Source organism: Synechococcus sp. CS-603, assembly GCF_977929215.1.
Map to the genome: position 1 here is coordinate 1269660 of NZ_OZ376778.1, position 221551 is coordinate 1491210.

231 protein-coding genes and 3 tRNA genes (2 of these 234 only partly in view) are annotated in these 221551 nt (G+C 64.2%); 120 read left to right on the forward strand and 114 right to left on the reverse strand.

Annotated features, from left to right (window positions below):
- On the reverse strand, positions 1-106 hold the 5' portion of the coding sequence (locus ACXMDM_RS06660) for a DUF1643 domain-containing protein (RefSeq protein ID WP_071801100.1). The gene continues 401 nt to the left of window position 1, outside the view; only the first 106 of its 507 coding nucleotides appear in the window; it begins with the start codon at positions 104-106; the stop codon falls past the left edge of the window.
- A 314-nt stretch (positions 107-420) separates the two neighbouring features.
- Positions 421-492, reverse strand: a tRNA-Thr gene (locus tag ACXMDM_RS06665).
- Between the two features lie 45 nt (positions 493-537).
- Between ACXMDM_RS06665 and ACXMDM_RS06670 the strand changes: the two genes are divergently transcribed.
- Positions 538-801, forward strand: coding sequence for a DUF3493 domain-containing protein (locus tag ACXMDM_RS06670; protein ID WP_071801101.1), 264 nt, complete (start codon positions 538-540; stop codon positions 799-801).
- Here the strand turns inward: ACXMDM_RS06670 and ACXMDM_RS06675 are convergent.
- From ACXMDM_RS06675 to nblD, 6 genes are all read right to left on the reverse strand, one after another.
- Positions 712-1383, reverse strand: a complete 672-nt coding sequence (locus tag ACXMDM_RS06675; RefSeq protein WP_071801102.1) for a low-complexity tail membrane protein — start codon at positions 1381-1383, stop codon at positions 712-714. The genes ACXMDM_RS06670 and ACXMDM_RS06675 overlap by 90 nt on opposite strands.
- Positions 1384-1388: 5 nt before the next feature.
- The gene (gene infB, locus ACXMDM_RS06680; RefSeq protein WP_071801103.1) at positions 1389-4682 is read right to left on the reverse strand and encodes a translation initiation factor IF-2; all 3294 of its coding nucleotides are present in this window, start codon (positions 4680-4682) and stop codon (positions 1389-1391) included.
- A gap of 63 nt (positions 4683-4745) precedes the next feature.
- Entirely contained in the window at positions 4746-5024 is a 279-nt protein-coding gene (locus ACXMDM_RS06685; RefSeq protein WP_071801104.1) for a YlxR family protein, read from the reverse strand.
- Positions 5021-6487: a transcription termination factor NusA gene (gene nusA, locus ACXMDM_RS06690; RefSeq protein ID WP_071801105.1), complete on the reverse strand. Its 1467-nt coding sequence runs from the start codon at positions 6485-6487 to the stop codon at positions 5021-5023. Before nusA ends, ACXMDM_RS06685 begins: the two co-directional genes overlap by 4 nt.
- A gap of 44 nt (positions 6488-6531) precedes the next feature.
- Positions 6532-6999, reverse strand: coding sequence for an LSm family protein (locus ACXMDM_RS06695; protein WP_233830637.1), 468 nt, complete (start codon positions 6997-6999; stop codon positions 6532-6534).
- Positions 7000-7159: 160 nt separating this feature from the next.
- Positions 7160-7453 carry an NblD family protein gene (nblD, locus tag ACXMDM_RS06700; protein ID WP_071801106.1) on the reverse strand — a complete coding sequence of 98 codons (294 nt, stop codon included), beginning with the start codon at positions 7451-7453 and terminating at the stop codon, positions 7160-7162.
- Between the two features lie 273 nt (positions 7454-7726).
- Between nblD and ACXMDM_RS06705 the strand changes: the two genes are divergently transcribed.
- From ACXMDM_RS06705 to rpiA, 3 genes are all read left to right on the forward strand, one after another.
- On the forward strand, positions 7727-8506 hold the full coding sequence (locus ACXMDM_RS06705) for a metallophosphoesterase (RefSeq protein ID WP_233830640.1): 780 nt from the start codon (positions 7727-7729) through the stop codon (positions 8504-8506).
- A gap of 194 nt (positions 8507-8700) precedes the next feature.
- Complete coding sequence (locus tag ACXMDM_RS06710) at positions 8701-9858, forward strand: trypsin-like peptidase domain-containing protein (RefSeq protein WP_083544655.1); 1158 nt, start codon at positions 8701-8703, stop codon at positions 9856-9858.
- Positions 9859-9904: 46 nt separating this feature from the next.
- Positions 9905-10618, forward strand: coding sequence for a ribose-5-phosphate isomerase RpiA (gene rpiA, locus ACXMDM_RS06715; RefSeq protein WP_071801108.1), 714 nt, complete (start codon positions 9905-9907; stop codon positions 10616-10618).
- Here rpiA and hisD read toward each other — a convergent pair.
- Entirely contained in the window at positions 10575-11918 is a 1344-nt protein-coding gene (gene hisD / locus ACXMDM_RS06720) for a histidinol dehydrogenase (protein WP_233830645.1), read from the reverse strand. The genes rpiA and hisD overlap by 44 nt on opposite strands.
- 106 nt (positions 11919-12024) lie before the next feature.
- Here hisD and rpsT point away from each other — a divergent pair, with 106 nt between their 5' ends.
- From rpsT to ACXMDM_RS06760, 8 genes are all read left to right on the forward strand, one after another.
- Positions 12025-12330, forward strand: coding sequence for a 30S ribosomal protein S20 (rpsT, locus tag ACXMDM_RS06725; protein WP_071801110.1), 306 nt, complete (start codon positions 12025-12027; stop codon positions 12328-12330).
- A 32-nt stretch (positions 12331-12362) separates the two neighbouring features.
- On the forward strand, positions 12363-13217 hold the full coding sequence (locus ACXMDM_RS06730; RefSeq protein ID WP_071801111.1) for a TatD family hydrolase: 855 nt from the start codon (positions 12363-12365) through the stop codon (positions 13215-13217).
- 225 nt (positions 13218-13442) lie between these two features.
- On the forward strand, positions 13443-16733 hold the full coding sequence (gene rpoB / locus ACXMDM_RS06735) for a DNA-directed RNA polymerase subunit beta (protein ID WP_259723364.1): 3291 nt from the start codon (positions 13443-13445) through the stop codon (positions 16731-16733).
- A 52-nt stretch (positions 16734-16785) separates the two neighbouring features.
- Positions 16786-18690, forward strand: a complete 1905-nt coding sequence (locus ACXMDM_RS06740; RefSeq protein WP_071801113.1) for a DNA-directed RNA polymerase subunit gamma — start codon at positions 16786-16788, stop codon at positions 18688-18690.
- Between the two features lie 62 nt (positions 18691-18752).
- The gene (locus ACXMDM_RS06745; protein WP_071801114.1) at positions 18753-22835 is read left to right on the forward strand and encodes a DNA-directed RNA polymerase subunit beta'; all 4083 of its coding nucleotides are present in this window, start codon (positions 18753-18755) and stop codon (positions 22833-22835) included.
- 5 nt (positions 22836-22840) lie between these two features.
- A complete protein-coding gene (locus ACXMDM_RS06750) occupies positions 22841-23017 on the forward strand; it encodes a CAB/ELIP/HLIP family chlorophyll-binding protein (protein WP_071802193.1) in 177 nt (58 codons plus the stop codon).
- Positions 23008-24093 carry a dual-specificity RNA methyltransferase RlmN gene (gene rlmN / locus ACXMDM_RS06755; protein WP_233830647.1) on the forward strand — a complete coding sequence of 362 codons (1086 nt, stop codon included), beginning with the start codon at positions 23008-23010 and terminating at the stop codon, positions 24091-24093. Before ACXMDM_RS06750 ends, rlmN begins: the two co-directional genes overlap by 10 nt.
- A 102-nt stretch (positions 24094-24195) precedes the next feature.
- Positions 24196-25050: a GIY-YIG nuclease family protein gene (locus ACXMDM_RS06760; protein ID WP_071801115.1), complete on the forward strand. Its 855-nt coding sequence runs from the start codon at positions 24196-24198 to the stop codon at positions 25048-25050.
- Positions 25051-25083: 33 nt separating this feature from the next.
- On the opposite strand, the gene ACXMDM_RS06765 is transcribed toward ACXMDM_RS06760, so the two are convergent.
- Positions 25084-26319, reverse strand: coding sequence for an AmpG family muropeptide MFS transporter (locus tag ACXMDM_RS06765; RefSeq protein ID WP_233830649.1), 1236 nt, complete (start codon positions 26317-26319; stop codon positions 25084-25086).
- 131 nt (positions 26320-26450) lie between these two features.
- Here ACXMDM_RS06765 and ACXMDM_RS06770 point away from each other — a divergent pair, with 131 nt between their 5' ends.
- From ACXMDM_RS06770 to ACXMDM_RS06795, 6 genes are all read left to right on the forward strand, one after another.
- Positions 26451-26576, forward strand: a complete 126-nt coding sequence (locus ACXMDM_RS06770) for a DUF8624 family small hydrophobic protein (RefSeq protein WP_255448082.1) — start codon at positions 26451-26453, stop codon at positions 26574-26576.
- Positions 26577-26597: 21 nt separating this feature from the next.
- Complete coding sequence (locus ACXMDM_RS06775) at positions 26598-27401, forward strand: HEAT repeat domain-containing protein (RefSeq protein WP_071801116.1); 804 nt, start codon at positions 26598-26600, stop codon at positions 27399-27401.
- A 91-nt stretch (positions 27402-27492) separates the two neighbouring features.
- Entirely contained in the window at positions 27493-27705 is a 213-nt protein-coding gene (locus tag ACXMDM_RS06780; RefSeq protein ID WP_071802196.1) for a DUF2997 domain-containing protein, read from the forward strand.
- Between the two features lie 41 nt (positions 27706-27746).
- Complete coding sequence (locus tag ACXMDM_RS06785) at positions 27747-28139, forward strand: DUF1257 domain-containing protein (RefSeq protein WP_071801117.1); 393 nt, start codon at positions 27747-27749, stop codon at positions 28137-28139.
- 6 nt (positions 28140-28145) lie between these two features.
- Positions 28146-28526 (forward strand): ferredoxin, encoded by a 381-nt coding sequence (locus tag ACXMDM_RS06790; protein ID WP_071801118.1) that lies wholly within the window; start codon positions 28146-28148, stop codon positions 28524-28526.
- A 38-nt stretch (positions 28527-28564) separates the two neighbouring features.
- A complete protein-coding gene (locus tag ACXMDM_RS06795; RefSeq protein WP_083544658.1) occupies positions 28565-29725 on the forward strand; it encodes an aldo/keto reductase in 1161 nt (386 codons plus the stop codon).
- 42 nt (positions 29726-29767) lie between these two features.
- Here ACXMDM_RS06795 and rsmG read toward each other — a convergent pair whose 3' ends face one another.
- Positions 29768-30499, reverse strand: a complete 732-nt coding sequence (gene rsmG, locus ACXMDM_RS06800) for a 16S rRNA (guanine(527)-N(7))-methyltransferase RsmG (RefSeq protein ID WP_071801120.1) — start codon at positions 30497-30499, stop codon at positions 29768-29770.
- 56 nt (positions 30500-30555) lie between these two features.
- Here rsmG and ACXMDM_RS06805 point away from each other — a divergent pair, with 56 nt between their 5' ends.
- A complete protein-coding gene (locus ACXMDM_RS06805; RefSeq protein WP_071802197.1) occupies positions 30556-31089 on the forward strand; it encodes a J domain-containing protein in 534 nt (177 codons plus the stop codon).
- The gene (locus tag ACXMDM_RS06810; protein WP_311134195.1) at positions 31076-31297 is read left to right on the forward strand and encodes a DUF3143 domain-containing protein; all 222 of its coding nucleotides are present in this window, start codon (positions 31076-31078) and stop codon (positions 31295-31297) included. Before ACXMDM_RS06805 ends, ACXMDM_RS06810 begins: the two co-directional genes overlap by 14 nt.
- A gap of 43 nt (positions 31298-31340) precedes the next feature.
- On the opposite strand, the gene bioA is transcribed toward ACXMDM_RS06810, so the two are convergent.
- The 6 genes from bioA to ACXMDM_RS06840 are packed head-to-tail and all read right to left on the reverse strand — an operon-like array spanning position 31341 to position 36167.
- Positions 31341-32618, reverse strand: coding sequence for an adenosylmethionine--8-amino-7-oxononanoate transaminase (bioA, locus tag ACXMDM_RS06815; protein ID WP_233830651.1), 1278 nt, complete (start codon positions 32616-32618; stop codon positions 31341-31343).
- Positions 32615-32767, reverse strand: coding sequence for a hypothetical protein (locus ACXMDM_RS06820; protein WP_162922868.1), 153 nt, complete (start codon positions 32765-32767; stop codon positions 32615-32617). The genes bioA and ACXMDM_RS06820 overlap by 4 nt, the downstream gene beginning before the upstream one ends.
- Entirely contained in the window at positions 32764-33417 is a 654-nt protein-coding gene (gene bioD / locus ACXMDM_RS06825; RefSeq protein ID WP_071801122.1) for a dethiobiotin synthase, read from the reverse strand. The genes ACXMDM_RS06820 and bioD overlap by 4 nt, the downstream gene beginning before the upstream one ends.
- A 16-nt stretch (positions 33418-33433) precedes the next feature.
- On the reverse strand, positions 33434-34240 hold the full coding sequence (locus ACXMDM_RS06830) for a methyltransferase domain-containing protein (RefSeq protein WP_071801123.1): 807 nt from the start codon (positions 34238-34240) through the stop codon (positions 33434-33436).
- Complete coding sequence (locus ACXMDM_RS06835) at positions 34240-34986, reverse strand: alpha/beta hydrolase family protein (protein ID WP_499570320.1); 747 nt, start codon at positions 34984-34986, stop codon at positions 34240-34242. The genes ACXMDM_RS06830 and ACXMDM_RS06835 overlap by 1 nt, the downstream gene beginning before the upstream one ends.
- Positions 34983-36167, reverse strand: a complete 1185-nt coding sequence (locus tag ACXMDM_RS06840) for an aminotransferase class I/II-fold pyridoxal phosphate-dependent enzyme (protein ID WP_233830653.1) — start codon at positions 36165-36167, stop codon at positions 34983-34985. The genes ACXMDM_RS06835 and ACXMDM_RS06840 overlap by 4 nt, the downstream gene beginning before the upstream one ends.
- A gap of 77 nt (positions 36168-36244) precedes the next feature.
- Between ACXMDM_RS06840 and ACXMDM_RS06845 the strand changes: the two genes are divergently transcribed.
- From ACXMDM_RS06845 to ACXMDM_RS06860, 4 genes are all read left to right on the forward strand, one after another.
- The gene (locus tag ACXMDM_RS06845) at positions 36245-39058 is read left to right on the forward strand and encodes a DEAD/DEAH box helicase (RefSeq protein ID WP_083544509.1); all 2814 of its coding nucleotides are present in this window, start codon (positions 36245-36247) and stop codon (positions 39056-39058) included.
- A 550-nt stretch (positions 39059-39608) separates the two neighbouring features.
- Positions 39609-40838, forward strand: a complete 1230-nt coding sequence (locus tag ACXMDM_RS06850; RefSeq protein ID WP_259723362.1) for a metallophosphoesterase family protein — start codon at positions 39609-39611, stop codon at positions 40836-40838.
- Positions 40839-40892: 54 nt separating this feature from the next.
- Entirely contained in the window at positions 40893-43697 is a 2805-nt protein-coding gene (locus ACXMDM_RS06855) for an AAA family ATPase (RefSeq protein WP_259723361.1), read from the forward strand.
- A gap of 47 nt (positions 43698-43744) precedes the next feature.
- A complete protein-coding gene (locus tag ACXMDM_RS06860) occupies positions 43745-44116 on the forward strand; it encodes a YciI family protein (RefSeq protein WP_259723360.1) in 372 nt (123 codons plus the stop codon).
- Positions 44117-44122: 6 nt separating this feature from the next.
- Here ACXMDM_RS06860 and ACXMDM_RS06865 read toward each other — a convergent pair whose 3' ends face one another.
- Positions 44123-44647 (reverse strand): hypothetical protein, encoded by a 525-nt coding sequence (locus ACXMDM_RS06865; protein WP_071801127.1) that lies wholly within the window; start codon positions 44645-44647, stop codon positions 44123-44125.
- 410 nt (positions 44648-45057) lie between these two features.
- On the opposite strand from ACXMDM_RS06865, the gene ACXMDM_RS06870 reads away from it, so the two are divergent.
- Positions 45058-45807, forward strand: coding sequence for an HAD family hydrolase (locus tag ACXMDM_RS06870; protein ID WP_499570323.1), 750 nt, complete (start codon positions 45058-45060; stop codon positions 45805-45807).
- A gap of 55 nt (positions 45808-45862) precedes the next feature.
- Here ACXMDM_RS06870 and ACXMDM_RS06875 read toward each other — a convergent pair whose 3' ends face one another.
- Both ACXMDM_RS06875 and ACXMDM_RS06880 read right to left on the reverse strand, forming a co-directional pair.
- On the reverse strand, positions 45863-46141 hold the full coding sequence (locus tag ACXMDM_RS06875) for a cell division protein SepF (RefSeq protein WP_120352782.1): 279 nt from the start codon (positions 46139-46141) through the stop codon (positions 45863-45865).
- A gap of 62 nt (positions 46142-46203) precedes the next feature.
- Positions 46204-46743, reverse strand: coding sequence for a PAP/fibrillin family protein (locus ACXMDM_RS06880; RefSeq protein ID WP_259723359.1), 540 nt, complete (start codon positions 46741-46743; stop codon positions 46204-46206).
- A 167-nt stretch (positions 46744-46910) separates the two neighbouring features.
- Between ACXMDM_RS06880 and rbp the strand changes: the two genes are divergently transcribed.
- Entirely contained in the window at positions 46911-47249 is a 339-nt protein-coding gene (gene rbp / locus ACXMDM_RS06885; RefSeq protein ID WP_071801129.1) for an RNA-binding regulator, read from the forward strand.
- A 166-nt stretch (positions 47250-47415) separates the two neighbouring features.
- Here the strand turns inward: rbp and ACXMDM_RS06890 are convergent, their stop codons facing one another.
- Positions 47416-48957 carry an apolipoprotein N-acyltransferase gene (locus tag ACXMDM_RS06890; RefSeq protein WP_259723358.1) on the reverse strand — a complete coding sequence of 514 codons (1542 nt, stop codon included), beginning with the start codon at positions 48955-48957 and terminating at the stop codon, positions 47416-47418.
- Between the two features lie 54 nt (positions 48958-49011).
- On the opposite strand from ACXMDM_RS06890, the gene ACXMDM_RS06895 reads away from it, so the two are divergent.
- From ACXMDM_RS06895 to ACXMDM_RS06905, 3 genes are all read left to right on the forward strand, one after another.
- Positions 49012-49353 (forward strand): phasin family protein, encoded by a 342-nt coding sequence (locus ACXMDM_RS06895; RefSeq protein WP_259723357.1) that lies wholly within the window; start codon positions 49012-49014, stop codon positions 49351-49353.
- A 66-nt stretch (positions 49354-49419) separates the two neighbouring features.
- Positions 49420-50109 carry an FKBP-type peptidyl-prolyl cis-trans isomerase gene (locus ACXMDM_RS06900; RefSeq protein ID WP_259723356.1) on the forward strand — a complete coding sequence of 230 codons (690 nt, stop codon included), beginning with the start codon at positions 49420-49422 and terminating at the stop codon, positions 50107-50109.
- Positions 50110-50291: 182 nt separating this feature from the next.
- A complete protein-coding gene (locus tag ACXMDM_RS06905) occupies positions 50292-50891 on the forward strand; it encodes a superoxide dismutase (RefSeq protein WP_259723355.1) in 600 nt (199 codons plus the stop codon).
- A gap of 39 nt (positions 50892-50930) precedes the next feature.
- Here ACXMDM_RS06905 and queA read toward each other — a convergent pair whose 3' ends face one another.
- From queA to lipB, 5 genes are all read right to left on the reverse strand, one after another.
- Entirely contained in the window at positions 50931-52127 is a 1197-nt protein-coding gene (gene queA / locus ACXMDM_RS06910) for a tRNA preQ1(34) S-adenosylmethionine ribosyltransferase-isomerase QueA (RefSeq protein WP_499570327.1), read from the reverse strand.
- A gap of 1 nt (position 52128) precedes the next feature.
- Positions 52129-53514, reverse strand: a complete 1386-nt coding sequence (locus ACXMDM_RS06915; protein ID WP_259723354.1) for a dihydrolipoamide acetyltransferase family protein — start codon at positions 53512-53514, stop codon at positions 52129-52131.
- Positions 53515-53648: 134 nt separating this feature from the next.
- The gene (locus tag ACXMDM_RS06920; protein WP_259723353.1) at positions 53649-54137 is read right to left on the reverse strand and encodes a YlqD family protein; all 489 of its coding nucleotides are present in this window, start codon (positions 54135-54137) and stop codon (positions 53649-53651) included.
- Positions 54138-54203: 66 nt separating this feature from the next.
- Entirely contained in the window at positions 54204-56117 is a 1914-nt protein-coding gene (locus tag ACXMDM_RS06925) for an AMP-binding protein (protein ID WP_259723352.1), read from the reverse strand.
- Positions 56118-56149: 32 nt separating this feature from the next.
- Positions 56150-56827: a lipoyl(octanoyl) transferase LipB gene (gene lipB, locus ACXMDM_RS06930; RefSeq protein WP_071801137.1), complete on the reverse strand. Its 678-nt coding sequence runs from the start codon at positions 56825-56827 to the stop codon at positions 56150-56152.
- A 156-nt stretch (positions 56828-56983) separates the two neighbouring features.
- Between lipB and hpf the strand changes: the two genes are divergently transcribed.
- The 5 genes from hpf to ACXMDM_RS06955 all read left to right on the forward strand — a co-directional run bounded on the left by hpf (position 56984) and on the right by ACXMDM_RS06955 (position 61840).
- Positions 56984-57574: a ribosome hibernation-promoting factor, HPF/YfiA family gene (gene hpf, locus ACXMDM_RS06935; protein WP_259723351.1), complete on the forward strand. Its 591-nt coding sequence runs from the start codon at positions 56984-56986 to the stop codon at positions 57572-57574.
- Between the two features lie 4 nt (positions 57575-57578).
- Positions 57579-58304, forward strand: a complete 726-nt coding sequence (deoC, locus tag ACXMDM_RS06940; RefSeq protein WP_259723350.1) for a deoxyribose-phosphate aldolase — start codon at positions 57579-57581, stop codon at positions 58302-58304.
- Positions 58301-59131: a DNA repair protein RecO gene (gene recO, locus ACXMDM_RS06945; protein WP_259723349.1), complete on the forward strand. Its 831-nt coding sequence runs from the start codon at positions 58301-58303 to the stop codon at positions 59129-59131. The genes deoC and recO overlap by 4 nt, the downstream gene beginning before the upstream one ends.
- 127 nt (positions 59132-59258) lie before the next feature.
- Positions 59259-60560, forward strand: a complete 1302-nt coding sequence (locus ACXMDM_RS06950) for an MFS transporter (RefSeq protein ID WP_259723371.1) — start codon at positions 59259-59261, stop codon at positions 60558-60560.
- A gap of 26 nt (positions 60561-60586) precedes the next feature.
- On the forward strand, positions 60587-61840 hold the full coding sequence (locus ACXMDM_RS06955) for a glycosyltransferase family 4 protein (protein WP_259723348.1): 1254 nt from the start codon (positions 60587-60589) through the stop codon (positions 61838-61840).
- Between the two features lie 21 nt (positions 61841-61861).
- Here ACXMDM_RS06955 and ACXMDM_RS06960 read toward each other — a convergent pair whose 3' ends face one another.
- The 7 genes from ACXMDM_RS06960 to ACXMDM_RS06990 all read right to left on the reverse strand — a co-directional run bounded on the left by ACXMDM_RS06960 (position 61862) and on the right by ACXMDM_RS06990 (position 68351).
- A complete protein-coding gene (locus ACXMDM_RS06960) occupies positions 61862-63229 on the reverse strand; it encodes a lysophospholipid acyltransferase family protein (protein ID WP_259723347.1) in 1368 nt (455 codons plus the stop codon).
- Positions 63230-63248: 19 nt separating this feature from the next.
- Positions 63249-63623 (reverse strand): DUF6016 domain-containing protein, encoded by a 375-nt coding sequence (locus tag ACXMDM_RS06965; protein WP_259723346.1) that lies wholly within the window; start codon positions 63621-63623, stop codon positions 63249-63251.
- Positions 63623-64315, reverse strand: a complete 693-nt coding sequence (locus ACXMDM_RS06970) for a superoxide dismutase (RefSeq protein WP_259723345.1) — start codon at positions 64313-64315, stop codon at positions 63623-63625. The genes ACXMDM_RS06965 and ACXMDM_RS06970 overlap by 1 nt, the downstream gene beginning before the upstream one ends.
- A 52-nt stretch (positions 64316-64367) precedes the next feature.
- Positions 64368-65852 (reverse strand): flavin monoamine oxidase family protein, encoded by a 1485-nt coding sequence (locus tag ACXMDM_RS06975; protein WP_259723344.1) that lies wholly within the window; start codon positions 65850-65852, stop codon positions 64368-64370.
- Positions 65849-66610 (reverse strand): orotidine-5'-phosphate decarboxylase, encoded by a 762-nt coding sequence (pyrF, locus tag ACXMDM_RS06980; protein ID WP_259723343.1) that lies wholly within the window; start codon positions 66608-66610, stop codon positions 65849-65851. The genes ACXMDM_RS06975 and pyrF overlap by 4 nt, the downstream gene beginning before the upstream one ends.
- Before the next feature lie 43 nt (positions 66611-66653).
- Entirely contained in the window at positions 66654-67949 is a 1296-nt protein-coding gene (tyrS, locus tag ACXMDM_RS06985) for a tyrosine--tRNA ligase (RefSeq protein ID WP_259723342.1), read from the reverse strand.
- 78 nt (positions 67950-68027) lie between these two features.
- Entirely contained in the window at positions 68028-68351 is a 324-nt protein-coding gene (locus tag ACXMDM_RS06990) for a DUF1825 family protein (RefSeq protein ID WP_071801147.1), read from the reverse strand.
- Positions 68352-68483: 132 nt separating this feature from the next.
- Here ACXMDM_RS06990 and ACXMDM_RS06995 point away from each other — a divergent pair, with 132 nt between their 5' ends.
- The 4 genes from ACXMDM_RS06995 to ACXMDM_RS07010 all read left to right on the forward strand — a co-directional run bounded on the left by ACXMDM_RS06995 (position 68484) and on the right by ACXMDM_RS07010 (position 71660).
- A complete protein-coding gene (locus ACXMDM_RS06995; RefSeq protein WP_071801148.1) occupies positions 68484-69170 on the forward strand; it encodes a ComEA family DNA-binding protein in 687 nt (228 codons plus the stop codon).
- On the forward strand, positions 69167-69811 hold the full coding sequence (locus tag ACXMDM_RS07000) for a hypothetical protein (protein ID WP_071801149.1): 645 nt from the start codon (positions 69167-69169) through the stop codon (positions 69809-69811). Before ACXMDM_RS06995 ends, ACXMDM_RS07000 begins: the two co-directional genes overlap by 4 nt.
- 63 nt (positions 69812-69874) lie before the next feature.
- Positions 69875-71356: a leucyl aminopeptidase gene (locus ACXMDM_RS07005; RefSeq protein WP_259723341.1), complete on the forward strand. Its 1482-nt coding sequence runs from the start codon at positions 69875-69877 to the stop codon at positions 71354-71356.
- Between the two features lie 28 nt (positions 71357-71384).
- The gene (locus ACXMDM_RS07010; RefSeq protein WP_259723340.1) at positions 71385-71660 is read left to right on the forward strand and encodes a hypothetical protein; all 276 of its coding nucleotides are present in this window, start codon (positions 71385-71387) and stop codon (positions 71658-71660) included.
- A gap of 7 nt (positions 71661-71667) precedes the next feature.
- On the opposite strand, the gene ACXMDM_RS07015 is transcribed toward ACXMDM_RS07010, so the two are convergent.
- The 9 genes from ACXMDM_RS07015 to ACXMDM_RS07055 all read right to left on the reverse strand — a co-directional run bounded on the left by ACXMDM_RS07015 (position 71668) and on the right by ACXMDM_RS07055 (position 80346).
- Complete coding sequence (locus tag ACXMDM_RS07015) at positions 71668-71856, reverse strand: hypothetical protein (RefSeq protein WP_071801152.1); 189 nt, start codon at positions 71854-71856, stop codon at positions 71668-71670.
- A 148-nt stretch (positions 71857-72004) separates the two neighbouring features.
- On the reverse strand, positions 72005-72679 hold the full coding sequence (gene msrA, locus ACXMDM_RS07020) for a peptide-methionine (S)-S-oxide reductase MsrA (protein WP_259723339.1): 675 nt from the start codon (positions 72677-72679) through the stop codon (positions 72005-72007).
- A gap of 53 nt (positions 72680-72732) precedes the next feature.
- Positions 72733-73956 (reverse strand): lipid-A-disaccharide synthase, encoded by a 1224-nt coding sequence (gene lpxB / locus ACXMDM_RS07025; RefSeq protein ID WP_259723338.1) that lies wholly within the window; start codon positions 73954-73956, stop codon positions 72733-72735.
- Positions 73956-74777: an acyl-ACP--UDP-N-acetylglucosamine O-acyltransferase gene (gene lpxA / locus ACXMDM_RS07030; protein WP_071801155.1), complete on the reverse strand. Its 822-nt coding sequence runs from the start codon at positions 74775-74777 to the stop codon at positions 73956-73958. The genes lpxB and lpxA overlap by 1 nt, the downstream gene beginning before the upstream one ends.
- Before the next feature lie 4 nt (positions 74778-74781).
- The gene (gene fabZ, locus ACXMDM_RS07035) at positions 74782-75210 is read right to left on the reverse strand and encodes a 3-hydroxyacyl-ACP dehydratase FabZ (RefSeq protein ID WP_071802206.1); all 429 of its coding nucleotides are present in this window, start codon (positions 75208-75210) and stop codon (positions 74782-74784) included.
- Between the two features lie 23 nt (positions 75211-75233).
- Positions 75234-76091, reverse strand: a complete 858-nt coding sequence (lpxC, locus tag ACXMDM_RS07040; protein ID WP_259723337.1) for a UDP-3-O-acyl-N-acetylglucosamine deacetylase — start codon at positions 76089-76091, stop codon at positions 75234-75236.
- Positions 76092-76093: 2 nt separating this feature from the next.
- Complete coding sequence (locus ACXMDM_RS07045) at positions 76094-78544, reverse strand: BamA/TamA family outer membrane protein (protein WP_259723336.1); 2451 nt, start codon at positions 78542-78544, stop codon at positions 76094-76096.
- A gap of 43 nt (positions 78545-78587) precedes the next feature.
- The gene (gene purC, locus ACXMDM_RS07050; protein ID WP_259723335.1) at positions 78588-79343 is read right to left on the reverse strand and encodes a phosphoribosylaminoimidazolesuccinocarboxamide synthase; all 756 of its coding nucleotides are present in this window, start codon (positions 79341-79343) and stop codon (positions 78588-78590) included.
- The gene (locus ACXMDM_RS07055) at positions 79309-80346 is read right to left on the reverse strand and encodes a hypothetical protein (protein WP_499569284.1); all 1038 of its coding nucleotides are present in this window, start codon (positions 80344-80346) and stop codon (positions 79309-79311) included. Before ACXMDM_RS07055 ends, purC begins: the two co-directional genes overlap by 35 nt.
- Before the next feature lie 112 nt (positions 80347-80458).
- Between ACXMDM_RS07055 and purD the strand changes: the two genes are divergently transcribed.
- Positions 80459-81763, forward strand: coding sequence for a phosphoribosylamine--glycine ligase (gene purD, locus ACXMDM_RS07060; protein WP_259723333.1), 1305 nt, complete (start codon positions 80459-80461; stop codon positions 81761-81763).
- A gap of 97 nt (positions 81764-81860) precedes the next feature.
- On the forward strand, positions 81861-83873 hold the full coding sequence (locus ACXMDM_RS07065; protein ID WP_233831333.1) for an ATP-binding protein: 2013 nt from the start codon (positions 81861-81863) through the stop codon (positions 83871-83873).
- Between the two features lie 61 nt (positions 83874-83934).
- Here ACXMDM_RS07065 and kaiC read toward each other — a convergent pair whose 3' ends face one another.
- From kaiC to ACXMDM_RS07080, 3 genes are all read right to left on the reverse strand, one after another.
- Positions 83935-85467 (reverse strand): circadian clock protein KaiC, encoded by a 1533-nt coding sequence (kaiC, locus tag ACXMDM_RS07070; protein WP_259723332.1) that lies wholly within the window; start codon positions 85465-85467, stop codon positions 83935-83937.
- A gap of 76 nt (positions 85468-85543) precedes the next feature.
- Entirely contained in the window at positions 85544-85873 is a 330-nt protein-coding gene (kaiB, locus tag ACXMDM_RS07075) for a circadian clock protein KaiB (protein WP_071801162.1), read from the reverse strand.
- Complete coding sequence (locus ACXMDM_RS07080; protein WP_259723331.1) at positions 85873-86736, reverse strand: circadian clock protein KaiA; 864 nt, start codon at positions 86734-86736, stop codon at positions 85873-85875. Before ACXMDM_RS07080 ends, kaiB begins: the two co-directional genes overlap by 1 nt.
- Positions 86737-86913: 177 nt before the next feature.
- Between ACXMDM_RS07080 and rplU the strand changes: the two genes are divergently transcribed.
- Both rplU and rpmA read left to right on the forward strand, forming a co-directional pair.
- The gene (gene rplU / locus ACXMDM_RS07085) at positions 86914-87306 is read left to right on the forward strand and encodes a 50S ribosomal protein L21 (protein ID WP_259723330.1); all 393 of its coding nucleotides are present in this window, start codon (positions 86914-86916) and stop codon (positions 87304-87306) included.
- A gap of 73 nt (positions 87307-87379) precedes the next feature.
- Positions 87380-87652 carry a 50S ribosomal protein L27 gene (gene rpmA, locus ACXMDM_RS07090; RefSeq protein WP_071801165.1) on the forward strand — a complete coding sequence of 91 codons (273 nt, stop codon included), beginning with the start codon at positions 87380-87382 and terminating at the stop codon, positions 87650-87652.
- On the opposite strand, the gene ACXMDM_RS07095 is transcribed toward rpmA, so the two are convergent.
- Positions 87642-88433, reverse strand: coding sequence for a class I SAM-dependent methyltransferase (locus tag ACXMDM_RS07095; protein WP_259723370.1), 792 nt, complete (start codon positions 88431-88433; stop codon positions 87642-87644). The two genes, rpmA and ACXMDM_RS07095, sit on opposite strands and share 11 nt — an antisense overlap.
- Positions 88434-88541: 108 nt before the next feature.
- The gene (locus ACXMDM_RS07100; protein ID WP_259723329.1) at positions 88542-89315 is read right to left on the reverse strand and encodes a queuosine precursor transporter; all 774 of its coding nucleotides are present in this window, start codon (positions 89313-89315) and stop codon (positions 88542-88544) included.
- Positions 89316-89402: 87 nt separating this feature from the next.
- Here ACXMDM_RS07100 and truB point away from each other — a divergent pair, with 87 nt between their 5' ends.
- Together truB and ACXMDM_RS07110 are read left to right on the forward strand one after the other, a co-directional pair.
- Positions 89403-90263 carry a tRNA pseudouridine(55) synthase TruB gene (truB, locus tag ACXMDM_RS07105; RefSeq protein ID WP_311134221.1) on the forward strand — a complete coding sequence of 287 codons (861 nt, stop codon included), beginning with the start codon at positions 89403-89405 and terminating at the stop codon, positions 90261-90263.
- Positions 90264-90287: 24 nt separating this feature from the next.
- Positions 90288-91043, forward strand: a complete 756-nt coding sequence (locus tag ACXMDM_RS07110) for a YebC/PmpR family DNA-binding transcriptional regulator (RefSeq protein WP_259723328.1) — start codon at positions 90288-90290, stop codon at positions 91041-91043.
- 33 nt (positions 91044-91076) lie between these two features.
- Here the strand turns inward: ACXMDM_RS07110 and ACXMDM_RS07115 are convergent, their stop codons facing one another.
- Together ACXMDM_RS07115 and ACXMDM_RS07120 are read right to left on the reverse strand one after the other, a co-directional pair.
- On the reverse strand, positions 91077-91898 hold the full coding sequence (locus ACXMDM_RS07115) for a glucosamine-6-phosphate deaminase (protein WP_259723327.1): 822 nt from the start codon (positions 91896-91898) through the stop codon (positions 91077-91079).
- Positions 91859-93316 (reverse strand): SpoIID/LytB domain-containing protein, encoded by a 1458-nt coding sequence (locus tag ACXMDM_RS07120; RefSeq protein ID WP_259723326.1) that lies wholly within the window; start codon positions 93314-93316, stop codon positions 91859-91861. The genes ACXMDM_RS07115 and ACXMDM_RS07120 overlap by 40 nt, the downstream gene beginning before the upstream one ends.
- Before the next feature lie 132 nt (positions 93317-93448).
- Here ACXMDM_RS07120 and ACXMDM_RS07125 point away from each other — a divergent pair, with 132 nt between their 5' ends.
- Positions 93449-94393: a ribonuclease Z gene (locus ACXMDM_RS07125; protein ID WP_259723368.1), complete on the forward strand. Its 945-nt coding sequence runs from the start codon at positions 93449-93451 to the stop codon at positions 94391-94393.
- Positions 94394-94515: 122 nt separating this feature from the next.
- On the forward strand, positions 94516-95037 hold the full coding sequence (psbV, locus tag ACXMDM_RS07130; RefSeq protein ID WP_259723325.1) for a photosystem II cytochrome c-550: 522 nt from the start codon (positions 94516-94518) through the stop codon (positions 95035-95037).
- Positions 95038-95153: 116 nt separating this feature from the next.
- On the opposite strand, the gene ACXMDM_RS07135 is transcribed toward psbV, so the two are convergent.
- The 4 genes from ACXMDM_RS07135 to serA form a co-directional block, all read right to left on the reverse strand.
- Positions 95154-95537, reverse strand: a complete 384-nt coding sequence (locus tag ACXMDM_RS07135) for a DUF8632 family protein (protein ID WP_259723324.1) — start codon at positions 95535-95537, stop codon at positions 95154-95156.
- 145 nt (positions 95538-95682) lie between these two features.
- Positions 95683-95982, reverse strand: coding sequence for a ferredoxin (locus ACXMDM_RS07140; protein WP_071801172.1), 300 nt, complete (start codon positions 95980-95982; stop codon positions 95683-95685).
- A gap of 142 nt (positions 95983-96124) precedes the next feature.
- Positions 96125-97048: a 50S ribosomal protein L11 methyltransferase gene (gene prmA, locus ACXMDM_RS07145; RefSeq protein WP_071802211.1), complete on the reverse strand. Its 924-nt coding sequence runs from the start codon at positions 97046-97048 to the stop codon at positions 96125-96127.
- 52 nt (positions 97049-97100) lie between these two features.
- A complete protein-coding gene (serA, locus tag ACXMDM_RS07150; protein WP_071801173.1) occupies positions 97101-98687 on the reverse strand; it encodes a phosphoglycerate dehydrogenase in 1587 nt (528 codons plus the stop codon).
- 134 nt (positions 98688-98821) lie between these two features.
- Between serA and ACXMDM_RS07155 the strand changes: the two genes are divergently transcribed.
- The 6 genes from ACXMDM_RS07155 to ACXMDM_RS07180 all read left to right on the forward strand — a co-directional run bounded on the left by ACXMDM_RS07155 (position 98822) and on the right by ACXMDM_RS07180 (position 103075).
- Positions 98822-99325, forward strand: a complete 504-nt coding sequence (locus tag ACXMDM_RS07155; protein ID WP_259723323.1) for a hypothetical protein — start codon at positions 98822-98824, stop codon at positions 99323-99325.
- 29 nt (positions 99326-99354) lie between these two features.
- Complete coding sequence (locus ACXMDM_RS07160; protein WP_083544663.1) at positions 99355-100158, forward strand: photosystem II electron transport protein, Sll1252 family; 804 nt, start codon at positions 99355-99357, stop codon at positions 100156-100158.
- A 109-nt stretch (positions 100159-100267) separates the two neighbouring features.
- Positions 100268-100339: transfer RNA gene (locus ACXMDM_RS07165), tRNA-Val, on the forward strand.
- Between the two features lie 96 nt (positions 100340-100435).
- On the forward strand, positions 100436-101833 hold the full coding sequence (murD, locus tag ACXMDM_RS07170; protein WP_071801176.1) for a UDP-N-acetylmuramoyl-L-alanine--D-glutamate ligase: 1398 nt from the start codon (positions 100436-100438) through the stop codon (positions 101831-101833).
- A gap of 5 nt (positions 101834-101838) precedes the next feature.
- The gene (locus ACXMDM_RS07175) at positions 101839-102300 is read left to right on the forward strand and encodes an EVE domain-containing protein (protein WP_120352851.1); all 462 of its coding nucleotides are present in this window, start codon (positions 101839-101841) and stop codon (positions 102298-102300) included.
- A gap of 19 nt (positions 102301-102319) precedes the next feature.
- Positions 102320-103075, forward strand: a complete 756-nt coding sequence (locus tag ACXMDM_RS07180) for a hypothetical protein (RefSeq protein WP_071801178.1) — start codon at positions 102320-102322, stop codon at positions 103073-103075.
- On the opposite strand, the gene ACXMDM_RS07185 is transcribed toward ACXMDM_RS07180, so the two are convergent.
- The 3 genes from ACXMDM_RS07185 to ACXMDM_RS07195 form a co-directional block, all read right to left on the reverse strand.
- Positions 103066-103383, reverse strand: a complete 318-nt coding sequence (locus ACXMDM_RS07185) for a DUF2811 domain-containing protein (RefSeq protein ID WP_499569285.1) — start codon at positions 103381-103383, stop codon at positions 103066-103068. The genes ACXMDM_RS07180 and ACXMDM_RS07185 overlap by 10 nt on opposite strands.
- Positions 103384-103767: 384 nt before the next feature.
- Positions 103768-104145 carry a DUF1818 family protein gene (locus tag ACXMDM_RS07190; RefSeq protein ID WP_259723322.1) on the reverse strand — a complete coding sequence of 126 codons (378 nt, stop codon included), beginning with the start codon at positions 104143-104145 and terminating at the stop codon, positions 103768-103770.
- Positions 104146-104154: 9 nt separating this feature from the next.
- On the reverse strand, positions 104155-104367 hold the full coding sequence (locus ACXMDM_RS07195; protein WP_071802213.1) for a DNA-directed RNA polymerase subunit omega: 213 nt from the start codon (positions 104365-104367) through the stop codon (positions 104155-104157).
- A gap of 200 nt (positions 104368-104567) precedes the next feature.
- On the opposite strand from ACXMDM_RS07195, the gene ACXMDM_RS07200 reads away from it, so the two are divergent.
- The 3 genes from ACXMDM_RS07200 to ACXMDM_RS07210 all read left to right on the forward strand — a co-directional run bounded on the left by ACXMDM_RS07200 (position 104568) and on the right by ACXMDM_RS07210 (position 107331).
- A complete protein-coding gene (locus ACXMDM_RS07200; RefSeq protein ID WP_499570376.1) occupies positions 104568-106121 on the forward strand; it encodes an Hsp70 family protein in 1554 nt (517 codons plus the stop codon).
- Positions 106122-106227: 106 nt separating this feature from the next.
- Positions 106228-107058, forward strand: a complete 831-nt coding sequence (locus ACXMDM_RS07205; RefSeq protein ID WP_071801181.1) for a hypothetical protein — start codon at positions 106228-106230, stop codon at positions 107056-107058.
- A 42-nt stretch (positions 107059-107100) separates the two neighbouring features.
- On the forward strand, positions 107101-107331 hold the full coding sequence (locus tag ACXMDM_RS07210; protein WP_071801182.1) for a ferredoxin-thioredoxin reductase variable chain: 231 nt from the start codon (positions 107101-107103) through the stop codon (positions 107329-107331).
- Here ACXMDM_RS07210 and pyrR read toward each other — a convergent pair whose 3' ends face one another.
- Positions 107332-107880, reverse strand: coding sequence for a bifunctional pyr operon transcriptional regulator/uracil phosphoribosyltransferase PyrR (gene pyrR, locus ACXMDM_RS07215; RefSeq protein ID WP_071801183.1), 549 nt, complete (start codon positions 107878-107880; stop codon positions 107332-107334). It lies immediately after the preceding gene.
- Positions 107881-108039: 159 nt separating this feature from the next.
- On the opposite strand from pyrR, the gene gpmI reads away from it, so the two are divergent.
- From gpmI to msrB, 3 genes are all read left to right on the forward strand, one after another.
- On the forward strand, positions 108040-109698 hold the full coding sequence (gene gpmI / locus ACXMDM_RS07220) for a 2,3-bisphosphoglycerate-independent phosphoglycerate mutase (protein ID WP_083544513.1): 1659 nt from the start codon (positions 108040-108042) through the stop codon (positions 109696-109698).
- 67 nt (positions 109699-109765) lie between these two features.
- Positions 109766-109996, forward strand: a complete 231-nt coding sequence (secG, locus tag ACXMDM_RS07225) for a preprotein translocase subunit SecG (protein WP_071801184.1) — start codon at positions 109766-109768, stop codon at positions 109994-109996.
- Between the two features lie 41 nt (positions 109997-110037).
- Complete coding sequence (gene msrB, locus ACXMDM_RS07230; RefSeq protein WP_071802215.1) at positions 110038-110481, forward strand: peptide-methionine (R)-S-oxide reductase MsrB; 444 nt, start codon at positions 110038-110040, stop codon at positions 110479-110481.
- A 117-nt stretch (positions 110482-110598) separates the two neighbouring features.
- Here msrB and groL read toward each other — a convergent pair whose 3' ends face one another.
- On the reverse strand, positions 110599-112233 hold the full coding sequence (gene groL / locus ACXMDM_RS07235; protein WP_259723319.1) for a chaperonin GroEL: 1635 nt from the start codon (positions 112231-112233) through the stop codon (positions 110599-110601).
- A 61-nt stretch (positions 112234-112294) separates the two neighbouring features.
- Entirely contained in the window at positions 112295-112606 is a 312-nt protein-coding gene (gene groES, locus ACXMDM_RS07240) for a co-chaperone GroES (protein ID WP_071801186.1), read from the reverse strand.
- A gap of 243 nt (positions 112607-112849) precedes the next feature.
- On the opposite strand from groES, the gene atpD reads away from it, so the two are divergent.
- Together atpD and atpC are read left to right on the forward strand one after the other, a co-directional pair.
- Positions 112850-114316: a F0F1 ATP synthase subunit beta gene (gene atpD / locus ACXMDM_RS07245; RefSeq protein WP_259723318.1), complete on the forward strand. Its 1467-nt coding sequence runs from the start codon at positions 112850-112852 to the stop codon at positions 114314-114316.
- Between the two features lie 40 nt (positions 114317-114356).
- On the forward strand, positions 114357-114764 hold the full coding sequence (atpC, locus tag ACXMDM_RS07250) for an ATP synthase F1 subunit epsilon (protein ID WP_259723317.1): 408 nt from the start codon (positions 114357-114359) through the stop codon (positions 114762-114764).
- A gap of 98 nt (positions 114765-114862) precedes the next feature.
- Here the strand turns inward: atpC and ACXMDM_RS07255 are convergent, their stop codons facing one another.
- Positions 114863-115462: a 30S ribosomal protein PSRP-3 gene (locus tag ACXMDM_RS07255; RefSeq protein ID WP_499569286.1), complete on the reverse strand. Its 600-nt coding sequence runs from the start codon at positions 115460-115462 to the stop codon at positions 114863-114865.
- Between the two features lie 84 nt (positions 115463-115546).
- Here ACXMDM_RS07255 and ACXMDM_RS07260 point away from each other — a divergent pair, with 84 nt between their 5' ends.
- Entirely contained in the window at positions 115547-116296 is a 750-nt protein-coding gene (locus ACXMDM_RS07260) for a TIGR01548 family HAD-type hydrolase (RefSeq protein ID WP_499569287.1), read from the forward strand.
- Between the two features lies 1 nt (position 116297).
- On the opposite strand, the gene ACXMDM_RS07265 is transcribed toward ACXMDM_RS07260, so the two are convergent.
- Positions 116298-117617, reverse strand: a complete 1320-nt coding sequence (locus ACXMDM_RS07265; protein WP_259723315.1) for an aminopeptidase P N-terminal domain-containing protein — start codon at positions 117615-117617, stop codon at positions 116298-116300.
- A 111-nt stretch (positions 117618-117728) separates the two neighbouring features.
- On the opposite strand from ACXMDM_RS07265, the gene ACXMDM_RS07270 reads away from it, so the two are divergent.
- The 5 genes from ACXMDM_RS07270 (at position 117729) to ald (ending at position 123670) form a co-directional block, all read left to right on the forward strand.
- Positions 117729-118742, forward strand: coding sequence for a CNNM domain-containing protein (locus ACXMDM_RS07270; protein WP_259723314.1), 1014 nt, complete (start codon positions 117729-117731; stop codon positions 118740-118742).
- 29 nt (positions 118743-118771) lie between these two features.
- Positions 118772-120079 (forward strand): GTP-binding protein, encoded by a 1308-nt coding sequence (locus ACXMDM_RS07275; RefSeq protein ID WP_259723366.1) that lies wholly within the window; start codon positions 118772-118774, stop codon positions 120077-120079.
- Positions 120076-120702, forward strand: a complete 627-nt coding sequence (locus ACXMDM_RS07280; protein ID WP_259723313.1) for a nicotinate-nucleotide adenylyltransferase — start codon at positions 120076-120078, stop codon at positions 120700-120702. Before ACXMDM_RS07275 ends, ACXMDM_RS07280 begins: the two co-directional genes overlap by 4 nt.
- Complete coding sequence (locus ACXMDM_RS07285; protein ID WP_259723312.1) at positions 120702-122417, forward strand: NAD+ synthase; 1716 nt, start codon at positions 120702-120704, stop codon at positions 122415-122417. Before ACXMDM_RS07280 ends, ACXMDM_RS07285 begins: the two co-directional genes overlap by 1 nt.
- Positions 122418-122530: 113 nt before the next feature.
- Positions 122531-123670: an alanine dehydrogenase gene (ald, locus tag ACXMDM_RS07290; RefSeq protein WP_259723311.1), complete on the forward strand. Its 1140-nt coding sequence runs from the start codon at positions 122531-122533 to the stop codon at positions 123668-123670.
- A gap of 16 nt (positions 123671-123686) precedes the next feature.
- Here ald and ACXMDM_RS07295 read toward each other — a convergent pair whose 3' ends face one another.
- From ACXMDM_RS07295 to ACXMDM_RS07355, 13 genes are all read right to left on the reverse strand, one after another.
- Positions 123687-124799, reverse strand: coding sequence for a DUF3326 domain-containing protein (locus tag ACXMDM_RS07295; RefSeq protein WP_259723310.1), 1113 nt, complete (start codon positions 124797-124799; stop codon positions 123687-123689).
- A complete protein-coding gene (locus ACXMDM_RS07300) occupies positions 124796-124981 on the reverse strand; it encodes a DUF8621 family protein (RefSeq protein ID WP_071801194.1) in 186 nt (61 codons plus the stop codon). The genes ACXMDM_RS07295 and ACXMDM_RS07300 overlap by 4 nt, the downstream gene beginning before the upstream one ends.
- 43 nt (positions 124982-125024) lie before the next feature.
- Positions 125025-125345 (reverse strand): 2Fe-2S iron-sulfur cluster-binding protein, encoded by a 321-nt coding sequence (locus ACXMDM_RS07305; protein ID WP_071801195.1) that lies wholly within the window; start codon positions 125343-125345, stop codon positions 125025-125027.
- Positions 125338-126102, reverse strand: coding sequence for a TIGR02466 family protein (locus ACXMDM_RS07310; RefSeq protein ID WP_499569289.1), 765 nt, complete (start codon positions 126100-126102; stop codon positions 125338-125340). The genes ACXMDM_RS07305 and ACXMDM_RS07310 overlap by 8 nt, the downstream gene beginning before the upstream one ends.
- Positions 126083-127036 carry a F0F1 ATP synthase subunit gamma gene (locus tag ACXMDM_RS07315; RefSeq protein ID WP_071801196.1) on the reverse strand — a complete coding sequence of 318 codons (954 nt, stop codon included), beginning with the start codon at positions 127034-127036 and terminating at the stop codon, positions 126083-126085. The genes ACXMDM_RS07310 and ACXMDM_RS07315 overlap by 20 nt, the downstream gene beginning before the upstream one ends.
- Positions 127037-127048: 12 nt before the next feature.
- On the reverse strand, positions 127049-128566 hold the full coding sequence (gene atpA, locus ACXMDM_RS07320; RefSeq protein ID WP_071801197.1) for a F0F1 ATP synthase subunit alpha: 1518 nt from the start codon (positions 128564-128566) through the stop codon (positions 127049-127051).
- A 70-nt stretch (positions 128567-128636) separates the two neighbouring features.
- A complete protein-coding gene (atpH, locus tag ACXMDM_RS07325) occupies positions 128637-129185 on the reverse strand; it encodes an ATP synthase F1 subunit delta (protein ID WP_071801198.1) in 549 nt (182 codons plus the stop codon).
- Complete coding sequence (locus tag ACXMDM_RS07330) at positions 129185-129715, reverse strand: F0F1 ATP synthase subunit B (RefSeq protein WP_071801199.1); 531 nt, start codon at positions 129713-129715, stop codon at positions 129185-129187. The genes atpH and ACXMDM_RS07330 overlap by 1 nt, the downstream gene beginning before the upstream one ends.
- On the reverse strand, positions 129712-130182 hold the full coding sequence (locus ACXMDM_RS07335) for a F0F1 ATP synthase subunit B' (RefSeq protein WP_071801200.1): 471 nt from the start codon (positions 130180-130182) through the stop codon (positions 129712-129714). Before ACXMDM_RS07335 ends, ACXMDM_RS07330 begins: the two co-directional genes overlap by 4 nt.
- Positions 130183-130273: 91 nt before the next feature.
- A complete protein-coding gene (atpE, locus tag ACXMDM_RS07340) occupies positions 130274-130522 on the reverse strand; it encodes an ATP synthase F0 subunit C (protein ID WP_071801201.1) in 249 nt (82 codons plus the stop codon).
- A gap of 158 nt (positions 130523-130680) precedes the next feature.
- Complete coding sequence (gene atpB / locus ACXMDM_RS07345) at positions 130681-131409, reverse strand: F0F1 ATP synthase subunit A (RefSeq protein WP_071801202.1); 729 nt, start codon at positions 131407-131409, stop codon at positions 130681-130683.
- Between the two features lie 42 nt (positions 131410-131451).
- Complete coding sequence (locus ACXMDM_RS07350; protein ID WP_499569293.1) at positions 131452-131835, reverse strand: hypothetical protein; 384 nt, start codon at positions 131833-131835, stop codon at positions 131452-131454.
- Between the two features lie 275 nt (positions 131836-132110).
- The gene (locus ACXMDM_RS07355) at positions 132111-133313 is read right to left on the reverse strand and encodes a class I SAM-dependent methyltransferase (protein ID WP_259723307.1); all 1203 of its coding nucleotides are present in this window, start codon (positions 133311-133313) and stop codon (positions 132111-132113) included.
- A 153-nt stretch (positions 133314-133466) separates the two neighbouring features.
- On the opposite strand from ACXMDM_RS07355, the gene ACXMDM_RS07360 reads away from it, so the two are divergent.
- The 7 genes from ACXMDM_RS07360 (at position 133467) to ACXMDM_RS07390 (ending at position 141831) form a co-directional block, all read left to right on the forward strand.
- Positions 133467-136496, forward strand: a complete 3030-nt coding sequence (locus tag ACXMDM_RS07360; protein WP_259723306.1) for a phycobilisome rod-core linker polypeptide — start codon at positions 133467-133469, stop codon at positions 136494-136496.
- A gap of 545 nt (positions 136497-137041) precedes the next feature.
- On the forward strand, positions 137042-137527 hold the full coding sequence (gene apcA, locus ACXMDM_RS07365) for an allophycocyanin subunit alpha (protein WP_259723305.1): 486 nt from the start codon (positions 137042-137044) through the stop codon (positions 137525-137527).
- A 39-nt stretch (positions 137528-137566) separates the two neighbouring features.
- The gene (gene apcB / locus ACXMDM_RS07370; RefSeq protein ID WP_071801205.1) at positions 137567-138055 is read left to right on the forward strand and encodes an allophycocyanin subunit beta; all 489 of its coding nucleotides are present in this window, start codon (positions 137567-137569) and stop codon (positions 138053-138055) included.
- Positions 138056-138090: 35 nt separating this feature from the next.
- Complete coding sequence (locus ACXMDM_RS07375) at positions 138091-138291, forward strand: phycobilisome linker polypeptide (RefSeq protein ID WP_006171988.1); 201 nt, start codon at positions 138091-138093, stop codon at positions 138289-138291.
- Between the two features lie 321 nt (positions 138292-138612).
- On the forward strand, positions 138613-139737 hold the full coding sequence (locus ACXMDM_RS07380) for an FtsW/RodA/SpoVE family cell cycle protein (protein ID WP_499570379.1): 1125 nt from the start codon (positions 138613-138615) through the stop codon (positions 139735-139737).
- Between the two features lie 16 nt (positions 139738-139753).
- Complete coding sequence (locus ACXMDM_RS07385; protein WP_259723303.1) at positions 139754-140476, forward strand: cytochrome c biogenesis CcdA family protein; 723 nt, start codon at positions 139754-139756, stop codon at positions 140474-140476.
- A 32-nt stretch (positions 140477-140508) separates the two neighbouring features.
- Positions 140509-141831: a cytochrome c biogenesis ResB family protein gene (locus ACXMDM_RS07390; protein ID WP_233831338.1), complete on the forward strand. Its 1323-nt coding sequence runs from the start codon at positions 140509-140511 to the stop codon at positions 141829-141831.
- Here the strand turns inward: ACXMDM_RS07390 and queF are convergent.
- Positions 141816-142211 (reverse strand): preQ(1) synthase, encoded by a 396-nt coding sequence (queF, locus tag ACXMDM_RS07395; protein ID WP_259723302.1) that lies wholly within the window; start codon positions 142209-142211, stop codon positions 141816-141818. The two genes, ACXMDM_RS07390 and queF, sit on opposite strands and share 16 nt — an antisense overlap.
- A 305-nt stretch (positions 142212-142516) precedes the next feature.
- Between queF and ACXMDM_RS07400 the strand changes: the two genes are divergently transcribed.
- The 3 genes from ACXMDM_RS07400 (at position 142517) to ACXMDM_RS07410 (ending at position 143457) form a co-directional block, all read left to right on the forward strand.
- Positions 142517-142738 (forward strand): DUF4278 domain-containing protein, encoded by a 222-nt coding sequence (locus ACXMDM_RS07400; protein WP_259723301.1) that lies wholly within the window; start codon positions 142517-142519, stop codon positions 142736-142738.
- Positions 142739-142824: 86 nt separating this feature from the next.
- Positions 142825-143049, forward strand: a complete 225-nt coding sequence (locus ACXMDM_RS07405; protein WP_071801210.1) for a hypothetical protein — start codon at positions 142825-142827, stop codon at positions 143047-143049.
- A 69-nt stretch (positions 143050-143118) separates the two neighbouring features.
- Positions 143119-143457 carry a P-II family nitrogen regulator gene (locus ACXMDM_RS07410; RefSeq protein WP_071801211.1) on the forward strand — a complete coding sequence of 113 codons (339 nt, stop codon included), beginning with the start codon at positions 143119-143121 and terminating at the stop codon, positions 143455-143457.
- Between the two features lie 44 nt (positions 143458-143501).
- On the opposite strand, the gene ACXMDM_RS07415 is transcribed toward ACXMDM_RS07410, so the two are convergent.
- Positions 143502-144323 carry a TlyA family RNA methyltransferase gene (locus ACXMDM_RS07415; protein WP_311134222.1) on the reverse strand — a complete coding sequence of 274 codons (822 nt, stop codon included), beginning with the start codon at positions 144321-144323 and terminating at the stop codon, positions 143502-143504.
- A 130-nt stretch (positions 144324-144453) separates the two neighbouring features.
- Here ACXMDM_RS07415 and purB point away from each other — a divergent pair, with 130 nt between their 5' ends.
- Complete coding sequence (gene purB, locus ACXMDM_RS07420) at positions 144454-145749, forward strand: adenylosuccinate lyase (RefSeq protein WP_259723300.1); 1296 nt, start codon at positions 144454-144456, stop codon at positions 145747-145749.
- 86 nt (positions 145750-145835) lie between these two features.
- On the opposite strand, the gene ACXMDM_RS07425 is transcribed toward purB, so the two are convergent.
- Complete coding sequence (locus ACXMDM_RS07425; RefSeq protein WP_259723299.1) at positions 145836-146144, reverse strand: hypothetical protein; 309 nt, start codon at positions 146142-146144, stop codon at positions 145836-145838.
- Between the two features lie 178 nt (positions 146145-146322).
- Here ACXMDM_RS07425 and ACXMDM_RS07430 point away from each other — a divergent pair, with 178 nt between their 5' ends.
- The 6 genes from ACXMDM_RS07430 (at position 146323) to ACXMDM_RS07455 (ending at position 153835) form a co-directional block, all read left to right on the forward strand.
- Positions 146323-147561: a hypothetical protein gene (locus ACXMDM_RS07430; RefSeq protein WP_499569300.1), complete on the forward strand. Its 1239-nt coding sequence runs from the start codon at positions 146323-146325 to the stop codon at positions 147559-147561.
- A gap of 13 nt (positions 147562-147574) precedes the next feature.
- Positions 147575-148111 carry a hypothetical protein gene (locus ACXMDM_RS07435; protein ID WP_259723297.1) on the forward strand — a complete coding sequence of 179 codons (537 nt, stop codon included), beginning with the start codon at positions 147575-147577 and terminating at the stop codon, positions 148109-148111.
- Between the two features lies 1 nt (position 148112).
- Positions 148113-149600: a hypothetical protein gene (locus ACXMDM_RS07440; RefSeq protein ID WP_259723296.1), complete on the forward strand. Its 1488-nt coding sequence runs from the start codon at positions 148113-148115 to the stop codon at positions 149598-149600.
- An 11-nt stretch (positions 149601-149611) separates the two neighbouring features.
- On the forward strand, positions 149612-150970 hold the full coding sequence (locus ACXMDM_RS07445; RefSeq protein WP_499569302.1) for a hypothetical protein: 1359 nt from the start codon (positions 149612-149614) through the stop codon (positions 150968-150970).
- A gap of 17 nt (positions 150971-150987) precedes the next feature.
- On the forward strand, positions 150988-152874 hold the full coding sequence (locus tag ACXMDM_RS07450; protein ID WP_259723294.1) for a hypothetical protein: 1887 nt from the start codon (positions 150988-150990) through the stop codon (positions 152872-152874).
- A gap of 283 nt (positions 152875-153157) precedes the next feature.
- Entirely contained in the window at positions 153158-153835 is a 678-nt protein-coding gene (locus tag ACXMDM_RS07455; RefSeq protein ID WP_259723293.1) for a hypothetical protein, read from the forward strand.
- 81 nt (positions 153836-153916) lie between these two features.
- On the opposite strand, the gene ACXMDM_RS07460 is transcribed toward ACXMDM_RS07455, so the two are convergent.
- Both ACXMDM_RS07460 and ACXMDM_RS07465 read right to left on the reverse strand, forming a co-directional pair.
- Positions 153917-155028, reverse strand: a protein-coding gene (locus ACXMDM_RS07460; protein ID WP_120352794.1) for an IS3 family transposase whose coding sequence is annotated in 2 segments (ribosomal slippage) — positions 153917-154770 and positions 154770-155028 — 1113 coding nt in all. Because the reading frame shifts where the segments join, the coding sequence is not laid out codon by codon here.
- Between the two features lie 131 nt (positions 155029-155159).
- Positions 155160-155885 carry a hypothetical protein gene (locus tag ACXMDM_RS07465; protein ID WP_259722915.1) on the reverse strand — a complete coding sequence of 242 codons (726 nt, stop codon included), beginning with the start codon at positions 155883-155885 and terminating at the stop codon, positions 155160-155162.
- Between the two features lie 191 nt (positions 155886-156076).
- On the opposite strand from ACXMDM_RS07465, the gene ACXMDM_RS07470 reads away from it, so the two are divergent.
- A complete protein-coding gene (locus ACXMDM_RS07470) occupies positions 156077-156451 on the forward strand; it encodes a hypothetical protein (protein ID WP_259722916.1) in 375 nt (124 codons plus the stop codon).
- A 48-nt stretch (positions 156452-156499) separates the two neighbouring features.
- Here the strand turns inward: ACXMDM_RS07470 and ACXMDM_RS07475 are convergent, their stop codons facing one another.
- Complete coding sequence (locus ACXMDM_RS07475) at positions 156500-157306, reverse strand: prohibitin family protein (protein ID WP_071801224.1); 807 nt, start codon at positions 157304-157306, stop codon at positions 156500-156502.
- 71 nt (positions 157307-157377) lie between these two features.
- Between ACXMDM_RS07475 and ACXMDM_RS07480 the strand changes: the two genes are divergently transcribed.
- Positions 157378-157602, forward strand: a complete 225-nt coding sequence (locus ACXMDM_RS07480; protein ID WP_071801225.1) for a hypothetical protein — start codon at positions 157378-157380, stop codon at positions 157600-157602.
- On the opposite strand, the gene ACXMDM_RS07485 is transcribed toward ACXMDM_RS07480, so the two are convergent.
- Entirely contained in the window at positions 157582-158232 is a 651-nt protein-coding gene (locus ACXMDM_RS07485) for an HAD family hydrolase (protein WP_259722917.1), read from the reverse strand. The genes ACXMDM_RS07480 and ACXMDM_RS07485 overlap by 21 nt on opposite strands.
- 68 nt (positions 158233-158300) lie before the next feature.
- Between ACXMDM_RS07485 and acs the strand changes: the two genes are divergently transcribed.
- Positions 158301-160268: an acetate--CoA ligase gene (gene acs, locus ACXMDM_RS07490; RefSeq protein WP_259722953.1), complete on the forward strand. Its 1968-nt coding sequence runs from the start codon at positions 158301-158303 to the stop codon at positions 160266-160268.
- 75 nt (positions 160269-160343) lie between these two features.
- On the opposite strand, the gene ACXMDM_RS07495 is transcribed toward acs, so the two are convergent.
- The 3 genes from ACXMDM_RS07495 to ACXMDM_RS07505 all read right to left on the reverse strand — a co-directional run bounded on the left by ACXMDM_RS07495 (position 160344) and on the right by ACXMDM_RS07505 (position 162305).
- Complete coding sequence (locus tag ACXMDM_RS07495; RefSeq protein WP_499570382.1) at positions 160344-161069, reverse strand: DUF1350 family protein; 726 nt, start codon at positions 161067-161069, stop codon at positions 160344-160346.
- A 65-nt stretch (positions 161070-161134) separates the two neighbouring features.
- The gene (locus ACXMDM_RS07500; RefSeq protein ID WP_259722918.1) at positions 161135-161596 is read right to left on the reverse strand and encodes a peroxiredoxin; all 462 of its coding nucleotides are present in this window, start codon (positions 161594-161596) and stop codon (positions 161135-161137) included.
- Between the two features lie 514 nt (positions 161597-162110).
- Entirely contained in the window at positions 162111-162305 is a 195-nt protein-coding gene (locus tag ACXMDM_RS07505; protein ID WP_259722919.1) for a hypothetical protein, read from the reverse strand.
- Positions 162306-162415: 110 nt separating this feature from the next.
- Between ACXMDM_RS07505 and ACXMDM_RS07510 the strand changes: the two genes are divergently transcribed.
- From ACXMDM_RS07510 to ACXMDM_RS07525, 4 genes are all read left to right on the forward strand, one after another.
- Positions 162416-162721: a transposase family protein gene (locus ACXMDM_RS07510; RefSeq protein ID WP_259722920.1), complete on the forward strand. Its 306-nt coding sequence runs from the start codon at positions 162416-162418 to the stop codon at positions 162719-162721.
- A gap of 21 nt (positions 162722-162742) precedes the next feature.
- Positions 162743-163030, forward strand: a complete 288-nt coding sequence (locus tag ACXMDM_RS07515) for a hypothetical protein (protein WP_259722921.1) — start codon at positions 162743-162745, stop codon at positions 163028-163030.
- Complete coding sequence (locus ACXMDM_RS07520; protein WP_259722922.1) at positions 163021-163323, forward strand: hypothetical protein; 303 nt, start codon at positions 163021-163023, stop codon at positions 163321-163323. The genes ACXMDM_RS07515 and ACXMDM_RS07520 overlap by 10 nt, the downstream gene beginning before the upstream one ends.
- A 111-nt stretch (positions 163324-163434) precedes the next feature.
- Positions 163435-163557, forward strand: coding sequence for a hypothetical protein (locus ACXMDM_RS07525; protein ID WP_259722923.1), 123 nt, complete (start codon positions 163435-163437; stop codon positions 163555-163557).
- A gap of 407 nt (positions 163558-163964) precedes the next feature.
- Here ACXMDM_RS07525 and ACXMDM_RS07530 read toward each other — a convergent pair whose 3' ends face one another.
- Positions 163965-164219: a hypothetical protein gene (locus tag ACXMDM_RS07530; RefSeq protein ID WP_499569308.1), complete on the reverse strand. Its 255-nt coding sequence runs from the start codon at positions 164217-164219 to the stop codon at positions 163965-163967.
- Between the two features lie 547 nt (positions 164220-164766).
- Here ACXMDM_RS07530 and ACXMDM_RS07535 point away from each other — a divergent pair.
- The 3 genes from ACXMDM_RS07535 (at position 164767) to corA (ending at position 166984) form a co-directional block, all read left to right on the forward strand.
- Positions 164767-165588, forward strand: a complete 822-nt coding sequence (locus ACXMDM_RS07535) for a 3'-5' exonuclease (RefSeq protein ID WP_259722924.1) — start codon at positions 164767-164769, stop codon at positions 165586-165588.
- Positions 165589-165731: 143 nt separating this feature from the next.
- A complete protein-coding gene (locus ACXMDM_RS07540; protein WP_259722925.1) occupies positions 165732-165884 on the forward strand; it encodes a hypothetical protein in 153 nt (50 codons plus the stop codon).
- The gene (gene corA / locus ACXMDM_RS07545) at positions 165881-166984 is read left to right on the forward strand and encodes a magnesium/cobalt transporter CorA (RefSeq protein WP_259722926.1); all 1104 of its coding nucleotides are present in this window, start codon (positions 165881-165883) and stop codon (positions 166982-166984) included. Before ACXMDM_RS07540 ends, corA begins: the two co-directional genes overlap by 4 nt.
- Here corA and ACXMDM_RS07550 read toward each other — a convergent pair.
- Positions 166930-167400 carry a hypothetical protein gene (locus tag ACXMDM_RS07550; protein WP_259722927.1) on the reverse strand — a complete coding sequence of 157 codons (471 nt, stop codon included), beginning with the start codon at positions 167398-167400 and terminating at the stop codon, positions 166930-166932. The genes corA and ACXMDM_RS07550 overlap by 55 nt on opposite strands.
- Before the next feature lie 269 nt (positions 167401-167669).
- Here ACXMDM_RS07550 and ACXMDM_RS07555 point away from each other — a divergent pair, with 269 nt between their 5' ends.
- Positions 167670-168659, forward strand: a complete 990-nt coding sequence (locus ACXMDM_RS07555) for a CHAD domain-containing protein (protein WP_259722928.1) — start codon at positions 167670-167672, stop codon at positions 168657-168659.
- The gene (locus ACXMDM_RS07560; RefSeq protein WP_259722929.1) at positions 168631-170178 is read left to right on the forward strand and encodes a glycine betaine ABC transporter substrate-binding protein; all 1548 of its coding nucleotides are present in this window, start codon (positions 168631-168633) and stop codon (positions 170176-170178) included. Before ACXMDM_RS07555 ends, ACXMDM_RS07560 begins: the two co-directional genes overlap by 29 nt.
- A 44-nt stretch (positions 170179-170222) precedes the next feature.
- Here the strand turns inward: ACXMDM_RS07560 and ACXMDM_RS07565 are convergent.
- The 7 genes from ACXMDM_RS07565 to ACXMDM_RS07595 all read right to left on the reverse strand — a co-directional run bounded on the left by ACXMDM_RS07565 (position 170223) and on the right by ACXMDM_RS07595 (position 174130).
- Positions 170223-170296 (reverse strand) — tRNA-Pro (locus ACXMDM_RS07565).
- A gap of 15 nt (positions 170297-170311) precedes the next feature.
- Positions 170312-170629 (reverse strand): hypothetical protein, encoded by a 318-nt coding sequence (locus ACXMDM_RS07570; RefSeq protein ID WP_186437607.1) that lies wholly within the window; start codon positions 170627-170629, stop codon positions 170312-170314.
- A gap of 51 nt (positions 170630-170680) precedes the next feature.
- Positions 170681-170866 carry a hypothetical protein gene (locus ACXMDM_RS07575; protein WP_071801234.1) on the reverse strand — a complete coding sequence of 62 codons (186 nt, stop codon included), beginning with the start codon at positions 170864-170866 and terminating at the stop codon, positions 170681-170683.
- Positions 170867-170871: 5 nt separating this feature from the next.
- Positions 170872-171210: a hypothetical protein gene (locus ACXMDM_RS07580; RefSeq protein ID WP_499569313.1), complete on the reverse strand. Its 339-nt coding sequence runs from the start codon at positions 171208-171210 to the stop codon at positions 170872-170874.
- A gap of 4 nt (positions 171211-171214) precedes the next feature.
- A complete protein-coding gene (msrA, locus tag ACXMDM_RS07585; RefSeq protein WP_071802226.1) occupies positions 171215-171973 on the reverse strand; it encodes a peptide-methionine (S)-S-oxide reductase MsrA in 759 nt (252 codons plus the stop codon).
- Positions 171974-171997: 24 nt separating this feature from the next.
- On the reverse strand, positions 171998-172261 hold the full coding sequence (locus ACXMDM_RS07590; protein WP_071801236.1) for a hypothetical protein: 264 nt from the start codon (positions 172259-172261) through the stop codon (positions 171998-172000).
- Between the two features lie 120 nt (positions 172262-172381).
- Positions 172382-174130, reverse strand: a complete 1749-nt coding sequence (locus tag ACXMDM_RS07595) for an ABC transporter ATP-binding protein (protein ID WP_071801237.1) — start codon at positions 174128-174130, stop codon at positions 172382-172384.
- Positions 174131-174245: 115 nt separating this feature from the next.
- Here ACXMDM_RS07595 and ACXMDM_RS07600 point away from each other — a divergent pair, with 115 nt between their 5' ends.
- From ACXMDM_RS07600 to ACXMDM_RS07640, 9 genes are all read left to right on the forward strand, one after another.
- Positions 174246-174572, forward strand: coding sequence for a DUF3288 family protein (locus ACXMDM_RS07600; protein ID WP_259722931.1), 327 nt, complete (start codon positions 174246-174248; stop codon positions 174570-174572).
- Positions 174573-174791: 219 nt separating this feature from the next.
- Positions 174792-175877: an anthranilate phosphoribosyltransferase gene (trpD, locus tag ACXMDM_RS07605; RefSeq protein WP_259722932.1), complete on the forward strand. Its 1086-nt coding sequence runs from the start codon at positions 174792-174794 to the stop codon at positions 175875-175877.
- 15 nt (positions 175878-175892) lie between these two features.
- Entirely contained in the window at positions 175893-177047 is a 1155-nt protein-coding gene (gene carA / locus ACXMDM_RS07610; protein ID WP_259722933.1) for a glutamine-hydrolyzing carbamoyl-phosphate synthase small subunit, read from the forward strand.
- Positions 177048-177159: 112 nt separating this feature from the next.
- On the forward strand, positions 177160-177510 hold the full coding sequence (locus ACXMDM_RS07615; protein ID WP_259722934.1) for an STAS domain-containing protein: 351 nt from the start codon (positions 177160-177162) through the stop codon (positions 177508-177510).
- A 19-nt stretch (positions 177511-177529) separates the two neighbouring features.
- The gene (locus ACXMDM_RS07620; RefSeq protein WP_259722955.1) at positions 177530-177940 is read left to right on the forward strand and encodes a ribonuclease III domain-containing protein; all 411 of its coding nucleotides are present in this window, start codon (positions 177530-177532) and stop codon (positions 177938-177940) included.
- Positions 177937-179964: a 23S rRNA (guanosine(2251)-2'-O)-methyltransferase RlmB gene (gene rlmB / locus ACXMDM_RS07625; protein WP_259722935.1), complete on the forward strand. Its 2028-nt coding sequence runs from the start codon at positions 177937-177939 to the stop codon at positions 179962-179964. The genes ACXMDM_RS07620 and rlmB overlap by 4 nt, the downstream gene beginning before the upstream one ends.
- Positions 179965-180028: 64 nt before the next feature.
- On the forward strand, positions 180029-180277 hold the full coding sequence (locus ACXMDM_RS07630) for a DUF1816 domain-containing protein (protein WP_259722936.1): 249 nt from the start codon (positions 180029-180031) through the stop codon (positions 180275-180277).
- Between the two features lie 30 nt (positions 180278-180307).
- The gene (gatA, locus tag ACXMDM_RS07635) at positions 180308-181768 is read left to right on the forward strand and encodes an Asp-tRNA(Asn)/Glu-tRNA(Gln) amidotransferase subunit GatA (protein WP_259722937.1); all 1461 of its coding nucleotides are present in this window, start codon (positions 180308-180310) and stop codon (positions 181766-181768) included.
- A gap of 92 nt (positions 181769-181860) precedes the next feature.
- Positions 181861-185418, forward strand: coding sequence for a DNA polymerase III subunit alpha (locus ACXMDM_RS07640; protein WP_259722938.1), 3558 nt, complete (start codon positions 181861-181863; stop codon positions 185416-185418).
- Between the two features lie 464 nt (positions 185419-185882).
- Here the strand turns inward: ACXMDM_RS07640 and ACXMDM_RS07645 are convergent, their stop codons facing one another.
- The 3 genes from ACXMDM_RS07645 to ACXMDM_RS07655 all read right to left on the reverse strand — a co-directional run bounded on the left by ACXMDM_RS07645 (position 185883) and on the right by ACXMDM_RS07655 (position 187648).
- The gene (locus tag ACXMDM_RS07645; protein WP_259722939.1) at positions 185883-186230 is read right to left on the reverse strand and encodes a CsbD family protein; all 348 of its coding nucleotides are present in this window, start codon (positions 186228-186230) and stop codon (positions 185883-185885) included.
- Between the two features lie 256 nt (positions 186231-186486).
- The gene (locus tag ACXMDM_RS07650; protein WP_259722940.1) at positions 186487-187224 is read right to left on the reverse strand and encodes a fructokinase; all 738 of its coding nucleotides are present in this window, start codon (positions 187222-187224) and stop codon (positions 186487-186489) included.
- A gap of 76 nt (positions 187225-187300) precedes the next feature.
- Complete coding sequence (locus tag ACXMDM_RS07655; protein WP_259722941.1) at positions 187301-187648, reverse strand: sll1863 family stress response protein; 348 nt, start codon at positions 187646-187648, stop codon at positions 187301-187303.
- A gap of 467 nt (positions 187649-188115) precedes the next feature.
- Here ACXMDM_RS07655 and ACXMDM_RS07660 point away from each other — a divergent pair, with 467 nt between their 5' ends.
- Positions 188116-188766, forward strand: a complete 651-nt coding sequence (locus ACXMDM_RS07660) for a hypothetical protein (RefSeq protein WP_499569318.1) — start codon at positions 188116-188118, stop codon at positions 188764-188766.
- 10 nt (positions 188767-188776) lie between these two features.
- Here ACXMDM_RS07660 and ACXMDM_RS07665 read toward each other — a convergent pair whose 3' ends face one another.
- Genes ACXMDM_RS07665 through ruvA form a run of 4 tightly spaced genes read right to left on the reverse strand, consistent with a single transcriptional unit; the run spans position 188777 to position 190518 of the window.
- Positions 188777-189022, reverse strand: coding sequence for a GlsB/YeaQ/YmgE family stress response membrane protein (locus ACXMDM_RS07665; RefSeq protein WP_071801249.1), 246 nt, complete (start codon positions 189020-189022; stop codon positions 188777-188779).
- 49 nt (positions 189023-189071) lie between these two features.
- Positions 189072-189524, reverse strand: coding sequence for a PAM68 family protein (locus tag ACXMDM_RS07670; RefSeq protein ID WP_259722943.1), 453 nt, complete (start codon positions 189522-189524; stop codon positions 189072-189074).
- Between the two features lie 8 nt (positions 189525-189532).
- Positions 189533-189802 (reverse strand): 30S ribosomal protein S15, encoded by a 270-nt coding sequence (rpsO, locus tag ACXMDM_RS07675; RefSeq protein WP_071801251.1) that lies wholly within the window; start codon positions 189800-189802, stop codon positions 189533-189535.
- Positions 189803-189855: 53 nt separating this feature from the next.
- Positions 189856-190518: a Holliday junction branch migration protein RuvA gene (gene ruvA / locus ACXMDM_RS07680; protein WP_259722944.1), complete on the reverse strand. Its 663-nt coding sequence runs from the start codon at positions 190516-190518 to the stop codon at positions 189856-189858.
- Between the two features lie 22 nt (positions 190519-190540).
- Between ruvA and ACXMDM_RS07685 the strand changes: the two genes are divergently transcribed.
- From ACXMDM_RS07685 to ACXMDM_RS07700, 4 genes are all read left to right on the forward strand, one after another.
- A complete protein-coding gene (locus tag ACXMDM_RS07685) occupies positions 190541-191014 on the forward strand; it encodes a hypothetical protein (RefSeq protein ID WP_259722945.1) in 474 nt (157 codons plus the stop codon).
- Positions 191015-191191: 177 nt separating this feature from the next.
- Positions 191192-192262: an HlyD family secretion protein gene (locus ACXMDM_RS07690; protein WP_259722946.1), complete on the forward strand. Its 1071-nt coding sequence runs from the start codon at positions 191192-191194 to the stop codon at positions 192260-192262.
- The gene (gene rbbA, locus ACXMDM_RS07695) at positions 192226-194985 is read left to right on the forward strand and encodes a ribosome-associated ATPase/putative transporter RbbA (RefSeq protein ID WP_259722947.1); all 2760 of its coding nucleotides are present in this window, start codon (positions 192226-192228) and stop codon (positions 194983-194985) included. Before ACXMDM_RS07690 ends, rbbA begins: the two co-directional genes overlap by 37 nt.
- 3 nt (positions 194986-194988) lie before the next feature.
- Positions 194989-196110 (forward strand): ABC transporter permease, encoded by a 1122-nt coding sequence (locus tag ACXMDM_RS07700; RefSeq protein ID WP_259722948.1) that lies wholly within the window; start codon positions 194989-194991, stop codon positions 196108-196110.
- Between the two features lie 1121 nt (positions 196111-197231).
- On the opposite strand, the gene ACXMDM_RS07705 is transcribed toward ACXMDM_RS07700, so the two are convergent.
- From ACXMDM_RS07705 to ACXMDM_RS07740, 8 genes are all read right to left on the reverse strand, one after another.
- Positions 197232-198395 (reverse strand): FAD-dependent oxidoreductase, encoded by a 1164-nt coding sequence (locus ACXMDM_RS07705; protein WP_311134210.1) that lies wholly within the window; start codon positions 198393-198395, stop codon positions 197232-197234.
- 254 nt (positions 198396-198649) lie between these two features.
- Entirely contained in the window at positions 198650-199201 is a 552-nt protein-coding gene (locus ACXMDM_RS07710) for a CAP domain-containing protein (protein WP_259722951.1), read from the reverse strand.
- A gap of 560 nt (positions 199202-199761) precedes the next feature.
- Complete coding sequence (locus ACXMDM_RS07715; RefSeq protein ID WP_311134211.1) at positions 199762-200538, reverse strand: DUF6544 family protein; 777 nt, start codon at positions 200536-200538, stop codon at positions 199762-199764.
- 97 nt (positions 200539-200635) lie between these two features.
- Positions 200636-201202 (reverse strand): hypothetical protein, encoded by a 567-nt coding sequence (locus ACXMDM_RS07720; protein ID WP_145536677.1) that lies wholly within the window; start codon positions 201200-201202, stop codon positions 200636-200638.
- Between the two features lie 227 nt (positions 201203-201429).
- The gene (locus ACXMDM_RS07725; RefSeq protein ID WP_145536680.1) at positions 201430-201750 is read right to left on the reverse strand and encodes a hypothetical protein; all 321 of its coding nucleotides are present in this window, start codon (positions 201748-201750) and stop codon (positions 201430-201432) included.
- An 843-nt stretch (positions 201751-202593) separates the two neighbouring features.
- Positions 202594-203796, reverse strand: coding sequence for a hypothetical protein (locus tag ACXMDM_RS07730; RefSeq protein WP_071801260.1), 1203 nt, complete (start codon positions 203794-203796; stop codon positions 202594-202596).
- A gap of 543 nt (positions 203797-204339) precedes the next feature.
- Positions 204340-205014 (reverse strand): hypothetical protein, encoded by a 675-nt coding sequence (locus ACXMDM_RS07735; RefSeq protein WP_145536683.1) that lies wholly within the window; start codon positions 205012-205014, stop codon positions 204340-204342.
- Between the two features lie 682 nt (positions 205015-205696).
- Positions 205697-206539: a DMT family transporter gene (locus tag ACXMDM_RS07740; protein WP_071801261.1), complete on the reverse strand. Its 843-nt coding sequence runs from the start codon at positions 206537-206539 to the stop codon at positions 205697-205699.
- Positions 206540-206627: 88 nt separating this feature from the next.
- Here ACXMDM_RS07740 and dnaG point away from each other — a divergent pair, with 88 nt between their 5' ends.
- Together dnaG and ACXMDM_RS07750 are read left to right on the forward strand one after the other, a co-directional pair.
- Complete coding sequence (gene dnaG, locus ACXMDM_RS07745) at positions 206628-208730, forward strand: DNA primase (protein WP_071801262.1); 2103 nt, start codon at positions 206628-206630, stop codon at positions 208728-208730.
- 38 nt (positions 208731-208768) lie between these two features.
- A complete protein-coding gene (locus ACXMDM_RS07750; protein WP_071801263.1) occupies positions 208769-210091 on the forward strand; it encodes an aromatic ring-hydroxylating dioxygenase subunit alpha in 1323 nt (440 codons plus the stop codon).
- A gap of 25 nt (positions 210092-210116) precedes the next feature.
- Here the strand turns inward: ACXMDM_RS07750 and ACXMDM_RS07755 are convergent, their stop codons facing one another.
- From ACXMDM_RS07755 to ACXMDM_RS07770, 4 genes are all read right to left on the reverse strand, one after another.
- On the reverse strand, positions 210117-211394 hold the full coding sequence (locus tag ACXMDM_RS07755; RefSeq protein ID WP_071801264.1) for a Y-family DNA polymerase: 1278 nt from the start codon (positions 211392-211394) through the stop codon (positions 210117-210119).
- A gap of 8 nt (positions 211395-211402) precedes the next feature.
- Positions 211403-211864: a LexA family protein gene (locus tag ACXMDM_RS07760; protein ID WP_071801265.1), complete on the reverse strand. Its 462-nt coding sequence runs from the start codon at positions 211862-211864 to the stop codon at positions 211403-211405.
- A 108-nt stretch (positions 211865-211972) separates the two neighbouring features.
- Positions 211973-212380: a hypothetical protein gene (locus ACXMDM_RS07765; RefSeq protein WP_071801266.1), complete on the reverse strand. Its 408-nt coding sequence runs from the start codon at positions 212378-212380 to the stop codon at positions 211973-211975.
- Positions 212377-212859, reverse strand: coding sequence for a pentapeptide repeat-containing protein (locus tag ACXMDM_RS07770; RefSeq protein WP_071801267.1), 483 nt, complete (start codon positions 212857-212859; stop codon positions 212377-212379). The genes ACXMDM_RS07765 and ACXMDM_RS07770 overlap by 4 nt, the downstream gene beginning before the upstream one ends.
- Before the next feature lie 53 nt (positions 212860-212912).
- On the opposite strand from ACXMDM_RS07770, the gene ACXMDM_RS07775 reads away from it, so the two are divergent.
- From ACXMDM_RS07775 to ACXMDM_RS07815, 9 genes are all read left to right on the forward strand, one after another.
- Positions 212913-213305, forward strand: coding sequence for a YraN family protein (locus ACXMDM_RS07775; RefSeq protein ID WP_071801268.1), 393 nt, complete (start codon positions 212913-212915; stop codon positions 213303-213305).
- 42 nt (positions 213306-213347) lie between these two features.
- Positions 213348-214175: a 16S rRNA (adenine(1518)-N(6)/adenine(1519)-N(6))-dimethyltransferase RsmA gene (gene rsmA, locus ACXMDM_RS07780; protein WP_071801269.1), complete on the forward strand. Its 828-nt coding sequence runs from the start codon at positions 213348-213350 to the stop codon at positions 214173-214175.
- An 83-nt stretch (positions 214176-214258) separates the two neighbouring features.
- Positions 214259-214486, forward strand: a complete 228-nt coding sequence (locus tag ACXMDM_RS07785) for a hypothetical protein (protein ID WP_145536686.1) — start codon at positions 214259-214261, stop codon at positions 214484-214486.
- A 73-nt stretch (positions 214487-214559) separates the two neighbouring features.
- Entirely contained in the window at positions 214560-215534 is a 975-nt protein-coding gene (gene ispE, locus ACXMDM_RS07790) for a 4-(cytidine 5'-diphospho)-2-C-methyl-D-erythritol kinase (RefSeq protein WP_071801271.1), read from the forward strand.
- 2 nt (positions 215535-215536) lie between these two features.
- The gene (locus ACXMDM_RS07795) at positions 215537-215926 is read left to right on the forward strand and encodes a DUF3082 domain-containing protein (protein ID WP_083544519.1); all 390 of its coding nucleotides are present in this window, start codon (positions 215537-215539) and stop codon (positions 215924-215926) included.
- Positions 215927-216096: 170 nt separating this feature from the next.
- Positions 216097-217080, forward strand: coding sequence for a pyruvate dehydrogenase complex E1 component subunit beta (locus ACXMDM_RS07800; RefSeq protein WP_071801272.1), 984 nt, complete (start codon positions 216097-216099; stop codon positions 217078-217080).
- Between the two features lies 1 nt (position 217081).
- A complete protein-coding gene (secD, locus tag ACXMDM_RS07805) occupies positions 217082-218587 on the forward strand; it encodes a protein translocase subunit SecD (protein ID WP_071801273.1) in 1506 nt (501 codons plus the stop codon).
- Between the two features lie 15 nt (positions 218588-218602).
- A complete protein-coding gene (gene secF, locus ACXMDM_RS07810) occupies positions 218603-219583 on the forward strand; it encodes a protein translocase subunit SecF (RefSeq protein ID WP_071801274.1) in 981 nt (326 codons plus the stop codon).
- Entirely contained in the window at positions 219580-219771 is a 192-nt protein-coding gene (locus tag ACXMDM_RS07815; RefSeq protein WP_071801275.1) for a hypothetical protein, read from the forward strand. The genes secF and ACXMDM_RS07815 overlap by 4 nt, the downstream gene beginning before the upstream one ends.
- A 10-nt stretch (positions 219772-219781) precedes the next feature.
- Here ACXMDM_RS07815 and ACXMDM_RS07820 read toward each other — a convergent pair whose 3' ends face one another.
- Entirely contained in the window at positions 219782-220795 is a 1014-nt protein-coding gene (locus ACXMDM_RS07820) for an AI-2E family transporter (protein ID WP_071801276.1), read from the reverse strand.
- Positions 220792-221551, reverse strand: the 3' portion of a protein-coding gene (locus tag ACXMDM_RS07825) for an AI-2E family transporter (RefSeq protein WP_071801277.1). Its footprint extends 320 nt past the window's final position; 760 of the gene's 1080 nt are visible here — the last part of the coding sequence; its start codon lies off the right edge, out of view — the gene reads right to left on this strand; it ends in the stop codon at positions 220792-220794. Before ACXMDM_RS07825 ends, ACXMDM_RS07820 begins: the two co-directional genes overlap by 4 nt.

Sequence of the window (221551 nt, forward strand, 5' to 3'; positions counted from 1 at the left end):
GGGCAAAGCGGATGCAGCGGCGAGTGGTGGCATCGTCGCGCTGCCAGTGGCGCCAGAGCACGTAGCGATAAAGGCCCCAGGGGCTGAAGACGGCTGAGCGTCCCATCCGGTGTGCGTGTTGGTCAACGCAGCAACACGCCTATTTTGCCCAAATCCAATTTTGAACGATAAAAACAGTCAAATAACGGCCAAGAATCTTAATTCTGCCTCCCAATCTGCACATTGTTCTGGAGAAACGTTCTTTGGGGAATCCGAGTGAGTTCTCCAGTAACTTGGTCGATCTTCTGTTATCAGGGGGCAGGAGATAGTCGATGTCTTGTTCCTCGCTCAGCCCGCTGCTCTTACCTGCAACGTTGTTGTGCTGATACCAGCCAACTAACCGGTCCGTAGGGGGGAGTTTGCTGTTCGAGATTTTGAGAAAGCCGGTGATCGGACTTGAACCGACGACCTACTGATTACGAATCAGTTGCTCTACCACTGAGCTACACCGGCGCTTGCCTGAAACTAGCATCGGACTTCCCACCCCCCTTGCCGTCCATGCCATCGCGCCAACCTCGGCCCCTGGATCCGGAACTGAGGGCTCGCTTGCTCCAAGAGGTTCACGCTCCTTGGCGGGGGCTGCGCCGGGCCCTCTGGTTCGCCCTCAGCGCCTCGGCAGCGATTGGTCTGGCCACCATGGCTCTGCGGGTCTCCGCTGGTGGTGAGCTGGGCTCAGGGGATCTGCTCATTCAGGTCGGTGCGCTGCTGCTCTTCGGTCTGCTGCTCTGGCGTGATCGCAGTCCCAGGCCCAGCGACAGCTAGCGAGAGCGGTTCGGGCAGCAGCAAGGGCAGCCCCAGGCTCAGCCGTTGCTCTTGCGGCTCCGTTGGCTCCAGCGGACTGGCGGTGGCCAGTTGGGAGGCGGGCCTGCTCAGCAGCCAGAGAGCCTGCAGCAACTGCTGCCATTGCCAGAGCATCAGCCCAAGCAGGGCAGCCGCCAGCAACAGGGCCACCAGCCTGCTGCTGTGGCGCAAGGGGGAAAGAGCCGTGGCTATGGCGGCCTGACTGTCGCTGAGCCACAACACCGGCAGCAGAGCCAGAGCTCCGGCCGCTGCGAGCAGTTTCAGCGGCAAGGGCGACTGAAGACAGCTGAGCCTGCGCTGCTGCTCACTGCGCCCCTTGGCCGGTGTCTGCAGCAGCAACAGTGACCAGACATCAGCGGGCTGCTGCCAGAGCAGGGCTGCAGGCAAAAGAGCGCCGAGGCCCCAGCAGAGAAGCCGCTCGAGCCCTGGCAAGGGGCCCGGATCGCTTCCGGCCAGCAGCAGCAATAGCAGTAGCAGCTCGGCAGGAGCAGCAGCCAGGCCCAGCAGTTGGACCCAAAGCAGGGGCTCGCTGCGCGGGTTCACGGCGTTCAGTTGGTGCTCAGGGTGCGCCGCTGGGTGACCAGCTTGTAGGCCTCGACGCGATCCTTGTCTTGCCAGTTGGCGAAACGATCGCAGCCGATGCCGCACTCGAAACCGGTGGCCACCTCTTTGACGTCGTCCTTGTTGCGACGCAGGGAGTCGAGGTCGCCCTCGAAGACCACCTGTTTGGCGCGATGCACCCGGACCTTGCAGTTGCGCTGCAGCTTGCCGCTGGTGATGTAACAGCCGGCAACGGCTGTCTTGCCGATACTGAAAACGGCCCGCACCTCGGCTTCACCCAGGGTTTCCTCCACCATCTCTGGCTCGAGTAAGCCCTCCATCGCCGACTGAATGTCTTCCAGCAGCTTGTAGATCACCTCGTAGTCGCGCACGTCGACGCCGTTGGCATCGGCCGCCTTCTTGGCCCCTGAGGCCATGGAGGTGTTGAAGCCCACGATCACCGCCCCTGAGGCGGCAGCAAGATCCACGTCGGTTTCGGTGATCTCGCCGGGTGCCGAGAGCAGCACCCGCACCTGAACTTCGCCCTGGGGCAGTTGTTCGAGCGAGCCGAGAATCGCCTCAACGCTGCCCTGGACATCGGCCTTGAGGATGAGGTTGAGCTCCTTGAGCTCTCCTTCGCTGGCCTGGCCCGACATCGAAGCCAGCGACACCCGGCGGGAAGCCATCTGCTGGGCCAGGCGAGTCGCCCGAGCCACGTTGGCCCGGTCACCCACCACGGCGCGGGCGGCCTTCTCGTCGGCATAGACCTCGAATTCGTCGCCGGCTGTGGGCACTTCGCTGAAGCCCAGAGCCTCCACGGCGGAGGAAGGGCCAGCCAGCTTGACCCGTTGGCCGGTGTCATCCACCATCGCGCGCACCTTGCCAAGGATGGGTCCGGCAGCCAGCACATCTCCTGCCCTGAGAGTGCCGTTCTGGATCAGCAAGGTGGCCACTGGGCCCTTCGCCTTGTCGAGGTGGGCTTCGATCACGGTGCCTTTGGCCATCCGATCGGGGTTGGCCTGGAGATCTTCGACCTCCGAAACCAGCAGGATCATCTCCAGCAATTTGTCGATGTTCTCGCGTTTGATCGCGCTCACCGGCACCATCACCGTGTCGCCGCCCCAGTCTTCAGCGACGAGCTGCTGGTTGGAGAGCTCCTGCTTGACCCTCTCGGGCTGGGCTCCTTCCTTGTCGATCTTGTTGATCGCGACCACGATCGGCACTTCGGCGGCGCGGGCGTGGCTGATCGCTTCGAGGGTCTGGGGGCGAACGCCGTCATCGGCGGCCACCACCAGCACCGCCACGTCGGTGACCTTGGTGCCACGGGCGCGCATGGCGGTGAACGCCTCGTGGCCGGGGGTATCAAGGAACGTGATGGTGCGTTGTTCACCGGCGTGGCTGACATCCACCTGGTAGGCACCGATGTGCTGGGTGATGCCACCGGCTTCACCGGCGGCCACCCGGGTTTTGCGGATGGCATCGAGCAGGCTCGTTTTGCCGTGATCGACGTGGCCCATCACGGTGACCACCGGCGGCCGGCGAATCAAGTGCAGCTTGTCGCTTTCCTCGATCATCTCGACCGTCTTCTTGGCGGCCTCCTGGACGTCGTCTTCCAGGACCGGCACTCCGAACTCATCGGAGACCGTTTCGATCGTGGAGAGATCAAGGGTCTGGGTGACCGTGGCGATGATCCCTTTGAAGAACAGTGACTTGATGATCTCGGAACTCTCCACACCGAGGCGGTCGGCCAGTTCCTGCACCGTGAGGTTGCCCTCGGGCACGATCAGCATCTCGGGCCGGGCGCCCTTGGCCTCGCGTGCGGCGCGCAGTTCCATGGCACGGCGCCGCTGGCGCTGGCGCGTGGTTTCTTTCTTGCGTTTGCGGATTGCCGCCACTGGCTTGACACCAGGGGTGGCCGCACGGGTGCGGGGCCGGGCCGGACGGGCCAGGCTGGCCTGAAGAATCAGGGCCTCCTGTTCACCGGCGAAACCGCTGGTTTCAGTGGTGAGGGCATCATCGTTTTCACCGATGATGTGGACCTTCTGACGCTGCTTCTGCGGTGATTTACTGCGCAGGGCCTCGAGTTTGGCACTGTCATCCCATTCCGGCCGGCGGGCGCGGCTTGCGGGCTGCGGTGTGCGGAATCCAGGCCGTCTGGGGGCTGCCGGGGCCGTTGCTGTTGGCCGAGGACCGTCGGCTGTGGCATTGCCTATTCCCCCTTCCGGCCGCCGGGGTGGAGCGGCAGGGGTGCGACTGCCGGGGGTCTGGAGCTGCATCAGCTCGCCGGGAGACACGGGCTTGCGCATGCCCTGGGGCATGCCGCCCGGGCGCACGGGTGCGCCGGCCGTGCTGCGGACCGGTGCCGCGGGAGAAGCCGCATCGCGGCGGATCGGCTTGCCGACCAGCTCGAGTGGACTGCGGGGCGGAACCTGCCGCACCGGCGATGGCGCACGTTGCGGAGCACCGCTGGGCCGCTGGCTGAGTCCAGGCCGGGCTGAAGGCGGAGCCGGCCGGCTGCTGGTGGGGCTCGGTTGACCGCTCTGGGGCCGGCCGATCAGCTGGGGTTGGCTGCCACTGCCACTGCTGGCCGGGCGTGGCGACGATCCAGGCCGCTGCGGCGCAGCGGGGCGGGGTGCCGGTGCGCTGCCCCTGGGCAAGGGACGGGGGCTGGTGGCCGGCTTGGGGCTGGGAGAAAGGGCAGCCTCGGGCTTGCGGGCCGGCGCCGGTGGCTTGATCACGACCGGAGGAGCGGGCCTGGCCGGGGCTGGGGTGGTTTTAGGCGGACCGACGGGCCTGGCTGGTGAGGGCGCTGCAGCCGCCGTAACCGGCTTGACCGGTGCGGCAGCTGGCTTTGCCGGGGCGCCAACAATCTTGGGCAACGATGGAGCTGCCTTGGGAGCCGATGGGGCGGCCTGGGGCTTGCTGGGGCCGGTAGGCCTGGTTGGAGCCGTTGTCGTTGCTGGGGCAGCAGGCTTGGCCGGCGCTGTGACCGGTGCGCTGGCTGATGGAGCAGCTGGCGCGGGTGTCACGGCCTTCTTGACCGAGAGGATGGCCTTCGACGGAGCAGGGGTGGCTGGCGTTGGGGTTGCCCCTGCAGGCCTTGCCGGGGCAACTGGCCGGGAGGCCCTGTTGCCATTGGGCTTGATCAAGTCGCGGATGCGGCCGGCCTCGTCATCGCTGATCGAGCTGCTGTGGCTCTTGGCCGCGATCGACAGCTTCTCGGCGGCATCGAGCACGTCGCGGCTCTCCAGGCCCAAGTCCCGGGACAGCTCATAAATTCTGACTTTGCCGCTGCTGGTCATTCAGATCTCCAATCGGTCGGGGCAACGGGTGCCGCCGAGCCCCACGCACGGTGCGGCCACTGTTCATCTTGCCTCAGCGGCTGCAGCCCGTGCGTCCTCCAGCCGCTGTTGAAGTGCCGTGTGAATGGAATCCGCCACCTGGCAGCGCAGAGCCCGTTGCAGCTTCTTGCGGCGTCTGGCCTCCTCCAGGCACTCCAGGCTCGCGCAGAGGTAGGCCGAACGACCCATACCCTCATCAAGCACCACTTGTTTGGCTGGCAAACGGACCACCCGCAAGAGCAGTCGGCGATCCAGGAGCTGCCTGCAACTCACGCACCGGCGCAGAATTGGCCGGCCGCTCAACGGAGCCCGTCTTGGCTGATAGCAGCCTCGCTTGTAACAGCCTCGGCCTCTCCATCGCTTGCAGCGGCTTCGTTGGCCGGCTCATCAGAGCTGGCCACAGCGACCCCTTCCGGCTCGCCGGCTACGAATTCGCCCTGAGCGTCCTCGGCGTCGTCGCCCTCTTCGAATTCGTCCTCTGGCAGGGGGTAGAGCTCGCGCAGGCGGGCATCTTCCTCGGCACGGATCGCCTGTTCAGCCTCCAGCCGCGCCTCAGCTTCGGCTTGGATTCTTTCGTCTTCCTCGCGCAGGCCGATCAGTTCAGCGGCTTTGGCATCCTCGGCAACCTGGTCGTATTCCAGGGCATTTTTGATGTCGATCTTCCAGCCGGTCAGGCGGGCGGCGAGGCGCACGTTCTGACCTTCGCGGCCGATCGCCAGGCTGAGTTGGTCAGGTGGCACCAGCACGTGCGCGTGGTGGCCTTCGGGGTCCACCAGCCGCACCATTTCGACGCGGGCCGGGCTCAGTGAGTTGGCAAGGTACTGGCCTGGATCGGCAGACCAGCGGATCACGTCGATCTTTTCGCCGCGAAGTTCGTTGACCACCTGCTGGATACGCGAGCCGCGGGCACCGATGCAGGCACCAACTGGATCCACTTCACGCTCGATGCTGTCGACAGCCACCTTGGTGCGTGGACCGACCGAGCGGGACGGTGGATTGGCTTCCCGGGCCACGGCCACGATCCGCACCGAACCCTCCTGGATTTCGGGAACTTCGTTTTCGAAGAGGTAAACCACCAGGCCGGCATTAGCCCTGGAGACGAACAACTGGGGGCCGCGACGCGCCACTTCGGAAACTTCTTTGAGGAAGACCTTGAAGGTGGCGTTGGCCCGGTAGTTGTCATTGGGAAGCTGGTCGCGGCGCGGCAGCTCAGCCTCCACCTCAGGCCTTCCCAGGCCTGAGCTCACCGCCATGATCACCGACTGTCGCTCGAAGCGGATCACCCGGGACGTGAGCACCGGATCCTCCAGGTCGGCGAATTCCTCCTGGATCATGCGGCGCTGCTGATCGCGCAGTTTCTGGGCCAGCACCTGCTTGGTGGTGGAGGCCGCCATCCGGCCGAAATCTTCCTTTTCCGGGGTGACATCAAGCACCACGGTGTCGCCGATCTGGGCGTCTTCGGCTACTTGCTGAACCTCGACGAGCCCGATCTGGTGATCGTCGCTCTCCACTTCTTCGACGATGATCTTGCTGGCCAGAACCCGGTAGCCCTCTTCCTCAAGGTCGAGACCGACGTCAAAATTGCTGAAGTAATCCTCTTCAAAAGGATCCTCACTGATGCCGAGATAGAGCGTGCGGCGATAGCGCTCGTAGCCTTTGAGAAGGGCTTCCCGCAGCGCCGCTTCCACCACCTGGGTGGGCAGTTTCTTTTCGTCGCTGATGTCCTCGATCAGGTTCTGCAGGCCGGGGAGAAGAACGAGTGCCATCGGATCAAAAGAAGAAGTGGTGGTGGAAAGGAAGGGTCGGGCGTTTAGGCCTGGGGCGTGATCAGCCGCACGCTCTGCACATCAGCCCGGGGGATCTTGCTGGTGCGACCGCGCAGATTCAGGGAGACGGATTGGTCGTCCCGCCCCAGCAAGAGACCTTCTCGGGCGATCGCAGCTCCCTTGCTGTCCTGGAAGCGCACTTCCACGGGAAATCCACGAAAACTGTGAAAGTCGCGGTCGTCGGCAAGGACCTCGCCGATGCCTGGGCTGCTGATCTCCAGAACATAGGCCTCGGGCAGTCGCTCACTGACATCGAGGACCTCGCTGATGGCAGCGCTGAAGTCGGCGCATTCATCCAGGGTGACATCGCCCCCATCGGCCTTGCGGATCTGGATCTGCAGGCTCAAGGGAACACGGTTCGTCTGGATCTGGATTGTCACCAGCTCCAGAGCGCAGGCGTCAGCCACCGGCTGGGCCAAAAGCAGCAGCTCGGCTGTGAGGGGATCGCTCAATGGGGCAGAAACGGGTAGCGGTTCAAGAAGCCCGACCGGCTTCTGCAGTGAACTGCCCCCGTTTCGGGCAAGGGCCTGATGAAGCCATTGCAAGAAACTTTTGGGATAATGCCCGCCGGGCATAAGGCAATCGTAAGCGATGCCCTGGCGGAGACTGCATTCAGCTGGAGGCCGGCGGTTCGCCAGCGCCTACGGCTCCAGCCCCATCGAACGGTCCGAAACTGGGCGGTTCGCCGTAGAAGTCGTCGACCTGCACGGCCCCTCGCTGGGTCACGTCCTGGTTGAGGCAGCGTTGGGGTTCCTTGACGTACTGACAGACCCGGGCCCAGAGCTTGGCCCGGGTGCCCGGAGCTCCCTGGCTGAAGATCACTTGCTCCTGCCCCCCTGCCAAGCCCCGGATCTCGACTTGACAGAGCGAGCACCGCTTGAGGGTTCCAGGGAGGATCGTGCCCATGGTTTTGCCTGCGCTGTCTGGGCAACTTAAGCTTTCCCCCTCAGCATTGGGCTTGCCATGTTGCGAGCCGTGCCACATAGAGCACCCTCAGGTGAGGGCGAAGAGAACGGCTAGGTCGAGGAATTGGGTGAGGGCGTGAATCTGGATCTAGAGCTGGACCTTGTGCGCTGGAACTGGCTGGAATTGGATCTAAAGAGTTGATCGACAGGAGTTGCGGATGCGATGGCCACTGACCCGCTGGCATCAGACCCGCTTGCATCAGACCCACTTCCCTTGGTCCGCGTTCTCCAGCTCAGTGATCCCCACTTGCTCGCCGAGGCCTTTGCTTTGTATCGGGGTGTCAACCCACTGCGCGGGCTGCGGCACGGGCTGAAACAGGCCTTAGGCAGCCTCAAGCATCGCCCCGACCTGTTGCTGATCAGCGGCGACCTCTGTCAAGACGAGAGCTTGGCCGGTTACCGCCAGCTGCGCGAACTCGCTGGGCCCTTCGGGATTCCCCTGGCCCTGCTGCCCGGCAACCATGACGACCCTGCCTTGCTTCGCCAGGTCTTCAGCCAGGAGGCGAGCCTGGTGCCGACTGTTTTGGCTCCGGCGGTGCTGCCGCTGGGCCGCTGGCGCTTGATCCTGCTCTCCAGTCACCAGAGGGGCAGCACCGCCGGAGCCATCGATGGGGCCCAGCTCGATTGGCTGGGATGCCAGCTGGCCGGCGATGACGCTCCCACCTGGGTGGCCATCCACCACCCGCCCGTGCCGATCGGCAGCCCAGGCCTCGATGCCGTCGCCCTGCAACAACCGGAGCGGTTACTGACCCTGTTGACTGCAAGTCCGGCGGTCAAGGGGGTGGTGTTCGGCCACGTGCACCAGCACTGGCAGGGCGCCTTGCCGGGGCGACCGGAGGTGCCCCTGCTCGCCTGCCCTTCCACCCTTTGCGCCTTTGAGGCCGTCCAGCCCTGCCCGCTTGGACGCCCCGTGGATCCCGGTGGACGTTGGCTCGAACTGGGACCCGATGGGTGCTGGCGGCAGGAGCTGCTGCGCTGGTCTGCCCCGCCTTGAGCTCGATGGGTGCAAGGTGCAGGCCGTCGGCGTGCTTCGGGATTCTCCGTGAAGATTTCCTCCCTAGCCTTGTCGCCCTGCCCCGTACTGCCGTGTTGCTGGCCCGCCTGCCAACCGATTCACCTTCCCTGCCGAGCCAGGCTTGGCTATGGACCGAAGCCAAGCTGCGCTGGCGCCGCCGGGTTGCCGTGCTGATGGCTGCCCTGGTGGCTTTGCTGGTTCTGATGCCCGCCTTGCCGGTGGCGGCTGCCGCTCCGCTCGCTATCGGCGAACAGCCCTTGGCAGGCTCCCTCTCAAGCACGCCTGTTGCCGAAGCAGCCGACGCTCTGATGCCACCTGCCCACAGCTTCGTGGCCCAGGCCGCCCGGCGGGTGGGCGCCGCGGTGGTGCGGATCGATACGGAGCGCAGTGTGTCCCGTCAGGCCTTCGACCCTGCCCTGCTCGATCCGCTGTTGCGTGATCTGTTCGGCGACCCTGCCGGCAGCAGCCGTGAGCGCGGCCAGGGGTCGGGGGTGGTGATCGATGCCAATGGCCTGGTGCTCACCAATGCCCATGTGGTTGAGAGGGCTGACGTGGTTGAAGTCACCCTGGCCGATGGCCGCCAGGTGGATGGAAGCGTTGTCGGGGCGGATCCGGTCACCGATCTGGCCGTGGTGCGCATTCCCGGTCTCAGCGAGTTGCAGGCCGCTCCCCTCGGTGATTCCGAAGCGCTGGAGGTGGGGGATTGGGCGATTGCCCTGGGCAGCCCCTACGGCCTTGAGCGCACGGTCACCCTCGGCATCGTCAGCAGCCTGCACCGCAACATCAACAGCCTGGGCTTTGCCGACAAGCGTCTCGACCTGATCCAGACCGATGCGGCGATCAATCCCGGCAATTCAGGCGGGCCACTGATCAATTCTTCCGGCGAGGTGATCGGCATCAACACCCTGGTGCGCTCCGGACCTGGGGCCGGTCTGGGATTTGCGATCCCGATCAATCTGGCCCGGGGTGTGGCCGACCAATTGCGCAATGGTGGCCAGGTGATCCACCCCTACCTCGGCCTCCAACTGGTGCCGCTCACGGCCCGCCGCGCCCGCGATAACAACAAGGACCCCGATGCGGTGCTGCAATTGCCCGAACGCGATGGCGCCCTGGTGCAGCGTGTGCTCCCCGACAGCCCCGCCGAACTTGCCGGCCTGCGACGTGGCGATCTTGTCGTTTCCGCCGCCGATCAACCGGTGAGCGACCCATCCAGCCTGCTGCAACGGGTTGAAGTCTCACGAGTGGGTGAGGTGCTGCCGCTCAAGGTGGTGCGTGGAGCCAGGGAACTGCAGCTCTCGATCCGTCCTGCGGCCCTGCCCCACCCGGCATGAGCGGACCGGCTTGGTTGCTACGGTCACGGCCCCTTTCCAACCTTCCATGGCTGAGCTGCAGGACCAGGTGAAAAAGGCGGTGGCTGAAGCGGCTGTCGAGCAGATCCGCGATGGCATGGTGGTGGGACTGGGTTCTGGTTCAACGGCGGCGCTGATGATCCAGGCCCTTGCCGCCAAGCTCCGCTCCGGCCAGCTCTCCGGCATCACCGGCGTCACCACCTCCTTCCAAGGGGAAGTGTTGGCCGCCGACCTCGGCATCCCCCTGCAGAGCCTCAATGCTGTCGACCGGATCGATCTGGCCATCGACGGCGCCGATGAGGTGGACCCGCACTTTCAGTTGATCAAGGGAGGCGGCGCTTGCCATGTCCAGGAAAAGCTGGTGGCTCGGCGGGCTGAGCGTTTCGTGGTGGTGGTGGATGCCAGCAAGCTGGTGGAGCGCCTGAATTTGGAGTTCCTTTTGCCGGTGGAAGTGCTGCCGTCCGCCTGGCGCCAGGTGAAAGGGGATCTTGAGGCCATGGGCGCAGGCGTCACCCTGCGCATGGCCCTGCGCAAGGCCGGACCGGTGGTGACCGATCAGGGCAACCTGGTGCTGGATCTCAAGCTGGCCGCTGGAATCGAGGATCCCGCCAGCCTGGAGGGACAGATCAACAACCTGCCGGGGGTGCTGGAGAACGGCCTGTTCGTGAACATCACCGACCAGGTGCTGGTGGGGGAGATCAGCGACGGCCGGCCGGTGGTGCGGGATCTGGCGAAGCGCTGAGCCGCAACCGCACCGATTCGGCATGGCTGTGCAGCCCCTCGCTGCGCGCCAGGGTGACCACGGCGGGGCCCGTGGCCTCCAGCGCCGCGCGGTTAAAGCTGATCAGGCTGGTGTGGCGCAGAAAGGTCTCCACGCTCAGGGCCGAAGCGAAGCGGGCCGTGCCGGAGGTGGGCAGGGTGTGGTTGGGGCCAGCCAGGTAATCACCCACCGCCTCCGGGCTCCAACCCCCCAGAAAGATGGCTCCGGCATGGCGAATCCGTTCGGCCAGGGGTTCCGGCCGCTCCACCAGGAGTTCAAGGTGCTCCGGGGCGAAGCGATCGCTCAAGCGGGCCGCGTCCTCCAGGCTGGGGCAGACCACAATCAGGCCCCAGTCACGCAGGGCACTGCGGCAGACCTCGGCGCGGGGGTGGTCCAGTAACTGGGCCTCGATGGCAGCGGGTACCGCCTCGGCCAGGGCCGCACTGGTGGTGAGCAGGATGGCTGCGGCCAGGGGGTCATGTTCGGCCTGGGCCAACAGATCGGCGGCCACCTGCTGGGGCTGGGCGCTGTGGTCGGCGATCACCAGAACCTCGCTTGGACCTGCGAGGGAGTCGATGCCAACCAGGCCATAGACCGCCTTCTTGGCCAGGGTCACGTAGAGGTTGCCGGGGCCGGTGATCACATCAACGGCAGGAATCGACTCGGTTCCGTAGGCCAGGGCCGCGATCGCCTGGGCTCCCCCCACCCGGTACACCTCCTCCACCCCCGCCAGGTGGGCGGCGGCGAGCACGATCGGATTGGGCATGCCGTCACCGCCCGGCGGTGTCACCATCACCAGCCGCTCCACGCCGGCCACCCGGGCCGGTACGGCATTCATCAGCACCGTGCTGGGGTAGGCGGCGCGGCCGCCGGGGATGTAGAGCCCGGCGCGATCGACCGGCCGCCAGCGGCGTCCGAGCCGTTCGCCATGCACGCCGCTGACGCTGATGTCCTGGGGCTTCTGGCGCTGGTGGAAATCGAGAATGCGCCGGTGGGCCAGTTTCAGGGCTTCCTGAAGATCCAGCGGACACTGCTCCCAGGCGGCGGCGAGATCCTGGCTGGGAATGCGCAAGGGATCGGGGCGGACCCCATCGAAGCGTTCGCTCAACTCCAGCAGGGCCCCGTCGCCCTCCAGGCGCACCTGGCGCAGGATGGCCGCCACGCGCGCGGTGGCCGCTTCGCTTTCGGGGTTGCTGGTGCGGGCGGCGATCGCTTCAAGCCGCTGCCCGGCCTGGGCCAGATCGTGGAGCGCCGGAACGGTCAGCGGGGAGGTGGCGGCCACGGCGAGCGGACAGAAAGGCGAGATTCAAGCTAGAGCCCGGCCCAGGATGGGAGGGGCCAGCGCCGCGTTAAGATGAAGAGTCGCCGATTCAGCGCCAAAACTGCCTGTGGCCAATAACAAGTCTTCGAAGAAACGCATCGAGGTTGCCGAGCGCAACTGGCTGCTCAACCGCTCCTACAAATCGGCGGTGCGCACGCTGATGAAGCGCTGCCTCACGGCGGTATCTGCCTACAACCAGCAGCCGGATGATGAAACCCGGGTCGTGGTTCGCACCAGCTTGAACGCAGCCTTCAGCAAGATCGACAAGGCGGTCAAGCGTGGCGTGATGCACCGCAACACCGGCGCGAACCAAAAGTCGCGCCTCAGTGCCGTGGTCAAGCAGGCGATCGAACCCACCGCCACCAGCGCCTGAGCCGCTCCATCCGCCCGACCAGCACCACGGACATGGCCGCCACCAGCCAGCCGGTTCCAGTCGTCGAGACCCTTCCTTCAGGTTGCGTCGATTTGATCGACAGCCACTGCCACATCGTGTTTCGCAACTTCGAAGCCGATCTCGCTGACGTCTCCCAGCGCTGGCGGGAAGCTGGTGTGGTGGCGCTGCTCCACTCCTGCGTGGAGCCTGGCGAAATTCCGGCGATCCGTGCCCTGGCCGATCGTTTTCCGGAGCTGCGTTATTCCGTTGGCGTGCACCCACTCGATCCCCAGCACTGGCAGCCAGGCACTCCAGCCCTGCTGCGGCAGGCGGCCCTGGCCGATCCCAGGGTCGTGGCGATCGGAGAACTGGGCCTGGATCTGTTCAAGGCTTCGAACCTTGACCAGCAACTGGCCATGCTTCGCCCCCAGCTTGATCTCGCCATCGAGCTGGATCTGCCGGTGATCATTCACTGCCGCGACGCTGCTGGGCCCATGCTCGAGGAGTTGGGACGGCGCCAGCAGGATGGCCGCTGTCCCCGCGGTGTCATGCATTGCTGGGGCGGTACCCCCGATGAGATGAAAGCCTTTCTGGCGCTCGGTCTGTCGATCAGCTTCAGCGGCACTGTCACCTTCAACAGTGCCGCCGAAACCCACGCCTGTGCCCGGCAGGTTCCATCCGATCGCTATCTGATCGAAACCGATTGCCCCTTCCTGGCTCCCGTCCCGCGGCGGGGCAAGCGCAACGAGCCAGCCTTTGTGGTTTCAGTTGCCGAGCGCATGGCCGTCCTTCGGGAGGAGTCCTTCGCGCAGGTGGCGGCCACCAGTACGGCCAATGCGGTACGCCTGTTTGGTCTTCCAGTCCATCGTCACGCCCAATGTGTATGATGTTTTATTGGTCTGGCAGCGCGAGCGCTCCATTATCGACGTCGGCAGCCCTAAACCGAGCTCCATAGGAGTGATCATGGCCCGGGCTGTTCTCTTTTCAAGGGACACCGTGGTCAGCCCTTTGGGCTGCTTGCCGCCGGGAAACCCCCTGTCGGTTTTCCCCCTACCGCTGACATTGCCGTCTTCGGCCATTCCATCCTTCCCATCCGTTCTGCAGGTCCACGCATGAGCAGCGCGATCCAGGTCGCCAAGACCGTCACCTACCTGCCCGATCTTGTGGAGGTACAGCGGGCGAGTTTTAAATGGTTCCTGGAGAAGGGTCTGATCGAGGAGCTCGATAGCTTCTCGCCGATCACTGACTACACCGGAAAGCTTGAGCTCCATTTCGTTGGCACCGAGTACCGGCTGAAGCGGCCACGCCATGACGTGGAAGAGGCCAAGCGACGCGATGCCACCTTTGCCTCGCAGATGTACGTCACCTGCCGGCTGGTGAACAAGGAAACCGGAGAGATCAAGGAACAGGAAGTGTTCATCGGGGAACTTCCCCTGATGACCGAACGCGGCACCTTCATCATCAACGGCGCCGAGCGGGTGATCGTTAACCAGATCGTGCGCAGCCCGGGCGTCTACTTCAAAGATGAGCAGGACAAAAACGGTCGCAAGACCTTTAACGCCAGTCTGATCCCCAACCGGGGAGCCTGGCTGAAGTTCGAAACCGACAAGAACGATCTTCTGCACGTGCGCGTCGACAAGACCCGCAAGATCAATGCCCACGTGCTGATGCGGGCGATCGGTCTGTCCGATAACGACGTTCTCGACAAACTCAGGCATCCCGAGTACTACCGCAAGTCGATCGAGGCGGCCAACGACGAGGGCATCAGTTCCGAAGACCAGGCCCTGCTTGAGCTCTACAAGAAACTGCGGCCCGGTGAGCCTCCGTCGGTGAGTGGTGGCCAGCAGCTTCTGCACAGCCGTTTCTTCGATTCCAAGCGCTACGACCTGGGCCGGGTCGGCCGTTACAAGATCAACAAAAAGCTGCGGCTGACGATTCCTGATGCGGTGCGAACCTTCACCTCAGAAGATGTGCTCTCCACGATTGATTACCTGATCAATCTGGAACTCGATGTTGGCGGCGCTTCCCTTGATGACATCGACCACCTCGGTAATCGCCGTGTGCGCTCGGTGGGCGAACTGCTTCAGAACCAGGTTCGGGTTGGCCTCAACCGCTTGGAGCGAATCATCAAGGAGCGGATGACGGTCGGCGAGACCGAATCGCTCACCCCTGCCCAGCTGGTCAACCCCAAGCCCTTGGTGGCGGCGATCAAGGAGTTCTTCGGCTCCAGCCAGCTCAGCCAGTTCATGGATCAGACCAACCCCCTGGCGGAACTCACCCACAAGCGGCGGATCAGCGCCCTCGGCCCAGGCGGCCTCACCCGTGAGCGGGCCGGGTTTGCTGTTCGCGACATTCACCCGTCGCACTACGGCAGGATCTGTCCGATTGAAACGCCGGAAGGTCCGAATGCCGGCCTGATCGGTTCCCTGGCCACCCATGCCCGGGTGAATGAATACGGCTTCATCGAAACACCGTTCTGGCGGGTGCAGGACGGCATCGTCAACAAGCAGAACGATCCGATCTACCTCTCCGCTGACCTGGAAGATGAGTGCCGCGTCGCCCCTGGCGATGTGGCCACCGACGCCACCGGCCACATCACCGCCGAGCTGGTTCCGGTGCGCTACCGGCAGGATTTTGAGACGGTGCCACCGGAGCAGGTCGACTACGTCCAGCTCTCGCCGGTTCAGGTGATTTCGGTCGCCACTTCCTTGATCCCTTTCCTGGAGCACGACGACGCCAACCGCGCCCTGATGGGCTCCAACATGCAGCGCCAGGCGGTGCCGCTGCTGCGCCCGGAGCGTCCCCTGGTGGGAACGGGCCTGGAAACCCAGGTCGCCCGTGACTCGGGCATGGTGCCGATCACGAAGGTGAACGGCACGGTCACCTTCGTGGATGCCACGGCCATCGTGATCAGGGATGCGGAAGGCACCGACCACATCCACCACCTGCAGAAGTATCAGCGCTCCAACCAGGACACCTGCTTGAACCAGAGGCCGATTGTCGGCCAGGGTGATGAGGTGATCGCCGGCCAGGTGCTGGCCAATGGTTCGGCCTGCGAGGGCGGCGAAATCGCTCTTGGTCAGAACGTACTGATCGCCTACATGCCCTGGGAGGGCTACAACTACGAAGACGCCATCCTGGTCAGTGAGCGTCTCGTCCAGGACGACCTCTACACCTCGGTGCATATCGAGAAATACGAGATCGAAGCCCGCCAGACCAAGTTGGGCCCTGAAGAGATCACCAGGGAAATCCCCAACGTGGCTGAGGAGAGCCTCGGCCACCTCGATGAAATGGGCATCATCCGGATCGGCGCTTACGTTGAATCCGGCGACATCCTTGTTGGCAAGGTGACCCCCAAGGGTGAATCCGACCAACCACCTGAGGAGAAACTGCTGCGCGCCATCTTTGGCGAGAAAGCCCGTGATGTTCGTGACAACTCCCTGAGGGTTCCGAACACTGAGCGTGGCCGGGTTGTCGACGTGCGCATCTACACCCGCGAACAGGGCGATGAACTGCCACCTGGCGCCAACATGGTGGTGCGGGTCTATGTGGCCCAGCGGCGCAAGATCCAGGTGGGCGACAAAATGGCCGGTCGCCACGGCAACAAAGGCATCATCAGCCGCATCCTTCCGCGCGAGGACATGCCCTACCTGCCCGATGGCACACCGATCGACATCGTCCTCAACCCGTTGGGGGTTCCCTCACGGATGAATGTGGGCCAGGTCTTCGAATGCCTGATGGGTTGGGCCTCCTCCCATCTCGGTTGCCGCGTCAAGGTGGTGCCCTTCGACGAGATGCACGGCAACGAAACCTCCAAGAACACTGTTCAGAAGTATCTGGAGGAGGCGGCTGCCCAGCCTGGCAAGGACTGGGTCTACAACCCCGATAACCCCGGCAAGATCCAGCTGGTGGATGGCCGCACCGGCGAACCCTTTGACCAGCCGGTCACCGTTGGCTATGCCCACATCCTCAAACTCGTTCACCTGGTGGACGACAAGATCCACGCCCGCTCCACCGGTCCCTACTCGCTCGTCACCCAGCAGCCGTTGGGCGGCAAGGCGCAGCAGGGCGGACAGCGGCTCGGGGAGATGGAGGTCTGGGCTTTGGAGGCCTACGGCGCTGCTTACACCCTGCAGGAACTGCTCACCGTCAAATCCGACGACATGCAGGGCCGCAACGAGGCACTCAACGCCATCGTCAAGGGCAAGCCAATTCCCCGTCCAGGCACGCCGGAGTCGTTCAAGGTGCTGATGCGGGAGCTGCAGTCCCTGGGTCTCGATATCGCTGTCTACACCGATGAAGGCACCGAGGTGGATCTCATGCAGGACGTCAATCCCAGGCGCAGCACCCCCAACCGTCCCACCTATGAGTCACTCGGCGTTGCCGATTATGACGACGATTGAACTCTCAGCCTGATCCCCTCCGTTTCACTCGACGTCCGCGCGACACCCGGCCATGACCAACAGCAACTCCCGCATCGAGAACCACTTCGACTACGTCAAGATCACGCTCGCTTCTCCCGAGCGGATCCGGCAGTGGGGGCAACGCACGCTTCCCAATGGCCAAGTGGTGGGCGAAGTCACCAAGCCCGAAACGATCAACTACCGCACCCTCAAGCCCGAGATGGACGGGCTGTTCTGCGAGAAGATCTTCGGACCTTCCAAAGACTGGGAATGCCATTGCGGCAAGTACAAGCGGGTGCGGCACCGGGGGATTGTCTGCGAGCGCTGCGGCGTTGAGGTCACCGAAAGCCGGGTGCGCCGGCACCGCATGGGATTCATCAAGCTGGCGGCTCCGGTGTCCCATGTCTGGTATCTCAAGGGGATCCCCAGCTATGTGGCGATCCTGCTGGACATGCCGCTGCGGGATGTGGAGCAGATCGTTTACTTCAACTGCTATGTGGTGCTTGATAAGGGCGATCACAAGGATCTCACCTACAAGCAGCTGCTCACCGAAGATGAATGGCTGGAGATCGAGGATCAGATCTACGCCGAAGATTCTGAGATTGAGAATGAGCCGGTGGTCGGCATCGGCGCCGAAGCCCTCAAAAGCCTGCTTGAGGATCTCAATCTTGCAGAAATCGCCGAGCAGCTACGCGAAGACATCGCCGGCAGCAAAGGCCAAAAACGCGCCAAGTTGATCAAGCGCCTGCGCGTGATCGACAACTTCATCGCCACCGATGCCCGCCCCGAGTGGATGGTGCTCGATGCGATCCCGGTGATCCCACCGGATCTGCGGCCAATGGTGCAGCTTGATGGTGGCCGCTTCGCCACCAGCGACCTCAACGACCTTTATCGGCGGGTGATCAACCGCAACAACCGTCTGGCCCGGCTGCAGGAAATCCTCGCCCCTGAAATCATCGTCCGCAACGAAAAGCGGATGTTGCAGGAGGCTGTTGATGCCCTGATCGACAACGGCCGCCGCGGACGCACCGTGGTGGGGGCCAACAACCGGCCGCTCAAATCACTCAGCGACATCATTGAGGGCAAACAGGGCCGCTTCCGTCAGAACCTGCTCGGCAAACGGGTTGATTACTCCGGCCGCTCGGTGATCGTGGTGGGCCCCAAGCTCAAGATGCACCAGTGCGGACTGCCCAAGGAGATGGCGATCGAGCTGTTCCAGCCCTTCGTGATCCATCGCCTGATCCGGCAGAACATCGTCAACAACATCAAGGCCGCCAAAAAGCTGATTCAGCGCGCCGATGATGAGGTGATGCAGGTGCTTCAGGAGGTGATCGAAGGTCACCCGATCCTGCTCAACCGGGCTCCCACCCTGCACCGTCTCGGCATCCAGGCCTTCGAGCCCAAGCTTGTCGATGGTCGGGCCATCCAGCTGCACCCCCTGGTTTGCCCGGCCTTCAACGCCGACTTCGACGGTGACCAGATGGCCGTTCACGTGCCCCTGGCCATCGAGGCTCAAACGGAAGCCCGCATGTTGATGCTGGCCAGCAACAACATCCTTTCACCGGCCACCGGTGAGCCGATCATCACCCCGTCCCAGGACATGGTGCTGGGTATCTACTACCTCACAGCCGTGGATCGCAAGGAGTCCAAGCCTGACTTCGGTGACCGCAGCCGCACCTTCTCGGCCCTGCCCGACGTGCTCAATGCCTTCGATGAACGCCACCTCAAGATCCACGAATGGGTGTGGGTGCGCTTCAGCGGTGAGCTTGACGACGACGACGAAGGCGAAACCCCGATCAAGGAGGAAACCCTCAGCGACGGCACTCGCATCGAGCAGTGGAAGTACCGCCGTGATCGCCTTGATGAAGATGGTGCCCTGATCAGTCGCTACATCCTCACCACAGTGGGCCGGGTGGTGATGAACACCACAATCATCAGTTCTGTCGGCGTCGTCTGAGCTTCAGCTCTCCAGCCCTTCCCCGTTCAACCGTTCCCAGTCCTTCTCAACTGCGCGCCGCCATGACCACCACCCCTTCCAAATCCACGTCAGATCTGGGCCGCATCGCTCCGTTGAGCAAGGAGCCCCCCCGCTTTCGTAATCGGGAGATCGACAAGAAATCGCTGCGCAATCTGGTGGCCTGGGCCTACAAGCACCACGGCACGGCGGCCACAGCAGCGATGGCGGATGATCTCAAGGATCTCGGCTTCCACTACGCCACCCAGGCGGCTGTGTCGATCTCGGTTGAGGATCTGCGTATCCCTGGCGACAAGGCGGCCTTGCTCCAGCAGGCCGAAGAGCAGATCACAGCCACCGAGGAGCGCTACCGGCTAGGTGAGATCACCGAAGTGGAACGCCACACCAAGGTGATCGACACCTGGACGGAAACGAACGAGCGCCTGGTGGCGGCGGTGCGTCGCAATTTCAACGAGAACGACCCGCTCAACTCGGTCTGGATGATGGCCAACTCCGGCGCCAGGGGGAACATGTCCCAGGTGCGGCAGCTGGTGGGCATGCGGGGCTTGATGGCCAACCCCCAGGGGGAGATCATCGACCTGCCGATCCGTACCAATTTCCGCGAGGGTCTGACGGTCACTGAATACGTGATCTCCTCCTACGGCGCCCGTAAGGGCCTGGTCGACACGGCTCTGCGCACCGCTGACTCGGGCTACCTGACCCGCCGTCTGGTGGATGTGGCTCAGGACGTGATCGTGCGTGAAGACGACTGCGGCACTACCCGGGGCATCCCGATCCATGCCGATGAAAAGGGCCGCTTCTTCGCCAAGTTGGTGGGGCGTCTCGCCGCTGAACCTGTTGTCATCGGCAGCGGCAAGAGCCAGCAGCTGCTCGCTGATCGTGATGACGAGATTGACCCTGAACTCTCCGCGACGATCGAAGCCGCCGGCGTCAAAACCGTGGTGGTGCGCTCACCGCTCACCTGCGAGGCCGCCCGCTCCGTCTGCCGCAAGTGCTACGGCTGGGCCTTGGCCCACAACCAGCTGGTGGATGTCGGTGAAGCGGTGGGGATCATCGCCGCCCAGTCGATCGGCGAGCCCGGCACCCAGCTGACGATGCGTACCTTCCACACCGGTGGTGTGTCCACGGCTGAAAGTGGCGTGGTGCGTTCCCACAAAACCCTTGAGGGCGTCGTCGAGTTCGGCCCCAAAGCCCGCCTGCGTCCGTTCCGCACCCCCCATGGCGTGGAGGCCCAGGTGTCCGAAACCGACTTCACCTTGCAGGTCAAGTTCGCCGGAAAACAGAAGGCCCAGAAAGTTGATATCACCCCGGGCTCGATTCTGTTCGTTGCCGATGGTGACGCCGTTCCAGCCGATACGGTGATGACCCAGGTTTCCACGGGGTCCTCGGTCAAGAAAAGCGTTGAGAAGGCCACAAAGGATGTGATCTGCGACCTGGCTGGTCAGGTGCGTTACGAGGAGGTGATCCAGCCCCGGGAGGTCACCGATCGCCAGAACAACATCACCCTGAAGGCCCAGCGGCTCGGACGGCTGTGGGTGTTGTCTGGCGATGTCTACAACCTTCCCCCCAATGCCATTCCTGTAGTCGAGGGGAACTCTGAGGTCACCAATGGTGACGTGCTGGCGGAAAGCCGTCTGGTCAGTGAGCATGGCGGCGCCGTTCGTCTGCGTGAATCCGCAGGTGATTCACGTGAGGTGCAGATCGTCACTGCGAGCCTCACCCTCAAAGACTGCAAATTGGTTGGTGAATCCACCCACTCCGGCGAGATCTGGCACCTCGAAGGCAAGGACAACATCCGCTACCTGCTTAAGACGATGCCAGGCAGCAAGATCAGCAATGGCGAGGTGATCGCCGAACTCGCCGATAATCGCTTCCGCACCCAGACCGGTGGCATCGTCAAGTACGCCCCAGGCCTCTCGATCAAGAAGGCACGTTCGGCCAAGAATGGTTTTGAGGTGTCGAAAGGCGGCACCCTGCTCTGGGTTCCCCAGGAAACCCACGAGATCAACAAGGACATTTCCTTGCTGATGATCGAGGACGGCCAGTGGATCGAGGCCGGCACTGAAGTGGTTAAGGACATCTTCTCCCAGACCGCCGGCATCGTCACGGTGACCCAGAAGAACGACATTCTGCGGGAGATCATTGTGCGCTCCGGCAGCCTCCATCTGGTGGCCGACAGCAAGGTGCTCTCCCGCTACAGCGATGAGGGCAAAATGCACAACCCCGGTGACGAGCTTGCCTCAGGCCTGACCACCGAAGCGATGGTGTTTGTTGAGGCTGTGGATACGCCTGAAGGCGGTGCTCTGTTGCTGCGCCCTGTGGAGGAATATGCCATTCCCGATGAGGCCCATCTGCCCGATCTCGGCAGTGTCAAGCAAAATGGCGGCCCGTCGATGGGTCTCAAGGCGATCCAACGCCTCACCTACAAAGATGGTGAGTTGATTAAGTCGGTGGAGGGCATTGAACTGCTGCGCACCCAGCTGATCCTCGACACCTTTGACACCACTCCCCAGATGACGGTGGATGTGGAAGCGGTGCCCGACAAGCGTGCCAAGACGATCGAGCGACTGCAGCTGGTCATCTTGGAAACCCTGCTGGTTCGCCGCGACACCCTCTCTGACGCCAGCCATGGTTCCACCCACACTGAGCTGCAGGTGCAGGACGGTGTTTCCGTCAAACGTGGCGATGTGGTGGCCACGACCCAGATCCTTGGCAAGGAGAACGGCATTGTTCAACTGCCTGATCTGATCGATGGCGAACCCGTCCGCCGCATGATCGTTGAGCGGGCCAATGACACCCGCACCGTTGATATCGGCAAGGCCCAGCCGGTTGTTTCCGTCGGCCAGCGCCTGGTTGATGGTGAGCTGCTGGCCGAAGGGGTGATGGCCCCTTGCTGCGGCCAGGTGGAAGCCCTGGATCCTGGCAAGATCACGATCCGCCTTGGTCGCCCCTACATGGTGTCACCGGATTCGGTGCTCCACGTCCGCGATGGCGAACTGGTGCAGCGGGGTGATGCTTTGGCCCTGCTGGTGTTTGAGCGCCAGAAAACTGGTGACATCGTCCAGGGCCTGCCCCGGATCGAGGAGCTGCTTGAAGCTCGCCGTCCCAGGGAATCGGCGGTGCTCTGCCGCAAGCCCGGCACGGTCCAGATCAAGTTCGGTGAAGACGATGATTCTGTCACCGTCACGGTGATCGAACACGACGATGTCACCACCGATTACCCGATCCTGCTCGGGCGCAACGTGATGGTCAACGACGGCCAGCAGGTGACGGCTGGTGAGATGCTCACCGACGGTCCGATCAACCCCCACGAGTTGCTGGAGTGCTATTTCGACGACCTGCGCAGCCGCAAGCCCTCGATGGAGGCGGCCCAGGAAGCTATCTCGAAACTGCAGTTCCGCATGGTGCAGGAAGTGCAGAACGTCTACAAATCCCAGGGCGTCACCATCGATGACAAGCACATCGAAGTGATCGTGCGCCAGATGACCAGCAAGGTTCGCATCGAGGATGCCGGTGATACCACCCTGTTGCCCGGTGAGCTGATCGAGCTGCGTCAGGTGGAGCAGGTGAACCAGGCGATGGCGATCACCGGCGGGGCGCCGGCTGAGTTCACACCCGTGCTGCTGGGCATCACCAAGGCTTCGCTGAACACCGACAGCTTCATCTCTGCCGCCAGCTTCCAGGAGACCACCCGGGTCTTGACCGAAGCGGCGATCGAGGGCAAGAGCGACTGGCTGCGCGGCCTCAAGGAGAACGTGATCATCGGTCGCCTGATCCCGGCCGGCACGGGCTTCAGTGGCTTTGAAGAAGAATTGCGCGCTGAGGCCGGTCCTCACCCCGACATTCTTGATGAAGAAGGCGGCGGCTACCGGCGCATGCCCAATCTGCGTCCCGACTACACCGTCGAGATGCCGACAGCTCCCCAGATCAGCGCCAAGGCCGTGCTCGACGATCCCTCTGAAGCTCAGCTCGATGCTGTTCGCATTCAGCGGGGCTTGGAAGCCACCAAGAGCGCCTTCGCCGCCTTTGCCCGGCCAACCACAGAAGAGGGCCTGGAAGAGGAGCTGATCCCTGATCCTGCTGCCGTCGAGGGCCTCCAGGATGAAGGCCTGCTGAGCGAGGAATGAGCAGCATGACGCTTGATTCAACGCTGCCGCTGCAGCCACGGCTGGTGCCGAAGCGCCAGTTGCCACGTTTTGGCTTCCACCGCCACACCGAGCGCTTGAACGGTCGTTTAGCGATGCTCGGATTCATGGCCTTGGTTGGTCTGGAGTGGCAGTTGGGCCATGGGTTGCTGGCGTGGCCCTGAGTCCTGATCGTTTGCCTGCGGCTGTGCCCCTGCTTGGCTTAGGTCTTGCTGCTTTAGAAGCCAAGGCCAAGGCCCAAGGGCAACCTGGCTATCGCGGCAAGCAGCTTCACGATGGCCTCTACGCCAAAGGGGCCCGCCGGCTTGAACAGATCAATGTTCTGCCCAAGCTCTGGCGTGAGCAGCTTGCAGGCGAAGCACAGGAAACCGGCGCTGATCCGATCGGCCGCTCCAATGAGCTGCAACGCAGCGTGGCCAGGGATGGCACCACCAAGCTGCTGCTCTCCACCGCCGATGGCCTCAGCCTCGAAACCGTTGGCATTCCCAGCAAAGACCGTCTGACGGTCTGCGTCTCCAGCCAGGTGGGTTGCCCGATGGGGTGCCGTTTTTGCGCTACCGGCAAAGGCGGCCTGCAACGTTCCCTGCAGGTGCACGAGATCATCGACCAGGTGCTGGCCATCCGCGAGGTGATGCAGCAACGCCCCAGCCACGTGGTGTTCATGGGCATGGGCGAGCCCCTTCTCAACACCGAAGCAGTGCTTGAGGCCATCAACTGCCTCTGCAGCGACCTGGGCATGGCCCAGCGCCAGATCACCGTGAGCACGGTGGGCGTGGCCGGCCAGATTCCGAAACTGGCCGGCCTTGCCACCGAGCGCCTGGGTCGCAATCAGTTCACCCTGGCGGTGAGCTTGCATGCCCCCGACCAAGCGCTGCGCGAGGAGCTGATCCCCACGGCCCATGCCTACCCGATTGCCAAACTTCTTGATGATTGCCGCCACTATGTGACCGCCACCGGCCGGCGCATCAGCTTTGAATACATCCTGCTGGGCGGCCTCAACGACCACCCCCGCCAGGCGGCGGCCCTGGCCCAGTTGCTGCGCGGTTTCCAGAGCCATGTGAATCTGATCGCCTACAACCCGATCGACGAGGAAGATTTCCAGCGCCCCAGCCCGCAGCGTGTGGCGGCCTTCAAATCTGCGCTGGAGCTGCGCCATGTGGCGGTGAGTGTGCGCGCCAGCCGGGGACTGGACGAAAATGCCGCTTGCGGCCAGCTCCGGCGGCGGGTGGCGGTGGGTTAACGGTTGGCTGGTTTGCAGGTTTAATCAGTGATGGGTTGTGGCTCGCTCTCCTCAAGCAGCTTGTGCACCACGAAGTGCGTAACCAGCTCGTAGCCAGCTCGCATGACTTCTGCCACGATCAAACTCTTCCTGTTGTACGGAGATGCCAAGCGACTTCGGGTTGGCGAAGTTTCGAATTGGACAGGTAAGGCACTTGCGGCGCCGCGAACGGAGCTTGACGACCTTCTTGCGCGGGAGGAGCTTGAAAGCGCAGGGATCTACTTCTTGCTTGGAACAAATCCCGATACGGGGAATCCTCAGGCTTATATCGGTGAAGCTGAAGTGATCAGAGATCGGTTGAAGCAACACAAGGCCAAGGCTTTGGAATTCTGGAGCTCAGTCGTTGTCTTTGTCAGTAAGGACGAAAACCTCACCAAGGCGCATGTGCGGTTCTTGGAGAACCGTCTGTGGCAAGAATCGAAGATTGCGGGGCGGTACGAGCTCGAAAATGTGAACGGAAGCAACCCCAAGTTGCCTGAGTCTGATCGTGAGGAAATGGAAGTTTATCTCTCCAAAATTAGGCAGGTGTTGCCAGTACTCGGCTCAGACTTGCTTGCCCCCATTGCTGGATCCGCCAGCCCCACGAAGGATCAGCCAAACCTCGTTTGCAAGATTAAGAATGCTTTGGCGCATGGCAGGAGAACAGAGACCGGGTTCGTTGTCTTTAAGGATTCGACGGCTGTGCTGGCCCTACGTCCTTCTGCTGAGGTCCAACACCCGTTTGTTGTTGTCCTGAGACAGAAGCTCATCAAAAACGGAACTCTTGTCGAAAAGGAGGGTGTCTTCGTCTTTGGCCAGAGCACAGAATTTTCGAGCCCAAGTGCTGCAGCGGCAGTGATACACGGCGGTGGGGCGAACGGTCTCACCGCATGGCGCGATAAGTCTGGAAAAACGCTCAAGGAAATAGAAGAGGTCTGACCTCTCACTTGAGCTGAGCCAGCAACTGATAGCTCAAGTGGCGTCGCGAATCGGATCAAACGCGCCGATCACGCCGTTGCCCCTCCAGGGGGTGAGTCGCAGCATCAGCAGAAAAGCCGGCAGGGCCGCCAAGGCCGTGAACAGGAAAAAGCTGGGCCAGCCCACCTGCTCGGCCACCACACCTGCCGGGGCGGCCAGGATTGATCGGCTCAGGGCATAGACCCCGGAGAGCAGGGCGTATTGGGTCGCGGAGAAACGCGGATTGCACAGGCTCATCAGCAAGGCCACGAACACCGCTCCCACCATTCCGCCCGCCAGGTTCTCCAAGCTCACCGCCACCAGCAACCCCGGCACCCCACCGCCAAAACGGGCCAGCGCCCAGTAACTCAAGTTGCCAATCGCGCCGGCAATTGAAAACAGCCACAGCGAGCGGTTCATGCCAAGGCGCGCAAACAGCACGCCCCCCAACACCGTGCCGGCCATGGTGGCGGCGATGCCCCAGCCCGCCTGCACCGTTCCGATCAGCTCCGGCGCAAAGCCTTCCTGGATCAAGAACGGCACCACCATCAGCCCCAGCAGTCCATCAGGCCAGCGGTAGAGCAGCACCAGTAAGAGGATCAGCAGCGCCCGGCTGCCGCCTGTGCGGCGCAGAAATTCTTTCGCCGGCCCCACCACCGCCTGGCGCAGGCTCGTCACCGGATGGACGATCGGAGCCAGCCGTGGCGCCGCCAGGGTGAACGGCACCACGGCCAGCATCAGGGCGGCGGCGGCCAGGAAGGCCACCGGCCAGCCGAAGCGACCGGCCAGCACAAAGCCGCCGGCGCCGATCGCCAACATCGCCCCCCGGTATCCCAGCGAAGAGGCCGCCGCACCACCGCCGAGTTCGCTGGCTGGCAGCAGGTCGGTGCGGTAGGCGTCCACGGCAATGTCCTGGCTGGCACTGACCACGGCCAGCAGCACCGCCATCACTCCGATCAGCGTCAGGCTGGCCGCATCGGAGCTGGGCCGCAGCAGGGCCATGGCCCCGATCACCATCACCAGGGTGAGCTGCAGCACCAGCAACCAGCCCCGACGCCGGTCTGGCCATTGCAAAGGCCAGCGATCCAGCAACGGCGCCCAGAACATTTTGAGCGTGTAGGGCAGCTCCGCCAGGCCAAGCAGGCCGATCAGGCTGAGGGGCACGTTGCTGGCAGCCAGCCAACCCTGCAGCAGCCTGCTGCCCACCATGTAGGGGGTGCCGCTGGCCACTCCCTGGGCGGCCACGGCCACCAGCCGCGAGCGGGCGTCGCCTCCTGAATGACCCGATGTCGAGTCAGGGGGCAGAGTTTCAGGGTGCACAGACCAGGCACAACTGGGCGAACCCTATGCGTTCAGAATGCGAGGAAACCCGATCACGGCCTGTGTCCTTCATCCGCTCCACCTTGCTGCCGGCCGCGATCGTGCTGTTGTTCGGCCTGGCCCTGTTCGTTGTGAGTGCCCGGCTTTGGCTGCCCGGCGACATGATGGCCCCGGCTCCTGCGGGATGAGCGGGGAGCAGAGAAAAGCCCATGCCGGAATCTGTGCCGCCGTTTTCCACCAGCCCCGCTGAGCTTGGCTTCGATCCGGAACTGCTGGCCGGGGAGCTGGCCGAAGAGCTGGCCGTCGATCCGCTCGATGCTCTCGACACGATTGAGCTCTCCAGCTCCGACATCGCCGCCGAGTGCGATCTCGGTCTTGAGCTGCTCGCCCTTGGCCGCCACGAAGACCGCATGCAGGGGTTGCGGATCTTCTGCGAACACCGCGACCCCCGCGCCATTCCAAGGCTGCTGCCCCTGCTGGAGGCGAGCTGTCCGATTCTGCGGATGAGCGCCGTCTATGCACTGGGCCGTAACCCCGATCGGCAGGCTGTGGAGCCCCTGCTCAGCCTGCTGCAGAACGACAGCAACGGTTATGTGCGCAAGGCCGTGGCCTGGAGCCTGGGCAACTACCCCGAGGCCCCGGTGTTGCTGCCGTTGATCCGGGCCCTGCAGGTGGACGTAGCGGCCGTGCGGCTCTGGGCCGCCGGGTCCCTCGCCGATGCCGGCAGCACCGGCGCGGCCAAGGCCGACCAGGCCGCGGGTCAGCTGTTGCTCAGCCTGCGGATCGACAGTGAGCCTGCCGTTCGCAGCAACAGCGCCTGGTCGCTCGGACGTCTTTACGACCATCTCGTTGAGCCCCGTCAGCAGGTACTGGTGGAGGCGCTGGTGCTGGTGATGCTCAAGGACATCGACGCGACCGTGCGCGATGAGGCCAGGGTGGCGTTGGAGCAACTCGAAAGCCCCGCCGTTCTTGAGAAGATTCAGACGCTGGTGGAAGAGGGCCTGCTCAGCTGAATGGGCTGCTGGCTGTTAAATCACCGCTGGTCTCGCATCTCTCAGCTGAGCTGGAACCCGGTTAATGTTGAGAGCCACGACTGACCTCGTGATGTCTCAACACACCATTCGTTTTCGCATTCGGCCCGACGGCCGGGTGGAAGAGGTGGTGGAAGGAGTGTTGGGGGCCGGCTGTGAACAGCTCACCGAGCGGATCGAGGCCAGGCTTGGCACTGTTCAGCAGCGCCGCAGCACCTCCGAAGCGTTCCAAGCCCAGCCCCAGACCCTGACCCCCAGCCTGCCCCTCCAGCAGTCGGCCTCCTGACTTCAGGTCTGTTCCCTTTCCTTCGTTCGCCAGCCGATCCGATGTCCCACTTCAGCACCGTCAAAACGGAACTCAAGGATCGCGACGCCCTCCTTGAGGCCCTCCGTGACCTGGGCCATGAGCCTGAACTGGGTGAGCGTCCGGTGCGGGGTTACCGCGGCCAGACCGTGCTCGCCGAATTGGCCTTGCCCCAGAGCGAAGGCGGTGACATCGGTTTCCGCTGGAACCAGCAATCCGGCAGCTATGAGCTGGTGACTGACCTGGACCTCTGGAAGCAGCCGGTGCCGGTGGAGCGTTTCCTGGCCCAGCTCACCCAGCGCTACGCCCTGCGCACGATCCTGGCGGCCTCCACTCAGGAAGGTTTTCAGGTGAGTGAACAGTCGCAGCACACCGACGGCAGCATTGAACTGGTGGTGACCCGCTGGGACAGCTGAGTTGTGATGGATCCGTCGCTCGCCTTCACCGCACCGGCCCAGGTCCGGTCCAGTGCCAGCGGCGAGGAGCCGCTTCTGGGTGGTTCGCTCCGGCAAAAAGCCGTCTGGGTGGATGAAGCCGTCTGTATCGGCTGTCGCTACTGCGCCCATGTGGCTGGAAACACCTTTTTGGTGGAACCCCTCTGGGGCCGCTCCCGCGCCATCCGCCAGGACGGCAACAGCACCGAAAAGATCCAGGAGGCGATCGATACCTGCCCGGTCGACTGCATTCACTGGGTGGCCTATGAGGAGGTGGCGGCCCTCGACGAGCATTTGCAGAATCAGGAAATCCAGCCGCTTGGGTTGCCGTCTTCCTCCCGCATGAAGCGCACGCTTCCCCGCCATTGAGTGTGCCCACCCGGCGGTTCGGGCGCACCGAATTGGCCATGCCGCTGCTTTCTCTGGGCGGCATGCGCTACCAGCAGAGCTGGAGTGATCTGCCCGCTGATCAGATCACTGCCACAAGCCAGGACCAGGTTCGGGCCACCGTCGAGCGCGCCGTGGCGGTGGGGATGCACCACATCGAAACGGCACGCCATTACGGCACCTCAGAAAGACAATTGGGCTGGCTCTTGCCCGAGGTGCCAGACCCCCAGCGCCTCCTGCAGACGAAGGTTCCACCCAACCCAGACCCGGCCGTGTTCGAGGCCGAACTGGAGCGCAGTTTCGAGCGGCTGGGAGCTCAGCACCTGCACATGCTGGCCATTCATGGCCTCAACCTTCCCGAGCACCTGGAGCAGACCCTGCTCCCCGGTGGTTGCCTGGAGGTGGCCAGGCGTTGGCAGCAGCAGGGCCGGATCGGTTCGATCGGTTTCTCCACCCATGCGCCACTGCCCCTGATTCTTGAGGCGATCGAATCGGATGCCTTCGATTACATCAATCTGCACTGGTATTTCATCCGCCAGCAGAACGGCCCGGCGATTGATGCCGCCCGTGCCCACGACATGGGCCTCTTCGTGATCAGCCCCACCGACAAAGGGGGCCACCTGCATAGCCCTTCGCCGCGTTTGAACGAACTCTGTGCGCCGTTGCACCCGATCGTGTTCAACGATCTGTTCTGCCTCTCGGCTCCAGGAATCCACACGATCAGTGTGGGTGCGGCCGGTCCGGCCGATCTCGACCTTCACCTCGAAGCCGTGGCGTTGCTGCCGCAGGCTCCTCGCCTGTTGCCGCCGATCCTGGAGCGCCTGGAGAACGCCCGGGCAGAGACCCTCGGCGCCGCCTGGCTGGAGAGTTGGTCCCAGGGGCTGCCGGAGTGGCCCGACACGCCCGGCGGCATCAACCTGCCGGTGCTGCTCTGGCTCCACAATCTGCTGGAGGCCTGGGATCTGGAGAGCTACGGGCGGGCCCGCTATGGCCTGTTGGGCCAGGGTGACCACTGGTTCCCCGGCGCCAATGCCGATGCGCTCGATCACGGCGTTTCTGAAGGCGAGCTGCTTGCGGTGCTGGGCGATAGCCCCTGGGCCGAGCAGATCCCAGACCTCCTGCGCCGCCTGCGCCAGCGGCTGGGGGGCAGCCCCAGCCAGCTTCTGATCACGGCGGACTGACGATCTCCCAAGACGATCCTCAGGGCTCCCCTGTGTGTGGGGTCAGAGGACGCCGAGTGGCAACTTGGCCGGTACGCCCACCGGCCTGGGATAGCTGGCCGGGCAGGGGGCCAGGGGCCGGAGCACCACGGCGTGGCGCACGCCACGAGCCGATGGGAGGTCGCAGCGCTCCACCCGCTCGGCGGCCGCCAACAGTGGCTGCAGCGCCCGCTCCAGGCTTTGCTGATCGGCTGGCTCCCACTGGCCGCGATACAGCAGGGCGTGGCCAGTGGGAGCCAGCAAGGGCACCAGATATTCCGCGACCACTGGCGCCGCCGCCACGGCCCTGGCCAGGGCCCAGTCGAAGCGGCCACGGCAATCAGGGTCTTGGCCGGTGGTCTCCGCCCGCTCCCAGCGCACCATGACCCGCTGGCTCAAACCCAGGCTATGGGCCATGGCCCGTACGGCTTCCGCTTTGCGGCCCACCGAATCGACCAGGGTGACCTGGGCCTGGGGTAGGGCGATCGCCAGGGCTAGTCCTGGAAAACCGCCGCCGGTGCCGACATCGATCAGCGAGAGTGCGGTGGGCGGTTGCCGCAGCAGCTGTTGCCAGGGCCAGAGGCTGTCGTAGAGCTGGGAAATCCAGTAGTCGTCGCCCTCGACAAGCCGGGTGAGGTTGAGGCGGCTGTTCCAGTGGCGCAGGACCTGCTGCAAGGCCAGGAACTGTTCGCGTTGCGTTGCCGATGGCTGCCAGGCCAGAGCGGACCACACCGCGTCGTCCTGCTCAGCAGCCATCCACGCATCAATCAGGGAAGGTTTCTCTAGGATGGCGCAGTCTGCGGGCGTGGTTGGTGGCAGGTAGCGAAACCGCCTCGTCGGCCCCAAATCACTACCAATTGCTGCAGCTCCCCCAGAGCGCCACGCCCCAGGATCTGCGGCGAGCTTTCCGTTCTCTCAGCAAGCTTTATCACCCCGATACCACCAGCCTGCCGGCCGCTGATGCGGAGAACAGATTTCGGCTTCTGCAGCTGGCCTATCTCACCTTGAGCGATCCCAATCAACGCCGGGCCTATGACAACCAGTTGCAGGTGGTAGCTCCCCCGCCAGTGCTGGTGCGGCGGGTCGAGAGAGTCCAGTCGGTGCGCCGGGCCCTCTCGGGCGGCGAGTGGTTTGCCCTGGTTCTGCTGGCGGGGGCCCTGCTGCTGAGCCTGGTGCTTGGCATCAGCCTGGCCTGGTGGCGGGGCATGGAGCTGGTCACCCCCTCCATCAGCTGGCTGGAGGCCCCAGCGGTGCAGACTGCCCTTCCGCCAACAGACGACATCGGGGATGACCGCGCTGCCATCACGCCACACCCCCCTCTACAGCCATCCTTTGCCGGCCCTTGAGCGCTGGTTGGTGGAGCTGGGTGCGGCCCGGAGCCAGGCGGATCCCAGCAGCTGGGACCTGCCCCAACCCCTCTGGAGTGCCTTGATTGAACTGGAGGTCGAGGAACTCAAGGTGAGCTGGCAGCAGCAGGGCCGCACCACCGTGCGCTTGTTCTCCTACGGCCTCTCCCGTGCCGACGTGGAATCAGCCATCCTGGCTGGGCCCTGATCCCAAGGCGAAGCTCAAGCCCGATCCCGACCTGCGCGCCGGATCAGAGCTGGTCGAGGCTGTCTTCGATGGCGGCGTAGCACCGCTCCAGCTGGGCGTCATCGAGGCAGAGCGGCGGCAGTAGGTACACCACATGGCCCAAGGGCCGCAGGAAGACGCCATGGCCGAGGGCATGGCGCTGGATCTGGCGGCCAGCCCCGTTGAGATAGCCGGGATTCTCCACCTTCAGATCGAAGGCGGCGATCGTGCCGCGCAGGCGCGGGCGGCAGACCCGCGGGTGGCGCGCCAGGCGCAGAAGCAGCGGCTGATGGCGCGCTTCGAAGCTGCCGAAGAGCCCTGGGCGTGCTTCCAGCAGGCTCAGGCTGGCATTGGCGGCGGCGCAGCCCAGCGGGTTGGCGGTGAAGCTATGGCCGTGATACAGGGTGTGGGCGGGGTTGTCGCTGATGAAGCCCTGATAGAGGGCTTCACGGGCCAGGGTCACCCCCATCGGCAGGAAGCCACCGGTGAGCCCCTTGGAGAGAGCTACCAGGTCAGGTTGGAGGCCGGCGGCCTGGGCGGCGAACAGGGAGCCGGTGCGGCCGAAGCCGGTCATCACCTCATCGGTGATCAACAGGGCCCCAGCCTGGCGTACGCGCTCCTGCACGCCCCGCAGAAACTCGGGCCGCACCATCGCCATGCCACTGGCCCCCTGCACAAGCGGCTCGAGGATCACCGCAGCGGTGGGTACCGCCAGCAACTCTTCCAGTCTGGCCAGGGCCGCGGTTTCCTTGGCCTCCACCGCTTCGTCGTCCCACCAGCTGGCCGGCCAGGGGGCCCGGGCGACGGGGCAGAGCAGGGGCTCGAACGGGGCGGAGAACAGCGACCGCTCGCCCAGGGCCATGGCCCCGAAGGTGTCACCGTGATAAGCCCCCTCAAAAGCGATCAGCTGGCGCCGAGGGCTGCCTTGGTTCCGCCACCACTGCCAGGCGATCTTGAGGGCCACCTCCACGGCGGTGGAGCCGTTGTCGGAGAAGAACAGACGCTCCAGGCCGCTGGCGGCGCTCAGCCGCATCGACAGACGCTCGGCCTGGGGGTGGCGAAAGTTGGCGAAGATCACCTGCTCAAGCTCCAGGGCCTGGGCGGCGATGGCCGCGGCGATGCTGGGCTCCGCATGGCCGTGCAGGGTGACCCACCAGCTGCTGATCGCATCGATCAGGCGGCGGCCATCGGCGAGTTCCAGCAGGGCGCCACTGCCGCGAATTACGCGCAGCGGCGGCTCACTGCTCGCCACCTGGGTGGTCGGATGCCAGAGGTTGGGGTGCCAGGTTGAGGAAAGGCTCAACGGCAGCGGGGGTCGAGCTTGGCGGCCCTCGCATCCAGGGAGCAGTTGACCCACCGAACCGCTGCCATTTCGATGTCGGTGAACAGCACCAGGATCCCACCGCAGAGGAGGACGACAGCCGTGCTGACCAGCAGGTTGGTGCGTGTCATGGGGCTACGTTACAAGTGAGGCTCGCTGCCAGGCCGGAGTCGTGCCAGGCCGCAGCCAGGGTCTGGGCTGTGAGCGAGGCCAGCGGCGGCAGACAGCCGAGCACGGGGGCACCCGTCAGGGCCGCCAGGGTGCTGGGGTTGTCGGCATGGATGGGTCCGTTGAACACCAGGCCCAGCAGCGGGATCCCCCGCTGGGCCAGGGCCTCCACCGACAGCAGGGTGTGGTTCAAGGTGCCCAGGCCGCTGCGGGCCACCAGCAGCACCGGCAGTCCCCAATGGCGCACCTGGTCGATCTGAAGCAGGTCACGGCGCAACGGCACCAACAGTCCGCCGGCCGTCTCCACCACCAGGGGGGCCGTCCCGATCGGCAACTCCAGGCGGCTTGGGTCGAGCAGGTCGTGCTCCAGCTCGCCGGCCCAGTGGGGGGAGACCGGATGGCTGTAGCGGTAGGCCTCCGGCAGGATCCGCCCTTCCGCCTCGGCCTCACTGAGGCCCAGCAGGCGCCTGACCCGCTTGCTGTCGCCGCCGTCTTCGAGGCCGCACTGCACCGGCTTCCAGTAGCGGGCCTTCAGGCCCTGAACCAGCAGGGCGCTCACCACCGTCTTGCCCACATCGGTGTCGGTGCCGCAGACGATCAGCCGCTGGGTCATGGCAGGAAAGAGGAGGTCATGGCGCGGGTTTCTGCCCCACCAGCAGCAGCATCTCCCAGCTCAGGCGCTTGCCGCCACCCTCTGCAGCGGGGACGGCGGGCCAATGGGCCTCGATCCGGCGCCACTCCCCGGGCTGCAACGGGGCCACAGGGCTGGTGCCGGCCCCAAGGCTTCGGATCTGGCGCAGAAAGGTCAGGGCGCTCGGAGCCTGGCGGCTGAAGCGCAGGTGGTCGACGCGTTCGATCCGCAGGTGCCGGCTGGCCAGCTCCACCAGGCGGCTGGCCACGGGCAAGGGCAAGGCGCTGCAGGGCAGGCCAGCCGCCTGGGCGGCCTGGCGCCATTGGCAAAAACTGCCGGCCGTGGGAACCGCCAGGGCCAGCCAGCCTGCCGGGCCCAAAGACTGGCACCACCGCTCCAGGTGGCGCTCGGGCTGCTCCAGCCAGTGGAGGGCAAAGCTGGACACCAGCAGCGAGGCGCCCTGCAGTTGGCCGGGCAGCCCCAGGTTGAGGTCCCAGGTGAGCCGGTCGGCGGCCTGATCCAAGCCGAGCAGGGCGGCGCAGTTGTCCAGTCGCAGCAGGGCCAGGCCGGGACGCTGCTGTTCGATCGCCCGAGCCAGCAGGCCCGTTCCCGCCCCCAGATCGACGCAGGGGCCTGCCGGAAGGGGCAGGCCGCGGCAGTGGTGGGCCAGGCGCCATGCCACGGCCCGTTGCAGCTCTGCTCCGCGTTCATAGCGGCCTGCCTGGCGCTCGAAGCCGTCCCTCACCCGCGTGGCGAAATTCGAAGCAGGCCGAAGGGTAGGCTGGCTGCGCCCGGCGCTGCTCATCAGGGCCTCTCCAGCCAATCGAAGACCGGCTCCAACAGGTCGGCGCCCAGCAGGCTGTGGCCTGCCGTCTCGATCAGCCAGCGCTCGGCCAAGGGCAGCGACTGGCGCAACAGCAGGCGGCTGATCGGTGCCACGACCCCATCCTGACCGGCTTCGACGATCAGCACCCGGGCCTTGGCGGGAAATCCGGTTGGTAGGCCGCTGAGGGTTTCCATGCGGCGCAGGTCATGGAGCAGCCGCTGCGCGTTGATCGCTTCGCTGGAGTCGAGCCCCGGGCCGAGCGGCAGCAGGGCAGCTGACTCCGGTGCCGCCGCCTTGGTGAGGAAATCGCGCAGCATGGGCTGGGCGTCACCGGCCTCCAGCCGGGCGGCCATGCCCTGCAGGGCCGTGCGCCAACGCCGCCCACTCGGACCTTCCGGCACAAAGCGCCCGAAGCTGGCCAGCAGCACCACCGCATCGGCCTGCTGCAGCACCGCTGCCGACAACAGGTGCAGGCCGAGCGAGTGCACCATCACGGCCCGCCTACCAGCTCCTTCCTGGCCGGGGAGCCACTCAGGAGCCCGTGGCGTCAGGGGGCCATAACCGCGCTCCCCGCCGCCCCAGGCCCCGCCGCGCCGTTCGGCAGCGGCCTCCCAGGGTTGCCAGGCCCGGCCGTCGCCGGCCCAGCCGTGCATGGCGATCAGCTGCCATGGCGCAGGTTCCTGGCCATGATCTTGACCATGTTTCTCGGCAGCACCGGCACTCATGGCGCGCCTCGCTGGGGTGGTGCGCCCAGGGCCAGCAGCAACCGCTCCAGGCTTCCGGAGGGAAGATCGCGGCGCAGCACCAGCCGCAGCCTGGAGCTGCCCGTCGGCACGGTGGGCGGCCGGATGGCCACGCTCAACAGGCCGCCGCGCTCGAGCTGCTGTTGCAGGGCCAGGGCCCCATGGGCTGGGCCCACCGGCAGTGGCAGGATCGGGCCTTCCCCGGCTGGCCGCCCCCAGCCCGCCTGCTCCAGGGCCCGCCGCCAGTGGCGGGCGCGCGCCTGAAGCTGGCGGCCCATCGAGGGCTCCTCCTCCAGCAGTTCCAGGGCCGCCAGGGCGGCGGCGGCCAGGGGCGGGGCCAGGGCCGTTGAGTAGCGGAAGGCGCCGGAGGTCTGCAGCAACCACTCACCGATCGGACCATCGCCGGCCAGGAAAGCGCCGCCACTTCCGAAGGCCTTGCCGAAGGTGCCGCTGATCAGGCTGACCCCCGCCAGGCCATGGGCCAGGCCGCGCCCACCGGATCCGAGCACCCCAAGGGCGTGGGCCTCATCAACCAGCAGCAGAGCCCCGTAGTTCTGGCAGAGGCCGGCGATGACGGCCAGCTCAGGACTCGTCCCCTCCATGCTGAACAGGCTTTCTGTGAGCACGAGTAGCCGCCGCTGCGGATCCTCACGGCGCTGCTGTTGCAGCAGGGCCTCCAGCGCGGCGCTGTCGTTGTGGGCGAAACGCCGCAACCTGGCGCCGCTGGCGCGCACCCCAACCAAGAGCGAATGGTGGATCAGCCGGTCGGCCAGCACCAGGCTGTGGCGATCAGCCAGGGCGATCACTGCCGCCAGATTGGCCTGAAAGCCGCTGGGGAACAGCAAAACCCGCTCCCGACCGAGCCAGGCCGCCAGCCGCTCTTCCAGGGCGGCGTGGACGGGCCGGCTGCCGCTGATCAGGCGTGACGCTCCGGCCCCGATGCCTTGAGCATCGATGGCGGCGTGGGCCGCCGCCCGTAGTCGCGGATGGGCGCTGAGGCCCAGGTAGTCGTTACTGGCCAGGTCCAGCAGCAGGGGAGCCTGGGGCTGGTCGGCCTGAAGCAGGCCAGCTCCAGCGGGGCTGAAGCTTCGCAACTGGCGGCGCTGATCGGCGGGAAGCCTCTCCAGGGCTTCGCTCAGGGGAGAGAGGGGGTCGACAACCACGCGGCGAGCGGCCAGAACCGGGCATCGGCAGGGCCTTGCAGTCTGCCCAATCGGCCCGCTGCCCATAGAGTTTGTTCATGCTCACTGTCGGCTCCGACGCCCCACGCCCCGAGGCGGGGCGCGATTCACCTGCCCCCCTTGCGCCTGGGATTCCCTCGGCTGAGGTGCCTGCCCTTGAGCAGCTCTTTCCGTTTCCGCTCGATCCCTTTCAGCACGAGGCGATCGATGCCCTCAACCAGGGGCATTCGGTGGTGGTCAGCGCTCCCACGGGGTCCGGCAAAACCCTTGTGGGCGAATACGCCATCCACCGGGCCCTGGCCCACGGCCAGAAGGTGTTCTACACCACGCCGCTGAAGGCCCTCTCCAACCAGAAACTGCGCGATTTCCGCGAGCAGTTCGGTGCCGATCAAGTCGGCCTGATGACCGGTGATCTGAGCACGAACCGGGAGGCTCCGATCGTGGTGATGACCACCGAGATCTTCCGCAACATGCTTTACGCGGAGGTGGATCGCGGCGACGACCCCCTCGCCGATGTGGAGGCGGTGGTGCTCGATGAGTGCCACTACATGAACGACTCCCAGCGCGGCACAGTCTGGGAAGAATCGATCATTCATTGCCCACCGGCGGTGCAGCTGGTGGCGCTCTCGGCCACCGTGGCCAACGCCGGCCAGCTCACCGACTGGATCGAGCGGGTGCATGGCCCCACCACCCTGGTGATGAGTGATCACCGGCCGGTGCCCCTGGCCTTCAGCTTCTGCAGTGCCAAGGGGCTGCATCCCCTGCTCAACGACGAGAAGACGGGCCTGCATCCCAACTGCAAGGTGTGGCGCGCTCCAAAAGGCGAGCGTCGCAAGGGCAAGAGTTCGAGACCACCCCAGCCGGAGGCCGCCCCCCTGCCCTTCGTGGTGGCCCAGATGGCCGAGCGCGACATGCTGCCGGCCATCTATTTCATCTTCAGCCGCCGCGCCTGCGACAAGGCGGTGCGCGACCTCGGCCGGATCTGCCTGGTCAGCGAGGCGGAGCAGGCGGTGATCGACCGCCGCCTTGACGCCTTCGTGGCGGCCACGCCTGAGGCGGTGCGGGAGGGCGGCCACGCCGACGCGCTCAGGCGGGGGATTGCCTCACACCACGCCGGGGTGCTGCCGGCCTGGAAGGAACTGATCGAGGAACTCTTCCAGCAGGGGTTGGTCAAGGTGGTGTTTGCCACCGAAACCCTGGCGGCCGGCATCAACATGCCGGCGCGCACCACGGTGATCTCGGCCCTCTCGAAGCGAACCGAGCGGGGCCACCGGCCGCTGATGGGCAGTGAGTTCCTGCAGATGGCGGGCCGGGCCGGGCGGCGTGGCCTAGACGTGCAGGGCTATGTCGTCACGGTGCAGAGCCGTTTCGAAGGGGTGCGTGAAGCCGGAACGCTGGCCACCAGCCCGGCTGATCCGCTCGTGAGCCAGTTCACGCCCAGCTACGGCATGGTGCTCAACTTGCTGCAGCGCTATGAGCTGGCCAAGGCCAAGCAACTGGTGGAACGCAGCTTCGGCCGCTACCTGGCCACCCTCGATCTGCTCGACGACGAAGCCCGCATCCTGGAACTGCGCCAGCAACTCGACACGCTCAGTGGCCCGGTCAGCGATGTGCCCTGGGAAGCCTTTGAGGTTTATGAGAAACAGCGCGAGCGGCTGAGGGAGGAGCGGCGCCTGCTGCGCATCCTGCAGCAGCAGGCCGAGGAGACCCTGGCCAACGAACTCACTTTGGCCCTGCAGTTCGCCAGCGAAGGAACCCTGGTGAGCCTCAAGGCACCCCAGCTCAAGGGCCGGGTCACCCCGGCGGTGATCGTTGAGAAGCTGCAGGGTCCGGGCCAATTCCCCCTGTTGCTCTGCCTCACCGACGAGAACGTCTGGATCCTGGTGCCCTGCCAGGGCGTGGTGAGCCTGCATGCCGAGCTGAGTTGCCTGCAGGTGGGCCAGGCTGCGGCGCCCGAGCTGCGCCATGCCGGTGAGTTGCGCCACGGCGATCAGGCCAGTGGCGGCCTGGCCCTGGCGGTGGGCTCGATGGCCAGCCGCCACGACATGGTCACCCCCCAGTACGACCTGGCTGGTGAGGTGCGCAGCCAGGCCGAGCTGGTGGCGGAACAGGAGAGGGAACTCGAGCTGCACCCCGCCCACCGCTGGGGAGACCGCCGCCAGCTCAAGAAGCAACGGCGGCGCATGGAGGAGCTGGATCTGGAGATCGAGGAACGCCAGCGCCTGCTGCACCATCGCTCCAATCGCCATTGGGACACGTTTCTCTCCTTGATCGAGATCCTGCGCTTCTTCGGTGCGCTCGATGGCCCCGATGGCCTCGAGCCCACCGAAGTGGGCCGCACCGTGGCGGCCCTGCGTGGTGATAACGAGCTCTGGCTGGGCCTGGCCCTGATGAGCGGCCACCTCGATGCCCTCAACCCGGCCGAGCTGGCCGCGGTGTTCGAGGCGATCAGCACCGAAGTGAACCGGCCGGATCTCTGGAGCGGCTTCCTCTCACCGCCCCTGGCGGAAGAGGCCCTGCACGATCTCGGCGGGCTGCGCCGCGAGCTGCTGCGCCAGCAGGAGAAGGCCGGGGTGGTGGTGCCGGCCTGGTGGGAACCGGAGTTGATGGGTCTGGTCCATGCCTGGGCCACCGGCACCAGCTGGAGCGACCTGATCGCCAATACCTCCTTGGATGAGGGCGATGTGGTGCGCATCCTGCGCCGCACCGTCGACCTGCTGGCCCAGGTTCCCTATGCCGAAGCGATCAGCGCCCAGCTGCGCACCACAGCCCGCCAGGCCCTGCGGGCGATCAACCGCTTCCCGGTCTGCGAACTGCAGGATTCAGCGCCCGCTCCGCCTGCCACGCAGGATCCGATGTTATCTGGTAGTTGAGCATGGACCATTTGCAGCTGCTGGAATCCGGTTGATTTGCCTGCAACATCCGTCCCGATTCTTTATTTGAGTGGAGCGTCACTCAAAAGTTAAAATTAGAAAAATAAAGGTGAACTGGCGACTATCAAGCATAGCGAACAAGTCAATGATCGCTTCTTCTGATGACGCCAAAAACTCTCTGCAGAATCTTCAGCGATAGCTGGCAGGCTGGATATGGCAAGATCAACAGTCTTCGAAGTCAGTCTGAAAGGTCTGGTCTGCTTATTGGCCTTGTTATTGATCTTGGCGAAACCGATCCAATTCCAATAGGTAATCTGCTTGCCTGCCTCCTGATCAGGCCGGTCATTAGTGAGACAGTACCAAGATGAGACAGTACCCAGCTTTCTAGGCTTGATGCCTCTTTCCGTGGGTGATGGTCTGTTGGAAGGCAAACTTCCTATGGATCTGTTGGTGGCTTAGACGCGATGATCTTAAGGGCAGTACTAATGAATGGCGTACAGCGCCAGAACGGTTTCTCGTTGACTCACACCCCTGACTTTGGGCCGATTCCATGCTCCGCTTCCTCCACACGGCTGACTGGCAGCTTGGCAAGCCCTATGCCCGCGTCAGCGATGCTGACAAGCGGGCCCGTCTCAGGCAGGAGCGGCTGACTGCCATTACCCGGCTTGGGTCTGTGGCGCGCCAGCAGGGGGCGGCCTTTATTGTGGTGGCTGGGGATCTCTTCGATTCTCCCCAGCCCACCCGCGCAGACGTGTCGGCGGCCTGCAGCGCCATTGGAGCCCTGAAACTTCCGGTTCTGGTGATCCCTGGCAACCACGACCATGGCGGTGCCGGCAGTCTGTGGCAGGAGGCCTATTTCAAGGAGGAGCGAGCCCAGCTGGCTCCCAACCTGCAGGTTCTGCTGGACCGCCAGCCCTTTGCATTGGGCACGATTGGGCTGGCAGGTGGCGTAGTGCTGCCCTGTCCGCTGCTGCGCAAAGCCGAGCCCCTGGATCCCACTGCCTGGTTGCGACATCTCGACTTTTCGCCCTGGGTCGATCAACCACGCATCGCCATCGCCCATGGTTCGATCCAGGGCTTTGGGGCACTCGAGAGCTCCGACACCGACGACGAGAACCCACCGTTGCCCACCAACCGCATCGATCTGTCCTCCCTTCCCGCCGCCGAGATCGACTACATCGCCCTCGGCGATTGGCATGGGCTCAAGCAGGTGGGGCCGCGGGCTTGGTACGCAGGCTGTCACGAGATGGACCGCTTCCCCCGCTCCGCCGATTACTGCTCCGGTCAGGTGCTGGTGGTGAGCGTTGCCCGTGGCGCCCTCCCTGATGTTGTTCCGCTGCCCACGGGCGGCCTGCGTTGGCACCATCTCCACCATCGCTTCAACAGTGACGACGATCTCGGGCGTCTGGAGCAGTTGCTGCGCGAGGCGATCGGTTCGCGCAGCAATGAAGATCTACTGCTGCTCGAACTCGACGGCAGCCTCAGCCTGGCGATGGCAACCCGGTTGCAGGATCTGCTGGAGCGCCTGGAGGCCCGGCTGCTGCGGCTCAAGCGGCGTGATCGCACCAGCGTTGCCCCCGATCCAGCCGAGTTGCGCCAGCTCACCGAGCGCGCCGGTGATCCACTGGTCGCTCGGGTGGCCCAGCGGCTGCAGCAACTGATTGAAGCCGGCGAGGGCGGTGGCGATTCCGCTGCTGCTGATGAGCTGGCCCGCATGGGTCTGCGTGAGTTGCACCGCGCTTGCCTAAGTGGCCATGCCGAAACGGCTGGCTCCCCTTAGACCCGCAGCCATCACCACCACGCCTCACGGCTCAGACCGGAGAGAACCAACTCCATGCGCCTGCTCTCTGCTCGAGTCCGCGACTACCGCCTCCACCGTGATCTGGCGTTGGCGTTCGATCCACGATTCACGGTGATTGCTGGCCCGAACCAGTCCGGCAAGAGCACCATCGCCGAAGCCCTCCACCGCGCCCTGTTCTTGCCGGTCAAGACCGGCGGCAGCGTGCTTGATGCGATGAAGAGCGACCCTTTCATGGCCGATCCCGAGGTGGAATTGGCCTTCAGCTGCGCCGGTGACAGCTGGGTCCTGCGCAAACGCTTTGCCGGCACCCGGGGCAGCGTTTCGCTGCAGGATTCCGGAGGCCGGAGCCTGCAGGGAGAGGCGGCAGAGGAACGGCTGGCCCAGCTGATTGGTACGGCAGCTGTGGCCCGCACCCGTGCGGCGGCTGAGCAGCTCAAGGAACGTTGGGGGCATTTGTGGGTGTGGCAGGGATCCTCCAGCGACAACCCTCTCGGCCTGCCCAGTTCCAGCTACGACCATGACCGCTTGGTCGAGCGGCTGCAGGCCGGTGCCGACCTGGGGGTGCAATCGCCCCTTGATCTGGCCGTGCTCGACGACATCCAGAGGCGCTGGGCTGAGGTGTTCACAGCCGGAGGCAGCAACCGCACACCCCAGGTGCGCAAGGGATCAGCCCTGCAACGAGCCGCCGCCGCCGCCGCTGCAGCCCGCAATGATCTCAAGGACATCGAGGACAGCCTGCAGCAGCAGCAGGGGTTCCAGCAGGCGTTTGATCAGGCTGTCGACATTCAGGTACGCATGGCTTCTGAGCTGCCCCGCTGCAGCGAAGAGCGCCAGGCCCTTGAAGGCCGCCTGCGCCGCAGCCGTGAACTGATCACCCGTGTGAACCAGGAGCGCCCTGTGCTAACGGGTCTGCGCAAAGAGTTTGACGATCGCGTGGCCGACAGGGACCAGCTGGACCACCAGCGCAAGCAGGCCGCAGCGCTCGAAGCTGCTCTGGCTCCGAAGACACGGCAGCAGGTTGATCTCAACAGCCGGCACCGAGCCGTTGAGCAGCAGCGTCAGTTGGCCCGCGGCCAGCTCGAAAGCCTGCGGCAGGCCAGTGCAGAGCGCACGGCTTGGGCAGAGGGGATCGAGCAACGGCTGCGTTGGTCCCGCCTCGAGCAGCGCCGGCAGCAACTTGCCAGCCGTCTGCGGGCTGGCGAGCAGCTTCAGGCGAATCTGGTGTCGCTGGAGAAGGATCTCGCTCTGCTCCCGGGGATCGATGCACAGGCGGTGGATCGTCTGCGCCAGCGGCAGCAGGCGCTGCAGGCTGCCCGGGTCAGGGCCGAGGCGATGGCCGCCGGCATCGAGGTGATCCGCGCCGGCCAACCGGTGCGGATCAATGGGGACCTGTTGGCGAGTGGCGGCACCAGGACGCTCTCTGCCACCGCCGTTCTTGAGGTGGGCGACAACGTCGAGCTGCGCTTGGTCCCGGGAGGAGGAACAACGGCCGCCGAGGCCCAGCAGCAGCTGGAGGCGAGTGAGGCCGCCCTCAGCAAGGAGCTGGCGCGCTGGCAGCTCGACTCCGTGGATGCCGCCGCCACAGCGGAGCGGCGTCGCAGCGACCTGCTGGGTGAGCGGGAACGGCTGCTGGAGCAGCGCGGTGCAGAGGATCCGGCCTCCATTCGTCAACAACTGGATGAGTTGCGGGAGCAGATGGATGCGCACGCCGCTGACTTCGCCCCTACCAACGCCAACGCCAACGCCAACTCCAACTACAACGCCAACGCCAACGCAGACTCCAACTCCGATTCCGACTCAGGCCTCGATCAGGACCCTGAGACTCTGATGGCCCGGCTGGAGTCCGACCTGCGGATCGCCCGGATCGCCAGGACGCAGGCCCTCGATGCCGAGCAGCGGCAGCTGCATTTTGTCCAGGAGGCCGAGAGCGCGCTCGATTCGCTTCTGAACGCGCTCAAGTCCGCCGACTTGGCCCTCAACGAGAGTCGGAACCAGCTGCTTGAGGCCAGGACCCGAATCGATGCCGTGTTGCAGCGCCGCGGCTCCAGCGAAGCCCTGGCGGCTGAAATCGCTGGCCTGGATGAACGCCGCCAGCGTGGAGCGGCCCAGCTCAGTGAGCTTGAGGCGGAATTATCCGCTCTGGCTCCGGAGGACCTGCAGCGCCAGGCCCAGGCTCTGGATCGAACCATCCGCTCGCTGCAGCAGCAGGAACGGGAGGCGAGCGAGGCCCGCATCCGCGCCGAGGGGAAGCTGCAGGGCGATGGGCAGGTGGATCGCCAGGCTGAGCTGGAGCAAAAGCAAGCCGATCTGGAGTCGCGGCTCTCCGAGCTCGAGCGCCTCCAGAAGGAGGCCGACATGCTCTCGCTGCTGCGGCGTTTGCTGGAGGAAGAACAGAACGCCATGGCCAGCCAGTACGCCGCGCCTCTGACCAAGCGCATTGGCGCCTACCTGGCCCATGTCTTCCCGGAGGCTCCGCGCGCGAGCCTGGCCTACGACGCCCGCGGCGGCTTCGGCAGCCTTCGGTGGCGCCGTGGCAACGAGGCGGCCTTTGCCTTCGAGCTGCTCAGCACCGGTGCCCGTGAGCAGTTCGCTGCCGCCCTGCGGGTGGCCATGGCCGAGGTGCTGGCGGAGGCCTACGACGGCAGCCTGCCCCTGGTGTTTGACGACGCTTTCGCCCATTCCGATCCAGAGCGCCAGGCCGGCGTCCAGCACATGCTGCAAGAGGCCGCCGACCGGGGGCTGCAGGTGATTCTGTTGACCTGTGATCCGGCCTCAACCATGGCGATTGAACCGGCGGGCCGGGTGTGGTTGGGCGGGGCTGGCTCCCCGATGCCGTAGCCGCCTGCTGCGCCAGTTCAAGATGGCCGGGAAGGCGACCGGATGCCATGCCCTGGTTCGTGAAGCTCGAAGAAGGCGTGGTCGACCGCGCCCGCTTCGATCGTTTTCTCCCCGACCATCTCACCTGGGTCAGGGAGCTTGAGCGGCTGGGCCATCACCCGAGTACGGGCTACTGGCGCGAGTCACTCGGCAGGAATGGCAGCGGTGCCGGTGGCATGCTCCTGTTCCAGGCCCATGATTTTGCAGAAGCCGAAGCGATCGTGCGCGGCGACCCGCTCATCGCCTCTGGCTGCGTGAGCTGGATCTTGCATGAATGGCGGGTCGTGGCGGGGGAACTGGGCCGTGGCAGAACGCCTAATGGCGAGCCAAAGTCAAAGCCAGACTCAAAGCCAGAGCCAGACGCAGAGCAGAAGTCTTGAGCTGATTCAGCTGCTCTTCGCGGCCCTGCCGAGCCCGTCGCTGCCTGCGCCGAAGAAGCTGGCCAGGCTGATCCCCGCCTCGTGGGCCGCCACGGTGACCTGCAGTTTCTGGTCCTCATCGAGCCCATCCCAGAAGGCGTGGAAGAGATCGAGCGAGGCCTTGCCGGCCCCCACGGCCCCCAGCAGCGAAAGGGGGAAGGCCAACCAGGGGAAAACCAGCAGCACTACGGAAAGCACCGCTCCGACGGCAACGCCGGTTTTGGCTGTTTCCAGGCTGGTGCTGAGGATCAGTTTCAACTGGGTGGCGCGGTCGATCTCACCTCGCTTGCGCAGGGCCTCGGTGCGCAGGGCGGTGAGCAGGGCCTGGTAGATCGCATAGGTGAGCACCCCACCGACGGTGGACTCGGAGATGAACTCACCACCACCGAAGGCACCGCCGTTGGCGTTGAGATCGACGCTGGCAAAGCCCGCCAGAGGAGCCACCTCCCAGCCGGCGCGTGGAATACGAAAAGGATCCTGTTCGCGGGACATGGCGGAGCTGCTAAGACGATAAGTCTGCTTCAAATCCTGCCGATTGGGCTGGCAACCGACGGACTGGCCTGCAGAACCTCTCGGAATAGGATGGATTTGATTGCGGCGCCATTGGATGATGGATGGCAGCACATGGAACTAGAGGTATGGACACCCCTGCGAAGAGGCTTCCACAGAGGCCTTTGTGAGCCCAGTAAAAGCAACTTGTCAGTGATTTAAACTAGGCTTTGGGCTGTAATCACAGGTTTTTTGCTAAATCTTGTGTCGTGAACTTAGGCTGCCCATGAAGCTACATCCTGAAGTTTTTGACAGAAATTTATGATTATGATAAAATAATTATCTTCGCGATTAATTCCATACCTATCTCCAAAACCGCTAGCCGTCAGCAATTTGAGGCTGAGATTTCAAGCGTGCTGCCGCGCGACCCAGCCTTGGTGCTCGTCACCGATCTCGATGGAACCCTGTTGGGCGGTTCACCTGAAAGCCGCCGCCAGCTCTATGGCTGGTTGGCGGATCAACGCCAGGAGGTGTTGCATATTTTCTGTACCGGTCGGGACCGTCGGGCCGTGCGCGCCATGCTGGATGGCGGAGTTCAGCCGCCGCCGCCAGCGCCCCATCTGGTGATCGGGGATGTGGGCTGCACGGTGGCCTGTGGCCTCAGCCTGGAAACCGTGCCGATGGCCGTCGATCCGATCGAGGCCCAGTGGAAGGTTGTGGCCCCTTTGGTCGATGGTTGCCTGGACGGGGTCGCCGGCCTCAAGCCCCAGGCCCAGCCCCCCGAGCGCCGTTACGCCTTCAACTACGAACCCGAAACGTTTGATCCCTCCATTCTCGCCAGCCTGGAGAGCCTGGGGGTGGATTGCCTGCTCTCCGATAATCAATTTCTCGACCTTCTTCCGGCTGGAGTGAACAAGGGCTCCACCTTGATACGCTTGCTCCAGCTGCTGGACCTTCCCCCCGAGCGTGTGGTCACAGCCGGTGACACACTCAACGATCTCTCGATGTTCGAAACCGGTCTCAAGGGGGTCATGGTGGGAAATGCCGAGCCCAAACTCCGCGCCCTCCATCCCGAACTCAAGAACATCTACCTGGCTCAAGACCATGGCTGCGCAGGAATCATCGAAGGTCTGCGTCACTTCGGCATGGTGGCCCCTGATTGAGCCGGTCCAGGCTTTATTTAGGCCAAGATATAAGGCCAAGGCTTAAAGCCACGGCTCAAGGATCAGATAATTCACTGTCATCGCGGTTGATCGTCACTCCGAACGGAGCGAACAGGAAAACCAGTTCGCTCAGTCGTTCTTGATGGCCATTCAAGGCGTAGACGCCACCGGCCACGAAGTCCGCGGAGCGCTGGGCCTCCTCGGCAGACATGGAACCGAGATTGAGCAGCACCGTTTTGCGCTCACGCACGGCATGAACGGCATCGAGGACGTCTTCGAAACGCAGCGGTTCCATCAAAACCACCTCCGGAGGCAAGTCTGGGAACCGGCTCATCGCCACAGGGTGCCACGCATAGCCAGAAGCGACCAGCACCAAAGCTGAGCCTTTCGGGTCGCTTATGGATCAGGCAGAAAGTCTTCGCTGCGGAGATCGGGGCGCCGCTTCAGGGCGAACAGGGTGCCGGCGTTGCCCCGGCATACCCGCAGCTCCTGATCCAGCACTGTCATGTCGAGCCAGGCGGGAGTGCTCTGCTGCACTCGGCGGAACAGTTGCAGGCGCTGATCACCGAGGCGTGGACCAAGCCAGCCCCCCTTCTGGAAGGACACGTTGACCCGCTGGTTACCCACCACCTCAAGGCTTGCCTCGACGCCGATCGCCGCCAGACCAGCGAGAGGACCGGCCGGCCGCAACAGATTCATGCCACGGCCCAGGTCCGGCCGCAGCACCTGCAGATTTTCCAGCCAGGGCGCCACCATTAGATAAGGGAGGCTGCTGCTGCTCCAGCGCAGCTCCCAGACCCCTGCCAGCGGAGCGCGGCTATCGGCGAGATCCGCTGGTTCCTCTTGCTCTAATGCCTGGATGAGCTGTTCCATCTGCCGGTCGGTGCACCGGCCTGGAGTGGCCATGGCCTGCAGCAATTGATCACGGTTTGACATGGCATCGGGCCTGGATGGTAAAGGTCAGGTGAAGATCGCAAGTTCAAAGACCTGGAATGCCAAAAGGTCGCTGGCAAGTTGTAGGGTGATTGCGGTTCATAGACCTCTGGCTAGCTCACAACTGGGCTAGAGCCCTCGACGGATCAGTTCAAGTTTTTTTACGTTACATGACAATTTACATAGGCAACCTTTCGTTCGACGCCGAACAAGAGGATCTCCGTGACCTTTTCAGTCAGTACGGAGAGGTTCGCCAGTGCAGCCTGCCCCTCGACCGGGAAACCGGCCGTAAGCGTGGTTTCGCCTTTGTCGAGCTGGCCAATGATGCCGAAGAACAGAAGGCCATCGACGATCTGCAGAACGTCGAATGGATGAACAGGATGATCCGGGTGAACAAGGCTGAGCCCCGTGGTGGTGGCGGCGGCGGCGGCAGCCGTGGCGGCGGTGGCGGCTACGGCGGTGGCGGTGGCGGTTACGGCGGCGGCGGCGGTGGCCGCAGCCGTTACTGAATTCGTCCAAGACATTCCCCGGTGCCATTGGAACCGACGAGTTCTGAATTCAGGCTTGTCTTCCCTCGATAGATTGGCCTGAAATCAGGTTCTGTTTCCTGTCGTAATCCGTTCAAACCCCGCTTTGGCGGGGTTTTTTTATGGCCGTAGATGGCCTGCCTAACGCTCAGGGTCGATCGGCAGGCAGCAGGTAGGCGGCCCCTGCCGCCACGATCACCAGCGCCAGCAGGGGGGCTTCCTGCCAGCGGGCATAGGGAGTGAGGCCGCTGAGTACGTCGAGCTTGAAACGGGCGGTTGCCGCCTGTCCGGCAGGCAGCCGGCGCCGCACCTTCCCCTGACTGTCGATCACCTGGCTGGGACCGGTGTTGGCGGAGCTCACCAGCCAGCGGCCTGTTTCGATCGCCCGCAACTGAGCCAGCGCCGAGAACTGAGCCTGGAGCAGGAGCGGATAGGGATCGAGGTTGGCGGAGGCCAGCAGCCAGCCGGCACCGTTCCGGCTCGCTGCTGCCAAGGCCTGACCATCGGAGAGCTCGTAGCAGATGGCCACCCCAATTGCGCCCTCGGGCCGCGGCAACAGGCGTGAGCGTGCGCCTGGCTCCACTCCACCGACGGCCGATAGGCCGCTCCAGCGCCAGAGCCGCGCAAGCGGTACCCACTCACCGAGCGGAACCAGTCGGTGCTTGTCGATCCAGCTGCTGGCCACCAGTTGATCGGGACCAAAACGCAGCACGCTGCTGCGCAGTTCCTCGCCCTCCTGGCGAAAACCGCCGCTGAGCACCTCAACCGGCTCCTGGCTGGGCAGGTTCTGGCCCAGCACCAGCGACCCTTCCGGCAGCAGCAAGGGCCCCAGACCCTCCTGGGCAGCCTGCTGGCGGGCAGCAGCCAGCTGCTCAAGCAGGCGTCGTTGCCGGCCCGGTTCGAACTTCTCCCGGGTCGGCACCGCCGGCTGCAGCACGAGAACCTCGACCGAAGCCCCCCGCTCGGCTCGAGCGGGGGGCAGCTGACTCCACCCCAGCAGATGCAACGCCGCGGCCAGGGTGGCAAAGCCAAGCCACCAGCTCCGACCTCCGCTTCGCCGTCGCCCCACCTTTGCCGCCACTCTCGCCGCAGCCGTCGCCTCAAGGGCCCGCCAGAGCAGCCAGGCGATCAAGAGCTGGGCCGCAGCCACCAAGGCGGCCCCACCGAGGGCCCCCAGGCCGGCCAAGGCCCGATCTCCCGGCAGGGGGGAGGTTCCCAGGCCGATCCAGAACAGGGGGCTGCGCGATAACCAGACTTCTGCCAGCCCCCAGATCGCTGCCGTCAGCACAGCCGTGCTCCACCGCCGTGGCCCCAGCCAACGCACCAGCACCGACCAGAGCGCCACCAGGATGGCCGCCGCCAGACCGCAACCCAGCCAGAGCGCCAGGCACACGGGCAGGCTGAGCGGCAAAGGGATCCCCACCCAATCGAGTGGGTGCAGCCACAACAGCCAGCGATGGCTCGCCAGCACAGCCGTGCCCCCCCACAGGCCCGCCGCCCAGACGCCGGCGCCGAGTCCTTTCCTGCCCCGCGCTCCGGAATCCCGCAGTGACTGCCCCCAAAGCGGTACCAACGCCAGCCAGAGCAGGGGTGGCCAGCCCAACGGGGCCAGGCTCAGTCCAGCGAGGGTCCCGGCCAGGGCCGCAACGGGTGTGGAGACCACCCAGCCAGGTTGCCGGTCATCGCCCATGGCTTGGTGCCGAACCGTTGACCATGATTAAGGACCGCCAAACCAACTGCCGCCATGGACCGGGACAACCTGCTGCAACAGCTTCTGCTCCGCGGACTTGGCACCAGTTCCCTGGTGGCAGAACGTCTGCGCAGTGTGACCCAGGGCTGGGTCAGCAGTGGCCAGTTGGATCCCGCCCAGGCCACTACCTTGGTCGACGACGTGATGCGAGCGTTGCGGGGTGATAACCCCGAACTGGAGAAGCAGGCCGGTCGTCAGATGGAGCGCAACATCGACCACTTCCTTCAGGACGTCGGCTTGGCCCGCCAGAAGGAAATCGATGAGTTGCGTGGTCGCATCGACCGCCTGGAGCAACAGCTGCGGGCCAGGCGGGAGTCGGAGACCCCCGTTGGTTGAGCGACCTCTCGCTGGCTGCGAGGGGCAACTGGCAGAATCGGCTCTCCCTGAGGTTGACCCGGCGCCATGCGCGACATCCTGATCAGCACGACCGTCTGCGTGGCCTGTCTGATGGTGGCCCTGTTCAGCCAGATTCTGGCGCCCAGCAGCGTTGACGCTTCCAGCTCGACGCTGGGTGCTGACCAAATCGCCCTCCAGGCGGTGTCCCAGGCAGCCGTCCAGACAGCTGCCGTAAGACCCGCAGCTCAAGCGGCGATGGCCACCGCCCCTGAACGCCTTGAACTCGACCCCGACGATCCCAACCCCACTCTTTTCACGATGGCTCCTGAATCCGTTGCACCTGAAACCATGTCCAGTGACAGCAACGACCTGGCCCAGGCGGCCAATCTTGGTGGCGAGATGGTGGCAGCCAAGGAACGGATCACGGCAAGCGGGCTGCGGATCACCGATCTGGTAGTCGGCGATGGCGATGGGGCCAGCAGCGGCCAGACCGTGTCGGTGAACTATCGCGGAACCCTGGAGGATGGCACCGAATTTGACAGCAGCTATGGGCGTAACCAGCCCTTCTCCTTTCCCCTCGGTGCCGGTCGTGTGATCAAGGGCTGGGATGAGGGCGTTGATGGCATGAAGGTGGGCGGCAAGCGCAAGCTGGTGATTCCGCCGGATCTGGCCTACGGCGAGCGTGGGGCTGGCGGCGTGATTCCGGCCAATGCCACCTTGATCTTCGAAGTGGAGCTCCTCGGCGTCGGCCGCTAACGGCTAGGGGGGCTATCAGGCAACATCAACCTGAATCAATTGTTACAATGGAGGTGGAAAGCGGCGTGACCCGTTTCCAGACCTCTTTCCAGTGTCTGGCCTGCCTGCAGATCGCGATCCTGGCGCCCGGGCCCTGGCGTTCACGCCCCCGCCGCTTTCCCTGAATTTTCTCTCCGATCCCCATGACCTTTCAGCTGCCGGCGCTTCCCTACGACCTCGACGCCCTTGAGCCCCATATCTCCCGTCAAACCCTTGAGTTCCACCATGGCAAGCACCATGCCAGCTATGTCACCAACCTCAACAAGATGGTGGAAGGCACCGACCTCGATGGCAAGGACCTCGACGAGGTGATCCTGGCCGTCGCCGGTGACGCCGGTAAGGCAGGCATCTTCAACAACGCGGCCCAGGTCTGGAACCACACCTTCTACTGGCAAGGGATCAAAGCCGGTGGTGGCGGTGCTCCCAGCGGAGCCCTCGCCGACAAGATCACTGCCGATTTCGGCAGTTTCGCAGACTTCGTCACCCAGTTCAAGGCGGCCGGTGCCACCCAGTTCGGTAGCGGCTGGGCCTGGCTGGTGCTCGATGGCGGCACCTTGAAGATCACCAAGACCGCCAACGCCGACCTCCCGCTGGCCCATGGTCAGAAGGCCCTGCTCACCATGGATGTCTGGGAGCACGCCTACTACCTCGACTACCAGAATCGGCGTCCTGATTACATGACCACCTTCCTCGACAAGCTGGTCAACTGGGATTTTGTGGCCGCCAACCTGGCCGCCGCCTGATCCAGACAGCGATTCCGGTGTTGCTCCTTCAGCATCGTCTCAACCCTGTTTTGATGCCTCCGCTCCGTCGGGGGCTTTTTTTTGATCCGCTGCGGAGCCGCTTTCGCTGGCTGCTGCAGCGGGTCTTGCCGCCGGCCGCACGGCGGCTGGGGCGATCCACATCGCATCGCCATAGGAAAAGAAGCGGTAGCCCGCCGTGATCGCTTCGGCATAGAGATCCAGCAAGCGCTGGCGACCGAGCAAAGCGCTCACCAGCAGCAGCAGTGAACTGCGCGGTAGGTGGAAGTTCGTGAGCAGACCCTCCACCACCTGGAAGCGGAAACCGGGCTGGATCACTAGGTTCACCGGTCCCTGGTAAGGGGTCAGCACCCCCCCATGGAGCGCTGCGACCCCTTCGAGGCTACGCACGCTGGTGGTGCCGATCGCGATCACCCGCCGTCCCCGCCGCCGGCAGGCCGCCACGGCCGCCACGGCTTCGGGGCTCACCTCCACCCATTCACTGTGAAGCTCCAAGGCCGTGAGGTCTTCGTCTTCGACGGGGCGGAAGGTGCCCAGGCCCACATGCAGGGTGATCCGGGTCAGCTCGATGCCCCGATCGGCGAGGGCCTTCAGCAGGGCATCGCTGAAATGGAGGCCGGCCGTGGGGGCGGCCACCGCTCCGGGTCTGCTGGCGTAGCGGGTCTGGTAGCGCTCGTCGTCGCTGGGATCGTGTGCGTGGATGTAGGGCGGCAGCGGGATTTCGCCGTAGCGCTGCAACAGGCCTTCCATCGCCGTCGCCGTGTCGCGCTCGCTGGCAAAGCGGATCACGCGGCCGCCGCTGGGCCCGTCCACCCCGACCACCTCCACGGCCAACGGCGGTTGATTCTCGGCTTCGAGTTGCAGGATCTCGCCTGCCTTGAGCCGTTTGGCCGGTCTGGCCAAGGCCCGCCAGCAGCCATCGCCGAGGGGATCGAGCAAAAGAAGCTCCACAGCGCCGCCACTGGCCCGGCGGGCTTTCAAGCGGGCCTTGAGAACGCGGGTGTCGTTGACCACCAGCAGATCGCCGGGTTCCAGCTCCGCCTGCAGATCCCAGACCTGCAGGTGACGGGCCGAGCCGTCCGGCTCGACCGCCAGGAGCCGGGAGGCGTGGCGGGGCTCCACCGGTCGCTGGGCAATGCGCGACTCAGGCAGATCGAAGTCGTAACTGGAGAGCCGCAGGTCGGGGTGGAGATCTGCGTCTTCTGGCGCTGCGCTCACGTCAGAGTGCCAGGCTTTCTGGGTCGGTTTCGATCAAGGCGGCAAGATCCTTGAGGAAGGCGGCGCCGTGGGTGCCGTAGATCACCCGGTGATCGGCGGTGAGGTTCAACTGCATCTGGCGCTTCACCGAGATGGAGCCGTCGCTGGCCGCCACCACGCAGGGCCGCGAAGCCGCCACGGCCAGAATGGCGCCGGTGCCCGGCGGCAGGATGGCATCAAAGCGATCGACGCCATACATGCCCAGGTTGGAGAGGGTGAAGGTGCCGGTGCTGTATTCGGCTGGTTTGAGCTGTTTGGTGCGGGAGCGGGCCACCAGGTCGGCCCAGCTGCGCGAGAGGGAATAAAGGTCGGTTTTGTCGGCGTTGGCCAAGACGGGCGTGAGCAGGCCACCGTCATCCATGGCCACCGCCACCGCCACATTGACGCTGGCCGGATAGGCCATGCCGGCCTCGCTGTAGGCCGCATTGACCTGAGGATGGCGAGCCAGGACAACCGCCACGGCCTTGGCCAACAGGGCCGTCATCGTGACCCCCTTGGCCTTCACCTGCTTGTAGAAGGCGTCGAAGCGATCGGTGGTGATCGTGTAGCCGACGTGGAAGCAGGGGACGGTCAGGCTGGCCGCCATGTTGCGGATGACCGCCTGCTGCAGGGTGTTGAAGGCCACGGTATCGCCGGGGCTGCCAAAGGCCTGGCCCAGAGGTGCCGCGCCCGCTGCCCCTGCGGCGGAGGCTCCGTTGCCTGCCAGCGCAGCGGCGGCCGGCGCGTAGGAACTGCTGCCTTCCGATACCTGGGGCACGCTCAGCGGCTGGCCGCTGGCCCGCTCCACGTCCTCGGCCTGGATGCGGCCATGGGGGCCGCTGCCGCGCAAACTCTCCAGGGCCACGCCGAGCTGCTTGGCCAGCTTCTTGGCCCGCGGTGTGGCCACCAACCGGCCGTTGGCTGCAGTTGTCGTGGCGTTGGACATCGCCGCCACCGGCGCCGTTGCCGGTGACGCCGCCACTGGAGCCACGAGGGCCTTCGCCGCTGGAGCTGGTTCAGCCGCCGGTTTCACCGGGGCCGTTGCCGCTGCAGGCGGCTTGGAGGGTGCCGCAACGGCAGCGGCAGAAGAACTAGGAGCGCTGGCCTGGGCGGCGGCGATCTCGGCCTCGGTTTCGACGATCAGGCCGATTGTTTCGCCCACGGGAGCTGATTCTCCTGCTGGCATCAACACAGCGGCAAGGAATCCCTCCTGGAAGGCCTCCACATCCATGTCTGCCTTGTCCGATTCGACCACCAGCACGGATTCACCGCGGGCAACCGGATCGCCGGGCTTTTTCAGCCACTCGACGATCTTGCCCTCCGTCATGGTGGAGCTCAGGGCGGGCATGAAAATGTCGTGGGTCGCCAAAGTCTTGATCCCAGAAGCTGCCGGCCACGCATTTTACCGGTGAAGGGGCCGTTAGGGGTGGAGCTTCGGCCCCGCTTTGGGCGTAGCCCTGATGGAGGAGGCCCTCATGGAGGTGCTCTCCAAGGGCGACGCCCTCAGAGGGAGATCGACTCAGAGGTCGTGGTCTCAGGGGCGGTGGTCTCGCCTCCCTCGATGGCTTCGATCACGCCGTCACGCACCAGCACCGCCACCTGCAGCTTCTGGACCAGGTTGTCACCCACCCTGATCTTGCAGGTGCCCTCGATCTGGCCCTGGTCGACGATCTGCTCGAACACCAGTTCCCGCACCTGGCGTTGCTGCTCGAGCAGGGTGCGCTTCTGCTCTTCGAGTTCGCTGCGCTTGCTCGCCACCTGTTGTTGCACGGAGCCCACCTGCTCCTGGACGCGCGGGTCGAGCGGATTGAGGCTCTGCCGGCGAATCTCGCTGACCAGTTGCTGACCTTCCTGTTCCAGCTGGGCAAGCTGTTGGTCGCTGTTGCTGACCGCGGCACTGAGTTCCCGCTCTGCATCCTCCTTCCAGCGTGGTGTCACCACGGCACGCACGGTGATCGTGCGTTTGATCGTTAAGGGATGGCCGTCAGTCATGGGAAGGGGGAAGCGTCCCCCAGGCTCTCAGGCCAGCGGTCAATGGGTCAACCAGCAGTCAAGGGGTCAACTGCGGTAAAGCGACTCGATGGCCTCGGCATCGCGACTGGCGATCCGATCGCGGCGCTGCTTGAGGGTCTGGGTGAGCAGCCCGTTCTCGATCGTGAACGGCTCCACCAGAGCGACCCCACAGATCCGTTCATCGGAGCGGGAACCGGGGCGAGCGGCCAGCAGCCGGTTGAACTCTCCTTTGAGTGCACGCAGCACCTCGGGGCTGGGCCTCTCCGCTCGGGCCACCATCAGCGCCGCCAACTGGCGACGGTCCTGGCCGACCAGCATCAGCTGCTCCACCAGCGGGTGGGCCACCAGGGCGTCTTCCAGGGGGCCGGGCTCGATGTTTTCGCCACTGCTGAGCACGATCGTGTCCTTGGCCCGGCCGGTGAGCACCAAGGTGCCGTCGGGCATCAGGTGGCCGAGATCACCGGTGTCAAACCAGCCCTCGCCATCGAGCACGGCGGCCGTGGCCTCGGGATTACGGAAATAGCCCGCCATCACCTGGGGGCCCCGGCCCAGTACCCGGCCCCGCTCACCCCAGGTCAGGGGAGCGCCGCTCTCGGCATCGACAATCTTCAGGGCCGTGCCGGGCAGTGGTTGTCCGGCGCTGCCGCGGCGGTTGTGCCAGCGCCGCCGGCAGGCCAGCACCGGGCTGGTTTCGGTGAGCCCGTAGCCCACTAGGAGCTCGATGCCGATCGCTTCGAAGAAGCCATCCACGTGCAGGGCCAGGGCACCGCCGCCGCTGATTGCTGTACGCATCACCCCCCCAACCAGTTGCTGGCGCACCTTGGGCCAGAACAGCCGGGAGGCCACGCCATGCAGCGGCAGGCTTGCCAACGCCAGGCTGGCCGCCAGCAGCCGCCGCGCCGGGGGTTCGTTCGTGAGGGTGAGATTGAGGGCCCGCCGGCGCTGCAGGGCATGGAACCGGCTGATGCCCAGGGCCGTGCCGATCAAGCGGCGCCTGGAGGACGGCATGGCAGCGAGGGCATCCTCGAAGCCGGCCAGCAGCGCTTCCCAGAGGCGGGGCACGCTGATCATGTACTGCGGTTTGACCCGCTGGAGATCGCTGCGCAGGTGCTTGAGCGTGGTGTAGGCCTGCTGGCAGCCGCAGGAGAGTAGGAAATATTCGGCCATGCGCTCGTAGGCATGCCAGATCGGCAGCACGCTGAGCGCCCGATCTCCTGGCTGCGGAGACACCGCCACCCCGAGGCTGAAGAGCTGGTGCAGCAGGTTGGCGTGGCTGAGGGGAACCCCTTTGGGGCGCCCGGTGGTGCCCGAGGTGTACAGCAAGGTGGCCAGGCGCTGGGGGCCACCGGCGGGTAAGGCCGGCAGGGGCGCCGCCGCACCCCGCTGGGCAAACGCGTCCCAGCTCAGGCAGGGCAGCACGGGCTGCACAGGGCCGTCTGTGGTGGGGCTGGTCGGGGCCACAGCCTGACTGTACTCAATCACCAGTACGAAGCGCAGCGCTGCCCGTTGCTGGCTGCCTAGATCGAGATCCCGAAGCAGCTCGGACGATTCCACCACCAGGCCAATGGCGCCGGAATTCTCGAGGATGTAACGCAGTTCATCGATTGGCGCCGTGCTTCCCCGAACCGCGTCGGCGGCGCCGGCCCGCATCAGGCCCTGATCGGCCACCAGCCAGCGGGGAGAATTTTCGGCGAAGAGGGCCACCACATCACCGGCCCGCACCCCGAGGGCAGCAAAGGCGGCGGCGGCCTCGCCGATGGCGGTGTTGAGGCCCGTGTAGCTGAGGCACTGGGGCGGATGGCTGTGGGGGGCCTCCAGGGCCAGCGCTTCGCCATAGCGTTCCGCCAGGGCCGGCCAGAGCTGCTCGAGGCCGTTCAGGCCGCTCCAGTCATGGCGCGCGGCCAGGGCCTGCTGATCAAGGCGATCGCCCTGCCAGTGGATCTCAGCTCTGCCTTTCACGAAGGATCCCGCTCGGTTGGCCCCTAGCCATATCACCTCCAAAGCCGCTCAGCCAGGGTCGGCGAACGCAGGGTCAAGCCAAACCGGCTGGCCAGCGCTTGCTGGAGCAGGGGTTGCACCTGCTCGGGGAGCAGACCGGGGATCCAGTCGCAAAGGCGGCCTACCGGACGATCAATCAGCCCACAGGGTGCGATGGCGCCAAATCCGCTGAGATCGCAGTTCACGTTCAGCGCCAGACCGTGCTGGCTGATCCAGCGTCGTGCTCCCACCCCGAACGCCGCCACCTTCTGACCCTCTAACCAGACACCGGTCAGGCCCTCGATGCGCTCGCCGGCCAGTCCGAGGACAGCCAAGACATCGAGCACCGCCGCTTCCAGCTCGCGCAGATAGAGGTGGAGGTCGGCGCCATGACGGCTCAGGTTCAGCACGGGATAGGCCACCAGTTGACCAGGCAGGTGGTGGGTGACCTCTCCTCCCCGATCGATCCGGAACAGGGGGGCCGGCGCTGCGGCCGGATCAAAGCGCAGGTGCTGCTCAGAGGCCCCCCGTCCCAGGGTGTAGCAATCGGGGTGCTGCACTAACAGCAAGGCTTCAGGCCCGCTGGAGTCGGCCAGCAGGCGCGCCTGCAGCACCCGCTGCCAGCCCCAGGCCAGCTGGAAGGGAACAATCGAAATGGGATCGAAAAGGATTGCGTCAAGTCGGGAATTCATGCACTCGCCTGCTTAGAATCAAACCAATCGGATCGCTGCAAAGGTGGTTCGATGCAGTTCAATTTGTTGCAGTGGAATTTGATGCAGTGAACGTTGCTCCGGCCGCTTGGGCAGGGGTGATTGCTGTTTCCACTGTTCTTGATGCAGAGATGTTCGATGAAGCTCTTGATCCACGGACGCAATCTTGAGGTCACTCCAGCCATCCGCGATTACACGCAGGCCAAGCTAAGTCGGGCGATCAACCATTTCGAGGGTCTCGTCCAGGAGGCCGATGTCCATCTTTCCGTCGCGCGCAACCCGCGGGTGACCCAGCAGACGGCCGAGGTCACGGTCTTTGCCAACGGCATGGTGATTCGAGCCCAGGAACGCAGCGAAAACCTGTACTCCAGCATCGACATGGTGGCCGGCAAGCTCAGTCGTCAGCTCAAGCGTTACAAAGAACGTCTCAGCGATCATCATGGCGAAGAGTCTGCCTTGAAGCAGGTTGATCAGCTGGATGATGAGGCCTCTGTGGCAGCCATCCAGCCGGGTGATCTGATCGGTGATCGTGAGCCTGCCCTGCCGCCGCCGGCGGTGCGGCGGAAGTATTTCTCCATGCCACGCATGGGCCTGGAGGAAGCCCTCAATCAACTGGAACTGATTGACCACGATTTTTATGTTTACCGCGATAGCAAAAGCGGTGAAATTCAGGTGGTCTATCACCGTAATCACGGCGGTTATGGAGTGATCCAATCCAAGGAGTCCTGAGCGTTTGGCCCGCGATCGCCCTGACCTTGCTCCTCTGATCGATCATGCCCTGCTCGATCCCCACCAAGGTCGGGAGGCGATTGAGCGTTGCTGCGACCAAGCCAGGCATTTCGGCTTTGCCGGAGTGTGCGTGTCCTCCCGCTGGCTGCCGGTCGCACGGGAGCGACTCGGGCGTGACACCAAGGTAAAACTTATTGGCGTTGTGGCCTTCCCTTTCGGCGCTGTGCCCAACGCGATCAAGCGAGCTGAGGCTGAGGCGGCGGCGGAGGCCGGGGCTGATGAGCTCGATCTGGTGCCGGATTTCGGTGCCCTTGCCGATGGAAATGGCGGCGCCGTCTACGACGAGATTGCTTCGATTGTCGAGCTGGGTCTGCCGGTGAAGGTGATTCTCGAAGCGGGGCGACTGGGGCGCGAAGCCCTGCAATTGCTCGTGGAGGCCTCGATCGACGCCGGCGCCGCCTTTCTCAAGACCGGCAGTGGGTTCGGGCCGGCCGCCACCGCCGAGCAGGTCAGTGAGCTGCGGGAATTGGCGCGTGGCCGTGCCGCCATCAAGGCCTCGGGGGGAATCACCACCCTGGAGCAGGCCTTTGCCTTGGTCGAAGCGGGAGCCACTCGGCTGGGCACCAGCCGGGGGGTGGCCCTGATGGAGGCCCTGCGCCGTCCACCCTCCACTGGTTCTGCGTCCAGCATTCCATCGACGAGCCGCCAGAGCGGGGATGGGCCGGCGTGAGTCCGGACGGGCGGCTTGAGGGCTTGTGCCTCAAATCCGGCCCTCTTGGAGAGAACGATCGCCTGCTCACCCTGCTCAGCGATGGCGAAGGCCTGACGCGGCTGGCGGTGCCCGGCGCCCGCAGGCCCCGCAGCAGCTTGGCGGCGGCTGTGCCGTTGTCACTGTTGCAGTTGCAGGTGAGTGGGGGCAGCGGCCTGCGACGGGTTCGTCAGCTCAAGGTGCTGCGCAGCTACAGCCAGCTGGCCCAAAGGCTGGAAACCCTGGCGGTCGCCCAGGCCCTTGCCGAGCTCTGCCTGCAGCTGGTGCCCAGTGGCGATGGGGTGGCCGGGGTCCTCGACGACTTGCTGATGCAGTTGGGTCGCCTGGAGCAGGTGGTCAAGGAAAACCAGCCCAACCTCGAGGCCTTGGCGATCGCGGTGCAGGGCAGCGTTCACCTGCTCGCCCTCGGCGGCTACGGCCTGCCGCTGCAGAGCTGCGCCCGCAGCGGCCGTGCGCTCGAGCCCCCCGTGGGGAACTGGGACTGGCGCTGCAGCCTGCTGCCCAGCCTGGGCCTGCTGATTGGGGCCGAAGCAGGTGCCGTGCTGGTGCTTAATGCCTCGGAGCTGGCCCTGTTGCAGCGTCTGCCGCGGCCCGGTCTGCCCCGACGCCGGGACGGAACCCTGATCGGGCCTGAAAGGGTATGGCTGCGGCTGCTGCAATTGGTGGAGGTCTGGGGCGGCGAACACCTGGACCGCCGCTGCCGTGCCTTCAGCCTGTTGCGCGGCTGTTTCGAGCCATCCACCCGGTTGGCCATGGGCTCTGAGCCATCATTGCCCCGTAACGGTTGACACCTTGAGCGGATACTCCAGACCCACGCCCCCACCGGGGCCGGCCGATGCCGCAGCCAAACAGGACGAAACCAAGCAGGACGAAACCAAGCAGGATCCACCGAAAGGGAAGGAAGGGCTTGAGGCGGTGCTGGCCCTACCTGAATTCCGGCGGCTGTGGATCGGGCAGATCTTCTCCCAGCTGGCTGACAGGTTCTACATCGTGCTGATGGTGTTCCTGATCGCCCAGTACTGGGTCACCGACACCCCCCAGGACAACGGAGCTCTGGCCGAGGCTGCCGCCACCCTGCGGCTCGACTTTGAGACCCGCACCCAGATGATCACGCTGCTGGCCACAGGGATCTATGTCGCCAATACCTTGCCCGCCATGCTCCTGGGCACGGTGGCTGGGGTCTGGGCTGACCGCTGGCCCAAACGTCAGGTGATGGTCGCTTCCAATGCCCTGCGCGGCGGCCTGGTGCTGCTGGCTCCCCTGGCCCTGATTCCGGGCCCCTATCTGTTCGGCCTGAGCTGGGGGTACTGGGGACTGATCGGGATGACGCTGCTTGAATCGGTGCTGACCCAGTTCTTCGCCCCAGCCGAGCAGGCGGCCATCCCCCTGCTGGTGCCAAGGCCGCTGCTGTTGCCTGCGATCTCCCTGTATCAGGCCACCAGCATGGGGGCCACGATCGTGGGTTTTGCCCTGGGGGATCCGGTGCTGCGGTTGCTGCGTAACGGATTCGCGGCGATTGGGATCGGCGGCGGTGAGTTCGTGCTTCTGCCGCTCTGCTACGGGCTGGCGGCTTTTTCGATCAGCACCATTTCGATTCGGGAAACGCCGCGGCAGGAACGTGGAACCAGCGTCTGGAGTGAAATTGCCCAAGGACTGGACGTCTTGCGCGAGCGGCCCCGCCTGCGCAGCGCCATGCTCCAGCTGGTACTCCTGTACAGCATTCTTGCGGCGCTTTACGTTCTGGCGATCAGCCTGGCTTCAGCCATCCAGGGCCTTGGACCCACCCAGTTCGGAACCCTGCTGGCGATGAGCGGCGTGGGTATGGCGGTGGGCGCCCTAGCCGTGGCCCAGCTCGGTCAAGGCCTGCGCCGCCGGCTGATGGCCACCTCCGGACTGGGCATGATTTCGTTCAGCCTGGTCCTGCTTGGCCAGGTCACCGGCAACTTGGTGCTCACCCTCGCGCTCTGTGCGCTGCTGGGAATTGGTGCTTCGCTGCTGGCGATCCCGGCCCAGACCACCATCCAGGAAGACACGCCAGAGCCCCTGCGCGGCAAGGTGTTCGGCCTGCAGAACAATCTGATCAACATCGCCCTCAGCCTGCCGCTGGTCCTGGCGGGGACCGTGGTGAGTCGTTACGGGCTGCTGCCGGTGCTCTGGATCCTGGCGGCAATCGCCGGCGTAGCGGCCCTGCTGGAGCAGCCCTGGCGTCGCTGCTAGCGTTCGGTTTCAGAAGAGCGGGGCAGGTGGCTCATATCGCCTGGCTGGGCAAGAAATCCCCTTTCTGCGGCAACGTCTCCTACGGCCTCTCCACCACCGAGCGGCTCCAGCAGCTGGGCCACCGCATCAGCTTCATTCACTTCGATAATCCCTCATCTGGCCTGGGTTTTGGCTGGGATGGCCTGCAACTCGAAGGCCGCCAGGCCCGATCCAGTGGTCACGGCCGATCCAATGCTGAAAGCCGAACCAGTGCGGTTAGCCGATCGGGGGGCGACAGCGGTGATGTGGCCTTGCCCTATCTGGTTAAATCCCAGGCTTACACGATCCCTTCGCCCGGAGCGCAACGGGAGCTGCGCGAATCGCTTGAACAGCTCAGGCCTGACCTCGTCCACGCCAGCCTCACCCTCTCACCGCTGGATTTTCGGCTGCCAGACCTTTGCCAGCATCTGGGCGTGCCGCTTGTGGCCACCTTCCATCCGGCTTTTGATGCGGGCCTGCGCAACCTGTCGGCCGGTACCCAGCAGCTGACTTATCAGATCTATGCACCGACCCTGGCCAAGTTCGACCGGGTGATCGTGTTCTCCGATCGGCAGGCGGAGCTGCTCGCCCGGCTGGGGGTACGAGAGGAGCGCCTGGCTGTGATCCCCAACGGGGTGGACACCGACCGATGGCAACCTGCCCCCACCGGCTCGATCACAGCTGAACTCGCCCAGTTGCGCAGGCGTTTCCAAGGTCGACGGGTGTTCCTCTACATGGGCCGTTTGGCCACGGAGAAGAACGTGGAGGCCTTGCTCAAGGCCTGGCGGTTGGTCCGTCCCCAGGGCTGCGTGCTGCTGATCGTTGGCGACGGCCCCCTGCGCGCGTCACTGATGGCGAGCTCCGACGACCCCGATGTGGAGTGGTGGGGCGATGAAGCCGACCGCGACAAGCGGGTGGCCCTGTTGCAGCTCACCGAGGTCTTTTTGCTGCCCTCGCTGGTGGAGGGTCTGTCCCTGGCGTTGCTGGAGGCGATGGCTTGCGGAACGGCCTGTGTGGCCACCGATGCCGGCGCTGACGGTGAGGTGCTTGAGGGCGGCGCCGGCATCGTGATCAGTACCCAGGGGGTCACGACCCAACTGCGCACCCTGTTGCCGGTGTTGCGGGATCAGCCGGTCCTGACGGCCGCACTCGGAGTCCGTGCCCGCGCCCGGGCTCTGGAGCGCTACACCCTCGGGCGCAACATCGCAGCGCTCGAATCGCTGTATGCCGAGCTGGTTCCCTTGCCATCGCTGGCGGCCTGAGTCTGGCCTCGGGCGGGTCGCTCAGCCGAGCATCGCGGCCTCCAGTCGGCTGCGGGTCACTGCGGTGAGCTGGTCGACTGCGGCACGGCGATCTGAGCGATAAAGCTCGAATTGTTCACCCACCTCGATCGACTCACCCACCACGATCGTCACCCGGCGTGGCCCCAGCGAGGGGGGCGCTTCCGCCTGGGGACTGCGGATCCAGGCGATCGCCCCCCAGAGGATCAGCAGCAGCTCGCCGTAGCGGTCGATGCTGGGCTTTTCGGCCACATAGGAGCCACTGATCGAGGCGAAGTGTTCCGCCAGGCGCATGTGATTCATCTGGATGGCGGCCTCCTGGGCGCTCCAGTCGGCCAGGCTGCGCTCCAGGGCGGAGCTGCCCTCCAGATCGTCGCGGTAGATGGCCTGCCAAGCGGCCTGCTCGATGCGGTGGCAGCGCTCCACGATCGAGCCCTTGGGCCGCAGCTGGAAATGGGTCTCGGCCTGTGCCAGGGCCTGCTCCCGCAGGCGCACGATCCTGGCTTGGAAGGCGGGTTCGGCGCTGCTGGGCGTTTGTGTCTGTCCTGGGGGCTGGTCAGTGGGCTGCTCTGGGGGCTGGCCGTAGAACGCTTCCAGCTGGCCAAGCAGTTGTTCGGCCAGGTGAATCAGACGGCCGTAGCGCTGCTCGGGTTCTGCTGTAGCCCCGGTTGCTGGGAGTCCCAGCAGGTCCTCCATGCGGCCCAGCAGCTGATCGATCCGGTCCCAGTCGCAAGCCACCAGCTGGTAATGCAGCGCCACCGGCACGATCACGACCCGTTCGTCGCGCCCTTCGGCGGCGAGATCCTCGCAGCACCAGAAGGCCATCTGGGCCAGGCCGGGTTCAAGCGGGCCGAGCAGCTCCCCATGGTTGTTGGTGCCCCCTTCCGGCGCGATCGCCAATGGGAAGGGGCCATGGGCGCAGAGGTTGCGGGCCGTTTTCAGGGCCCGGCGATCGAGCCTGCCGCGCTTGATCGTGATACCCCCCAGTTTCGAGAGCATCCAGCCGGCCGCCTGGCCGGCCCAGAGCGGAATGCCCCTGTCGTAGAGGAACTGTCCGTGCACGGGCTGCGTCAGGGGCAACTTCAGGCGCCGGGCCGACTTGGGTACCTCCTTCCAGACCAGCTGGGCCATCACCAGGGGGTCGGTGGTGCAGGGATGGCGAAAGGCGATCAGCAGCCGGATTCGGCCAGCCTGGGCATCGGCGAACAAGCTGGCCAGCGGCTCGGCGCCACAAACCTCCACAGCCCGAACGCCGCGCCAACGCAGCACCAAGGGGAGCGCCAACCGGGCCAGGCGATGGAACCAGGGGGTGTAATCCGGTGGGATGAAGCGAAGGCCGGGCTGGACGCCCTGGATCGCGGCGCTGGGCATGGGGTTCCAAAGGGCAGCGTCAGGGACTGGGAAACAGGACGGGGGGATCGGAGCAGCGGTTGTCCGCGGTTGACTCAGCCGAACCGGGGGCGCTCCAGCTGAGGACCAGCTGGTCGGCCTCGGTGCTGCCTTGGGCTGGGAAACCAGGCAGAAAATCCTTATCGGTGGCCGGGCTGTAGGGGCCCTGTTTGATTTCCAGCATCACCGAATCCGGCTGCAGTGCCACCAGGGTGTGGAACTGGCGATCGAGCAGCAGCAGGCCGATCGCCCCCTGCAGCACAACGAAACACTCAAAGGCGGCGGCGGGAGCGGAGCGCAGGTGACAGTGGGGCCTCACGTAGGTGCCGGGCTGCAGCCTGTTATCGAACAAGGCCTGATCGAGCCGCTTGAGCATCAGGCCAGCTGCTTGGCGTAGCGATCGGACACCACCGGCCAGTTCACCACCGACCACCAGGCGTCGAGGTAGTCGGCGCGGCGGTTCTGGTACTGGAGGTAGTAGGCGTGCTCCCAGACATCGTTGCCGAGCAGCGGCGTGCCCCGCCCTTCAGGCAGGTCCATCAGCGGGTTGTCCTGGTTGGCGGTGCTCACCACCTCGAGGGTTCCCTTTGGATTGACGATCAGCCACACCCAGCCCGAGCCGAAGCGCCCCAGTCCCGCCGCCTTGAAGCTGGCCTGGAACGCCTCGAAGGAGCCGAAATCGCGATCGATCGCTGCCAGCAGCTCGGGCGATGGTGCTCCGCCCTGATCGGGCGGTGTCAGCGAGGCCCAGAAAAAGCTGTGGTTCCAGTGGCCGCCGGCGTTGTTGCGCACCCTGGCTGAGCGCCTTGACGGCCGCTTCAGCAGCGCCTCGAGCTCCAGGCCGCCCAAGGCCGGATCCGCCGCCACGGCCGCATTCAGGTTGTTCACATAACCCTGGTGATGGCGGTCGTGGTGAATCGCCATCGTGGTGGCCTCAATCGCCGGCTCCAGCGCCCCGTTGGCGTAGGGCAGGGGCGGCAGCGAGAAGGCCGCCTCGGCGGCGCGGGCCACCGGGGCTGGCGTGAAGGCCAGTAGCAGGGCCAGCAGCCAGGGCAGGAGCTTGGGCATGGCGTCGGGGATTTGCAGGAGGACCTTGTCTGCCAAGTATGGGAACGGCGGCTCAGTTGAGCGTCTGCTGAACCGCGGCGGCGGCTTCTTCGCCGCTGCGCACCGCCCCTTCGAAAAAGCCCGGCCAGCGCTCGGCCACCTCAGTGCCCGCCCAGAACACCCGGCCATGGGGCCGGCGCAGGGCATCGCCGCAACGGCTCCACAGCCCCGGCGGCATCCAGGCGGCGTAAGCGCCGCCCACGAACGGCATGGTTGGCCAGTCTTTGATCACAAAGGCCACTGGAGTCAGGGCCTGCGGCCCCAGATAGGCGGCCAGATCGCTGAGCACCGCCTGCTTCTGCTCTTCTTCTCTCAACTTTGCCCAGCGCCGGTAGCGATGGCCCACCACGAAGGCGGCCAGCACACCACAACCGCTTTGGGGATCGGAACTGTCGGCGCAGAGTTCCACCCAGGGGCGATCGCCGATGGCGATGCCCGAGAGCCCCAGCTCGCGCCACCAGGGGCTGGGGTACACCACCATCACCTTGGCGCAGCTGCCCATCGCCATCTTTTCTTGCAGTTCCAGGCGGTCGGCGGGAAGCTCCGGCGTGAAGTGCAGGCGAGCGGCCATCGCCGGCGGCATCGCCACGATCGCAGCGCGGCAAGGGTAGTGCGCCCGGTCGGTCTGGACCAGAACGGGGTGAGCGGCCCCAGCTCCTGGGAGATCGCCCTCGCCTTCTTCCACGCTGTGGCGCGGCTGCTGAACCAGGCTCTGCCGCACAGCCCGCACCGGCTCCCCCAGCCGCACCACCCCCTCGCCCAACTGCGTGGCCAGCAGGGCCGGCAGCTGGCCGGCGCCGCCGTGCAGCAGCTCCTGCTCGGGCTGCTCGCCCTGGGAAGCGGTGCGCTGGCCCCAGAGCACATGCAACAGCGACACCTGCTCCGGCTCGGCTGGGCCGAGGAAGCCGACGGCACGGCAGAAATAGGCGAAATACCAGGCGGCGAAGGGGGTGTGGGTGTGGGCGTCGATCCAGTCCTGGAAGCTGAGCTGATCGAGTTCAGCGGCGGCAGGATGGTGGTGGGGGTGACCTTCGGGCAACTGGGCCACCAGCTCCTGGAAACGCGCCAGGGCCGCCATGGCGTCGTTCCAGTCGGCACTCGGCACCGCCGGCGGCTGGCCTTCGGGAAAGCCCTGGAAGAATCCGGCGAAACAGCAGCGGCTCTCGCCGAACACCAGCACGGTCTTGCCGCTGTGGGGCGATTCGAAGCGGCGAATGCCGTGGCGATCGAGCAGGGCCAGGATGCGGGTCTGGCTGGGGCCGACCCACTGGCCGCCCAGGTCAATCCAGGGGTTGTGTTGCCCGGCCAGACCCCCACCAGCCAGCTGCAACCTCTGGCCGACCATGCGCCCGCCCAGCTCAGGGGCTGCCTCGATCAGGCGCACCGTGCGGCCGGCCACCTGCAGCGCCCGGGCCGCCACCAGGCCGGCGAGGCCGGCGCCGACCACCACCACATCAACGGGGCTCTCGCTGGGCGGCTCGGGGTTGTTCCGTGTCACCGCATCGCTGGGCCAGGCTCCCCAGATTGCCCGATGCTCTCGGCCAGGCAGGCCGCGAAGGCTGCCGCAGGATCGCTGGCCTCACGGATCGGCCTGCCGATCACCAGCAAGCTGGCGCCGGCCGCCAGGGCTTGATGGGGTCCCATCACCCGGGCCTGGTCGCCGGCCGCGCTTCCCCTTGGGCGGATGCCGGGTGTCACCAGCAGGAAGGGACGGGGGTGACTGGCCCGCAGCCGCCCCACTTCATGGGCGGAGCAGACGGCACCGCCCACACCGGCGGCCACCGCCAGGGCCGCGAGGCGTGAGCTGTGGCGCTCCAGGGGCTCGCCAACAGCCAGTTCATCTCGAAAGCGATCGGACTCCCAGCTGGTGAGCACGGTCACGGCCAGCAGGGTGGGAGCGGGCAATCCCGCTTGCGCCGCTCCCGCCACCGCCGCCGCCTGGGCCGCCGCCAGCGCCTGGCTGCCGGCCGCAGCGTGGACCGTGATCAGCTCCGCTCCCAGGCGGGCGGCGCTGCCCACAGCCCCGGCCATGGTGGCTGGGATGTCGTGGAATTTCAGGTCCAGAAACACCCGCAGGCCGCGGCGGCGCAGCTCAATGACGAGCGCCGGCCCGCAGGCGACGAACAACTCCAGGCCCACCTTCACCCAGCGCAGCTCGGGCAGGCGATCCACCAGGGCCAGGGCCGAGGCGGCATCGGCGTAATCGAGCGCCACGATGATTCGTTCAGCGGCATCTCCGCCCAGCTTTGGGATCACAGCGGGTTCACCGACCGTTGCTCAGATTAAAGATCCCCACCCATCAGGCACCGATCAGCCGCCGGAACGTTTTCTTGCCGAGCTGAAGCACCTTGCCGTGCAGCTCGGCGGCGGTGGCGAAGGCCTGGAGTGGGTCGCTGAGTTTGTCGCCATCGAGCCGTACCGCACCCCCCTGGATCTGCCGCCGGGCCTCGCCGCCGCTGGCGCAAAGCCCCAGCTCGCGAAGGAGGGCAAAGGCCTCAATCGGGAACTCCACCGCCGCCAGTGAAGCCTCGGGCACGGTCGCCTCTGCCGTACCGGCTGAACCCAGTGAGCTTGCGGCCTTGCCACTGCCTGCGGCCACCAAGGCCGCGGCATCGGCCTGGGCCGCCAGCGCCGCATCCTGGCCATGGCGGCCGGCGGTGATCGCCAGGGCCATCGCCTTCTGGCGTTCCCGTCCGCCGGCAGGCAGCTCGGCGAGGTTCAGCCCGGTGAGCAGGATCAGGTAGTCATCCACCACCGCATCAGGCAGTTTCTCCAGCTTCGAATACATCGAGAGCGGGTCGTCGCTGAGGCCCACGGTGTTCCCCAGGCTCTTGCTCATCTTCTGCACCCCATCAAGCCCCGGCAGGATCGGCAGCAACGCTCCGAACTGGGGTCGCTGGCCGAAATGGCGCTGCAGATCGCGGCCCATCGCCACATTGAACTTCTGGTCGGTACCGCCCAGCTCCAGGTCGGAGCGCACCGCCACCGAGTCGTAGCCCTGCAAGAGCGGGTAAAGGAACTCGTGCAGGCTGATCGGCGTGCCGGAGCTGTAGCGGTTGGCGAACTCCTCCTTGGCCAGCATCTGACCCACCGTGGCGGTGCCCAGCAGCTCGATCACCTTGGCCAGATCGAGGCCGGCGAGCCATTCGCTGTTGCGGCGCACCTCCAGCCGGCCGGGGGTCTGGAAATCCAGCAGGGCGCGCTCCGGCGGCTGGCCCTGACCGAGCTGGGCCAGGTAGGTGGCGGCGTTGGCGTCAACGGCGTCGGCGCCCAGCTGCACCCGGGTGGCGCTCTTGCCGCTGGGATCGCCGATGCGGGCGGTGAAATCGCCGATGATCAGAACGGCGGTGTGGCCGGCGTCCTGGAAGGCCCGCAACTTGCGAAACAGGATGCTGTGGCCGAGATGGATGTCGCTGCCGGTGGGGTCGATGCCCAACTTGATCCGCAGGGGCCGGCCGGCTTGCTCTGCTTCAGCGAGCCGCGCCCGCAGGGCCTGATCAGGATCGCCCTCCCGCCCATCGGGAAACAGATCGGCCAGGCCCCTCTCCAGCCACGGCGGCAAGCCGAACCCCTGGCCCTGCGGCGCCCCCACCATCTGGCCCTGTCTCGCTTTAGCGGCGATCGTAGGCAGCGACCCTGCTGACCTCCCCGGCTCGCTCAGCCATGGGCAGGTTCAGCCTTCAGCGCCCAGCTCCCGCTTCATCCGCTCCAGGGTTTGGTTCATCTGGCTGAACATCTGCTCGGGTGTCATGCCGAACTGGCCGAGCTGGGTGCGCAGCTGCTCCACGGTGAGCTTGGCCTGGAAATCCTCGGAGAGCTCGAAGCGTTTCATGAACACCCGGTAGCGATCCATCAGCGTTTCCATCCGCTCGATGAACAATTTCTTGCCTTCCCGGTCGAACTTGCCGTAGTCGCCCCCGAGCTGGGTGAGCTGCTGGTAGTCGCCGAACAGGCGTTTGGCCTCGTCCTGAACGATCTCGGATTCGAAGAACCCCATGGAAGCGGCTAGCCGTGGTGCAATAGGAGCGATTCTGGGCGGCACCTGGCTTGGGCGGGAGTGCGGATTGACGTAATCGAGCCGCCACTACCGCTAACTTCGGGCCAGTTGTGCGTTTGGGCGAGTGCCGCCATGGCCAAGGGGCAGTGGTTGGATGCGCTGGCCCGCCGCCTGCTGGTGGCGACCGGACAGTTGCCGGCCCCGGCCGCCCGTGCAAACAACCCGGCTGGCCCAAAGACACCGGCCAGCGCCGCGGGCCTAGCGGGTGCCGATGAGATCGAGCGGGATCTGCTGGCTTTGAAGCTGGCCCAGGATCCGGACCTGCGGCTGCGCAACGCCGATGAGGTTGGCCAGCTGGCTGCCCTGGGTTGGCATCTGGATGTGAACAGGGCCACGGCCGCCGACTGGCTGCGCCTGCCCGGTATCACTCCTAATCAGGTGGACCTGCTGTTGCGGCTGCAGGCCGGAGGCGTTCAACTCAGCGGCATCGACGACCTGCAACGGGTGCTGGGCCTCCAGCCCGCCGAGGTGCACTGTTGGGAGCCCCTGCTGGCGTTCCGCTGGTACGGCGATAGCCCCCGCGACGGTTTGCTGGCCCTCGATCTCAACCGCGCCAGCACAGCCCAGCTGCAGGCTCAGCTGGGCCTGGATCCGGAGCGTGGTCAGCGGCTGGTGCGCGAGCGGGGCCGCGGCCCGTTCCAGGACCTGGCCGATCTGCAGCAACGGCTGCAGCTTCCCGCTGACCTGGTCGAAGGCCTGATTGGCAAGGTGAGCTTCGGTAAGGGGCCTTTGGGGCCGGAGCTGCCCCGGCGGCGATGACAAACTCCGCTCGACAGGGGGAGCTGTTCCCGGCGGGTGCCGGCAGCGGTGATGGACCCGGCGCGGCCGTTTCTGCCCTGCTGCCGCTGCGGCAGCGGCAATTGCTCGCTTGGCAAAATCGCTTGGCCAGCTTCCAGCAGCCGCTGTTCAAGGCACTGGGGACCCACCACCAGGCCCCGGGAGAGGCCAGTCAGGGGCAGCTGTTCGCCACGGGACGGCCTGGCATGGGCCCCGATCCTGCTGCTCTGGCTGCCCACTTCAACCCGCTGGCCCTCACCCCCCAGAGCCTGCAGTTCTGGCGCTGGCCGCAGCAGGCTCAGAACGGGGCGGCGCTCTACGTGGTGATTGACCAGCCGCCCCACCTCAACATCCCTTTGCTGCTGTACATCGGCGAAACCTCGCGGGCCGATCTGCGCTGGAAGGGCGACCATGACTGCAAGACCTACCTGGCGGCCTACGGCGAGGCCCTGCAGCAGGCCCAACTCAAGAGCCTGGCCAGCATCCGCTTCTGGGCGGACGTGCCGGTCGCGGCAAGGGCGCGCCAAGTCCTTGAGCAGGCGCTGATCCGCCGCTGGCAGCCCCCGTTCAACAAGGAAACGCGCCAACGTTGGGCGACGCCCTTCACCAGCGACCTCGGCTGAAACCCGTCCAGGGCAGGCCGTGGAGCCTGGCTACGATCGCGGCCTCAAGATTTGCGCCCCCCCATGGAGTTTCGCTGCACGCCCGTCTCGCTGAGCGACTGGGGCGGTGACACCCTGGCGGTGGGTCTGGCCCAGGACGATCACGGACCGTTGCAACAGGCCCTGGAAGCCCGCTTCGGCCCCGATCTGAGCGCCCTGCTGGAGCAGCGCCGCTTCAAGGGCAAAGCCGGCGATGTTCTCACCTTCACCCTGTTGGGCCAGGCACCGGCCCAGTTGATCGTGGTGGGGCTAGGGGAGGCGCAGGCTGGCGATGTCGCCGGTCTGCGCAGTGCCGCTGCAGCGATCGCCAGGGCAGCGGCAGCCTGTAAAGCCTCCGATCTCGGCATCGCCCTGCCCAGCGACGGACTCGATCCCAAGGCCGCAGCCCAGGCGATCGCCGAGGCGGTGCGGCTCACCCTCTATGCCGACCAGCGCTTCAAAAGCGAAGTCGAACCCGCTGCGGTGCCGGGCTCGATCAGCCTGTTGGGGCTGCCGGAGTCGGCCCAGGCCGGTCTGGATGGCCTGGGGGCGATCTGCAGCGGCGTGGAGCTGGCCCGCCAGCTGGTGGCGGCGCCGCCCAATGTGGTCACGCCCCAGGCCTTGGCCGACACCGCGGCCGAGATCGCCAGCACCTATGGCCTGGAGCTGAAGGTGCTGGAGCGCGCCGACTGTGAAGCTCTCGGCATGGGCGCTTATCTGGGAGTGTCCCAGGGCTCCGCGTTGCCGCCGAAGTTCATCCATCTCACCTACCGGCCCGCTGAAGGGGCCAGCCGCCGGCTGGTGTTGATCGGCAAGGGGGTGACCTTCGATTCCGGCGGCTACAACCTCAAGACCGGTGGCTCCCAGATCGAGATGATGAAGTACGACATGGGCGGCAGTGCCGCCGTGCTCGGAGCCGCCCGGGCCATCGCCGAGCTCAAGCCAGACGGTGTGGAGGTGCACGTGATCGTGGCGGCCTGCGAAAACATGATCAGTGGCGAGGCCATCCACCCCGGCGACATCCTGACGGCCTCCAACGGCAAGACGATCGAAGTGAACAACACCGATGCCGAAGGCCGGCTCACCCTGGCCGATGCCCTCGTCTACGCCAGCGGGCTCCAGCCTGATGCGGTGGTTGATCTGGCCACCCTCACCGGAGCCTGCGTGATTGCCCTGGGTAACGAGATCGCCGGCCTCTGGTCGCCCAGCGATGGCCTCGCCGACGCCCTGCTCGAAGCCGGACGCCTCGGCGGTGAGCAGTTCTGGAGGATGCCGCTGCAGGCCTCCTACAAGGAGGGGCTCAAGAGCCCCGTGGCCGACCTCAAGAACACCGGGCCAAGGGCAGGCGGCTCCATCACCGCCGCTCTGTTCCTGCAGGATTTCATCGAAGCCGGACCGGCCTGGGCCCACCTGGACATCGCCGGCACGGTCTGGAGTGACAAGGGGCGGGGGCTGGATCCAGCCGGTGCCACGGGGTTCGGCGTGCGCACCCTTGTCGAGTGGGTAAGCCAGGGAGGACCCGCTTAAAGTTGGCCCCAACGCCTGACAGCAACGCATGGCCGTTCAGAAGATCCGCTGGTACCTCAGCGCCCAGCTCGGAGTGCTGCTGTTGCCGTCGGGGATCTGTCTCGTCGGTGAGGCGATCACCCGGCGAACCCTGCAGGAAGTCGCCCTGCTCAATCAGATGGTCTCGCCGGCCGGGCCCTGGTTCTGGTACGGAACGTTTGGTCTGATCTGTGTGACAGCCGGGGTGGGTCTGATGGTGGAAAGTGGGTTGCTGCGCGGCTATCCGCGCCAGGGGCGTCTGCCAACCAGCACACCTGGCCGCTAACGAGCCGCTAGGCAGCCACTTGCTCCAGGCCCTGCATCAGGCTGGCTTCGGGGGCTTCGAGTTCGTGGATCTGCCAGCTCACCCGCTCGCCGAAACCGGCCAGCCGGCGATCGAGATCATCGGCCGCATGCTTGGGGCTGGCGAAGGGACCGATGTGGCGGGTCACCAGACCATCGCGAATCGTCAGTAAATACATCTGCAACCTCCTTCCCATCCACCCAGCGTAGGCTCAAATTTCGCCGCCTAGGCAGGGCTTGGAGCAGGCCAGTAACCTGGGAACCCGTTGCCCATGAAGTGATCAGTGATCCTTCTCTGCAAGCGGCTGGTTCAACCCTGGGTAGCCTTCAGGGCTTCTGCTCAGGCCATGGCACAGAGGTTCGAGCTTTTGAGCCCCAGATCTGATTGAGCCGCTGATCGCGTCCGCATGACCAGCGGTAATAGTTGTACTTGAGCTTGTTTTGGCGGGCGTAGTTCTGGTGATAGGTCTCGGCTGGCCAGAACTTGCTGAGCGGTCGGATCTGCACCCGTATCGCGGCTGCTTTCTGGTCCAGTTCCCTGCCAGCTGCCTGCAGGCTGGCGAGGGCCTGCTCCTGCTGACGTGTGCCGCTGGTGAAGATCGCCGGGCGGTAGGAGGCACCACGGTCACAGAACTGGCCGCCACCATCGAGGGGATCGACGTTGCGCCAGAACGCCCGCAGCAGGGTGGGATAGCTGATCTGGTCGGTCTCGAAGCGCACCTGCACGCTCTCGAGATGGCCGGTCCCACCGGCGGTCACCTGGCGATAGGTGGGGTTGTCTTTGGACCCACCGCTGTAGCCACTGACCGCATCGACCACTCCGGGGAGTACCTCAAGGTCGTGCTCCAGGCACCAGAAGCAACCACCGGCGAACACTGCCTCCTCGATCACGGCTTGAGCCGGCGCTGCGGAAATCAGCAGGACGACCAGACCTAAGAGCAGACCACGCAAAAGCCCAGACCAGCGCAGGGCACCGGAGTGGCTGGTCTGCTGATTCGTCATGGCCGGCTCAGAACTGGTGGTGGGGAAGGTTGTCCGATCATCTTGCAGGGCTGTCAACTCCGGTGGGAGAGGGGGGCGACGGCTTTTCGAGGTTCGGGGGTCTCGGGCAGATGGTCGAGGATTTCGTTGGCCGCCCTGGCGGTGACACCCGGTTCGCCCAGGCACTTCCGCAGCCGGCGGTAGCCATCCAGCATGCGCTCGCGCGCTGGGCCGGGATCCAGGAGTGGCAGGGCGGCCGCCACCACCGCCTCGGCACTGAAGCTGTCCTGGAGCAACTCCGGAACGAGCCGCTCAGAGAGCACCAGATTCACCGGTGAGATGTGATCGACGCGGAAGTGAAGAAGATGGTGGGCGGCCCAGGCTGTGGGGCGGCTGACGCGGTATCCGACCACCTGGGGCACCCCGCGCAGGGCCAGCTCCAAATTCACCGTCCCTGACTTTGTCAGGGCGAGGTCGGCGGCGGCAGAGAGGACCGGCCGCAGGCGGTCCGCCGCTGCGGCGGGCACCACCTCACCCCGGACGCCAGCCTGACGCAGCAGGGCGGCCAGCGGGGCTTCGAATGCCGCCTGGCCCGCCGGCACCATCACCCGCAGGCCAGGGCGCTGGCGCTGCAGTTCAGCCGCCGCTGCCGCCAGGGTGGGCACCAGATAGCGCATCTCCTGGCTGCGGGAAGCGGGCAGCAGCAGCAGCAATGTTTCGCCTGCCGCCAGGCCCAGTTGCTGGCGGGCCTCCTCCCGGCTGGGTTGCTCGCTGAGCGTGTCGAGCAGGGGGTGGCCCACCCAGGTCACGTCGGCTCCCCGCTCGGCGTAGAAGCGCGCTTCTTCCGGAAAGATCGCCAGGATGCGATCGGTGAAGCCGATCAGCCGGGTGCTGCCGCCCTCACCGATGCGGAACGCCCATTCCTGGGGTGCGATGTAGTACGTGATCGACACCTTCGGCAGCCGGCGCCTGAGGGTGAGCCCCAGGCTGACATTGGCTCCCATGTAATCGATCAGCACCACACCATCGGGCGGGGTCTGGCGCAGCAGCCGGCCCACCCGCCGCTGCAGGCGCAGGGTGGGCAGCACCAACGGCAGCGCTTCCCACAGCCCCATCGCCCCCATCGGTGCGGTGTTCGCCAGCAGCCGGGCCCCGGCCCGTTCCATGCGCTCGCCGCCTAAGGCCAGGATCTCCAGCGGCAGTCCGCGCCGGGCGGCTTCGGCATGGAGGGCCTGGATCAGCAGCCCGCCTTGGAGATCCCCGGACACCTCGCCGGTGCTGATCAGCAGCCTGGCCATCAGCGGTGGTGGGGCAGGGGGCCGCGCCGTCCTGCGGTGATCGAGGCCTCAAGAAAGCTGCAGAGCTCTTCGGCGGCCGGCAACAGGTGGTCTTGGCGGATGCGGGCCAGGGCTTGCACCAGCACCTGATCGCCGCGGTACAGGCGGTTCCAGACCTCCTGCAATTGCTTCAGTTCGGCACCATCGGCGCGGTCTGAGAGCCCGCTGCGGCGCAGGCCGATCCGGTTGAGCCCTCGCAGCCGCCCCGGATGGCCCTCAACGATCGCGAAGGGAGGCACATCGCGGTCGATGCGGCTCATCCCACCCACCATCGCCAGCTTGCCGATGTGGACGAACTGATGAATGCCCAGCACCCCACCGATCACGGCCCGATCGCCAATCACCACGTGGCCGGCGATCGCCACACTGTTGGCCACGACAATGCCGTCGGCCAGCTCACAGTTGTGGCCCACATGGCAATACGCCATCAGCAGATTGCCGCTGCCCAGTACGGTCTGCTCGCCATCGGCGGTGGCCCGATTGATCGTGACGCATTCGCGAATGGTGTTGTCGTTGCCGAGCACCACTTCGGTGGGGGCGCCGCTGTACTTGAGATCCTGGGGTTCAAGTCCGATGCAGGCGCCAGGAAAGATGCGATTGCGCGCGCCCATGTGCACCCGCCCTTCGATCACCACGTGGGGGCCGATTTTGCTGCCGGGGCCGATCTGCACGTCCGGGCCGATCACGGCAAACGGTCCGATTTCCACCCCACTGGCCAACTTGGCGTGGGGGTCCACCAAGGCAGTGGGATGGATCGATGTTTCCACGGCTGCGCTGGTCATTGGCTCAGTCCACCAGCGAGAACAGCAGGTCTCCGGAACACACGCGTTGTCCGTCCACCGTGACCTCGCCCTTCACTTTGCCGAAGCGCTGGCGTTTGAGCGATAGGAGTTCGCAGCTGATCCGCAACTGATCGCCCGGCACCACCGGCCGACGAAAGCGCACACCATCGATTCCAGCAAAGACGAACAGGCCCTTGGGCAGTTCGGGCATCTGCACGAGGATCAAGCCGCCAACCTGGGCCATCGCCTCAACGATCAACACCCCGGGCATCATCGGCCGGCCAGGGAAATGGCCCTGGAACTGGGGTTCGTTGAGGGTGACGTTCTTGATGGCCACGGCACGCTTACCGGGCTCATGTTCGATCAGCCGGTCGACGAGGGCAAAGGGGTAACGGTGCGGCAACAGATTGAGGATCTGCTCACTGGTCAGCAGAGGAGTGCCGGCGAGGGAAACGGTCAACGGGCTTCAGGCAGGTCGGATTGTGCAGCCAGGGCCGCCGCCAGAGCGGTGTGCAGCCCATGGGATCCGCGGAAGGCAAACACCTGAGCTCGGGGCAAGCCCACCAGCGCCAGATCGCCCAGCAGGTCCAGCAGCTTATGGCGCACCGGCTCCTGGGCAAATCGCAGCGGTGGATTCAACCACTGCTGGCCATCGCAGACCAGGGCGTTACTGAGGTCGCCGCCCTTGATCAGGCCAGCCTTCTGAAGCTGTTCCACCTGCTCGCGGAAGCCGAAGGTGCGGGCCGGTGCGATCTCGCTCACAAAACTCCGGGGGGTGAGTTCGAGGGAATAGAGCTGCCGGCCGATCGCCGGCTGGCTGAATTCGATCGCCGCGCCGATCCAGGGGCTGGTGCTGGGCAGTGCGGTGGCGAAGCTCTGGCCTTGCTGCAGGGTGATCGGGGCTGAGAGCTCCTGCAGGGGCGCCCGTTCGCCGAGGGTCGTCAGCCCTGCCTCGGCGATCGCCTCCACCCAGGCGAGGGCGGAGCCGTCGAGGAGGGGCACCTCCTCACCGTCCACGAGGATGTCGAGGTGGCTGAGGCCGGTGCCGACGATGGCGGCGAACAGATGCTCAACGGTGGCCAGACGGCGCTGATCGAACCTGAGCGCCGTGCAGAGCTGGGTTTCGCAGACCTGGGAGGGATGGAGAGGGGTCAGCGCACCACCGGGCTGATTCAGCCAGCCCAACCGGTAGCCGGCCTGGTTGCTGGGCTCCAGGCGCACCTTGGACGTGGTGCCGCTGTGCAGGCCCACGCCCTGGCATTCAAGCGGGGCCGTCAGCGTTAGGGCCTGGGCATAGGTCTCAGGCCAGATCATGCTCAGAATTTCCAGCCAACCCCGAGGTTGAAGCGCCAGTCACCGCTGAAGTCACGGCTGGCCACCTCCAGGCGCAACGGCCCGACCGGCGTTGTCACGATCAGGCCGGTGCCCACCGAGAAGCCACTGCCTGGCTTGTTCAGCAGGCCGCCGGGATTGCCCTGCACATTCGACTGGGTGCCGAAGGTGGTGCCGCCATCGATGAACACTTGCCCGCTGATGATGCTGAACAGGGGGAAGCGGTATTCGATGGTGGCCTCCCCGAAGCTGCTGCCCACACCGAGGTCACAGTCGGAGAAGCCGCGCACGGAGTTCGATCCGCCCAGGCAGAAGGCTTCGTAGGGAGGCAGGTCGCCGATGTTGGTGCCCGCCGTGACCTGAAAGGCCAGGGCCTGTTTGCAATCGGTTGGTTCGCCAGGCTCCGGCCGGCAGCCTCTGTAGAACTTCAACCAGTTCACCGGGATGAAGAAGGAGTAGCTGCCGCGCAGGCGATTGAAGGTAGGGGAATCCGGGCCCACCGAGACGAACTGCTCGGTGCTGACGCTCAGAAAGCTGCCTGAGGTGGGGTTGCGCGGGTCGTTGAGGGTGTTGCGGGTGGCGGCTACACGCAGAGCCACCAACTGGTTGCTGCTGGCGCAATTGAAGGCGACACAGACCACATTCTCGATCGGCGCCTCGTCACCGTCGAAATTGTTGGTGCTCACGCCGAATGGCATGGATTCACCGGCGAAGTTGATCGGCCTCACTTCCTGGGCACTCGCCCCCAGCACGATGTTCCACATCGCCCGCTTGAACGGGTCGCCGCCATTGAGAGGCCGCACGAACTGGATGTTGCCACCCACCCGCTGGATCGCGATCGAATTGCCGTCGTAGTCAAACCAGCTGTTCCCTGGGGATTCGTCTTCGGCCTCATTGACGGAATCGAAGCGACGGCCTTCCGGGTTGCTCCTGGAGTTGATGTTGTAAGCAACGCTCGTGCTCGGAGCTTCGTAGAAGTCCGAGGCCGTGTTGATGTTGCCGTTGTCCTGGCTTTGATAGATCTGGGGAACGTCCCGACTGATGAACAACCGGGCCCGGAAGGCTGTGCGGTACTTGTCGCCTTTGATCCAGGGATCCGTGAACGAGATATCGGCCAGGCCGCCGAACTGCCCGTAGGTGAAGTTGACCGACATATCCCAGGCGCGGCCGATCAGATTGGTGTCCTGGAGCTGAATTTGGCCGAAAACCCCCTGGCTCTGGCTGTAGCCGAGACCCCCTGAGAGAGAGCCAGTGGACTGCTCGACCATCCCCAGCACGATCACCACCTCGCCTGGCGTGGCAGGAACCGGCCGCAGGGTCACCTTGACATCGCCGAACAGGCCGGTGCCGTAAAGGCGCTTGATGTCTTCCTCGAGGTTGCGGCGGTTGAAGATCTCCCCCGGCTTCGTCGAGATCTCCCTGGTGACCACCCAGGGCTTGGTTTTGCCACGGATCGGTTCGCCCTCGTCGTTGGTGGCCGAACCCTCCCTGTTGAGAAATTGCACCTCCACCGCCTGGACGGTGCCTTCGCGAACGGTCAGTTCCACCACCCCCTCCGGGCTGACCCGACTCGGTCCAGTGATCCTGGCGAGCGAATAGCCCTGGTCCGAGTACCAGGTCTGCAACTCCTGCACGCGGGCCTGCAGGGTGTTGAGGTTGAGGGTCCTGTCGAAGTCGGCGGCGAAGGTGTCTTCGAGAACCTCCGGGGGAAGCTTGATGTCAGCCGTGCTGAACTCCACCTTCTGGAGCACGGGGTTGGCCGTGGCGATCACCACCAGTTGCACGCCGAGCGGGCCGTCCACCGGTTGGATGCGCACATCCGAAAACCAGCCGCTGGCATAGATGGCGGCGAGATCGGTCTGAAGCTCAGAACGGGAGACGCGGCTGCCGGGTCGGACCACCATGGCGTCGTAGACGGCCAGCTCCAGCCGTTCCGCCTCGGGGTGGCCATCAAGACCCTCGACCACGACCTCACTGATCAGCACCTTCGGCTCAGTTGGGCTCTCGGGCGCCAGGCTGCCCGGGCCTGGCGTGAGCGGGGCTGTTTGGGGCGGAGAGACCGGAATGGTGGTGTCCACTCCAGCTGGGGCCTCTGGCTGGCCTTCAAGCAGCTCTGCTGGCTCAGGGGTTGGCTCAGGGGCCCGGTCCGCATCGAGCGGGTCAGGCTGGCTCGATTGGGGCTCAGTGGATTCGGGTTCGCTTGCTTCGGCCTCAGGCGCCAGGGCTTCAGGCGTTAAGGCTTCAGGCTCCTCGGGTTGGGCCTGGGCGAGTTCGGCTTGGCTCTGGGCCGGATCGCCCTGGGCCTGAACCCGCGCCGGTGCCAGCAGCGAACAGAAAGCCAGCAGTGGCAGGGCCGCCATCAGGCCGAGAGTGCCGTGCCGACGGATCCACCCAGAGAGGGAATCGGTGCTCGGGGCGTTGCGGGTGCCACCCATGATTCTCCGAGGCAATACGGCTACGCCGCAAATTGCCGTGACCTTACCGGTAGACGCGGGGTTGAGGGCAAACCCCTTGGACCCGTTTCAGGACCTCCCCATAGGCTTCGGTCACGCCACCGAGGTCCTGCCGGAAGCGATCCTTGTCCAAAATTCGATCGCTGGGATCCTCCACTTGGCAGTCCCAGAGCCGACAGGTGTCCGGGCTGATCTCATCGGCAAGCACCAGTTCACCGCCTGTGGTGAAGCCGAACTCAAGCTTGAAATCCACTAATTCAAGCTGCACACCGCTGAACAGATCTCGCAACAGGGCGTTGATCCAGCGGGCCAGCCGCTCCAGTTCAAGGCGTTGCTCGCCCGTCACCAGAGCCAGCCATTCCAGCCTGGCCTCGGTGAGCAGCGGATCCTCGAACGCGTCGTCCTTGTAGTACAGATCGAGCAGCGGCGGCTTCAGCGGGGTGCCAGCCGCGATCGGTAGCTGGCGGCAGAGTGAGCCTGCCGCCAGATTGCGGATCACCACCTCCAGGGGGATCACCCGCACCGGTTGCACCAGCATCCAGCGGTCGCCATCGATCCCCCGGTAATGGGTGGGTACCCCAGCCGCCGCCAGATGTTCGAGCAAGAGGGCGGAGATCCGGCAGTTGAGTGGCCCCTTCCCCTGCAACTGGGCCTTCTTGAGGGCGTTGAAGGCTGTGGCGTCATCCTTGAATTCGACGGCCAGCAGGTCGCTCTGATCGGTGCGAAAAACACGTTTGGCCTTGCCCTCATAGAGCAGGGGGCCGAGCTGGTAAGCAGTCATGGCGCAGGGGGGACGGCAAGGGAACGGCAGGGGACGGGGTGGGGGTGTGCCCGCCACCCGAGCGGGGCGAGCGCAAGGCCCGCTCCAGTTGCTCGGCCCGGACCCTCTCGGCCGGGTCGTTACGCCGCAGCAGCCATTCGGCATAGGCATCGTCGATGCGCTGACTGAGCCGAAGGCGCCGCGCCTCACTGGCGCTGGAATCTGTGCCAGCGGCCTGTTGCAGGCTGGCCTGCAGATCGAGCAGTTCGGCGGCCAAACCCCAGGCGGCGGCCGCGGCGGCCTGGTCCAGGGCCATGTCCAGCAAGCGATTGCGTTCGGCGATCGGCATGGTCTCCAACACCAGGGCGGCCCGCTGCAGTCGCTGGGCTGCCACCCGCCCAGGCAGCCGGCCAGCCAGCAACAGGGCGGCGGCCTCCTGCTGATGGCCCTGCACGGCCAGATGATCGGCGAGTACGTCAAGGGCAGGCCTGGTTTCCAGGCTGCCGTCCTCCTGGCGCCGCATCGGCAGGGGCGTGAACTCGAGGCTGGCCAGATCCCCGGCGGCCAGGCGCCGCAAGGCTTCGGCAGCGCGGCGATGGTTCAGCCCCGCATTGGCCGCGCGCCATTGCTGAATCAACCATTGCTGACGCTCGGTTCCTGCGGCCGGGCCATAGCGATCGAGCACGGTGAGGGCCGCCTCCGGCGCCCGGCAGCTGATCAGGGCATTGGCGTTGGTGATCACCACATCGAATGGTTGGGGGGCCGGCCGCAGCTCCAGTAGCCGCTCCCGCAGTTGCCGCAGCCGCTCGGGTAGATCGAAGCGGGCCGACTCCTGACAGGCCTGCTCAAAGGCTGGTAGTTCATCGCCAGCCAGGACGGCCGCAAACGCCTCGTCCGTCATGGCCATTGGAACCGCTTGCAGGGGTTCCAATGGCAGAGGTTCCACTGGTAGGGGGAACGGCTGGGCGCTGCCAAGCGCAGAGCCACCAGGCAGCAAGGCCGGAACCAGGAGCAGCCCAGCCATCCAGGATGGCCATCGCCCCGGCGCGGCCGCCCAGATGTAAAGAAGGAACGACACGTCGGGCGATCCAAGGGCCACAACCTAGGGAACCGCCCCCACCGTTCCGATTGATCCGATGACACCACTGGCCCCTGCAACCGCTGCCACCCCCTCCCAGGTCCTGGTGGTGGGCTCCGGGGGGCGTGAAAATGCCCTCGCCTGGGCTCTGCGTCGCTGCCCGGGGGTCGAGCGGGTCTGGGTGGCGCCGGGTAACGGTGGAACGGCCAGCCAGCTGGGCTGCGAGCCCCTGCCGTTGGCCGCGAATGATCACGCCGGCCTGATCGCCGCCTGCCTGGAGCGTCAGGTGCAGCTTGTGGTGGTTGGACCGGAAGGCCCTCTGGCCGATGGATTGGCCGATCGCCTGCGTGAAGCTGGGCTGGCGGTGTTCGGGCCCGGCAGCGATGGCGCCAAGCTCGAGTCGAGCAAGCAGTGGGCCAAGGCACTGATGCAGGAGGCTGGCGTTCCGACGGCCGCCTACTGGGCCCCCACAAGCCGTGAGCAGGCCCTGGAGGTGGTCGAGAGCCATGGCTTGCCGCTGGTCGTCAAGGCCGATGGGCTGGCAGCCGGCAAGGGGGTCACCGTGGCCGACAGCCTGGCGACGACCCGGCAGGCCATTGAGGACATTTTTGATGGCCGCTTCACCAGCCCGGCCCTGGTGCTTGAAGAGCGGCTCAGCGGGCCGGAGGTCTCGGTGTTTGCCCTCACCGACGGCCGCACGATGGTGCTGCTCCCGCCGGCCCAGGATCACAAAAGAATCGGTGAAGGAGATACGGGTCCGAACACCGGCGGCATGGGCGCCTATGCCCCTGCCCCCCTGCTCGATGCCGATGGCCTGGAGAGGGTGCGTCAGCTGGTGCTCGAGCCCACCTTGAGGGCGTTAAGGGCGCGCGGCATCGACTATCGCGGCGTCATCTATGCCGGGCTGATGCTCACCCCTGATGGCCTCAAGGTGATCGAATTCAATTGCCGTTTCGGCGACCCCGAATGTCAGACCCTGATGCCCCTGCTGGGAGGCGAACTGGCGGAGGTGTTGCTGGCCTGCGCCAGCGGCAAGCTTGCCGAGGCGCCAAGCCTGGGCGTGGCGGAGGCTTGCAGTGCCTGCGTGGTGGCCGCCGCTGCCGGCTACCCCGATGAGCCTCGGCTCGGGGATGTGATCGAGGATCAGCTGGCCGCCAGCGCCGATCGTCAGTTGTTCCATGCCGGCAGCCGGCAGGAGCCTGGTGGCGCGATCGTTACGGCGGGCGGGCGTGTGTTGGCCGTGGTGGCCCAGGCGAAGGATTTCGACGCCGCCTTCTCGGCGGCTTACTCCGGGCTCGAGCAGGTGCGCTTCGACGGGATGCTTTATCGCCGCGATATTGGCCATCAGGTGCGGCGCTCCTAGGGTGGGCTAAAGCGACGGTTGGGTTGTGGCCGCCGAAATTTCCACCGGGGCAGCCCCCATCCTCACCAACCTGGCGGCCCGCCCGCCCCAGGCTGACGTGAGCACACGTCCTTCCCTGTGGAGGCGATTCCTGAGTTGGTGGGCCGAGTTCAGCTTGCAGACCAAGCTGCTGGCGGTGGCCACCCTGGTGGTCAGCTTGATGATGACGGGGATCACGTTCTTCGCCTTCAACAGCATCCAGAGGGATGCCCGGATGAGTGACACCCGCTTCGCCCGGGATCTTGGTCTGCTGCTCTCCGCCAATGTCACGCCCCTGGTGGCCGAGGCCAAGGACCGGGAGCTGGCGGCGGTGGCTGAACGCTTCTGGCGCTCCAGTCGCAGCCTCAGATACATCTTTTTCGCCGATCCCGATGGCGTGATCTATCTCGGCATCCCGATCAGCGGCACCAGTGGTGGCAGTGAGCTGCTGTTGAGTCGGCGCCTGGAGCTGCCGCCCGATCTGCAGCGCCGGCCCCAGAACCCCCTGATTCGCCAGCACCTCAGCCCCGATGGCCAGGTGACTGATGTGTTCGTGCCGATGGTGAGTGATGGCAAGTATCTGGGCGTGCTGGCGCTTGGCATCAATCCCAACGAGGCGGTGCTGGCCAGTGCGGCGCTCACGCGCCAAGTGACGGTGGCCGTGTTCATTTCGATCTGGGTGCTGGTGATCCTCGGAGCGGTGTTCAATGCGCTGACGATCACCCGACCGATCAAGGAGCTTCTGCAAGGGGTGCGGGCGATCGCCCTCGGCGACTTTGAGGCCCGTATCGCCTTGCCGGTGGGCGGTGAACTGGGCGAACTGCTCCAGGGCTTCAACGACATGGCCTCACGCCTGGAGGTCTACGACGCCGCCAACATTGAAGAACTCACCGCCGCCCAGGTGAAACAGCAGACCCTGATTGCCACGATGGCCGACGGGGCTGCTCTGCTGGATGGCGAGGGCCGCATCGTGCTGGTGAACCCCACCGCCCGCCGCCTGTTCCGCTGGGAGGGCCGCAATCTCGAAGGCAATGAGCTCTGCGAAGAACTTCCCGAGGTTCTGGCGATGGAATTACAGGAGCCCCTCCAGACCCTTCTCAGTGGCGAACGGGACAGCACCGATGTGCGTTGCAGCTTCGGTGAACCGCCGCGCACCTTGCGAATCGTTCTACAGACGGTGAAGGACCTCAGCGGCGAAAGTCTCAAGGGCATCGCCATGACGGTGCAGGATCTGACCCGGGAGGTGGAGCTCAATGCGGCCCAGAGTCGTTTCATCAGTAATGTCTCCCACGAACTGCGCACACCTCTGTTCAACATCAAGAGCTACGTGGAAACGCTCCACGACCTGCGCGATCAGCTCAGCGAGGAAGAAACCCAGGAGTTTCTGGCCATTGCCAACTCCGAAACCGATCGTCTCACCAGGCTGGTGAACGATGTGCTCGATCTCTCCCGGCTGGAATCAGATCGGGTCTGGAGTTTGGAGCCGATCGAGCTGCGCCCCGCCATTGAGCAGACCGTTCGCAATTACCGGCTCAACGCCATCGAGAAAGGCGTGGAGTTCGACATGGACGTCGACAGCGATCTTCCCCGGGTGATGGGCGACTGGGATCAGATCCTGCAGGTGCTCGACAATCTCGTCGGCAATGCCCTCAAGTTCACCCCTAGCGGTGGCCGGATCGTGCTCACCGCTTACCCCTGGCCCGACACCTGTCAGTTCGATCCCGTCCCGGCCCCGCTGGAGAACCATCCCTCCTGTGAATTGTCCTCGCCCTTGCCGCGGCTGAGGCTGGAAATCGCCGACAGTGGTGCCGGCATCTGCCGCGAAGATCAGCAGCGCATCTTCGATCGCTTCTTTCGGGTGGAGAATGCGGTCCATACCGAGGTGGGCACGGGCCTGGGGCTGGCGATCGTGCGCGGAATTCTCGACAAGCACGGCAGTCCCATCCGCATGGTCAGCGAGCCGGAGGTGGGAACCACGTTCTGGTTTGATTTCGCCCTTGAACATGTCGATCGCGACGAACTGATCCTCGAAGGGGAGCGGCGCCAATATGCCAATACCGATCAGCTTGCCCGGGCCGATCTTCAGGCCTAAAGGCTGAATCCACCAGTTATTGACCAACCCGCTGGAGCGGCTGGTTTGGAGTGGCTGAGGTTCAGCCTTCGTCGCTGCTGACTCCCCGCACAATGCGCGAGAGTTCGTTGCGCTCGTCGATGCTGACCCGATGGGGGGAGCCGCTGATGATCCGCTCGAAGTTGGAGAAAGAATCGCGGATCTCCGGGCCATCCTCGGTGATCACAAATTCACGGATTCCCTTGTCATGGGCCGATCCACGCATCTTGAACACATTAATGACACGGGCCATCTCCCCTCGGATTTCCACATACTGAAGCAGCAGGATCGTGTCGGTGATGGTTGTGATATGGGAATCAGTGATCGAGTGACTACCAATGAACTCTTCCGATGTATTCGTGAAAAAGCCTGCGATCTCCTCTTGTTTCGCGTAGCCCGTAAGGCTGATCACAAACTGGCGGAAGGCATTAAGGCTCACACCCCTGGAGAGTGCAGAGAGGGAATCAATAGCTATTCTTGATGGCTTGAAATCGCTGATTTCAGTCTTGATGATCTGAAGATGGTCTTCGAGTCCGGTGGATTCTGGGTAGGCACAGATGATCCGAAGCAGGCCATCCTTCTCCATCTGCTCAAAGTTGATTCCCCAGCTCGTGGCATTGCGCATGAGTTGGGCGCGGGATTCCTCAAAGGCAAAAACGATCACCCTTTCCTTGTTGTGGTGAGCATTCTCCACAAACTTGCTGACCAGTAAGGTTTTGCCGGTGCCGGTTGCGCCAGTTGCCAGAATGATTGAATCTTTGAAGAAGCCGCCACCACACATCTCATCAAGCTTGGCAACACCAGAGCTGATGCGGATATTGGAAGAGCGTTGGGTCAGGCGCATCGCACCCAAGGGGATGATGCTGACGCCATGGGTGCCGATCGTGAATGGAAACTCCCCTTTCATATGGGTTGTACCCCGGAGTTTGAGGATTTCAACTGTGCGCCTACGGCGTTCAAAATCGAGCACATTACGCAGAATAATGACGTTGTCGGAAACAAATTCTTCGACTCCATAGCGTGCGATCGGGCCATATTCCTCAACCCGCTCTGATGTCATCACCGTCGTGACACCGATCTCCTTGAGCCTGGCAATCACTCGGAAGATCTCTCGTCGTACTACGGCAAGGGCGTCGTACTGTTGAAATATGGCGGTGATTGAATCGATGGCAACACGGCGGGCTTTGTACTTTCTGATCGCGTAGTTCATTCTTTCGATCAGGCCCGAGAGATCAAAGTTGCCAACCACATCTTGCCCGTTCGGATCGGGGGAAGCGTCGAGAATGAAAAGCTTGCCTTGATCAATCAATTCCTGTAGATCCCAGCCGAAACTGGAAGCATTGCGAATCACGTCAATCGGTGACTCTTCGAAAGTGACAAAGATACCAGGTTCGCCATATTTGCAGATTCCATTGTACAAAAAATGAAGCGAATAGATGGTTTTCCCTGTTCCCGATGTTCCGCTGATCAACGTGGAGCGGCCAATCGGCAGGCCGCCTTGAAGGATGTCGTCCAACCCCTCAACGCCCGTGGGAAGCTTCTTCACCAGTTGGGATGAGCTAGACGTGGGAGACATGGCCTGATGAATCGACGGTGGTGGATAAAAGTGAAATCAGCCTGGAAATCCTTTTGCCGTTTCTAGAATTGAATATCTAGGGTTCGTTGAGTGAGTTGTCGATCAGATCCTGTTCGGAAAGCTCATCAAAAAGCAGATCAAGGCCAATCAGTACCCGTTCTCGATCCGAAAGATCACCGATGATCCGGCGAACGGGTGGAGGGAGGATCTTGGCCAGGGTGGGAGTAGCAAGAATTTTGTCTTCTTCTGCTAATTGAGGATTTTTTAGCACATCAATCACCTTGAGTGCATAGACGCCCTTGAACTCCGATTCGAGAATGTCGCGGAGTGTCTTGAGAGCGCGCATGGAATTCGGAGTGTTGCCTGCAACGTAGAGCTTGAGGATGTAGGCCTTCAGTGGTGACATCAACCGATCTCCCCAGCCACGCTGGCTCTCCGCGCAGACCGCAAACTATTGGTGTGCAAAGACTCTGATGGCAGTGAACGCCGATACATCTCGCAGAGATTGGCCAGCACGTCCATCAAGGCCAGTCGATAGTCCCGAAGGAAATCATCTTTATGCCCTTTGAGTTTCAAGAGAGTCCAGAATTCATCGATCAGATTCATATGGATTTCTACGGTTTTGGTCACTGAAAGATCACTGAAATAAACGGTGTTTACGAAGCTGTCAAGGGCTTGGTTGGCAGCAGCCGGATCACGGAAATAGCTGATCAACAGGTCTCTGTAGGTGCGCTCAAGCGATTGGAGCAAGATTTCGCGTTCTTGCTTGGGCAGGTTACGTAAAAAACGGCTTGGGTCACGTTTGTAAAGCAAACCTGTGTAACCCAGTCGTTTTTTGAGACGGTCGGAGAAGTTCCACGGCGCAGCGGATTGATCTGCATCTGGATCGGCCTGATCGTTATTTTGATCGCGTCGTAGAAAGCGGGAGATCGCCGCATCAACGCTGTAACTGAGCTGTTCGAGTTGATCCTGGGCCAGATGGACTTCGGCAGCGTGGAAATCAAGCTGCCCTGTGATCGGACCCAAGATCACGGTGGGCAGCACCAATCCTTTGCTGCAGAGACGCTGGAGAGCGTCGCGATCCAGGAGACCCTGCTCAAGCAGCACCGCATCGAATTGCTCCCAGCGGCTCTCCAAAGCAGCCCCTGGATCAGCCATTTCACCGAGATCAAACAGCTCGTGGTGCGCCTCGCGAAGCCATTGGCCGCAGCTGGTTCGCAAGGCAGGATCCTTGATCAGCGAGGCGATCGTCAGGGCTGGCTGAGCCATCCACCAATGCTGGCTTCATTGCCTAGACAATAAATCTTGACGCCAGGGCAAACGGCAGTAGAGAATGGGGGATCACTATTAACCTGGATGTGCGGCAGGCCTGAATAACGCCAAACCCTCGGCCGGTTTTCTTGCCTGCGAGATGAAGCGTTTGCCTGCCCACGCCTCCCGTTTCTCATGAGTCTCACTCCAGCCACCGATAACCTCGCTCCGATGGGGATCGCCCAGGCGGCGTCCGGTCCTTACGCCATCGTCGAGGCTTCCGGCCAGCAGTTTTGGTTGCAGCCCAACCGCTACTACGACCTGGATCGCCTCCATGCCGAGGTCGATGAGACCGTCACCCTTGAGCAGGTGCTCTTGATCCGTGACTCCAGCGGCACCAGCCTCGGCCTTCCCCATGTGGAGGGCGCCTCGGTCACCCTCAAGGTGGTGTCGCATCGCCGCGGACCCAAGATCATTGTCTATAAAATGCGCCCCAAGAAGAAAACCCGTCGCAAGAACGGCCACCGCCAGGAACTCACCCGGGTGATGGTCGAGTCGATCACCGTGGGCGGCCAACCGATCAGCTGATCGCCTCTGGATGCTGCTCTGCTTGGATGCGGGCCTAAATTTTCCCTCTCACTTCCCCCTCGTATTTGCTTCCATGGCCCACAAGAAAGGCACAGGCTCCACCCGTAACGGCCGCGATTCCAATTCCAAGCGTTTGGGCGTCAAGCGTTATGGCGGTGAAACCGTCACGGCCGGCTCGATCCTGATTCGCCAGCGGGGCACCTCGGTGATCCCCGGCCTGAACGTGGGCCGTGGTTCCGATGACACCCTTTATTCCCTGGTGGATGGAGTGGTCAACTTCGAGAGCATCACCCGCAGCCTGCGCAATCGCAAGCGCATCAACGTGGCTGCGGCTGTCACCGCCTGAGCCGGTAGGCCCGGGTTGTGATCAGCAGGGGGTGAAACACCTCTAGAAACCGGCTCTGCAGCGTCTCGAAAAAAGCCTCCACCAGGGCCGGTTCATCGAAGTGGAAGGGATATTCTCCTTGGTGGCCCTTGAAAAAATACCAGTTCATCAGGGCTAGTGCGCGCGGATTCATCCGGGCGGCGAATTCGTTGAGCTGGGCCGCTGGATCGGGTAGGTGCTCCAGCACGTCCAGGCAGATCACTGTGTCGAACCGCGCTGGCAGGGCTTGATCGCCCAGATCCCGGCAGACCCTGAGTCGTTCGCTGAGCCCAAAGGCTTGGGCACGTTGGGCCACGAAGGCTCTGTTGTGGGGGTTGAGATCAACGAACCAGACCTGCTCCACCTCAGCGAGGCTGGCGGCCGCTAAAGCATGGCTACCGATGCCGCCGCCGAAGTCGAGCACCTGTCCGCTGGCCTGGCCGGCCTGGAGCCGCAGGGTATCGGCGATGTAGCCGGCACTGCCCAGATGCCAGGCAGCCAGCTCCAGTAGGTGCGCCGTGCCCACTGTTTCTTCGTAGAACGCTGTCGCCCCCTCGGGATCGAAGTCGACGGCACCGGGGTGCAGGGCCGCCAGATCCGAGCAGCTGGCAGGGAGGCGCTGCTCCAGGGTTTGCGGCGTGATCTGGAGATAGGAGGCCAGTTGGTTCCTGAGCGCGAAGCCGTCGCTAAGGAAGCGCTCGGGATCGAGCGCCGGCCGGCTCCAGGCGGCCCCTGCAAGGGTTGGGCCCGGAGCGGTCGGGATCGGACCGGCGTGGATCAGCTCAGGCACACCTGGTCAAAAATCGGGAACAGGCAAAAGGCTAGGGCGGGGCGCTCCCCCCAGCCAGCACCGTCTGCTCAATCTGTCTGCTCATTTGGGCTGCTCAGTCAGTTCCACCCCCGCCCCTGGCACCTCCAGCCACTGGCGCAGCCAGGCCACCAGCAGGTAGAAGGGCAGGGTGTCGAGCAGGGCGGCGAGCAGCTTGAACAGGTAGCCACTGCCGATGAAGGCACCCAGCTGGGGCAGCACCGCTTCCCCCGGGCGCAGCGGCAGCACATGGGCGGCGTAGTGGCTGATCAGCACCACCGCGCTGGTGTCCACCAACTGACTCACCAGGGTGGAGCCGTTGTTGCGCAACCACAGGGCCCGGCCACCGCTGAAGCGCTTCCAGAAATGGAACAGCCGCACGTCGATGAACTGGGCGGCGAGATAGGCCGCCATCGAGGCCCCCACTGCTCCGAAGGCCAGGCGGCGCATCTCGAAGAACAGCGGCAATCGCCCATCGGCGTCGGCCACCGGTGCGCCCAGGCCACCGCCGTAGCCATCGAGGCCAGGCAGCACGCCCCCCAACCAGAGGATGAGCACGATCCAGCCGTTCAGCACCAGCCCCACCCAGACTAACTGCGTGGCCTTCTGCTCCCCCCAGATCTCGCTGATCAGATCGGTGCACAGAAAGGTGACCGGATAGGGCAGGGCCCCCACCGCCACCACGATCGGCAAGCCGGCGATCGTGCCGAGGCTCAAAAAGCGTGTCAGGCCAAGGATGTTCAGCATTCCCATCGTGCCGAGGAAGAGCCCGGCCAGCACCATGTAGGCCAGGTCGCGGCGGTTCTGCAGGCTCAAGGGACCAGGGGCGCTGAACATGGCCCCAGCCTGCAGGGGCTGGCGCCGGATGCAACAGTTCTCCTACCTTTTCGCCCCGTCACCCTGGCCCAACCCTGCGGTTTTCTGGTGCTCGACAAGTCGGCCGGTCTCACCTCCCACGCCTGTGTGGCCCGGGTGAGGCGCCGCTATGGGCTCAAGCGGGTAGGCCACGGCGGCACCCTGGATCCGGCCGTCACCGGGGTGCTACCGATCGCCCTGGGGTCCGCCACCCGGCTGCTGCCCTACCTGCCGGGTGGCAAGGCCTATCGCGGCACCATCCAGCTCGGCCTGCGCACCAGCAGCGACGACCTCACTGGTGAGCTGCTGGAGCGCGTCGCCGTGCCGGACCTCAGCCCCCAGCTTCTTGAAGCCTGCCTGGAGGCCTTCCGCGGCCCCATCCTGCAGCGGCCTCCGCAGGTGTCGGCCGTTCACGTCGATGGCGAGAGGGCCTATGTCCGCGCCCGGCGTGGCGAAACCTCCGCGCTTGAACCGCGGCCGGTGACGATCCACCAGCTTGAGCTGCTGGGCTGGGATGGCGACAACCAGCGCCTGGAGTTGGCCGTGTCCTGCTCAGCGGGCACCTACATCCGCTCGTTGGCCCGCGATCTTGGAGCCGCTCTGGGCTGCGGCGGTGCCCTGGCCTGCCTGCGGCGCACCGAGGCCCTGGGCTTCGGCCTGGCCGGCAGCGTCAGTCTCGAACGGCTGGAGGAAGACCCACTGCCTGCCCTGCAGCCGCCGCTGGCCGCGTTGGCCCATCTGCCGCAGCACAGCGTTCTGGCCCACGACTGGGCTGGCTGGCGCTGCGGCCGCAGCCAGGAGACCAGCCTGGAATTGGCCCTCGATCAGGCCGTGGTGGTTCTCGGCCCGGATGGCAATCTGGCAGGGATGGCCCGGCTTGCCGCCGAAGGCCGGCTCCAGCCCCGCCTGGTGCTGGAGCCGGCCGGTTGAGCCCTCACCCCGCAATGCAGCGCGATGGCAGGCCATAGCAAGTGGTCCCAGATCAAACGTCAGAAGGCGGTCGTTGATGCCAAACGGGGCGTCGTGTTCACCCGGCTCGGCCGCGAAATCATGGTGGCCGCCCGCAGCGGCGCCGACCCGGCGGGAAACTTCCAGCTGCGCACCGCCATTGAGAAGGCCAAGGCTGCCGGGGTACCCAACGCCAACATCGATCGGGCGATCGCCAAGGGCTCTGGCCAGGCGGGGGGGGAGGCCGATCGCTTCGAGGCGGTGCGCTACGAGGGCTATGGCCCTGGGGGCGTGGCGATCCTGGTGGAGGCGTTCACCGACAACCGCAACCGCACCGCCGCTGACCTGCGCCTGGCCTTCGGCAAGAACGGCGGCAATCTCGGCGAAACCGGCTGCGTCGGCTACCTCTTCGAGCAGCGGGCTGTGGTGCGCATCGACCAGAACGATCTGGCCGAAGAGGCGCTGCTGGAGAGCTTGCTGGAGCTCGAGGCGCTCGGTTATGAGCTCGATAGCGCTGGGGCGCTTGTCTTTGCTGATGCCACGGCCCTGGAGGCGCTGCAGGGCGGCCTGAAGGGCCAGGGCTGGCCTGTGGCCTTTTGGGAGCACCGCTGGATCGCCGCCAGTCCCTGCCACCTGGAGGCCGCCACTCCGTTGAAGGCCTGCCTCGATCTCTTGGATGCCCTGGAGGATCTCGATGACGTCCGCAGCGTCACCTCCAACCTGAACGCCGATGCGGTCCTGCTGGAGGAGGTCATGGGCTGATCGTTCTGCTGGGCCCTCTTTCAACCCAGGGCCTCAGGCGCCAAGCGCCGCCGTATCCACCCAGAGTTCAGCGCCGGGATGGCCCTGGAGCCAGCTGGCCGGCAAGGCTGGATCGGGCGGGTCCTGCAGCAGACGGCGCAGGATCCTGGCCTTGCCGCCACCGCTGACCACCAAGATGATGCGCTGGGCCTGCAGGATCTCGGCCAGGCCCAGGGTGATCGCCAGGCGGGGCACGGCCGCTGGATCGCCGCCGAAATCGGCGCTGTTCTGCTCACGGGTGCTCGCGCTGAGCTCCAGGCAGCGACAGGCCGCTGAGCCTAGGCAGGGGGGTTCATTGAAGCCCACATGGCCGTTGAGCCCGAGTCCGAGCAATTGAAGACTGAGGCCACCGGCGTCGGCAATGGCCTGGCCGTAACGGCTGGCTTCGAGGTTCGGATCGGCCGCCCGTCCATCGGGCAGACGCAGCTGCGCCTGCCCCAGGCCGAGCCGATCTCCGAGTTGCTGCCGCATCGTGGCGGCGAATGATCGGGGATCGCCGGCAGCGAGCCCCACGTATTCGTCGAGGTTGAAGCTGCGCCACCTCCGCCGCAGGTCTGCCTGTTGTTGCGCTGGCCAGGCGCCCAGTTGGCGCACCAGGGCCGCGTAGATCGGCTCCATGGTGCGGCCGGTGGCCAGGCCGAGGATGCGGCCGGGATCTGCTTCCAGAGCCTGGGCCAGCGAGGTCGCCACCCGCTCGGCCAGGGCGGCGGCATCGCTGGCCACCTGCACGCGGCCTGACCAGCAGGGCAGGACCGTGAAGGGAAGGGCCGCGACGCTCAGGGACTGGCCAGGGTGGCAACGGGATCGGAGGTCCATCCGGGCAAGCCTGGCGGATCGCCCGGCTGCTTGGCCAGGGGAGAGCCTGCTCCGCGGGGATAGGGGCGTACCACGGCCCCTTGGTAGTAGTGGCGAAGAATCTCCTCAAACCGTTGGCCACGTTTGGCCAGGGCATAGGCGCCCCACTGGCTCATTCCCACCCCGTGGCCGAAACCGCGGCCGATCGCCACCAGACTGATCGCCGGCGGTGGTGGCGGGGGCGAGGCCAGCAGGGCTCCCAATGGATCCACCAAGGGCCGGATCTCTGCTGGCACGGGGGCGAGGGTGGGCGATAGCCCGGCCAGGGGAATCCCGCTGAAGCTGAACGGTGCCGCTTCAAAGCGGACCCAGGTGCTGCGCAACCCCAGCCGGCTGCGCAGCTGGGCGCCATTGACCACCAGCTGGCGGCCCGATGGCCCGGTCACCCTGGCCTGTCTCACCCGTCCGCTGGCGGTGGTGGCAATCACGTCGATCTGGCGTACGCCGCCGGTTTCCGGAAACGCCTTGGCCAGAAGGTCCGGGGGAAGGGGCTTGCGCCACTGGCGCACCGGGCTGTTGTCATCGAAATCCTTAACGCTCACCAGGTAGGGGCGCTGCTGGGTCCAGAGGTCACCGCTGTTCTCAGTGGCGCCTCCACTGCTGCTGTGGAACACCGCGTCGATCAGGGCGTTGCCATGCATCAGCACCAGGCCTTTTGTGCTGCTGGTCGCCTGGCGTGTGGAGTTGGTTTCACTCTCCAGGCCCTTGTAGACCTGGCTGCTGACGGTGGCCTTGAGATCGAAAGCGGCCAGGGGCTTGCGCTGGCGCAAGGCGTAGGTGCGCGCCGCCACGGCCTGGGCGCGCAGGGCCTCCAGCGGCCAGCTGGCGGGCATCTCACTGCCAACCACGCTGGGGAGATAGGTCTCGAGGGCGACCACGTTCACCGCTCGCAGCTGCCCATCGACCGGGCGAACCTGAAGCCGGCCGCGGTAGCGCCGTTGCTGCAGCCCGAAGGTGGCGCTTTCGGGGCGGTTGGCCAGGGGTTCGATCCAGAGTTCGGCAACGGAGACCGATCGGACTGTTGGATCGGGTCGGCCGGCGGCTTCGGCCTCGATCACCACACGGCCGCCAACCTGTCTCAGGGCCACAGCACCGCCGGCAGGAAGCCGGAGCAGTTCCTTGCCCGCAGTGTCTCGCAGCCGCAGACCACCCTCCCCAGTCACGCGGAATCCGGCCGACTCCACCAGCAGCACCCGCACCGGCGGGCCAGCGGCTGAAGCCCCCCTGGCGGATTCGGCCGCGGCGCTGCGGGCCGGAAGCGGCAAGACGGTTGCGGCCAGCAGCAGCGGCAAGCACAGGGCGCTGCCGAGCGCCAGTCGTTTGCCGCGCCTGACAGACCGAGGCGGAGTGGAGCAAAGCAGGGGCAGGGATGCAGCCATAGACACGGTGTCAAGGGTGGCTCAAGGCGAATCATTGTGACCAGTCCTGCTGAGCACTGCCAGCCCCCCAGCGGACAGCGCCTCCACTGGACCGGCAGCAGCGTGACAGCATGCGAGAAAGAGACGAACGGTGTGCAGGTCACCTTTCTTGGCACCAGTTCGGGGGTTCCAACGCGGGCCCGCAACGTGTCGGCGGTGGCCCTGCGCTTGCCCCAGAGGGCGGAGCTCTGGCTGTTTGATTGCGGTGAGGGAACCCAGCATCAGTTCATGCGCAGCGATCTGAGGGTCTCGCAATTGCGCCGGATCTTCGTGACCCACATGCATGGCGACCACGTCTTCGGCTTGCCTGGCCTGCTGGCCAGCCTTGGCATGGCGGGCAACTGCCGGGGTGTGGATCTCTACGGACCCGATCCCTTGCCGGACTTTCTCGAATCAGCCCTACGCACCTCCTCCACCCGGATCGGTTATCCGCTGCGCACCCACCCCGTGCGCGAGGCGGCCCAGCAGGGGCGGGTGCTGCTCGATGACGGCGATCTCCTGGTCCGCAGCGCTCCGCTCACCCACCGCATCCCCGCCTACGCCTATCGGGTGGACCAGAAGCCACGCCCCGGACATTTCAACGTGGACAAGGCCCGGGAACTGGGCATTCCGCCAGGGCCGGTCTATGCCGACCTCAAGGCTGGACTCACCGTCACCCTTGAGGACGGTCGAATCATTCGTGGCGACACTCTCACCGGTCCTGCTCGCCCTGGCTGCAGCGTCGTCTACTGCACTGACACCGTGTTCTGTGAGGCTGCGGTGGAGCTGGCCCAAGGCGCCGACCTGCTCATTCACGAGTCCACCTTTGCCCACGCGGAGGCGGACATGGCCTTTCAGCGCCAGCACTCCACCAGCACGATGGCCGCCCAGACCGCGGCGCTGGCGGGAGTGAAGCAACTCGTGCTCACCCATCTCAGCCCGCGCTACGTGGCCGGCAATGCCTTCACCCCCGAGGACCTGCTCGAAGAAGCCCGCGCCATCTTTGCCAACACCTTGGTGGCCAGGGATTTTCTCAGTGTCGACGTCAGCCCCGCCTAGCGGCAGGACGCCCTCGCCGGGCCGCGGGCCTGAAACACTTCTTGATTCCGCCCCAGACGACCCTTTGCCCGTGATACAAGGTCTCAGGCGCGGTGCCAACCGCCTGTTCGCCGGCTCCCTCCATGGTCTCCTTCTTTACTTCCAGCCTTCGGTCCCTGTCCCGAACCCTGCTGGTGCTCAGCCTGGCCCTGCTCGCCAGCTTCGGGCTGCCCGTTTTGGCTGTTCAGGCAGCCCAATGGGACGCTGAAACGCTCACCGTGGCGGGTAGCCCGGATGGCATTCCGGTCACCTTCAGCGAGGCCGAGTTCAAGGCTGGCCGCAAGGTCTTCAACCAAAGCTGCGGCACCTGTCATGCCGGCGGAGTCACCAAGACCAACCAGACCGTTGGTCTGGATCCCGAAACCTTGGCGCTGGCCACCCCTCCCCGTGACTCGGTGGATGCCTTGGTGGATTACATGAAGGATCCCACTTCCTATGACGGCGAATACAGCATTTCCGACGTGCACCCGAGCATGCGCAGCAGCGATGTGTTCGTCAAGATGCGTGATCTCAGCGAGGACGACCTGCGCCTGATCGCTGGTTACATCCTGGTGGCTCCCAAGATCAGCGGCATCCAGTGGGGTGGCGGCAAGATCTATTTCTGAGCCTGCCCTAAACTCCCTCTAATCCAGCTGCCGGCGGCTGTACTCACCCCTCCCCGGGAGACTGGGAGGGGTTTTTGGTTTCTTTGCGCCAGGCCATCCCCCTGGGGCCGCAACGCTCACGGCTCCTGAGCCGTCGGTCGAGGCCGGCTGTTGCCTGGATCGAGCGAACTGGGTTGCTTGCTGTACCACCACTCCTGCAGGTTGGCGCTCAGCCGCTGCGGGAAGAGGGTGATCACCGTGCGTGTCGGTTTGGCGCCAGGTTGGAGTAATTCGACCGCGTAGGACGGGCAGCGACGCGCGGCCAGATCGGCCACGAAGCGCTTGCCGATCCGGCGCCAGCTCGGTTCCTTGCTGCGCCAGGCCAAGCGGCAACTGGGCCAAGGCAGCTCTTCTCGATCAAACAGGCGACAACAGGGCCCCAGAACCCGGAAGCTGTACTGCCCGCCCAGGCTGGGACATTCGCTGCCGGGCTCCAGGAGGTCATCGACCGGAAAGGCCATGAAAAAGCCACCCGTTCGGGTGGCGGAGAAAAGGTCAGAGACCGAAGACAGGATCCATCGCAGGCGATGGTTGAACTCAAGCGATGGTCGAACCAAGAAAACTGGCCGCGGGAACCACGCCGGGGTCCAGAGGCCATGGCAGGGCTCAGTAGAGCTCTTCTTCCGCGTGGGTAGTGATCGTGACGTCTGAGGTGGGGTAAGCCACGCAGGTCAGCACGAATCCGGACTCAATCTGGTCGTCGTCGAGGAAGCTCTGGTCCGACTGATCGACAGTTCCGGTGGTGAGCTTGCCGGCGCAGGTGGAGCAAGCTCCGGCGCGACAGGAGTAAGGGAGGTCGATTCCCTGCTCCTCGGCGGCATCGAGGATGTACTGATCGTCAGGAACCTCAATGGTCTTGTTGAGGCCCTCACTCTCGTTGATGAGGGTGACCTTATAGGAAGCCATGGAAGAGATTAGGGCTCACAGGCGCCTGGACAGTCCGGGCCTGTAGGACCGCCCCTTCCTACATCGGACAGGGGCAGCTCCGCCGATCTGGAGGGCAGAGCATCGGAAGCCCAATCAAAGGGTGGGCACAGATAAGCGTGATTTATGCAACATCCGCTTGGTCGGCGCGGATCTCCAGCAGGCCCCAGCCCCCCTGGTCGCCGATCAGCCGCGTGCTCCAGCCGGCGCCGCGGCCCAGGGCCTGCTGCAGCCCAGGCAGCTGGCTCACCAACAGCCCACTAAGCAATCCGACACCAGCCCGGGAGAGCACGGCCTCGAACTGGGGAGCGAGGGCTTCGATCACCGGCGCCAGGATGTTGCAGAGCAGCAGGTCGGCTGGTTCCCCGTTCAGCAGCGCAGCGAGCCCCTCCACCGACCCCAGGGCCACCTGCAGCGGCCCACCGGGGCCTGGGCTGATGGCATTGAGGCGAGCATTGGCGGCGGTGGCACGCACGGCCAGGGGATCGGTGTCGCTGGCGCTGGCGCTGGCGGCCCCGAGCCGCAGGGCCCCGAGGGCGAGGATGCCGCTGCCGCAGCCCAGGTCGGCCACCCGCAGGCCCTCCATTGGGATCGCCTCCATCGCCTCCAAGCAGAGGCGTGTCGTCGGGTGGCTGCCGGTGCCGAAAGCGCTGCCGGGGTCAAGGCGGATCACCTGCCGGCTGGCGAACTCCTGCGGCAAGGCCAGCCAGGCCGGCAGGATCAGCAGCCGTTCCCCAACCGGATCGGCTTGCCAGTGCTGTTTCCAGCTCGAACTCCAGTCTTCTTCAGCTTGCGGCTGCCACTGGAGCGGGGGCAGGGCCAGGCCGAACGGATCGCCCAGCGGGGCCAGGGCTGCCGCCAGCTGCTCACGCTCGCTCAGCGGCCAGTCGACAGCCGGCAACCAGGCGAGCAAGCGGTGACGCTCCGGCTCGCGGGGCTGGTGCCGGATGGCGACCCGCTGGATGCCAAGCGCGGCGAGCTTCCAGAGCAGCGACTCTTCGAGCTCAGCTGGAGCGTCCATCTCCAGGCGCCACCAGTGGGGGGGCATCGGCTGCATCGGCGCGGCGCTCTGGTTGAGGGGTTACGGGGTGAAGGGAGGGTCAGAGCGTGACGGGATGGGCCTCCTGGATGCCGTTGATCGTGTGGATGTGGGCCAGCAGGCTGGGGGGGATCGGGTCGTCGATGCTGAGCACCATCACGGCGTCGCCGCGCACGATCCGGCGCCCCACCTGCATCGAGGCGATGTTGACGTTGTGCTCGCCCAGCAGGGAGCCGAGCTGACCAATGATGCCTGGCATGTCCCGGTGACGGGTGAACAGCATGTGGCGGCTGGGAGCCACGTTCACGGGGAACTCATCGATCGTGGTGATGCGCAGATCGCCTTCGGCGAACACCGCTCCAGTCACGCTGTGGCTGCCCTGGGACCCCCTTGAGGTGAGCTGCAACGATCCACCGGCGAAATCACGGCTGGTGTCGTCCTTGACCTCCACCACGTGGATGCCGCGGCTCTTCGCCTCCAAGGAGGCATTCACGTAGTTGATGCGATCGCCAAGGGCGCTTGATAGCAGACCTTTGAGTGCTCCAACCACCAGAGGCTGGGATGGATGGTTGGCGAACGCCCCCTGCAGCCGCACCTCCAACTCCTGTAGCGATCCTCCAGCCATCTGGCTGAGCAGCAGGCCCAGGGTCTCGGCCAACTGGAGATGGGGGCGGAGCTGCTCCATCACTTCCGGGGTGAGCCCGGGAATGTTCACGGCGCTGCGCGCCGGCAGGCCCAATAGCACGTCGCGGATTTGCTCAGCCACGTCGATGGAGACGTTCTCCTGGGCTTCAGCCGTGGAAGCTCCGAGGTGGGGCGTCAGGATCAGCCGCTCCCTCACCCTGCGCAGGGGGGAATCGGCTTCCAGGGGCTCATTGGAGTAAACATCAAGGGCAGCGCCGGCGATGGTGCCCGCCTCCAGTGCTTCCGCCAGGGCCTGCTCATCGACGATGCCGCCCCTGGCGCAGTTGACCAGACGGGCGGTGGGTTTCATCGACTGGAGCAACGCACCATCCACCAGATGCTCGGTATCGGGGGTGCGGGGCAGGTGAAGGCTGATGTAGTCGGCTTCGGCGAACAGAGGCTTGATCGCCAGCAGCTGCACCTGCAGCTGCTGGGCGCGCTCGGTGGAGATGAACGGGTCATAGGCGAGCACCTCCATGCCCATCGCCTTGGCCACCCGGGCCACGTGGGAGCCGATCTTGCCAAGGCCGACCACCCCTAGCTTCTTGTTGTAGAGCTCATTGCCCACATAGGTTTTGCGCTCCCAGCCGCCCGCCATCGTGCTCACGTGGGCCTGGGGGATATGGCGGGAGAGGGCGAACATCAGCGCCAGGGCATGCTCGGCGGCGGCGATGGTGTTGCCTTCCGGTGAGTTCACCACTAGGATTCCGCGCCTAGTGGCGGCAGCCACATCGACGTTGTCGACGCCCACACCGGCCCGGCCGATGATCTTCAGGCGCGGCGCGGCCTCGATCAGCGCCTCCGTCACCTGGGTGCCGGAGCGGATCATCAGGGCCTCGTAATCGCCGATGATCTTGATGAGCTCTTCGGCAGGTAGGCCGGTGCGCACGTCCACCTGCGCCACCTGGGAGAGCTTGTCGATTCCCCGTTGGTCGATCGGATCGGAAACCAGAACCTTTGTCATTATCGGGGCGAATCGGGGCGGTGGTGGGGATCAGGCCTGGAAGGTTCCAGACATCGCAGGGGGTGAAGTGTAGTGAGCTGTCGCCACGGTCCCCGGCGCCAGCGTTGAGAATCGGAGAGTTTGGGGCCTTCCGCTTGGGACTGTGTGTGGTGGTGGTGCTGGAGGATCGCAGCCAGCTGAACCGATTACGGGATCAGCTGAGTCAGCTCAGCCCTGCCCCGAAGGAGCTAGTCGCCGTTGGGGCAGGCGAAACGTCGATGGACGCCATCGAGCAGCTCAACCCGGCGATCGCCCGCCGCAACCGCCAGCAGGGAATGGTGCGTTGGTTGATGCCGTTTGGGTTCTTTGCCGGTCTGATGTTCAGCCTGATCACCAACCTGCACACCTTTGCCTTCGCCGGCTCCATTGGTGAACCGCTGATCGGAGGTCTGTTGGGCATGGGCTCCGGCTGGATGGGCAGCTACGCCGCTGCCGCCAGCGTCAGTTCCGAGACAGATGATCGAGTTCGCAGCCTGCGCAACCGGATCGATGAGGGCAACTGGCTGCTGCTGCTCGAATCCGCTTCCGGGGAAGAGATCCCCTGGATCCTGATTCAGCAGGCCAGGCCCAAGGCGGTGGTGCGCCTGACGGAAAGCTGAGCCCCGATGCCCCCCCTCAGCCCCCCTTCTTGCTCCCCCGGGAGGCCCTGCTGGCGAGCAGCGCGAACCCCGCTGGTCTCGCCCCGCTTCTGCCCTTGGCCGAGCAGGCCTTACGCAACTGGGTACCGGTCTGGAGCAACTTTCTGACCGCGGCGATCCTCGAAGACGCCTTGGAACAGCTCGGCGGGCTCAGCGAGCTGACGCTTCAAGCCAGCGGCGGGCATTCCCAGGCGGAGCGCTGCTGTCTTCGCTTTGAGCGCAGCGACACGGCAAATTCCGAAGCGGCTCCGGAGTGGGCAGCCCTCGAGCAGGCCCCACTGCTGGGCCTGGAGATGCAGGGCAACTTCCTGTTCGATCCAGCCACTCCGGCTGATTTTCGCCAGGGCTTGCTTGCGGCTGGCGCAGCGCCAGGGGAACTCGGCGACCTTTGGGTGCGCGGCGATCGCGGTGCCCAGCTCATCACGACCCAGCCACTGGCCGCCAGGCTGGGCGGCCAGCAGATCCAAGTGCGCACGGTGGCGGTGGAATTGGAAGTGGTGCCCCTGAGTGGCCTGAAGCCGCCGGTACGGCCCCAGCCCAGGGTGCTCTCCACCGTGGAGGCCTCCCTGCGGCTCGATGCGGTGGCTTCGGCGGGTTTCGGCGTCTCCCGCAGCCGCATGGCCGACTGGATCCGCCAGGGGGTCGTGCGGATCAACTGGAGGGTGGTGCGCAGCCCCAGCCGGGAACTGGTTGAGGGTGATCGGGTGCAGCTGGACGATCGCGGTGAACTGACCGTTCTCAAGGTGGAGGCCACCAAGCGTGAGCGTTGGCGCCTGAACCTGAACCGAACCTGATTCCCGTGGGACCAGCCGCTGAGAATCTTCGGCGGGATCAAACGCCGCAGAGCCGGGCCTGGAGGGGCTGGCTGCTAAATTCCCGAAATGGGTCAACACCCATTTCCTGGGGCGATTAGCTCAGAGGTAGAGCACTACCTTGACACGGTAGGAGTCACTGGTTCGATTCCAGTATCGCCCACTCTTTTTCAATCAACGGCTCCACAAAACAGCCAATTGATCACAATTCAGGTAATTGATCACAGTTCAGGAAATTGATTAGCACCCGAGAAAAGGAATGACCGACGGGGCTCACCCTTTCAGTGTGGTCATCGGCATGGGCCGATCGGGCATTGGTGCCGCCCGGCTGCTGGCTACCCGGGGCGAGCGGGTGTTGTTGATGGAGAGCCGGCAGACGCCTGAACTCGACCAGATCGCCCAAGAGCTGCGCGCAGAGGGCATCGATGTCGCCCTTGGTACGCCGCTACGGCTGGAAAGTTTCTCGGCCTTGTTCCCTTCGCTCACCAACGTGGTGGTCAGTCCCGGTATTCCCTGGGACCACGCCGTCCTGCAGGTCATGCGGCAGCAGGGGCTTCCGGTCTGTGGCGAACTTTCGGTGGCCTGGGAGTTCAGCCGCGCCACCCCCTGGATCGGGATCACCGGCACCAATGGCAAGACCACCGTGACCCACCTGGTCGCCCACCTGCTGGAGCGGGCCGGTCTCGACGCGCCGATGGGCGGCAACGTCGGCCGCTCCGCCGCTGAATTGATGATCGAGTGCCAGATCCCGGGGGCTGCTGTGCCCGATTGGTTGGTGGTGGAGTTGAGCAGCTACCAGATCGAGGCCTCACCGGAGCTGGCTCCTCAAATCGGCCTCTGGACCACCCTCACCCCCGACCACCTGGAACGCCACGGAACGCTCGCCAACTACCGCTCGATCAAGCGTGGTCTGTTGAATCGCTGCGAGAGCCGCATCCTCAACGCCGACGATCCCGATCTCCTGGCCCACGCCGCCAGTTGGGACCGGGCCGACTGGGTCACTGCCGGCCGGCGCCAACAGTTGCCTGCCGGTCTCACTGCCCTGATCTGGGTCGAAGAGGGCGTAGTGCACGGCAGCGCCGGCCCGCTCTTCCCGGCCGATTGCCTGCAGATGCCTGGCAGCCATAACCGCCAGAACATGCTGATGGCCGCGGCCGTTGGCCTGAAACTCGGCATTGAGGCCAGCGTGATGGAGGCCGCCTTCCGTTCTTTCCCCGGGGTTCCCCACCGGTTGGAGAAGATTCGGGATCTAGCTGGTGCCAGTTGGTACAACGACAGCAAGGCCACCAACTACGACGCGGCGGAAGTGGCCCTCGCCGCCCTGCCCAGTCCGATGGTGGTGCTCGCCGGTGGGCAGGTCAAACAGGGCGATCCCCAGGCCTGGTTGAAGGCCCTCGATCGCCAGGCCGGGGCCGTCGTTCTCTATGGCGAAGCCCGCGAAACGTTTGCTGCCCTGCTGGCCTCCAGCGGTTACGGCGGTGAAGTCCATGCCTGGGAGGGCCTCAGCGAGGCCGTTGCTGAAGCCGGGCGGCTTGTCGCCAGCGGTGACTACCGCACCGTGCTGCTCTCACCAGCCTGTGCCAGCTTCGATCAATACGGCGACTTCGAAGCCCGCGGGAATCACTTCCGCTCCCTTGTCACGGCACTCGAACCCTGATGGCCATGGCTCATTGGTTGATGAAGAGCGAGCCCGACGTTTATGGCATCGACCATCTGGCCCAAGAAGGCAGCACGCTCTGGGACGGCATCCGCAATTACCAGGCGCGTAATTTCATGCGCAGCATGGCGGTGGGTGATCAGGCGTTTTTCTATCACTCCAACACCAAGCCCCCGGGCATCATCGGTTTGATGGAGGTGATCGAAACCGGGATTACCGACCCCAGTCAGTTCGAGCACACGTCTCCTTATTTCGATCCGTCCTCCAGCTCTGAAGCGCCTCGCTGGGATTGCGTTCGCTTGCGCTATCTGCGCCGCTTCAAGTACCTGCTGAGCCTTGATGCCCTGCGCGAGAACTTCAGCACCGAGGAACTCACGGTGGTGCGGCGAGGAAACCGGCTCTCGATCCTGCCGGTGCCAGCGGCTACGGCCCAACGGCTCTTCGACCTGCTGGAATCGGGGAACTGATCCCACGGCCTACGAGGCGATGGAGCCTGCCACAGCGCCCCCCCTGTTGATCGGGGCCACGCTGCGGCAGGGCTTCGAGGTCTTCGCGCGGGCCCCCGGGGCGTTCATCGCCTTCACCTTGATCGGTGCCGTCAGCCAACTGATCAGCCAGGCACTGCAAAACAGGGCCACTGCCGAGCTCGCCAGCCAGAGCGAACCGATCGTGGCCTTCGTCGCCCTGGCCCTGCTGGGTCTGCTTTGGAGTGTGGTCAGCACGCTCTGGTTCAACGTCGGCTTGATCCGCGGAGCCTGGCTGGCGCTCTCCGGCCATCCCCCCCGCCTGGCTGATCTCGTCCGCGTTGATGGCGCCGCGATGCGACGCCTGTTGGCGGTCTGGCTGCTGTTGTTGCTGGTCTTTGTCCTGATCCTCTCCAGCACCGCCCTGATCGCCGGCCTGGTGAGCTTGGTCTCTGCGCGTCTGGCCCTGCTGCCGCTGATCGCCGGTGCTGCGATCTTTGTTGCCGTCTGGAGCGGCCAGCTGATTCAGCTGCCGACCACGGTCATCGGTCAGCAAGGTGCGCTGGCCACTTTCCGCTGCGGGCAAGGGCTGCTGGCGGCCCAGGGGTGGCGGCTTCTCGTGCTGGCCTTGGCCATGGCCGGGATCCTGGCCCTGGGGCTGCTGGCGCTGGGAGTGGGGCTGCTGGTGGCGGTGCCCGTGGTGGGCTGTTGTCAGGCCGTGGCCTACCGGCAACTGCGTGATCTGGAGTCCGCTGTGGCGGCGCGCCCTCAGCGCTGAAACATATTGGCGACATAGCACTGGGTCACCGCCCGGCTCTGGACCCCGTTCTGGACCAGAAACCCGGCCAGAGCGGCTTGGAAGAGGCGGTACTGGTCCCAGTTCGGATGGGATTCAATGAAGCTGCGCATCGACCCCAGCAGGGCTTCGGGTACCTCCGCCCGCATGCTCACCACCGCTGGGTCGGGGGCCATCGGCTCGGCCGTTGGCCGAGCCGGCGGGGCCATCGCCGCAGCAGCAGGGTGATGGAACCCGCCGAGCTCAGAAACGTCCAGGTCAGGAGTGCTGAGGAAAGAAGCAGAGGCCATCGGCACGGGTTCGCTGAGACACCAGTTCTCCACACCGCCGCTGCGCCGTCAAATCGCCCAGCCGGGCTCCGGGAGCAGCGATCCCAGCCTGAGATTCCAATCCTCAGGGGCTTGTGCGGCGCCCAGGTCTCCAGCTGATCTGGCTTGAATCGATCGACGGCCCTTGTCAAGGGGAGAACCAACAGCGAGGCGTTTCTCCACAGGCTTGAGCAGGGGGCGGGGCTTCGAGCTCTTTGGGCTGGGGAAAACCTGTGCAAAATCTGCGGGGAAGCTGCGACCAGCCGGGGAGGGGTGCGGCGATCAGCAGTCCTGATCGCGCTCAAATCAGGCTGGCAGTCTCAACAGGGCGGACCGGGCCATGGGCTCGCTGGCCAGGCCATGGGCTCAAAGAGGTAAGGCCAGCAGGGCCTCGGCCCAGGCCCTACTGGCCGGCGAGGGCCAATGGCCCTCGATGCCCCGTTGCCAGGCCCCAGGGCTGAGAACAAAGCGCAGGGACCACTCGCCGCGATTGCCTTCGATGCTCATCCAGCAGCAGTCCCGCTCGCACTCCAGTGCGATGAGCTCTTCGGCCATCAAGCCTGAAGCGATCGCTTCGCGCTGTTCCAGCAAGCTGGCGATCACCTGTCGCAGCTGGAGCGCTTCTGCTGTGGTGAGCTCCGCCGCCCAGCCCTCACCACCGATCAACACAGAAAAAGGCTGGCGTGCCGGCTCCCAGGCCAGACGCCAACCTTCTCCCTCAGCGGACCAGCAACCTGGATTCAAGACAGGCGATCAGCCGGGCAACAGATCCGGCTGATCCTGTTCATCGCTGAGCTCAACGATCGTGCGCTGCACCGGCTTGACCATGGATTCCTCCAGGAGGCCATCAAAGTCGTCGAATCGGCGCTGCTTGGCCCGGAAGGCGATCTTCACGGTGGTGAGGTAGCGGTTGCTGGAGTGACGAATCAAACTCTCAGCCCGCTGAGCCAGCTCTTTGGGGTTGATCGCGGAACTGGTATACAAAACAATCTGTCAATTTCTCCAATATTAAGCCAGGGCCGCTTGGCAGACCCAGCTGCGCTGATCGGGCGCCGCGCTGATCCGTGCTGCGCTGATCAGCCAAGATTGCAGTTAGACCCACGGTCAGCTCAGCGTGCCTGATTCGCTTGGCCCCGTCACCGCCCCAGCGATTCTGTTGCCCATTGATTGAAGGGACGCTGGCCATCGACCTCGGCAGCACCACCACGGTGGTGGCTTTCCAGCCCGCAGGCGGTGGGGCAATTGAACTGGTGCCTGTCGAGCCGTTCAGTAGCGGTGCTCCTTGCGTCATCCCCAGCCTGGTCTGGCTGGCTGGAGCTGCTTCCGGGCAGGTTTTGATCGGCCGCCAGGTTCAGGAGGCCGGCCTGGCCCGCGCTGAGAGTCCCCAGCTCAGCCGCGATTTCAAGCGCTGGATCGGGGTTGGCCCCAACTCCCGGAGCCGCCCGGCCTTGCTCAGCCCAGAAGAGGCGGGCTCCCTGCTGCTGCATCGCATCTGGGAGCAGCTGCCAGACAGGCTCGCGCCGAACCGGCTGGTGCTCACCGCTCCGGTCGACGGCTACCGCGGCTACCGGCAGTGGTTGCAGGACATCAGCCAGGACTTGCCGGTGGCCGAGGTGGCCTTGGTGGATGAACCCACCGCCGCCGCCATCGGCGCTGGACTTGCCCCGGGCAGCCGTGTGCTCGTGCTGGACCTCGGCGGCGGCACCATCGATCTCGCCTTGGTGGCCCTGGAGGGCGGGCGAGGGCGGGCCGCGCCTATCGCCCAGCTGCTTCGCTTTGCCGGCCGTGATCTGGCCAGCAGCCGCCAAGCGTTGCGCTGTGCCCGGGTGCTGGGCAAGGCGGGCCTGGCCCTGGGCGGCAGAGATCTGGATCGCTGGATCGCCGCTGATCTCGCCGGTGCTGCTCCGCCCTCGGGGGCGTTGTTGGAAGCGGCTGAACAGCTCAAATGCAAGCTCAGTTTCGAGCCGTCCAGTTCCGTGCTCTGGTGCCCACCGGGAGAACCCAGCCGGGAACTCAGGCTCAGCCGCCAGGCCCTGGAGGAGCTGCTCGAGCGCAAGGGCCTGTTGCAGCTGCTCGATGATCTGCTCGAGACGGTGCTCGCAGGAGGACGTGCCCAGGGCGTCAGCCTTGGCGACGTCGATGCGGTGCTGCCCGTTGGCGGCACCAGCCGCATGCCCCTGATTCGGCGCTGGCTCGAGGAGCGTTGTGCCGGTGTTTCGATTCTCGATCAACACCCGGTTGAGGCGATCGCCGTCGGCGCGCTTGCCCTCACCCCTGGGGTGCGGATTAAGGATGTGCTCGGCCAAGGTGTTTCGCTGCGTTGCTGGGATTCGCGCAGCGAGGCCCACCGCTGGCATCCCCTGTTCCTCGCAGGTCAGGGCTGGCCGACGGCAGAGCCGCTCGAACTGGTGCTGGCCTGCAGCCGCGATGACCAACGGCAGCTGGAGCTGGTGTTGGGCGAACCAAGTCAGGAGCAGCGCGCCGAGGTGGTCTTCCGCCAGGGCCTACCCGAGCTCAGCCGGCGCGAGGCCGGGGAGAGCCGCGTGGAGCCTTGGAGCCGGCAACCGGCCGGTCTGCCCCTGGAGCCGCCCGGAAGCCGGGGGGTGGACAGGCTGCGATTGCGTTTCGGGATCAACGAGCAGGCCCAACTGACCATGGCCAGTGAAGATCTGGTCAGCGGCCGAGTCAACGAACCGATCAGCCTCGGATCGGTCCGTTAGCGACAGGGCCTGCCGTGCGGTGGACAATGGTTCGGCTGCCCCCTTGCCGGAGGCCATCAATCGATGGTATGCCTAGTAAGGAGTTGGTCTTCGTATTGCTTTCGCCTTGGCCCTTCGCCACCACAGGCTGCCCCGCTTCTGGTTGGCACTGACTCTCGGGCTAGTGGCTGCCGGTATCGGTGCGGCTTACTGGTGGGAATCCCAGCTACCGGGCCGACTGCAGCAGGCGGCGAGCGCTCGCAACTTTCCGGATTGCCTTAAATACAGCGATCAGCTCGCAGCCCTGCGCTGGATGAGTGGACGCGCGCCCAGGGAGCAGGGACTGTGTAGAAGGATCAAGGCCGAAGAGCTATGGCAGGCCACGGATTACACCGAGGCCCTGAAACTCCAGCTTTTGCTTAGCAACTCCACCGCCGGCACGTCTGAGGACAAGCAACGCCTCAATGCCTGGCAACAGGAGTTGAAGGCCAAGGCCCTGGCTCGCTTTGAAGCGGGAGATCTGGAGGGTGCCATCGACTTGCTCAGGCCGATGGGAGAGCACCAACACCCCGATGGCAACGCCTATGGCGACAATTTGCGTGAATTCTGGAATCGCAACCGCCTTCAGGAGGAGCGGGCCCGCAGCATGATCGCCCAGAAGCGTTGGTGGGAAGCCCTTGATGCACTCAATCGCCTCGACCATCCCTGGTGGTTGAGCCAGACCACGGGGCTCAAGCGCCAGGTGGAGCAGGAAATCTCCGGGCTCAAGGCCAAGGAACAGGAGCGCCACAGCCACGGCGAGATGGCTTTGAACAGCGTGCCGATCGCTGACTTGGACCGGGAGGTGCAGCGCAATATCAGCCTCGGTCTTGATGATTGGTCTGCCTTCACCAAGGCCTGCAACACGCTGGGTGGCAATTTGGTCGAAGCCGGCCCTGAAACGGCTTGTCAGCGTTGATGCGGGCCCATGACAGGATTGGGGCCCAGTGCCAATGCCCCCATGCAGCAGGGAGAACAGGTCAAGGTCAGCCAGAGCGTGGTGGTGTTCACCCACCCGGAACATCGCGGCAAGCCCTTTGATCTCCTGGGGCAGCAGGGGGAAGTGTTTCGGGTCCTTGACGATTGGAAGGGCCGTCCGATCAGCCCGACCCTGCCGGTGATCGTCGCCTTCGGGAAGTTCCGCGCCCATTTCCGGGCCGATGAACTCGAACGGGTTGGCGGGACGGCCTGATTAGCAGCGCTGCAGAAACACCCCGTCCACCCCATCCACGTCCTGGAGGCAGAGTTGGATGTTCTCCTGCCGACTGGTGGGCACGATCCGGCCGCAGAAGTCGGGTTGGATCGGCAGTTCCCGGTGACCACGGTCCACCATTACCAGCAGCCTGACCGCTTCGGGTCGGCCCCAGGTGTGCAGGGCCTCCAGTGCAGCGCGCGTGGTTCGGCCGGTAAAGATCACGTCATCGACCAGCACTACCTCACGGCCTTCGATCGCAGCCGGTAGGTGAGTGGCCTCCACCAGGCGGGTGCCGACCCGTTCGAGATCGTCGCGATAGAAGGTGGGATCAAGGCTGCCCTGGTCGACGGCATGGCCGGCGCTAGTCTCCAATTGCTGGGCCAACACCCTGGCCAGGGCAACTCCGCGGGTGGGGATGCCGAGCAGCATCAGCTTTCTACTGTCGGCCGCACTCTCGAGCACCTGGGAGGCGAGGCGATGAACGGTGCGGGTCAAGTCCTGAGCGGAGAGGATTTCCACTCGCCTGGCTGGACTCGAAGATTCCATGGCATGGCCTTAAGGAAAACCATCGTAGGAACCGGGCTGTTCATGGCCAAAAGCTGACTCTTGGGCACGGATAGAGCAAGGGGTCAACCGGGCCAAGGTAAATTCATGACAGAACGCGAATTGGACGCCGGCCCCGCAGGGGTGACACTGCCTAGATCTATGACCCATGGCATCCACGCGCAACCGTCTTCAGCCCCAGCTACCTCCCGCTCGGCCGTCAACTCTGAAGGTTCTGTAGCCCCTGTTGTGCTGGCGATTCTCGATGGCTGGGGCTATGGGGAGCCTTCCGAATCCAATGCGATTTCCCTGGCTGAAACGCCGGTGATGGATGCGCTCTGGGAGGCCTATCCCCATGCCTTGATCCAGGCCAGCGGCGCTGATGTGGGTTTGCCTGATGGTCAGATGGGCAATTCCGAAGTCGGCCATCTCACGATCGGCTCGGGACGCGTCATCCGCCAGGAATTGGTCCGGATCAGCAAAGCGGTCAAAGACGGCAGCCTGGCCCTCAATCCGGCCTTGAATGGCCTGGCCGATCGCCTCCTTGCCGATGGCGGACAGCTGCACCTGATTGGTCTCTGCTCCGACGGCGGCGTCCACAGTCATCTAAGCCATCTCGCTGGCCTGCTGCACTGGGCGGCTGGCCGCGGCATCCAGGACGTCTGCATCCACGTCATCACCGATGGCCGCGATACCCCTCCCCAGAGCGCCATCCCGTTCATTGCCCAGATCGAGGAGCAGATCGAGGCGGCTGGTGTCGGTCGCATCAGCACGCTCTGCGGCCGCTACTGGTCCATGGATCGCGATAACCGCTGGGACCGTACCGAAAAGGCCTATCGGTTGCTCACCGAAGCGACCGATTGCAGCGATCTGGGTCCAAGGCAAGCCATCGAATCGGCCTACGCCAGCGGTATCCATGACGAATTCATTGAGCCGGTGCGTTTCAGCAGTGATGTCCTCAGCCCCGGTGATGGGCTGGTCTTTTTCAACTTCCGACCCGACCGGGCCCGCCAGCTGATTCGCTCCTTGGTCGTCGAGCCCTTCGACGCCTTTCCCCGCCAACGTCTCTCACCCCTCCATCTGGTTACCTTCACGCAATACGAACTCGGGTTGCCGGTTGAGGTAGCTTTCCCACCCGAATCCCTCGACGGACTGCTGGGCCAGGTGGTCTCCGAGCACCATCTGCGCCAGTTGCGGACTGCTGAAACCGAGAAATATCCCCACGTCACCTATTTCCTCAACGGTGGCATCGAACAACCGTTCCCCGGCGAAGACCGCCAGCTGGTGCCCTCCCCCAGGGTTGCCACCTATGACCAGTCTCCGGAGATGTCCGCGGCCGTGCTCACGGCAAGCTGCATCGCCGCGATCAACAAGGGCTTGTATTCCCTGATCGTGATCAACTACGCCAACCCTGACATGGTGGGCCACACCGGCCAGATGGAGGCCACCACGGCGGCGATCGCTACGGTGGACCGTTGTGTCGGGCAGCTGCTTGAGGCCACCAACCGCAAGGGAGGAACGCTGCTGATCACGGCGGATCATGGCAATGCCGAAGTGATGGAAAGCAGCGACGGCAGGCCATGGACGGCCCACACCACCAATCCCGTGCCGGTGATTTTGGTGGAAGGCGAAAAGCGCAAATTGTCTGGCCGTGGTGCCAACGCCCATCTGCGCAGCGGCGGTGGTCTCGCCGATGTTGCCCCCACCTTGCTAGAGATTCTTGGCTTGCCCCAACCGGCACGGATGACCGGACGTTCGTTGATCGAACCAGCCGATGTGGTCACCACCTCCGGCAGTCAACCCCAGGCCCTGCAGGTTTAAGCCTCCTGGTTTCGGGCCTTGCTGGCCCGGGCCCGGGGTGTTGCCGTTACTTCGATAAGCTTGGCCGATGCTTATTGCCATTCTCTCCTGGGTCTGGATCGGCACCGGTGTGCTGCTGATCGTCAGTGTCCTTCTGCACAGTCCGAAGGGCGATGGCATGGGCGGTCTGGCCAGCAGCGGTGGCTCCATGTTCAGCAGCGCCCGCAGCGCTGAAGACACCCTGAATCGGATCAGCTGGACCCTGCTCGCAGTTTTTCTCGGTCTGGCCGTGCTGCTCAGTGCGGGCTGGTTGCGTTGAGCCCGATCAATCGCCGCAGTCTGCTCGCCGCCCTTGGCGCCATGCTTAGCCCGTTGCTCGGCGGCCGAGCGGCCGAGGCGGCCTCAAAGGCGAATGACCCCAATTGGCAGCTCAGTGAGGCGGCCTGGAAACAACGGCTCAGTCCGGCGGCCTTTGCCGTGCTCAGGCGCGAGGGCACCGAGCCGCCATTCAGCAGTCCGCTCGACAAGGAAAAGCGCAAGGGCACTTTTGTCTGTGCCGGTTGCCAGCTGCCCTTGTTCAGCTCCAGCGCCAAATTCGACAGCCGCACCGGCTGGCCAAGTTTCTGGCAGCCCTTGCCGAATGCGGTGGTCACCAAACTTGATTTCAAGTTGATCCTGCCCCGCACCGAATACCACTGCCGACGTTGCGGTGGCCACCAGGGGCATGTCTTCAACGACGGCCCCCGTCCCACCGGCAAGCGTTACTGCAACAACGGCGTCGCACTGAATTTCATTCCAGGCTGAAGGCGGTTATTCGGGTATCGAGGTGAGCCGATCCCTGGGTGACGGAAGTGCCCAAGGTTGATGGCCGACCATAAAAAAGGGCCCCCGAAGGGGCCCAAGCAGAGCAGTCGCTGCAGATCAGTAGTCGAAGTCGCCGCCCATGCCGCCGCCGCCGGCGGGAGCTGCTTCCTTCTTGTCAGGCATGTCAGCCACGATGCACTCGGTGGTGAGCACCATGCCGGCAATGGAGGCGGCGTTCTGCAGGCCCGAACGGGTCACCTTGGCGGGGTCGACGATGCCGGCAGCCAGCATGTCCACGTACTCACCGGTGGCGGCGTTGTAACCCTCGTTGAAGGGCATACCCTTGACGTGCTCGGCTACGACGGCGCCGTTGACGCCGGCGTTCTGGGCGATCCGCATCAAAGGAGCGCTCAGGGCGGAGGCCACGATCGTGGCACCGATCAGCTCCTCACCGGAGAGATTGGCAGCCGCCCACTCTTCCAGGGCCGGAGCCAGGTGAGCAAGGGTGGTGCCGCCGCCTGGAACGATGCCTTCCTCAACAGCCGCCTTGGTGGCGTTGATGGCATCTTCGAGGCGCAGCTTCTTGTCCTTCATCTCGGTTTCGGTGGCAGCGCCCACCTTCACCACGGCCACACCGCCGGAGAGTTTGGCCAGGCGTTCCTGGAGCTTCTCTTTGTCGTAGGTGGAGTCGGTTTCGTCGATCTGCTTGCGGATCTGCTCGACCCGGGCTTTGACGGCCACTTCGTTGCCATCGGCCACGATGGTGGTGGTGTCCTTGTTGATGGTGATGCGGCGGGCGGTGCCGAGCATCTCCAGCTTGGTGTTCTCCAGCTTGAGACCGGCGTCCTCGGTGATCAGCTGACCGTTGGTGAGAACGGCGATGTCTTCGAGCATGGCCTTGCGGCGATCACCGAAGCCAGGGGCCTTGACGGCGGCCACGTTGAGCACGCCGCGCAGGCGGTTCACCACCAAGGTGGCAAGGGCTTCCTTCTCGATGTCTTCGGCGATGATCAGCAGGGGCTTGCCGGTGCGGGCGATCTGCTCGAGCACAGGCACGAGATCCTGCACCAGGCCGATCTTCTTGTCGGTGAGCAGGATGTAGGGCTCCTCGAGGATGGCTTCCATCCGCTCGGTGTCGGTGGCGAAGTAGGGCGAGATGTAGCCCTTGTCGAAGCGCATGCCTTCGGTGACCTCCAGTTCGGTGGTCATCGACTTGCCTTCTTCCAGGGAGATCACCCCTTCCTTGCCGACTTTGTCCATCGCATCGGCGATCATCTGGCCGACTTCTTCGTCGTTGCCGGCGGAGATGGTGCCCACCTGGGCGATGGCATTGGAATCGGAGATCGGCTTGGCGTGCTCCTCGATCTTCTTGACGAGGAAGTCGGAGGCCTTGTCGATGCCCTTTTTCAGGGTGATGGCGTTGGCGCCGGCGGCCACGTTGCGCAGACCTGCCTTGACCATGGCGTGGGCCAGGACGGTGGCGGTGGTGGTGCCATCACCAGCGGCGTCGTTGGTTTTGGAAGCGGCCTGACGGATCAGGGCCACACCGGTGTTCTCGATGTGATCCTCGAGTTCGATCTCTTTGGCGATCGTGACGCCGTCATTGATGATCTGGGGGGCGCCGAATTTCTTTTCGAGCACCACGTTGCGGCCTTTGGGGCCGAGGGTGACAGCCACGGCTTCAGCCAGGATGTCGATGCCTTTTTCGAGGGCCCGTCGGGCGTTCTCGTTATAGATGATGCGTTTGGCCATTGGAGTCAGTCTCTAATTAAGAGGATGGGGTGGAGCGGGAGCAGCGGACCAGATCCTGGGCTCAGTGAACGATCGCCAGGATGTCCTTCTCGGAGAGCAGCACGAACTCGTTGCCGCCGAGCTTGATGTCGGTGCCGGCGTACTTGCTGTAGAGCACCTGATCTCCGACGCTCACCTCAGGGGATTGGCGGGTGCCGTCGTCGTTGCGCTTGCCGGGGCCCACTTGAACCACCTCACCCACTTGGGGCTTTTCCTGGGCGGTATCAGGAAGCAGGATTCCGCCGGCGGTTTTTTCGTCGGAGTCTGAAACCTTGACAAAAACACGGTCTCCGAGCGGCTTGACCGTGGAGACGGTGAGAGAAACAGCAGCCATGATTCAATGCGACAGCAACAGGGATGACGCTGATGACGTCATGAAACGGACGAGTTAGCACTCGTGCTCGTTGACTGCCAACCTATGGCAGCAGCGTGATCGAGCGCAATCCGCAGCAGGGGCGGTTCACCGAACAGTCAACGGCGCCACAACTGGTTGTTCGGGGCCTACTCCCGTGCCGGTGGTAAGTTGACTCCGCTTTCGGCGGGTATGGATCCCGCTGTGCGATCCCCAATCTTTCCTATGGCTGCTGCTGCTCCCGTCAACACCGGCTCCAAGGGCGTTGTGCGCCAAGTGATCGGTCCAGTGCTCGACGTGGAATTTCCTGCCGGCAAACTGCCTCGCATCTTCAATGCCCTGCGCATCAGTGGCCGCAACTCCGCCGGACAGGAGATCGCCCTGACGGCCGAGGTGCAGCAGCTGCTCGGAGATCACCGCGTTCGGGCGATCTCGATGAGCTCCACCGACGGTCTGGTGCGCGGCATGGAAGCCTTAGACACCGGCTCACCGATCTGTGTCCCGGTGGGAGAAGCCACCCTCGGCCGCATTTTTAACGTGCTTGGGGAGCCGGTGGACGAGCTCGGTCCTGTCACATCCAAGCTGACCGCCTCAATCCACCGCGAAGCTCCCAAGCTCACCGAGCTGGAAACCAAGCCCAAGGTGTTTGAAACCGGCATCAAGGTGATCGACCTGCTCGCCCCCTACCGCCAAGGCGGCAAGGTCGGCCTGTTTGGCGGTGCTGGTGTCGGCAAAACGGTGCTGATCCAGGAGCTGATCAACAACATCGCCAAGGAGCACGGCGGCGTCTCGGTGTTCGGTGGTGTGGGCGAGCGCACCCGCGAAGGCAACGACCTCTACGAAGAGTTCAAGGAATCCGGAGTGATCAACTCCGAGGATCTGACCAAGTCAAAAGTGGCGCTCTGCTTCGGCCAGATGAACGAGCCTCCCGGTGCTCGCATGCGCGTGGGCCTTTCGGCGCTCACCATGGCCGAGCACTTCCGCGATGTGAACAACCAGGATGTCTTGCTCTTCATTGATAATATCTTTCGCTTCGTCCAGGCAGGATCGGAAGTGAGCGCCCTGTTGGGTCGCATGCCGTCCGCCGTGGGTTATCAGCCCACCCTTGGCACCGACGTCGGCGAGCTCCAAGAGCGCATCACCTCCACCCTTGCAGGCTCCATCACATCGATTCAGGCTGTGTATGTGCCTGCCGACGATCTGACCGATCCAGCTCCCGCCACCACCTTTGCCCACCTCGATGCCACCACGGTTCTGAGCCGTGGTTTGGCCTCCAAAGGCATCTACCCGGCTGTGGATCCTCTCGATTCCACCAGCACGATGCTTCAGCCGGCCGTCGTCGGAGATGATCACTACCGGACAGCGAGGGCAGTGCAATCTACACTGCAGCGTTATAAGGAACTTCAGGATATCATCGCCATTCTTGGTCTCGATGAACTTTCTGAAGACGATCGCAGTACCGTGAACCGGGCCCGCAAGATCGAGAAATTCCTCTCTCAGCCCTTTTTCGTGGCCGAGATCTTCACGGGTATGTCCGGCAAATACGTGAAGTTGGAAGACACCATCAAGGGCTTCAACATGATTCTTGCTGGTGAGCTTGATGATCTTCCCGAAGCAGCTTTCTATCTGGTCGGCACGGTTGAAGATGTCAGGGCGAAGGCAGAAAAGCTGAGCGCTGAAGCTAAATCCTGACTTGATCATTGTTGAATCGCCATTCTGAAGACCCCCGCCGATGACAATCAACCTGCGCGTTCTGGCACCTGATCAGAGCGTTTTCGATGGCGATGCCGACGAGGTGATCCTGCCCAGCACCACAGGCCAACTGGGTATCTTGCCGGGCCATGTGTCCTTGCTGACGGCCCTTGATGTGGGCGTGATGCGTTTGCGGATGGGCAAGGATTGGACCTCCATTGCCTTGATGGGCGGTTTTGCCGAGGTGGAAGCGAACCAGGTGACTGTGCTGGTGAACATCGCTGAACTCGGCTCCAGCATTCAGCCTGATGAGGCCCAGAAGGCCCTTGATGAGGCCCAACTTGCGGCCACCGGCTTTGAGGGGCAACCTTCAAGCAGCGACAAGATCAAGGCCCAGCAGACCCTGGCCCGTGCGCGCGCACGTCTCCAGGCCAGCCGAGCCTCCTGAAGACTGGAGACACCACAGCCAGGTCATGAAAAAAGCGCCCTTTGGGGCGCTTTTTTGTTGGTATGGCTTGGGCGTTTATTGCGCTTTGGCCAGCTGATTCAGGCCGTACCGCAGAAGGTGACGTCGGGGAACTTGAGCTTGGCCTCATCCAGCGACTTGCCTTTGCCTTCTTCCTGCCAGTAATTGATCACCTCAGTGGCCTTGTTGAGGATTTCAACGCGCTCGTTGTCGGTGATCCAGGATTTGGCTTCCAGTTCCGTCTTCATCGTTTCCCAGGCATCTTCGCGAGGCCAGAAGAAGTAGGAGGTGAGGGGGCTGGGGCCACCGCCGACGATCTGATCGACGGCCAGGGCGACGTTGGTGGGCAGCCAGAGGATCTTGAGCAAAAAGCGGCCCTCATCGGCTTTCGGCGTATGACCGGAAGGAACGCCGTCCTCATCAACCGTGGCCGTGGCCAGGGCCGCACTGGCGCCGCTCAGGGCCGGCCGCCCTTTCGTGGTGCCCTCGTCGTCTTCAGCGGCAGCAGCGGTTTCCGCCGGGCTGTGACGGGTCAGCTCCCTATTGGCAGCTCCTGGTTCGGGCGAGCTGGGGGCTGGCACACGCTTTACCGTGGCTGGAACGGATGCAGGAGTGGAGGCTTCGGCCGCCTCAATCTCTGGAGCAGCACTGTCTGGGGCCGTCATGGGTTCGGCGCTCAAGGCATAAAATCAAACATCAAACCTACCAGCCCAGCCGAGACACCCCTGAGTCAGCAAGCCGTTCTGCTCTTCGATATCGATGGCGTGATCAGGGATGTGGGCGGCAGTTACCGTCGCGCCCTGGTTGAAACCGTGAAGCATTTTTGCGGTTGGAGTCCGCAAGCTGCAGCGATTGATGCGCTCAAGGGCGAAGGAATCTGGAACAACGACTGGGATGCAGCACTGGAGCTGCTGCGCCGCCATGGCCACAGCCCCTTGCCGGCCCATGCCGCCCTGGTGGATGTCTTCAGCCGCTTTTATTTCGGTGGCGATCCCCAGGCGGATCCCGCCAGTTGGAGCGGTTTCATTCGCAACGAACCGTTGCTGGTGGAGGCGGCCTTCTTCGAGAGCCTCAGCGCTGCCGGGATCGCCTGGGGATTCGTCAGTGGTGCCGAGCCCAGCTCGGCTCGCTATGTGCTTTCGGGCCGGCTGGGCCTGGGTGATCCGCCCCTGGTGGCCATGGGCGATGCTCCCGACAAGCCTGATCCCGCCGGCCTGCTTCGGCTCGCCACCAGCCTTTGTGCTGGCACCCTGGGGGCCGGAGCCCCACCTGTCGCCTATCTCGGTGACACCGTGGCTGACGTGCAGACGGTGCTTAACGCCCGCAGACAACGGCCCGATCAGCGCTGGCTGAGCCTGGCGGTGGTACCACCTCACCTGCAGGTTCCGGGTCTGGAGGAGCAGCGCAGCGCCTACGAAGACAGCCTGCGCGCTGCCGGAGCCGATCGCTTGCTCCCCTCCACCTCCGCACTTCAGCCCGCCGGCCTGCTCAAGTGGCTGGCCTCAGGCTCCTGATTCAGCGCTCCAGCGCCGCCACCGACTTGAGCGCGGCGGCGCTGAGCACCTCATGGCCGCCCGCTGTCACGGCCACATCGTCTTCGATGCGGATGCCGATGCCTTTCCAGCGGGGATCAATGCTTGGTTGACCTTCCGGGATGGGAAGCCGATCACTCACGTACAAACCTGGCTCCACCGTGAGCACCATGCCCGGCTCCAGCGGCTGCGGATGCTCGCCGAGGCGATAGGCCCCGACATCGTGGACATCGAGGCCCAGCCAGTGGCCGGTGCGGTGCATGTAGAGGTGGCGGTAGGCCCCTTGCTCGATCAGGCCATCCACCTCTCCCACCAGCAGGCCCAGGTCCACCAGCCCCTCGACGAGCACCCGTAGGGCCGCCCCATGCACCTGCTCGGCATCGGCCTCGGGCCTGACCGTGGCGATCGCCTTCTCCTGGGCGGCGAGTACGAGTTCATAGAGGGCGCGTTGCTCTGCGCTGAAGCGCCCGTTGATGGGGAAGGTTCGGGTGATGTCGCCGTTGTAGTAATCGCTGAGGCTGCAGCCGGCATCGATCAACAACAGGTCGCCACCGACAAGCGGGGCGTTGTTGCTGGTGTAGTGCAGCACGCAGGCATTGTCTCCGCCCGCCACGATCGAGCCGTAGGCCGGTCCGCGCGCCCCCTGCTCCATGAAGTGCTGCTCGATCACCGCCTGCACCTGCCGCTCATTGAGCCCCGGCCGCGCCAGCTGGCGGGCCCGTTCATGGGCCTCCGCTGAGATCCGTCCGGCCAGCCGCATCCGCTCGAGTTCATCGGCAGACTTGCGCAGTCGCAGCGCGTGCAGGAGCGGGCAGGGTGCCACCAGGCCCATGGCCGCCTGGCCGTTGCGCGGGGCACGGTCGAGCTGGGCTGCCCAGGCAGCCAGCAGCAACGGCTCCACATCCGGATGGCGACCTATCCGGAAGGCCAGGCCCTCCGCTCCCTGCAGATAGCCGCCCAGCCGCTCCGCCAGCTCCTGGCGGGGATGGGCCAGATCGGCCCCGAACTGTTCGACGGCTCCTTCACATCCCCAGCGGAACCCGTTCCAGACCTCGGCGGCAGGATCCTTCGGCTCCACGAACAGAACGAAGGGGTGCTCGGGGCAATGGGGCAGGAACAGGGCCACCGCGCCGGGTTCATCAAAGCCGGTGAGATACCAGAAATCGCTCTGCTGGCGGAACGGATGCTCCACATCGGCATGGTGGGTGACCAGCGGCGCCGCCGGAATAACGGCCGCCACGCCGCCGAGCTGGTCAAGAAAGCGCGCTCGGCGCTGGCCGAACTCTGCGGCGGTGATCACCATGGAGGCAAGCTCAGAACAGCAGGACGTTGGCACAACCGATTAAATGAATGGTATGGGTCCCAGAGTGCAAGGACGGTATGGGCATGAGCCGGCCACGATGACGCTGAGCGGATGAACGAGCTGCTTGGGCTGGCCGGATTGGTCGCCTTCATTCTGGTGGGTTCGGCGGTTTGCTCCGGCGTGGAAGCCGCCATGCTCACGGTCAACCCGCTGCGGGTCTACGAACTGGCAGGCCGCGACCGGCCGGTGCGGGGCGCCAAAGCGCTGCTGGCGCTCAAGACACGCATGGGCCGGGCCCTGGCGGTGCTCGTCATTCTCAACAACGGCTTCAACATCTTCGGCAGCCTGATGCTGGGCAGCTACGCCGGCTGGGTGTTCGCCTCCCAGGGGATCGACAGGGTGGCCCTGCCCCTGTTCTCCGTTGGGCTAACCATTCTGGTCATCCTGCTGGGCGAGATCCTGCCCAAGGCGATCGGCAGCCGTCTGGCCCTGCCGGTGTCCCTGGCCAGCGCCGCTCCGCTCGGCCTGGCCCTGAAATTGATGCTGCCGCTGGTGCTGGTGCTGGAGCGGCTGTTGCCGGCGATCACCGCCGAGAGTGAACTCACCACCGATGAGGGCGAGATCCGCCTGCTGGCCAGGCTGGGCTCGCGCACTGGCCAGATCGAAGCCGATGAAGCCGCGATGATCGGCAAGGTGTTCCAGCTCAATGACCTGACGGCTCGCGACCTGATGGTGCCGCGGGTGTCGGCGCCGACCCTCTCGGCTGAGACCCAGCTGGAGAGCGCCAAGGCGTTGCTGCTGGCCAACACAGCCGCCTGGTGGGTGGTGCTGGGGCGCGAAGTGGATGAGGTGCTCGGGGTGGCCAGTCGCGAAAGCCTGCTGGCGGCCCTGGTGGAGGGCCGGGGTCAGGCCACCGCCTTGAGCCTGACCCTGCCGGTGGAATTCGTGCCGGAGATGATCCGGGCTGATCGCCTGCTGACTGCCTTCCGGCGCAGCAGCCATTCGGTGCGGGTGGTGGTGGATGAGTTCGGCGGCTTCGTCGGTGTGATCGGTGCCGATGCCGTGCTGGCCGTGCTGGCTGGCTGGTGGCGCCGGCCCCAACCGGCGGCGGAGCCGATCCCGTGAGCGCGACCCTGCGGGCCCCCCATGAGGTCATCCAAGCCGACAGCCCAAGCCGCTGCGAGGCGCAGTTGCTGCGCTGGCGCCAGCGCCTGGTACTCAGCGAACGGGAGCGCTCCGCCCTGGCCCCCGAGCTGGCGGGCCTCGATCGCCAGCTGCAGCGCCTGGCCGCCCGCCGGCTCCAGGTGGCCGTTTTCGGCCGGGTCGGGGTGGGTAAATCGAGCCTGCTCAATGCCTTGCTCGGGGAGGAGCGCTTCGCCACCGATCTGGCCCATGGCTGCACCCGCCTTCAGCAGCAGCAGGCCTGGAATCAGCCGATCTCCGGGCTTGCGGGCCTCGCCTTGATCGACACACCGGGCATCGATGAAGTCGCTGCTGCTGCCCGCCACCGCCTGGCGGCCCGGGTGGCGCTTGCGGCAGACCTGGTTCTGTTCGTGCTCGATGGCGACCTCACGGCACCGGAATCCCGGGCGCTGGAGCAGATGCTGCGCCTCGGCAAACCCCTGCTGCTGGTGGTCAACCGGATCGATTGCTGGCCTGCAGCTGAACGGGAGGCGCTGCTGGCGAGCATCCGTGGGCGTCTGCCGTCGGCGGCCCGGGATCTTGAACTGGTGGCGGTCTCGGCGGCGCCACGGCGGGCCCGGCTGCTTGGCGATGGCCGGGTCCGCAGCGAGCCGGTGGCGGCGGCGATCGGACCGCTCCAGGATCGATTGCTGGCCCTGCTCGAAGAACGTGGCCGCCTCCTGCTCGTGCTCAATGGCCTGCGTGCAGGTGATCGCTTCAGCCGGCACCTGCAGGCCTGGCGCCTGGGGCAGCACCGCAGGGCGGCCCAGGGGCTGATCGGCCGCTTTGCCGCACTCAAGGCCACCGGCGTGGCGACCAACCCCTTGGTGCTGATGGATCTGGCCGGATCGATGGCCATCGATGCGGCTTTGGTGGTGCAGCTCTGCCGGCTCTACGGTCTCAAGATCAATGGGGCCCAGGCCAGGCGCCTGCTGGGCCGGCTCAGTGGCCACGGCGCCCTGCTGGGCGGCACCCAGATCGGCATCCAGCTGCTGCTGGGCGGGTTGCGCCAGCTGCTTCTTCTTGCCGCTCCGTTCAGCGGTGGCTTGTCGCTGGCGCCTGCCGCACCGGTCGCCCTGGCCCAGGCCGCCCTGGCCGTGCACACCACCCGTCGCACCGGCCGGCTGGCGGCGGCCGAACTCCAGCTCGGTGCCCGCCTCGGCCTCGGTGGTCCCGGTGGCCTGCTCAGGCGCCTGGCCGAGCAGGATCCCCAGGTGAACCGCTGGCTGCGTCACTGCCAGGCCAGCGACGGCGGCCTGGCCAAGGCCCTGCTGCCGTGAGCGATCTGGCCCTGTTCGGCACCAGTGCTGATCCGCCCAGCCTCGGCCACCGTGCCCTGCTCGCCGGGCTCGCCAACCACTACCCCGAGGTGCGCACCTGGGCCAGTGACAATCCCTTCAAGCAGCACGGGGCGTCCTTGATGGTTCGGGCCGCCTTGCTGCAGGCGGTGGTCGATGGTCTCGCCAATCCTCGCCTGCGCCTGGCCCAGGAGCTCAGCAGCCCCCGGGCGCTCGACACCCTGGAGCGGGCGGCCCAGCTCTGGCCAGGCTCCCGGCTGGTGTTTGTGCTGGGCAGCGACCTGTTGCCCCAGATCCAGACGTGGTATGCGGTTGAGGCGATTCTCAGCCGCTGTCGCCTGGCTGTGGTGCCTCGCCATGGCTGGCCGCTGCAGGCGGCCCAGCTCGATGGCCTGCGCCAGCGGGGCGGCGAACTCGAGATCCTTCCCCTAGAGATCCCCGCCACGGCCAGCTCCCTGATCCGCCTCCACCCCGACCCCGAACTGGTGCCCGAGGAGCTGTGGCCGATGCTGCGGGAGCAGAATCTCTATGGCTTCCGTTCTTGTGAACCCAGCCAGGCGCCGCCTGCTCGGCCCAATCCCCTTCGCCACCGCCCCGTGCGCTGATGCGTCTTGCCCTGGCCCAGATCAACCCGCTGATCGGTGATCTGCAGGGCAATGCAGCCCTGTTGCTCGAGGCCAGCCGCCAGGCCGCAGCGGCCGGTGCCGATCTGGTGGTCAGCCCGGAACTCTCGCTCTGGGGCTATCCCCCCCGCGACCTGCTGTTGCGGCCGGCCCTGCTGCGCCAGCAGGCGGAGGTGCTGCGTGCCATTGCCAGCGAACTGCCCCGGGATCTGGGTCTGTTGGTGGGGGTGGCCGAGCCCCTGGCTGGCGAAAACCTGCCGGCCCTGCACAACTCGGTGGCCTTGGTGGAACCTGGTGTCTGGCGGATCGTGGCCCGCAAGCGCCTGCTGCCCAGCTACGACGTCTTCGATGAGCGTCGTTATTTTCGCCCGGCCGACCAAGCCTGCCTGCTGGAGGTGGAGCGCCGCGGCCGGCGCTGGTCGATCGGCCTGACCATCTGCGAAGACCTCTGGGTGGAGGAGGACGTGCTCGGCCACCGGCTCGCCGGGGCCGATCCGATCGCCGAGCTGTTGCCCCAGCGGCCCGACCTGCTGCTGAACATCTCGGCCTCCCCCTTCGTGCAGGGCAAGCCGGGCCTGCGTCGCCGGCTGGCTGCCGCGGCGGCGGCCCGGCTGGGCTGCCCGGTGGTGTACGTGAACCAGGTGGGTGGCAACGACGAGCTGGTTTTTGATGGCGCCAGCTTCGTGGTCGATGGGGCCGGCCAGGTTCTGCTGCAAATGCCCTGCGCCGCGGCTTCCCTGGCGCTGTGGACGCTGCCGCAGCCCGGGGCGGAGCCAGCGGATCCAGCCGCGAAGCCGCTGCCCACAGAGGAGCCTGAGCCGCTCGAGCAACTGTTCCGGGTGCTGGTGCTGGGGGTGCGCGATTACGCCCGCAAGTGTGGCTTCGAGCGGGCCCTGCTGGGCCTCAGCGGCGGGATTGATTCCGCCCTTGTCGCGGTGATCGCGGCGGCAGCGCTGGGTGGGGACCACGTTGAGGCCCTGCTGCTGCCCTCCCCCTACAGCTCCGAGGGCTCCCGCTCCGATGCCACCGCCCTGGCTGAAAGGCTCGGCATCCGGCATCAGCTCGTGGCGATTGCCAGCTTGATGAACGGCTTCGATGAGGCCCTGAGCGGCCCCTTGCAGGGGGCTCCGCTCGGCCTGACAGCTGAGAACCTGCAATCGCGGATCCGCGGCACCCTGCTGATGGCGGTGGCCAACCAGCAAGGCCAGCTGCTGCTTGCCACCGGTAACAAGTCGGAGCTGGCGGTGGGGTACTGCACCCTCTACGGCGATATGAATGGCGGCCTGGCCGTGATCGGCGATCTCTACAAAACCACCGTGTTCCGCCTCTGCGCCTGGCTGGATTCGCCGGCGGCCGGCCCCTGCCGCTCCAGCTTGGCCCTGCCGCGCAACGGCGAACTGATCGGCAGCGCCATTCGCGAGAAACCGCCCAGCGCCGAACTGCGCCCCGATCAACGCGATACCGACTCCCTTCCCGATTACGACGAACTCGATCCGCTGCTCAAAGCCTTCATCCAGGATCTGCGCAGCCCTGAGCAACTGATTGCCGCTGGCGTGGAAGCCTCCTTGGCCCAGCGGGTGCACCGGCTGTTGCGGCGGGCCGAATTCAAGCGCCGGCAGGCGGCTCCCCTGCTCAAGGTCAGCGACAGGGCCTTCGGCAGTGGCTGGCGCATGCCGATCGCGGCAGGGCCGCCCTGAGTGTTTTCCGCAGCTCCCGATCACAGGCTTGGCCCCGGCAACGCGGGATTTTCCACGCAAACCCCTGCAATCGGGCCTGATGCCCGCCAATCTGGGATCAGCTTCTGAGTTGCATGACAGCCAATGGCCCGGCGGCGCCGATCGCGAGCATCGGCGTTCCCACCGAGATCAAGCGGGATGAGCAGCGGGTGGCCCTCACCCCGGATGGGGCCAGTGAGCTGGTCTCCAATGGCCTCGAAGTGCGGGTGCAGGCTGGAGCCGGCACCGGAGCTGGGATCAGCGACGAGAGCTATGCCGCCGTGGGCGCCCGCCTGGTGAGCTGTGAAGAGGCCTGGGCCGCCCACCTGGTGGTCAAGGTCAAGGAACCGCAGCGAGAGGAGTTCGGCTTCCTGCGCCGCGATCTGGTCCTGTTCACCTACCTGCACCTGGCCGCCTATCCCGATGTGGGCCGGGCCCTGCTTGAGGCCGGCACCACCGGGGTGGCCTACGAAACGGTCCAGCTCGACAACGGCAACCTTCCCCTGCTGGCGCCGATGAGTGAGATCGCCGGTCGCCTGGCGGCCCAGGTGGGGGCCCATCTGCTGGAGAAACCCCATGGCGGTCGTGGCGTGCTGATCGGTGGCTGCACCGGGGTGCGTCCCGCCCGGGTGGTGGTGCTCGGCGGTGGCACGGTGGGCTGGAACGCGGCCCGGCTGGCGGCGGCCATGGACGCCGAGGTGCTGCTGCTCGACCATTCGCCCCAGCGCCTGCGGACTCTGGAGTCGGATCGGCGTGGCCGGATGACCGGCCTGGTGAGCAGCCGCACCTTGATCGAGCGGCTGGTGCCGAGTGCCGATCTGTTGATCGGAGCCGTGCTCACCCCCGGCGGGCGGGCGCCAACGCTGGTGGATGAGGATCTGGTGCGGCGGATGAAACCGGGTTCGGTGATCGTCGATGTGGCGATCGATCAGGGGGGCTGCATCGCCACCAGCCGCGAAACCACCCACACCGATCCGGTCGTCACGATTCACGGCGTGCAGCACTATGCCGTCGGCAACATGCCCGGGGCTGTCCCCTTCACCTCCACCGAAGCCCTGATGAGTGTCACGCTCCCCTACATCGTCGGCATTGCCGGCCGCGGCCTGCTGGAAGCCGTCACCGAGCGGCCCGAACTGCTCTCAGGGCTCAACACCGTGGATGGTGCGGTCTGCCATCCCGGCGTCGCCAAGGCCCTGGGGGTGCCCACCCGCCACCCGATGGCCTGCCTGCGCTGAATCCCTTATGTGTCCCCTAAAGGGGCCGCAGGGGGGGCAGGGGCCGGCTTAGGGCCTCCACCGCAATCCCCTCGCGCAGGGCCAGCAGCAGGCCAGCGGCTTCCGCGTAGCTCGCCGCCTTCAAGGCCTTGAGGCCGAGGGCTTCGGCGGTGACTGCCAGCAAACAGGGATTGCCTTCCACCGCGATCAGGGGGATGCCGCGCTCGGCGCAGCTGAGCACCGCCTGGCCGCCTAGCGCCCCCGCCGGTGCCACCACCGCCCCGATCTGGCTGGGGTGGAGCAGGCCTGCCCGCAGCGGCGCGGCGTTGGCGTTGGTGGTGGCGATGGAGGTGGTGGCACCGGCGGCATCGTCTGCAGAGAAGAGCTCGACGAGATCGGGCGCCCGGCTCAGCCCCACCAGCACGCAGGCCAGAAAGGTGTGGCCGAGTTCCTCAGCGGCGGCCCGGCCATCGAGGCCAGGGTCAAGCGGCAGGGGCGCCAGGGCCGGAGCATGGGCACAGGGCAGGCCGAGGTGGCGGCCCAGCAGGTGGCTGATCAGCGCCTCGGCCCCGGCCAGGCCATCCACCCCGCCGCCCTGGCGGTAGGCCTGCAGGGCTTCACTGCCGGCGTCTTCGGGGAAGCGGGTCACCACCGCGATCGCGCTGGCTCCCTCCGAGCGCAGCCGCTCGGCGGCGCGCAGCAGGGTGGCGGGGGCAGCCAGCTGGCCCCAGCTCACGCCGCTGGGCCCTGCGCAGAGGCTCACCCCAACGGCCTCATCGGTGGTCACCACCGGCCCGATCGCGAGGCCCAGGGTGGCCCGGCAGGCCTCGGCCACCTGCAGATGGCGCAGCCGCAACTCCGGCTCGATCGCCGCATCCAACAGCAGGCCCAGGCGCTGCTGGCGCACCGGGGCAAGGGCAAGGGCGCCGCTGGCAAAGCGATCGAGCGCCCAGCCCTCCACGTAGTGGAGGCGGGGATCGCTCCAGTAGAGGGCGGCCCCATTCATCACGTTGGGATGGGTGATCAGGCAACCACTGGCGGCGGCCAGCAACCGCGCTGCCGGCAGGCCGTCGCCGGCAAAACCGCCGATCTGGCAGCCGATTCCGGTCGGGATCACCAGCAGGGTGGGCAGGGGAGCCAACGGACTCACGGGCACAGGAGCACCGCCTCAATCCGCAGCCTGCGCCAACCAGGCTCGCCATCAGCGGCAGGCTCTGCGGCCGTGATCGCCCAGCGCAGCGGTTCCCCCTTTTCCCCCAACGCTGCGAGCAGCTGGGGCAGCAAGGGACCTGGCGCCGTCTCCAGCCAGAGATCCAACCGCTGCAACTTCATCCTTCCTGGAGCGAGCGGCCTTGGCCCGCCGGGGGCCGCTCCATCACTGGAACTGCCCGAACTGCAACTCATACACAGCATCTTCCTGGCCGGCCAGCAATTTGAGGTCGCTGCGGGGGTAGGAGACGCACAGGAGGGCGTAACCCTCGGCCTGCAGCTCGGCCTTTACCCCCATCGCTTCGCTCTGATCGACCGTGCCCTCGCTCAACTTGGCGGCGCAGGTGGTGCAGACACCCGAGCAACAGGAGCTGGGCAGGGGCACACCGGCCAGTTCCGCTGCCGCCAGCACGGTCTGGTCGGCGCGGCAGCTGAACGTATGCATGGTGCCGCTCAGCTCGGCAACAACCGTGAAGCTCTCACTCATGACAGGCGGGGGAGACGGGGGTCCAGTGGTCGGGGTGGGGGGCCAGGTATTCGGAGGCGGAGGCGGAGGCGGAGGTGGCCTGCGCTGATTCCCCACGGGCGCTCAGAACCAGGTCGAAGCTGATCGAGAGGCGCACATCGTCGGCATCTTGATTGAGCGTGACGGCATGGTCGGTGCTGGCCGGGAACAGAACCAGCAGTCCAGCCTCGGGGGCCACATCCAGCCAGGCCGCATTGAGCGGATGGTTGGCGGCGATCGGTCCAGCATGGCCGACACCCAGCCCCGGCACGAGCTCGTTCAGCTGGCGTGGGGCGAACAGGCGCAGCGAACCGCCCCGCCCGGAGCCGTCGCCGTTGAGATAAAAGACGGCGCTGAGGTGGGCATTGGGGTGGTGATGGCGGCCCACCACCATGCCCTCTTCGCTGACCACCGGCCAGCTGCGCTGGATGAACAGGGCGATCTCCTCGAGCTTGAAGCCGAGGGCTTCGAGGTAGGCCCAGGCCTGAGCTTCAACTTGTTCGCGCAACCAGGCAAAACCAGGTAAGCGGTGCAGCTGCCAGACACCATTGAGATCGCCGGTCCAGGCACAACCTGGATCCGGGTTGCTGAGGGTGCTGCCGCGCAGGGCGAGCACGTCCTGCATCATCGCCGCCGTTGTCAGCGGGTCGGGCCCCAGGGCCACCCGCCCGAGGGCGAGCGGAAACAGCGGCTGAATCTGGAGCGTCTGGAGCGCCAGCTCAAGCCATCGCCGAGCCACCCACCACTTCCAGAATTTCCTGGGTGATGGCCGCCTGGCGGGCTTTGTTGTAATCCAGGGTGAGCGTCTTGGCGAGCTCCTTGGCGTTGTCGCTGGCGTTGTTCATGGCCGTCATCCGGCTGGCCAGTTCACTGGCGGCCGCCTCCTGCAACGAACGCAGCAGTTGGTTATCGAGATAGAGGGGCAGCAGCGCATTGAGCAGCTGGTCGGGGCTCTGCTCGAACAGGAATTCGCTCTGAAGCGCCGGAACCTCATTGGCAGACGAGGCGCCACGCTCCACGGTGAGCAGGCCTTCGCGGGTGGTGAGCCGGAAGATTTCGTCATCCTGGGCCGCCACACCCTGGGGATCGAGGGGTAGCAGGGTCTGGGAGACCGGAGCACTGCTCACCAGGTTGACGAATTTCGTGTAGATCATCTCAACTCTGTCGGTGCTTCCCGAGAGAAATTCGGCGAGAATCTCATCACCAATCTTGCCGGCCTCTGCTGCGGTTGGCACCTGCTCCAAGCCGGTGAAGGTGGAGAGGATCGGGTAGGAGCGGTTCTTGAAATAGCCGGTGGCCTTGCGGCCGATCAGGACCAGTTCCACCGTGAAGCCCTGATTCTTGAGCTCGGCGAAACGCTGTTCGGTGCGCTTGATGATGTTGGCGTTATAGCCGCCACAGAGGCCTCGATCGGCACTCACCACCACCAGGGTGATGTGGCGGAGGGGTCGCTCCTGTTCCAGCAGCGGCGTGTTGCTGACATCCTCGAAGCGAAGCCGCGACTGGAGATTTTCCAACATGCGTGCCAAGCGATCGGCGAAAGGCCGGGAGCGCAGCACCTGTTCCTGGGCCCGCCTGACCTTGGCTGCCGCCACCAGACGCATGGCCTCGGTGATCTTGCGGGTGTTCTTGACCGAACTGATCCGGTCGCGGATTGCTTTGAGGTTCGCCATGGTTCAGATGCCTCAGGCGGTGGCCAGAAGGGTGGATTTGACTTCGTTGATGGCCGCCTTCAACAACGCCTCAGACGCGTCGTTCATCTGCTTATCGGTCTGAATCTGTTCGATGAACGCCGAGGCATTGGATTTGAGGTACTCCCGCAGCTCACGCACGAACTGGCTGCACAGTTCAACGGGAACCTCATCGATCAGGCCCTTGACACCGGCATAGACCACAGCCACCTGCTCGGCCAGGATCAGCGGGCTGAATTGCGGCTGCTTGAGCAATTCGCGCAGGCGCTTGCCACGGCCCAGTTGCTTCTGCGTGGTGGCGTCGAGATCGGAGGCGAACTGGGAGAAGGCCGCCAGTTCATCAAACTGAGCCAGTTCCAGTTTGAGTGTGCCAGCGATCTTCTTGATCGCCTTGGTCTGGGCAGCGCCGCCGACCCGGCTCACCGAGATGCCCACATTGATGGCTGGCCGTAGGCCTGAGTTGAACAGATCAGAGGTGAGGAAGATCTGACCATCGGTGATCGAAATCACGTTGGTGGGGATGTAGGCCGACACGTCGCCGGCCTGGGTTTCGATGATCGGCAGGGCGGTCATGCTGCCCTTGCCCATGGCATCGGAGAGCTTGGCGGCTCTTTCGAGCAGGCGGCTGTGGCAGTAGAAAACATCGCCGGGGTAGGCCTCACGCCCGGGCGGGCGGCGCAGCAGCAGCGACATCTGGCGGTAGGCCTGGGCCTGCTTGGTGAGGTCGTCGTAGACCACCAGGGTGGCCTTGCCCTTGTACATGAAGTATTCAGCAATCGCCGCGCCGGTGTAGGGGGCCAGATATTGAAGAGCGGCAGGTTCCGAGGCGCTGGCGGCCACCACCACGGTGTAATCGAGGGCGCCGCGCTCACGCAGCACGTCCACCACGTTGGCCACCGAGGCTGATTTCTGACCGATCGCCACGTAGACGCAGACAACGTCTTCGCCCTTCTGGTTGAGGATCGTGTCGATGGCGATGGCGGTCTTGCCGGTCTGGCGATCGCCGATGATCAGCTCCCGCTGCCCACGGCCGATCGGGATCATCGCGTCGATCGCCGTGATGCCCGTCTGCATCGGCTCATGCACCGACTTGCGCTGAATGATGCCGGGGGCCATCGATTCGATCAGCCGGGTTTCGCTGGTGGCGATTTCGCCCTTGCCATCGAGGGGGAGACCCAGCGGGTTGATCACGCGGCCGAGCATGGCCTCACCGACAGGCACCTCAGCAATGCGGCCTGAGGCCTTCACGGTGCTGCCTTCCTGGATTCCCAGGCCTTCGCCCATCAGCACCGCGCCGACGTTGTCGTCCTCAAGGTTGAGGGCAATGCCCTCGGTGCCATCTTCGAATTCGAGCAATTCGCCGGCCATGGCCTTCTGCAGTCCGTAGACCCGGGCGATGCCATCACCCACCTGCAACACCGTGCCGACGTTGCTGACCGAAACGGACTTGTCATAGTCCTCGATCTGCTGCTTGAGGATGGCGCTGATCTCGTCAGGACGGATGGAAACCATGGATTCAGGTCCCCGCTCGGGGAGGTGATGGAAGGGGAGGGATTGGAGAGAGTGGCGGCTGGCGGCTGGGCTAGCCCGCCTTGGCCAGGGACAGGCCGAGGCGACGAACCTGCCCGGCCAGGCTGGCATCGATCACCTGGGAGCCCAGGCTGACGACAAAGCCGCCGATCAGGGCTGGATCAACGCTCAGATCGAATTCGACACTCTCGGTGCCGGCGACAGCGATCACTTTCTGGCGCAAGGCAAGCTGCTGGTCTTCGCTGAGCGGCGTTGCAGACGTGACGCTGGCCAGGGTGATGCCCCGCTGTTCTCGGAAAAGTTCCAAGAAGCGAATCAACACCGCATCGAGCAAGGAGAGACGCTGGCGATCGGCCATCAGCTTGAACAGGTTCAGCAGGGCTGGGGTGACCTGTTCGCCGAACAGGCTGACGAGAATCTTTTTCTTGACGTCCGGTTCAATCACCGGGGAGGTCATGGTGTCGCGCAGTTCGGCAGAAGACTCCCAGAGCACCAAGAGCTCTTTGGCCTCTGAAGCAATCAGGTCGGCTTCCTGCCGCTGCTCAGCCACCTGAAGCAGAGCATCGGCGTAGGGAGAGGCAATCGAATTGAGCAGCGGCATCAGCCTTGTCCGATGGTTTGGATGGACCGGTCGACCAGCAGGCCCTGGGATTGCTCATCGAGCTTGCCCGGCAGGATCGAAAGGGCGCGCTCGATCGCCTGGCGAGCGGCTTCCCGACGCAACTGATCACTGACACGGGCCGCCTCGGAATCGAGATCAGCCACCGCCGACTGCTTGAGACGGGCCATCTCTTCAACCGTGCGCTGTTCGCTCTCCAGCCGAATGGCATCAGCCCTGGCGACCCCATCAATCCTGATGCGCTCCGCTTTGGTCTGGGCATTCGCCAGATCTTCCTGGGCGACGATCAAAGCGGCATTGGCCTGCTGAAGTCGTTGCTCGGCTTCCTCCAGGTCGTTGAGGATGGCGCTGCGACGGCGTTCAAGAACGCTTCCCAACACCTTCGGCAGAAACCAGACCAGGCCAGCAATGACGATGGCCAGGTTGATGATGTTCGACTCGAACAAATCAAAGTTCAGGCCAAAACCACCTTCAACAGCCAATGAGCAGACGGGTAGATGGGCAAGGATCATTTCACGGCCAGCAAACGTTTGACGATCTGATCTCCGAGCTGATCAGCCTTGGATTTCAGTGATTCCAGCGCAAGCTTGCGCTCGCGATCGATCTCACTTCGGGCAGTTTCCCTGCTGGCGTTGGCCTCGGCTTGGGCAGAGGCCAGGGCACTGCGGTAAAGCCTGTCCATCTCCTGCTCGGCGTCGAGGATCAACGACTGAGACTTCTGGCGGGCCTCCTTGAGCTGGGCCTTGAGATCAGTTTCCAGCCGTTCAACCTGGGCAAGCTTCTGCTTGGCCTCGGAGCGACTGGTGCTGAGGTAGCTCTCCCGCTCTTCCACCGTTCTGCCAACGGGCCTGAAGAACAGGGCATTGAGAACGAAGGTGAGCACCACCACCTGAACCGCCATGAGAGGCAAGGTGGCGTCGAGGTCGAATAAACCTCCCTCGGGTGTGCCGGAGGCGGCGAACAGAAGCCAGCTGGTCATGGGGAAAGCGCTGGGGGAATCGAAAATGCTCGAAGAGGAGAAAATCCCTCAGCGAAGCGGTGATGGTGATCGGGCGTGCAGACGGCCGCGATCAGCCGGCGAAGGGGTTGGCGAAGAGAAGCACCAAGGCAACCACCAGGCCATAGATGGTGAGTGATTCCATGAAAGCCAGGGACAGCAGCAGGGTGCCGCGGATCTTTCCTTCGGCTTCGGGCTGACGGGCAATGCCTTCGACAGCGCCGCCGGAAGCAGTGCCTTGACCGATGCCAGGTCCGATCGAGCCGAGGCCAACGGCCAGACCAGCAGCCACAACAGACGCAGCGGAAGTGATGGAATCCATGGTGGAATGAGGGGATGTGGGGCGCCGGAGAGCGCGGGATAGGGCTGGCGCCAGGGACATCTCACCGAAGGGAGACGGGCCCGGAGCGAACCGGACCTGCGCGCAGGAGTTTTAGCAGAGGGCGGACCTGAGCCGAAGCAAGCGAGCGGCCGATCGGATCAGTGGGCCTCCTCGTGGACGGCCTCACCGATGTAGTAAGCGGCGAGGGTGGCGAAGATCAGCGCCTGAATGGCACTGGTGAACAGACCCAGGAACATCACCGGCAAGGGGACGATCAAGGGAACCAGGAAGGCAAGAACGGCCACCACCAGTTCGTCGGCAAGAATGTTGCCGAACAAACGGAAGGAAAGAGAAAGAGGTTTGGTGAAGTCTTCGACGATCTTGAACGGCAGCATGATCGGCGTGGGCTCCACGTAGTACTCGAAGTAACGGAAGCCTTTGCGGCTCAAGCCTGCGTAGAAGTACGCCAGGGAGACCAGCAGAGCTAGTGCAATGGTGGTGTTGATGTCGGCGGTGGGCGCTCCGAGTTCACCACTCGGCAGCTGAATCAACTTCCAGGGAACAAGGGCACCACCCCAGTTGCTCACGAAGATGAACAAAAAGAGGGTTCCGATGAATGGAAGCCAATCACGGTAGGCTTTTTCGCCGATGTAGTCGCGGGCGATGTTCCGGATGTACTCCCAGAGGAATTCCAGCAGGTTCTGGGTGCCGCGGGGATCGCGTTCCAACTTGCGGGTTCCTGCCACCACAACAGCCAGTAGTGCCGCAATGACCAGCCAGGAACTGATGAACACCTGGCCGTGAATCTGGAAATCACCGATTTGCCAGTAGAGGTGCTTCCCCACCTCAAGTTCGGCGAGTGGCAGGAATGGAGGCAACGGAAACATCGGAGGGTACGGAAGTGCCGCTGCTGCGACGGACGGGTGAGCTCAGCCTGGGATCGAAGAAACCCTGGCGGGGATAAGGGCCTGAATCAATATCGCCGGCTTATAAAGCAGAAAGCCGATCAGTACTGGAACGATGTCCAGGGCTGGCAGACGGGCTGCAGCCAGAACCAGAACCACAGGAACCAACAACTGGGCTTTGCCCACATTGCGGGAGTTGGAACCGATTCGAGCCACTGAACGGGCCAGCAACTTGAGATAGAGCATGCCAGAGAAGGCACCGATCATCAGGCTGATGGCAGGGCTGATGCCTAACAGCAGGGCTGTCAACAGCACAGCCACCGCTGCAAGAATCAACGTGGCCATCAAGAGACGGCTTTGCAGGCGGGCATAGTCGTCCATGCCGTTGGCAAGAGTTGACTGGACCAACCCAGAAGACTCTGGATCAGCTGGCGAGAAGAGTTTCTGCGGAGCGAGATCTCCATCCTTTCCTTTGGACAGATCAGCAAGCAGGGCTGCACGACGATCAAGGATTTCAGGAAATCCTTGCGTCGTCGTCTCACTCACCTCATCGAACTTGACCCCGCCAAGCGGCTGGGTTTCGGAGGTGCTGATACTCGCCGAATTGACAGCCTGCAAACGCCCTGAAGCTCGGCTAATGGCAGTAGGAACCTATCACGTGAGGGCTGGTGAGCCAGCTGATTTCAAGGGGTTGCAGAGAGCAGCAGGAGCCGTTGCCGCCACAGTTGACGCCCCACCTCGGCCAGTTGGGATGGGGGCCAACTCAGCGGAAGGTCAGCCAAGGGCTGGCCCGGTGCGGAGCTCTCCAGCGCCTGGAGCAGCTGTAACGGTTCGGGGTCAAGTTTCACTGGACGCAGATCTGGATCGAGGAGACTCGCTCCGGGCCAGCCCCAGAGGCAGGGATTGCGCCTGCCGAAAGCCGCCAGCAGATCCTCATCGCGGGCCCAGAGGCTGGACTCCAAGGCTCCCCGGCTGAGGAAGAACTCGAAATGGCTGATCTCTGGATCGAGGCTCTCCACCAGGCCCCACTGCTGCCTCTGGGGCAGGCTGCGGGCGCGCTCCAGCAATTCCCCCTGCAACAGGCGGGCCGGATCCCATTGCTCCGGGTTGGAGAATCCGGCGAAGTTCAGCCCCGAGCTTTTGACGAAGCGAAACAGCCCGTCGAGGTTGTAGCTCGTCTCCTGGGGATGGAGATACATGTCGGCGAAGTTGGCATCCGCTGCCGTGTCGAGGGCCCAGCGTTGCTCGTGATGGCGGCGCAGCCGGTTGTTCTCCGGCAGATCCTGGAACAGTTGCCGGCCCAGGCGCAGAGCGTCTGGAGCGTCAGCGACACCCAGGTCCTGCAGTGCCCGCTGGATGCGGTGGATCTCCCAGCGACCGGCATCCGCATAGAGAAACAGGTGCAGCAATCCACCGGGCTTGAGCAGACTTGCCAGAGCTAACAGTCCGGCGCCTGGCTCGCGCAGGTGGTGCAGCACACCCACTGAATTGATCAAGTCGAAGAGGCCTTCCCCTTCCAGATCCAGCAGGCTGCGCTGCTCGATGCGCAGACCGGCGGCCACCGCCGCAGCGCCGGAGCGTCGCAGGCGCTCGCGGGCCACGTCCAGGGCTCCGGCGCTGATGTCGATCGCCAGAATTTCAGCCCCTGGGTTGAGATGCGCCAGGTAATCCGTGCTCACGCCGGTGCCGCAGCCGGCGTCGAGGATCCGTGGTGGCTTCGCCAGGTTGGGAAGCCGGCCCGTGCAGGAGCTGAAGGCCGTGTCGTAACACCAGCGCCAGTTGTATCCAGGTGGAGCTCCGTCTTGAAGGGGGTCACCCGGGTAAGGGAAGCGGTCGTAGAAGGCGCTCACCAGCGGGGTGGCGGCGTCAGCAGGGGCCTGGGACATGGCGGCGGTGTGCGGTGTCCGACCAGGGGAGCATTTCACGGGGTTCGCCGTCCGCACCGCCTCAGGAGGTTCGGGCTGCAAATATTTGTTCATAGCGCCTGGGGATGGCCGAATCGCAGCCGTACCGTGGTGCGGCCCGGTACACGCCCCTCCATGACCGTGACCGCCAGCAGCGGCAGCAGCAGGGTCTCCCCCCAGCGCTACGACACCTTGCCGCTCTCCAGCGTCCGTCAGGCGGAACAGCAGGATCGTTTCCCTGAAAAGGGCGAACTTGACACCCTGATCACCTTCTTCAACAGCGGCGCCATCCGGCTTGAAGCGGCCCGGCGGATCTCAGCCAATGCCGATGTGATCGTGGCCAAGGCTGCCAATCGCATTTTTGTTGGCGGCACTCCCCTCTCCTATCTCGACGCGCCCCTCACCCCTGTTTTGGTGAGCAGTGCCGCGACGGCCCCCTTGGCCGCTGACCAGATCGCGGCCGCCACGTCTGTGCGCACCTTTGCCCAGGGCATCGGTGGCTCCGGCTTGCTCGGTCGCATCCTCGAAGGGGTCCAGGCCGATGCCGATGTTCGCGTCGTGCTTCCGGCTGGATTCAGCCCGATCAGCGTCGCCCGCTACGGCTCAGACCGCATGCGCAAGTCGTTGCGTGACATGGGCTGGTTCCTGCGCTACGTGGGCTATGCCGTGGTGGCAGGCGATCCCAGCATCCTGGCGGTGAACACCCGGGGGCTCCGGGATGTGCTCGAGAAGGGCTGCTCCCTGGCCGCCACCAATGTGGCCGTCCAGGAAATGCGAGCCGCCTCCGCCAATCTTTTCCGCCAGGACGCTGAATCGCGCCAGTTGGTGATCGCCTGCTTCAACGTGCTCCTCAAGGAGCTGGAGGTGCCCACACCTTCCGCGCGCCAGCGCCTGGGTAGCCCCGTCAATCAGGGCCTGCAGTTGCCGGCCACCTACGCCCTGGCTGCTGAGAACCCCCAGCGCTTCGTGATGAGGCCAGGTCTCTCCGGCCGGGAGAAAGCTGAAGTGATCCGGGCGGCCTACCGCCAGGTGTTCGAGCGCGACATCGTCAAGGGCTATTCCCAGGTGATCAGCCCGGTGGAGGCCACCCAGACGGCCCAGGGCCAACTGCCAATGCGGGAGTTCATCCGCAGCCTTGGTCGCAGCAAGGAGTACCGCCGTCAGTTCTATGGACGCTTCTCCAACAGCCGGGTTGTGGAACTCGCCTTCCGCCATTTCCTCGGCCGTGGAGTCAGCTCGATTGAGGAGTTCCGCCGCTACTTCGCCATCGTGTCCGAGCAGGGGCATGCCGGGCTGGTGGATTCCCTGATCAACAGCATGGAATATGCCCAGGTCTTCGGCGAGGAGACCGTTCCCTTCCTGCGCGATCTCGGCGAAGAGGCCCAGGAAAGCGCCGGCTGGGGTTCGAACCGCAAACTTTTCCGTTTCAGTGCGCCGTTTGAGGGAGCCCCGCAATACATCACGCTCTATGCCTCTTATCGCCAGCCGCTGCCGGATCAGCATGTCTACGGGGGCGGCAACGACCCGCTCGGACTCAATTACGGAGCGATTTTCCCTTCCAGCACGGCTTCCGTTGCCACCCGAGGGGCACCCTTCAACTACGACACCCGCCGCATCCTGGTGGGCAACGGCATGGTCCAGCCAGGTCAGATGGACAGCCCCCAGTTCCGTGCGGCCGTTCCGCGGCGGGTAGGCCCCAAGCTCGTGCGCCTGCAGCAGATCGCCACCGGTGGTGCTTCGGTACCTCGCCGCAATGGTCAGGCGAGTGTGCGCAACACCGAATCCAGCACCCAGGCGGTGATCCGTGCTGTGTACGTCCAGGTGCTCGGCACCAGCGGCTATGCCGGCGAACAGATCACCGTGGAGGAGATCAAACTCGAGAACGGTGACATCAGCCTGCGCGAGTTCGTCCGCCAGGTGGCCCGCTCCAAAGCCTTCCGTCGGCGCTATTGGTCTGGTCTGTACATCACCAAAGCCATTGAGGTGATCCACCGGCGTCTGCTGGGAAGACCAACCTTCGGGCGCTGGGAAATCAACAGCTACTTCGATACGGCTGCCCGCCAAGGCTTTTACGGCGTCATCGACGCCATGCTCGAAAGCCGGGAGTACAACGACTGCTTCGGCGAGGACTGCGTCCCCTACGAACGCTTTGTCACGCCAACGGATCTCAATGCCCGCCGGACTCCTACCTTCCGCCAGCCGCTCAATACCGCTGGCTTGGTGGATCCAACCCCGATCAACCGCCCCCAGGTTGCTCAGCCGAAACCCTTCCGTGGCAGCGGCGATCTGACGCCCCGAAACCTGCCCGATCGTCGCTTGACCCGGGTCGTGGGTGGCTGGAGCGCGGCCATCAGCGGTGGCGAGTCGCCCAAGGCATCCTCTGCAGCTCGGGCTTTCCAAGGGTTAAGGCAGCCTCCAGAGCCCACCAGGCGTTGGAAACCCACCCAGACGAAGCCAGGATTCTCCAGCAGCCCAGCCTGGAGTGCCTCCCGTCCCTCCGGCTTGCAGGGCACTCCTTCAAAACCATCGATGGCAGCGGGTGGCTGGTCGGCCAACGTGGGTAGCAATGGTGTCAGTTTCACCCCCGCCAAGCAACCGGATGCCGCGATGGCCGGGGCCCTCCAGGGCGGACGCCCCCAAGGATTCAGTCGTCGCGGTGGAATCGGTCAGCCGATTCTCTGGAACCAAGACGGCGATGAAGCGGCCCTTCAGGTGGTGATCGAGGCCACTTACCGCCAGTTGCTCAACCGGGTTCCTCTGGCCTCCGAGCGACTTGTCGATGCGGAGTCCCAGTTGCGGGACGGTCAGTTATCCGTGAGCGAATTCGTGGGCCTGATCGCTGCTGGCGACGAGTTTCAGCAACGCTTGAACCGGATGGCCCCATTGCGAGCAGCTTCGGCGGCCTATCTCGCCCTGCTGGGCCGGGCCGGGCAGCCGAAAGAAGTGAGCCAGTTCCTGGCCACCAGGGCCAAGCGGGGCCAGGTGTTTGCCCTCGACGGGTTGCTTTCCAGCCTTGAGTATTCCGAACGTTTCGGCCGTGACACTGTTCCCTATCTCTGTGGGCTTGCCACCATGGACGGGGTGCCGATCGCCACGGTGAATCGCACGGCCGCGCTCTATGCCGGCAACGCTGGCCTCACGCCTGGGAGCAAGCAAGCGATCTAGCACTCTTGCTGACGGCTTGAACTGAGCCCAGGCTGACCAGGAGTTTGGCTGAATAGGATCTGGGCTGAACAAGATCTCAGCTGACCAGATCACGGCTGAGCAGAGTTTCTGCTGAACAGATCAGGCAATTCAGTGGTGGCATTCGCAGCGACGATGCCACTGGAAATAGGTCGGGCTTATTCATGCTTTTTGTGTGGATTATTGCCGATTCCGATGATTGAAAGTCTTGCGATCCAGGCAGGGCGATCAGGAATCGTCGCCTTTGCTCCAGGCAGGGGAATCAGCGGCATAATTCGCCAGATGCCTTGACAGCAAAGGGTTTTGCCCGATCCGGGTGCCGTGAAGAACTGTTACCACCGCGACGCTTGATCGCCCCTCTTCCCGCAGAATCAATTGGCGATCGGCCAGCTCGATTGTTCGCTTTGACTCCAACCCAACCCGCGTCGACCCCCAAGGTCTGCCGGAGGCAACGAGCCAAGGTATTCCCCTTACCCATCCGGATATCGGTCTCCTTTCGGTGACCGCTTGTTTCGAGGCAGAACTGCATGAGCATCGTCTCCAACTCGATCATCAACGCGGACGCCGAGGCCCGCTATCTCAGTCCTGGCGAACTCGACCAGATCAAGTCCTTTGTCAGCGGCGGTCAACGCCGTCTCAGAGTGGCTCAGGTCTTGAGCGAGAGCCGCGAGAGGATTGTGAAGCAGGCCGGCGGCGCCCTCTTTCAGAAGCGTCCCGACGTGATCTCTCCCGGCGGCAACGCCTACGGAGAAGAGATGACGGCCACGTGTCTTCGCGACATCGACTACTACCTCCGCCTTGTGACCTACGGCATGGTGGCTGGAGATGTGACTCCCATCGAAGAGATCGGCATCATCGGTGCCCGGGAGATGTACCGCGCCCTCGGCACTCCCCTGGAGGCCATGGCCGAATCTGTCCGTGAGCTCAAGAACGCCTCCATGGGGCTGCTCAACGGAGCCGATGCCGAGGAGGCAGGCTTCTACTTCGACTACGTCATCGGCGCCCTCTCCTGAGGTCCGTCCCTTCCTGCCCCCCGCCTCTTCCCAGGACCCATGCAAGACGCGATCACCAACGTCATCAATCAGTCCGACGTTCAGGGTCTCTACCTGGACGATTCCTCTATCGGACGTCTTGAGCAGTATTTCGCCAGCGGAGAACTCCGGGTCAGAGCGGCGGCAACGATCGGTTCCAACGCTTCGGCGATCATCAAGGAAGCCGTTGCCAAAACCCTGCTCTATTCGGACATCACCCGTCCGGGCGGCAACATGTACACGACCCGTCGTTACGCCGCCTGCATCCGCGACCTCGACTACTACCTCCGCTACGCCACCTACGCCATGCTGGCTGGTGACACCTCCATTCTCGACGAACGGGTGCTCAACGGCCTCAAGGAGACCTACAACTCCCTTGGCGTGCCCATCGGAGCCACTGTGCAGTCGATTCAGGCCATGAAGGAGATGGCCGCCTCCCTCGTCGGTCCCGATGCAGGTAGAGAGCTGGGCGTCTACCTCGATTACATCAGCTCCGGTCTGGGGAACTGATTCCACTCCGCCCCCATTCCTGAGAGGAATCTTCCATGCGTCTGTTCAAGATCACAGCCTGCATCCCCTGCCCCGAAAAGGTGCGCAGCCAGAGGGAACTGCAGAACACCTTCTTCACCAAGTGGGTGCCCTATGAAAGCTGGTTCGCCGAGCAGCAGCGCATCATGAAACAGGGCGGAAAAATTCTGAAGGTGGAATTGGTCACCGGCCGACGACAAGTCAACGTCGGTAACTGATGGGCGTACGGGCTGAACCGGCAGGTTCTGCCCCCAGCCTTGGGCTTGTCCCAACGATGGGCCCGGGTTCCTAGTTTCCCATTGCCCCATCCATTGCCCGGCTTGTCCGGGCTTTTTTTTGGCCCCTGACCCCTTTCATTGCGACCCCCGGCACGGCTGAATGGGTGGATCTCCCCCGCTCCCTTCGCTTTGATCGGTTTCGCGAACTCCCGCTCCAGGAGCCAGCCACCCCGCAGCCAATCCGGAAGGGGCCAGGCCGAGGCCGATGATTCTCGGTTGCCCTGGGCTCAATGGCCCGCCGAAGCCCGCTTGCTGATTGGCATGGTGGCGATCTGGAGCCTGGCTGGCCTGTTGATCCTGGCTTCAGCCAGCTGGTGGGTGGCCGCCCGTGAAATGGGCGATCCGGCTTTTTATCTCAAACGTCAGCTGATCTGGCTGATCGCCAGTTGGGGGTTGCTCTGGCTGGCGATCAGCACCCCCCTGAGGCGTTGGCTGTGGCTGGCCGGTCCGGCTGTGCTGGTGGGGGTGCTGTTGATCGTCGCCACCCTGGTGGCCGGCACTCCAGTCAATGGAGCCAGTCGCTGGCTGGTGGTTGGACCGGTCCAGATCCAGCCTTCAGAGCTGGTCAAACCCTTCGTCGTCCTCCAGGGGGCCGCTCTGTTCGCCCACTGGAAGCGGATCGGCATCGATCAAAAGCTGCTGTGGCTGGGAACCTTTTCGATCCTGTTGCTGTTGATTCTCAAGCAACCCAACCTCAGCACTGCCGCGCTGACCGGCCTGCTGCTCTGGACCATGGCGCTCGCCGCAGGGTTGCCCCTGCTGATGATGTTGGGCACGGCCTTGGCCGGCGGAATGATGGGCTTGGCCAGCATCATGATCAACGATTATCAGCGCATCCGGGTGGCCTCCTTCCTCAATCCCTGGCAAGACGCCCAGGGGGATGGCTACCAACTGGTGCAGAGTCTTCTGGCGATCGGCTCCGGTGGTGTGTTGGGTGAGGGTTTCGGCCTCTCCACCCAGAAGCTTCAATACCTGCCGATCCAATCGACCGACTTCATCTTCGCGGTATTTGCCGAAGAATTTGGATTCGTCGGATCGCTGATGCTGCTTCTTTTTCTGCTGTTGTTCGCCTTTATCGGTCTGAGGGTGGCCCTGGGGTCGCGCGGCAACCAGCAGCGCCTCGTGGCGATGGGTTGCACCACCTTGCTCGTCGGTCAGTCGATTCTCAATATCGCTGTGGCGAGCGGAGCGATGCCCACCACGGGGTTGCCCCTGCCGCTGGTTAGCTATGGGGGCAACTCTCTGCTGGCCAGCCTGGTTACGGCAGGCTTGCTGATTCGCTGCTCACTCGAATCGGCGGGATTCGACAATCGCCCCAGACGCAAGCGTCGCGAGCGGCAGGGATCTCTTGACGCTGCTGCCATTAACCCTGCCCCGATAGGCTGAGATCTTTGGCCTGTCCATGACCAGCCTGGGGCTGCAACTTGCCGACCTGGCTCGCTGGGGCGAGGAGCTCACCACCAGCTCCCTCAACGCTCCAGGTCCGCTGACCCTGGCGATCGTGTTTGCTGCCGGTCTGCTGACCAGCCTTGGCCCCTGCTCCCTCTCGCTGCTGCCGATCACGATGGCTTACATGGCTGGATTTCCGGACCATGCCGGCAGGCCATGGCAACGCAGTCTCAGTTTTGCCGGCGGAATCGTGCTGTCCCTGGTTGCCCTGGGTGGGGCCAGTGCCCTGCTGGGTAGCTTCTACGGCCAGATTCCCGGTTTCATCCCTGCACTGGTGGCGGTGCTCGCGGTGGTGATGGGGCTCAATTTGCTGGGACTGCTAAGCCTGCCCCTGCCCAGCGGCCCTGATCCGGAGCGTTGGCGACGATACGTTCCTGCGGCCCTGGCCCCCCTGGCCACCGGTGCTGCCTTCGGATTGGCAGCCAGCCCCTGCACCACCCCGGTGCTTGCTGTGCTGTTGGCCTGGACAGCCCAACAGGGCCGTCCCTTGATTGGAATGACGCTGCTCACCTGCTTCGCTGCTGGCCAGGTAGTGCCCCTGTTGCTGGCTGGCAGCGCGGCCTCCTCGATGCGACGGCTTCTCGATCTGCGCCCTCTCAGCCGCTGGATTCCACCGATCAGTGGCGTCGTGCTTGTGGCCAGCGGCGGGCTGACACTCCTGGCCCAATGGCCTTGAGCACTCCTTCTGGTGGCCGCTCCAACCAGCGGATTCTCAGGCTGGTCGCCTGGATTTCCGACCTGCGTCTGGCGATCGGTCTGCTGCTGCTGATTGCCATGGCCAGCAGCATCGGCACCCTGATTCCCCAGCAGGAACCGAGTGATCGTTACCACCGGCTCTACGACAGCCAGCCGTGGCTTGGGCTGATCAATGCCGACTGGCTTCTCAGGCTGGAACTCGATCACGTCTATTCCAGTGGGTGGTTTCTTGGGCTATTGGCCTGGCTGGGCCTCGCCTTGGTGTTGTGCAGCTGGAGGCGTCAGTGGCCGGCACTGCGGGCGGCACTGCGCTGGATCGATTACCGCTCACCACGCCAGCTCAGCAAACTGAGCCTGGCTGAAACGATCTCCAGCCCCGATCCCAGCAACGATCTGCGCCGGCTGGAGGAGCTGCTCGAAGCGAAGGGCTGGCAATTACAGCCGGCCGAGGATCGCCTGGCGGCGCGGCGCGGGATCGGCGGACGGGTCGGGCCCCTGCTGGTTCACGCCGGCCTTGTGGTCTTGATGGTGGGCTCGGCCTGGGGAGCACTCGCTGGCGTGCGGCTCGAGCGTTTTCTGGCCCCTGGCCGGGAGCTGGAGCTGTTGGATTCCCGGGGGGACAGCCAGTTGACCCTGGCCGTGGACAGCTTCTTGATCGAGAGGGATCCGGCCGGTAGGCCCGAGCAGTTCCGCTCCCAACTGCTGCTCAAGAATTCCGCCGGTGAGCAGGTCGATACGGCCGAAGTGAGTGTCAATCACCCGCTGCGCTTCCGCGGGATGACTGTTTATCAGGCTGACTGGGCGCTGGCGGCGATCACCGTTCAGATCGGCCGCAGTCCTTTGCTGGAACTGCCGCTGCGAAGCTTGCCCGAGTTAGGGGAACAGGTCTGGGGTCTGGCCCTACCCACCCGCCCCGATGGCAGTGAGCCCGTCCTCCTCACCCTCAGCAACGAGCAGGGCCCGATCGAGGTGTTTGGAGCTGACGCCGTCTCGATCGGTCAGATCGTGCCCGGCGGCGCCCCGCTGGAAATCGGCGGCCTGCCGTTGCGGGTTGACAGCGTTCTGCCCGCCAGTGGCCTGCTGCTCAAGCGGGACCCAGGCGTGCCGTTGGTCTACACCGGCTTTGCGATCGCCCTGTTAGGGGGAGGATTGAGCCTGATCGCCACCCGCCAGCTCTGGGCCATCGCCGATTCGGCGCGGGGTCAGCTGCACCTGGCTGGCCTTTGTAATCGCAACCTCACGGCCTTGGCTGAAGAACTCCCGGCGCTGTTGGTCCTGGTCCAGGGCGGCCGCTCTAGGGAGGCCGATGCCCAGGAGGTTCAACAGGGCAGCTGAGTGCCGTGGCTGGCGCGGATCACGGTGTGAACGTTTCCACGCGGGTTGAAGTCGGCCTCCAATTGCATCCAGACAGGTTCACAGGCTGCGACCAGGTCGTCGAGGATCCGGTTGGCCACTTCCTCATGGGAGATGCTGCGATCGCGCCAGCTGTTCACGTACAGCTTCAGTGCCTTGAGCTCAAGCACGCGGGGACCGGGCTGGTAGGTCAGCCGTAACACCGCAAAGTCGGGATACCCCGAAAAAGGGCAGAGGCAGGTGAATTCAGGTAGTTCGATCGCCACGTCGTAGGGGCGACCGATCCGGGGGTTGTCGAAACAGATCAATGCGGCTGCGGCAATCTGCCGAGCGCCGTAGTGGGGCGTCTGGGTGTCTGTCATCGAGGAGGGGGGGTCGAGGAGGCCGTGACTCTGCAAGCCGTTGCTGGGCAAGCCGTGATGCTGGAACACCTTGATGGTATGGAACGGCCTGAATGTTAAGAAAAGCAGGCTATGCGGCGGTTTTGTTCGCAATGAACGGTTTGCCTGGGCTACAAATGTTCTGAAGGACAAAACGTTGAGCATGCTCCAGGTTCTCTGGGCATCTGTTGGAAGTAGCCCCACCGCGAGGCGAAGCAACGCTCCTTTCGGCGAAGCGGCGCCGGCCCTCGGGGCCCGTGATTCCAACCCTTCGAGGCCTTTCAGCCATGACTCCATCCACACGCGTTTACAGGGGCGTTGCCTACCCCGCCGACCATCAGGTCGCCCCCAGCCCCCAAGCTGTTGAGCATGTTTACCGCGGGGTTCACTTCGCCGAATCCCTGCGCCACGATCCAGCTCCTGCCAACGAATCCGTTGTTCTGCACTACCGGGGCAGCGTCTACCACCAACGCCGCCAAGATCTCGCCGCTCAGCTGCAGAGTCGCTGATCAAGCACAAGCCTGATCAGTTGTAACAACTGAGACACCGTGACCCTGCATGCTCGGGCCTAATAGCTCCTTCGCAGGGTCTTGTCATGGATCTCGCTCTTGCCCCCACAACCTGTGGTTATCGCCTGCAACCAGCTTCGGCTGTGGGCATGCTTTGGTTGCAAACCCACTTCGAAGACAAGCACTGGCACCATCTCGCTGAAGGTAATGTCAGCGTGGAGCAAGCCTCTGCTGACCTGATCTGCGACGACGCCACCGCAGCGGGTCTCTGCGTCAGCCGCACGGGCCTCCCGACGATCGCGCCGGACTAGGCCCAAGTCCGTCGCACCAAGGTCTTGCTATGGACCTGACTCCTTCAACCTGCACATTCAAGTGATTCCATGAAAAAAGTCGAAGCCATCATTCGTCCCTTCAAGCTTGAGGATGTCAAGGTGGCCTTGGTCAATGCCGGCATTGTCGGGATGACCGTCAGCGAAGTGCGCGGGTTCGGCAGGCAGAAGGGACAGGTTGAGCGTTATCGGGGATCGGAATTCACCGTTGAATTTCTGCAGAAACTCAAACTTGACGTTGTCGTTGATGACGACCGCGTTGAAACGGTGGTCAACGCCATTCAGGAAGCCGCCCGCACCGGTGAGATCGGCGATGGCAAGATCTTCATCAGCACCATTGAGACCGTGATCCGCATCCGCACCGGCGACCTCGACAGCAGCGCCATCTAAGCCGGCGCGATCGGGGCCATCGGGCTTCACGGCTTAGGTGGTCCTCACATCTGCTTCAGTGTGGCTCTCACCAAGCAATCGATCGCTGCAATGTCGAGCACCTCGATACCTTTTTGCGACCCAGGTCTGAGCCAGAGCAGGTATTCATGGTTGCCAGCCGGACCGGTGATCGGTGAGGCCACCAGTCCTGCCGCCTGCCAGTCCAGTGCAGCGGCGGCAGTGATCACCCCTTCAATGGCCTCGGCATGGGCCACGGGATCACGCACCACGCCGCCCTTGCCGACCCGGGCCTTGCCCACCTCGAACTGGGGTTTGACCAGCACCACCGCCTCGGCCTGCTCCGCAACCAGCAACCTCCTCAGGGCAGGTAGTACTAGGGCCAAGGAAATGAACGACAGATCGGCCACGGCCAGATCTGCCCAGAGATCGCCAGGACCATAGAGCTGGTCGGAGTGGAGATGGCGGAGGTTGGTGCGTTCCTTCAGGACCACCCGTTCGTCTGTGCGCAGGCTCCAGGCCGTCTGGCCGTAGCCCACATCCACCCCGTACACCTTGCTGGCTCCGTGTTGGAGCAGGCAGTCGGTGAAGCCACCGGTGGAGATCCCGCCATCCAGGCAGATCCGGCCTTCGACCTGCAGCGGGAAGGCCTCCAGGGCCGCGATCAGTTTCTCGCCTCCCCTGGAGACAAAACGCGGCCCTGGGTCAACGTCTGGCACCAGCTCCGCTCGCACCTCCATGCCCGGCTTGTCGAAAATCTGGCCGCCCAGACGCACCCGGCCCGCCCGGATCAGCTGCTGAGCCTGCTGGCGACTGGCGACCAAGCCGAGGGCCACAAGATGGAGATCAAGGCGCTGCTTCGGGGCCATGGCCAGGGTTGTGCCGACCGGCTTGGTCGGAGCCGGCTGGAGATTCAGTGGGTACTGAACCACGGCCCAGGGCCAGAGAAGGCTCACAGCCGACCCATAGATTGGGAACAACATTGAGCTTTGCTAGTCCTTGATCGAGCGTTATTCCCTGCCTGAGATGGCCAGGATCTGGAGTGAGCAGGCCAAATTCCAGACCTGGTTAGAGGTGGAGCTGGCAGCCTGTGCAGCCCAGTGTGAGCTGGGCCGGGTCCCGGCTGAAGCGCTGGCGGAGATCCAGGCCAAGGCACGTTTCGAGCCTGAGCGGATTGCCGTGATTGAAGCGGAGGTGCGCCACGACGTGATTGCCTTCCTCACCAACGTCAATGAGCACGTCGGAGACTCTGGCCGCTACATCCACGTCGGCATGACCAGCTCCGATGTGCTCGACACTGGCCTGGCCCTGCAGCTGAAGGCATCGGTTCAGGCCCTGCGCCATGAACTTGACGGTTTGGTGTCGGCTCTGCGTGAGCTGGCCGGGGCCCACAAGGACACGGTGATGGTTGGTCGCTCCCATGCCATCCATGGCGAGCCGATCACCTTCGGCTTCAAGGTGGCTGGCTGGCTGGCTGAAACCCTGCGCAACCAGGAACGGCTGGAGCGGTTGGAGACGGTGGTGGCCGTGGGGCAGATCAGCGGAGCGATGGGCACCTATGCCAACACCGATCCTGAGGTGGAAGCCCTCACCTGCCAACGGCTTGGTCTGGTCCCCGACACCGTCAGCACCCAGGTGATCGGCCGCGATCGGCATGCCGACTACGTCCAGACCCTGGCTTTGGTTGGCACCTCCCTGGAGCGTATCTCCACTGAAATCCGCAACCTGCAACGCACCGACGTGCTGGAGGTGGAGGAAAGCTTTGCCAAGGGCCAGAAAGGAAGCTCGGCGATGCCACACAAGCGCAACCCCATTCGCAGCGAGCGGATCAGCGGACTGGCGCGCGTGCTGCGCAGCTACACCGTGGCCGCCCTGGAGAACGTGGCCCTCTGGCATGAGCGGGACATCAGCCACAGCTCGGTGGAGCGAATGATGCTGCCGGATTGTTCCGTCACCCTCCACTTCATGCTGCGCGAGATGACCGCAGTGATCCGGGGACTGGGCGTCTATCCGGCCAACATGCAGCGCAACTTGAACGTTTATGGCGGCGTGGTGTTCAGTCAGCGGGTGCTGCTAGCCCTTGTCGAAGCCGGCATGGCCCGCGAGCAGGCCTACGCCATCGTTCAGCGGCATGCCCATAGCGCCTGGAACACCGAAGGCGGCGATTTTCGCGCCAACCTCAACGGTGATGCTGAAGTCTGCGGCCGTCTCAATGCCGCCCAGCGCGAAGCCTGCTTCAGCACGGCCTTGCATCAGGCCCAGCTGGGCGTGATCTGGGAGCGGCTGGGCCTCTGAAATCCCGCCCCAGCCCCTCGGAATGCTGCCGGACGATCGCTCTTTGTGGGGAAAAGGGGGTGGCGTTGAGAACCGGCTCCAAGGGCCTAGGGCAAATCATCCACAGCTTTGCGGGCTTGGGCCAGCAAGGTCTCCAGCTCGCGATCAGACGTCCCCTGCTCCAGCTGGATCTGGCTCTCGGGCGGTGGAAGTGGCGGCATTCGATCGGCGACCATGGCACGGGGTCGCGGTCTCCCGCGGCTCTTGCCGCTTCGCTCTGCCAGCCAGAGAATCACGAGAACCACCACGGCGACGATCCAACCGGTGGGTCCAGCCACAAACAGGGCTGCCACCAGAAGGATCAGCAGGCAGCCTCCGCAGCCTGAGGCACAGCCATCGCTTGGGGCGGTGCTCAAGGAAACATGCGCTTTGCTGGGACGGCAGGGATTCTATGGAGAGGCAGCTGGTTGCTCCGCTTAGCGTGGATGACTGATCGCGGCAGCCATTTTGGCTGAAAGCCCCATCTCAGCCTGCCAGCAGTCGAACAAGCGTTATGAAACTGTCCGGTTCCCAGTTTCCGGGATGTTGATGGCGATGGGTATCGCTCTTGCCACCGCCGGCTGCTCGGGTGGGCAACTGCCCCCCTGCGTCCAGGTCAGGGCGGATGTTCAGGAGGCGAAGATAACTCCACCTTCGCAGCAAGCCTTGATTGGTATCGATGGCAGTGGTTCGATGGCCGGTTTCCTCTCTGGGGGAGGTGATGGTGAGGACTGGAAGCGTCTGTTGAGGGCGATCAAACTCACGGCCGGAGAGTTCAAAAGCACTGAGACCTATCGCATTGGTGGCAGCAAAAGCACAACAATGGGTGCCATTGACGAAGCAGCAGAGCCTTGTTATTTCGGCGGCTGTGCCGGTGTTCCCAGCGTGGCCTCCAGTCTCGATACCCTCTGGACCCTTCCCCAGCAGACCGGACCGGTTCCCCTGCGGGTGATGGTGTCGGATCTGGAAGTGAACCAAGGAGATATCTCTGCCCTGCGTGGTGCCATTGGGGCCGACCTAAGGCGAGGTGCCAGCATCGGAATCCTGGGGCTGAGACTGCCGTTTGAAGGCACGGTTTTCGATAGCAACGCCAAGCGGATTCATGATGGCAAGGCCAACCGGCCGCTTTACCTCCTTGCCACCGGGTCCAGGGGGGCCGTGGAATCCTTTCTCGCCGGTGTGCGTCAGACTCTCGCCCTTTCGGGATTCAAGGGACCCATCGAGTCTTCGTTGTTGGGGGGCAAGACCGCCACGCTCAAGGCCGCTACGGCCTGGGGGGAACCACGGGCCAGCGCCAGCTCAGGGTTGCCCATTCGCATCAGCGGTACCACTTATGGCCCCAGCGGCAACGCCGATTACCAACTGGTGAAACTTCTGCCCACGGCCGCCGGCTTGGTGGTGAGCTCATCGAAGGGTCTGGTGGCATCCAGCGTTGCGGCTGGAAGCGCTGCGCCGGCAGACCTGATGACCATCAGCCCCCTGGCCTTAGCCGGAGCCAGCCGGGAACCCTCCGCCGAGGGAGTCACGGTGACAGAGCTGTCCGTGATCGGAGGGGAACTGGTGGCACGGTTCACGGTGGCTCCGGGAACTCCAGGCGGTGCATTCCGTGGAACGGTGAAAGCGGGGAGTTTGCCGGAGCAGTGGTGGTTGACCTGGAATCGGGGACCTGCTGCCGCGGGCAAGGCCAAAGACCAGACGGATAACCTTCTACTGACCCTGACCAGCCTCAGCCAGGCTGTTGTCCCTGCCGGCAGCCCACCCGCTGCTGCTTTCTGCGTTGCCTTCACCACCTGAGCTGTGAGCCTTCATGCGTCCCCGGGAGTGGATCAGTCTTCTTGTTTGCGTCATCGCTGGACTGCTCTGGGTGTTCCTGGCCCAGAATGTTTTGTTTCTCAATGTGTTCGCCGGTTGGCTTGTCGGGCCGGGGCTTGATCTTCAGGACTATTTGCAGACCGGCAGCAGCCCCTCGTTCACCGTGCTTTGGCTTGGATGTCTCACAGCCTTGTTGATCTGGTATAGCGTGACTTTTCGACGCAGCACGCGGAGCTCCGCCGAAGTCCGTCAGATGCGAGGTCGCTGGTGGCTGGCAGCCCTGCTTCTTGTGCTGTTCGGTTGGCTGGCCCAGCTCCACTTCACCGTTTTCAAATGGCAAGTGACGGGCACCAGCCCATTGGAAGGCGGCGGCGTGAATTACTACCCCTTGCCGTTGATGGGTTGGATCCTGCTGTTGCTGTTCGTGGTGCTGGATGTTGCCCTGTTGTTCTGGCTGCCCACCCTGCTGGCATCACCGAAAAGTCATCGCTTCGTGGTGCCTGGCGCCGCCAGCTTGAAGGGGGGGCGTTAAGATGACCCTGTTCGCAATTGGCGTCGGCGGCACCGGCGCCAAATGCCTCGAAGCCCTAACCCACCTGCACGCCTGCGGTCTGCTGGGCAAGGGGCGCGCCGCGAGTCTGGGCACCTTTCTGGTCGACCCCGACCAGCAGAGTGCTCTGTTATTACGAGCCCAGACGGCGATCAGTCGTTACGGGGCACTGCGACGGGCCATCGGTCATCGCAGCAATCACTTCGCGCTGGGCGATCTTCGCGACTATGGCCACTGGAGCCCTCTGAGCAGTAGCAGTGGGGCCGTAAGTTTGGACCAGGTTTTTCCGAAGGCGATCCTTAACAGCCAAGCCAGTGGCTTGGCGTCTCTGTTCGATTGCCTCTTCCCGCCAGAGGAGCAGGCGGCCGACCTTGAGGTGGGTTTTCGCGGCCGGCCGGCGATCGGTGCGGCAGTGATGAATCGAATCAATCTCGAGCAAGAAGCTCAGACCGGTCAGTGGCAGCAGATGCTCAGTGACATCAAGGCTGCAGCGGGGCAGGGAGAAGCACCCGTGATCCACCTGTTCGGCAGCGTGTTCGGCGGGACAGGCGCCTCAGGGGTGCCGAGCCTGGGGCTGTTGATCAAGAACTGGCTCAGCGATCAGAATCTTGGCGGTGTGAGGGTGCAGGCTTCGCTTCTGCTCCCCTATTTTGATTTCGAGCATCAAGGCGATTCCGATACTGGCGTGCATGCTGAATCTCGAAATTTTCAACTCAATACTGATGCGGCACTGCAGTATCTAAGAGGTAGCGGCAGCAGTTGTTTTGATCGTGTTTTTCTGGTTGGCAGCGATCAGAAGGCCCGATATGGGTTCAGCATCGGCGGTACCTCCCAGACCAATGCTGCCCACCTCGTCGAGTTACTAGCTGCCTTGGGGGTGCGCCATACTTCTGACAGCGACTATGCCTTTGTCTTGAGCCGCACCCGCCAGGATCTGATCAGTTGGGAAGATATTCCAGACGAGGAAGTCGTCGGACGTGGACTGGCGACAGGAGCCCGTTTTGCGGTGGCCTGGCTCAACAACTTCAGCCAGGAAATCGATGCAGCTCAACAGGTGTCAATGCGGACTTTCCTCAGTGGCGCCCCATGGGCCCGTCGGTTCTTCTCTCCTTCCGGGTCCGCCGCTGATTCAGCGGCGGGATGTCCATCGATCAGGGCCCCAGGCGAGCTCTCAACCAAGGTCTGCATCGATCAGTACTGCGAAACCCTTTTGCAATGGCTCCAACAGCTCAGCAGCAACTTGGGAAAGGGGTTTGAACAGGATCTGTTTGGCGTTGAAGAACTCGTTCGCACCCCTTACCCGGACAACAATCTCCACCAGGTCGTGCGGGGCAAAACGCGCTCCGATCGCCAGGCAGATGCCGACACGGTGGAGGCCATCAAGATCAGCATGGACGTGATGCCTGCATCTGAAATCCAGCACGTCGGCATCGCAGGCCTGGCCGACACCCTCTGGACGCTCTGCGCCTGAATCTTCCCTTTATGGCCGCCTCCGACATCGTTCAGTACCCCTGGTTTCCGAAGACGGAACCCCGTCTTGCTGGTGCCGCCGAGGCGGGCATCTGGCAAGGGCGTGATCAACAGAGCCTGGGCATGATTGCCAAGAGCCTCGTCTATGAGGTGGCGACCAGCGAGGTCAACTCCCTTCCCTCCCCCTGGTCCCGTGCCCTCCAGTTTGAGCAGGCCGTCCTCCATAGCCGCTACCCCACCCGCGCCGCACTGCTGGAGGAGCTGTTCGGTTGTCTGGCCACCGTGGGGCTCTGGGAGATGTTTGGTGTGAAGCTCGAAGCTGAGCGGGTCAGCCTTGCCGATCTTGCTGGCGTTGAGGATGGGGCGGTCGGGCCCTTCTCTCGCAGCCTGCTGAGTTCCGCACCAGCCCCTAACCAGGCTCTCTACAGGCTGGCTGATGGCAGTAATCCCTGGCATCAACTTTATATTCTGCGTCTGAATGGGCAGGTGATTGGCTTTAGTTCTCCTGCCACTCTGATCTGTCCGGCCGTTTGTCTGCCACAGACAATTCCAGGGATGAACTGGTCAGCGAAAGGACGCTTTTCCTCCCCCACCCGCTACCTAGGCGTTCCCCAAAGGCAGGCTCTGGCCGACTGGATGAACCATCTGAGTGTCGAGTTATTGGCCGCCCCTGATCTCAACAGCCAGGTGATGACGTCCCAACTTGCCGAGGTACTCAAAGGCTTCATCAACGAACTGACTGGAGGACGAGGGGGGCAAGCGGCGATCTCTGAAACCCGGGTGCCCAACTTGCCTCCGAAACCAACCGTTCTCGTCTTGCTGGCCAGGCCGGCCAAGGGAGGAATAAGTCCTAGTCAGGCCACGCTTGAATTGCTTGATCGCCGCCGCCGGCCGTTGGAAAACACCCCTGCCAAGCCGGTGGTGTTGCTTGATCCAGAGATGCCAAACCGGCTGGGGATCCAGGCCTCAGAGATCTGTCTTTACAAATCGGCAACTCTGGAGTCGGTGGGGTACAGCAAGGCGCAACTGGAGTATCTCTATGGTAACGAGATTGAGGTGATCACCCCAGACGATCTCTTCCTTGACGCGATTCATCTTTTGGTTGGTAGTGGCGCTCTGCTCAACTCCTGGCTGCCCCGAAAACTTGAAGGCCAACCACTGATTAATGGTGATGCTGTGACGCCGTTGTTGCCATTAAAGGAAAAGGTCCGTGATCTGTATAGCAGCGAGGAACTTTTAAGAGCCTGCAGTCTGAGGCTTGTGCAGATAAGGGGCGGCAGTGAATTGGAACTCACTCTGCAACTCCCGCTTGTGGGGCAAAGGAATCCCTACCCGGTCAGTCGCTCTTTCCCACTCAAGGAACAAAACTGATTACAGAAGACCTGCCTGTGGTTAGCCTTTGGCCGAACATCTCTGACAGCCAATGGAGTGAATTTGTTGTCTTCTGTGAGGACAGCAGCCTGGGCCTCACTGTCGATGGTTTTGCCGATTACCAGCGTCGCTTTGGCCGTGAGGCAGGTCAGTCGGTGAAGTACTTCACGACAAATCGCTTTCCCGATCTGATCAAGATGATCGAGCACGGCCAGGAGCGGGGCCTGATTCCGGTGGAGCCACCCGCAGTGGTCAGTGGTCAATCTGGTGAATGGAAAGTCGGCATTGACTTCGGTACTTCATTCACCAACTTCTATGTGGATGAAGGTGGGGGACCAGCCCTTAAACCGCTCGATACCCGGGTGATTCCCCTCACCCTTGCCCAGAAGGAAACGCGTCAGATCCTTTTGAGTCAGTACTTCATCCCGGAGGACATGCTCCCCCGAGGGCAGAATCCACCTACCGCTACGGCCTTGAGCTTGCGGGGTTGGCAGGAGTTGCCTGGAACTGTGCCAGAGCTGTTTCATGAAGCCCGCCTCAAGGTGCCCACGCCAGGGGAGTTTGGCGGCGCTGAACTGAGAACTGGTTTCAAGTGGCGTCAACTCCAGTATCAGAAACCCTACCTCAAAGAGCTGGCTCTTTTGATCAGTTGCAATGCAGCGGCGGGTGGTGCCAGTGCAATGGCGTGGTCGGTGTCCTATCCCAGCGCGTTCTCACCCAATGAAGTGCAGATGTATCGCCGGCTTTGGATCGATCTATGCCAAGAACTCAGCTCCATCACTGGCTTGCGTCACAGTTTGACCAAGGCAGGCGGTGAGGGTGGTCTTCAGACCGAGGCTGTTGCCTTTGCCAGCTATTTCGGAAACTATCAGAGCCGCCGGATGGTTCATACTGCCTGCCTGGATGTCGGTGGCGGCACCACCGATCTGAGCATCTGGCAAGAAAATACCCTGTCCCATCAAGTTTCAGTTCCCTATGCAGGCCGTCAGATCTGCAGTCAGCTGTTGCAGCGCAAGCCATCCTTCCTGAAGCGATTGTTCCCTCCGAGCCTTACAGCCGATATCAGCGATGACGAGGCTCGCGCCCGCCAGGACAGGAACTTCACGAGCCGACTTGATAACATCATGCGCTATGGTTCGCAAGATTTACTCTCGGAACGATTGCCAGTTCTGCGTAGTGAAGGCTCTGCCCAGCTAGAGGAATTCATCAGCCTGCTGGGCCTGAGTTTTGGTGGTATCTATCATTATCTTGGTACGATTCTCAAAGGGCTCAACCATGAAAGTCGGCTGATACGCCCCACGGCAATGCCCGTCTATTTAGGAGGCAATGGTGGCAGATTGATTAACTGGCTTGATCAGAGTGGGCAGTTTAGATCTGGTTGCGAAGCCGACCAACTGATGGAGCGATTACAGCAGCTAAGTGCCGGGTTGACCATCTCGCCAGCCTCTACAACACTTTCTGGCGCGTTTAAGGATGAAACAGCCTGCGGACTGATCAGCACTGGTGTGAATCTGAAAGGAGATTTTGATCCCCGCGATGAGCTGATGTTCTCCGGTGAAATGCTGGAGATCAATGGCCAGTCTTTTGGGCCCACCGATCGGGTTGCCATGCTTGCCGACGACACGTTGGTTAGCAGCTATCGGCTTGGAAGTCTTGATGAACTCAAGTGTTTTTTGGAGAACTACGACGCCGCAATCAAGAGCTGTCGCATCACATCGTTGCTGCCCCTGCGCAAGCTCACCCAACTCGATACCCTCTGGGCTGACGTGGAGACCGAAGTCCGCTCGCTTTGCCTCCAGCGAGTAGGTGGTGAGCTTGCCGAGCTTGAGCCAGAACCCGGATTCATCCTGGCGCTGCGGGCTCTCACCAACACCTTGGGCCGCCAGTGGGCCGATCGCTATTGACTCGCCGCTGCGACCGATGACTCTTGTGCCCGTGCTACAGCCTTTCTTGATGATTTCACTCTGGGCTCCAGCCGTTCTGGCTCAGGTGCCCCCCCCCGAAGCTGGCAACTCCCTTCAAGCTCCTACTCCATCCACAATTTTTGCAGCTCCCGCGCAGACCTCACCGGCTACGGATTCGCCATCTCCAGCGTTTCCACAATCTTCAGCGCCTCCAGTGCCGGTGAGCCCGTCAAAGACGATGTCAGCATCGAGTCCATCAGCGATCTGGATCGCGGCACTGGGCTTGGGTCTGGTCAGTGGCATCTCTGGCATTGGATGCTCTTATCTTCTGTTCAATCGTCTCGGCAAACTGCGCTATCGCATCAGCAAGCTTGAACGGAATTCTGCCAGTACAGCCCACAGCGATCTTGGACTGAGCCAAGAGTTGAGCCAGCTCAAAGCAGAACTCAACGAACTCCGTGTAGAATTCTTTGCCCGAATTGTTGCTTCCCCGCCCGCCCTGCTTGGTGCTATCGCAGCGGAGCCGCAGGAGGAACAGGCCCTGGGTTCCGCTTCAACTGATATCCTCACCAGTTCTAAAAAGCTGGGCCAGAAAATCGAAGCCTTGATTGAGGCCATCAATCGGAGGGACAAATCCATGATAAGGGATGCCAACCCTACAGAACTCAATATCACCCGCGCTTCAGAAGATGACATCCAGATGGGCCGTTCGCAACCCACCAGCCTTGAAGTGGTCCTTGGTGGCGGCAGCTATTTGCATGTCAGGCTTGGAACGAACGATTGGCTGTTGCCGACAGAACGCACGTTAGAGGGTTTTCGCAATCACCAACCACCTAAAGGCATTTTCAAGTTTTTTCCACGTGCTGTGGCCTCTGCTCAGGTGATCGTGGCCGCACGGATTATGGCTAACGGGGATCAGTGGCTGGTGTCAGAAAGTGGCGAGACTGCCTTTCCAGGCTAGATATTTGGGGCTAGATATACCGTGCTAGATCTGACGTGACCCCCATCAGTGGTCCAGTTCCAGTGAGAGCTGGTGGGGTTGTCATGCCGCTCTCCATTGCTGGAGGACTTCCAAGGGCGTACGCCCTTGGAGAGCCGAATGCGGTCTGTATGTGTTGTACTCCATTCTGTGCCTTTCCGCCAAGATCTTGGCTTCATTGACCGATGAGAAGAGTTCAATATTTAGGAATTCATCCCTGAGCCTGCCATTGAAGGATTCAACGAATGGATTCTCCCAGGGTGATCCTGGTGGGATATAGGCGACGCCAGTGCCACTTCCTGTGCACCATTCCTGCAGGGCATGGGCAATAAACTCTGGTCCATTGTCCATCCTCAAGTGGGTGGGTGCTGGATGCTGTTTGAGTAGCTCCTCAATCGTGTCGATCACATCCACAGCCTTGCAGCGCCGGCCCACCCGAATGGCCAGACAGACGCGACTGAATTCTTCCACGACATTCAAGAACTTGAGATTTCTGCCATTCATAGTCTGATCAAACTGGAAATCAATCGCCCATACGTGATGTGGGTACTCGGCCCTCAGAAGCTCTCTCGATCCGTTTGCCGCTCTCGAGCGCTTCCTCTTGCGGGGCAGAGGCCGCTGTAACCCTTCCTCCCGCCAGATCCGTTGCACCCGCTTGTGGTTCACGCTCCAGCCATCCAGGAGCAGGCGCCGATAGACCAAGCGCCGTCCCCAGCGCACATGGCGACGTGCCAACGCCAGGATGCTCTGCCGAAGCTTGTGCTCCTCAAGATCAACAACGCGTGCTGGTCGGCGTTGGGTGGTGCGGTTCTGTCCTGTCAGACGGCAGGCGCGCCGCTGCGAAACCCGGAATCGATCCTGCAGAACCACAACGGCTCTGCGGCGTCGTTCCGGGCTTAGAAGTTTCCCTCGGCAAGCTCCTTGAACATGGCCTTGTCGAGCTCTGCGTTGGCCAACAATCGTTTGAGCTGAGTATTCTCGTGCTCCAGCTCCTTGAGTCTCTTGGCCTCGCTGGATTTCATTCCTCCGTAGAGCTGCTGCCAGCGGTGGTACGTGGGAGCCGAGACCTCCAAGGCCCGACAGACATCGGCGACAGTCTGACCTTGGTTGAGCAGCTGCTCGGCCTGCCGAAGCTTGCGGATGATCTGCTCTGGGTTGTGGCGCTTGCGTTTCATTGGGCTTCTCCTGGCCAAGTCTGGCCAATAGGGAAGCTCTCATAAGGACTGGTTCAGTTTTTAGGGTCCACGTCAGATCTTCCAATCTAGGGGTAGTCTAACTCAGAAGCTCTGCATGGCCTGCCTCGCCGTTATTCCGCTCGAGAGTTCTCCAGTCGATCAAGTCGTGCTGCAAGTCTGGCCAGCATCTGGGAAGTGTTTTGCCTCAGAGGATCTGCATTGACACTCAGGCGGCCGCGATCGAGAAGCGTCCAACGCCGACCGTGCTGGATTGACAGTGCTGTGGCGGGCTTGTGGAGATGCAAGGTGGCAGGCAACTGCGCTGATCCCTCAATCTCAAACAATCGCTCCAGGGACTGAACTTGTGCTCGTCGCTCGAGACTGCCAGGCCTGGGTAACAACAACCATTGCGCGCCCAGAATTTCCAGTGCCCAGGTGGAGCCCTGCGAGAAACTTTCCAACTCGACATGCTCGATTTCACCACTCAGGGTTCGGCCGCTCAGAGAGCAGGGCCGGCTGAAGGGCTCTAGGAGTGTCGGTGAATGGCCATAGATGTCAATGATCTGATCCAATGGCAGGTTGAGTGCCGGAGTTGACTGTTGCCCCTTTTCTTCTTGTGCTGGCTGGCCAGGAGCTTCGCCTGCGTTTACAGGAGCGCATGCCTTGTGGATGACTGAAAGGCTGTTCCGCTCAAGCTGTTCAAGCCGGCCGCTGATACCGGCCACGTCCTGGGCAATGGCTTCAAAGCTGCGCTCCAGCTTTTCATTGGTTTCGCGGAAGCGATCGCTGAGCTGGCGCACGCTTTTGAGCAAAAACTTCACTGACTCGACGATCTGGGCTGGATCGACATGGCTCATGATGCCACCAAACTATGGCGCGAATTCAACAAGTCTGACCTGAGCCATGGCTCGCCATACACAGCCCAAATTTAGGCCATTGGACTGCTCAATCGCCCCAGGCAACGTGCGGAATGAAGGCCTCGATGGACGTAGCTCAGCCCCCAAGCTGGCCGGGGCGCGAGACTTCAGGGCCCTCTTGTTGGAACCCCATGGCTCTCGATCGTTTCAGGCAGGCGCTGGCGACGTTGATGGAGCAGGCCCCCAACGATCCACTGGAGCGCGACGAGTTCTTTGAGGTGAACCCTCTGCCTGCTGAGGACGGCCCGTTCGAGCTGGTGGTGGTGGATGAGGAGAACGGCATCTTCGCGGCCCTCTATCTCGACCGTTTATTCGAGGAGGGAGACCCAGGTCAGGAGGCGATCGCCGCCCTGGTGCCGGCCTATCTGCAGAGCGCCTTTGGCCTGGAGCAGGCCGAATGGGAGGCCACCGCACCGTTCGACCTGGGTTGGCGCTCCCGGGACTTTCTCTGGTTTCTGGAATTCACCCTGCCCGGGCTCCAACCCCCGTGTCACAGCGACGGCTGAACCGGCTGTTGAAAGGCGGCTGGATCCGGGCCTACCTCGCTATCCAGCTCAGCGGCGGGCGTTGACGATCACCGGAGTGCCGCTGCCTGACACCGTGCCAGGCAGGGCCGGCACCACCGAGGTCTGCCCGTCCCACTTGTCGAGGAAGAGCTTGTAGAGCACCTGGTCATCGAGGCTGGAGTTGAGGATCTGGTAGCGCTTGGCCTCCTGATCAGCAATCTTGACCTCGGTCTGGGCGCGCAGCAGCCTCTGGTCAGCGATCTGTTTCTGTTCGATTGCGGCCCGGTATTCCTCGGCGATCTGCAGGCCGGTGAGATCAAGACCCTGGACGATTACGTAATTGAACTTGGTCAGTTCTTCGGCCACTTTCTCTTGAACCAGTTCAGAAATGCTGTTCCATTCGGTGGCGATCGTCACCAGCTCGTATTGGGAAAACACCGATTTCAGCGCTTTGAGCAGCGAAGGCTGAATGACGCGCGCATAGATCTGGGAGTTGTCGGTAGCGATTGTTTCGTAGATTCGCGGAGTTTCCGTGGGCTTCACGGCGTACTTCACCGTGGCGGTGGCTTCGATCACCTGCAGATCCTTGGTGAGGGTGGAGAACTGCTCCGGCCGCACCTGGGTGCGTACATCGAAAAGCGAGGTGGACTGAATCAACGGGGCCTTGATGTTCGGCCCCGGGCTGCGCTGGCCGCCCGTGACTTTGCCGAGAGTGGTGACCACTGCCACGTTACCGGCCGGCACGATGAAGATCGTCTGGGTCAGCAGGATCAGCAGCGCCACCGCTGCCGCTGCGATCACCTGGAACGTGGTTCCAGGCCCATCCCCACCGGCTGGGCGCATTGAGCTCTGCATATGGTCACGAATCCTGTGTTAGCCACGACCCTAGGCACAGGACCAGAATGGGGTGACCAGCAAGCGTCGCAATGACCGGCAATCTTCAGGCGATCGGCTTCATCGCCAGCTGGGTGCTGGGCTGGGGGATCGGCGGCTCCCTGATCGATGCCGGCCTGATCAACGCCGGCGTCTATGAAATCGGCGCGAACCAGCTCGGTACCCTGACCACCTTCTCGGTCTGGAGCCTGCTCTGGGGCTGGCTCGGTTACTGGCTCTTTCAGCGCATCACCGGCTCAAAGGCCAAGCTCCCGTAGGGAACGCAGGCAATGGGCTGCGGCGGGATAGTTCTCCTGGCCCACGCCGGCCGGCAACAGAACATGAACGCGGCAGCCAGCCGCCAGGGCTGCCAGGGTGCCAGCCTGGGAATCCTCGAAGGCCCAGCAGTCTGTGGGGTTATGGCCCAGGCGCAGGGCCGCTAACTGGAAAGCGTCCGGGGCGGGCTTGCCGCTGCCCAGGTCGGGATCATCGCCGTAGACACGGGTTTCCAGCAGCTCCAGCCAGGGGTGGGGCGCGCTCTTCAACGCCACCGAGCTGCTGGTGCTGCTCGTGACCAAGGCCATCGGGATCGCCAGGTCCTGACAGCGGGCCAGTAACTCGGGAGCCCCTTCCATCGGTTCTGCCATCGGCAGCAGATGCCGGGCAATCGGCTGTTGCACCGCCAGCAGTTCTTCCGTGCTGGGCGGTTTCACGCCTTCAGCCTCGATCCAGGCGATCACCTGGCGGGCGTTGTCCTGGCGCCGGCGTCCCCTTAGCCCCAGCAGCTGGCCTTCGCTCAGCTCTACCCCGAAGGCCAGGCCGGCTTCGCGCCAGGCCCGGCCATGCAGTGGTTCGGTGTCGAGCAGGAGCCCGTCGAGGTCGAACAGGCAAGCGGCTGGGCGGAGCATGGCGCCATTCTTTCAGTTCCCGGTGCCCGGGATCCGGCTTGAATGGCGCCACCCATGGGGACAAGGCGATGAACGAGGAGACGATCGAATCGGTGCTGCAGGAAGCCCGCGTGTTCGAGCCGCCCGCAGCCCTGGCCGCCGGCGCCCGCATCTCCAGCCTGGAGGCGTATGAGGCCCTGGTGGCCGAGGTGGAGGCTGACCCTGACGCCTTCTGGGGTGGCCAGGCCCGTGAGCTGCTGCACTGGTTCGAGCCCTTCCAGACGGTGCTCGACTGGAGCAACCCGCCCTTTGCCCGCTGGTTTGAGGGGGGCACCACCAACCTGGCTTACAACTGCCTCGATCGCCACCTGCAGGGCCCCAGGGCCGAGAAGACGGCTCTGATCTGGGAAGGCGAACCCGGCGACACGCGCCGCTTCACCTACACCGAGCTGCATGCCCAGGTCTGCAAGGCCGCCAATGCCCTGCTGGAGCTGGGCATTGGCAAGGGGGATCTGGTGGCCCTCTACATGCCGATGGTGCCGGAAGCCGCGATCGCCATGTTGGCCTGCGCCCGCATCGGTGCGCCCCATTCGGTGGTGTTTGGTGGCTTCTCGGCCGAAGCCCTGCGTGACCGGCTGATCGATGGCGACGTGAAGGCGGTGATCACCGCCGATGGCGGTTTCCGCAAGGACAAGGCTGTGGCGCTCAAGCCGGCCGTGGATCAGGCCCTCGCCGGCGACGCTTGCCCCACTGTGGACCATGTGCTGGTGGTGCGCCGCACCGAGCAGCCCACGGCGATGACGGCAGGCCGCGACCACTGGTGGCATGAGCGGGTGGAGCCCGCCAGCCCCCAGCACACGGCCGAACCGATGGCCAGCGAAGACCGCCTGTTCGTGCTCTACACCTCCGGATCCACCGGTAAACCGAAGGGGGTGGTGCACACCACCGCCGGCTACAACCTCTGGGCCCAGCTCACCTTCGAGTGGATCTTCGACCTGCGCGAGAACGACATCCACTGGTGCACGGCCGACGTGGGCTGGATCACCGGCCACAGCTACATCGTGTACGGGCCGCTCTCCGCTGGCGCCACCACCGTGATGTACGAGGGCGCCCCACGGGCCTCGAAACCGGGTGCGTTCTGGGAGGTGATCGAGAAGCACAAGGTGAGCCTCTTCTATACCGCTCCCACGGCGATTCGCGCCTTCATGAAGAGCGGCCGCGAGGTGCCTGATCAGTACGACATGAGCAGTTTGCGCATCCTGGGAACGGTGGGTGAACCGATCAACCCCGAAGCCTGGATCTGGTACCGGGAGGTGATCGGACATGGCCGCTGCCCGATCATCGACACCTGGTGGCAGACCGAAACCGGCGGCGTGATGATCAGCCCCCTGCCGGCGGCCACCCCCACCAAGCCGGGGTCCGCGACCCTGCCCCTGCCAGGCATCGCCGCCGATGTGGTCGACAGCGAAGGCCGCAGCGTCGGCGTGGATGAAGGCGGCTACCTGGCGGTACGTCGCCCTTGGCCGGGAATGATGCGCACGGTGCATGGCGACTCCGAGCGCTTCCGCAAGAGCTACTGGGAGCACATCACCGGCGCCGATGGTCGGCCGTTGTATTTCGCCGGAGATGGCGCCCGCCGTGATGCCGATGGCTATTTCTGGGTGATGGGCCGCGTCGACGACGTGATCAGCGTGTCGGGCCACCGGCTGGGTTCGATGGAGATCGAATCGGCCCTGGTGAGCCATCCGGCCGTGGCCGAAGCCGCCGTGGTGGGCCGCCCCGACGATCTCAAAGGGGAAGGCATCGTCGCCTTCGTGACCCTGCAGACCGGCCTCAGCGGCGACGAGGCGCTGATGGCAGAACTGCGCCATCACGTGGGCGCCGAAATCGGGCCGATTGCCCGCCCCGATGAGATCCGCTTCAGCGATGCCCTGCCCAAGACCCGCAGCGGCAAAATCATGCGCCGCATCCTCAGGGCCTTAGCCGCTGGCGAAGAGGTGAGCGGCGACACCAGCACCCTGGAAGACCGCTCCGTGCTCGATGCCCTGCGGGTGTGATGACGAAAGCTGCCTGGCCTGGCTCAGCCGGGCAGCGAGGGCAGCATCAACCGATCGGTGCTCGCCAGGGAGGAGTCAACCAGTACCTGGAAACTTGTTGAGGTTGGGTACGTGGCCCCACCAATCCAGCAGTTGATCCGCCAGCCGGTCGATCTGCCGCTGCCTGGCTGGGTCATCAGCCCAGGGCCCAAGCAGGTTCTGGCGCAGGCCGGCGCTGGCTGGGGTGAGGTGGTCGCCGGGACGTTCGACCAGGGTCGAGGCGTCATCGGGGCGCTGCTGCAGGACGCCGATCAGCCGGCGGCTCTGGTCAAGGGCATCGTTGCCGAAGCGCAGCAGCAGGTTGCGCGGCTGGCGGTAATGCAGACCCACCAGCCGCAGGGTTTCCTGTGGTGAGGGGCTGAACTCGGTGCGCACGCCCAGGCGTGGGGCCAGATCAGCCAGCAGGGGAATGGAGCGGTCGGCGGAGAAATTGTTGAAGCACATCGCCACCAAACCGCTGCAGCCGCGGCCGCCGTCGGGGGCAAGCAGATGCAGTTTGCAACCCAGGCTGTGGCCCAGCCGCAACAGCGGTTGCTCGGCCGGTGAGGCCTGGCGCCCCCGGCGGAAGGCGCGCCAGGCTTCGGTGGCCTGGCTCTGGTGGTCGAAACCGGGCACGTAACTCCAGGCCCGGATCGCCAGCCCGCGCGCAGCCAGGGCCTCCAGCAGGCGCCGGTAGCTGATCTGTGGGCTGGTGGCCAGCAAGGTGCCGCCGATGAACTCGACCGTTCCGGCCAGCTCACCGGCTGGCCCCGGCGGGGACAGGCACCAGAGGCTGCCCTGCTGCTTCCAGCGGTTTGATGGTGGCGGGCGATCGGGGGAGATGGGATTCAGGCCGCCAGCCGCTGCAGGGCGGTGAGGGCTTCACGGGCATGGGCGGCCCCGTCGAGCAGGTTGCTGAACAGGTGGCGCACCACCCCCTGGCCGTCGATCACGTAGGTGACGCGGCCGGGCAGGAACAGCAGGGCGTTGGGCACCCCGAAGGCCTGGCGCAAGGCGTTGCCCCGATCCACCAGCAGGGGGTAGGGCAACTGGTGGCGCTCAGCGAAGCGGCCATGGCTGCCGGCGTCGTCGCCGCTCACGCCCCACACCTGGGCACCGAGTGCCTCGAGTGCTGTGTTGTTATCGCGGAAGGCACAGGCCTCCATCGTGCAAACGGGGGTGTCGTCCGCGGGATAGAAGAAGAGCACCAACGGACTGCTCGCGAGTTGATCGCTGCGGCGCTCGGTCCCGTTCTGATCCTTCAGGTCGATCAGGGGTGCCCTGTCACCGACCTGGATGGCCTTACCCACGGGTACATGTCTTGCAGTGGAGCCCAGCCTAGGAGTTTGTTGCTAATAGAGCTTTGCGCCGGCGGTCACGCGGAACGCCTGCTGATACCAACGACCGCGCGGGCTTATGAGCCCTCCGCCTGCACAGCCAGGACAACCGACTGAGTCCAGTCAGCCCTTGCACATGTGGCCAGTTCAGCTTCCTTTCAGCCCCTTGAGCAGGTTGTGCGTGGCGGTAATCAAGTGCCACTCGGCGGCGACCTTTCCAAGCCCCGTAACAGGAAGCGCCGCATCCCTCAGGTCTCTTTGATCTGACCGTTGACCGGCTCCACGATCGCCTTGAGCTTTGCGCAGATCCTTGATCCCTTCTTGGTCCTGAGCTTGTGAGCCATGCGGCAGGCGGCCGGTGGCGATCTAGGCATCAATGCCCTGACACAGCGCAGACGTTCATGTTTTCCTCGCTCCATAAGCCCGCATCCATCGTCATCACTTCCTGCGGTGCAGCAGCGCTGGCGGCGATGTGCTCCAGCATCGGCTACAGAAGGTTGTCATCGGGCAGTTGGTTGCTCACGCCCGCCGCTACGATTACTTTGATGTTGCTCTCGAAAGCCACCCGGCGATTGTAACCCTGCAAATAGGACCCGCCGGACTGCATCAGGTGACTCTCGGAATCGGTGTTGGTGAAGCCTTCCGCGCGGCGGTGATTGCTCTGGCTCTTGGTGGTCGGCATGCCGTCAGCCTTTCTCGCCAGACCCAGTAATCAGGGCCAACTGAAAGTCAGGCACAAGGGAGCTGGTGCGGCCATGCTGGTGACGATTTTATATGAACTGCTCCCGTCCATTGGCCCAGCCTTCTGCCAGTGCTGATCTGATCGCCTTTCTGCAGGCCCTCCCAGAAGGCCGCAGGCGCCGAGGAGTGTGTTATCCCCAGTGGCTGCTGATGTTGATGGCAATTCTTGGCATCCTGAGCGGCTGCCGCAGCGCCCGTGATCTTGAGCGCTTTGCCAAACGGCATCACCAAGAATTCAGCGCAGCTCTGGATCTGGAGATGCCCAAGTCGCCCTGTGATTCCACCTTCCTCCACCTGTTTGAGCGGGTGGAGCTGGAGGAGCTCTTCGGGATGCTCAGGGAATGGATGCTTGCCTAGATCGCAGATGAGGAGAAGGATTTGGACCAGCTGATTTTTGATGGCAAGACCCTGCGTGTTTCTGCCGCACAGCTCGATGGCCCCGATAGCGCTACGCGCTTTGTCACCCAGGTCACGCTCTACGCCCGGGAGCTGGGTGTGGCGATCGCCCTAACATCATTCGTCACCGGCGAATCCCATGAGCGCGCTGCACTCAAGGCCCTTCTCGGAACCCTGGAGCTGGAGGTTGTGCTGATCCAGGCAGATGCGCTGCACACCTCACTCGCGGTTTTCAACTCGCCGCCGAGCAGGGAGCCGACTTGCTCCTGACGGTCAAGAACAACCAGCGCCGGCAATATCAGCAGATCCTCTCCCAGTTCCGCGGGCACCGGCACTTCCCAATAAATATCAGCGATTTCGAGGCAAGCCATGGGCGTCAGGTGCGTTGGCAGCTCAGAGCCCGCAATGCCACGGACGCCATCCGTGAGCGCTGGGAAGGGGCCAGCTGGATCGTCGAGTTGGTGAGCACCGGCCGACGAGATGGAAAGCCATTTCGCCATGTGCACTTGTTCATCACCACCTTGCGCACCAGTCCAAAAGCGTTGCTGCGCCAGGTGCGATAACGCTGGGCGATCGAAAACCAGTGGCACTGGCCGCGCGACACCCAGCTCTGCGAGGATGCGCACCGCTACACCCAACGCAACGGCGTATAGGTACTGGCCCTGCTGCGCACCTTGGCCCTCAACCTCCTGCGCAGCAATGGCTTTCGCTCAATCCGCGCTGGCCTGATGGCCGTGGCGCATGACATCAACCAACTGCTCGGCTGGGTTGGTGTCAAATTCGCACAGACCGGATGAATTAACTTTCAGGCAGCCCTGACCCAGTAGTGGCATTCCGTTAGCAACGAGCGGCTCCAGATCCCACGGCTCCGGGCCGACTTGCTAAGGGAAGAGCCTTACTTTGATTGAAAAAACCAGACCGGCTATGCAGAACCCCTCAGCCAGCGATTAACCTAAAAAGTGACAATTTGATAGCTGCTGCCACTAACCCATCCACTCTCTTGCTCCATACACTAAAGCTCCGATCAGCAGCCCTACGAATAATAGCCAGAACAGTGGAAATACGAGCGACGCTAGGAACGAAATTACGAGCCAGAGGCCTAGCCCGCCAGTAGCCTGCTTGGTATCTTGGGCTCGAGAGTGCTTGGAACCCTCTTTGAGTAGCTTCTCGAAGCTGTCTGGCCGCTTTACTGGATCACTCATAACTAGACGATTTCGCGCTTGAAGCTATAGTAATGAAAGGTTACGCCATTAGTAACGTTATCCTGATTAACAACATGACTCACCAATTCCCAGCCGTCATTTCCCAAGGCTGCAAGCATCTCTGGCAAGGTAGGCACATTGCTGGAACTTCCCCACCCCTTGACCCGCTGGCCATCGATATCCAATAAATTTATTTCCTGGGTGATTCCCCTGCCTTTATAATCGAGCCTGATACACTTGTATTCAAACTTTTTCATATTTTAATCGTAACCACTTTTGGAACGAAAGACCACAACTTTATGTTAAATCAAGACAGTCGACTTGTCAAGCTATTCGTCAGGTGAATGAATCCGTTGATGGCTATCCGAGTTATCCGTCTGAACTTGCTATCTCCGGCCCCCGATCGGTGATTGTTTCTACAGCGTCAGATACTTGAGCCATCATGAGATTTACATCAATCCAGAGAGGCTAAGCTCGGTCCTCGACCAGGGTGCGGACTCAGCTGTGCGGCCAACGCCTGCCACAGCGACCCTGAGCCCAGCCTGAGGCCTAAACTCCACCAACAGGCCGGCCAAGACCTAAGAGCCTGTCGCGCATAGATCAGCGCCCAAACTCTTCACAGACGCCCTTAAATCTGCCCAGATCCCAGTGAAAGCAAGTGATTTGGCTACGAGAATTGGGCATGTACAAGCCCAATTCCTTCAGTCCCAGGCAGCGTGAGGGGCCCGGTGATCGCGCCATCTCTGCCATTCGCTCGCCGGAACTGGGATCATGGGAGTTAACCAAGCTGGGGTGAGCTGGCCCATGGCCCAACCGACCCACCGCTGGCAGCAGACCAGCCTGCTCAGCGTCGTGCCCGCCGCCACTGCCGCCGAAGCGAAAGCGGAAGCGGAGCCTGCTGAACTAGCCGAAGCCACCAGCTCCGCCGTGGCCTGTCCCAACCGCCTGCTGATCCTCGATACGGAAACCACCGGCCTGGATCCAGCCCAGCACCACTGCATCGAAGTGGGAGCCGTGCTGTTCGACGTGACCCACCGGGCAGTGCTCAGCCAGGTCTCCTTCCTGCTGCCCTGCTTGAGCAACGACGCCGAGGCCATCAACGGCATCCCCGCGGCGGTGAGCCGGTTGGATCAGCCCTGGCGCCAGGCTCTCGACCTGTTCAACAGCCTCGTTGCAGCCGCCGACGTGCTGGTGGCCCACAACGTTCCCTTCGATCGGCAGTGGTTCGGCCGCGGCCCCCTGCCGGCCTTAGGCAAACCCTGGCTGTGCAGCATGGAAGACCTGCGCTGGCCCGCCGAGCGCCACCTGCGCGCCACCCCGTCGGTGCGGGATCTGGCCCTGGCCTACGGGGTGCCTGTCTGGGCAGCCCACCGCGCCCTCACCGATTGCATCTATCTGGCTCAGGTGTTCGAGCGCTGCGACGACCTCGAAGCCCTGCTTGCCGCTGGCCTCGAACCCCGCCAGCTCTACCGGGCCCAGCTCTCCTACGACGAGCGGCATCGGGCCCGCCAGGCTGGCTTTCGCTGGAATGATCCGATTCCCAAGGCCTGGAGCCGGCGGCTGAGTGAACGGGAAGCGGCGGTGGTCGGCTTTCCTGTGGCGCCTGTGACGGCGGAATGTGCCTGAGGTCGCGCCATCCAAGCCAGGTTCTGTAGGGCGTTTCAAAGCAAGGTGCCAAGGGTTGTGATCCAGCAAGCCTGACGCGGTCGCCCAGATAGCAGCAGGAAGCGATCAGCCCCGCTGAAATCAGGAGCCGCGTGTCCTGCCCCATGGCTGGTCTGCTCCGGCAACGCCGTTCCCAGGTCGGTTGTTGCCTGTTGATCCAGGGCTTCCTGCTGAGCGTCTGCATCGGCCTCGAACGCTTCGTGCAGCCGCCTGTCCCCTATCCGGGCAGTGGCGGCATCGCTAGAACGCGTGGATGATCCGCACCCCGCCCGACTCCCTCATTTCCAGGCGACTGGAGGAGCGGCCGGGCCATCTGCCAGGCCAGCTGTTTGTTCATGGCGGTGCGGCCCCCACCCGGCTCTCGGTTCTGCGTTTTGAACCCGGGGGCATGGTTCAGATCCAGCTGGAGCGGCCCGACCAGCTTGCTCTCCTGATCGCCAGCGGTGATCCGCTCTGGGTGCGTCTGCAAGGACTGGCGGATCCGTCCCTGATCCGCCAGATCTTCCGGCAACTGGGGGTGCCGGCCTTGCTGCACGCTCCGCTGATCGACACGCCCCAGCGCACCCGTGTCGATGCGGCGGGCGATGCGGTGCTGGTGGTGATCCACCGGCTCGGTTTTGCCAAAACGCCCGCCCAGCTGATCAGCGAACAGGTGGGACTGCTGCTGTTGCCCAACCTCTTGATCAGCCTTGAGGAGGTGCCCAAGCAGGAATCCTTTCCCCAGCTCACCCGTTGGCTGGCCAACCTGACGCCGCCCCCGAGCCGGGAGGATCTCGACGATGTTCTCCACTTTCTGATCGATGAGATGCTCGATGAGCTCTTTCCGATCCTTGAGCAGTTCTCCGATCTGCTCGATCGCTTAGAGGAGATGGCCCTGCGCGATCCCAAGCCGAAGTTGCTGGCCCGCTCGTATCAGGCCCGGGTCAGTCTGCGCCGAATCCACCATCAGGTCTGGCCGCTGCGCCATCAGATCCTGATCCTGTTGCGCCAGAACCAACGGTTACTTGGGCCTGAGGCCCGCCGGGGTTTTGAGGATATGGAGCAGCATGTGAGGCTGATTTTCGAGAACACCGAGCTGTTGCGCCACCAGTGCGATGCCGTTTCCGATGCCTACATCGCCAGCACCGGCAATCGCATGAATCAGGTGATGAAAACACTTACGATTGTGTCCAGCATTTTCGCCCCGCTCACCTTCATCGCCGGCATCTATGGCATGAATTTCAAAGTGATGCCGGAGCTGGATCTGCCCTTTGGCTATTACCTTGCCCTCGCCTTGATGGCCTTGATCGCCATGCTGCAGACCTACCTCCTCTGGCGCCGGGGTTGGTTCGTGGATTGGACGGCAACACGCCGCTGATCGAGGCCTCGGAAAGGGGAAGCCTGGGGCTGGTTCGCTTCGCCCAAGCTGGGTTGGCTGTGGCTGGGTTCGACGTAGCTGGGTCGGCCTTGGTTCCGGCGGCGGCTGATCCGCGAGCGGCAGGTGCTGGAGCAGTAGCGGGCATCCTGACGCCGCGCCTGGAACGGGGTGCCGCAGCAGGCGCAGAGCTTTTGATTGCCGGGCGCTGGCTGGGGCTGGTCCTGACCCACCCGCTTCAGGACCCGTCCAGCCCCTTGACCCAGCACGAGATCGAGCCCGTAGCCCTCCCGGAGCAGGGCGGTGGTGTTGGCATAGCCCAGGGCGACGGCCAGCTGGGGGGCGTCGGCCAGCAACCTCCCCAGCACCTCAGCGAGGGGATATCCATCGCCCCACAGCCAGCGACGGCGCTCGCGCACCAGTTCGGCCCAGGCTTCTGGGGGCAGTTGGTCGGCGCCATCGCGGTGATCGATGCGGCCCCTTCCCCAGCTCCAGGCAGCTTATGGCTGTCGTCAGTAGTGGCCAAGAACGAATCGGCGCTTCATGAAGCGGCGCTCAACGAACCGGCCATAAGCGCAATGGCCTCTGCCATCCCATGGCCTCGGGCACGCTGAGGTGCTGGACTCGGTGGTCTATGGATGGAAGGCTGGCTTCAGCGGCTCCCTGGCCATCGCCTCAACCTGCGCCCATGGCTGACCTAACCAGCACTGATCTAACAAGAGCTGATCTCTGCAGCGGCGCCTATGCCGCCGGCTTGATCCAGCGGCAGACCCGCCGGCTTGGACACCTGCAGGCTGAGGTGCTGGCCGATCAGGATCCTGAATCCCTGCACCAGCTGCGGGTAACGCTGAGACGGCTGCGCACGGCTCTGGGCCTGTTCGATGCGGCGCTGGTCCTACCGGAGGCGGTGCGTGACCGCCGCATCGCCAAGGTGGCCCGCCACACCGGGCTCAGCCGCGACCTCGATGTGATGCGGGGCCAGTTGTGCTCCACCTGGCTGCCCCAGTTGCCCGGCAAGGAACAGAAGGCCCTCAAGCCTCTGCTCAGGCAACTGAGCCGGGACCGCAAGCGGGCCTTTGCAGGCCTGGCCCACACCCTGCGCGGAGCCCCCTATCTCGCGCTGCTCTCCAAGCTGCAGAAGTGGCAGCGCTCCCCCCGGTTCACGCCGATCGGACAACGCCCCCTGCGCTCCTGGTTGTTTGAGTGGCAGACCCGGGCCTGCGCCTATCTGTTCCTGCAGGGCGGTTGGTTCGCTGTCGATCCCAGCGACAACGCCCTGCATGACCTGCGCAAGTGCCTCAAGGGGGTGCGCTATTCCCTCGAATACCTAGAACCGTTCGGCCATGCCGTGCTCAGCGACTGGATCCGGGACCTAAGCAAAGCCCAGGATTGTCTCGGTGATCTCCATGACCTGCAGGTGCTCGAGGCGGCACTGGGCGACTATCTGGGGCGTGACCGCCGCAGGACCCTGCCAGCTCTGCAGCAGCTGATCGAACTGCAGAAAGCGCAGCGCTGGGGGCAGTGGCTGAGCCAGGCGGAGCACCTGCTCGCCGATGACAGCCGCAGGGCCCTGCAGGCCAGTCTGCTTGCTCCAGAGTCGCCTGCCAGTGCTCCAATGGCCTCAGACTTGTCCCAGGCGCCTTCGGGCCATGCCGTCCGGAGCGACCCTCACCGATGAACTGCTGAACCGCTGCCTGGAGCATGCGGCCCTGGTGGCGGTGGCCATGGCACTGGCGCTGGCGATCAGCCTGCCCCTTGGGCTCTGGATTAGCCGGCGGCCGCGCTGGGCAGGCCCGGTGCTGGCCGTGGTCAGCGCGATCCAGACGATCCCGAGCCTGGCGATCTTTGGTGTGCTGATCACCGTGCCGTTGGTGGGCGGCCTGGGGGCAAGGCCGGCGATCGTCGCCCTCTCCCTCTATGCCCTGCTGCCCCTGGTGCGGGGGGTCGTCACCGGCCTGACCCTGGTGCCGCAGGGGCTGAAGGAGGCGGCGATGGCCCTGGGGCTCAACCGCCGCCAGCGCCTCTGGCGTGTGGAGGTGCCGCTCGCCCTGCCGGTGTTGATGGCCGGGGTGCGGGTGGCCACGGTGCTCACGATCGCGGTGGCGACGATCGCCGCGGCGATCGGTGCTGGCGGGCTTGGCGTTTTTCTGTTCCGCGGCATCGCCACGGTCAACAACGGCCTGATCCTGCAGGGCGCGGTTCCGGCGGCGCTGATGGCCTTGCTGGCCGACTGGGCCCTCTCCAGCCGTCGCCGCCTGCTCGCCGGCCTGGCGCTCGCTGTGGCCCTGGCCCTGGCAGCCAGCCTCTGGCTGGCCAGGCCTACCGCCGCACCCAGCCTTGCGATCGGCTCGAAGGCCTTCACCGAGCAGCTGCTGCTGGGGGAGTTGCTGGCCCAGCAGATCGAAGCGGAGACCAACTTGAGCGTGCGCCGTGACTTCGCCCTTGGCGGCACCCAGATCTGCCATGAGGCGGTGCGTTCCGGCCAGATCGCCGGCTACGTGGAGTACACCGGCACCGCTTGGGCTTCGGTGCTGAATCAGGCCCCCCTGCCGGCCCAGCCGGGGCTGGACCGGGCCGAGGCGGTGTATGAGCGGGCCAGGACGCTCTACCGGCAACGCTTCGACCTCGAGATGTTCCCCTCCCTGGGCTTTGAGAACAGCTTCGCGATCCTGATCCGTGACGACCAGGCGGAGGCCTTGGGCCTCACCAGGCTCTCCCAGTTGGCTCCGCACACGCCGCAGTGGCGAGCGGGTTTCGGTTTTGAGTTTCTCAGCCGCCCCGATGGCTACCCCGGCCTGGCCCGGCTCTATGGCCTGCGCTTTAAGGAAGCGCCCCTGGAGATGGACCTGGGCCTCACCTACCGGGCCCTGGCCGAAGGCCAGGTGGATCTGATTGCCGGCGATTCCACCAACGGCCTGATCGAAACCCTGGCCTTGCGCAGGCTCAACGACGATCGCCAGTACTTCCCCCCGTATCAGGCCACTCCGGTGTTCAACGCGGCCGCCCTGCGCCGCTGGCCCCAGCTGCTGCCTGCGCTCAACGGCCTCGCCGGCCAGATCAGCGAAGCGGAGATGCGCCGCATGAATGCCGCCGTTGATGGCGAGGGTGAATCAGTGGCTGCTGTGGTGCGCCGCTTCCGCCAGGGCAAGGGGTGGCCAACTGCCGCCCACGAAAAAACCCCGCCAGGGCGGGGCTGAGGGGTGAAAGAAAGCAGATCACTGAACAAGTGAACCCTGTGGAATCGGAGCGGCGGGATTTGAACCCACGACCCCCACTACCCCAAAGTGGTGCGCTACCAAGCTGCGCTACGCCCCGGTTGAAGCGAAGCTATCACAGCTCCTGGGGCAGCCATTTCTCCCAGTGGCGACGGCGTTTCAGCTGCTGCAGGATCCTGGTGGTGAGCCGCTCCCGCCCCAGGCCGGCATAGCCCCAGAGCCGTAGGCGGCGTGCCAGCAGCCGCAACTGGGACAGGCTCAGACCGGCGAGGCGCAGCTCGGGCTGACGCCGCCAGGCACTGGCGGCCACGGGCATGGCTTCGCCCTGCCGTTGGCCTGGCCAACTCTCCAGGGCACCGCCTGCCATCCATTCCGGCACCAGCACGAACAGCACGGCCAGCAGCCCATAGAGCTCGACGAGACCCTTTGGCAAAGGGTGAAGGTGGCGCTTGGCGTCTGACCTGGGGGGTAGATCCAAGACGGTTCAGAGCAGGGTGCCTTGCGGCTTGGGAGTCCGTTGGGGCGGGGCCTCCAGGGCCGGCGCCTCCTTCCACAACAGGGGTGGTTCCAGCGGCCCGTTCAAGCGGGCATACCAGAAGACCATGGCGAACACCAGGCCCAGGGTGGCCGCGAGCAGAAGAATCACCGTGCGATCAGGAAGGGTGCCCATAGCGCTCAGACCTGGTCGGTGCGCAGGCACTGAATCCGCATCTGCAGACGCTCCACGGTGAGTTCATCGCCCCTGAGGATCAGGCGCAGGGAATCGTTGCCATAGCGCACACCGGGCAGGCTGGAGGTTTCCCGGAACAGGGTGGTGACAGATCTCCCGGAGATCAGGGCCGCCTGGGCGTCGTTGCGCTCGACAATCACCTTGCTCTGGTTGCGGCAGAGAAAACTGTCGCGGCTGTCGTAGTTCTCCCACCAAGGAGAGCCCACGGCCAGGTCGGCCGCCTGGGCGGGCAGCTCGAGAAGCAAGGCAGTGGCTGCGATCAGCGCGTGAAACCGGGTTGACATCTACTCAGAGGCGGATCGGGGTGTTGGAGCTGCGCAGCACGCAGTGCTGCACCGACCAGTCGTACTGCTCCCAGACCTCTGGCGCCAGCAGGAAGGCACTGCCTGGAAAAGGCGTGAGCCGCACTCCGCTGGGCCGGGCGGAGCAATAGGGGCGGCTGCCAGGCCTCGCCAGGTATTGCTGGTGATGGGTTTCGGCAAAGAAGAAGGGGCGATCCGCCACGATCTCCGTGGTGATTTCTCCAAAACCTGCGGCCGTGAGCTGGCCCTGGTAGTGGCGGGCGCTGGCTTGGGCGAGGTTGAGCTGGTCGGCGTTGCGGGTCACGATCGCCGAGCGGTACTGGCTGCCGGTGTCATGGCCCTGGGCCATGCCCTGGGTGGGGTCGTGGCATTCCCAGAACAGCTTGAGCAGATCGCTGAAGCCCACCTGCTCGGTGTTCCAGACCACCCGCACCGCTTCGGTATGGCCGGTTCGGCCGGAGCAGACCTCGTCGTAGGTGGGATTCGGCGTATGGCCGGCGGCATAACCAACCGCCGTGCTCACGACACCGGGCAGGCGCCAGAATCCCTTCTCTGCCCCCCAGAAACAGCCGCAGCCGAACAGAACCTCCTGTTGATTGGGTTCCAGTTCAGCCTTCAGGGCCGACCCCAGCACCTGATGGGTGGTTTCCGTGGCGATCGGGCTGGGCCGCCCAGGCAGGGCTTCTTCGGCCGTGACGATCCTCCCTTTGGGGCTGCTGGCCGTTGATGTGAACAGTCCGAACACCGACAAAATGCTGCTGCCGCAACCCTAGGCAGGGGTTTCGACCTGTGGCGCCGACTCCAGGGAGACGTGGTTCAGCAGGGTGGTGGTGAAGGCGAACAGCAGAAACGGCAGCGAGAGCACCAGGATCATGCCAACGCCCACCAGGGCAAAGATGGGTTTGCTCGAGCCCATCAGGGCCAGGCCCGCCGCCAGGCTCACGAAGATCACCACCATCCAGATCAGCACCTGGCCGTAGATGTCGCCGAAGGTGAGGGTGCACCGCAATTTGTAGGCCTTGGTGGTCTCCATGGCGTGAACACGGGATCGGTCCAGCTAAGCGCCGGTTGGAGCCTCTGATCGCTCACGTCAACAACTCGTTTGGTTCGGCCCTATCGGTTTGATCGCCGGATCGGCTGGTCTTGGTGTGGATCAGGCCACCTGCAGCTGCTCTTCGGCCTTCTGCCGCTCCCAGAGGCGGCGGTAGGTGCCGGGTTCAGCGAGCAGCTCCTGGTGGCGGCCCTGTTGCACCAGGCGGCCGTCGTCGAGCACCAGCACCCGATCACAGGCCGCCGCTGCCGAGAGCTGGTGGCTGACCATCAGGATCGTGCGGTCGCGTTGTTCACGGATCGAGCTCAGAATCGCGGCGGCGGTGTTGTTGTCCACGCTCGCCAGGGCATCGTCGAGCACCAGCAGCGGGGCGTCCACCATCAGGGCGCGGCCGAGGGCGGCCCGTTGCCGCTGGCCGCCGCTGAGGGTGATCCCCCGTTCGCCTACCAGGGTCTGATAGCCGTCCGGGAAGCCGCGGATGTCGCCTTCCAGGCGCGCTTCCCGCGCCACCGATTCCACCCGCTCCAGGTCGGCGTCTGGATCGCCGTAACGCAGGTTGTCGGCCAGGGAGGCGGTGAACAGATAGCCCTCCTGGGGCACCAGGGCCACCAGGCGGCGGAGGTCATGGAGCGCCAGGTCGGTGACGTCGACACCATCGATGAACAGCGCCCGTGCGGGCACCTCAACCATGCGGCCCAGGGCCCGGGCAAGGGTGGTCTTGCCGGATCCCACCGGCCCCACCACGGCCACCAGCTCGCCGGGATGCAGGCTGAAGCTCACATCACTGAGCGCCTCGCGCTGGGCGCCGTCGTAGCGAACGGTGAGGCCACGGGCTTCGATGCCACCGCGCCCTGCCACCGCAGCCGGCAACGGCTGATCCGGGGAGACCACGCGGGGCGTCCTTGAGAGCAGCTCCTCCACCCGATCCAGGCTCACCTGCCCGGTCTGGAAGGTGTTCAAGGTGAAGCCCAGCAGGGCGGTGGGGAAGACCAACCGCTCCACAAACAGGATCAGGGCCACCAGATTGCCGATGCTCAGCCGGCCGCTCTCGAGCTGGCCGCTGCCGAAGGCGAGCAGCAGCAGCAGGCTGATCGAGGAAATTCCTTCCAGCAGCGGGAACAGGGTGCTGCGGGTGCGGGCCAGGGAGAGGGCCGAATCGCGGTAGTCGCGATTGCGCTCGGCGAAGGCTTCCTGCTCGTTGTTCTCCTGGCCGTAGATCTTGATGGCGCTGATTCCAGAGAGATCCTCCTGAATCAGATCGGAGAGATGGGCCAGCGATTCCTGCTGCCGCCGTTGCTGCCGCATCATCCGGCCGCCGAACAGGCGCACCACCATCAACATGCCCGGATAGAGCCCCACGGCTGCCAGGGTCAGCAGCGGGTCGATCGCCAGCATCGCCGGCAGGGTGAGCGCATAGGCCAGGCCGGTGTTGGTGAGGCTGAGAATGGCAAAACCCAGCAGCCGCCGCACGTTCTCGACATCGCTGGTGGAGCGGCTGATGACATCGCCGCTGCCGGCGGTCTGTACCCAGCCCGGCTCCTGGCGCAGCATGTGCTCGAACACCTGCTGGCGCAGGCTCGCCTCCACCTGGCGTCCAACGCCGAACACCAGCATGCGGGAGACCAGCCGGGCTACCCCCATCAAGCTGGCCAGCAGGACGATCCAGCCGGCCTGGCGCAACACGGCTGAGATGGCGAACCCGTCCTGCAGGTCGTCGATCACACCCCGGACCATCAGGGGGATCATCACGCTCAGGAGGTTGACCACCAGCAGCGCCACGGCGCCTTTGGCCAGCACGCGGCGGTGCGGGCGGAGGTATTTCCAGAGCAGGCCGGGTCGGATGGCGGCCATGGAGCCAGGCAGGGCCCTCCAACCTACGAATCCTCTTGGCGCCGCGCGGCCGGCCGTCGATGCCAGAGTTGAGCATCAGTCGCAATGGGCAGGGCGCAATGGGCAGGGACCGCCGATGACGAATTTCAGCCAGGGCGCCGCCCAGGTGCATCCCCTCCATGCCACCGATCGGGACGTCATTGATGGGCTGCTCGCGGTGGAGCAACCCGAAGAGACCCAGCTGGTGGATCTGGCCCGGCTGTTGATTCGCTACGACGGCTTTCCCGGCGCCGAAGACCTCCAGTTGGACCTGGCCAAGACCCTGCGCCACTGGGGTCTCAGCCGCGACCAGCTGCACCAGCGCACCCGGACTCTCTGGTCTTCGGGTTACCGCCCAGGCATGGCGGTGGGCGGCGATGCGGTGGGCAGTGGTTTTGATACGGCGGCCCAGGACACCCCCTGAAGCGCATCGATCGCCCGGATTTCAGCGTTCAGATTTCAGCGTTCAGGGGGATAATCAACGGGTCCCCATCACCCGGCCCGGCGTGCTTTGCACCCGGGCTTTTTTCTGAGCCTTGCGGCCTCTGCGGCTGCCCACTCAGCTACCCACTCAATGGATCCCTTTGTCCGGATCCTTCTGGATTTCCTCCCCCGACCGATGTCCCCATCTACGGCCCCATCCATGGCCCAATCCACGGCCCCATCCACCGCCTGGCCTGCCCTGCTGGAGACGCTTCTGGAGGGTGAATCGATGGGGGCGCTCGAGGCCACGGGGCTGATGCGCGGCTGGATCGACGGCCAGATTGAACCCGAGCTCACCGGTGCCCTGCTGGCCGCCCTGCGGAGCAAAGGGGTGAGCGGCGTCGAATTGGCGGCGATGGCCCAGGTGCTGCGCCAGGCCGTGGCCCTGCCCTGCCCGCGGCCCTCGCTGCGCCTGGTCGACACCTGTGGCACCGGGGGTGATGGGGCGGGCAGCTTCAACATCTCGACCGCCGTGGCCTTTGTGGCCGCCGCCTGCGGTGCCAGCGTCGCCAAGCACGGCAATCGCAGTGCCAGCGGCAAGGTGGGCTCCGCCGACGTGCTCGAAGCCCTCGGCCTCAACCTCCAAGCTCCGCCCAGTGCGGTGATCGGGGCACTGCCCCACAGTGGGGTCACCTTCCTGTTCGCGCCTGGCTGGCATCCGGCCCTGGTGGGCCTGGCTCCGCTGCGCCGGCGCCTGGGCGTGCGCACGGTGTTCAACCTGCTCGGGCCACTGGTCAATCCGCTCGTGCCCGAGGCCCAGGTGATCGGTGTGGCCCGGCTGGACCTGCTTGAACCGATGGCCGACGCCCTGCTCCGCCTCGGCGTCGAGCGGGCCGTGGTGGTCCATGGCGCCGGGGGCCTCGATGAGGCCTCCCTCGCGGGACCAAGCCAGTTGCGGCTGGTGGAGCAGGGAGCCGTGCAGGCCCTGGAGATCGACCCAGCGGCGATGGGTCTGCAGCCGGCTCCGTTGGAGGCCCTCGCCGGCGGCGACCTGGCCACGAGCCAGCAGATCCTTGCGGACGTTCTGCAGGGGGGCGGCAGCCTGGCCCAACGGCAGGTGGTGGCGTTGAATGCCGCGCTGGTGCTCTGGGCCGCCGCCGAGGCCGCCTCGATTCGAGAAGGGCTGGAGCAGGCCATGGCCGTGATGGCCACGGGCCAGAGCTGGCAGCGGCTGCTGGCCTTGCGTGACGCGCTGGATCCAAGCGGGCCTGCTGCTGGTTCGGCTGGTGCGGGACAATGGCCTTAACAAGCTTCAGCGCCGTTGACTGCCACTTCTCCCCCTGCCCCTGGTGAGGCGCTGCTGGTGCTGGCAGATGGCACCTTGCTGCGCGGCCTTGCCTTCGGGGCGGTTGGAACCGCCATCGGCGAAGTGGTGTTCAACACCGGCATGACCGGCTACCAGGAGGTGATCACCGATCCCAGCTACGTCGGTCAGCTGGTCAACTTCACCTACCCGGAATTGGGCAACACCGGCATCAATGCCGAGGATCAAGAAGCCGATTCCCCTCAAGTGCGCGGCGTGATCGCCCGCCAGCTGGCTCCGGCCCCAAGCAGCTGGCGCTCCAGTGGCTCCTTGGCCAGCTGGCTCGAGCGCCATGGGGTGGTGGGCATCGCCGGTGTTGATACCCGCGCCCTGGTGCGGCGCTTGCGTGACGGCGGCGCCATCAATGGAGCGATCAGCAGCGATGGCAGCGATCCCCACAGCCTGCTGGAGCAGGTTCGCCAGAGCCCGTCGATGGAGGGCCTCAACCTGGCCGCGCAGGTGAGCACCAAGGAGCCCTACCAGTGGAACGAGCTTTGCCAGGCAGGCTTTGATCAACGCCAGCAGGCCCGTCCCAGCGATCCCTACCGGGTCGTGGCGATCGATTTCGGCATCAAACGGGGCATCCTTGAGCGCCTGGCCGCCCATGGCTGTCAGGTCAGCGTGCTGCCGGCTGACAGCGGCATCGAGCAGGTGCTGTCCCTGGCCCCTGAAGGGGTCTTCCTCTCCAATGGTCCCGGTGATCCAGCCGCCGTGACGGCCGGTATCCGGCTGGCGGAGGGCTTGCTGGCGCAGGCCGATCTGCCCACGTTCGGGATCTGCCTTGGCCATCAGATTCTTGGCCTGGCCCTCGGCGGCAGCACCTACAAGCTGACCTTCGGCCATCGGGGTCTGAACCATCCCTGTGGCGGCCGGGGGCTGGTGGAGATCACCAGCCAGAACCACGGGTTCGCCCTCGAGGCCGCCTCCTTGCCAGGCGATCAGGTGGAGATCACCCACCGCAACCTCAACGACGACACCGTGGCGGCCCTGCGCCACCGTCACCAACCGGTTTTCGGGATTCAGTACCACCCGGAAGCCAGCCCGGGTCCCCACGATGCCGATCACCACTTCGGCCGTTTCGTGGCCTTGATGGCGGAGCGTCGCAGCGCCTGAATCGGCAGAAATTTGCTGATTTTGTGTTGGCTTGAGTCCTTCTCCCATTCACTCCCTACACTTCCATCGCCGTCACGCCTAGGGGCTTAGGGACATTCCTGAATTGCAGCGATTGACCGTGTCTTTGCGGGGTGGGATCGAGAAGCGGCCCACTTGCCTGCTGTTCAGCTTCACGGGCCAACTGGATGCCTACTCCGACAAACAATTCAAGGACTACGTCGTTTTGCACAAGGGCAAGGCGAGCCTGCCTGTCCTCCTGGATCTGACCCATATCGATTACATCGATTCCTCCGGCCTCGGGGTGCTCGTCCAGCTCGCCAAGCTCTGCAGCGACGACAGCATCCGCTTTCTGGTCGTCGGCAATGCCCGCGTCGTTCAGACCATCAAGTTGGTGAGGCTCGAGGAGTTTCTTCATCTCCAGCCCGACCTCGCCACGGCCCTTGGTGCCCTCACCGCCGCCTGATCTCCCCACCGGCGAGTGGCTGCGTCAGATCCAGGCCCAGACGCCGGTTGGCAGCGAACTTGGTCCACTGCAGCTGGCCTGGCTGGGCGATGCGGTCTGGGAACTGCACCAGCGGCTGCGCCACTGCCGGCAACCCGGTCGCAGCGACTCCCTGCATCGTTCCGTTGTCGAAGAAGTTCGCGCCGACGCCCAGGCCGGGGCCCTTGAGCGCTTGGAGCCCCTGCTGAGCACGGTGGAACGCGACTGGGTGCGACGGGGACGCAACCGGGCCGGGCGTGGACCACGGCGCGGCGACCCGGCCGTCTATGGCCGGGCCACGGGATTTGAGACAATGGTGGGCTGGCTCTTTCTGCGGAACCCCGGACGGCTTGCACAGCTGCTGGATCAACTTGAACAGCCCGGCCCCGACCCCTTGCCCGATCTGCCATGACCCCACGTATTGAGCGCCGCAGGCCTGGGGGAGGAGAGGACGGTGATCGCTCCGGGCCCGCTCCCCGCGGCGGTAAACCGTCGCGGTTCAGTGGCCCCAAGAGGGATTGGCGGGGATCGCCCACTGGTGGATCGTCAGGTTCAGGGGGATCGGCTGGAAACCGTGAAGGGCGCGACAACGACAGGCGTGCTGGCGGCGAAGGTCGCCCCGCCCGGGTGATCCCGGCGAGGCCGGGTGCCCGCCGCGCCGATTCCGGCGACAGACCAGGCGGTGCGAAGCCGGCCTACGGCAAGCCTGCTTTTGGCAAACCCGCCTACGGAAAACCCGCCTACGGAAAACCTTCCTTTGCTGACAAGCCCTCGTTTGGGGGCAAGCCCACGTTTGGCTCCCGGCCAGGGTCAGGAGGTGGTGGCAGGCCGTCGTTTGCAGACCGCAGCGGGGATAAGCCAAGTTTTGGCCGTAAGCCGTCGTTTGGTGGCAAGCCTGCCTTTGGTGGCCGGCCGTCCTACGGCGACAAGCCGCCTTTCGGGGACAGGCCATCGTTCGGTGGCAGGCCGTCCTCTGGTGGCAGGCCATCGTTTGGAGGCCGGCCCTCCTCCTTTGATCGGCCCGCCCGCGGCGGCGGGCGCCCCTCCACTCCTGCTGGAGCGGGCCGGGACGGGAACGATGTTCTGGAGCCAAGCGGTGAATCGGATCGCTTCGGGGTTGAACCGGCCGAGGACATGGTCTGGGGCCGCCATCCAGCCCTGGCCGCCCTGGAAGCCGAGCGGCCGATCCATCGCATCTGGTGCACGCCTGAGCTGCGTTTCGCGCCGCGCTTCCTGCAGTTGTTGCGGGAGGCCAAGGCGGGAGGGGTGCTGGTTGAAGAGGTGACCTGGGCACGGCTGGGCCAGATCACCGGTGGCGCTGTGCACCAGGGCATTGTCCTGCAGGCCGCCGCTGCCGAAACCCTTGATCTGGGCACCTTGATCGAGGGCTGCCGGGGGCTCGGTGAGCCGCCGCTGCTGATGGCGGTGGATGGCCTGACCGACCCCCACAACCTTGGGGCGATCGTGCGCAGTGCCGAAGCGCTCGGTGCCCACGGTCTGGTGCTGCCCCAGCGGCGCAATGCCGGCCTGACCGGCTCGGTGGCCAAGGTGGCTGCCGGCGCCCTGGAGCATCTGCCGGTGGCCAAGGTGATCAACCTCAACCGCTCGCTTGAGCAGCTCAAGGACGAGGGTTACCGGGTTGTCGGCCTGGCTGAAGAGGGCACGGTCAGCCTGATCGAGGCCGACCTCGACGGACCCCTGGTGGTGGTGACCGGCTCTGAATCCCAGGGCCTCTCGATGCTCACCCGCAAGCATTGCGACCAACTGATTCGCATTCCGCTGCGCGGCGCCACCCCCAGCCTGAACGCCTCTGTGGCCACCGCCCTGCTGCTCTATGAAGTGGCCCGCCGCGGCTGGATGAAGTCGATCACCGGCACGGCTCCAGCCCCGCGCCTCGTCCGGCCCCAGCTGCCGAGCAAGGCCGCCGCTTCCGGCGCCAAAACACCGGCTGCTGACGCTTCCAGCACGGACATCGAACCCTTTGAGGAGGGCGCCTTGGCCCTCGCCTCTGTTGGATCTGTTCAGTCAGATGGACCTGTTGGATCTGCCGTGCCTGAGGCCGAAGCGGAGCCCGTTGTCTTGAGCGATTCCGATTCCGGATCCGAAGCTGAAACGGATTCCGAAACCGATTTCGAAGCCGATGCAGAAGAAGTCGAAGCTGAAACCGAAGCTCAGGCTTCAGGGGACCCCGACTTCGCCTTTAACCCCGACCCCGACCAGGATCCCGTTCAGACCACCACCGAGACCAGCTCCGCTGGTTCCCCGATCGTTGTCGAGCGGGATCGGCACGGCCAAGCCACACCCTCCAACGGCCACGTTGTTCCCGAGGAGGTAGCGAGCGCGGAGACACCCTCGAGCGAGGACACAATCCTGGGCGAGCAGATGGAGGAGGCCGGAGGGGTGCCGTCGTCGTTTCAAGGAGACATCCAGCTGTGAGGTCAGCGCAACGCCATCAGGCCCGTGGGGCGATCGGCAGAATGGCCCGACACGAAGGGCCAAGATGAATCCCCTGCTTCAGGTGCTGCGCGGACTTGCCAATGGCCTGGGCCTGGCCTGGTGGGCGAAGGTCGAAACCAAAGGCCCCAATGTCATCTATTGGTTTGGGCCGTTTGTGCGCCGCCGGCACCTGGAGGCCAAACTGCCGGCCTTCCTGGCGGATCTGCGTTCGGAAGCGCCGGCTTCATTGAGCCATGACCTGCTGCGGGTGCGCCGGGGTGAGCCGCTCACCGAAGAGCTCAACCCCGGCTGATAGCGTCGCCCCATCGCCGACACGGACGCCATGGGGATCGCTGAATGGCGGCAGCAACTGCAGAGCAAGGAGCTGTCCGCCCGCGAGCTCACCGACCACCATCTCGCCCGGATCACGGCCTTAGACCCCACCGTCCACGCCTTTCTGGAGGTCACCGCCGAGCGGGCCCGGGCTGATGCCGACCGCATCGATGCCGGCCTGGCCGCCGGTGAGCCCTTGCCTCCCCTGGCCGGGGTGCCACTGGCGATCAAGGACAACCTCTGCACCAAGGGGATTCGCACCACCTGCTCCAGCCGCATGCTGGAGAACTTTGTTCCGCCCTACGAATCCACCGTCACCGAACGCCTCTGGCAAGCCGGCGCGGTGCTGTTGGGTAAAACCAACCTCGACGAGTTCGCCATGGGCAGCTCGACGGAGACCTCCGCCTTTGGCCCCAGCCGCAATCCCTGGGACCCCGAGCGGGTGCCAGGCGGCAGTTCAGGCGGCAGTGCGTCGGCGGTGGCCGCCGGTGAGGCGATGGCAGCCCTGGGCTCCGATACCGGCGGCTCGATCCGCCAGCCCGCCTCCTTCTGCGGCGTGGTCGGGCTCAAGCCCACCTACGGCCGGGTGAGCCGTTGGGGTTTGGTGGCCTTCGCCAGTTCGCTCGATCAGGTGGGCCCCTTCAGCACCAGCGTCGCCGATGCGGCAGCCCTGCTCCAGGTGATCGCCGGCGCCGATCCCCGTGATGGCACCTGCCTGGATGTGCCTGTTCCCGATTACACAGCCGCCCTGCAGCAACCGGTGGCTGGTCTGCGGGTGGGCCTGATCAAGGAATGCTTCGAGCAGGACGGCCTGGCTCCAGAGGTTGCCGCCGCCGTGATGGCCGCCGCCGACCAGTTGCAGGCCCTGGGCTGCGAGCTGGTGGATGTGAGCTGCCCGCGCTTCAACGACGGCATCGCTACCTACTACGTGATCGCCCCGTCGGAGGCTTCCGCCAACCTGGCCCGCTACGACGGCGTCAAATACGGCTACCGCTCCGAGCAGGCCGGCAGCCTGGCGGAGATGACGGCCCGCAGCCGCACCGAAGGGTTCGGCGAAGAGGTGCAACGTCGCATCCTGATCGGCACCTATGCCCTCTCGGCCGGCTACATGGATGCCTACTACAAGAAAGCGCAGCAGGTGCGCACCTTGATCCGCCGCGATTTCGACCGGGCCTTTGAGGGTGTTGATGTGCTGCTCAGCCCGACGGCGCCCACCACGGCCTTCCGCTTCGGCGCCCATGCCGATGACCCCCTGGCCATGTATCTCGCCGACCTGCTGACGATCCCGGCGAACATGGCCGGCCTGCCGGCGATCAGCCTGCCCTGCGGTTTTGATTCCGCTGGCCTGCCGATCGGCCTGCAACTGATCACTGGCGTGCTCCAGGAGCCCCGCCTGCTGCAGGTGGCCCACCACTACGAGCTGGCCGCGCGGGTGATGGACAGCCGGCCCGAGGCGGCACTGGTGGCCTGAGGCACAGCGCCTGGGAGCGGCTGAAAGCACCAGATCTGGTGGTTCGCCGGTAGGCTTACCCCATCCTGTGGTGGCGAAGCCACGCGACGCCCTTGGCCTTCGTTCCCCTTCATAACCACAGCGACTACAGCCTGCTGGACGGGGCCAGTCAGTTGCCGCAGATGGTGGAGCGGGCCGTGGAGCTGGGCATGCCGGCGCTGGCGCTCACCGATCACGGTGTGATGTATGGGGCGATCGAGCTGCTGAAGCTCTGCACCAAGGCGGGCATCAAGCCGATCATCGGCAACGAGATGTATGTGATCAACGGCTCGATCGATGATCCGCAGCCGAAGAAGGAACGCCGTTACCACCTGGTGGTGCTGGCCAAGAACGCCACCGGCTATCGCAATCTCGTCAAGCTCACCAGCCTCAGCCACCTGCGCGGCATGCGCGGCCGGGGCATCTTCTCGCGCGCCTGCATCGACAAGCAGTTGCTGCGCCAGTACAGCGAGGGATTGATCGTGGCCACCGCCTGCCTGGGCGGTGAGATTCCCCAGGCGATCCTCAAGGGTCGCCCGGATGTGGCCCGCGATGTGGCCCGCTTCTATCAGGAGCTCTTCGGCGACGACTTCTACCTGGAGATCCAGGATCACGGATCCCCGGAAGACCGGATCGTCAATGGCGAGATCGTGCGCATCGCCGCCGAGCTGGGCATCGAGCTGATCGCCACCAATGACGCCCACTACCTCACCCGCCACGACGTAGAGGCCCACGACGCCCTGCTCTGCGTGCTCACCGGCAAGTTGGTGAGCGACGTCAAACGCCTGCGCTACACGGGCACCGAATACATCAAGAGTGAGGAGGAGATGGGGCGGCTGTTCGCCGACCATCTCGAGCCTGAGGTGGTGGCCCGGGCGATCGCCAACACCGTTGTGGTGGCAGACAAAGTGGAGGCCTACGACATCCTCGGGCGTCAGCAGATGCCCCGCTTCCCGATCCCGGCTGGGCACACGGCGGTGAGCTACCTGCGCGAGGTGAGTGAGCAGGGCCTGCGCCAGCGGCTGAACCTGCAGGACGCCGATCCGTTCGAGCCGCTGTATGGCGAGCGGCTGGCCTTTGAGCTCCAGGTGATGGAGCAGATGGGCTTCCCCACCTACTTCCTGGTGGTCTGGGATTACATCCGCTATGCCCGCGAGCAGGGCATCCCGGTGGGGCCCGGGCGGGGCTCGGCGGCCGGTTCCTTGGTGGCCTACGCCCTGGGGATCACGGCGCTGGATCCGGTGGAGCACGGCCTGCTGTTCGAGCGCTTCCTCAACCCGGAGCGCCAGTCGATGCCTGACATCGACACCGATTTCTGCATCGAGCGCCGCAGCGAGGTGATCGAGTATGTGACCGAGCGCTATGGCGCCGACAAGGTGGCCCAGATCATCACCTTCAACCGCATGACCTCGAAGGCGGTGCTCAAGGATGTGGCCCGGGTGCTCGACATTCCCTATGGCGATGCCGACCGCCTCGCCAAGTTGATTCCTGTGGTGCGCGGCAAGCCCGCCAAGCTCGCCGAGATGATCGGCCCCGATTCACCGGCGCCGGAATTCAGGGAGAAGTATGAGAAAGATCCGGTGGTGCAGCGCTGGGTGGATATGGCCCGCCGGATCGAGGGCACCAACAAAACCTTCGGTGTTCATGCCGCCGGGGTGGTGATTGCCGCGGAACCGCTCGATGAACTGGTGCCGCTGCAGCGCAACAACGACGGCCAGGTGATCACCCAATACTTCATGGAAGACGTGGAGGCGATGGGGCTGCTGAAGATGGACTTCCTCGGTCTGCGCAACCTCACCATGATCGAGAAAACCATTGATCTCGTTGAGCAGAACACCGGCGAAAGGATCGATCCTGATGCCCTTCCGGCCTTTGACGACGCCACCTTTGCCCTGCTCGCCCGCGGCGATCTCGAAGGTATCTTCCAGCTCGAATCGAGCGGCATGCGCCAGATCGTGCGCGATCTCAAGCCCTCCTCGTTGGAAGACATCTCTTCGATCCTGGCGTTGTATCGACCAGGCCCACTCGATGCCGGCCTGATCCCCAAGTTCATCAACCGCAAGCACGGCCGCGAAGCGATTGAGTTCGCCTGTCCGGCGCTGGAGCCGATCCTGAAGGAGACCTACGGGATCATGGTGTATCAGGAGCAGATCATGCGGATCGCCCAGGATCTGGCTGGTTATTCACTCGGCGAAGCCGACCTGCTGCGCCGGGCGATGGGCAAGAAGAAGGTGGCGGAGATGCAGAAACACCGCCATCAATTCGTGGAGGGTGCCACCTCCCGGGGTGTGATGGGCACGGTGGCTGAAGCCTTGTTTGAGCAGATGGTGCTGTTTGCCGAATACTGCTTCAACAAGAGCCATTCCACCGCCTACGGCGCGGTCACCTACCAAACCGCTTACCTCAAGGCGCACTTCCCGGTCGCCTACATGGCGGCGCTGCTCACGGTCAATGCCGGCAGCACCGACAAGGTGCAGCGTTATATCGCCAACTGTCAGGCGATGGGCATCGAGGTGATGCCGCCTGATCTGAATGCCTCCGGCATCGACTTCACCCCCACCGGTGAGCGCATCCTGTTTGGCCTCTCGGCGGTGCGCAACCTCGGCGATGGTGCGATCCGCCAGCTGCTGGAAGCCCGCATCAGCGGCGGACCGTTCGTGAGCCTGGCCGACCTCTGCGACCGCATCTCCGGCCAGCTGCTCAACCGCCGGGCGCTGGAATCGCTGATCCACTGCGGGGCGCTCGATGCCCTTGAGGCCGGTGGCAACCGCGCCCAGTTGATGGCGGATCTGGATCTGGTGCTCGATTGGGCCACCTCCCGCGCGAAAGACCGGGCCAGCGGCCAGGGCAACCTCTTCGATCTGCTCGCCGGTGCGGCTGCGGATCCTGCCCCGGATTCAGGAACTCCTTCAGCAACGCCATCTCCGGCTGGTGGCGATCTGGCCACGGCGCCGAAGGCTGCTCCCGTGGCCGATTACCCCCCCAACGAGAAGCTGAAACTGGAGAAGGAGCTGGTGGGCTTCTACCTCTCCGACCACCCGCTCAAGCAGCTCTCGGGGCCGATGCGGCTGCTCACCCCGATCGGCCTGGCCAGCCTGGAGGAGCAGGCCGACAAGGCCCGCGTGAGTGTGGTGGCGATGGTGGCTGAACTGCGGCCCCTGACCACGCGCAAGGGCGATCGGATGGCCGTGCTCCAGCTCGAAGATCTCAGCGGCAGCGCCGAAGCGGTGGTGTTCCCGAAAACCTATGCCCGCCTGGCTGACCACCTGATGGTGGATGCGCGCCTGCTGCTCTGGGCCTCTGTTGACCGCCGCGACGACAGGGTGCAGCTGATCGTTGACGATTGCCGCGCCATCGACGAGCTGCAGTTGCTGATGGTGGACCTCGATGCCGAGCAGGCCGCCGACATCAGCGTGCAACACCAACTGCGCGAGTGCCTGGTGCAGCACCGCCTCGGCCAGGACGACGCCGGCCTGCGCATCCCCGTGGTGGCGCTGGTTCATCACCAGGAGCAGGCCCGCTACGTGCGCCTCGGCCACCAGTTCTGCGTGCGCGATGGCGAAGCCGCCCTCTATACCCTCACGGCCGCTGCCTTCACCGCCCGGTTGCGCACACCGCTGCAGCTGGTCTGAACGGAGGGCGGGATCCGATCGTCCCCGGTCGCTGGATTGTCGCTGGATTAAGGCCTGGACGTGGGGTCAAAGCCGGTATTAGTGATCAAAGGCCGAACTTCCGAATCGCCTCTCGCCGGCAGATAGCTTTGGCCATGGTTAATGTCTCTTTGCGCTCCAACTGCTTGATTAAGCAGCGACAGGTGAATGGGGCTAACGCCTCAGGCCTTGGACGGGCGGTGCTTCTTCCTTCCATGATCACAGCGCCCATGCACAAACTAGCCGAGGCTGATCGGCTAGTTTTGTTATCCCTATCTTGATTGGTCCCCAAGTCTTGAGTCAAAGAGCCCAAGACTTGGAGAGACAGGAGTGCCCCTTGTGGTTAATGGCCACTCCAGTTTAGAAGGTCTCTGGAGCGAAGTCGGTTTCTGTTGAAGCTGAGTTCCACTCCGTTAAAGAGGGGTCAGGCCTTCATGCTCAGGTCATCACATCTTGTCTGCAGCGTCTGATGTGGCTTCACCGAGTTTGCCGACGGCAGACTTGAGTCCTTGCTTGAGATCGGATCCCGCCTGCATGGCGGAAGCCTGGACCTGCTTGGCCTGTCCCTTGATTTTTTCACCCATATCACCGGTCAGATCGCCGTGGGCTGCTTCAAGCCGGCCTTCGGCATCTTTGGCTGTGGCATTTAAATCTTTAGACATGAATCGTGCTGCGAAGGGATGGTTGGCGGGATGGCTGCTCAAGGCCATGGCAGGAGCTTGAACAACCAGTGAGATGATCAAGACGATCACCGACAGAATCAGTCTGAGTGGACGCGTCCTGTCCGTTGTCATGGCATCCACAGTTGCAAGGGCCAACCTCATAGGTAGCCAGAAGGCTGGCCGCTGGCCACGGAAATGCTGCTGAGAATCCCTTGATACGGACAACAGCTGAAAATCTCCAGGTTCTGAATTGATTGATGAGTCGCCGTGCTTATGCAATTCCAGGCAGGTTTAAGCCCTGGAACTGGGACAGGTACCGCTGAAGACATGGAACGTCAGTCCATAACTCCGATCGGGGCACCAAACAGGGCCATGGAGGAGACGTTGCCTATTTTGTTGCTGCCGCAAGCAACGCATCCGTGAGCCCGTCAGGATCGGCCATGGCATCAGTGCCCGGACCCGAACCCGCATTCCCCAGCAACTCAGGTTTGTCAACAAAGCACTCAATCAGAGCTTTGAAGAAATTGTCTTGATGACTGAGCATGTGTGTCCCCATGGTGCCCGTCCTTCCACCGAGGCACAAATCAACAGATCCATCTAGACCCGTGATGACCACTCCTGGCTGGTGAGAGAGCGAACGATGAATCGTCAAAGGATTCTGAGATGAAAAGAATTCCACCGCTTCCTCTGGGGTGCTGTGGATCAACGTTGCCTCTTGGGCCAAGTGGTGGAATCGTCTGAGGATTTCATGCGTTGGCTTCGAGCCTGGCTCCAGATCCCAGGAACTGGGTTGCCAGGCCACGTCAAGGGCGATGTCAACCCCAAGCGGTATCGAACGCTCAAGAATCATCGTCAGCGTTGTGTCCTCTGTTGCGCAAATCAGGGAATTGCTGGTGATCAGCAGCCAAGAGGCTTTTGAAACGATTGGCATCATGGCTTCCACCAGGCCAGCAGGTGTTTGGGTGGAAGCACAGGCTGCGCTATAGACGGCGGAGAACTCAACAACTGCTGGAATATCTGTAGCGCTCATTGAGGAAGCTGACTCCTTGGCGGGAAGATTACTGCTGGAGCCATGCAAAGTGTTGGAAATCATGTTGTTGCGGTGATGGAGGGAGTAGGGCTGCAAGCAATAATTATCGTGATCAACGATGCATTTAGGAGTATCTTCTGATTGGCCATCAGGCTGAAGTTGGTTTTGTGTCTTAGTTGTCTTTTTCCGCAAAATTGTGAAATCGTGTGGCTAAGTCTTGGAAGAGGTGATCTGTCTGTATTAGCAGTGCTTCCCAGTTTGCTTGGGTAGCTTGTTTCAGCCTCTCTGCCTGCGAATGGGCTTGATCTCGGGCCTCGGTTAGCTCCGCCACTCGCTTCTCGGTTTCGTTGCGGACTTCCGACGAGATGCTTTGCAGTGTTTGTTTGAGTGTCTCGATCTGGTGAGACCAAGCCTCAATTTGTGCCTGCTTTTTGGCGAGGATGGCTTGCTTGAGTTGCTCATCCACTTGGCTTTGCCCATCAGCTTGGTTGCTGATGGGCGGCTGAGACGTGTTGCTCATGGTGTCTGTCTAAGGTTGGATCAGTTGATTTCAACTCAACGGCGTAGCTCGACAAATCTGCCCGAAGAACCGGAACCGTGGTTTAACTTTGTGACCAGCTACATGTGAGTGGATCCATGCTATCAGGACGCGCCTCTTCAGCTTGTCCAAAAATCTCTCAGTGATCACCATTGACCTGTATTAATCCTTAAGATCTTCTGTATCGTGATGCGGTATCTGAGCTTTTGGTCGTGTATCTGTCTGCTACGCCAGTGCCATTGGTAGTATGAATCAAGCCCTTTTTTCTCGCGAAGGGCCCACTCATGATTGAATCATCATCAACACCGAGCGTGGACCCTTGCTTGGAGTCCAATTGGTGTTGGCAAACTATGCCTGTCAGTTCATGCTGATAGGCAGCAATCGAGAGACCCAATCGATCTGGCTTTGACTTCAACCACCAGGTCAATGTTGGCGCGATCGATGGCTGGATGGATCGCCTGCGCAGAGCGCTTCTCCGTCCCAATTGCCGCTTTCCCTCATGGTTTGTCGTTTTCGTCAAAACTCCGCAGCTTTCGGCCCCTTTCGCCCCGGCAGCCATGGCTGAGCTGCTGGTCAAGGCTCAAGGCCGCTGCAAGCTCATGAGCGGTGGCTTCGAGGCCTTCAATGGACACTGCGTCTTCAAACACAAAAGGTCTGGGGATGTCGATGCCGATGTCGTCACGCTCGATGACGGCACCAATTTCAATTTCTCCGGTCCGGGTGTTCAGGCCCTGAGCGTGCAGACCCACTCCGGCATCCGCAATGTGCGGCACCAGGCCCAATCCGATCATGAGGTGTTCAGCTGGACGGATGGCCAGCCGCGTCAGCTTTCGGTGCGTCTCGACAATGTCCAGAATCCAAATGTTCGTTTCGAGGATGATGACCATAAGGCCGACACCAGTTCGCTGGTGGGTGAACGCGGGTGCCAAGCCCTGCGAACCCTGACCTCCAAGGGCTACAGCTACCGCGGTGGCACCAAGCTGGCTGACAGCACCTTCAGCTACTGGAAACAGCCCAGGACGAACCAGTGCGTGGCGGTTCGCACCACCAACGGTCGCTATCGCTCCATTACCTACACCAAGAAGGGCGACTGCAGCTGACGGGCGGCCCTCAGGCGCGCTTGAGCACGCGCACGATCACCAGCAGGATCACGGCGCCGAGGGTGGCTACCACCAGGCTGCCCAGCAGGCCACCGCCGACGGCACCGGCCAGACCGCTGAAGAACAGGCCACCGATCAGGGCACCGATGATGCCGATCACCAGGTCACCGATCAGGCCGAAGCCACCGCCTCTGACCAGGAGCCCCGCCAGCCAGCCGGCGATCACACCCACCAGCAGAAACCAGAGAACGTTCATGGTCAGCGGTCTCTGTAGGGACGAACTGAGGCTAAATGGTCTGCTGGGCTCAGCCCGCAGGGGGTGTCTTGCTGCCGCTGCCCTGGCCCATGGCCCGGATCGAGGCGCGCAGCCGCGGAATGTTGACGCCGATCTGCTCAAAACCCAGGGTGCTGCCAGGCTTGTCCTCCCAGCTGGCCGAAAGCACTCCGTAGCTGAGCCCCACCAGGCCGAGCAGGAAGCAGCCGCCGGATGTGGCCAGGGTGAGCACGGGCGGAATGTCGAAGATGCCGCGGCTCACCAGCAGGTAGCTGGCCACGAACACGGCCATGCCCAGAACCGAGGGCACCCCGGTGGCGATGGCGATGCGCACGGCCATGCGATTGGCCACGGCCCTCGGGATCACGTTGCCTCCCGAAGCCGGCTTATCGCCTTTCTGCTTGCCAGAAGCTGCCTTGCCAGAAGCCGGCTTGCCAGAAGGGCCCTGCGGCTTAAAGGGGAGCGGCTTGCGCTTGGCGGCCATGGCGGGGATCAGCCCCGGATGCCGAGCTTGGCGATCAACTGGCTGTAGCGCTCCTCGCTCTGGGCGCGGAGGTAGCCGAGCAGCCGCTTGCGGCGCCCGATCATCTTCAGCAGGCCCTGACGGGAGGAGAAGTCGTGCTTGTTCTGCTGCAGGTGGCCGGTGAGCTGAACGACCCGGGCGCTCAACATCGCCACCTGGACCTCGACCGAGCCGGTGTCGGTGCCGTGGGTCTGATGGCCGTTGATCAGTTCCTGCTTTTTGGTGGTATTGAGCGGCATGCCGGCGTCGAGCCCTGTCGGTGCAAAGAAACAACTTACCGCCCCGGCTGCCCTCAGGCCGCCTGCTGCGCCAACCAGACCAGACTCTCCTTCAGCCAGGCGTCTGCCCCCAGCGTTGGCTCCAGCCCCTGCTGGCCCACGGCCCGCAGCGCCCGGTTGATTTCAAGCGGCTCGTAACCCAGGGCCGCCAGGGTGATCTGCACGTCGTCGCGGGTGGCTTGGAGCGGGCCGTTGGCGCTGCTGCCGGCTGCTCCAGGAGCGTCTGGGACTTCCAGCGCTGCCGGGGAGCCGGCTCCGAAGGCCTCGGACAGCTTGCTGCGCAGTTCAACAGACAGGCGCTCCGCGGTGCGTTTGCCCACGCCGGGCGCTGTGGAGAGCAGGCGCAGGTCGGCCTGCACGATCGCCCGAACCAGCTCCTCGGTGGGCATGGCCCCAAGCAGGGCCAGGGCCATCTGCGGGCCGACGCCACTGACGGCCACCAGCAGGCGGAACAGATCACGCTCGTGGCGCGCCACAAAGCCGAACAGGGTCCAGCCGTCTTCGCGGATCGACTGGTGGATGTAGAGCACCAGGCTGCAGCCCCCCTGGGGCAGGCCATCCCACTGGCGCCGGGTGAGTTGCACCTCGTAGCCCACGCCCTGGCAGCAGAGCAGCAGGCCACAGCGATTGCCCTGCTGCCACTGCTCCGCCACGGTGCCCTGCAGCCAGCCGATCATGGGGATGTGTTGACGACACCCCATGCTGCCCGCTCTGCCCATTCCCGCCAGCCGCCGGCAACCACTGTTTGTTGGGTATCGGGTTGTTGGGCCGTTGATCAGCCTGGTGGCGCTTGTGCTGCTTCTGCTCGGCCTGGGCGGTTGCCAGGCTGCCGGCCAGCCGCCCCGCCAGGTGCTCCTCGATGCCCTGGAGTTGCAGATTGCCCTCACCCAAGACTCCATCGCCCAGGCGCTTGAGCTGCCGGCGCCGGGGCCGCCGCAGGTGAGCCGGGTGCGGGTGGAAGGGCAGGAGACCGTGACAATCGGCGAGGCCAAAGGGCTGCACCTCACCGGCCAGTTCGACTGGCGGCTGGCCGACGCCCCCTACCGGGTCGACAGCAGCTTCGAGCTGTTCCTGCAGCGGGGAGAGAAAGGCCAGAGCTGGCGGTTGGCACGGCCCACTGAGGCCGTCGGCGCCCAGGGTTGGTTGATTGATCCACTGCCGATGAAGAATTGAGGCTCTCAGGGTTACGGTTCTTTTGGCCTGCCCAACGGGCGGCAGGCGGCTTCAGCTTGCGTGTCGAGTCGCCAACGGAATCAGCCCCTCGCGGTCATTGCTCGCCGGCCTGGCTATAGAGAAGATGCAGTGGCTGCTTCCTTCGCATGGTCGCCCGATCGCAGCGAGAATTTAACGATGATCCGGCGCCAATGGATCCTGCTGCTGATCAGCCTCTCGGTGGTGGGTGGCGGCACCGGCTTCGCCATCTGGCAGGCCTCCCGGCCTGAGCCTCTGGGCGCCGGCTTTGCCAGTAGTAACGGACGGATCGAAGCGGTAGAAATCGATGTGGCCACGAAGACGGCTGGCCGGCTCGATCAGGTGTTCAAGGACGAGGGAGATTTCGTCGTTTACGGCCAGGTGCTGGCCCAGATGAATACCGACGTTCTTGAGGCGCAGCTGCTTGAAGCGCAGGCGGATCGACACAAGGCCAACAACGCCATCGCCACGGCCCGCAGCACCGTGGCGCAGCGACGCAGCGAACAGACAGCGGCTGAAGCCGTCGTGGCACAACGGATCTCCCAGCGCAACGAAGCCCGGCAACACCTGCGTCGCCAGGAGCAGCTGTTCTTGAAAGGAGCGGTTTCGGAGGAGGATCGTGACGATGCGCGCACCGTCTCTTCCAGCGCCGATGCGGTTGTCGCCTCGGCCGAAGCGACCGTGGCGGCGAGCCGCGCTGCGATTACCACGGCCGGCTCACTGGTGATCGAAGCGGAATCGGCGCTGGCGGCCGCCGCCGCCAGGATCCAGGAGATCAGAGCGAACATCACCGACAGCCAGCTCAAGGCACCCCGAGATGGGCGGGTGCAGTACCGCGTCGCCCAGCCCGGCGAGGTATTGAGCGCGGGAGGGAAGGTGCTGAACATGATCGATCTCTCCGACGTTTCGATGACCTTCTTTCTGCCCACCGACCAGGCAGGACGGGTGCGGCTAGGGGCTGATGTTCACCTGGTGCTGGACGCCGCCCCGCAGCTGGTGATCCCGGCACAGGTCAGCTTTGTGGCCGACGTGGCCCAGTTCACGCCCAAAACGGTGGAAACGGCGGTTGAGCGTCAGAAGCTGTCGTTTCGGATCAAGGCACGGATCGATCCCTCCCTGCTGAAACGCCACATCCGCAGCGTCAAAACGGGCCTGCCGGGCATGGCCTACGTGCGCCTCGACCCCAAAGCCCCATGGCCGGCGCGGTTGGCGGTGAAGGTGCCGGATTGAGCTCAGCAGTGATCAAGCTCCAAGACGTGCGCTTGCGCTTCGGCGCAACCTGCGCCTTGGACAGCATCAGCCTGGATGTAGCCGGCGGCTGCCTCAGCGGCCTGGTAGGCCCGGATGGAGTGGGAAAATCCAGCCTGTTGGCGCTGGTAGCCGGAACCCGCCGGGTGCAGGAGGGCCGGGTGCGTGTGCTCGGCGGTGACATGGCTAACCCTCGCCACCGCCGCCAGGTGTGCCCGCGCATCGCCTACATGCCCCAGGGCCTGGGGAACAACCTCTCCCCCACGCTCACGGTCATCGAGAACGTCGACTTTTTCGCGCACCTGTTCGGCTTGGGCCGCGCCGAGCGCCGCAGCCGCAGCGCTGCCCTGCTGGAGCGCACTGGGCTCGGACCCTTCGGTGCCCGCCCCGCCGGCCAGCTCTCCGGGGGAATGAAGCAGAAACTCGGGCTGTGCTGCGCCCTGATCCACGCCCCTGACCTGCTGATTCTGGACGAACCGACCACTGGGGTTGATCCCCTCTCGCGCCGCCAGTTCTGGGACCTGATCGCCAGCATCCGCTGCGATCTCCCGACCATGACCGTACTGGTGGCAACCGCCTCGATGGACGAGGCCGCCAGCTTCGATTGGCTGGTGGCGATGGACGGCGGCCGCGTGCTCAGTAGCGGCACCCCGGCGGAACTGCTCCAGCGCACCGGCGCCAGCTCAGCGGAGGCCGTCTTCATTGCACTGCTGCCCGAGGCGAGGCGCCGGGAGCACCATCCCGTCACAGTGCCACCGCTGCCGCCGGGTGACGGCCAGCTGGCGATCGAGGCCATTGATCTGAGCAAGCGCTTCGGGGCGTTCCTGGCGGTGGATCAGGTCAACGTGCGCATCGAGCGCGGCGAGATCTTCGGCTTCCTCGGCTCCAACGGCTGCGGCAAAACAACGACGATGAAGATGCTGGCGGGTCTGCTGCCGGCTAGCTCCGGCCAGGTGCGTCTCTTCCACCAGCCCCTGGACGCGGGTGACCTCACCACCCGGCGCCGAGTGGGGTACATGTCGCAGGCGTTCTCGCTGTATAGCGAGCTGACGGTGCGCCAGAACCTGGTGCTGCATGCCCGGCTGTTCCGGGTGCCGGAGGCGGAGATCGCTGGGCGTGTGCTGGAACTACAGCAGCAGTTCGGCTTGGAGGGTCTCGAGGGCGCACTGCCCGGTGCCCTGCCGTTGGGGGTGCGGCAGCGGCTGTCCCTGGCGGTGGCGCTGGTGCACCGGCCCGAATTGTTGATCCTTGATGAGCCCACCTCAGGGGTCGATCCGATCGCCCGGGACACCTTCTGGCAGAAGCTGATCGACCTGTCGCGCCTCGACCACGTCACGATCTTCCTCTCGACCCACTTCATCAACGAAGCCCAGCGCTGCGACCGCATCTCTCTGATGCATGCCGGCTGTGTGCTGGTCAGCGACACCCCCGCTGGCCTGGTGAGGCGACGCGACGCGGCCACGCTGGAGGAGGCCTTCATCGGCTACTTGGAGGAAGCGAGCGGCGCCACCGAGCCCGCTGGTTCTGCTGCCCCCATGGCTGTAGCAACCACAGAGCAATCGCCATTGGAAACGGCAGGATTCAGCCTGCAACGGCTGGGCAGCTACACCCGGCGTGAGGCCCTGGAACTGATCCGTGACCCGATCCGCATCACCACGGCCGTGCTCGGCAGCCTGTTCTTGATGGTGGTGATGGCCTTCGGCATCAGCATGGATGTCGAGAACCTGCCCTATGCCGTGCTCGACCGTGACGACACCACGACGAGCCGCGACTACGCCCTCAACCTGGCCGGGTCGCGCTATTTCATCGAACATGCGCCGCTGAATGGCGATGGCGACCTTGACCGGCGCATGCGCTCGGGGGAGCTGAGTGTGGCGATCGAATTCCCGCCGGGCTTAGGGCGTGATCTTGATCGCGGCGACCCGGTGCAAATCGGCGCCTGGATCGATGGATCAATGCCGACGCGGGCCGAGACGGTGCGCGCCTACATGCAGGGCCTGCATGGCCAGTGGCAGACGGACCGGGCTCGGCGGGCGTTGGGTCAACCCATGCCGCTCCCGCCTGCGACCATCGAGACCCGCTTTCGCTACAACCCCGACATCCTCAGCCTGGTGGCGATGGTGCCGGCGACGATTCCGATCCTGCTGCTGTTGATCCCGGCGATTCTGGCGGCGCTCTCGGTGGTGCGCGAAAAGGAGCTGGGCACAATTGTCAACTTCTATGCCACCCCGGTGACCCGGCTGGAATTCCTGGTTGGCAAGCAACTGCCCTACGTCGCCCTGGCGATGGTGAACTACGTCTTGCTCACCTTGATGGCGGTGACCCTGTTCGCCGTACCCCTCAAAGGCAGTGTTTTGGCCCAGGCCAGCGGCGCCCTGATCTATGTGATCTGCGCCACCGGGCTGGGGCTGTTGATCTCGACCTTGGTGCGCACCCAGATCGCCGCGTTGTTCGGCACCGCAGTGCTAACGATCTTGCCGGCAACCTCTTTCTGCGGGCTGCTCGATCCGGTGGCGTCGTTGCAGGGGGCCGGCGCGGTGATCGGGGCGATCTACCCCACCAGCCACGACCTGACCATCTCCACCGGCACCTACCTCAAGGGACTGGGCTTCAGCGATCTGCTTGGCTCCTTCGCCTCACTGCTGCTGGCTGTGCCGGTGCTGCTGGGGTTGTCCGTTCTTTTGCTCAAGAAACAGGAGACCTGAGCGATGCGCGCCGCCAATGTTGTCCAGCTAGGCCTCAAGGAGCTGTGGAGTCTGGCCCGCGACCCGATCATGCTGCTGCTGATCGTCTTTGTGTTCACAGTGTCGGTCTATGCGGGGGCCACGGTGTTGCCGGAATCGCTGCACACAGCCCCGATTGCGATCGTGGATGAAGACCACTCGCGGCTCTCAGAGCGCATCATCGATGCGTTCGAGCCGCCCTACTTCCTGCCACCTCAGCTGATTGAGCAGGCGCGGATGGACGAGCGGATGGATGCAGGGCTCGACACCTTCGCCCTGGTGATTCCCAACGGCTTCCAGCGCGATGTGCTGGCCGGCCGTTCGCCGGCGGTTCAGCTCAATGTGGACGCCACCCGCGTGAGCCAGGCGCTCACCGGTAGTGGTTATGTGCAGGCGATCGTGGCAACCGAGGTGCAGACCTTTGCGCAACGCACGCAGGAGCGCTCTTTGCCGGCGGCGGAGCTGGTGGTACGCATGCGCTTCAACCCCCAGCTCACCAAGACCTGGTTCGGGGCCGTAAACAAGGTGATCGACAACATCACCCTGCTCTCAATCGTGCTCACTGGTGCGGCCCTGATCCGAGAGCGCGAACGAGGCACGATCGAGCATCTGCTGGTGATGCCGGTGACGCCGTTCGAGATCATGGCCACCAAGGTGTGGTCGATGGGCCTGGTGGTGCTCAGCGCCGGCTTGCTTTCCTTATTGATCGTGGTGCGCGGCTGGCTGGGGGTGCCGCTGGCCGGCTCGCTGCCGCTGTTCGCAACCGGTGCGGTGCTGTATCTGTTTGCCGCCACCTCGCTGGGAATCTTCCTGGGCACCTTCGCGCGTTCGATGGCCCAGTTCGGGCTGTTGTTGATGATGGTGCTGTTGCCACTGCAGATGCTCTCAGGCGGTGTCACCCCACGCGAGAGCATGCCCGAACTGGTGCGCACCGTGATGCTGGCGGCACCGAATACCCACTTCGTGATGCTCGCCCAGGGCATCCTCTTCCGCGGCGCCACGTTCTCGGTGGTGTGGCCCCAGTTTCTCGCCCTGCTGCTGATCGGTTCGGTCTTCTTCGGCGTGGCCCATGCACGCTTCCGCAGCTCGATCACTGCGATGGCTTGAGTGGGGAGGGTGGTTCGCCGTTACCAGAGCGGCGATTTACGACTGCCCAACCCATCCCCACCAGGCCAGCGTTTCGCAGCACTGTGCCAAGGGCTTGGAGGAGATCGGGAACTGGGACGAGAGCTAGCAGAAAATTGAGCACGATCCCGATCAGGAACAAGCGTGTGGTCCACCACGGAAACACTGCGGAACGAGCTGTAGCGAATCCAAAGCAAAGACCTCCATAGACCATCACGGCGCCATGCGCTGTGTACACCCACCCGAGGCTTGTCCAGAGTTGCTCGTAGGTGGGAATGTGGGCCGTCAATGCGTAAAGAGTAGTGAAAGCAAAGTAGACAAAAGCGAAACCATAAAGGAGTGCCCCTATGAGTCCCCACTTGCCAATCTGGGGGCGCTGAAGGGCGTAGAGGCCAAGCATTACTGCTGGCATCGGCAGGAAGGCTAGATAGTTCAGCCAGAGGTGCAAGGCTGAAAAGCCACCCTGAAGCCATTCCATACCATCGGTGATGGAGTGGAGGATTGGAAAGACAATTGCTGCGATTCCCACTAGACGCCCTGTACCGCGATCCATCACTGCCTCAGCGGTATTGGACTGAATGGAGAGTGCAGCGAAAGAACTCGCCTTCGCTGTCGAAGGCGGCGGTGACTGCCAGGAAAGATGATGCGCCTGCCGGTGATCAAGCGGCCATGGCCAACGTAGCTGTTTCCTTGGCCAATTCTGGTGATGGCAGGTTGATCCACACCACTTCTTGTTGATCCCAGCAACTAATCTATCAGCCCCAGCGTTGTGGATACTCTTAACGCGCCTGCTCGTACCCATGGGCACGGTGTGTCGGCAGATCTCCAAAGCGGTAACTTTCAGGGGTACTCGTACGTTTCCTGAGAGGGGGCTCTGACCGCTACCGGCTTCCTGGGAGTGCTGCGTGAGCAGGACCGCAAGCTGGAGCTATTGCTGGAGAGGATGCCAGCACCGGCAGCCGATCGTTGAGGCTCGTTGAACAACGTGGGGCACTTACCAGCCGGAGGGGCCAGTGAGCGCTGTCTGACGTCAAGCTCCTTCACCCAAAGCCAACGATGTTCTTCGGCATCAGTCATCCTGCACTTCAGAGCCTGGTAGCTGTTCAGGCTTGGCCTCTCGCTGCGGGTGTGACCGATCGCGGCCCAGGGGGCAAGGCATAGAGCTCGGCGAAACCCGCCAGGATCCGCTTTTCTGCTTCTGCGTCGAAGCTGGTCGTGGCGTCGCCATGGGCATAGGTGCCCCCGAGCAGGATTCCCTCTGAGCGTGGATGCAAATACAGAGATCCGGCCGAGAGCGTGTAGCGCAAGCGGGGATCGGGGGGGAGCATCGTCAACTGGCCCTTGATTGGCACCAGTTCGTTAGCACCAAACAGAGTGGTGCTACCCAGCCCGGTGCAGTTCACCACCACCGATTCCGGCAGAGCCGCAATCTCCGCTGGAGCCTCGAAGCGGCGTTGCAGAAACACAACGCCCATGCGGCGGAGATCGCGCTGCATGGCCCGCATGTACAACGGCATGTCGATCAACATCCCCGGCACGGCCCCCACGTAGGGCGCTTGAAACGGCAGGTCGCGATCCGAGATGTCCTCAGGCGCTGGGATCAGATCGGCCAGCAGCGCGTCGACCCAGCCAGGTGAGGGCGGCCGCAGGGCCAGACGGATGTGTGGGATCAAGTCCACGCCATAGCCTCTGCCGATCAGTCGCCGGAAGCGCTGATGGGAGAACAGCAGCGCTTCGCTGAGGTTGGCCTCAATCTCTGGTGTGCGGAACTGGGTATCGAGCAGCTGGGAGGGAAACCAGCGGGCCGCCGCCACATCAGATGTCGTCGCTGGAGAAAAATGCTCGGCGTACACCCGCACTGGGCGGCCCCGCTCGCGCAGCAGCCACGCCGTCGCCAGGCCTACCGCCCCTCCACCGAGCACTGCCACCGCCCCCCGGCCTGGCGCTGCCAGGACCAAGTCCACCGCCTGCCGGGCCGTCCCCCAGGACAGGGTGACGCCAGAGCCACCGTGCCCATAGTGATGAATCAGCGTCGTGTTGCCGATCGCTTCCACCTCAATCCGAACACCCATCGGCCGGAAGGGCCTCAGACCCACCAGGCGCCGCGCGATGCGCTCGGGAGCAAGGTCAGGCGCCGCAGCGGTGAAGTCTGTTGGCAGAAGCGACCCTTCCAGAGCGGGTGCCGCAGTGACGGGTCTCCAGGCCCCGGCCAGGACGGAGCTTGCCAGTGCCGTGGATCCAAGCAGGAACTGACGGCGCGACGCCATAGGCCTCAGCGCCCTGCTCGTTGAACATCAGGATCGCGCATTCGCTGCTGGGGGCGTGAGCCTGCTGAAGGCCAAGCGGAGTGCGAAGAACTTGAGAAGAATCTGTGTGGGGGTTCTTCTGGTTCCGTGGACACCGATCACCGGTTCACAGGGGTAGTCGGGGGCTGCCCCAAAACACGTTTGACCCTGATCCCCTCAGAGACCAGGGTCGATCCACTCCTGCTGACCATGGGGAGTTCAACTGTGGCCTGTGCTCACTGGGCCACCCAGAAACTGCAGAGGACGCCGATGCGGCCAGCCTCGCTCAGCTGCACACAGGCGGCATGGCTGTTGCGGGGGCGATTCAGAAGAATGTCGTTGTGAAGGGGCGAGCCGAGCCAGCGGCTGAGCAAACGCTCAGGGTTCCAACTGCCCCTTGCCTCCGGGCAGCCCAGAACCTCGCTCATGGGGCGCAGCCGAGAGCCGGTAGAGCTGGCCTGGAACGCCTGCCAGGCCGGCAGGTTGTGGTCGCAGGTCTTGGTGACGATCAGCTGCCGCAGCACGGATTGGGCGTAGGCGACATTGGCGGCCACCAAGGCAACGGGCAAGAGCTGCAGCGGGGCGCTTCCCTTGGCGGCTCGGGAGCCGTTGATCAGGTTCACCAAGGGATCGTTGATCGAGGCCGCTGACGTGGGGGTGAGTTGGCTCAGGTGCAGGCGGGAGAAGTGGTTGAGAGGTCTGGCGGAGCCATTGGAGGTTGAAGCAGTGTCTGCTGGACGGCTGGCCAGAGCCGGGGCAGCTTTCAGTAACGCCAGGACAGGAACCACTGCCCACAGGCCGCGACGAAGCAAGCGAAATCGCAAGGGTGATCGCGCGGTGCTGACTGTGGGCTGCTGGCTCGTGATCTCAGCGCGTCTGGCTGGCTTCCAGAACCTGCAGGCGCCGCTGATGCCGCCAGGTCCACGCCAAATCAGTGAGGACAGAGTCCATCCCGGTGACGCTTTGGCCGCAGTCATCGCTCAGACCGTTGGCGAAGAGGATGAAGAAACGTTACGGGAGATAAAAAATTAAATCTGCTCGTTGAGTGGTGGTTTCGATCACACCGAGTGAGGTTTTCGCCGTTCCATTGCTCACTTGGCCTCGGCGTTGATGGAGTCGTCCTTCCCCCGTTGCCGGCGGGTCTGACGATTCGGTCGGTTGACCTCGCGAACAGAGCGCTGAGCCGCCTGCAGATGGCGAGAGAGTCCAGTCCAGCTAAGTGTGTAGTCGCACCACGTTGTTCAGCTGACAAGGGGGCATGAGATGTTCAGCGTTGGAGGTTCAGCGCCAACCAAGCGCACTCCTCTCCCATGCGTACTCATGTTCGCCCCATCGGAGTGACGCTTCTTCAGCGGTATTGGACTGAATGGAGAGTGCAGCGAAAGAACTCGCCTTCGCTGTCGAAGGCGGGCGTACCGAACAGCCAGCCAACACGAAGACGGATGGGAATGGTCACGCCTGCAAAGGTTTGTTCCTGCTCAGCCGCACCGCCGAATGGGTGGTAGGCGAAAACACCCGTGTTCTTATCGCCCCAGCGCGAGAGGCAGCAACTCAAAAGCGCGCCTGCTGGGGAAATTTCAAGGTCGAGCTCGGAGTGCTCACCATGGGCATCGAAAATCGCAACAGTGTGGTCGCTGCCCCGGTCGACCCAGCTGACCTCCGTCTCAAGCAGAGCGGCCGGAAGCCAGATGGCCTCCGCATGGAGGCGGCCTGCGGCCGCGCGGGCGATCTCCGCGCCATCGGCCTTCATGACAGGGAAAAGCCCGAGTAATTTCCAGCGCATGGCCCCCACTCCATCCACCAGCCGATCAAATCCGGTCACGGGAAGCCCGTTCACCTTGGCCGTTGCCGCCCATACAAAACCGCGGTCCCAGCGCAGCAGCTGTTCAGCTTCAAACTTGCACCAACCCGGCTTGAGCTTGATCGTGCCGGTCATGCTCAGCCGCGCGCAGGTGCTGAGCTTGGCGCCGGGAGCAAGGGCATGCCTCAGGTATCTCTGGGCGACGGGAGGTAGCGAGCTGACTGAATTCGGATCAAACACGTGCTCGCTTGGTGCAGCAGTGCTCCAGAGTTCCTCGAGCCTTCTATCGTGTCGCATGACATGGCCTTTGATAGGACTTGGCATTTAGTACGGCTGACGCTCCAGATCAGAAGCGGGCAAGTGCTTTTGCTGATGAGGATCAGGCCCTAATCCCGCCTTCTGGATCTGGATGTTAGCCAGCTCATGAGTCTGTGCCAATTCCAGGATTGAGCCATGTGGCTGGTGACACATAGAGTTTATCGACCTTGCTGAGAACCCTTTCACGAAGCTTTTCATTGGTATCCAAGCTACCAATAAAGCTGACTCCGGCCTGCTTCGTCTCCGCGATTAAGGTATCCAACTGAACAACAATATACAGACCAGGGTGTCGGCGAGCTAGCTCATGTAATGGCGCGGAGTCTGCGTTTCCATAGTAGTAAAGAATATGTTTTGCCTCCCCCTTCTCGCTCATGGATGACTCGGCCGACCATGTGTGAAGTACAGCACATCGGGCCCCATAGAGATCGCACGCTTTACAATTCAGCCTCCCACGCGAAAGCATCCAGTCAGAAACCCAACGTTCAAATCTTGGGCGAACCCTACTTTCTGTTTCGTCTGCAGCTAGATAAGCCATGTTATCGATGAAGCCGTAAGTGAGCGTGAGAGCTGGTAGTACCCACTCGCTTTCCAGCGTCTTCTCCATTGCCCGCCAACTGTGGTCGACGGCACTGGCCAGGATTGTGAATCTCCAAATCTCCTCTTCGTCCATGTCCTATGTCTGGCTAATACTGCCCCTGAGTGGCAGGCTAGGAGCCTAGGTTGCACAGCAAGATGGTTGGCGCCTGTCCACACAAGGGGCTTGTTATACGTCCCTTCATAGCGAGGAACTTCTTTGCAATGCCTTATTAAAAAAGCTTGATCAGACTCTTGTTCTCTGCGGCTGAATACATTGACAGGAGTGTCTGATCATAGACAGTCTTGGGAAAGAGAGCAGTCTCATCGTACTGGAAGCGGATGATTCTTCTGAAACTCTGGATACAAATCGGAGCAGTTCTCTTTCAGGGCAAACACCGATTTATACTGCACAGTTGCAGTTTGCTCTGAGGGGTATGCTGAATAGGCATCGCCTCCAAGTTGGTACGCTTGCCGATAAAGGCGACAAGCAGCCCGTCTGTCACCGTTAACCTCAAGTGCGTACTGTGCCTCACCTCTTACCAGCTCCTCTTGAGCGAGAAGTGAAGCAGCTTTTTCTAAAGGAATAGCCACTGCAGGCGCTGAAAACAGTAAAATAGTGATAGCAGCGAGCGTACGCGTCATGGGTCTTCAGTGTGCAATAGATAGGATGCCTCGGTGGGCGGGTGTTGGTTAAGCCTGTGCGGATAACGCTCAAGATCAGCGGCGGGGAGGATTCTTGCAGCTTTAACAGCCTTCAGCGCTCCCGCCCGCTGGATCTTGATGTTAGATGCCGAAACTTGAGCAATGGCACTAACCAAATCTGACGAAGACGTTAAAGTCATCCCATGCCAGCTTAAGTGCACCACGAAAAATTGGCCTTGCCGCGACCGTTGGCCAAGGCCGACGCCAGCGAGGACATGAGTCTCAATCGGTGCTTCCAGGGTAAACCGGTATTTTTCGAGGTGCCCTTAAGAATACCTGCCTCAATCTCTCGGTCAATTGACTTTTGAATCTTCTTTTCTGGACTCTGATCGTGGAAAAGATAATAGACAAAGTCAAAGACATCGCACAGAGTATGAATCATTGACTGGCCAATTCCGCGTTTAATGCTTGACCCATTCGGGCTCTAAGCGTATTGGATTGCGACGAGATAAATATCCGTGATTATGAAATCAGGATAGTGACATTAATGCAGAACAGCATAGGCTGTGAGGCCCTCCCTCAAGCTTCAACATCTATCGGCCCCCACCGCCGGCACTGGAGCACACCCGGCCATGGTGAGTGGCTTCCACCCCGAGGATGCTAGCTATGCCGTTTAGGGCTGATTTGAAAAAACAAGTTCTCATGATTGGTCTTGGGCGCGCAATTCTTGACAATAACAACCATAAGAAGTGATTACATCAGCGCAGCCAAAAGCTACATCTCTCAGTGAAACAATTAACACATGAAGCAAGCCAATGCGGTGGCACTAGTGAGTTAGATGATCTATTTTGTATCCACTCTAATGCCATCCTTATCCCAGTTTTCAAATGCCCCTAGATAAGGGGGATTGTGGCACCAGTCCATAACGTCACGCCTGCCATTTTGAATATAGGTGCCAGCTTCCTCATTCATTTTTTTTGTAATTTCTCTAGCCTTGTGCGACTCCTCGATCTTAAATCTTGCCAAAAGGGCAGCATCGTGGGCTGTTCTTTTGGCTTTTTTAATTTTTTCTTCGAGGTTGGCTGTTGAGCACCAATTGGCTAGATAGGCATCTTTATCTCTGGAATACAATAAGTAAATGGTGTATTTGTCTGGTCTTTCTAATGACTGTGCAGGCCTATGAGTATCTTCTTGAAACTTATTTTCTACTTTTTCGGGAGCAGTAAAGTAGGGCTTGCCAGATGGTCTAACCTTGATCCATTCATGAATTCCAGCGTATCTCCCCGTAATTCCATGGTACTTGTAATTCTTATATTTCTCAAAAACTTCTTGCTCTTTGTCAAATGCTTTTTGTCTTGACGTAAATACTGCGGTTCCCACAAGTTTAACATCAGGAACACTCTCTCTAATTGCCTTGATCCTATCTCCGAGTTTTTCAGGCTCTCTTACTCCAACCTTGTACGCACTGTGCTGGTCGGAATACAGTAGGTAAAGCACATGGCCGCTTGGCCCACATCCTGTCAGGCGCTGATACATCCCTGGCCCATCAAGCTCAGCTATTCCCGTATTGAATGTTGGGTGTCTCGATGTATTGCTACGCCTGGTAGTGTTACCACCCTTCAAGTTCGGGATAGGCAAGACCGGGTCAGCTCCATTCCACGCTTGTTTTTCAGGGGAAGGAATTGGGTTGCTGGACTCGGCAAGGGGCTGGGCAGCAATGGGGACCGCTGGGACGGCCATGGTTGCCGGATTGGCCTCCTCCAGAACAAGCTGGCGGGGGCTCCCCAGGGTCGTGGCCACCGCCTTCTCCAGCAGGGGAAGACGGCTCTGCACCATCGCCATCCAGGTGGTCGCCACCCGCACCACGGCCCGTTGACCATCCAGCCGCACCAGCTCGGCCTGCTGGGAGAGCAACATGCGTGCTGAAGGCAGCTCCAGGGCCGCCAGCATCTGTTGCCAGAGCTCGCTCAGCGGGATCTCACCCTTCGCCAGAGAAGTGGTTGAAAGGGTCGGGACTGGCAGGTGTTCCTGCTCGACCTGTGTCACCGGTGCCGCTGTCACAGATGCAACTGGTGCAGGTGTTGGACAAGGGCTAGGTACAGGTGTTGGCCTAGATGCATGTGCAGGTATTGACCTTTGTGCAGGATTGAATACTTCTTTGGCTAATGTACTTCGATTAACTTTGTCTGCGATCTCTTTCGCCACTGGGGCGTGTGATCTTTGTGACCGCGACAATTTTCGAAGCAAATAATATATGACTACAGCAATTAGAATACTCAGCAGTAATTCCATGACATTAGAAAACTAATTTTATGCTATTAATGCTGGCTGAAGTCGCTTTCGTTTCACTCAAGTGCTTCTTTTGATTGCGACCTTCCGTCTTTCTCTTCATGTCAGCTAGTTGATCTGATCGTGATTATACATCCCATTCACGCCGTGGCTGCCAGGGCAGCACCTCTACGTTCCCGCCTGCTCAGGAAGCTCACTCGTGCATCTAACGCTCAAGATCAGCGGGGGGTAGTGACTTTTGCGGCATCAGCTCCTCCTAGCCCCCCTCCGCTGGATCTTGATGTTAGATGTCCCTCTGCGTTATAACTCTAGAGAAAGTTGACCAGACGGATGGGCTTCGCATTCGTTTGAAGCATCAAATTCATGACTCATCCAATATTTGCCATTCGCTGCATACTCAAGTAGCTTCCACTCTTGATGAGGATTCCAGAAGATTATCAGGCTTTTGAGTTTGTTTGACTGAGCCCCAAGAAGGTTCTGAATCATTCCTGAAGTTCTTATGTCTGTCAATGATGGTTTAGTAGACCCATTATGAACTGGATGATTGTGATATTGACGGAGCTCGGTGCATCTTAGCTTGCTCAAGTAAAAACTCCATTTCTTAGGATTATCGGATGCAGAGCATTTATACGGCGAGCCAATCGAGGCCGTTATCCTGACTGCAATTCCATTACGCATGAATGCGGCAACAAATACTTCCCGTTTTTCGTGAAACATTCCGACTGCAAGCGCTTCTTCAAGATCTTTCTGACTTCGGCCTTGCAAGGAATATGCTTTCTTAAACGTCTCGCCCTTTTCCCTTGCGTCATATTTTTGAAAAACATGGTCAATATTTCTCCGAAGACGAGAAATCTCGCTACATATCTTAGATCTCTTTTTATTTCGTTTTTGCTGAGGCTCCCAAGCATTGTTAAATATCCAACTAATTGCAGGCGCTAGCAACATACAGGCAACCAAGTAGATAGCCCAGCTCATTACTTGGCTCAATACAAATAGTAGCAGGCAAAAATAGACAAGCGCAAACAGCCTGAAACTGGCACTAGAGGATCCTCGATCTATCTCCTCTAATTCAAGGTGTAAGGTTTCTAGCCTTGTCACCCTGCTCCTTAACTTCGGAAACGCTAGCAGTGGAACGGTCTGCCCCTATCCCTGCTTAAACTTGTTTCTGTTGGTGCATCTAATGACGGAGCTGAGCCGCACCGCCGTTCTACCGAACGACGTTCGGCTAGCAGACGGTGTCGGCTCCAGCGAAGTGTTGCTTATGCCGCGCAAGTATTCTACGCACTTAGAACAACCGTAGAAACGCGGTCAAAGCAACAGTATTTCGGCGGGTCCGGTATCCACCCACTGTCCCGGCGGTATGTCCGCATAAAATGCAACCGGGCTTGTTGCTCCTGGGCTGAGAACCTTTCCAGCATAAGGCCGTTGTCGCAATTGGCCAATAGGCGAGGGGAACTTAGGCGGGTCCGAGAACCACATGTTCCAAGCATTACGGATGGTCTGCTGCGCTCGTTAACGGCCCAACCGTAGGTGCTCCCTTTTGTTACATGCAATTCGATGATTGTGGCTTTGCCCTGCAAGTCCCGAATGCTGCCGTTGTTTGCCTTCCCTCCAGACTAAGGATGCAATAGCTCCCACTGAAACTGCCCCCGCTTGCCTACGCGGTGCGCGGCCTGCGCAAGCTGAGCAACGTGGCCATCAACACCAGAACGGCCGCCATCAAGGTGCCTGGAGCCACTAACTCCCCGAACCAGAGCACGCCCCACAGGGCGGCCAGCGGCACCTGCACGTAGCTCACGGCGGTGGCGCGGGCGGCCGGTAGGGCCATCAGGCCGCGGGTGAGGGCGAGCTGGCCCAGTTGGGTGAACAGTCCCACCGCCAGCAGCCAGCCCAGCTCCACGGCGGTGGGCAGCACCGGATCGATCCAGAGCACCGGCAGGCTCAGCGGCAAGGCCACCAGGGGGAAATAGAACACGATCACCAGCGGGTGCTCGCTGCGGCCCAAGGCGCGCACACTCACGTAAGCAAGGGCGGAGAACAGGGCGCCGGCCAGGCCGATCAGCAGCGGCAGCAGCGGCAGCCCCGCTTCGTTGCCGGCGAAGCTGGAGCCCAGCAGGGCCGGATCGGCCAGCAGCACCACCCCCAGCCAGCCCAGCGCGGCTGCCAGCAGCACCCGACCGTTCAGGCGCTCACCCAGCAGGGGCCAGGCCAGCAGGGCTGTGAAGGTGGGATGGAGGTATTGCACCACCGTGGCGGCGGCCAACGGCAGGCCTGCCAAGGCGCTGTAGACGCAATAGAGCCCCGCGCTGCCGAGCAGGCCGCGGCCGAGCAGCAGGCCGCGGCGTTCGCCCCAGGGGGAGACGCCGGCGGCGCGCAGCATCCAGACGCTGATCGTCAGGCTCACCACGGCCCGGGCCAGCATCACCTCGCCCACCGGCAGGCGACCCACGGCCTTGACGCACACGCCCATCAGGCTGAAGGCCAGGGCGCTGGTGAGCATCCACAGCACTCCCCATCTCTGGTGTTCTCCGTCAGAATGGGATCCTGCCGGACTCCACCGGTAGTGTCCTGGTGCCTGCCTCCATCCCTTGAGCCAGCCGACGCTCCAACCTCGCCTCCACCCCCGCACGATCGAGGCCGTCAAGGAGCGCGCGGACATTGTTGATGTGGTCGGCGAGCACGTGGTGCTCAAGAAGAAGGGCCGGGAATTCGTGGGGATCTGCCCCTTCCACGACGACAAATCGCCGTCGATGACGGTGTCACCGGCCAAGCAGTTCTACTACTGCTTCTCCTGTGGCGCCGGTGGCAACGCCATCAAGTTCCTGATGGAACACCAGCGCCTCAGCTTCAGCGAGGTGGTGCTGGAGCTGGCCCGCAAATACCAGCTGCCGGTCGAAACCGTTGATGGGCCCCAGCAGGAGCGCCTGCGCCGCCAGCTCTCCCATCGCGAGGCCCTGCTGCGTGCCCTCGCCCTGGCCGCCGGTTGGTTTCGCAGCCAGCTGCGCAGCCCCGCCGGCGCCCCAGCCCTCGCCTACCTCAAAGACCAGCGCGGCCTCAGCGAAAGCACCCTCGAGAGCTTCGAGATCGGCTACGCCCCCGATCGCTGGGACGGCCTGCTCGGCCATCTCACCCAGGTGGAAGGCCTCTCGCCCGAGCTGCTCGAAGCCGCCGGCCTGGTGGTCTCACGCAAGGGCGGCGAAGGCGTCTACGACCGCTTCCGGCATCGGGTGATGGTGCCGATCCACGACCGCCAGGGCCGGGTGATCGGCTTCGGCGGGCGCAGCCTCGATGGCGGTGAACCCAAATACCTCAACTCCCCGGAAACCGAGGTGTTCGAGAAGGGCAAGCACCTCTTCGGCCTGGATCGCGCCACCTCCGCCATCCGCAAGGACGACCAGGCGGTGGTGGTGGAGGGCTACTTCGATGTGATCGCCCTCCACGCCGCCGGCCTCACCAATGCGGTGGCCTCGCTCGGCACGGCCCTGAGCAGCCAGCAGATCACCCAGCTCTGCCGCTGCTGCGAAAGCCGCCGGCTCGTGCTCAATTTCGACACCGATGGCGCCGGCGTGCGTGCCGCCCAGCGGGCGATCGGCGAGGTGGAGCAGCTGGCCCTGCAGGGCCAGCTCGAATTGCGGGTGCTGCACCTGCCCGCCGGCAAAGACCCCGACGACTTCCTCAAGGAACACGGCGCCGGTGAATACCGCGCCCTGCTGGAGCAAGCGCCGCTCTGGCTGGACTGGCAGATCGAGCAGGCGCTGGAAGGCAAGGATCTGGCCCGCTCCGACCAGTTCCAGCAGGCCGTTTCGGCCCTGGTGGCACTGCTGGGCAAGCTGCCCCAGAGCGCCGTGCGCAGCCACTACCTCCAGCAGGTGGCCGAACGTCTCTCCGGCGGTCAGGCCCGCCTCGCCCAGAAACTCGAGGAAGACCTGCGCCTGCAGGTGAAGGGCGAGCGCTGGCATGGCCGCTCGGCGCGCTGGGAGAAGCCCGGCGATGGCAGCCTGCGCGAGCGGGCCGAGGCTGAGCTGTTGCGGCTCTATCTGCACGCCGCCCGCCACCGCGGCGCCATTCGGCGTGAGCTGCGCCTGCGCGAACTCGACGATTTCGCCCTTCAGCACCATCGCCTGCTCTGGGCAGCGATCAGCGAACGGGAAGAGGACAACCTCGGTGCCGGCCGGCTTGAAGCCATCAACCGCGGCGACGACCCCGGCGATGACCTCGCCGATCTCGATCTGCCCCGGCTCCTCGCCGATCAGTTGCTGGTGGAGCAGAGCGAGTTGCTCGATCGCCTCACCCCCCTGCTGGAGCCCACCGAACTCCAGACCATGACCCTCTCCGCCCCGCTGCTGCAGTTGCGTGGAACCACAGCCGTGCTGGAGCGCCAGCGTTGCCTCAAGCGTTGCCGCCACCTGCTCGATGCCTGGAGCGGTCAGCGGCTGGAAACGCTCGAGCGCTGCATTGCCCTGCTGCTGGAGGAGGAGCGAACGGAGGTTGCGGCAGCAGAGGCCAGTTCCACCCAGGTCGTCACGCCTGTCTCCATCAACATGGAAACCCGCATCGACAACCTGTTCGCCGATCTCAACAAAGACGCCCTGCGTTTTCAGGAGCTCTATTACAACGAGCGCAAACACATCGGCCACCTCGACCAGCAGCGCTGCGCCGGCCTGGCTGAAACGCTCGTGGCGGTGGCCTGAGCCTGCCAGCATCGGCCACACCATTCCCGCTTCCATCGATGCCCCCTGCCAGCGAGACCACCCCCTGGCGCCGCAGCTGGTACCCGGTCGCCTACCTCAAAGACCTTGAGCCCGGCCGCCCCACCCCCTTCACCCTGCTCGGCGATGACCTGGTGCTCTGGTACGACCAGCCCGCCAGCCAGTGGCGCGCTTTTGCCGATCTCTGTCCCCACCGGCTCGTGCCCCTCTCCCAGGGGCGGCTGAACGAACGCGGTGAGCTGGAGTGCCCATATCACGGCTGGAGTTTTGATGGCGCCGGCCACTGCACCGCCATCCCCCAGGCCGATGCCGGCGCCACGATCGACACGCCGCGCAGCCGCTGCCACGCCTACGCCACCGTCGCGGCTCAGGGGATGCTTTTCGTTTTTGCCGGTGATCCAGCCGAAGCCGCCGCCAGTCCCCTGCCGCTGCTGCCCGTGCTGGAGGAGGAGCCGGAGCTCTGGAGCGTGCAGGACACCTTCCGCGATCTCCCCTACGACGCCCTGACCCTGCTGGAGAACGTGCTCGATGTCAGTCATGTGCCCTTCACCCACCACGCCACCGTCGGCAAGCGCGACACCGCCGGCCCCGTGAACCTGCAACTGACCAGCAGCGGGCCGGAAGGCTTCACCGGCCTCTGGCCTGAGGGGCCCCGTCGCGGCACGCTCGGCAGCCAATACACCACCTTCCTGGCGCCGTCGTTGATGTGGCACGACCTCACCGCCAAGGGCTTTGCCCGCATCCTCACGGTGGTGTACGCCACCCCGATCCGGCCGGGTGAATGCCGCCTGTTTGCCCGCTTCCCGTTCCGCTTTAAGTCGGCCCTGCCCCGCCGGCTGTTGAAGCTGCGGCCCGAGTGGTTGCAGCACCTCTCCAACCATGTGGTGCTCGAAGACGACCAGGCCTTCCTGCACTGGCAGGAGCGGGCGTTGCGGGCCCGCGGCGGCAGCGCGGCCCTCGCCCAGGCCTGCCACCTGGCCACCAGCTCCGATCTCTATGTGCGCGCCCTGCACGACTGGGTCGGTCGCGGTGGCGGCCAGCCGTTCGATGCCGAAGCCCTGCCCGGGCGCTTAGGGGAAGGGCCCCTGCTGGAGCGCTACGACAGCCATACCCGCCACTGCCGCAGCTGCCGCGGCGCTGATCGGCGCCTGAAGCAGCTGCAGCCCCTGCTCGCTGGCCTGGTGCTGCTGGCCCTGGCGGCGGCGGCCTGGTGGGGTGCCTCGCTGGCGGCGGCCGTCGCGCTGCTGCTGGCTGCCGCGGCGGCGGCGCTGTACTGGCAAACCAACCGCTGGCGGAGTCAGTTGCGCTCGGGTCAGCCGGTGCCGCCGCGTAATCGCTCCTGACGACGGCCGCGCCTTTGGCGCCCGTTCAGGCCTGCACCACCGGGATGTCATCCAGCCGGGTGGTGGCGGCGCGGGAGAGGCGCTCCCGCTTCATCGCCCAGGCCGGCCGCAGGCCACAGGAGGCCCACTGGACGGTGCCACGGCCATAGCGGCGATTGAGCCCATCGACCGTGGCCATCAAGGCCTCGCGGCGACGCTGCTGGTCGGGCGGCAGGGGGGCAAACAGGTGGTGCTGCAGCCGCTCCTCGGGCTGCAGGTTCTGCAGCAGCACACCCGCCTTCTGCAGTGGTTTGTGGGGCCGCAGCAACCGTTCGGCCAGGGGCAGGGCGGCGGCGAGCAGCACGGCCGTGTCGTTGCTGGCCAGCGGCAGGGTGACGGTGGCGGCCTTGCTGTAAAAACTGGTGCCGTTGAACGGGCTGCTGCGCACGAACACCGTGATCGTGTCGCTGCGCTGGTGCTGGCGGCGCAGCTTCTCGGCGGCGCGGCTGATGTAGGTGGCGATCGCCTCACGCAACTGGGGCAGCTCGCGGATCGGTTCGCTGAAGCTGCGGCTGACGCAGGTTTCCTGCTTGGCGGGCGGCACCGCCACCAGCGGCAGGCAGCTGCGGCCGCGCAATTCCTGCTGCAGGCGCAACCCCACCACACCGGCCTTGGCCCGCAGCTCACCGCTGGCCAGCTCGCGCAGCTGCAGCGCATTGGCCACGCCGCGCAGGCGGCACCAGCGCGAGAGCTTGCGGCCGATGCCCCAGACGTCTTCGATCGCCACGGCGGCCAGCCAGGGGTCGGGATCGGCCACGGCTCCGAGATCGAACACGCCGCCATGGCAGGGATCCTGCTTGGCCAGCTTGTTGGCCAGCTTGGCGAGCACCTTGGAGGGGGCAATGCCCACCGCCACCGGCAGCCCCAGGTGGCGCCGCACCTGCCGGCGCAGGGCCAGGCCCCAGGCGCTGAGATCGCTACTGGCCGCCCGGTGCAGGCGGCCGAAGGCCTCGTCGATCGAATAGACCTCCAGCTCCTCCACCCAGGGTTCGAGGGTGGCCATCAGCCGCTGGCTCATGTCGGCGTAGAGGGCGTAGTTGGAGCTGCGCACCACCACGCCGAGACGTTCGAGTTCGCGGCGCACCTGGAAGTAGGGCGTGCCCATGGCGATGCCCAGGGCGCGGGCTTCGGCGCTTCTGGCCACGATGCAGCCGTCGTTGTTGGAGAGCACCACCAGCGGCCGGCCGATCAAGGAGGGATCGAGCGCCGCCTCGCAGGAGGCATAGAAGTTGTTGCCGTCGATCAGCACGGTGGCCCAGGTCATCGGCGCGCTCAGAGCGGGTGGATGGCGTGGATGGCCACGCCCCAGAGGCGGAGGTCGTCGGCATCGCTGAGCTCCAGTGGCGGATAGGCCGGGTGGGCGGCCTCCAGCCGCAACCGGCCCCGGTGCAGCGCCAGGCGCTTGAGCGTGAAGGCCCCCTCCAGCACCGCCACCACGATCCGGCCCGGGCGGGGCTCGACGCTGCGATCGACGATCAGCAGATCGCCGTGGTGGATGCCGGCGCCGGTCATCGAGTCACCGCTGACGCGCAGGAAGAAGGTGCTGCTGGGGTGGCGGATCAGCTGCTCGTTGAGGTCGATGCCCACCTCCACATAGTCGTCGGCCGGCGAGGGAAAACCAGCCGCCACCGACTCCACCGCCAGGGGCAGCGCCAGGCCGCGGCGAGCGGGCCGCAGCGGGCCGAGCAGCTCCAGCGGGTCAGCAGCGGAGTCGGGGCGGGGCTCAACCGACATGGGCAGGCAGAGGCGGGCTCCCAACCTTAGTGCGTTTGTACTATTCGCTTATCGAGCTGTGGTCGCTGCGGGCGGATCAGTCCTTGCCCCCTTCAGTCCTTGTCCCCTTCAGTCATCGTCGCCTTCAAGCAGCAGCTGATGGAATTCGCTGTACAGCTCCTGTTGCTCGCCGCTGGCCGCCCGCAGGCTGCGCAGCGGTCCCTGCCGCTTGGTGGTCGCCGCTGGGCCTGCCGGGCCGGCTGCAGGGGCCACGCCCCGTTCGCGGCGCTGCTGCTCCTGGCGGTTGCCCTCCAGTTCCTGCAGGCGCTGCAGCAGGTGGGGGGGCACCGTGCCATCGGGGCTGGCCCGGATCAGCTCACGGAACAGCTGATCGGGATCCTGCTCGGATTCGATCGGGTGGAGCCGCGCGGCCGCGCGGCCGGTTGGTTTGGCCTTGGCGGGCGGCGCCGGCAGCGGTTGGGGCAACTGCCGGCCCAGTTGCTGGAGGCGCTCCAGGCTGCGCGAATCGAAGCTCATTCAGGGCAGTCCAGCGTGTCGCGGGTGACGCGGCCGGTGACGGGATTGGTGCCGGTGGCGCTGGCGCAGAGCTTCTTGAGCACATCGGCCCGCAAGGGCACGTTGGTGAAGTCGGCGCCGTCGATCGCCACTTGATCGAACTTGGTGTTGAAGGCGAAGGCATCTTCCAGCACGGCATCGCGCAGGTCGGTGCCTTCCAGCACCGCCGAATCGAGCGTGGCCTGGCGCAGGTCGGCGCCGCGCAGGTTGGCGTCCTGCAACTTGGCGCCGAACAGGCTGGCGCCGCGCAGGTCAGAGCCGGAGAGATTGGCCTCGCGCAGGTTGGTGAGGTTGAAGGTCACCCCGTTCAGGTCGCTGTCGTGGAAATCGGCGCCGATCAGCACCTGTTTGGCGTAATCCATCGCCGCGTCAGCGGGGGCCAGCGGCCAGCCCACTAGCAGCAACAGGCCCAGGACCAACGAACCCAGCAAGGCGGCCATGGCAACGGTGAGACAGAGAAGGGAACTCTAGAAAGAAGAGGTCAGACCATTCCATGGGAGCGCTCACGCCGCAACAGTCGAAGAATCGGCGGCGGATTCCGGGCCAGTGGGCCGAGCAGCGCGCCCTGCGCCTGTTGCGCAGCCGCGGCTGGCAGCTGTTGGCGCGGCGCTGGCCCTGTCGCTGGGGTGAACTCGATCTGGTGGTCGCCAAGCCGGGACGCCTGCTGCTGGTGGAGGTCAAGGGCCGGCGGCGTTGCGGTGCCGACGGCTGGGGTGTGGCGGCCCTGGGTCCGCGCAAGCGAGCCCGGCTGGCCCGCGCCTGGGCCTGCTGGCTGGCGGCCCATCCACAGCGCGACACCGAGACCCTCGAAGTGGTGTTCGCCCTGGTGCCCCTGCCACCGGCGCGCGGAGCGGTGCGCTGGTTGCGGCTGGATCAATGGTCGTGAGCGACCAGGCGGCACTCTGGAGGTGTTGCCCCGCCCGCTGCCATGACCTTCGCGGCCCACCGAGCCCGCAAGCGCTTCGGCCAGCACTGGCTTAACGATGCGGCCGTGCTGCGACGCATCGTGGCCGCCGCCGACCTGCAGCCGGGCGAGTCGGTGCTGGAGGTGGGGCCCGGCCGCGGCGCCCTGACCGAACAGTTGCTGGCCTCACCGGCGGCGCTGGTGCAGGCGGTGGAGCTCGACCGCGACTTGGTGGTGGGCCTGGCCCAGCGCTTTGGCGTTGATCCCCGTTTCAGCCTGCTCGAGGGCGACGCGCTGGCGGTGCCCCTGCCCGCCGCCACCAAGGTGGTGGCCAACATTCCGTACAACATCACCGGCCCGCTGCTGGAGCGTCTGGTCGGTCGCCTCGAGAAGCCCATCGCCGTTCCCTACCAGCGGCTGGTGCTGCTGGTGCAGCAGGAGGTGGGCCAGCGCATCCGGGCCCGGCCGGGCAGCAGCGCCTTCAGTGCCCTGAGCGTGCGGATGCAGCTGCTGGCCCATTGCCGCACGGTCTGTCCGGTGCCGCCCCGCTGCTTTCAACCGCCACCGAAGGTGCACTCGGAGGTGATCGTGATCGAGCCGCTGCCGCCGGCGCAACGGCTCGATCCAGGCCTCGCCGCCGCGGTGGACAGGCTGCTGCGGCGTTGCTTCACCAGCCGCCGCAAGATGCTGCGCAACAGCCTGGCCGGCCTGCTGCCGCCCGAGGAGCTGCTGGCCGTGGCGCTGGAGGCGGGCATTGATCTGCAGCTGCGTCCCCAGGACCTGGCCCCGGAGCGCTGGGTGGCCCTGGCCCGCCAGCTGGCTGATGGAGGCCCTGGCCCATCTCCTCACTGACGCCGGCGCCAGGACAACAGGTGGTTGTGCTCATGGGCTCCGAGATCACCGTTCCTAGGTTGAGATCACAAGGGAGAGATCCCATGACGACACGAACCAACAGCGCCCCTGGCCAGGGGGTGATGGCCCTCAAGCAGGTCCGGGAGCTGGCCGGCGCCGACCCCCGCTTCGCGGAGGCCCTGGCCCATGCCCATTCCCCCCAGGAGGCGGCTGAGCTGGCAGCGGCGCAGGGCGTCACTGTCACGCCGAACGCCCTCTGGCGTAACCGGGGGCGGTTGCTGGACGGCGGACTGCCCACCTGGCGCGGCTGAGCCCATCGCTTGACTGACGCCGGGGCCGGCGGGCTTGAATCGGGCGATACCCGCCCCAGCCCGCGCGCCACCGATGGCCGATCTGCACGTTCAGGCCCCGGCCAAGATCAACCTGCACCTGGAAGTGCTCGGCCTGCGGCCCGACGGTTTCCACGAGCTGGCGATGGTGATGCAGAGCCTGGATCTGGCCGATGAGTTGGCCCTGAGCGCCCGCACAGATGGGCTGCTCCACCTGGTCTGCGACCAGCCCGCCCTGCCGACGGATGGCAGCAACCTGATCCTGCGGGCCGCCGAAGCCCTGCGCCGCCGGGTGCAACGGCCCGAGCTGGGGGCCGATCTGGCCCTGGTCAAGCGCATTCCGGTGGGCGCCGGCCTGGCGGGGGGCTCCAGCGATGCCGCCGCCACCCTGCTGGGCCTGAACCAGTTATGGGATCTGGCGCTGACTGGCGACGACCTGCAGGCCCTGGCGCAGGAACTCGGCTCCGATGTGCCCTTCTGTCTGGCTGGCGGCACCCAGCTCTGCTTCGGGCGGGGCGAGCGACTGGAGCCCTTCAGCTCTGCGGACCTGCCCAACTCCGCTGTGCCCAACTCGGCCCTGTTCAACTGGAGTGTGCTGCTGATCAAGGACCCCACGGCGAGCGTCTCCACCCCCTGGGCCTATGGCCGTTGCCGCGAACTGCGCGGCGACTTCTACCTGGAGCGCGAGCTGGATTTCGAAGAACGCCGCCAGAGCCTGCGCCAGGGTCCCTTGCTGGCCGCCCTGGCCGGGGAGCGACCATTGCCGCCCCTGCGCAACGATCTGCAGTCGGTGGTGGAGCCGGAGCAGGCCAGCGTGCGCCAGGGCCTGGCCCTGCTGCGCCAGGCCGATGGCGCGCTGGGGGTGGCGATGAGCGGCTCGGGGCCCAGTCTCTTTGCCCTGTTTGCGGATCCAGCGGCGGCCGAAGCGGCCCGGGCCCAGCTGGCCGGAGCACTCCAGGCCGAGGGGTTCGAAAGCTGGTGTTGCCGCTGCAGCAGCATGGGAGTCCGCCTTGATCGCGACGCCGCCTGACGATGAGCGATTCACGCCCCTCCCCAGCTACCCCAGAAAGCCTGGCTGAGCCCGCAGAGAGCGGCGAGGTCAAAAACCGACCGCGCAAGGGGCCGCTCAGCTTTCTCTCCGGAGCGCTCACCAGTGGCCTGTTGGCCTGGGTGTCATTGCAGCTCAGCCAGCGGGTCGTGGTTTATTACGCCCTGCATCCGCCCCAGTTCAGCAAGCCCTTTGCCCAGAGCATCGCCACGGCGATGAAAACCCTGGTGGTGGGGATGAGCTTCCTGGCCACCTTCACCTTTGCCTTTGTCGGCCTCGGACTTTTGGCGGTGTTCATTCGCAGCTTCACGCCGGCTGGTCGGCAGGAGGCTTCCCTAAGGTCCACAGAAGAGCAACGCTCAGGATCCGCATGACCCCCCACGACCTCGGTCTGCTCGCGCTGCTGCTCTCGCCGGGGATGCTGCTGTCGGTTCTGCTGCTCGCCACCTTTGCGGCCGGGGGCTGAACGGCTCCCGGCGCCGGTGCTACTGGCCTGAGATAAGTTGGCCGCTCCACCGGCAATCGCCGGGTCCGCACCCTCCCCGTGGCTGAGACGCTCCTCTTCAACGCCCTGCGCGATGCCATCGACGAGGAGATGGCGCGTGATGACACCGTCTGTGTGTTCGGCGAGGACGTCGGCGAGTACGGCGGTTCCTACAAAGTCACCAAGGACCTCTACGAGAAATACGGCCAGTGGCGGGTGCTCGACACCCCGATCGCCGAGAACAGCTTCACCGGCATGGCCGTCGGCGCCGCCATGACCGGCCTGCGGCCGATCGTGGAAGGCATGAACATGGGCTTCCTGTTGCTCGCCTTCAACCAGATCTCCAACAACATGGGGATGCTGCGCTACACCAGCGGCGGCAACTACACGATCCCCACGGTGGTGCGAGGCCCCGGCGGCGTGGGCCGCCAGCTCGGGGCGGAGCACAGCCAGCGCCTGGAGGCCTATTTCCACGCCGTGCCCGGCATCAAAATCGTGGCGGTGAGCACCCCCACCAACGCCAAGGGGCTGATGAAGGCCGCCATCCGCGACAACAACCCCGTGCTCTTCTTCGAGCATGTGCTGCTCTACAACCTCAGCGAGGAACTGCCCGAGGGTGATTACATCTGCGCCCTCGACCAGGCGGAGGTGGTGCGCGAAGGCCGCGACGTCACGATCCTCACCTACTCGCGCATGCGTCACCACTGCCTCAAGGCCGTCCAGCAGCTCGAAGCCGAGGGCGTCGATGTGGAGCTGATCGACCTGATCAGCCTCAAGCCATTCGATCTCGAGACGATCACGCGCTCGATCCGCAAGACCCACAAGGTGATGGTGGTGGAGGAATGTATGAAAACCGGCGGCATCGGTGCTGAGCTGATCGCCCTGATCACCGAGCACTGTTTCGATGATCTCGATGCCAAGCCCCTGCGGCTCTCCAGCCAGGACATCCCTACCCCCTACAACGGCGCCTTGGAGAATTTGACGATTATCCAGCCCCATCAGATCGTTAAGGCCGCCACCCAGCTCAAGACCGGCGTTTTCTGAGATGGCACGCCCACAGGGGTGGTTCGCCCTGATCCTGGCCCTGGCCATTGCCGCTGCTGCGGTGCTGGCCTCCTTCCCGCTCCAACTGGGCCTCGACCTGCGCGGCGGCAGCCAGCTCACCTTGCAGGTGATGCCGGCCGGCGCCATCACCCGGGTGGAACGGGAGCAGCTCGAAGCCGTGCAGCTGGTGCTCGACCGGCGGGTCAACGGACTGGGTGTGGCCGAATCCACCCTCCAGACCGTCGGAGACGACCAGCTGCTGCTGCAACTCCCCGGTGAGCAGGACCCCACCCGGGCCGCCAAGGTTCTCGGCAGCACCGCTCTGCTGGAATTCCGTGCCCAGCGGCCAGGCACCGAGCAGGAGATGCAGGGGCTGCTACCGCTCAAGCGCCAGGCCGAGGCGGTTCTGGCGCGCCTCGAGGGCCGAGGCCGCCAGGATCCAGCCCCGGCTTCTCCGCCGGGACAGGAGCCTCCACCGGCTCCCGCCTTTCCCAGCGAAGAGCTCGGTGCCGCCCTGACCAGCCTCGGGGTGAGCGTCCCCGAAGGAGCCAGTGAGGCCGAGCAACTCACGGTCCTGCTCGATGAGGTGAACCGCCGGGTCGTGGCTCTCTATGAACCGGCGGCCCTCACCGGCAAGGATCTGGTTACCGCCGGCCGCCAGCAACGCACCAATGGCCCCGGCTGGGACGTCACCCTGGGCTTCAACCAGCAGGGCGGTGAAGCCTTCGCCCGACTCACCCAGACCATTGCCGGCAGTGGCCGCCTGCTGGGCATCGTGCTGGACGGTCGCTCGATCAGCGAGGCCAGCGTCGGCCAGGAATTTGCTGCTGCCGGCATCGCCGGCGGAGCGGCCAGCATCACCGGCAACTTCAGCGCCGAAGAGGCCCGCGACCTCGAAGTGCAGCTGCGGGGAGGCTCGCTTCCCCTGCCGGTCCGGATCATCGAGGTCCGCACCGTCGGGCCCACCCTCGGGGCTGAGAACGTGCGCCGCAGCCTGATCGCGGCCCTCTCCGGCCTGGCCATGGTGGCGGTGTTCATGGTGGTGGTCTTCCGGCTGCCAGGTGTGGTGGCGGTGATCGCGCTCGCCCTCTACGCCCTGTTCAACCTGGCGATCTACGCGCTGATCCCGGTCACGCTCACCCTGCCGGGGATCGCCGGTTTCATCTTGAGTGTGGGCATGGCGGTGGATGCCAACGTGCTGATCTTTGAGCGGGTGAAGGAGGAGCTACGGCGGGGCAACACCTTGATCCGCTCGATCGACACCGGTTTCTCCCTGGCCTTCAGTTCGATTCTCGACGGCCACCTCACCACCTTGATCAGTTGCGCGGCCCTGTTCGGTCTCGGCACCGGCCTGGTCAAAGGGTTTGCCGTCACCCTGGCGATCGGCGTGCTGCTCAGCCTGTTCACCGCCCTCACGGTGACCCGCTCCCTGTTGCGGCTGCTGATGACCTACCCCTCGCTCAGGCGCCCGACCTACTTCGTACCCGCTGGCCAGCTTCCGGCCTGACCGTTCCTTCCCCCAATGGCGCTGACTGGCCCCTTGTTTCGCATCAACCGCTATCGCCGCCTCGCCTGGTCGGTGTCCTCCGGGTTGTGCCTGCTCAGCCTGCTGGGTCTGACGCTCTCCTGGCTCAACCCGGCGATCGGGGCGCCCTTGCGTCCTGGCCTTGACTTCACCGGCGGCACCCAGATCCAGTTGCAGCGCAGCTGCGAAGCCGCCTGCAGCACGATCGAGCCCGATCAGCTGGCCCAGGCGCTCAGGGAACTGAGCCTGCCGGCTGAGGACTCCGTCCGCTCGCCCAACCTGGATTCCGCCGCCATCCAGCTGCTCGATGAGAACCGCACGGTGGTGCTGCGCCTGCCGGTGCTCTCTCCGGCCCAGACCCAGGCCCTGATCGACGGCCTCGGCGGCGTGCTCGGTCCCCTCCAGACCAGCGGCACCGAGGTGAACACGATCGGCCCCAGCCTGGGCCGGCAACTGCTCAACGCCAGCATCGCCTCGTTGCTGGTCAGCTTCACCGGCATCGCCCTCTACATCAGCTTTCGCTACAGCCGCCTCTACGCCTTTCTGGCCCTGCTCTGCCTCGCCCACGACGTGCTGATCACCACCGGTCTGTTCGCCTGGCTGGGACTGCTCAGTGGCCTGCAGGTCGACAGCCTCTTCGCCGTCGCCCTGCTGACGGTGGCCGGCTACTCGGTCAACGACACCGTGGTGGTCTTCGACCGGATCCGTGAACGTCAGCGCGACCTGGCGGCGCTCTCGGTCGAGGACCAGGTGGATGATGCCGTCGCCGTCACTCTCACCCGCTCGGCCTACACCACGCTCACCACCCTGTTGCCCTTGCTCGCCCTGATTTTCTTCGGTGGCAGCACCCTGTTCTGGTTCGCGATCGCCCTGTCGGTGGGCATCAGCGTGGGCAGCTGGTCGAGCATCGCCATTGCTCCCACCCTGCTCGCGGTGATCAGCGGCGGCCCAGCGGTGCCCGAGCGGAGCCCCGGATGAGGCCCAGGCCCCTCATCCCCGTTCTGCTTGTGGCCCTGGCGTTTTGGGATCTGCGCCTGGAGTTGCGCCTGCTTGGCGATCACTTCACCTGGACGAGCCTGGGTGCGGCCATGGGTCAGCATCCCCTGGCCATCGCGGTGCTGCTGCTGGCTCCGGCACTCTGGCGCCGCCACGCGCTTCCTAGGTGATCCCTAATCCCTAGCCGCCGGGCTGGCTCCAGCGATCCATCACCTGCTCCACCAGCACCCGCTGGCAGATCACCTGCAGCACCACGGTCAGCGGCAGGGCCAGCAGCACGCCGGGCAAGCCGAGCAGGGCTCCGAGACTGAGCTGGGCCATCAGGGCCACCGTTGGCAGCAGGTTGACGGTGCGGCGCAGTAGCAGTGGGGTGAGCACGAACGCTTCGAAGTTCTGTAGCAGCAGCCGCAGGATCAGCACCTGCACCAGCTTGGCCGGTGAAATCAGCAGGGCCACCGCCAGCGGCAACAGGGTGGCGGCTGTGGGGCCAATGGTGGGAACGAAGGTGAGCAGGCCGCAGACCAGGCCGCTGAGCAGGGCCAGGGGCAGCTGCAACAACGCCAGACCGGCCCAGGTGAGGGCGAACACCACCAGGGCGGAGATCGTCATGCCGCCAAGCCAGCCGCCCACGGCCTGGCGGCAGTCATGCAGCAGCCGCTGCAGGTCAGGCCGGCAGAAGCGGGGGCAAGCGGCGATCAACAACTGCTGATGGCTGCGGGGATCGAGGGCCAGCAGCAGGGCCAGCAGACCCATCAGCACCATCTGGACCGTCGTGTTCGCCGTGCTGCCGGCCACGCCGAGCAACTGGGAGCCCAGGGGCTGGAGCCGCTCCCAGCGGCCCGGATCGAGCAACAGCTGCTCCAGGTTCTGCAGGCCACGGAACTGGCCGGCCAGCTCGCCCAGCCGCTGCAGCAGCACGGGCACCAGCTGGGTGAACTCATTGGCCTGCTGCACCAGTTCGGGAAGCAGCAGTTCCGACACCTTCCAGCCGATCAGGCCCAGCACCGTCAGCACCAGGGCGAGGGCGGCGGGCCGGTTGAGGGGCAGCCGGCGGCGCAGCAGCGTCACCGGCACATCGAGGGCCACGGCCAGCACCACGGCCCCGAACAGAATCAGTAGCACCCAGCGCAGTTCCCAGAGCAGCAGCCCCAGCACCACCAAGGCCATCACCCCCAGCAGGGCGCGGCTGTTCATGCGCTCAACCGCTGCCGTTTCCAGGGATCGAGCACGTCATGGATCAGCACCTCCCGGACCACCACCTGCAGGCAGACCGCCAGGGGCAGGGCCAGCAGCAGACCCAGGGGTCCGAACAACACCGTGAACAGGAACTGGGCCGAGAGGGTCAGGCCGGGGAGAAGCTTGAGCTGGTGCTGCATCACCGAGGGGGTGATCACGTAGCTCTCGAGATGCTGGATCACGATGTAGAGCCCCAGCACCGCCAGGGCCTTCCATGGGGCATCGAGCAGGGCCACGGAGATCGGAAACACCGTGCTCAAGGTGGGCCCGACGTTGGGAATGACGTTGAGCAGACCGGCCAGCAGGGCATTGGCCACCACCAGCTTCACCCCCAGCAGCATCAGGCCGATGCCTGAGAGCAGAGCCACGCAGCAGGAACTGATCAGCACGCCCACCATCCAGTTGCTGAGGGCAGAGCCGCAGAGATCGAGCACCCGCCTGAAGCGGCGCCGATAGAACGACGGAACCAGCAGCACAGCCACATCCCGGTAGGCCGTGGGCTGCACGGCCACCATCAGGCTCACCGCCACCACGAACAAGAGCTGGATCAGGCCACCGCCGAGGTTGCCGGCCAGGCCCAGCAGGCGGCTCAGGCCGCCACCCAAGCCGCTGGCCAGGGCGGCGGTGCCCTCACTGCTGCCCGGCAGCAGCTGCTGCAGCCAGCTCAGATCCAAGGCGGCGTTCTGACTGCCGTAAAGCATCTGGGCGCCATGC

Bases quoted from the DNA above. Each gene is read 5' to 3' on its own strand.
- ACXMDM_RS07775 (WP_071801268.1), top strand. From the start codon at position 212,913: ATGGGAGCGCTCACGCCGCAACAGTCGAAGAATCGGCGGCGGATTCCG.
- lipB (WP_071801137.1), bottom strand. From the start codon at position 56,827: ATGAATTCCCGACTTGACGCAATCCTTTTCGATCCCATTTCGATTGTT.
- msrB (WP_071802215.1), top strand. From the start codon at position 110,038: ATGCTTAGCCCGTTGCTCGGCGGCCGAGCGGCCGAGGCGGCCTCAAAG.
- ACXMDM_RS07285 (WP_259723312.1), top strand. From the start codon at position 120,702: ATGCGTCTTGCCCTGGCCCAGATCAACCCGCTGATCGGTGATCTGCAG.
- ACXMDM_RS07210 (WP_071801182.1), top strand. From the start codon at position 107,101: ATGCAGCAGGGAGAACAGGTCAAGGTCAGCCAGAGCGTGGTGGTGTTC.
- ACXMDM_RS07015 (WP_071801152.1), bottom strand. From the start codon at position 71,856: ATGTATTTACTGACGATTCGCGATGGTCTGGTGACCCGCCACATCGGT.
- ACXMDM_RS07360 (WP_259723306.1), top strand. From the start codon at position 133,467: ATGACCGTGACCGCCAGCAGCGGCAGCAGCAGGGTCTCCCCCCAGCGC.
- ACXMDM_RS07110 (WP_259723328.1), top strand. From the start codon at position 90,288: ATGGCAGGCCATAGCAAGTGGTCCCAGATCAAACGTCAGAAGGCGGTC.
- rpsO (WP_071801251.1), bottom strand. From the start codon at position 189,802: ATGCCGCTCAATACCACCAAAAAGCAGGAACTGATCAACGGCCATCAG.
- rsmG (WP_071801120.1), bottom strand. From the start codon at position 30,499: ATGGCTGCTGAGCAGGACGACGCGGTGTGGTCCGCTCTGGCCTGGCAG.
- ACXMDM_RS07185 (WP_499569285.1), bottom strand. From the start codon at position 103,383: ATGGCCTCTGCTTCTTTCCTCAGCACTCCTGACCTGGACGTTTCTGAG.
- ACXMDM_RS07505 (WP_259722919.1), bottom strand. From the start codon at position 162,305: ATGCCGACCACCAAGAGCCAGAGCAATCACCGCCGCGCGGAAGGCTTC.
- ACXMDM_RS07000 (WP_071801149.1), top strand. From the start codon at position 69,167: ATGACAAACTCCGCTCGACAGGGGGAGCTGTTCCCGGCGGGTGCCGGC.
- ACXMDM_RS07590 (WP_071801236.1), bottom strand. From the start codon at position 172,261: ATGGAGACCACCAAGGCCTACAAATTGCGGTGCACCCTCACCTTCGGC.
- secF (WP_071801274.1), top strand. From the start codon at position 218,603: ATGGCGCTGACTGGCCCCTTGTTTCGCATCAACCGCTATCGCCGCCTC.
- ACXMDM_RS07080 (WP_259723331.1), bottom strand. From the start codon at position 86,736: ATGGCTCAGCCAGCCCTGACGATCGCCTCGCTGATCAAGGATCCTGCC.
- kaiB (WP_071801162.1), bottom strand. From the start codon at position 85,873: ATGTCACCACTGAAGGCCTACATCCTCAAGCTCTACGTTGCAGGCAAC.
- gpmI (WP_083544513.1), top strand. From the start codon at position 108,040: ATGACCCATGGCATCCACGCGCAACCGTCTTCAGCCCCAGCTACCTCC.
- ACXMDM_RS07715 (WP_311134211.1), bottom strand. From the start codon at position 200,538: ATGCCAAGTCCTATCAAAGGCCATGTCATGCGACACGATAGAAGGCTC.
- ACXMDM_RS06780 (WP_071802196.1), top strand. From the start codon at position 27,493: ATGTCTCAACACACCATTCGTTTTCGCATTCGGCCCGACGGCCGGGTG.
- ACXMDM_RS07055 (WP_499569284.1), bottom strand. From the start codon at position 80,346: ATGGCTGGGCTGCTCCTGGTTCCGGCCTTGCTGCCTGGTGGCTCTGCG.
- rplU (WP_259723330.1), top strand. From the start codon at position 86,914: ATGAGTCTCACTCCAGCCACCGATAACCTCGCTCCGATGGGGATCGCC.
- gatA (WP_259722937.1), top strand. From the start codon at position 180,308: ATGGGGATCGCTGAATGGCGGCAGCAACTGCAGAGCAAGGAGCTGTCC.
- ACXMDM_RS07725 (WP_145536680.1), bottom strand. From the start codon at position 201,750: ATGACGCGTACGCTCGCTGCTATCACTATTTTACTGTTTTCAGCGCCT.
- msrA (WP_259723339.1), bottom strand. From the start codon at position 72,679: ATGACGAATCAGCAGACCAGCCACTCCGGTGCCCTGCGCTGGTCTGGG.
- ACXMDM_RS07115 (WP_259723327.1), bottom strand. From the start codon at position 91,898: ATGGACCTCCGATCCCGTTGCCACCCTGGCCAGTCCCTGAGCGTCGCG.
- ACXMDM_RS07655 (WP_259722941.1), bottom strand. From the start codon at position 187,648: ATGAGCAACACGTCTCAGCCGCCCATCAGCAACCAAGCTGATGGGCAA.
- ACXMDM_RS07315 (WP_071801196.1), bottom strand. From the start codon at position 127,036: ATGGCGAACCTCAAAGCAATCCGCGACCGGATCAGTTCGGTCAAGAAC.
- rbbA (WP_259722947.1), top strand. From the start codon at position 192,226: ATGGCCGGCGCGGTTGGCGGTGAAGGTGCCGGATTGAGCTCAGCAGTG.
- ACXMDM_RS07445 (WP_499569302.1), top strand. From the start codon at position 149,612: ATGGCCGCCTCCGACATCGTTCAGTACCCCTGGTTTCCGAAGACGGAA.
- ACXMDM_RS07645 (WP_259722939.1), bottom strand. From the start codon at position 186,230: ATGACAACGGACAGGACGCGTCCACTCAGACTGATTCTGTCGGTGATC.
- prmA (WP_071802211.1), bottom strand. From the start codon at position 97,048: ATGCCCCCCCACTGGTGGCGCCTGGAGATGGACGCTCCAGCTGAGCTC.
- ACXMDM_RS07705 (WP_311134210.1), bottom strand. From the start codon at position 198,395: ATGGCGTCGCGCCGTCAGTTCCTGCTTGGATCCACGGCACTGGCAAGC.
- ACXMDM_RS06670 (WP_071801101.1), top strand. From the start codon at position 538: ATGCCATCGCGCCAACCTCGGCCCCTGGATCCGGAACTGAGGGCTCGC.
- ACXMDM_RS07765 (WP_071801266.1), bottom strand. From the start codon at position 212,380: ATGAGCTTCGATTCGCGCAGCCTGGAGCGCCTCCAGCAACTGGGCCGG.
- apcA (WP_259723305.1), top strand. From the start codon at position 137,042: ATGAGCATCGTCTCCAACTCGATCATCAACGCGGACGCCGAGGCCCGC.
- ACXMDM_RS07560 (WP_259722929.1), top strand. From the start codon at position 168,631: ATGCCGTCCGGAGCGACCCTCACCGATGAACTGCTGAACCGCTGCCTG.
- ACXMDM_RS06905 (WP_259723355.1), top strand. From the start codon at position 50,292: ATGACCTTTCAGCTGCCGGCGCTTCCCTACGACCTCGACGCCCTTGAG.
- ACXMDM_RS07600 (WP_259722931.1), top strand. From the start codon at position 174,246: ATGACGAATTTCAGCCAGGGCGCCGCCCAGGTGCATCCCCTCCATGCC.
- ACXMDM_RS06970 (WP_259723345.1), bottom strand. From the start codon at position 64,315: ATGCCCAAGCTCCTGCCCTGGCTGCTGGCCCTGCTACTGGCCTTCACG.
- ACXMDM_RS06750 (WP_071802193.1), top strand. From the start codon at position 22,841: ATGACGCTTGATTCAACGCTGCCGCTGCAGCCACGGCTGGTGCCGAAG.
- ACXMDM_RS07465 (WP_259722915.1), bottom strand. From the start codon at position 155,885: ATGAGCCATGTCGATCCAGCCCAGATCGTCGAGTCAGTGAAGTTTTTG.
- secG (WP_071801184.1), top strand. From the start codon at position 109,766: ATGCTTATTGCCATTCTCTCCTGGGTCTGGATCGGCACCGGTGTGCTG.
- ACXMDM_RS07180 (WP_071801178.1), top strand. From the start codon at position 102,320: ATGGAGCCTGCCACAGCGCCCCCCCTGTTGATCGGGGCCACGCTGCGG.
- ACXMDM_RS06960 (WP_259723347.1), bottom strand. From the start codon at position 63,229: ATGCCCAGCGCCGCGATCCAGGGCGTCCAGCCCGGCCTTCGCTTCATC.
- rsmA (WP_071801269.1), top strand. From the start codon at position 213,348: ATGACCTTCGCGGCCCACCGAGCCCGCAAGCGCTTCGGCCAGCACTGG.
- atpB (WP_071801202.1), bottom strand. From the start codon at position 131,409: ATGTTTCCGTTGCCTCCATTCCTGCCACTCGCCGAACTTGAGGTGGGG.
- ACXMDM_RS07400 (WP_259723301.1), top strand. From the start codon at position 142,517: ATGACTCCATCCACACGCGTTTACAGGGGCGTTGCCTACCCCGCCGAC.
- ACXMDM_RS07595 (WP_071801237.1), bottom strand. From the start codon at position 174,130: ATGGCCGCCATCCGACCCGGCCTGCTCTGGAAATACCTCCGCCCGCAC.
- atpE (WP_071801201.1), bottom strand. From the start codon at position 130,522: ATGGATTCCATCACTTCCGCTGCGTCTGTTGTGGCTGCTGGTCTGGCC.
- ACXMDM_RS06965 (WP_259723346.1), bottom strand. From the start codon at position 63,623: ATGCTCAAGCGGCTCGATCAGGCCTTGTTCGATAACAGGCTGCAGCCC.
- ACXMDM_RS07580 (WP_499569313.1), bottom strand. From the start codon at position 171,210: ATGTCAACCCGGTTTCACGCGCTGATCGCAGCCACTGCCTTGCTTCTC.
- psbV (WP_259723325.1), top strand. From the start codon at position 94,516: ATGGTCTCCTTCTTTACTTCCAGCCTTCGGTCCCTGTCCCGAACCCTG.
- ACXMDM_RS07665 (WP_071801249.1), bottom strand. From the start codon at position 189,022: ATGAACGTTCTCTGGTTTCTGCTGGTGGGTGTGATCGCCGGCTGGCTG.
- rpmA (WP_071801165.1), top strand. From the start codon at position 87,380: ATGGCCCACAAGAAAGGCACAGGCTCCACCCGTAACGGCCGCGATTCC.
- ACXMDM_RS06775 (WP_071801116.1), top strand. From the start codon at position 26,598: ATGCCGGAATCTGTGCCGCCGTTTTCCACCAGCCCCGCTGAGCTTGGC.
- ACXMDM_RS06730 (WP_071801111.1), top strand. From the start codon at position 12,363: ATGGCCGCCACCAGCCAGCCGGTTCCAGTCGTCGAGACCCTTCCTTCA.
- ACXMDM_RS07485 (WP_259722917.1), bottom strand. From the start codon at position 158,232: ATGCTCCGCCCAGCCGCTTGCCTGTTCGACCTCGACGGGCTCCTGCTC.
- trpD (WP_259722932.1), top strand. From the start codon at position 174,792: ATGGCCCAATCCACGGCCCCATCCACCGCCTGGCCTGCCCTGCTGGAG.
- ACXMDM_RS06860 (WP_259723360.1), top strand. From the start codon at position 43,745: ATGCCCTGGTTCGTGAAGCTCGAAGAAGGCGTGGTCGACCGCGCCCGC.
- apcB (WP_071801205.1), top strand. From the start codon at position 137,567: ATGCAAGACGCGATCACCAACGTCATCAATCAGTCCGACGTTCAGGGT.
- ruvA (WP_259722944.1), bottom strand. From the start codon at position 190,518: ATGATCGGCTGGCTGCAGGGCACCGTGGCGGAGCAGTGGCAGCAGGGC.
- atpD (WP_259723318.1), top strand. From the start codon at position 112,850: ATGGCTGCTGCTGCTCCCGTCAACACCGGCTCCAAGGGCGTTGTGCGC.
- kaiC (WP_259723332.1), bottom strand. From the start codon at position 85,467: ATGTCTCCCACGTCTAGCTCATCCCAACTGGTGAAGAAGCTTCCCACG.
- ACXMDM_RS07770 (WP_071801267.1), bottom strand. From the start codon at position 212,859: ATGGCCGCCTTGCTGGGTTCGTTGGTCCTGGGCCTGTTGCTGCTAGTG.
- rpiA (WP_071801108.1), top strand. From the start codon at position 9,905: ATGGCTGAGCTGCAGGACCAGGTGAAAAAGGCGGTGGCTGAAGCGGCT.
- ACXMDM_RS07120 (WP_259723326.1), bottom strand. From the start codon at position 93,316: ATGGCTGCATCCCTGCCCCTGCTTTGCTCCACTCCGCCTCGGTCTGTC.
- ACXMDM_RS06845 (WP_083544509.1), top strand. From the start codon at position 36,245: ATGCTCACTGTCGGCTCCGACGCCCCACGCCCCGAGGCGGGGCGCGAT.
- ACXMDM_RS07410 (WP_071801211.1), top strand. From the start codon at position 143,119: ATGAAAAAAGTCGAAGCCATCATTCGTCCCTTCAAGCTTGAGGATGTC.
- ACXMDM_RS07305 (WP_071801195.1), bottom strand. From the start codon at position 125,345: ATGAGTGAGAGCTTCACGGTTGTTGCCGAGCTGAGCGGCACCATGCAT.
- ACXMDM_RS07430 (WP_499569300.1), top strand. From the start codon at position 146,323: ATGGGTATCGCTCTTGCCACCGCCGGCTGCTCGGGTGGGCAACTGCCC.
- queF (WP_259723302.1), bottom strand. From the start codon at position 142,211: ATGACAGACACCCAGACGCCCCACTACGGCGCTCGGCAGATTGCCGCA.
- ACXMDM_RS07010 (WP_259723340.1), top strand. From the start codon at position 71,385: ATGGCCGTTCAGAAGATCCGCTGGTACCTCAGCGCCCAGCTCGGAGTG.
- lpxA (WP_071801155.1), bottom strand. From the start codon at position 74,777: ATGACCAGCGCAGCCGTGGAAACATCGATCCATCCCACTGCCTTGGTG.
- nusA (WP_071801105.1), bottom strand. From the start codon at position 6,487: ATGGCACTCGTTCTTCTCCCCGGCCTGCAGAACCTGATCGAGGACATC.
- ACXMDM_RS06820 (WP_162922868.1), bottom strand. From the start codon at position 32,767: ATGACACGCACCAACCTGCTGGTCAGCACGGCTGTCGTCCTCCTCTGC.
- ispE (WP_071801271.1), top strand. From the start codon at position 214,560: ATGGCCGATCTGCACGTTCAGGCCCCGGCCAAGATCAACCTGCACCTG.
- ACXMDM_RS06745 (WP_071801114.1), top strand. From the start codon at position 18,753: ATGACCACCACCCCTTCCAAATCCACGTCAGATCTGGGCCGCATCGCT.
- ald (WP_259723311.1), top strand. From the start codon at position 122,531: ATGACAGCCAATGGCCCGGCGGCGCCGATCGCGAGCATCGGCGTTCCC.
- ACXMDM_RS06900 (WP_259723356.1), top strand. From the start codon at position 49,420: ATGCGCGACATCCTGATCAGCACGACCGTCTGCGTGGCCTGTCTGATG.
- ACXMDM_RS07335 (WP_071801200.1), bottom strand. From the start codon at position 130,182: ATGACCAGCTGGCTTCTGTTCGCCGCCTCCGGCACACCCGAGGGAGGT.
- ACXMDM_RS06795 (WP_083544658.1), top strand. From the start codon at position 28,565: ATGCCGCTGCTTTCTCTGGGCGGCATGCGCTACCAGCAGAGCTGGAGT.
- ACXMDM_RS07670 (WP_259722943.1), bottom strand. From the start codon at position 189,524: ATGGCCGCCAAGCGCAAGCCGCTCCCCTTTAAGCCGCAGGGCCCTTCT.
- ACXMDM_RS07300 (WP_071801194.1), bottom strand. From the start codon at position 124,981: ATGAAGTTGCAGCGGTTGGATCTCTGGCTGGAGACGGCGCCAGGTCCC.
- ACXMDM_RS06890 (WP_259723358.1), bottom strand. From the start codon at position 48,957: ATGGGCGATGACCGGCAACCTGGCTGGGTGGTCTCCACACCCGTTGCG.
- ACXMDM_RS07355 (WP_259723307.1), bottom strand. From the start codon at position 133,313: ATGTCCCAGGCCCCTGCTGACGCCGCCACCCCGCTGGTGAGCGCCTTC.
- ACXMDM_RS07440 (WP_259723296.1), top strand. From the start codon at position 148,113: ATGACCCTGTTCGCAATTGGCGTCGGCGGCACCGGCGCCAAATGCCTC.
- rlmB (WP_259722935.1), top strand. From the start codon at position 177,937: ATGACCCCACGTATTGAGCGCCGCAGGCCTGGGGGAGGAGAGGACGGT.
- ACXMDM_RS07795 (WP_083544519.1), top strand. From the start codon at position 215,537: ATGAGCGATTCACGCCCCTCCCCAGCTACCCCAGAAAGCCTGGCTGAG.
- ACXMDM_RS06995 (WP_071801148.1), top strand. From the start codon at position 68,484: ATGGCCAAGGGGCAGTGGTTGGATGCGCTGGCCCGCCGCCTGCTGGTG.
- ACXMDM_RS07575 (WP_071801234.1), bottom strand. From the start codon at position 170,866: ATGGGCACCCTTCCTGATCGCACGGTGATTCTTCTGCTCGCGGCCACC.
- ACXMDM_RS07720 (WP_145536677.1), bottom strand. From the start codon at position 201,202: ATGGACGAAGAGGAGATTTGGAGATTCACAATCCTGGCCAGTGCCGTC.
- ACXMDM_RS07475 (WP_071801224.1), bottom strand. From the start codon at position 157,306: ATGCAGAGCTCAATGCGCCCAGCCGGTGGGGATGGGCCTGGAACCACG.
- infB (WP_071801103.1), bottom strand. From the start codon at position 4,682: ATGACCAGCAGCGGCAAAGTCAGAATTTATGAGCTGTCCCGGGACTTG.
- ACXMDM_RS07735 (WP_145536683.1), bottom strand. From the start codon at position 205,014: ATGAGCTGGGCTATCTACTTGGTTGCCTGTATGTTGCTAGCGCCTGCA.
- ACXMDM_RS06830 (WP_071801123.1), bottom strand. From the start codon at position 34,240: ATGAGCAGCGCCGGGCGCAGCCAGCCTACCCTTCGGCCTGCTTCGAAT.
- ACXMDM_RS07265 (WP_259723315.1), bottom strand. From the start codon at position 117,617: ATGGTGATCACCGCCGCAGAGTTCGGCCAGCGCCGAGCGCGCTTTCTT.
- ACXMDM_RS07405 (WP_071801210.1), top strand. From the start codon at position 142,825: ATGGATCTCGCTCTTGCCCCCACAACCTGTGGTTATCGCCTGCAACCA.
- ACXMDM_RS07555 (WP_259722928.1), top strand. From the start codon at position 167,670: ATGGCTGACCTAACCAGCACTGATCTAACAAGAGCTGATCTCTGCAGC.
- rpoB (WP_259723364.1), top strand. From the start codon at position 13,443: ATGAGCAGCGCGATCCAGGTCGCCAAGACCGTCACCTACCTGCCCGAT.
- ACXMDM_RS07140 (WP_071801172.1), bottom strand. From the start codon at position 95,982: ATGGCTTCCTATAAGGTCACCCTCATCAACGAGAGTGAGGGCCTCAAC.
- atpA (WP_071801197.1), bottom strand. From the start codon at position 128,566: ATGGTTTCCATCCGTCCTGACGAGATCAGCGCCATCCTCAAGCAGCAG.
- serA (WP_071801173.1), bottom strand. From the start codon at position 98,687: ATGACAAAGGTTCTGGTTTCCGATCCGATCGACCAACGGGGAATCGAC.
- ACXMDM_RS07385 (WP_259723303.1), top strand. From the start codon at position 139,754: ATGACCAGCCTGGGGCTGCAACTTGCCGACCTGGCTCGCTGGGGCGAG.
- ACXMDM_RS07690 (WP_259722946.1), top strand. From the start codon at position 191,192: ATGATCCGGCGCCAATGGATCCTGCTGCTGATCAGCCTCTCGGTGGTG.
- murD (WP_071801176.1), top strand. From the start codon at position 100,436: ATGACCGACGGGGCTCACCCTTTCAGTGTGGTCATCGGCATGGGCCGA.
- ACXMDM_RS07785 (WP_145536686.1), top strand. From the start codon at position 214,259: ATGACGACACGAACCAACAGCGCCCCTGGCCAGGGGGTGATGGCCCTC.
- ACXMDM_RS07435 (WP_259723297.1), top strand. From the start codon at position 147,575: ATGCGTCCCCGGGAGTGGATCAGTCTTCTTGTTTGCGTCATCGCTGGA.
- ACXMDM_RS07175 (WP_120352851.1), top strand. From the start codon at position 101,839: ATGGCTCATTGGTTGATGAAGAGCGAGCCCGACGTTTATGGCATCGAC.
- ACXMDM_RS06850 (WP_259723362.1), top strand. From the start codon at position 39,609: ATGCTCCGCTTCCTCCACACGGCTGACTGGCAGCTTGGCAAGCCCTAT.
- ACXMDM_RS06710 (WP_083544655.1), top strand. From the start codon at position 8,701: ATGGCTGCCCTGGTGGCTTTGCTGGTTCTGATGCCCGCCTTGCCGGTG.
- pyrR (WP_071801183.1), bottom strand. From the start codon at position 107,880: ATGGAATCTTCGAGTCCAGCCAGGCGAGTGGAAATCCTCTCCGCTCAG.
- ACXMDM_RS06990 (WP_071801147.1), bottom strand. From the start codon at position 68,351: ATGGGGTTCTTCGAATCCGAGATCGTTCAGGACGAGGCCAAACGCCTG.
- tyrS (WP_259723342.1), bottom strand. From the start codon at position 67,949: ATGGTGGGGGCGCCGCAGGGCCAGGGGTTCGGCTTGCCGCCGTGGCTG.
- ACXMDM_RS07375 (WP_006171988.1), top strand. From the start codon at position 138,091: ATGCGTCTGTTCAAGATCACAGCCTGCATCCCCTGCCCCGAAAAGGTG.
- ACXMDM_RS07330 (WP_071801199.1), bottom strand. From the start codon at position 129,715: ATGATCCTTGCCCATCTACCCGTCTGCTCATTGGCTGTTGAAGGTGGT.
- ACXMDM_RS06760 (WP_071801115.1), top strand. From the start codon at position 24,196: ATGACTTCTGCCACGATCAAACTCTTCCTGTTGTACGGAGATGCCAAG.
- nblD (WP_071801106.1), bottom strand. From the start codon at position 7,453: ATGGGCACGATCCTCCCTGGAACCCTCAAGCGGTGCTCGCTCTGTCAA.
- lpxB (WP_259723338.1), bottom strand. From the start codon at position 73,956: ATGGCCAGGCTGCTGATCAGCACCGGCGAGGTGTCCGGGGATCTCCAA.
- ACXMDM_RS07530 (WP_499569308.1), bottom strand. From the start codon at position 164,219: ATGAAAAAGTTTGAATACAAGTGTATCAGGCTCGATTATAAAGGCAGG.
- ACXMDM_RS06785 (WP_071801117.1), top strand. From the start codon at position 27,747: ATGTCCCACTTCAGCACCGTCAAAACGGAACTCAAGGATCGCGACGCC.
- ACXMDM_RS06920 (WP_259723353.1), bottom strand. From the start codon at position 54,137: ATGACTGACGGCCATCCCTTAACGATCAAACGCACGATCACCGTGCGT.
- rbp (WP_071801129.1), top strand. From the start codon at position 46,911: ATGACAATTTACATAGGCAACCTTTCGTTCGACGCCGAACAAGAGGAT.
- ACXMDM_RS06740 (WP_071801113.1), top strand. From the start codon at position 16,786: ATGACCAACAGCAACTCCCGCATCGAGAACCACTTCGACTACGTCAAG.
- ACXMDM_RS07750 (WP_071801263.1), top strand. From the start codon at position 208,769: ATGCCCCCTGCCAGCGAGACCACCCCCTGGCGCCGCAGCTGGTACCCG.
- ACXMDM_RS07135 (WP_259723324.1), bottom strand. From the start codon at position 95,537: ATGGCCTTTCCGGTCGATGACCTCCTGGAGCCCGGCAGCGAATGTCCC.
- groL (WP_259723319.1), bottom strand. From the start codon at position 112,233: ATGGCCAAACGCATCATCTATAACGAGAACGCCCGACGGGCCCTCGAA.
- atpH (WP_071801198.1), bottom strand. From the start codon at position 129,185: ATGCCGCTGCTCAATTCGATTGCCTCTCCCTACGCCGATGCTCTGCTT.
- ACXMDM_RS07100 (WP_259723329.1), bottom strand. From the start codon at position 89,315: ATGTTCAGCGCCCCTGGTCCCTTGAGCCTGCAGAACCGCCGCGACCTG.
- ACXMDM_RS07045 (WP_259723336.1), bottom strand. From the start codon at position 78,544: ATGGGTGGCACCCGCAACGCCCCGAGCACCGATTCCCTCTCTGGGTGG.
- ACXMDM_RS07380 (WP_499570379.1), top strand. From the start codon at position 138,613: ATGGTGGCGATCTGGAGCCTGGCTGGCCTGTTGATCCTGGCTTCAGCC.
- ACXMDM_RS06865 (WP_071801127.1), bottom strand. From the start codon at position 44,647: ATGTCCCGCGAACAGGATCCTTTTCGTATTCCACGCGCCGGCTGGGAG.
- purD (WP_259723333.1), top strand. From the start codon at position 80,459: ATGACACCACTGGCCCCTGCAACCGCTGCCACCCCCTCCCAGGTCCTG.
- bioD (WP_071801122.1), bottom strand. From the start codon at position 33,417: ATGACCCAGCGGCTGATCGTCTGCGGCACCGACACCGATGTGGGCAAG.
- ACXMDM_RS07815 (WP_071801275.1), top strand. From the start codon at position 219,580: ATGAGGCCCAGGCCCCTCATCCCCGTTCTGCTTGTGGCCCTGGCGTTT.
- ACXMDM_RS07820 (WP_071801276.1), bottom strand. From the start codon at position 220,795: ATGAACAGCCGCGCCCTGCTGGGGGTGATGGCCTTGGTGGTGCTGGGG.
- atpC (WP_259723317.1), top strand. From the start codon at position 114,357: ATGACAATCAACCTGCGCGTTCTGGCACCTGATCAGAGCGTTTTCGAT.
- ACXMDM_RS06895 (WP_259723357.1), top strand. From the start codon at position 49,012: ATGGACCGGGACAACCTGCTGCAACAGCTTCTGCTCCGCGGACTTGGC.
- ACXMDM_RS07470 (WP_259722916.1), top strand. From the start codon at position 156,077: ATGGCTCTCGATCGTTTCAGGCAGGCGCTGGCGACGTTGATGGAGCAG.
- ACXMDM_RS06790 (WP_071801118.1), top strand. From the start codon at position 28,146: ATGGATCCGTCGCTCGCCTTCACCGCACCGGCCCAGGTCCGGTCCAGT.
- ACXMDM_RS06875 (WP_120352782.1), bottom strand. From the start codon at position 46,141: ATGAGCCGGTTCCCAGACTTGCCTCCGGAGGTGGTTTTGATGGAACCG.
- secD (WP_071801273.1), top strand. From the start codon at position 217,082: ATGGCACGCCCACAGGGGTGGTTCGCCCTGATCCTGGCCCTGGCCATT.
- ACXMDM_RS07700 (WP_259722948.1), top strand. From the start codon at position 194,989: ATGCGCGCCGCCAATGTTGTCCAGCTAGGCCTCAAGGAGCTGTGGAGT.
- ACXMDM_RS07535 (WP_259722924.1), top strand. From the start codon at position 164,767: ATGGCCCAACCGACCCACCGCTGGCAGCAGACCAGCCTGCTCAGCGTC.
- ACXMDM_RS07685 (WP_259722945.1), top strand. From the start codon at position 190,541: ATGCTGCCCGCTCTGCCCATTCCCGCCAGCCGCCGGCAACCACTGTTT.
- ACXMDM_RS06855 (WP_259723361.1), top strand. From the start codon at position 40,893: ATGCGCCTGCTCTCTGCTCGAGTCCGCGACTACCGCCTCCACCGTGAT.
- ACXMDM_RS07740 (WP_071801261.1), bottom strand. From the start codon at position 206,539: ATGCTCACCAGCGCCCTGGCCTTCAGCCTGATGGGCGTGTGCGTCAAG.
- ACXMDM_RS06880 (WP_259723359.1), bottom strand. From the start codon at position 46,743: ATGTCAAACCGTGATCAATTGCTGCAGGCCATGGCCACTCCAGGCCGG.
- ACXMDM_RS07270 (WP_259723314.1), top strand. From the start codon at position 117,729: ATGAACGAGCTGCTTGGGCTGGCCGGATTGGTCGCCTTCATTCTGGTG.
- purC (WP_259723335.1), bottom strand. From the start codon at position 79,343: ATGACTGCTTACCAGCTCGGCCCCCTGCTCTATGAGGGCAAGGCCAAA.
- lpxC (WP_259723337.1), bottom strand. From the start codon at position 76,091: ATGATCTGGCCTGAGACCTATGCCCAGGCCCTAACGCTGACGGCCCCG.
- ACXMDM_RS07005 (WP_259723341.1), top strand. From the start codon at position 69,875: ATGGAGTTTCGCTGCACGCCCGTCTCGCTGAGCGACTGGGGCGGTGAC.
- acs (WP_259722953.1), top strand. From the start codon at position 158,301: ATGAACGAGGAGACGATCGAATCGGTGCTGCAGGAAGCCCGCGTGTTC.
- ACXMDM_RS07480 (WP_071801225.1), top strand. From the start codon at position 157,378: ATGACCGGCAATCTTCAGGCGATCGGCTTCATCGCCAGCTGGGTGCTG.
- corA (WP_259722926.1), top strand. From the start codon at position 165,881: ATGATCCGCACCCCGCCCGACTCCCTCATTTCCAGGCGACTGGAGGAG.
- ACXMDM_RS07755 (WP_071801264.1), bottom strand. From the start codon at position 211,394: ATGACCTGGGCCACCGTGCTGATCGACGGCAACAACTTCTATGCCTCC.
- ACXMDM_RS07660 (WP_499569318.1), top strand. From the start codon at position 188,116: ATGGATCGCCTGCGCAGAGCGCTTCTCCGTCCCAATTGCCGCTTTCCC.
- ACXMDM_RS07415 (WP_311134222.1), bottom strand. From the start codon at position 144,323: ATGGCCCCGAAGCAGCGCCTTGATCTCCATCTTGTGGCCCTCGGCTTG.
- ACXMDM_RS07630 (WP_259722936.1), top strand. From the start codon at position 180,029: ATGAATCCCCTGCTTCAGGTGCTGCGCGGACTTGCCAATGGCCTGGGC.
- ACXMDM_RS07760 (WP_071801265.1), bottom strand. From the start codon at position 211,864: ATGTCGGTTGAGCCCCGCCCCGACTCCGCTGCTGACCCGCTGGAGCTG.
- groES (WP_071801186.1), bottom strand. From the start codon at position 112,606: ATGGCTGCTGTTTCTCTCACCGTCTCCACGGTCAAGCCGCTCGGAGAC.
- hpf (WP_259723351.1), top strand. From the start codon at position 56,984: ATGAAGCTCTTGATCCACGGACGCAATCTTGAGGTCACTCCAGCCATC.
- ACXMDM_RS07540 (WP_259722925.1), top strand. From the start codon at position 165,732: ATGGCTGGTCTGCTCCGGCAACGCCGTTCCCAGGTCGGTTGTTGCCTG.
- ACXMDM_RS06835 (WP_499570320.1), bottom strand. From the start codon at position 34,986: ATGAGTGCCGGTGCTGCCGAGAAACATGGTCAAGATCATGGCCAGGAA.